Here is a 230,686-nt window from a genome sequence, read left to right as displayed (position 1 = left end):
GTATTCCCTTTCTTTCCACTGCGAAAGCCGCAGCACAATCGGAAAATCCGGCCCCACAGATTCGCGGCAAGCCCGGACGACCTCTTCGGCGAATCGGGTGCGGGCTATCAGACTGCCTCCGTAGCGGTCCGCACGCTGATTGCTTTTCTCCCAGAAGAACTGGTCGATCAGATAGCCGTGCGCGCCGTGGATCTCTATGCCGTCGAAGCCGAGCCGCTTTGCCTCAAAGGCCGAGTCGGCGAATGCTTGGACGATAGCGGCGATCTCGGCTTCGGTATAGTCATTCACCTGCTTCTTCGTGCCCATATGCCAGATTTGCGGCATAATTTTGCCACCTGCAGCATGAACCTCGTCTACGACGTTAGCCCAGCCTTTTAACGCTTCTTCACCGTAAAAGTGGGGCACATCCTTGGAGTTTGAGGAATCGGGATGATTCACCACCGTTCCTTCGGTTATGATAAGGCCGACATTATTCTCGGCTCTCCGGCGGTAATAAGCGGCCACATTTGCTCCCGGTACCCCATCCGGAGACATAGCGCGCGTCATAGGCGCCATCACAATGCGATTGGCCAGTGTAAGTTGTCCAAGAGTAAACGGACGGAACAAGGATTGTACTGCTGTTGAAGTTGACAATGTATTAACCTCCGATCAAGAGTTGAATCCCATTTTAAATTAGCAAACCGACAAAATGCATGTGTGCACGTCTATTATAACATTCTCGTGTGCTGTCAACAGATGTTGTATTAGGTGGCCAATTCTAAACATTTTGCATCATTTGTGATAAGTTCACCGCGCTTCATGCCAGCTGCGGGTATAACGAAGCTACACCACCAGCGAGAGCACCTTGGAGCTTGCGGCTCGTTTCATCGGCAAGAATCTCAAAACTGTTTGCCTCTATTCCATCAATAGCCAGTTTTGCAACTTCCGCAGGGTCGGTCTTCGGAGCTTCAAGGCCCGCCGTCATGTCTGTGTCCATAAAGCCCACATGCAAGCCAGCTACCCTCACATTTTGAGGATACAAATTTAAGCGCAACTCGTTGGTTAGTGCCCACTCTGCTGCCTTTGCAGCCGTATAAGCACCTTCATTTCCCCCTATACTGAACCATGATAATGCAGAAAGAATATTCAGTATTGTTCCTCCCCCATTATTAGCAATAATAGGTGCAAAAGCACGAGCCATGGATAAAGTGCCAAAGAAGTGCGTATTAAATTCCAATTGTATTTTATCGAGCTCTCCGTCAAGTAAAGAAGCGCCTGTAGAAGAGCCTGCATTGTTGATCAGAAGCGTAACGTCCTTAGCGTTCATAGCAGCTGCAGCTACCTCTTGAGGATTGGTAATATCAAGCTTTACAGTTATTACACCTGGAATATTAATGGACTCCGGATTTCTTGCACCAGTATATACCTTAGCCCCTCTGGATAGAAGTTCAAGGGCAAGATGGCGACCCAAACCTCGGTTCGCACCGGTGACAAATGCAACTTGTTCAGAAATAATCATTTTAATGTGCTCCTTTTATTGACTATTTTAGTTATGCTATCCCTTCATCTTTACAATTATCTTCCCTTTTGCTCTGCCCGATTCGGAGTACTCCATTGCTTTTTGAGCTTCTTTAAAAGGAAATACTCGATCAATAACAGGCTTTATTTTCTCGGATTCAATCCATTCAGTAAGGATCTCCAGTTGTCTGCCGCTTGGCTTCATGAACAAAAAGCTGTACTTGACGTTATATTTATTTTCTAATTTCGTAAGCTTCCGGGAAATCAACCGAAACACATTCGTCTTTATGAAGCCAGACCCCACCGCTTCTCCGAACCGTGCATTAGGCGGCCCCACAACCGATACAATTTGCCCTCCCTGTTTGACTATTTGAAAGGCCTTCTCTAACGTCTCTCCGCCAATGGTATCGAATACACCGTCGTAATCGTGTAACAGCTTATTGAATTGTTCTGTTCTATAATTGATAATCTGATCTGCTCCAAGTGACCTCACCAATCCGGCTCCAGCCTCGCTTGTCGTTGTGGCGACATAAATCCCCATGGCTTTGGCAAGTTGGATAGCAAAGGTTCCCACGCCGCCCGATCCAGCTTGAATCAACACCTTCTGTCCCGCCGATAGCTCCAAATGATCATGCAATACTTGATAAGAAGTAAGCCCGACCAGTGGGATTGATGCTGCTTCCGCATGGGATAGGTTTTTGGGTTTTAAGGCGATATCGTTTTCATGCACGGAAATATACTCAGCGAAGGCTCCGCCCTTGCTTGGCCTACCGTATATTTCATCGCCGATCTTAAATTTTTCAACCTTTTTTCCCACTTGGATTACAATTCCCGAAAGATCATATCCTAGAACATGCGGCATGTCATATTTCAACATGATACGTAATTTACCATCCCGCACTAAGCGATCGAGAGGATTAATACTTGCCGCATGGATTTCCGCCAAAATATCATGATCGCCTACTGTTGGCATTGGAATGTCTGCCAACTTAAGCGGATATTTGCCGTATTTTTCAATTAACATGGCTTGCATCATGTCACCTCCATTTACTTCAGTTTATATTTGAGAACGATCATTCTAAAAAAGGCAAAAAGAGTATTTTTCTAAATGGAGAAGAAATGAAACTTTTATTTTTCTAAAAATTTTATCGATACTTGGGCGATACGGTAAAGTTTCTCTTTAGCAACCGAGGTTCTTGCCATTACCCTTAACCCAACCCATGCATTATGCAAATATTCCGCCAATTCACCGGCCTCATAATCAGTGCTGAACTGACCGTCCCGTTGTCCCCATTCAATAATTTCTTTGAGCAGCTGCTCCCCAGCGGCGAACGTTTCAATGGACTTTGTATCCACATCGGCATCTCGTACTGCCAATTCCACGGCCGAATTCACCATTAAGCATCCGGGAGGCGAGTCCTCTTCTCCTGCAATCATGAATTCGAAAATAAACTGTAGAGCTTCCACTGCAGTCTTGGAGCGCTTAACTCCTCCTGCAAGAGAGATGCTAATTTTATTGTCGAAACGGTCCATCGCTTTTAGAAACAGCTGATGTTTATCGCCAAATGTGTCATACAAACTTCTTCGATGGATTCCCATGTGTTCGACCAGATCAGTCATGGACGTCTTCTCGTAGCCCTGTTGCCAGAAGAGTCTCATCGCTTTATCCAATACCGCACTCTCTTCAAACTCCTTGCTTCTGGCCATTTCATTTCCCCCCTGTCATCAATATAGCATATTGAGAACGATCAGTAAAGAACTGAGGGCTACCTTAACTTTCCGATGCATTACTTATCATACCCCTTGCATTCTCGGGATAATACTGCTTGCATGCTACCAAATTAGGATACCCTGAAAATTCACCGTTGGTACGGTTCACTGCGATTAATCTTCAACTCGTATGTTGCTCTTCGTTGATTTGCCCTAACAATCTTTAAGTGTTGATTCAATGGCATATATTGACTTAGCTGAAAATTAGATTTCTGACACTTTAAAAATCATGAAGATATACTCTTATAAGGTCATATTGAAGATACTTTCTGGAAGCCGCTTGTTGACTCCCAGTTGACTTCTACACATAAAAAATACAGAGCAATGGCATCCCTCTCGCCATGCTCTGTATCAAACTTCGCATACAACTATTCAGCTTCCACCCTTACTCTTCCCCCACCGCAATCGGATTCCCCTCATAGCTAATCCAATCACTCCAGCTGTCATTTAACAATCGCTATAACTTCTGAATTCATAAACATAGAAGCAACCACTAGCAAGCTTAAATAACTAAACTTACTGTCTAATTTGCTTAATAATCTCTAAATGTATTTTCCTTAACCCATGTGAGATTTTTAACTTTTCCCTAATATCCTTTTCTGAATGTGCAGGTTTTAAAAGGTCAGATCTTCGAGCAACATATCCGTTACTAATATAATAATTAATAGTAACCACCGGAACATTGGATGCTAAAACTGACTCCAACACTTTATATAACTTGTCATGATTTCTAGTAATCATTTTAAATGAGTCAGAAAAGAAAAATGGCTGTTGACCATCACTTATTCTCTTCAATATTTGAACTAATACAGTATTCATTTTAGGGTCTATACCACTTTGAACTTCGACGAATAGTTCTGATTGTGTACTATTAATATCAATATTACTTTTAGTTTTCGATCCGTTGGTATTGTTAAAGCTCATGTAATTGCTACATTGGCTCAGATGCCTCATTGCACTCCATGCTAATGGATAAATACTTTCTAGCTGGATAAACAAGTTCTCATCGGGTTCATTCAGTTTTAATGCCTCTACGCTCAAATTGTATGTTGAGAAGAAATTTATAGCATCCGAGGTTATTAATTTAATTTGCTCATCAGATACACTGACTCTTCTTAACCCCAAGCTTAATGCTGCACTAGTTGTACTTGCAGCATCTTCCAACAAACTATTTCTAATTGCAACTACCACTAACGATCTTATCCTTATATCTGAATCTGGTAGGTAAAATTGTGCTTCTTCTAATCCATGGAAAAGTATCGTTCTGCAATACTCTTCATCATTCCACTTAGGAATTATTGAAAACAATCTTTTTTTTATATCCTCTTTTATTTTTTATTTGCAACTTCATAAATATTTAACTCTGTAAGTAAAGTATCAAGTCGGCTGTCTACATATGCATCTATTAAATTGTTCATGAATGCCTCCAAACATCTGATTAGGCCATACCATTCTAATATCGAAATCCTAGAGTGGTATATACTAAAACAGTTATTCCTCCGATGTAGCTGCTGCTTCAATATTAAACGGTGCAAAAAGTTCATCATAAATATTAGCTACTGATATTTCAATAAATCCAGACTCCAATTTACTTAATTCATGTTTGAAAAATATGTAATCAAATAGCAAATCGATTTTCCTTTTAACATCAACCTTCAGGCTCGAATTCATAATTTCGTATATAGTTTCCGTTTTCTTTTTACTTGATATTTCTCCAATTCCAATTGCATATTCAAAATTTGAAATTGAAGCAAAGACTTTAGTATCAGGTCCTTTAAGGGTGAATATTTTTTTACAATTAGTTAATTGAGCCCTCAATGTTTTTAGTTCGTATTTCGAATGATTATCAACATCATGAAGAATGTAATACGGTGTTTTAAATTGGTTTAGTATTTTCATTAGAGAGCAAATAGTTGATTTTCCACGCGCTCTAATAATATGGATATTTAAATCTTTTTCCTTTATATAATGTTTTAACGCTATATATTCAGTATCGCCTTCAACGATAATTATCTCGCCTGCAAAAAAGAATTCGTTTATATAAGAGTCAACGTAATTGAGAATCTTCATATTTTCAATATCGTCTTCTTCAAAAACTTCGTTTGAAGACTGGAATAACTCGATTGCTTCGTTACTCCCAATCCTAAATACTTGTATTGACGTATGACTCTCGGATAAATCAATTAGTACCGGAGAATGTGTGGAGATAAACAAAGGCATTTTATTGCCAATACTATACAAGGAACGACTTAATGCCCGAACTGCTTCTGGGTGCAAGAATGCCTCAGGTTCATCAATAAGTAACATTTTATCTTCGTTGTTCCCCATCAATCCATGCTCAATCATATTCTGAATAATATATATTAAGCTCATTCTCTGAATCCCTGTACCTTGCGTAGATAAAGGCATACCCTCAAATTGCTTATTCCCTATTACAACGCTTGAACTTGTTGATTTGACTATATCAGAGATTGAGAACCCACTACTTTCTCCACCTAAAACTGAGAGTTTTAACTCATCATTGGAGAACAATCCTTGTAAGTTTTTAGAGACATTATAACTTACGGTTTTTAAAGATTGATCTGTCTTGCTTTTCAATTGAGTTATTAACTTAGGAATCGACTTTTTTAATTCTATATACTCTTTCTTAACTTGAGACTCATCTGGAGCATCTTTTTCAAGCTTAATTAGTTCGGCCGTGATAATCTGTGAATATATTTCTTGCACTTGTTTATCTATTTCATCAGTAGACATATAAGGCGTAATATAGTATGGAGAATTCTCTAGAATTTCATCCAATTTTTCTTTTAGATGATGTCCTTTCTTAATCTCTTTATCTTCACTATCAAAATACTTCCCGTTATCATTTGCATATTTCTTTTTAATGATTATTGTATCATTATCTTTAGAAAAAAATTCAGCGATCAGTTCAATAACTTTAGTTTCGTCTTGTGCAGAATAACATTCAACCGGAACTTTTGTTTTAGCAGTAGTAGGTAGATAAAACTGATTAATCGCTTCTAAAAAAGTTGATTTTCCCGTGTTGTTTTTACCAGTCAGTATCACGATACTTTCTTCGGAAAACTCTATACTGAACTTCTTACTAAAAACCTTATAATTAGTCACACTAAATTTTTTTAGTCGCATTTCCTAGTCTCCCATTCATATTATTATATGGATAAAATTTCCTGGAAATATTATATCAAATATTTATAAGCTTTTTCAATTTTAAGCAAATTTTCTATTTTTATGATTCATCTTACTTTGATTAATCTTTAACTCTAAATGTTGACTCTTCGTTGATTTGCCACAAATAATCCTCAGATGTTGATTCAGTGCATATATTGATTATTTAAAAATGAATTCTGATAATTACAAAGCTAAGTACACACTCTTATAAAGTCATATTGATGCTAGACTAAAAAGTAGACATGAAGAACCGAGAATGAGATAGAATAAAAATCATCTTAATTCGAGGTGCACCAACATGACAAAAAAGCACGATAAAGAGTTTAAACTACAAACTGTCCAGATGATTGATGAATAAAGAAGAAGGCAAAGTGGTGGCGCCGGTAGCCCGAGAGCTGGGATCAGCGCAAACTCTTTGTACCGTTGGAAAACAGAATATCAAGAATCCGGGAAACAAGCCTTTCCTGGCAGTGGACAGCTGAAGCCAGAAGATAAGGCTATGCGAGATCTCAAGAAACGAATTAGTGACCTGGAAGAGGGAAACGACATCCTAAAAAAGGCTATGCACTACTTTGCGAAAGACCGGCGATAATCTATTCATTCATCCACCAGCACCGCTTTAATTGCCGAGTTGCAAAGATGTGCAAAACCCTAGAAATTGAGTAGTCGTAAGGAAAGTAAACGTGAAATACGTCGTAAGAAATTAGAACGGCGGATACGCCGAATCTTCCTGGATAGCCGTCGTTTGTATGGAATTCCTAAAGTTCACAAGATGCTGCTGAAGCAACAAGTTAAAGTCTCCGAAAAAACAGTCTCAAAAATAATGAAGGAACTAGGAGAGGCCACCATCCATTTTGGATGGTGGCCTCTATTGAGTTTACCTATAGGTAATACCTGGTTAATTTGGTTAGTTTTCAATGCCGATGTCTACAAATTCCCAAGAAATATATTTAGGCTGAATATCCGAGTCGTTCTCGGCAAGACGTGGAAGTCCAGTTATGCCGGTTGTAATATTTACATTTTCCGTTATAGTCAATGGCTGAATAAACACATATTGCCTAAATTTTCTAGAATCTATTATTTCGCCTTTCTCATTTTTCACGTTTATTTTAATTATGATACTGTTTATTGTGTAATTGGTTCCATTATATATATCAAAGATTGCTTCCCCGTAATCTAATATATGCGCTGTTGTTTTTATCTCTGAATAGTATTCCTTCGGTAGAGAGGAAACAGGTGCTTCATTTTCATTAATAACATTTGAGTCAACTTCCTTAGTGTTTTTAGAACTTTGTGAAATGTTGATCCAGACACTTACTAGAATTATAACGAATGCTAGTAAAATGACATTCCAAGGGTTTCTCTTCGATTATTTATCGGATTCTGCATACTCTTTCTCTTGAAACTCTTTTTCTGCATTTACACGCTCTGATTCTCTGTTTGACATATTCATTCGCCACAATAAGTCATATTCATTTCTCTTATGTACATCAGACAATGTATCATGAGCTTCCTTGATCAACATGAATTTCTTTTCATCATAATTTGAAACATCAGGATGAGTGGTTTTGCAAAGCTGTCGATAGGCAGCTTTTATTATTTCGGGGCTAGCTGTCGGGCTTATCTGTAGAACCTCATAATAATTTATAAACTGCACTGATTTTTCCTCCAAATTAATATATTAAACCAAAAACTAAGCATGAAGAAGCATTAGGGATATTATAACAAATCTTACTGAAATGTGGACCCTTTCAATCCGATGGCTCAATCTACTTGAGAACGTACATCCAATAATTCCAAGCGAGAGAATAGGCCACCCAATTGACATTACAATATATTAATACTTACGTATACATATGGCATGGATCATAAAGTAATGAACGAGGTGAACATCTAGAGACATCCAAGCATGATAATTTATTAAAATTGTTGACTTGATGTTGAATGAACAGTTGACTTACTTACATTGTTGATTCAATTATCAAACAACCTCAGTAAAAGTTCAGGGCCGGAGTACATTTCGGCCCTCTTTGCGCAATTTATCTAATTCATCCATTTTATCAGTTGTTTTATCTAATTCATCATGGTATGATGATTTCACAAAAACGATGGAGGTGTTTGGATGAATTACGAGAAATTACTTCTTGAATTATTCGAACGAGTAAAAGTGCTTGAAGATAAGGTGTACTACTTAGAAAACAATAATGAGCCACCACCAGATGAAGATGAACTGCCGGATGAAGACAACGTAGGTATTAAGATTACACGAAAAGTTTCCCGAGAGTATGTAATGGAACAATTAAAGAAGCACAACCCAGCTTTTAACGTTTCAAAAGGAAATCGAGCTGCTAAAGCAGATATCCTTTTGACGACAACTCACCRTGAAATTACCTACATCCTGAAGGCCCGGTTTTACCATAGCAAAAGTTTTCTGAAACACGTGTCAGGGTGGCATACAGTAAGTAAAGCAGATGTCTTAAATGATGACATTCAGATGTACATTTTTAACGTTGAGTATGAAGAAGAATTTTATACTTTCTTGTTTTCACGACCTGAATTCCTCAGCTTTATTAAAGGCAAATCCACCGGAGAAAGTGATACTTACCACTTCTACTTCCAAATCAAAGACGGCAAGGCTATCGAATGTCGAGACGATGTAAGGGATGCTTCCAAGCACCTTAATAACTGGACAAAGCCAACCGCAATCCTTAATTAAAAACAAGGAGCAACCCCATTTAGGGTTGCTCCTTGTTTTTCAAGCATATTGGGTACTCAATATGCAGAAAGTTTATTAACTTTTGAACTCATTTTCCCGATGATGCTTTAAGTATGGTAAGTGCCTCTCATCTAATTCTACACGCATATCCAGACTCAACCCAAAAATGTGAGCATCATCATCAGTAAGCAAATTCGAAATGATAATATTTCCTCCATCAGAGAAAGTGATGTAGCCATCATTGAATAAAACATCCAGGTTTGGTGTAAGAAGAAAGCCATTGAATGGATCCAGCCGTTCTTTATTATCACTTTTTCTCCAAGGTTTCATATGAGAAGCTCTCAAAAACTGAAGTGACTTACTTCCTGTGACTGAACAACGACGCCAATATTGAATTAAGTCTGACCTGAATCTATCCTGTCCTACTCGCCTTAATACTTTCGATTCTTTATCAGTACTTATGGGTACCGTATGTTGATTTCCGTTAATATCTTCAAACACATATTCGTCATTAAGACTTATTTCAAAGACCCAAAACTTCCTTTGCTTATTGTTTCGTTTTTGCGGCTGCACGCCTCTTTCCAAACAGTATTCAACATATAATTGCTCCCATTCGTTATCAGGCCTTTCTACTCCTAACAAGGTTCGTATTGCTTTATTTGTCACACCACCGTCTTTTGTCATATTCCCTTCATGGACATCTTTCGAATTATTGGTATAACCAATAAACCTGCTTGGAGCGAAGCTTAAATTTACGTACCTGCCGACCCATACAACAAAACAATTTCCTGAGCCTAAGCGTTTGGAATAATAATTAAAATCTGAATGAAAATATTCATTAAAAGTAAGTAAATTATTCACCAAATCATCATGTGATTTTATGAGCACCTAGTTCGCCTCCCCATTGAGAAAGTTAAAAGCTTGCTTCAATCAACCTGTTGGTGTTTTTGTTGAATAAAACATTCGAGGACCCATCACGTTGACTTATTCGATGTTAAGAATAACTTATAAAACTGAATTAGAGAACCGCATTGTATATCAAGGTTATGCAACACCTTACAGGTGGGGCAGACCCGGCCCTTTTTATGTCTGTACAGGGCACTGAGAGCATGTGAGATATGAGCAGACATTCGGTTTGACCCCCATGAAAGTATTTTCAGCGCCTAAGTGTTGACTCCATGTTGACTTCGGACATAGAAAAATACACCGCCAGGGCCTTTGGGCTGCATGGCGATGTATTTAACAATTAACTACTGCTATGCTTCCTTTGACATTTCATCATCGCCTGTTGCAACCGGATTCCCCTCATAACTAATCCAGTCACTCCAGCTCCCAGCATACAGCCGTACCTTCGTAAAGCCCGCATCCTGCAAAGCTAGTACATTCGGACATGCCGTTACACCGGATCCGCAATAAACAATTGTCTCGCGATCTTTATCTAATCCCTCGAACCGAGCAGCTTGCTCCTCCGCGCTTTTCCATTTGCCGCCTTCTCCCTTGCCTTCGGACCAGAGGTAGTTGATTGCTCCAGGGATATGGCCAGCTTTCTTATCCAGTGGCTCGACTTCGCCGCGATAGCGCGCGCCATCACGGGAATCGATAAGCGTCACATTCTCATTGCCAAGCTTCTCATGGACTTCGTCCATCTCAACCAGCATATTGTGCTGGACCGTTGCAAGGAAGCGTGCTGGGATCAGCACTTTCTGCTCCGCATTCACTGGGAAACCAGCGTTTTGCCAAGCCGTATAGCCTTCGTCCAGAACAAATACTTGTTCATGGCCCAAATATTTCAGCAGCCACCACAGACGCGAAGCATATGCTCCGCCTTGGTCGTCGTAGGCGATTACACGAGTTTCGTTGCTGATACCTACTTTGCTCAGTGCAACGGTCAGTGCCGTAATGTCCGGCAATGGATGGCGTCCGCCATGCTCTTCAATAGGTGCGGACAGATCTTTTTCCAAGTCAAGATAAACAGCCCCTGCAATGTGGGACTCTTCATAAGCCTCACGGCCGAAATCCGGCTTGCCAAGCTGGAAGCGGCAATCGACGATAACGATGTCTGTCTCATATAAGCGGGCAAGAAGCCATTTCAACGATACGATATTGTTCATTTAGGAATAACCGCCTTTCTTATGTATGCTATATGTGCATTATACATGATTCCTGCCCTTATCTTCTAACCAAGGTGGTATCTGTTTACAAATATCGTATATTTCCATAATCATGTAGAAATACTTCATAGATAAAATCTTCTTTGGACAAGTTTGTCCAACAATTTATCAAAGGAGATGAATTTATGTTTAAACGTGTCATCGGTACGGCGGCTGTTATTATCGTACTAGGTGCAACGCTCGTTACGGAGGCCGGGGTTGCGCCATCGCCAGCTCATGCGGCTAGCAATATGGTTCCGGATTATGAAGTGAAGCTGCTTATGAATCCAAGCACCACACTGGGCTCGGATTACAAGCTGACAAGCTCTGTATTAAGCGCCTTCTCGATGCCGACAACCGTTACGAAGATGAACGTTGCGTTCCTGGACACTAACACCAAAGATATCTACAACAACGGCTGGAGCACTCGAATCCGCAAGACGGAAGGCGAAGACGACTTTGAATTGTCTTACAAGAAGCGCTACACCATCACCAATAACGATATTAATGCCGCTCTGACGCAGGCAAACAATGATGGCTTTAACTCCGGCGATACCAACTATGAGGCTCAAGTGGAATGGGGCTACCAGAAGAAAACACTTAGCATCACCCGGACCAAAAGCGGCAGCAAATCCGGTTACAGCGGCATGGATCTCCCATCGATTAGTGACTCCCGCAGCTTGATGATTAACAACGCACCAGACAAATTTAATGATTGGCTGTCTAATGATTGGGGCACAAGCAAACTGCAATCCTCCCGTTATTTCGGTCCGGTACTTGCCAAACGATCCATCGGCACGTGGAGCGGTATGCAGATTTATATCGAAGTATGGCCGATCAAGAACGCTGCAGGCACTGGCACAGAATACGTTGTTGAGGCTTCCTTCAAAACAACCAGCGCCACAACCGCTTCTACCAAACATGATGAGCTCGTCACTTACCTGCAAAGCAAAGGCTGGTTCCTCGCTCAGGATTCGCTGAAAACGCAGTTAATTATGGATCGTTATTAATCAAAGGATCGTTATTAATCAAATTGGTCATAGCTTATCATACAGCTTTCCTCTGCTTAGCTATTAAGCGAAGGAAGGCTGTTTTTCATTTGGGCTCACTAGCGTGTAAAGTTTACTTGACATCAAGTATAGTTTTGATTACATTATGTATATAGAACTTAACTATTATTACCAATTAAGGAGGTGCAGGCTTGACCTACCAGGAGAAGAAAAGCATCACCACGTTAATCAGCGCCGTACTTATTTTCGCATCCTATTGTTCGTACATGTATGTGCAGTACCCGGAGGAGGGGCTGGAACTCGAAGAAAGCTTCCGTTATTGGGGCTCTTTCGTCCTTGTCTTGACGTTGATATCCATCGTGGCTCATATCATCATCAGCATCATCTTTAACATCATCTTCCGGATCACCACTGGGGAGAAGGAACCGACCTTCGCCGATGAACTGGATAAATTAATTGAGTTAAAAGCACACCGGAACTCCTTCTTCCTATTTGTCCTCGGCTTTCTGCTTGCTATGGGATCACTGGTCACCGATCAGCCTATAACCGTTATGTTCGTTATTCTTATCACTTCCGGCTTCCTATCCGATGTTACCGGATCTATCACGAAGCTTTATCACTATAGGAGAGGAGTCTAAGCAATGAGCAAAAATCTTGTCGGCAATCACATCCGAAAATTACGTTTCAATCATAATGAAATGACACAGCAGCAATTGGCTGACAAGGTTGGCGTAACGAGACAAACGATTGTAGCGTTGGAAAAGGGCAACTATTCCCCGTCTCTCGAATTAGCCTTCCGCATTTCACACGCCTTTGGCTTACCACTTGAGGAGGTATTCTTTTACGGGGAAGATACAAGCCAATAAATATGAGGAGGAAAACCATGATTTCCACTACTAAAACCCCAAAAGTGACTGGCATCCTGTTTATACTCGCAGCCGTATCCTCGATATTTGGTCTTCTGTTGTATGATCCTATCCTTAACAGCTCGAATTACCTGACGAATGGCTCCGAGCATGCCAGCCAAATCATTCTTGGAGCACTGATGGAATTAATCCTTGTTGCTTCAGCGGTCGGCACTGCTATTACGATGTATCCCTTCTTGAAAAAATACAATGAAAGCATCGCCCTCGGGCATGTCTGCTTCCGCCTGCTTGAAGCCGTTGTCATCACAGTTGGCGTGATTGGCATGCTCTCGCTCTTAACCCTAAGCCGGGAATATGTTTCCGCTGGCTCCCCCGATCCCGCTTTTTATGAAGCTGCCGGAACTTTGTTCCTTGCGGTACATGACTGGACGTTTATGCTTGGCCCTAACTTTTTGCTTGGTATCAATACGATGCTGTACAGCTATATCTTTTACAAATCCGGGCTTGTCCCGCGATTCATTCCGATCCTGGGGATGACTGGAGCAGTACTCGTATTTAGTGCCTCGCTGTTCGAAATGTTTGGCGTATTCTCCCAGGTATCGGTTTGGGGCGGTCTCCTCTCCCTGCCGGTAGCAGCGAATGAGATGATTCTGGCCGTATGGCTGATTGCCAAAGGATTTAATAAATCTGCCCTATGAATTGTAAAAAGGCCGGAATTCCACTAGGGATCCGGCCTCGATTATATTATTTTCTTTTAGCTCAAATAGTTCTATTCGTATTAATGACCGTAGCTGTCAGGCCCCGGCTATTAATTGCCCCTCCGGCTAATTGCACTTGTGATGTGGCAAGACCTGTTACGGTAAAGGAGTAGGTATACGTTCCTGGACCCGGTTTGTCTACCCAAGTGAGATTAGTCGTTACAGTAGCTTGAGAGAAGTCCGTCTGATTCGCTTGCTGCATAATAGCTTCGTTATTAGTAGTAATAACATCCGCCGGGTTTCTGGACAAGATGCTGTTAACGGAATAGCTTTGGACAATGGTAAAATCAACATTTGCAAAAGCATCCAGCTTCACGACCTGGTTAGCTCCAAGAACGATAGGCGTTAAGGTTAACTCCACCGTGACCTGGTTATTTACTAGAGGAATCGGTGTATTGCTGCCGGCGAACCGGATATCAACAATACCTGGAGGACCGGATAGACCTTGCACACCTTGCTGTCCATCTGCACCTGTTGCCCCCTGTACTCCGACCAAACCCTGAACGCCTTGGACGCCTTGCGCACCTTGCGATCCTTGAGCGCCTTGCGCACCTTGAGCTCCTTGTGCACCTTGCGTTCCCTGCACTCCCGCTTCTACCTGTACACCAGAAATATCTGAAGCCACCGCAGCCCCTCTAATATTCGCCGCCTGAATGGCTTCCACGAATGCCGGGGTTGATACAAGCGTTGGCAGCACAGACCGAACGGCGTTATCAAATACAGGATGTGCAATCACTTGCGGCAGAACAGTACGAACGACCCTATCAAATGCAGGAGTCGCTAATACCTCCGGTAAAGCGGAGACGATCGATCGGTTAAAACTCGGGCTAGCAATCAAAGCGGGTATAACATTTGCAGAAATTTTGCTTGAAGTAACCGCATTTCTTGCTATTTTAGTGGTCGTTATTGCTCTTGGAGCAATTCTTCTAGCGGTTATGGGCAGCTCCAAAATGCTGACCCTCTGTTCGATGGTAAGCCTTTTGCTTCTAGCCAAGGTTCCATTCCTCCTGCCATCCAATCTTACCTACCCTGGTTAACAGTGTATTGAATGGTCAACAGTCATGGCACGATATTTGCCCCTGAGTCATTCGTCTATTTTAGTACACCTTGTTTCAAGGTCACTTTATATTATTCTTACACCCAAGCATCAATATCATAGCCGCGCTCTTCCCAATACCCCACATGATCCTTATCGATCAGCTCGATCCGGTTCAGCCATTTCACCGACTTGTACGCGTACATCTTCGGTACGATTAACCGGACTGGTCCGCCAAGATCATTCGGAATCAGGTTGCCGTCATGCAGCATCGCGACCATAATATCGTCCATCTGCGCCTGCTCGAGCGTGAGCGAATCGGTATATACGCCATCCCCCGAGTAAAACTTAACTGTCTTCGCGTTAGTTTTAACCCCCGCCTCCTGCAAGAACTGCTTCAGCGGAATGCCTTCCCACGTGTTTTTGTATACGGACCAGCCCGTCACACAGTGAAAATCACTCACCTGTACCTTCCGCGCCAGCTTCACGAACTGCTCCCAGTTCCATGTCATCGGCTTGTCGACTAGGCCATCGATCTTGAAGGACCATGTCACATTCGAGAACGACGGAATCGGTGTCACCGAATAGATGCGGAAATCGCCTTTCGCTCCACCACCCATCGGTGGGGCAGAAGCTGGCAGTGGCTGCGGAAGAGGAACCATTTGATTGCCATCCCTCGTCACGATTTCCTCATAGGACGGGCTGCCGATGCTAACCCCAAGCGTATTCACGGCCCATTTGAGAAAAGACGGCCCCACCGCTATCGCAATGCCCCCGCCCACTGCCCATTTTACGAAGGCTCGCCGGGATAAATACGATTGCGGACTTGCGGCAGGATGAATCACTGCCTTACCCTCTTTTACCTCTCGCTCTGTCCGCACCGTCCGGCGGTTTGGCTCCTTCAGCCACTTGGCTCTCGTAATCGAATGATAGATGATGTAAGGAAGCCCAACCCAGGTCAATAGATCATGAACCGTCAGAGCATGGTTGGACCACCACGGGCCTACCGTACGGAACTGCCACAGCAGTGCACCTGAGATAAACCATCCAACCAAGAGACCAAGCACGACAAATACATTAAACTTCTGCCAAGGCTTACCCTTGAGCTGCTTCCAGTGCTTGGCGGCGAGCAGAAGATAGAAAATGACCGGTACCAGAGAGAGCAGTCCTACAATAATATGCAGCTCCTTCAACCACACCCGGCCTTCTCCGAGTGTACCCCGCCAGTAATTCATGAACAGCATAACGCCGGACAAGGCTAGGATTACAACAATCCAACCGTTTAACGTGTGCAGTACAACCAGCTTCCTGCCAAATCCTTTACGCAGCCGTTTCAACAACTCGCCCACTCGTCTTCCTCCTTATTGGACCATCTTCACTTCCTGCACGGTGAACCAGAATCGACTTCCTTGCCCTTCCGCCTGCTCTACACCAATACGTCCGCCATATTGCTCGACCAACAGCTTGGCAATCGACAATCCGATTCCAGCCCCGCCGCCTTGCCGACTTCGAGAGCGATCCGTTCGATAAAATCGTTCAAAGATCCGTTCGCGTTCCGCTTCCGCAATACCCGCTCCTTCGTCGATGACGGATATTCGGATGAGACCGCCCTCAAGCTCCTCAGCTGCAATGACGATGATCCCTTCCTGAGGGGAATAACGAACCGCATTTTCGATCAGATTTTGCAGTACACGTTGAAGATGTCTAGCCAGCATGTTCACACGCAGCGAGCGATCAGGCAGCCTCACCCTTAGTTGAAGCTCTTTCGCCTCAAGCTGAAGCGAAAATCTCGGATGCAGCTCTAGCAGAGCATCCTCTACTACCGCCGGCTGACTATCCTCTCTGCTTCGCGCCCCCGCATCCAGTGTCGAGAGCTCAAACAAATCTTGTATAAGCTCGCTGAGCCTTACCGTCTCAGAACGAATGGTCGTCACATAACGGCGATACGTTGCTTCGTCCTGGATCACGCCATCCTCCAGCGCCTCTGCATAGGATTGCATGGAAGCTAGCGGCGTACGCAGATCATGTGCCATATTCGCAACAAGCTCACGCTGAGCCGCTTCTGCTGATTTCACCTGACGAAAGCTTTGCTCCAGATTGGTTCCCATAGTATTGAACTGGTCGGCAAGCAGCTTAAACTCCGTCAAGCCGGTATTCTCTACCCTCGCTTCCAAATCACCTGCAGCAATCCGTGCCGCACCCTCACTCACTCTTCGAACCGATGCCTCAAGGGGTCGCACGAGAAGGAAAAATAACAACGCCGATACGATACCTGCCCCAACTGTGGCAATACCAAGCCAAATCAGCTGCTCCCGCGTTACAAGCATATATTGAAAGAAAACAAGCAGCAGAATAATAATAAATGCGATACTAATCGTGTTCGCTAGCAGCAGATAGGAGCGGAGCTTCATGGCGTAATCCCCTTACTATCGAGCTTGTACCCGATGCCCCACACCGTCTTAATCCATCTCGGATCAGACGGATTTGGTTCAATCTTCTCCCTCAGACGCCGGACATGAACGGTCACGGTCGTCGTATCGCCGTCATACGCGATGTCCCACACCTGGTTCAGCAGTTGGCTGCGTGAGAACACTTTTCCCGGATACGTTGCTAACAAATAAAGCAGGTCAAACTCCGTTACCGTCAGCTCGATATCCACCTGCTGCACAGTGACTCTTCTCTCCTGCGGAAAGATCGATAATCCTTCATAATGGATCGCCTTTTCGCCACCCTCTTCTTCCAAGGCTTTGCTGCCAACATCCCGCTCCCCAGCCGCAGCGTCGTTCTTCCAGCCCATTCTTCGTAAAATATTATTGACCCGAAGCACAAGCTCCCTCGGGCTGAACGGCTTCGTCATATAATCGTCGGCGCCCATCGTCAGACCAAGCAGCCTGTCAGCTTCCTCTCCGCGGGCTGTCAGCATAATAATAGGCGTATCGTCTGTCTGCCGGATCGTATCACAGACTTCAATCCCGTCAACCTTCGGCATCATCAGGTCGAGTACAAGCAAGTCCGGGCGATGCTCTCGCCATAATCGGAGTGCTTCTTCCCCGTTCTCAGCAACCCATACCGTATTGCCCTCCCGCTCCAGATACCGTCGGCACACGTCCGTAATATTCCGTTCGTCGTCCGCGACAACAATACATGCGCCCATCATATGTCCTCCTGTCCAAAGTAATACTAGTTACTTCTATTATACGGCCTGTTCATCCCGGATACGACTGTCCTCCTGAATGCAGAACAATCCCTCGCCAGGTGAGGCGAAGGAGGCTGGACTTGTATGCTGGACTTATTTGCTGTCATCCATCATCTTGTCGTCATTCATTGCTTTGTCGTCGTTCATCATCTTGTCGTCGTTCATCGCTTTATCGTCGTTCATCATCTTGTCATCGTTCATCGCTTTGTCGTCGTTCATTTCCGTCGCCGGCTTGTCGTTCTTCATCTCGTTGTTGTTATTAGAGTTACATGCACTGATTAGTAGCATTCCTCCAATAATTAAGGTACTCCATAGTGTTTTCTTCATCATCATCTCTCCCTCGAATCGTTCGTTTCGTCCTTAACTTGCCTACGAGACATAGCTTAGCGGACAAAACTAACCATCCAAGAACGAGCTCCTTGCAAAAGCATTATCAAATCCTTACAAAAGAATTACATTTCCAGCACAAAAAAGACTTTGCATCTGTATGCCACAGATGCAAAGCCATCTTTACGTCACTCAACTGACCGAGGAGTTGATCTTACCCATCTCGTCTTCCACTAAAATTGTTAATTCATCCTCGTAACCACCCGTAATTCTGTACTTCCGGATATAATCCTTCACAAACTTACGCGGGTCCTTAGGTTGAAAAATTCTCGTGAGTTCCTTCAGGCTTTCCTTGACCTCATTCTGGCTATGCTTCGCCATGAAATCTCCTCCCCTATACGTTGGATGGTCGTCCTAAACAACAAATCCGAGAACGGATGCGGCACTTACACCGCAATTACCCCCATTCGGTGCAGGCAACTCCATGGTCAATGAGTCACAATGTTTGCATTTTTCTTACTATTATAACATTTCGGTCAAGATTGTAAAATAAACAAATATTAATCCAATCCTTGCCTTCAGCTCTCCCGGGGCGGCTTCACAGCAGGAACTACTTCCTCTGCAGGAGCCGGTTTCACAGGTGTTGGAGGCGGGATGTCTGTAGGTGAATGATGCGTCTCGTTTCTATTAAACATTCGTAAATAAGCAAAAACACCGACTAATGCAACCGCAATACCGAATATCAACACAACTGCCGTAATCCAACCGTCGACCATTTCCCGCCTCCTCTCTTCTTATATTTATCGGCAAATCGATGCTTTCGTTACAGTTCATTCACCCATAAAATTTTTTTCCATATATAGGATATATTATATCGAAGCAGCCGCTCGACAGCAACTCGGACTATCAGACTATTTCCGTGTTACCTCGATACAATTCGGTAAGAACCGCTGCCCCATGCGATAAATTTTTCGTCCTCATCTTTCACCGTTGCCTGAAGCGTAATGGTCCTGCCGATGCGATGTATAATCTCGGCTTCACACACCAGAATTCCACTTCTCGAACTCTCCAGAAAATGCGTATTGAGCTGGGCGGTTACCGTTTTCTCCCGACAAGCAACCATGACAACCAGCCCCATCGCGTTATCCAGCATAGACATTAACACTCCGCCATGCACGATCCCAATCAAATTCAGATGACGCTGCTCTGCGTGCAGACGGATCGCCGCTTTTTCAGCATTCGCATATACGACTTCACAGCCAAGCTCACTCCAGAAGGTCCCACGAGCCAGCTCCTCCAGTCTTGCCAAGTGCTCCTCAATGTCCGCCTGCTTCACGACAAAATCCTCCGACACGCCTCGCTCACCGCCTTTACTATTACTGTTCCTTTTCCTTCTCCAGCTCTTCAAGCAGCTTGCGCCTTAATACTTTGCCGATCATTGTCTTCGGCAGGGACTCCCTGAATTCATACAGGTGAGGCACCTTAAACGCAGCAAGCCGTTGTCTGCACCAGACGTCCAGCTGAGCAGCCGAGATGCTGGAGCCTTTTTTCAGCACAATGTACGCTTTCACGGTCTCGCCCCGATAGGGATCCTTGACTCCCAGAACGGAAGCCTCCATCACCGCCGGATGCTCATACAGCACCTCTTCGATCTCACGCGGGTAGATGTTGAAACCGCCTGCGATAATGATATCTTTAATCCGGTCTACGATTGTAAAAAAACCATCCTCATCCATATAACCAAGATCGCCGGTATGCAGCCAGCCGTCGCGCAGTACAATGGCGGATTCCTCAGGATTATTCCAATAACCTTTCATCACCTGCGGTCCCCTTACAACAATCTCCCCAACCTCCCGTATAGGGAGAGGCTTGCCTTCCGGGCTGAAGATTGCTGCTTCCGTGTCCGGGAACGGAAAGCCAATCGTACCGATTTTGCGTTTGCCCCAGAGCAGATTACTATGCGTGACAGGTGAAGCCTCCGTCAGACCATAACCTTCAATCAGCTTGCCACCCGTCATCTTCTCGAATTGCTCCTGTACCTCAAGTGGCAGAGCCGCAGACCCGCTTACACATATTTCAATGGAGGAAAGGTCTGTGCTTGCTGCGTTCTTATGATTGATAAGAGCAATATACATCGTTGGAGCACCGGGAAATATAGTGGGTTGCTGACGGCTGATTGTCTCCAGCACCGTCTCCGTCTCGAAGCGCGGCAGCAGAATAAGCGAAGATGCGCGCAGCACCGAGAAATTCATGATGACGGTCAAGCCAAATACATGGAATAACGGCAGTGCCGCTAGAAATCTTTCGTAGCCATCCTTTGCTTTGTAGCACCAGGCCGCAATCTGCATCGTATTGGCCACAAGGTTACGGTGTGTCAGCATCACCCCTTTCGGCGTTCCCGTCGTACCACCTGTATATTGAAGCTGCGCAAGATCGCTGCCGTGAATATCAGTGATGACAGGCAAGTTGGAGCTGGAGGCCAGCAGCTTTTTATAAGAGACTACACCTTGGCGGCCATAAGGAATATCTGCTTTGAAGCCTTCTTTGCGTTGTTTGAGCGGGTAGAGCAGGTTTTTCGGAAAAGGAAGTCCGTCCTTAAGTGACGTAATGATCACGTTCTTAAGGTTTGGCAGCGGACCTGCCTCAGGGAAATCACCACGAACACGGGCAAGACGCTCATAGAACAGATCCACGGTAATAATAGTCGTAGCTCCGCTGTCGGACAGCTGATGCTCGATCTCCCGCTCGACATACAGAGGATTTGTCTGTACAACAACAGCCCCGACCATTAGAGCAGCATAGTAGGAGATGACCGCCTGCGGACAGTTCGGCAGCATGATGGCGACGCGGTCGCCCCGCTTCACACCAAGGGTGATAAGACCGTTGGCCATGCGGCAGGTATGATCATATAACTCGCGGTAAGTGATGGATTTGCCTAGAAAATGAACAGCTTCGTTAGCTGGGTATTTCTCTACGGCATTGATCAGAAATTGAGGGATGCCATAATTCGGGTAATCAAGAGAAGCCGGAATCTCCGGCGGATAATGTCGCAGCCATGGTTTTGGGATTTCTGCTGCAGCGGCGGTCTCATCCGTAGGCGAAGCCGCGGATGCCACGACTTCTTCAGTTGGGGTTTCCGCAGAAGAGGAATCCTCGGACGAGGATGCTTCGACGGGTGAGTCGGACGACAGTTCGAGTTGGGCGGCAGGAGGGTCATCGAATGAGTTTACCACAGCCGATGAAGCAAGCTCCGCTTCATGCGGTTCATCAAATGCGATAGCTTCAGCGGTTGTTTCAGACGGCGGTTCAGCCTCGGCATTAAGAGCAGCAACGAGAGGCTCCCCAATTGGGGCAGCCTCCTGGGCAGTCTGCTCGAAACCTGTTTCATCGGGTTCCGCCACATGCGGCTCATCAGATGAGGCAGCTTCAGCAAGCAAATCCGGCGACAGATCGAGCTCGGTAGCGACAGGCTCCCCGCTTGGAGCAGCCACCACGGCAGTCTGCTCGAAGATCACTTCAGCGGGCTCCGCCACATGCGTTTCATCAGACGAGGCTGCTTCAGTAAGCAAATCGGGCGACAGGTCGAGCTCGGCAGCTAGAGGCTCCCCGCTTGGGGCAGCCTCCTCGACAGTCTGCTCGAAGCCCGCTTCAGTGGGCTCTTCATCTGCTGCTGCCTCTGCTATTGCACTATCTTGCTCAGGCTGCCCTTCTGTTGCCACTTTTGCAGATAACTCTACTTCTGGCTGTGTTCCATCTACGAGCTGCGAGGCTGAGGCTTCGTCCTGCTGTGGTGAAGGTGACGTTTCGATTGGTGTGGAATTGGTCGACTCTTGCCGATCCTCGGGTACAAGCGGGCGTTCCGGATTTGACGGATCCATAAGGCGTTCCCCCTCCTACACAATATATTGCTCCCCGCGAATGACGCGTGCGGCAACCTCTCTCTTGGCGGCAATCGTATCCACCAGCGGCGCACGCATCAGCTTCTTCAAGACAGACAATTGCATTTGCAGGGCATCCCCCTTGGCGAGTGCTGCAAGAGCGACCTTCGCAATCGATTCGATCTTCTCCAGTGCCTCCTGAATGAATATTTCTGTCATTTGAATCGGGTTCTTTGCTTCTGCTCCGCTTTGCACGAGCTTTTGCGTACGCAGCAGCGCGCTTTCGGCAGCGAACAGCTGGATCATGATATCTGACAGCGAGCAGAGCACTTCCTGCTCCTGATCGAGCCGAACCCCAAGCTTCTGCACGGCGAGGCCGCCGACGGCAAGGAATGCTTTTTTTCCTTGTGCAACGCGGTACACCTCACGACTCAGCGGCTCATCAAACGGCGGCACCGGCATCGGCTGAAGCAGCTCCGCCTGCAGAGCTTGCGCTTTTTCGAGGAGTGGAAGCTCGCCTTTCATTGCTTTTTTGAGCAGCGTTCCTGGGATCAGCATCCGGTTAATCTCGTTAGTCCCTTCGAAAATCCGGTTAATCCGCGAATCCCGGTAAATACGCTCCACCTTGTACTCCTTGATATAGCCGTAGCCGCCATGAATTTGCACACCCTCATCTGCCACAAAATCCAGTGTCTCAGACGCGAACACCTTAATAATTGAGCATTCAAGCGCATACTCACTGATCGCTTTCGCAGCCCGCACGCCAGAATCCGGCGCATCGGCACCTGCTCCTTCTGCGCTGAGCATCGCATCAATCCAGCCAGCCGTACGATACACCATACTTTCGAGCACATACGTCTGGATATTCATATCCGCCAGCTTAGCGCCGATCAATGGGTAAGAGGAGATGGCGCGGCCGAATTGTTTTCGCGTGTTGGCGTATTTGGAAGCCAGTTCAATCGTTTCTTTCGACCCGCCAAGACAGCCCGCTCCAAGCTTGAACCTTCCAATATTCAGAATGTTGAAGGCGATCTTGTGCCCTTGACCAATCTCGCCAAGCACATGGTCTACGGGGACTGCCACATCTTCAAAAAATAACGGGCGAGTCGATGAGCCTTTAATCCCCATCTTGTGCTCTTCGGGACCAACACTGAACCCCGGCATATCCCGCTCCACAATAAACGCGGTGAAAGCTTCCCCGTCCACCTTTGCATACACGATAAACACATCCGCAAATCCCGCATTTGTGATGTATAGCTTAGATCCATTCAACAGGTAATGACTGCCGTCAGGCGACAGCCGAGCCGTTGTCTTCGCACCTAGGGCATCCGATCCAGAGGCTGGCTCCGTCAAGCAATAGGCCGCGATTAACTCACCGGTTGCGAGCTTCGGCAAGTATTTGCGTTTCTGCGAAGCTGTCCCGAAAAAGACGATCGGCAGCGTGCCAATCCCCGTATGTGCGCCTACAGACAGCGCGAAAGAGGAGGCGCGGGCAAGCGTCTCCGACAGCAATGTTGTACTGACTTTATCGAGCCCAAGCCCACCATAGGCCTCAGGTACATCAGCTCCGAGCAGCCCAAGTTCTCCTGCCTGGCGCATCAGCTTCACAGTGAGTTCATAATCTAAGCCTTCAAGCTGTTCATCAACAGGGAAAATCTCTCCCTCCATAAACTGCTGTGCCGCATCCGCCATCATCCGCTGCTCTTCATTGAAATCCTCCGGCGTCACCGTTGCGGACGGCAAAGCGTCTTCAATGACGAATCTGCCACCAAAACGAATGTTTTCCCCCATGCCTTAAGCTCTCCTTTCAGTTGGCCTTCCTGCTTCCTCCACCTTCGCCCTATCGGGCTATCTCGCTATCGGGCCATGCTATGCGTACACTTCGAACACTCCTGCCGCTCCCATGCCCCCGCCTACACACATTGTGACAACACCAATTCCACCGCCGCGCCGCTTCAGCTCGTGAATGAGCGAGACCGACAGCTTCGTCCCTGTGCAGCCAAGTGGATGACCTAGTGCAATCGCACCGCCGTTTACATTAACACGCTCCGGGTCGATACCGAGCTGCTCAATAATCGGTACACATTGGGCGGCAAAAGCTTCATTCAGCTCGAAAATATCAACGTCATTAACCGTTAAGTTAGCGGCTTGAAGCGCCTTTGGCACGGCCTCGATTGGGCCGATGCCCATCACTTCCGGGGCTACACCTGCAACACGGTAGGTGCGGAAAGCAGCCAAAGGCGTTAGCCCAAGCTCTCTCGCTTTTGCCCGGCTCATCACAATGACGGCCGCTGCGCCGTCGCTCATCTGCGAGGAATTACCTGCTGTTACCGTTCCTTCCCTTGCAAAAGAAGGCTTCAGCGGGGCAAGCGTCTCCGGCGAAGTCTCTGTGCGAACACCTTCATCTGTGTCGAAGGTGAAGGTCTTTTCGATTGGACGTCCAGCTGCATTCACATCAGATCGTGTAGCGGTAACCGGTACAATCTCATCTTTAAAACGTCCTTCCTGGATGGCCGCTGCCGCCTTGCGATGACTCGATGCTGCGAATGCATCCTGAGCGGCTCGCGTGACATTGTAGCGGCGGGCTACTTCTTCGGCGGTATGGCCCATACCCATGTACACTTCCGGCATGGCATCTACAATGCCCGGATGAGGTGAGAGCTTGAAGCCGGTCATCGGCACATGGCTCATGCTTTCAACGCCGCCAGCGACCAAGATGTCAGCTTCTCCAAGGCGAATACGTTCCGCCGCATATGCAATCGACTGCAGCCCCGATGCACAGAATCGATTGACCGTTACGGCAGGCGTTGTAACCGGAAAGCCTGAATAAAGCGAGATGATCCTCGCCATATTCAGTCCCTGCTCACCCTCCGGCATCGCACAGCCAATAATCACATCCTCGACATCAGCTGCATTCAAGCCCGGTACCCGCTCCAGCGCTGCGGTCAGCACGGCCCGTCCAAGGTCCTCGGCCCTCGTCTCCGCCAGACTCCCCTTCTTCGCCTTGCCGACCGCAGTACGTACCGCTGATACAATAACGGCATCGCGGTCACTATCCACAAACTTGCCCGCTGCTCCCATAAGCGTCCTCCTTCTTGTTGGCGCTGCGCGCGGCATTCACGCGAAGCGCCGTGTCATTCGCCCCGGCCGATCTAATCGACAGCAATAGTTCGGGCAGACAAGGCCCTCTCAGGGCCTTATCTCACTCCGAACGGCTTGGCGCGTGGCAGATAAGACCCTCGTAGGGTCTTATTCGCTCCACAGTCCGCGTTTTCTACTACTTTTCTGCTTGAGCTCGGGAGGATAAAGCCCTCTCAGGGTCTTATCTCACCCCGAACGGCTTGGCGCGTGGCAGATAAGACCCTCACAGGGTCTTATTCGCTCCACAGTCCGCGTTTTCTACTACTTTTCTGCTTGCACTCGGGAGGATAAAGCCCTCTCGGGGTCTTATCTCACTCCGAACGGCTTGGCGCGTGGCAGATAAGACCCTCACAGGGCCTTATCTGCCACGCGGTCTTCGTTTTCGACTACATATCTGCTTAGATTTTGAGAGATAAGGTCCTTTATGGACCTTATGGCCTTACGTATTTGGAATGGAGCGTTTACTGCTGCTTTTCTGCGTGTATCCTGAGTTTTAAGTTCCCTTAGGAACCTTAATGTGCTCCAAACAGTGAACTCCAGGGTACTTAAGGTCCCGGAAGGACCTTAAGTACCTGGAAGCCAACACTTTCCTCCCCTTTACTGCCTGAATTCATACGATAGCGTTTGACCTACGTTGGAATTACTCCAACAAAAGTAGATCAAAAGCTCGTATAACCCGCCTACGTTGGATTCAATACAGTAACATTCGCTCGAGCAGACCATACCCGCAGAAAAGTTACTGATTATGCTGGATGGAATCCAACGCAGGGTTAGTTACTTGTTGATAGCGCGGTATTAGGCTGTACGAAATACAGTCTGGGCGGAATGAGCTTAGATTTTAGTGTATAGTACCTGGAAGCCAACACTATCCGCCCCTTTACTGCCTGGATTCATATGATAGCGTTGGCCTACGTTGGAATTACTCCAGTAAAAGTCCAGCATAAGCTCGTATGACCCACCTACGTTGGATTCTCTACAGTAACATCTGCTCGAGCAGACCATACCCGCAGAAAATCTGCTGATTATGCTGGATAGAATCCAACGCAGGGTTAGTTACTTGTTGATAGCGCGGCATTAGGCTGTACGAAATACAGTCTGGGCCGGAGAATGAGCTTAGAAGTTAGCGTATTTATGAGTGCAGATTTGAGTGTGAATATGAGTGTTGATGGGAATGTGGGTGTAAGTTTAGGTGTAAGTGTGGATTAGGTGCGAGAGTAGGTGTGAATATTGCTAGGAGTGTGAATGCTAGTGCAGCTGTGAGTCGGGCATGGATTCTAGGCAATAGCCCCACTGCATCCCGCGTCTTACCTGCCTAGTTCCGCAGCGGCTTGCCGGTGGAAAGCATGTGACTCATGCGATCCTGCGTCTTGCGTTCGCCGCAGAGACTGAGGAAGGCCTCACATTCCAGATCGAGCAAATATTGCTCGCTCACTTCTGCCCCCGGAGCGGCGTCGCCTCCGGCCATAACATGGGCGAGCTTATTGCCGATCAGCGCGTCATGCTTGCTGATTTGGCCACCGAGCAGCAAGCTGTGCACACCCATGCGCAGCACAGCTTTGCCTTCGCGGCCTGCCACACGGACGCGTGATTCCGGCTGTGGCGTATAGCCAGCACGGTCAAGCTCGAGCACCGCCCGCTTGGCTTCGGCAATGCGAGCATCCTGCCGCATAATGACACGGTCCTGCGGGCGTTTCAGCCCGATGCGGCCAACATCGAAGCCGCTTGAGGATGTGCGAGCCATCGCGACCGTCTCGAACAGTTCGTTCAAATGCGGTTGAATCTCACCGCCTCCAGCACGCGCCGCTGCCATAATAGCGGCTTCCTTCGAGCCGCCGCCTGCCGGAATCAGGCCGACGCCGGTCTCGACGAGGCCAAAGTATGTCTCCGGCGAGAAAATAATCTGATCAGCCGGTAAACATGCCTCGACGCCTCCGCCAAGCGTCATCCGATGAGGGGCGGCGACGACGGGGCGGTCTAATTTTTTTATCGAGAGCATGCTGCTCTGGAACATCCGGATGATGTCTTCGACTTCATCCCATTCGCCGTTTTGCGCCTCCATGAGCAGAAGCAGCAGATTGGCGCCTACGCAGAAGTTACGTCCATCGTTAGCAATTACGAGTCCTCGCCAATTACGGCTTACCTCATCGGCTGTCCGCCTGATAGCCGTCAGTACCTCTCCTCCGATTGCGTTATTCTGCGAGTGGAATTCGAGGCAGACGACGTCGTCGCCAAGATCGATCAAGCTGGCATCTGAGGTACGCAGTACCGTCCTGCCCGCTTCCTTCAAAGCAGCAAGCGATATTTCATCCGGGGATTGCTCCTCTATGGCATACCCACCACCGCCTGCACCTGAGTAAACCAAACGCTTGCCTTCCTGTACCGCATAAAAGCTGCTATGACCTTCCGTGATCCATTGCACCACCCACTCCGGCACCACATCCCCTTCGGCCTTCATCCGGGCAACGGATTTCTGCAGTCCCAGCGCATCCCACAGCTCGAACGGTCCAAGCTCCCAGTTGAAGCCCCATTTCATCGCTTTATCGATATCCGTGATGGAATCGGCAATGACTCCAACAAGGTTGGCCGAATAGAGCAGCGTCCGCTTAATGGTCTGCCAGGCGAATTGGGCATAACGGTGGTTAGGATCGGTGCCAAGCAGCGCCTTCACTTTTCCACCTGTTCCTTTGGCCGCCTTCGCTGCGTCTATAATCGGCCCCTTGACCGAGCTGCGCGACCTATAAGCAAGCGATTGCAAATCTAATGATTCGATCTCGCTGCCGCCTTTGGGCCCCTTTATTTTCCGATAAAAGCCGCCTCCGCTCTTCTCTCCCAGCCTGCCTGCAGCTACAAGCTGCTCCAGCAGCGGAGGTCTGGCGAACGTCTCGCGCTCCGCAGGATCTGAGCTTTTATCACGGACGTTATCTACGACATGAAGCAGCGTATCAAGGCCAACCAGATCAAGCATCCGGAAGGTCGCCGTCTTTGGACGACCCATGGCAGGACCCGTCAGCGCATCGGCTTCCTCCACCGTGAGTCCGTATCTCAGAACCTCTTCCAGCGTAACAAGCATGCCGTAAGTGCCGATCCGGTTCGCGATAAAATTCGGCGTATCCTTCGCTACAACAACACCTTTACCAAGCCGCTCCTCGCAAAGCGCAGCCAAGAGAGCTGTAACCGCAGGATCGGTATCTGCCGTCGGCACAACCTCCACCAGCTTCATATAGCGGGGCGGGTTGAAGAAATGTGTCACTGCAAAATGCTGCCGGAACGCCTCACTCCTGCCTTCCACCATCTCAGCCACGGATAAGCCCGACGTATTCGAAGTCACAAGCGTTCCCGGCTTCCATACCGACTCCACCTTCTCAAACAGACTCCGCTTCACATCCAGCCGCTCGACCACCGCTTCCACAATCCAATCCACCTCGGACAAGGCAGTGAGATGATCCTCCAGATTACCTGCCGTAATCCTCGCGGCCAAAGACGGCTCATACAGCGGTGCAGGCTGCGCCTTCACCATACGGCCAATTGCTGCTTGTGAAAGGCGGCTCCGCACCTGTGGGGAAGCCAGGGGAAGCCCTCGTTTTTCCTCCTCTGGAAGAAGAGTTTGCGGCACTACATCGAGCAGCAGCACACGCATACCGGCATTCGCCAGATGCGCAGCAATCCCGGCGCCCATAACGCCAGACCCGATGACCGCCGCGCGCCTCACTGTACCCGTTCGATTTATCGACATTCGAAAGCACCTCCTCAAAAGAATAGCTACATTAGTGGCTGCCTTTAGCCACTTGTGGATATTCTTACTTCGTAAGCATGGGCTTAAAGAATGACCACGCAAATGGCCGTCTTTGGCCATTCGTGGATATTCTTACTTCGTAAGCATCAAAAAGAATTGCATTATAGAGCGGCTAATCTTATGCCGATTGAAGCAATTCTTACTTCGTAAGCATGGGCCTAAAGAATGACCACATATTTGGCCGTTCCTTGGCCATTTCGTGGATATTCTTACTTCGTAAGCATCAAAAAGAATTGCATTCCTAGAGTGGCTAATCTTATGCCGCTTGGGGCAATTCTTAATTCGTAAGCTACGCAGTCTCCCCGCCAAACACACTCGCTGCAAGCACCTCTGCAACATCTCTGGCTGACGTTTTTTCATCCGCTTCGAGCAGCTTTAATCCGTCTTCCATCATCGTTAAGCAGTACGGACATGCAGAACCGATAATCGTCGGGCGCACCTCCAGCGCTTGCGAGACTCTTGCCCGGTTGACGCGTACACCACTTTGCTCCTCCATCCACATAAGCCCGCCGCCTGCACCACAGCACATGCCGTTCTCGCGTGAACGTGCCATTTCTTCAAGCTCAACGCCAGGAATGGCCTTCAGCACTTCCCGAGGTGCATCATAGACACCGTTATACCGGCCCAAATAGCAGGAATCATGGTAAGTAACCCGTTCTTTCAACTCATGCGCAGGCTTCAGCTGACCTTCCTTCAAGAGACGGGCAAGCAATTCCGTATGATGTTCAATCTGAATGCTTTTTGGCAGACCGAAGTCGGGGTATTCCTTTAGGAAAGCGTTGTACGTATGCGGACATGCCGTAACAATCCGAGTTACCCCGTAACGAGCGATGGTCTCGATATTTTCGCGGCATAACTCTTGGAATAAAAGCTCGTTGCCGATCCGCCGCGCCGTATCACCCGAGCTCCGCTCCTCCAGTCCAAGCGTGGCAAACGACACCCCCGCCCGGTCCAGCAGCCGCACGAGATCATAGAGCACACGCCTGCTGCGTGTATCGTACGCGCCCATTGACCCTGCCCACAGGAGGAACTCCGGCTTCGCAGCTCCTTGCTTTTTTATCTCCTGCATCGTCCGGACACGGATGCCTGTGCGGGTCTCGCAATCGTCGATCCATGCCGCACGCTCCGCTCTTGGCAGCCCCCATGGATTGCTTTGGCGTTCAATATTTTGAAGGGCACGCTGGCCGTCGAACGGCATCCGTCCTTCCATCAGCACGAGATAACGGCGCATATCGATAATTTTGTCGACATGCTCATTGCCAACAGGGCACATCTCCTCGCAGTTGCGGCAGGTTGTGCAAGCCCACAGCTCCTCTTCTGTCATGACGTCCCCAATCAGCTCCAGCTCTTCCACCTTCATGGTCTCCCTGACACCCCAGGCCTGCTTTTGCGCTGTCATTGTCGGAATAATAGAAGTGACACTACCCTCGGGGCTTTCTTCCCAAATCGGAATTACCGCCCCCATCACATGGGCTCCTGCCAACTGCCCGCCCATCGCGGATGGGATCCAAGGTGACTTCGAAGTAATGGCAGCCCCTTTTTCCGTCAGGTGATCACGAAGCTTCGTCATCAGATGCATCGGCGACAGCAGCTTGCCGGTGTTCGAGGCAGGGCACACGTTCGTACAACGGCCGCATTCGACGCAAGCGTACAGATCGAGGAGCTGTTTTTGCGTAAAATGATCTACCTTCCCCACACCAAACGACTCCGCATCCTCATCCTCCAAATTAAGCGGCACAAGACGACCCACCGGCGCGTTCCGCCCCAGCCATAAATTAATGGGAGCCGTTATGAGGTGAAAATGCTTCGACTGCGGCACATACACAAGGAAGGACAACAGCACCAGTAAATGCATCCACCAGAACAGCTCATAGCCAGCTTCCGCTGCGATACTGCCTGTCGGCATGCCAAGCTTCCCGATCCAGTCCGCAAGTACGGAGGAGACAGGTGCGTAACGTTCAGCTACAGAATGAGGGTCCGCCGACAGCCGCTCGAAAGTTAGGGTCAGCAGAACCGTCAGCATCAAGCCGCCAATAAACCATAGAACGAGGGAAGGCTTCCAGCCTCTTTTCAGCCTTGGCAGCTGCTCGATATACCGGCGGAATGCCCCGTACAGAACAGCAAGGAAGACAAGAGATACGGTCAACTCCTGCGACCAGGCAAACTGTCCGTAGTAGGGAAAAGGTATCGGGTGACCGCTGAGTTTTTTCCAGATCAGATCTGCCGCCCCAAACTGCAGGATAATAAAGCCGTAGAAGTAAATGAAATGCATGACTCCGCTTCTAATATCGCGCAGCAGCTTGCGATGCCCGAGTACTTGACCAGCTACTGAAGAACGACCTCTCTTCTTCTTGTGGCGCTCAAGCTCATCGACCGGTATTTCTTCAAGCGGAGCCGCCCGGCCAAGCTTCATATACCCGACTCTGCGCAGTACAACGGTTGCAAACGCAGCTGCAGCCAGCCCTGTTACCACAGCAAAAAATATCCATCTAACTGCCGTTGTTACCTCATCTGCCGACCACCAATCCAGCATGCCCATACGCGCTTCGCCCCCTTTTGCAGCCCTTCATTCGGACAAGTTCATAAGCGCTTTCTTTCAAAATACCGCGGTGCTCCAGTATATGAGCCCGTTAGCATGAACATGCCGCCCCTTTCGCCGCTTTGGACGGTCTATTTGGCCGTGTTGCCTCATATCGTAGCACTGATGGAATTTGGGTAAGCCGGGCCTTGCAGCACGGGATATTGAGAGGCATGGAGATGTTGGAATTACAGTTTTGGAGGAGGTTATGCTGCGATGCTGAACATTGTCGTTCTACTAAAGCAGACGTTTGATACGGAAGAAAAAATTTCGGTAAAGGACGGCGCGATTGCGGAGGCAGATGCCAAACTCGTCATTAATCCTTATGACGAATATGCCCTTGAGGAAGCGCTGCGCCAGCGCGAGCAGCATGGCGGCGAGGTTCGTGTTATCTCCTGCGGCGGCGACCGATCGGAGGAAGCACTGCGAACAGCGCTTGCGATGGGAGCGGACGAAGCTATTCGGCTGGACATTGCAACCGTGCCGGGGGATGACAGCTTCGCACTGGCTGCTGCACTCGCAAAGGTGATCGAGCCGCTGAAGCCGGACCTGCTGCTGGCCGGCTTATTCGCCGTCGACAGCGGCTCCGGCAGCGTTGCGCTCCAGATCGCGGAGCGGCTGGGCCTGCCGCATGCTTCATCTGCGGTGAAGCTAGGCATTATTGGACCGGATGAGGCGAAGGCATCCGGCGAGCTGCCGGCAGGAGCTGCGGCGGCGGAACGGTTCGCGGTAGTGGAGCGTGACGTGGAAGGCGATACGGAGACGGTCGTCATCCCGCTGCCCGCGCTGGTCACGGCGCAGCAAGGCTTGAACGAGCCGCGCTATCCGTCGCTGCCGGGCATTATGAAGGCGAAGCGCAAGCCGCTCGCCAGGGTGGCGGCGGCCGCGAGCGCGGACGAAGGCGCGAGAACATCGCGCGTTGAGCTTTTCCCGCCGGCGCCCCGCGCTACGGGCCGGCGTATCGCGGGAACGCCTGGCGAGCAGGCACTCGAGCTGGTCCGCCTGCTGCAGGCGGAGGGGCAGCTGCCGCAGTAGATGCAAGCGTGACGGGATTGCCGCGCTCGCTTGATGCATGCCGCCGTTAATAGTTAAGGCGATTAATCGGTATTAAGTTTGCGGGAACAGACCATTTGGGCGGCGGCTTTTCTCATTCATCTATTGTTAAGGTTCCCTCAGGGGCCTTAACGCGGCACGCGCAACGCTTTTCAGCCAGTTAAGGTCTCCAAAGGAACCTATGCTCACGTGAACAGACACTTTGGCGGTAATATTGCTGCTGTTTCAATCGTTAAAGCCCCTATGGGACCTTAACATGGCTCGCGCCAAGTTTATTCAGCTTGATAGGGTCTCTGAAGGACTTATTCTTGCGGGAGCCAGTTACTTGTCCACCGCCAACTAGCGATGCCAGTGATATGACCCTGTCAGGGTCTTATCGCCCATTCTTCTACCGGATTTATTCAGATAAGACCCTGCCGGGGTCTTATCTCGACCGCAGCAGCCGTAAATACATCGATTACTAGAAGAAACCATTGAAATAAGACCCTACGAGGGTCTTATTCGATACGATGACTACTCGATCTGAGGCAATAAGGCACTCACAGGGACTTATTGCCCCCAGAAGGCGGGTACCAAACAAAGGTTACTTCAGCAACGTTTGAGTTCAGAGAGAAGCTGCAGTTATCACTGCAACAAAGGAGGAATTACAAATGGGAAGAACAATACTCGTCTTCGCCGAGAGCCGGGACGGCAAGCTGCGCCGCGTGGCGCTTGAGGCACTTGGCGCAGCCCGGCGCCTCGCAGGCGGAGACGGCTCGGTCCATGCCGTCCTCGCCACAGCCGGCGGCGCGGCCGATGAAGCGGCCGAGCTGGCTGCGCGAGGGGCAGATGTCGTCCATATTGCGGACGACCCGGCCCTTCGCGCCTTCGCGCCCGAGGCGTACATCGCCGCCCTGCGCGCAGCAATGGAGGCGGTGCGGCCGGACGCGTTGCTGCTCGGCCATACCGCCATTGGGCGCGAGCTCGCGCCCCGCGTGGCCGCGGCCTGCGGCGCCGGCCACGTCGCAGACGTCACCGCCATCGATGAAGAGGATGGCGTATTTACGCGGCCGATCTACGCCGGCAAGGCGTTCGAGCGGCGCAGCTTCACCCCAGGCCAGCCGTGGGTCGTCACGGTTAGGCCGAACAACTTCGAGCCGGCCGAGACCCTGGCGGCCGGCGAAGCTCAAGGCACCGTGCAGGCGCTGCCGTTCACGGTGCCGCCGCTCCTGACCGCCGTGCGCTCGCTTGTGCGACGAGCTGGCGGTCAAATCGATCTCGCCGAAGCCGACGTGGTCGTCTCCGGCGGCAGAGGCGTGCGCAGTGCAGCGGGCTTTGAGCCGCTGCAAGCGCTGGCGGGCCAGCTCGGCGGCGCAGTTGGCGCCTCCCGCGGCGCCTGCGATGCCGGCTATTGCGGGTATGCCCTGCAGATCGGGCAGACCGGCAAGGTCGTCACGCCCCAGCTCTATATCGCCTGCGGCATCAGCGGCGCGATCCAGCATTTAGCCGGCATGAGCCAATCGCGCGTAATCATCGCTATAAACAAAGACCCCGACGCTCCCATCTTCAGCGTCGCTGATTATGGCATTGTCGGGGATCTATTCGAGGTTGTTCCATTATTAACAGATGAGTTCCGCAGAACGCAATCTGGTTAATCATTCTGTTAGTTAATCATCCATGAAGTTAATCACTCTGTCAGTTAATCATTCTACAAGTTAATCACCCAACTCTAACGAATCCTCAGTCGCTTATTCAGCCTCAAACGCCGCTCGCGGAATTCTAACGAATCGTAATAGTGTTATTTTCGTGATAATGCCCACCATATTCACCTAAATCACCAAATAGCGATACGAGGACTCGTTAGATTCCAAAAGCTGCCCCAAACGGGTAAATAACGATACCAGGATTCGTTAGCCGCCTAGCCCAGTCCGATGGGCTAGTCAGACAACCTGGTTTACCGCCGACCAGACCAATCCGATGGGCTAGTCAGACAACCTGGTTAACCTCTTACCCCGTCCAGTCCGAGGGCTAGTCAAACAACCTGGTTAACCGCCTACCCCGTCCAGTCCGACGGGCTAGTCATACGCCCTGATTAACCGCCTAACCAGCTCAGTTAACCTGCTCCACCCACAGAAAAGGCGCGTCCCCCAGGGAACGCGCCTTCTCATCATTCAGGCAAAATCTGGACGAATCTCCCGGATACAATCCGGTGATTCATAAGCCTCATCACCAACAGCATTCGTCACTGGATAAGCCCGCATCCGGTAGCTGTCCATCGGCTCGAGATGCTTACGCAGCGAGCGGAAATCCGAAATACGCGGATTCAGCCAGTCCTCTATGCCCTCTTCATCCATAATAATCGGCACGTTAGGCTGCCATTGCGACATCGTACCCGAAGCCGGCGCCGTGATCATCGTAAAAGCACGCACCTCTTGCCCGCTGTAATTCCGCCATACGTCGAAGAAGCCGGCGATACCAAACAATCCCTGATTCGGCACAACGATGTGCATAGCACGGGAATCCTTTTCCTTCTGACCCTTCTGCCAGCCGAAGAAGCCGCTGCAAGGGACAACACATCTTTGCTTCCGAAGCATCCGCTCGAAGAAAGGCTTGTTTGACAGCATCGAGCTGTCCGCATTGACCGAATCCTTTGCCCAGAACGGGAAAAGTCCCCATCTTGCATCATGCATCGTGCGCAGACCCCAGCGGTCCGTCATTACGATCGACACCGTTTGGGTCGGTGCCACATTAAATCGGTTCGTATAACAGTTAATTAACTGTTCCACCTTAAAAGACTCAATCATATCTCCAACATCTGCTGTAATGGAATAACGTTCTATCATGCAATATAACCCCCTGTGCTTTTTACCAAGTATTTGCTTAAGCACAGGTTGATTATGCGTTAATATCCCATTAATTCGTAAAACGTTTGCGGAATTTAAGCGGCGGCATGCCGGTCTGAGCAGCAAAAAGTCTTGAGAAATGCGGCGTCTGCCTGAATCCGGTCTCCTCTGCCACCCTTGCGATTGGCCAATCTGTCTTGATCAGCAGAAGCTTCGCTTGGTCTAAGCGGTAATACAGCAAATATTGCTGCGGTGTACAGCCAAATACCTCCGTCATACAACGGGTTATATAATTGGTATGAAGCTGAAGCGCTTCGCTCAGCATCGTATTCGTAATAATGCTTCGATAGTTCATTTTCAAATAAGCAGCAGCCCGCTCCGCGACGGAGACGCCAGCTTTTGCCGCATCCGAACGCCAGCCTTCATCAAGCATCTGCAGCAAGTGGAGAAAACGCTGCTGACGCTCCCAAAAAGCGCCATGCGAAGAGCTTTGCGCTGCTTCATGCAGCTGGGAGAATAGAAGCTTCGCTTCGTCCGGGAACGATAAATGCATTTTTTTCGGCAGACGGATGGCATAGGTGTAATAATCTCCGCGCAGCGAGCCTTGCTGACTTCCCTCGGTTTCCTCCCAGGCCCCTACCGTCTGAAAATGTACCCAGTCAAAAACCGTATCCTCTTGGCAGGGCTTATAGGAATAATGCCAGCGGTCTGGCCGAAGAATGAGCACATCCCCCGCATTCAGCGTCCACCGTTTGCCCTCCTCGGCGATGTAAAGCGACCCCTGCTGGACAAATAACAGATCAAACACGCCTAGATTCGTCCGGTTCGGATGCTCCTCCCCCGCGTGATAGGTTCTTCTATTTGACTCTATGAAAAACGGCAGCGGCGGCGACCGAAAAGTCAGCAGCAATTCCTCCGACACAAAAACCTCTCCTCGTTGTCTAGTTGTGTGTGTATGTATGCAAAAAATCCTTAAAGCTATTGCCATGTTACATAAATCAACCCTATTTGTCTACAATATTCGACAGATGCTCTAGAAGTCTCCTCATCCCTGTCATTCTATGAAAAAATAGCCCTGCTCCTCTGTTAGAAGAGCAAGGCTATTATCTTTACATCATAACGGCTTCAGCCGTCTCTGCCTGTCCTATGCATTCTTCAAGAAACGGACAGCGGCGGCATTCTGCTGATCCTTGCGTTTTACGAATTTGCATCGGCTCCGAAGCAGCCTCAGGCATTAAGCTTGTGACAAGCTTCATGTAATCAATTGACCCTTGGAGCGATTCCTGCGTTGGATGCGTCACTAGCCGATTGCCGCTTAGCACAGACAGCACCTCGATCTGAAGTGGCAGCCTGCCGAATGCACTCGCACAAAAAACAGCCGTCAAATGCTGAAACAAAGCAATCATATCTTCGTCCTCATCGACGATATATTTGCGCACAATATAATCAGACGGTTCTCCATCCTCACTTCTAAGCACAAGCTGCAAAATTTGCATCAGCTCCACCTGAAGCTCCTTCACGAATACTTGATGCTGTTCGAACAGGATAAGGGGAGAATCGCTCTTATCTTCCATTAGTAATAAATGAAGGCCATCGATAAGGCGTTGCTTGATTGACCAATAATGCTCCTCCGACTCAAACTTGAATACTTTGTTCGTCCACCATCGCTCCAGAATAGCTGGGATGGAGAACCAAGGCCGTTCCATCTCTGGCGTCGAATAAAAAGCATGCACCACATGGCTGACTGCAAGCTGAGAAAGCTGCATCCAGTTCACGTCCGTCTTCATTGGCGGTTTGGTACCCTGCCGTTTTATGTATCGGTATGGGCATCTTAATAACTCTTCCAGCTTATAATCCTCGATGATCGTTCCTTTTGCTATCGCGCTAATACCCGGTCACCTCTTCCGGTTGGATCTAATTCAACGCCGGCACAGCGCCTGCAACCAGTCGTCCTACTGCTTGGCATTTCTTCAACTCTTCCTCCGACGGGGTAAACTCTACCTTCACGCCCTCTGCTACTAATTCCGCGCCCAGCTCCTTCAGCCTCTCCCCAATCGTATCGACTGCTCCGCAAAAGATCGGGTAGGATGAGTCTCCTGAGCCAAATACAGCAGCCTTTCGCCCGCTTAGATCAAGAGCGCTCATCGCTTCATAGACATCAAGGAATTCATCAGGCAATTCGCCGTCTCCCCAAGTATAGGCTCCAATGGCAATTCCGTCATATTGCACAAGCTCAGAAGCTGTTGCGTCAAAAACATCCCGCAGGACAACTTCAGCCCCTGCTTCTCTTGCCCCAACGGCAACCGCACCTGCCATCTCTTCGGTGTTCCCCGTCATACTTGCATAAAGTACAATGACTTTCGCCAATCTCCCGTACCTCCTATTTCCCCTGTAAGAAAGTAATTTAAATATCTAAATATTGAATGCCTTGAAATAAGGTCGCCATATACAGCCTTCCATCATGAAGCTCTACATCCGTCACAGGAACTCCAAGCTTAACCGAGAGCAGCGAGAAATGACTTTGAATCTGGCTGAGCCGGAATAAACCGTGATCCGTACACACATAAGTATCGATACCAATAGAGACGACAGAGAAAATAAACTTGCCGCTGAAGCGGATTCGGTCGAACCGGCCCCTTTTATCCCCAACCAGCAGCTCTCCCTTATCGCTTGCCCCAATTAGGTACCCTCGGAATACAGATAGGCTCGTAACCGCCCGTTGCAGTTCAAACTCCGCCCATTCATCCATAAACCGGTCATAGAGCGAAATGCCGCTCTCATGAGCAACAACCAGATATTGCGGCAAATTCATAAAATCGTACACCCGTTTTTCCGGACAGGCGAACTTCTGCCATTCCCCGCGAATCTCCGCCCATAACCCGTATTCCGTCGCCGCATAACCGGTTCCGCCTAACAGCCGATATTGGAAGCAAGGGACAGCTAGTCCCGTATCTACCCATTCTTCCTCATCGAACATGTACAGCCCTTCGCTCGTGCACGCATGCAGGACACCGCTGTGCAGCTGGAGCCGGTTCACACTGGCATTCTCCGGCATTCCGGCACCCAGCTTGTTCCACTCGCCAAATTCATTGATTTCATACACTCCATAACCAACAGAGGCAGCAAGAATGGATTCCTGGCCCACCCGCACGGAGGAAAAGGGGAACAGCATCCAGTTCCATGGCTTCCCCTCGTGATTAATCACTTCTTCTGTTTGCTCCGGCTGCTGCCCGTTAGCGTTAAATCGACTTTCCTTCATTATTGAACCAGCTCCAATGCTATGTGATGCCCTATCGTTTAGGCTTACTTGTTATGTTCTTTCCGTTCTTGATCAGCTGCATGAATTGTGATCGACTTCACCGTCCATGGGCTGCTTACCCGCTCCTCATGTTCTCTACTTTGGTTCGGCTTATTTTGCGTCATCGACTGCCTTTTCTTCACAACCATTTCATACAACAAACCCAATGTCAGAACCTCCTTTATGCTGCACCTAAGCCTCTGCCCGATAAGTAATTGCTTCTGTAGTTACAGCTGCATGCTGTCTAGCAACGCTCCAGTTTGTCCTCTTGATCTCTGCCGACTATCCACCAGGACCAAAATTCCATTATATGCTATTGATAATGATTATCAGTTTCGTTATATTCATGATAACCATTCTCAATGGCACTGTCAACTGTACCCAGTACCTATTCCTATCTGCAATTATTTCGACGCGAGAAGCAGCAATGCATATAGCGTGACTACTCCCGCTCGCAATTGCTGTGCGTAATGTTACAATGTATGCCCGCTCCCGCCAAAATATCTGTCTTCCTGACAAATTTCATTAAGAACTTGTCAGCTAGGCTGCATTTTATGCAGTATAATTCCAGCTATCGGGTGACGTACGCGTGCTATGTTGCATTTCCTCATACATTCAATTTGCCACATTCAGCACCTGCCGTGCCTCGTTTGGGCGGATAATACTGTATAAAATACAGCCAAGACACCAAAGCTCGCCTCCAGGGTGAAGTGTGCTGTATAAAATACAACATAGCCCATGAAAACAGGCTGAAATTCTTAGGCGAAGGTTGGACTTGGGGCAATCGATCGGGGATCGAGCATCGAGCATCGGGCCCAGGTCTCGAATGGGACTGAGCAACGCCCCTTCGTGCGATTGCACAGAACTACAATACTGTGATTACATACAAAAAAAAGCCGATCTTGAACCTGGGGTTCAAGATCGGCTTACGACTTCTATTGGTTCCAGCGGTACGTGCCAACTGTGCCGGCTGGGAGTGCTGCGATGAACTGCTGGCCATCGCACAATACGCGGAACGACTGCTCTTCTTGCGTCTGGTTGATCACGACTGTTACAAGGCTGTCGTCCGGATTGCGGAAGGCGACGTTTGTTACGGTCTCCGCTGAGCCGTACGTGCTGCCGATTCGGTATGCACCTGGTTCAACAAACCGGGAATACTGCGCGAGCAAGTTAAATTCCGGTGTTCTCCAGTAACGGTTAGGCTGCGCGGCATCCTGTACGAACATGGTTGGACCCGGCTGCCCCAGCCATTGGTGAGTGCCAATCTGACTGTCCAGCATCGTCACCCATGCGTTGTAGCTGCTGGCATAGTTGCGGAAATACTGTGCCATACGGTCAGCTCCTGCTGTGCCCCACAGCGAGCGCTCAGTCAAATAGATCGGCTTCTCTGGGTAAGCGGCATGAATCTCGCTCATAACTTCCGGCGAACCGTCATAATCATGCAGAGCGATCCCGTCTACCACGTTATATCCTTCCGAATCATTTAAAATCGGCGTCACATAACCCATAGCATCGGCAAAGTTATGATCGAAGATCCATAGCTTTGTCGATAGGCCATGCTCTTCAAATTCACGCTTCAGTGCAATCGCCAGCTCAAGCTGACGTTCGGGCGACATATAGCAGCTTGGATAATCGGTCTCAAGAAGCGGCTCGTTCTGCATCGTCATCGCACCAACTGGAATACCCTGCCCCCCGAAGGCTTGAATAGCAAGACGGTAATACTTTGCCAATGCCGCCGTATACTCCGCGCCTTCCTTCAAGCTTCCCCGCTTCAAATTACCGTTTGTCTTCATCCAGGCCGGCGGACTCCAAGGCGAAGCAAAAATCTTCGCATTAGGCGCTGCCTTAAGCAGTGCCTGCACCGTCTCTATAATAGAAAGGTCAACATCCTTCTGAATGGAGAAATGCTTCATGTCGAAGTCCGTCTCTCCCTCAGGAAGATCATTGTACGTATAGAAAGGCTGAGCTGTAAAATCCGATGTCCCTATTGTAATCCGGAATAGATTAAAGCCAAGACCCGATTCCTTGTCAGCAAGCTGCTGAATGAAGCTGGCACGGGTTGCCGCATCCATTTTCGATAGATTATTAATCGTGGTGTCCTCTACCGATGTACCAATCCCAAGCATTTGCTGATAGGTGTGGGCAGGCGTGACGAGAATGGTTGGCAGATCGGATGCAGAAGGAGCCGTTAACGTAAGCTTTGGCTGCACGCTTAGAGCATAAGCAGGATCTGCTGGCCCTTCAAACCAGCGGGTGTTCCCTGGAGTCATCTCTGAGCTAAGCCATGCTTCAACTTCTTGCGTTGTAACGGCAGATTTGATTAAAGTAGACATTCTGTTTCCTCCTCTAGCTTATACACTAAGTTATTTGCTGTCTGTTCCAGGCCATACGAATGTCGCTGCAGCACCTGCAGGCATCGTATAGGCGAACGACTTGCTGCCAATCTTAACTGTCAATTCCTTATCTGCACTAGCCGCATTTAAGACGACTAACACGATGGAACCGTCAGGATTCTTGAAAGCAACCTGTTCAATCTCTCCGCTGACCGATGGGCCGGATTCAATCCGGTATGCACCAGATTTTACGAATTTGCTGGCATGACCAAACGAATAGTATTCGGAGTTATATGTCACATCACCAGAATTTTGGTTAATCGTGACAACCCCCATACAATCCTTGCAGCCACCAATCGTTGGACCATAGTTCTCATCAAGCGCAAGGTTCCACTTAAGAACCACCTTCGACCAGTTGCGTGTTGCACCAATGATCAGGTTTTCCATATCCCATTTCAGATTGCCTCCGAAATCCGTCGACCACGCTCCGCCGCTGCTCTCCGTGAAATAGAGATTTTTATCAGGATGCGCATCATGTACTTGTGCCTGATTGCCAACCTCACCGGCATAGCCATGGAATGCAGTGCCATCCACAACCTGCAGTGCTTCTGGGTCGTTCAAAATGGTTAGCGGATAATAGGGCTCCTCCCAGTTATGATCCCAAATAACAATCTTGGATTTGATGTTGTTCTTCTCAAAGGCAGGGCCAAGGTAATTCTTAATTAGCTCAGCTTGTTCTACCGGTTCCATTCGCATGCCAGGATAATCCTCCGGCGTATAATGGGGTTCGTTTTGAGGAGTAATGGCATCAAACGGTACGCCTTCTGCCTCATATGCCTGGATGATTTTCGTCAAATAATTCGCAAACGGCTCATAAGCATCTGGCCTCAAGCTGCCGCCAATGACAGAATCACTGGTTTTCATCCAGCCCGGAGCACTCCAAGGAGTACCCATCAGCTTCAAATCCGGATTCATTTTCAACGCCTGTTGAAGAGTTGGAATGATATACTCCTTGTCATGATCGATAGAGAATTTCTTCAGCTCCGGATCACTTTCCCCTGCAGGCATATCGTCAAAGGTATAGTTCTCTAACGCAAAATCAGAAGCGCCAAGCGGTACGCGCATATAGCTGATACCAATACCCGCCTCATAATCAAACAGCTTGTTCATCAGCTCTTCCCGCTGCGTATCATTCAGCTTGTTCGCAATCAGCCATGCCGAGGAATCCGTTAGGGAAGCGCCAAAGCCATCCATCTGTTGGTAGACCGTGTGGTCATCAATTGTGATAACCGTCTCGTCTAAGTCCTTTGCTCTCGTCAGCTTCAGAGAATCTTCCTGCTGGAGCAGCTTGCTCTGATCCGGTGTGGTTAGCCATACTTGCACTTGCCCAGCATCGGATCCACCTGAATTGCCACTGCAGCCCGCCGCCAGCAAAGATACTAGAAGGAGCGGAAGTACCACACTGCTAATTCGTTTCATTAACTGCTCCCTCTGCTTGCTTGCCAAAACCACCGTTATGCTGCGTAATAATTCCATAATCTCGACGGATAAGCAATGCTACCGGCTTCTCGGTCTTGCGGTCCATATGAATAATGCCAAAAGTGTCGATCCAGTTATTGTGGTTCACATACCAGTCATACACAATCCAGAAGTCGATCCCCGCTACATAGCCATCCGGATTCAAGTGCCCTTCTGCATTGACCGTCCCTTGTTCCATCAAAGCTCGCATCGTCTCTTCATAAGTGACGACCTGCTCCCCTTCATTACCACCGGAGGACCAGTTCCCAAATTCCGTATTCAGAATCGGCTTGTCAGGGAAAAGGCGATGAGCCTCTTCAAGGAACTGCTTTGTACCTTCGTAATAGGTGCCGCCATGGAAAATACCAAAGTACATCGTCCATGCCGCCACATCAAGTGGTGCCATTGACGGATCATGTGGGCCTGGCTGATCGGCCGCCGAGCTTTGCGTCAGCAGACGTCCATCGTTGTAGTTCTCTCTCAGATCCGCTACAAGACGCTCGTTATAAGCGAGGCGCAGCCAGACATCCTTCGATTCATTTTGCGTACTCCACATGATAACGGATGGGCGGTTGTACTGGGAAAACACCATCTCCCGCCACATTTGATCAGCGAGACGTTTCTCCGCTTGTGCTTCGTAATGCTCGGTCTCGAACTGCCACAGCGGAATTTCGCTCATCGCAAGCAGTCCCATCCGGTCCAGCAGCAAATACGTGTAGACATGGTTCGGATAATGCCCCGTTCTTACCATATTGACGTTTAGTGCTCTGATCTGTTCCAGGTCTTCCCGGATCCGATTCCAAGCTGCTGTCCGGCCTGTATCCGGCCATTCTTCATGGCGGGCAATACCAGCCAAAAAGACGGACTGTTCATTCAGCAAAATTTTTGTCTTATCCGTACCTACCGTCCGAATGCCGAACTGGGTGCTGAAAATATCCTGTGCCAGCAGATCCGTGCCAACAGACGTCAGCGTAAATGTTGCAACATACAGATTCGGCTGCCATACCGACCACAGCTTCGGATTCTGTACCGTTACTTCGAACCGTACAACCCTCACCTCACCCGGCTGAAGCAGCAGTTCACTTTCACTTGTCATGGGCTGGTCCGTAACAGCCGTCACGCCAGTTAACGTGGAAGCAAGCGGAGAAGCAAGGAAATTCGGTGCTTCCGAGTCCACTTCCAGCAGACTGCCTTCAAGTCCAACCTCTACCGCATCAATGCCGCGGTTATGCAGAACAACCTTCACGTCCAACTTGCCTTGCACGTCCTGCGGGATAATATCTGCCCGAACAATTGCAGCACTAGGCGTTACTTCAATATAGAGATCATGAATAATACCGGTGTAATTGAAGAAATCCGTACCAGCAACTGCAGGAATGGTATCGACTCTGCTGCCCCATGGCGGGTTATCAACGCGAATCCGAATCTCGTTATCATCTGCGCGGAGCAAGTTTGTAATATCGAAGGCAAACGGAGTAAATCCGCCCTCGTGATTGCCGATCCATTGCCCATTCAGCCAAATATCTGCAACATAGCTAATACCAAGCGCCTTGAGCGTGTAGGCATATCCTTCATTTTTACTCGCAACCGTGAACGTTCTGCGGTACCAGACACCATCTTCATAGGTTTCCGCTGCATTCGCTTCCGCTAATCCAGTCAATGCATTTTCCGGTGAAGGGATGGCGTGCTTCTGCCATTGCGCTGTAGAAGCCTCGCCTACATACTCCCCTTCCCGCTTCTCAAGCTCAGCCAGCCAGTCAGCACTACGTGGTGCCAGTGAGAAATCATGATCCATAGCCAGGCGGCGTTTCAGCCACTTCCCATTCAAAGCGATATTCGCTCTTGTTTGTGGTTCAAAGGAAGGCACAGGCATCCCATTCTGGAACGGAATGTTCACGCCGTTAATCGTTTCTAACGTTAAAGTTGTTTTCAGCATGATGTCTCTCCTATCTCTATTTTTCTGTAAAGCAAAAGGGGGAGAAGGACGAATGCGCACTCTATCCCTGCGCACAGGTCACTTACATCCCCCTTGGTCATGCAAAGCCTATTACTTTATTCCTTGTGCATCAAAAGAAGCGTTTGCTTGCTCTTGAACATATTTCAGTACTTCATTCACGCCAGCCGCTTCAAGCTGTTTGCGGTAAGTCGCAATCGCCTTATCCACGTCCGGAACAAGACCCATCATCAGAGGCATGCCGTACTGCTGGATAACCGAGTTTACAGCAGCTTGCTGCGATTTAACCGGATTGTAGTCCATGATAACTTGAGCGAAGATGTTTGGTTTGCTTTGCGATTTAAACTCTTCCAGCAAAGCGTCGAAACCTTCCCAGCCGCCGGCTTGTTTCTTACGTTCCATCGACTCTACACGCAAGCCCCAAGTTGCAATATCATAGCCGATAAAGCCTTTAGCAGCTACGCCTGCAGGAGGTGTAACGATGTGTTTGCCATCAGCGTCCATCGAGTAGTGAGTACCTTCAAGACCGTAGTTGATCAGGTCATAGTACTTCGGATCGTTACGCAGTTTGTCCAATACCATCAGGGAACGTTCTGCATTTGGTGCGCTTTTCGGAATCGCCATTGCATTGTTAACCGACAGTGTAGGCATTGTCAGGTTTTTGAAACGGCTGAACGGGAAGTAGCCCATTTTAATTTCAGGGTTCGAAGATTGCAGACCTGTAATGAAGCCGCCTGCGCCTGGAGCATTACGCCAGTATGCAGCGCCTTGACCTGTTTTAATTGCGTCACCAGCTTCTTTTTGGTCCGACAGCGTATCGGATTTCCAGAAGCCTTTTTGTGCCCAAGTTTTCATTGTTTTTGCCCACTCCTCGAACTCTGGAGTGAATGGATAAGCTACGATATCGCGAGGAGTATCATATGATTTCGATACGATGACGCCGCTGTCGCCGCCGATTTGTTGGAAGCCTTCATAAGATTTGAACATGGTAAAGATTTCGTTGTATGCTTTGCCATTGATTGGCGTTATGTTCTTGGATTTCTTCACGCCTTCGAGGTAAGCCTCGATGGAAGCAAGGTCTTTAATCTCAGGAAGACCAAGTTCTTCTCTCCAGTCCTCACGGTACACAAGGCCATCCGGTGTATATTCTGGATAGGTTGCTGGAACGGCATAGATTTTATCGTTAACTGTTGCTTCTTTCCAATCTTGCTCGGATACGCTGCTCCAAGTCGTAGGAGCGTAAGTTGGCAAGAGATCATTCAGAGGCATAAACGCACCTTGGTTCGCGAATTTATAGAAATCCGCCCACGAGGAAGCGAAGAGCATATCAACTTTCTCTCCGGAAGCAAGAAGCAGGTTGTATTTCGTCTGCCAGTCTGTCCAAGTTGTAAAGTTCAGCTTAATCGTTGTGTTCAGATCTTTCTCGAGCATTTTGTTAAGCTCAGCAGTAACCTTTGCTTGATCTTTTGCAGGATCGCCGAGCAGATACCAGACTAGTTCGACCTTTTTCGAAGTATCCGGTGCTTTTGCATCAGCCTTGTTGGAACCTGTGTTTGCGCTTGCTTCTGTACCTGCGTTTGAACCTGCATTCGTGTTGTTGGAATTGTTGGAACCACATGCTCCGAGCATGCTAGCCATCACAGCTGTCGAAACGAGCAGCGTGCCCATCGTTTTTATCTTTTTCATGGTAATGACTCCTCCTTTTATTTGGTACGCCTATATGTCAGCCGGCTCAAAGCCGGTACTAACCTTTTACCGCGCCGATCGTGAGGCCCTTAACAAAGAACCGCTGTACGAACGGATACAAGAATACGATAGGACCAGTTGCGATAACGGCTGCTGCCATCTTGAGCGTCTCTGCCGGTGGTTGGAAGTCCGGAGACAAGTTGCCTGCAACGTTCGTCTTCAGAACGGCAGCACTTGCCAAGATTTTGTACAGCAGGAATTGCAGCGGGTAATGCGACTCACTTGTAATAAACAGATTCGCCAGGAACCAGTCATTCCAATAACCAAGAGACATGAACAAACCGATTGTGGCAAGACCAGGGCCCGAAAGCGGAAGGATCAGCTTCAGGAAAATCGTAAATTCGCCTGCTCCATCAATCTTGGCCGATTCAACGATCGAATCCGGTATCGATTTCATGAAGTTCTTCATCAAGATAATGTTCCAAGCGCTAAGGAGCGACGGAAGAATAAGTGCCAGATAAGTATCCTTCAAATCCAAGTGCTTCGTAATCAGGATGTACCATGGAATAAGGCCACCGCTGAACAGCGTCGTGAAGTAGATGAAGAATGAAAGCTGATCCCGATATTTGAAATCTTTGCGCGAAAGAACGAACCCGCCCATTGAAGTCAGGAACAAACCTACTACGGTACCAATGACAGTGATCATAATCGTGACACGGTAGCCGTCAAAGATTTGCTTAGGATTACTGAAAGCTGCCTTATATGCATCCAGAGAGAATGTTTCCGGTATCAGCTTAAAGCCCGCTTTCACAATCTCTATCTCCGGCGTAAAAGAGCCGGAGACAATCAGAACGAATGGCAGCAGGCACAGCACTGTCAAGATGGTAATCAACACGTAACCAATGATATTAAAGACGACTGTTGCTTTTTCCATTTTCATTATGTCGATCCCCCTTCTAGAACAGTGCGTAGTCCTTCTGCACTTTCCGAATAATATAGTTAACCACAAGAATTAACACGAACCCAAAGAGTGATTGATAAAGGCCAGCTGCAGTACCCATACCGATATCGAAGTTAACCGCGAGTGAACGATATACGTACGTATCGATAATGTCCGTTGAGTTGTAGAGCATACCGTTGTTACCGATAATTTGATAGAACAGGTCGAACTGTCCTTTCAGGATACCGCCCAAGCTAAGCAGGATGAGCAGGATGAATGTCGGAATTAGCAGCGGAATCGTAATATGTTGGATGCGCTTAAAAATGTTCGCGCCATCAATTTTAGCTGCTTCATGGTATTCATCGCTGACACTCATAATCGCTGCCAGATAGATGACTGTACCGTAGCCAAGTCCCTTCCACACATGGAAGAAGACGATAATGTATTTCCAAGGTGCCGTGTGCATGTAGAAGTCATACGTTTGAAGCCCCATCGACGTCAGCATCGTATTGATTACACCGCTGTTCGAGAAGAGGTTAAATACGAAAGCCCCTACTAGTACGAAAGATACGAAGAACGGCAGGAACATAATGGATTGCGTTGATTTCTTGAACCATTTGCCCGGAAGTTCGGCAAGGAAGATTGCACAAGCTAGCTGCAGAACGTTACTGATGATAATGAAGGCAATATTGTAGAGCACCGTATTCTTCGTCAGGTTCCACAGTACGCCTGAGTTGAATAGAAACTCGAAGTTTTTGAGACCAATGAATTCGCCTCCGAACAATCCTCCATCAAAGCTGAACCGGGTGAAGGCGTAATACACGCCAACCATCGGAGCGTAGGAGAAGACTACGAAGAATAACAAGGCAGGCGCAATCATAAGGAACAAAATCTTATTCCGGACGAGCTCCTGGAAAAAACCTTTCATACCGACATTCCTCCGTGACATCAAAATAAACTGAAAATGTAATCGATTTCTTTTTACCTCATGAAAATAGTTACTTCGTTGCTTCTTGATCGTCATTCGTACGGATGCGATTAAAGACCGAGGATTCCCGAATGAGCAGCTTGGATTCAACTTTGAAAATCCGTTTGTCCTTAAACACATTGTTGTTCATCTGATCAATAAGCTTCTCTGTGAGCAGAGCTCCCATTGTGTATTTCGGCTGATCAACTGTGCTCAGACGCGGCGTAATGTATTTCGTGAGCCTAATATTATCGACACCTACGATGGCCAAATGCTGCGGCACCTGAATCGATAACTGCTTGCATGCTTTATACACGCCTAATGCCATCTCATCGTTAGCCGTAAAGATTGCCGTAAAGTCTGCATTCTTCTCGCGCAGCCTCATAAAACTGACGTAGCCGCCATCTTCATTAAAATCTCCATTGTCGATAAGATCAGGTACAAAAGGCATTCCTGCATCTCGAAGCGCTTTCATATACCCTTCAAGACGTTCGTAGCTGTCAATCGCATCTGCATATCCGCTAAGGAACGCGATCTTCTCATGTCCCTGCTCAATCAGATGATTCACAACTTCCCTTGCCAGCTTCACGTTATCCGTAAACGCGCATGGGATTAGTTCATGCTCGATATTCCTCCCGATCACGCCAACACTGTAGCCATCCTCCACCAGCCCGATGATTTCTTTGTTTGTCATCTCGGGGGTAACGAAGATCATACCGTCCACGGTGCGGTTCTGCAGCAGCGAAACATACTCGAGTTCCTTCTGCTTCTTGTTCTGTGCATCGCAGATGATGACGTTATAGTCGAGAGAATTCGCCATATTCTCGATGCCTTTAATAATCTCAGCGAAATAAGAAACTTCAATGTCGGAGACGACGACGCCAATCTTCATTGTCTTCTTGGACCGCAGGTTCTTGGCCATCGCATTCGGAGTGTAGTTCATCTCCTGAATAGCTTCAATCACCCGCTTCTTCGTCTTCTCACTAACCAATTCGCTTCGATTCAGCACTCTTGATACTGTTGCTACGGATACTTTCGCTCGATTTGCTACGTCAATGATCTTGCTATCATTCATTTACATCACTTTCTTTTTGCCTGACTTATATACACCGATATTAGCATGGACTGAAATCGATTTCAATCATTTATTTCAGAGATTGTCCGATATTTTTCGGAAAAATCCTGAAAACCGCATAGTACCAAGTGTTTTCAGGGCCAATAGCCCTGCGTTGTGATGCGTTACCGCACGTCATGTTTGTGAAATCGTTCTCATTGTTAAAGCAAATTGGAGCATAAATCACAGTAAACAAGTAAAAGTTAGCGGCAAAATGATAGATTACATGCTGTACATCATTTCACTGCATTTTATTCAATAAGCTTAGGACTTCCCCGCTCTATATTGGATTTCATCCACTCCATTTCGCAATAGCCGCTTAGCGGAGCCCTTAGATTGGATTTCATACAGCGGAATGATCCTTCAACCCGCGGTTTGAGCCTTCATGTACAATTTCTACTGGATCAAATCCAATGTAGAGAAGGTTCTGCCACCCTTGAGCGAATTTCACTGCACATAATCCAACATAGCACGAAACCGTAGACAATAGACCGATAGAAAAAGAGAAAAAGGACTGCCATCGGCAGCCCTCTTTCTGTAGCAGTAAGCTATTAACCTTTACTCACGCATGTAACTAGATGATTCCCGAATGATTAGCTTAGAATGAATCACATGCTTCTTCTGCGGACTGTTATCATTGCCGTGCATCTGATTGATTAGCATCTCCGTCAAATGGGAACCCATCTCGTATTTCGGCTGCTCGACGGTACTGAGAGCGGGCAGCAGGTATTCCGTAATCCGGTTATTATCGACGCCAACGACAGCCATGTCTTCCGGAATGCAAATGCCTTTTTCCCGGCAAGCGCGATAAACGCCAAGCGCCATCTCATCATTAGCTGCATAGACCGCAGTGAACGATTGGTTTCGCTCTCTTAATCGACAGAACGCCTGATAACCGCCTGTCTCCTCGAAGTCACCGTTATCAATTAAGGAAGGCAGGAACGGAATCTTCCCATCCTTAAGCGCCTTCATATACCCTTCCATCCGCTCATAGTTCTCAAGCGAATCGGAATAGCCGCCAATGTAGGCGATCTGCTGATGTCCCTGCTTGACCAAATGACTTACCGCCTCAGTCGAGAACTTAACGTTATCTGTCTTGCAGCTTAGTATTTCATCGTGTACGACTGCTCGACCAACGACGCCAATGACATACCCCTTCTTTACATACTCCTGGATCGTATCATCACTTACTCGCGGTGTAACAAGAACCATACCGTCGACAGTACGGTCCGGCAGCAGATCCAAATACTCCATTTCCTTCTCGATCTGATTATCCGAGTCACAAATAAGTACTTTGTATTTATGAGCATAAGCTTTGTTCTCAATACCTTTAATAATCTCAGAGAAATAAGACACGTTAATATCAGGTACGATAATACCCAGTGTCATCGTCTTTTGGGAACGCAGATGCTTGGCCGCCGCATTAGGATGATAGTCCATCTCCTCAATAGCTTTGAGCACCTTTACTTTCGTTTTCTCCGATACAAGACTGCTCTCATTCAGCACACGCGATACGGTAGCGGCAGATACGCCTGCCCGTTTCGCTACATCCACTATTTTTTTGTCCACGTTATATTCCCTTACTGTAACGTTTTTACTAAATTATATGAATAAATTCTGACAAGTTCAATATGAGTATTATGCATTCTATATGTAAAATAATAACCTTCGCCGCTTAAGCAAAGGTTATTTACAAATGGAGCTGAAGTTTGATGATCATCTGATCGTCTAAAAACTGCATATCCCGAACCGTTATAATACTCGGCAGCTCAATCGGGACCACAATTCTATCTAATCGTTCCCGCCCAAGGTCATAGTCTTTGACAGTAAGAGATTGGGGCTCGAGAATAAGATTTGGAGACTGCCATGTCATTTTATAGGTAGCAAGCATCCCAAGCGGCAGGATATTGCGATAAGTCATATTCAAATGGGCAAGCAGCTTGTTGCCACTGAGCTCAAAACGTGCACCATCCAGCGTCATATCCGGAGGCAGCGTATCCGAATGACCAACTTGTAATTGGCCCTTGATCAGATTGTTCACGTCGGCTTCCGACAGCACAATTTCTGGCTTGAGCTTCTGCACCATCTCGATCGCCTTATCCTTAATCGATACCTGAGTATAAGCCAGATCAAGCTTCTCCGAAGGAGCGACGTAAGATTTCAGCCAGAGACCTGCCCCCGCAAGGATGAGAGCAAACAGCACAATAATAACGACAAACCATTTCAACAAACGCATATAGGGCTTCCTCCTTTTCCCCTACATAAAAGCAAAGTTAGTGCTATAATGAATCATCAATGTTTGTCGAATCGCGACTATTAACGAGGTGACTTATTATGGAATTTCAATCATCCTATTCCACCAAGATTGAGCTTGAAGATATCGTCCATGCACAAATGCATCTTAAGGATGTTATTACCCGCACTCCTTTACAATATAACCGTGTACTCTCCGAGCGTTACGGCTGCAACGTCCTGCTAAAGCGTGAGGACCTGCAAATTGTCCGTTCGTTCAAAATCCGCGGCGCATACCATCTCATGCGTTCTTTGCCGCCTGAGCGTCTCGCAGCAGGTGTTGTATGCGCAAGCGCTGGCAATCATGCGCAAGGGGTTGCTTATTCCTGTCAGGCACTAGGCGTACAAGGTAAAATCTATATGCCAAGCACTACTCCGCGCCAGAAGGTGAACCAAGTTGCCTTTTTCGGCGGCGATTTCGTTGAAGTTATCCTAACCGGAGACACGTTTGATGATGCCTATGCAGAGGCTATTGCCGAAAGTCAGCACAGCGGCATGGCCTTCATCCATCCATTCGACGATCCGAAGATCATCGCAGGCAATGGAACGGTTGGCCAAGAATTAATGGAAGCTGCTGAAACGGTTCCCGATTATGTTCTCACTTCCGTTGGGGGAGGCGGGCTTGCAGCAGGTGTCGCTTCGTATGTGAAGACCGTCTCACCGCAGACAAAAGTCATTGGCATTGAACCTGAAGGCGCCCCCTCGCTCCGTGAATCCCTTGATGCTGGTCAAGTAACGCCGCTCGAGCATATCGACAAATTCGTCGATGGCGCTGCCGTTAAACGGATCGGTGATCTGACCTTCGCCATCTGCCGTGAGCTGCTTGATGATGTCGTAATCGTGCCTGAAGGCAAAGTTTGTACAACCCTGCTTGATCTGTATAACGAGAACGCAATTGTAGCTGAACCTGCTGGTGCCTTGCCGATTGCTGCGCTTGATCTGATGCGCGACGAAATTGCGGGCAAGACAGTTGTCTGCGTCATCAGCGGCGGTAACAACGATATTGACCGGATGCAGGAAATCAAGGAGCGCTCGCTCATCTATGAAGGGCTGAAGCATTATTTCATGCTTAGCTTTCCACAGCGAGCTGGAGCGCTCCGAGAATTCCTTGATGATGTCCTTGGACCAAACGATGACATTACCCGCTTCGAGTACACGAAGAAGCATAATAAAGACAATGGACCGGCACTTGTTGGCATTGAGCTCAAACAGCGAGAAGATTATGCTCCGCTCATCGGGCGAATGCAGAAGAAGGGCTTCCAGTTCGTTGAACTAAATAAGGACCCTGTTTTATTTAACATTTTGATCTAACAAGGTGAAACGGCTGTGCCGTCCTTCGATGGCGAGAATTTAAAATATGTAAACCCTCGGCGCGCCGAAGGCTTACCGCTTGCGTCAATTACCAAGCGTAAGCTTTCGGCGCGTCTCCGCCTGGGCCAGGGAAAATTTCGTCGATACGTTTCAGTGTCGACTCATCAAGCGTCAGCTCTACCGCACGAAGCGAACGTTCGAACTGCTCGAGCGTGCGCACCCCGATAATTGGTGCTGTAACGGCCGGATTGGCAAGCAGCCAAGCCAGTGATACGAGATCCTCCGATTCACCCAGCTCATCGCATAATGCCCCGTAAGCATCCAGTTGATCTTTTACTTGTCCAAAGCGTTCGTTCTTCTCACCACTACGTCTTCCCGAACTACCACGGCGATGACCGCCAGACAGCAATCCGCCATCCAATGGGCTCCATGGGATGACACCAAGACCTAGCGCCTTGGAAGCAGGCAGTACTTCCAGCTCCGGCAGACGGCAGAGCAGGTTGTATTTATGCTGCTCGGATACAAGTCCAAGAACTCCTTTTGCCTTTGCTTCGCCTTGCGCCACTGCAATATCCCATCCTGCAAAGTTACTGGAGCCTACATAGCCGATTTTCCCTTGATGAACGGCTGTCTCGAATGCCCCCCACAGCTCATTCCAGTTCACATTCCGATCAACGTGATGCATTTGGTACAGCTCGATATGATCTGTCTGAAGACGACGAAGCGAACCTTCCAGGTGGCGACGAATTTTATAGGCAGAAAGACCTGCATCACGGTTTGGACCGTCATAAGGATCATGCATGTCGCCGTATACTTTGGTAGCGAGCACTGTTTTCTCACGGCGACCGCCGCCTTGTGCGAACCAGCGCCCGATAATTTCTTCTGTGCGGCCGGAATTCTCTCCCCAGCCATAAATATTTGCTGTATCAATAAAATTAATGCCGGCATCAAGTGCCGCATCCATAATGCGGAAAGCTTCCTTCTCATCCGTGTCCACACCAAAATTCATCGTTCCCAAACACAACCGGCTTACACGAAGGCCCGACTGACCAAGATAGGTATACTTCATTGTCCGTCTCACTCCCATTAGTGAGTTTTCCCCATGCCGAATGAACGAAACAGGAAATTCTCAGATCAAATTTTGGATACATGTCCCATTATACAAAATTAACATGAGAGAACCAACATTATCACAATGCGTTGACATTGGTCCGCTATACTTGCGGCAGGAGGTGTGCATTCATTGGTCCGATATAACAACAGCCATCAGCCTAAGGTGTTAATTCTGTACGCATCGTACGGAGAAGGACATTTGCAGGCCGCTAAAGCTATTCGTGACGCACTCGAGGAACAGGGCAATCACCGAACCGTCATGATCGATTTGATGGCCGAATCCCATCCTTGGCTTAACGAGATGACCAAACGTGTGTATATGAAAAGCTATACGCATATCCCCCATCTATATGGCTGGGTATACGGGGTTACTCGTCCGATGAAGCATAACTCTTTGCTTGGAGGGTTTCTGCACTCCTTTGGCCGTGACAAAATCAGAAAGCTCCTCCAGAAAGAACAGCCCGATGCGGTGATTCATACCTTTCCCTTCTTTGCTCTTCCTGCCCTTCACCGCCGCCGCCTCAAAAAGAAAGTCCTGCCGCAAACAACTATACCTGCCTACACCGTTATTACCGACTTTGACCTTCATCGCCGCTGGGTGCATCCCGGTATTGACCGGTATTTTGTCGCTACAGATGATCTGAAGCAAGAGCTAGGTACGCTTGGTATCCGTCCGGATCGGGTAACTGTCAGCGGCATTCCATTGAAACGCGGCTTCTGTTGTCCGACTCCCACAACGGAGCTTTATGCCAAATACGGACTACAGCCGGATAAACCGGTCATTCTGCTTATGCCAGGCGCACAAGGTGTTATGCCGGATTGTGATGAGCTGTGTGCCCTGCTGCTGGAACGCCACCCCAATGTACAGATTGCTCTCGTCTGCGGCCGCAACAGCCTGCTGCGGGCCGCCATAGCAAGCCGATTCATGCAGCATGAAGCAGTAGAACGCCTTCATCTATTCGGCTATGTAGAGCAGATCTATGAGCTTATGGCTCTAGCCACCTGCCTCGTCTCAAAGCCTGGCGGTGTGACCATTGCAGAAGCGATTAGTGCCGGCCTGCCATTATTCCTTTATCGTCCTGTTCCTGGTCAAGAGAAGCGCAACGCTCGTTATCTGCAAGACAAGGGCGCTGCCCGTATTGCCAGCGATCCGGAAGAACTAGCGGAGGCTATCATGGAGCTGGCTGATGATCCACAGCAATTGCTGCACAGCAAGCTTGCTGTGCAAAGCCTGCAGACAGAAGAGGCGGCAGCGGACACGATTGCCCAGCATATTTTGCAAGAATGCGGTTGGAATACAAAATTTGGTCAACGCTATAGTTAGGGTGAATTTGCAAAGGGGCTTGACCACAAGTGAACAAGATTGGGATGCGTTTAACATGGCTAGGAGCAGAGATGCGGCTTATCTCTGTTATTTTATTTATCGTTGAATTCGTGCGGGGCGCGGTGCTGATCAGCCTGCTCCCCATTTATGGGGCGAAGGTACTTCACCTGTCACTTGATATAATCGGCCTTGCGATTACGGCTCACTATTTGACAGATACACTGCTCAAATTGATTTTTGGCTATTTGCTGGACCGCTTCTCTATTCGATTTGTCGTACGGACAGGCCTATTCGTATCGCTTATCGGAGTGTTTCTGATTCCATTTGCCACTGTGCCGTGGCTGTTCATTATGGCTGCAGCTCTTTATGGGATCGGAATTTCACCGATTTGGATTGTCTGTCTGACGAAGGTGTCCAAGGATAATCGGGCGACGCAGATCGGATTTCTGTACACCGTCTGGCTCGTGGGACTAGGCTCTGGACCCATTGTGTGCAATATTTTGCTCGACTACTATTTGAACAAGACGTACTTTCTGCTTCTTATCCTGTCGGTTATCGGAGCGTTCTTGGCGTTCTTCATTAGCAGCAAAAGATCGGATGAGCCTTCGGTTCAAGCTATGCCGTTAAATCGGCAACTATCGACCTTAGTAGAACGTATAAAAGCTATGCGAATGATTCTGCCCGGAATGATCATGCAGACGGCAGGCGCCAGCATGCTTGTTCCTGTCCTCCCAAGCTTTGCTGAGAAAGGGCTTGGACTAGCTGGAACGCAATATTCTCTCTTGCTGACTGCAGGAGGTGTGTGCGCAGCTGCCGGACTGATTCCGATGGGCCGCTTGTCGGACAAGCTTGGCGGGAAGCACTGGTTTCTAATCATTGGCTTCGCCATATTTGGGATCTGCTTGTCTTTGTTGGCATCGCGGCTTCCATTTTGGTATTGTTTAGTTATTGTGGTTATACTCGGGTTATCTTATGCAGCGATTCTTCCAGCTTGGAATGCTTTGCTTGCTTCCTTCGTGCCTCCGAACCAGGAAGGTTTAGGCTGGGGACTGCTCGCAACGGTGGAGGGTATTGGCGGGATGGTTGGTCCTGTTGCAGGCGGGCTTATTGCCGCTAGCTTCAGCACAAGCTCAGTCATCTGGGTTAGTGCCGCGTTATTTGGAGGTATAGCCTTTCTGTACCTCTTAATCCCGTCATCCAAGTTGATTGGTAAAAGTGGATAACAAGTTCGAATTATTTTCCCGCAAGGGGTGGAGTGGGGTTGTATTCAACAATGTATATGATGGAAAGTATGGAGAAGCTGTATGTCCAGATGAGAAGTCTGGATCTTGAGCATTTGCAGCGGACGCTGGAGAGCTATTCGCAATTCGGGATATTCCCCGGTATATTGCTGCCTCTTCTCGAATCGTTCCTGCCCTTCCTACCCTTGGTCGTTATCGTAGCGGCAAACGCGAATATATTCGGCTTATGGCTGGGCTTTCTGCTTTCTTGGATCGGTGTATCCATTGGAGCGATTTGTGTATTCTGGATCAGCCGTAAGCTTGGGAAGAATGTAAAAGCCAAAATTGAGCGGAGATTCCCTAAGACAGAGAGGTTCTTCAAATGGGTAGATCAGAAAGGATTTACGCCGCTTTTTCTGCTGGCCTGCTTCCCGTTCTCCCCGTCATCCATTATTAATATTGTATCTGGGTTCAGTAAGATCCCATTCCGTACGTTTGTCCTTGCGACTGTACTTGGCAAAGCGGTCATGATTCTAAGCATTTCACTCATTAGCTTCAATATCAGCAGCTTCCGCGAGGAGCCTTGGCGCATCTTCGTCACATGTGCCGTTATCATTATCATGTGGTTCGGCGGCAAGAAACTAGAGTCCCGTTATCACGTGAATTAACCTGTAATTTGTTCCTCTTGCTCCTGACTGCTCATACATAACCTCCTTTCGTGGCAAACTGCTAAAGGATTAATTGCCGAAAGGAGGATGGCAGTATGTCAGGTGAATGGCCGTCCCACAAACAAGTCGAAGCCAGCAAAGCGCAATCATTAGCCGACCGTACCGGTCAAGGTAAGCAAAAGGCTAGCCAAAAGCAGTCCGAAGCAGATACAGCCGCGGTGCCGAAGCACGGATTATAAGCTAAGGGAAGGACGAGTGGCCATGAGCGAGCAAGAGCATCAGCATAATGAAATGGATCCAATGTCGGGCGAGCATGTTGAGGTGTCCGGTGTTTATAAAAATGAGTTAGGCCGCGTGGAAAAGCTTGAACGCGGCGCCGTATTCCCAGCCGATCCGCAGGCCGGAACGACCGAATGGGAGCTTGTCGAGCTTGACTTCGACAATCACCATGAAGGCCGCACCGATCCTCGTCTGATCTCCAAGGATGACGATAATGATCCGGAAGCGCATATGCAGCATCCGCGGCGCCATAAGGGGAGTAATAAGACGGACTTCTAGTTTGTGGTTGGTGGCGGGGCAGCTGGGGGTCGGGATGATGGGAATGTAACTCCTTTGGTAAACCGAATTGCCACTGGATTATCTCCCTGTGGCAATTCTGGTGCTACACAAAGGCAGACGCTCCGCTTCTTCAGGAGATACAATCCCTCTACCCCTCCCCTAGCTGCACAACTCACAAAAATGGCCTCCCTCATTATTTTGAGGGGGCCATTTTTGTGTTCGGCTAGTTACCAGCCGACCGTCGTCTAACCGAACGCTTAACGATGTCGCACATCGTTAAGGCATCAACTAACTCATGATTTCGAGCCCTTAACGATGCGGCGCATCGTTAAGCTCGCTCATTACCCTACTTTTTGCCGTCTTACGACCAATTTCGTATACCTTAACGATGTCGCACATCGTCAAGACCTCAACTAACCCACGTTTTTGTGTCCTTAACGATGCGGCGCATCGTTAAGGACATAAGAACCCTAACACATCAGTACCTGCTTCAGTCCTGATCGTCACGCGTTCACACGTTCCACCCACCGTAACACGGTTTTTGCGACTTATTAGGCTACTCTTGCCCCACGTTCGCACCTTCAACCCACTGTAACACGGTTTTTCCGACTTATTGGGCTACTCTTACCTCACGCTCGCACGTTCAGCCCACTATAACTCGGTGTTTGCTACTTATTGGCCGCGGCGCCTCAGTTGTCGCCGCGACAGGCTAGTCTATTCCCTTATCGCAGCAGGCTCCTCTGCTTGGTCGTCGCCTCTGCGTTCTTCCGCTTCGCCGAGACCGGGGGTGCGCTGCGTGTGATCAACGAGCTTCTCCAGTCGGCGCAGATGGTAGGCGTATTCGAACAACGCGGAGGCGACAAAGATCAGCCGTTTATGCTCATCCGGGTCTTCGCGGATATAGTCCGTGAGGTCGGCAACAAGGCGTGCTTCCCGCTCCTCGCCAGGTTCCATAGAGATGTTTGGCTTCATTTTGTTCTCGAGCTTCAGCACAATGGATTCATGGTACTTCGTCAAATCTTCAATCTGACGGTCGAATCGGACTGCCCAATCCCCAGCCTTTGGTGAGGAGAAATAATGCTCCTCCACTACCTCAAGCAGATCCGAGCCCTTCTGCAGCGCTCTAATCATCTGCTTGGATACGAGAAGCTGGCGCGCATGACTTCTCTTCGCTCTTGCGAGTACCTTGCGCTCTTCTTCGAACAGATTATAGCTATCCTCGAGCTTGCGCAGCGTTTTGTGCAGCTTTTCTTTTTCCTTACGGTATACTTGCTCCTTCATCTCATTCGAAATAGCCGTTCGGAGCAGCAGCGACATCTGTGAGAACGCATGATTCCCCTGCTCGGTGAACTGCCGTCTCGGACGAGGTGGAAACACAAGTACATTAACGACGAATGCCGCCCCCATCCCCGCTAAAACCATCAAAAATCGCTCAAGCGCCAATGTAATCCCTTGACCATGAGCCTCCATAATCGCCACAACGGTTACGAGCGTAACGCCGATGGTGGTCTCCATCTTGAGCCTAATACTTACTAAAATAACAAGAATACATACAAGTCCAACAGCAATCGGCGTTTGCCCAAACAGCTTCATGGCAGCCAGCGCCATCACGGCGCCAAGCAGATTGGTCTGGAGCTGATCCAGCACCTGCTGCCACGAGCGATAGATAGACGGCTGGATCGTTAGAATTGCAGCGACCGTTGTAATAAGCGGTGACGCAAATCCAAACAATCCACTTATGTAAATGGCTAAGGCAACGGCCATTCCTGTCTTGAGCACCCGCGCTCCAATCGTCATACCAACTTCCCCTTCATGAACTTCTTTCCCTTTATTATGCCACAAACCTTAAATTAGCCAAGATTTAACCTGCCACGATCTCAACACCGCGCACAAGCGTAAACGGCTGCACCGTCCTTGAGAGGAGCAGCTGACGTTTCGCGGGTGAAATATAAGCCCAGTATAGGGAAAGCATATACTGGGCTTATATTTTAAAAAAGCCCGAGACGCCCCTCTCGAAGCATCTCGGACCAGCTCAACCTCTCACCCGAACTAAATGGTCCTGGCAATCAGTTCAGACAACTGACGGGCAATTCCTGCCGGCCCCGCCTGAAGCTGCTCTTCGGTAAATCTGCAGCGTACGAACGTCTCATCCATATCAAGTGCCTCTGCGAACAGCCCACCCAGCCCGCGAGCTCTCCGGTCAACCTGTAGCAGCAACTCAAGCTCACGATCCGAAGAGAAGAACATCACTTCCAGCTCATCCAGCTGGCCGCGGAACTGGCTCGTTGGCACAAACTCAAATTCCTGCACGAACGGCATACCGCCGCCGTGGCGAGGAGAATATTCGCATTCGGCATTCCGCAGACGGAACCCGAGCAAATCGAGAGCATGAAGCACCGTATTAATACCGCTTGTAGGCAGTACGTCAATTCGGTCGTTATCCCCTGGATCCACGCCTCCGCGAACATCCAGCTCCGTCTTCACCCAGACTGGCGCACGGCCGATGGTAAGCGGCGTTTGATACGGCAGACGGAACGAGAACGGTACCTCTTTTGTCTCCCCTGCCTGCAAAGTGAATGGAGCGGCGTTGACATGGAAACGTCCGACCTCCCCATGCGCCCTAACTTTATGATCATTACTTTCACGGATGTATTCGGTCATGACCGATATCTGTATCGTGTCTATGTTTTGTGCAACGCTGCCTCCTCGGATATTGACTACACCACGAGCCTCTTCACCAGGTACATATTGCGACTTCTCCAGAAGTGTATCGAGCTTGGCGGAACCAATTCCAATACTGGCCAATAAACGATTAAACATATCATCCATCCCTTCATTCATAATAATAGGATTTATTAAAATTGCCTAAGCCTATTACGGGCGATCGGTGATGGAGGTTGCATTTTATCAGCGTGTTATTTGCCTCTTCCTGGATGCAGACTTTCTATCAGCCGCAAGATCGTCTAATATAGTAGAGTAGATTTTATAGAGCTTAGCAATAGTAGGAAGCATATGCATTCGAATTATTTGTAGGAGGGATTTCTTCATGAAAAAAATTATTCAGGAATTCAAAGAATTCGCCATTAAAGGGAACGTGATCGATCTTGCAGTTGGTGTCATTATTGGCGGCGCCTTTGGCAAAATCGTCACTTCGCTCGTCAACGATATCATTATGCCTCCCATCGGACGGATGCTCGGCGGCGCGGACTTCAAGGATTTGTTCATCAATCTCGGCTCCGACAAGCCTCTGCCGGAAGGCGTTACGATACATACCTTGGCCGATGCGACCAAAAACGGCGTAGCCGTTATCGCTTACGGCCAGTTTATTAACGTATTGCTGGATTTCCTTATCGTTGCGGCTTGTATCTTCATGCTTGTGAAAGGAATTAACATCCTGCGCCGTATTAAGCCGGAGGATGCCGCTGCTCCCGCAGAACCTACCGAGAAGGAATGCCCGTACTGCTTGTCCCAAATTCCGATTAAGGCTACACGCTGCAAGCACTGCACCTCGGTCTTGGAAGAAGGAACAGCCGTCAGCAATTAATTTCATGGCAAAAAGGTGGCTCTCTCCATGGCAGAAGAACGCTTCGATATCTATGATGAACAATTAAATCCGCTTGGCACAGCGAGCCGTTCTGAGACCCATGCGCTTGGCTACTGGCATCGTTCCTTCCATTGCTGGCTGACACGCCGCGAAGGGAACCGCCAATACGTGCGGTTCCAATTGCGGCAAGCCGGGAAGGATACCTATCCCGGCTGTTACGACATTACGGCAGCCGGTCATCTAACGGCCGGCGAGACCGTGCAGGATGCTGTACGCGAGATCGAAGAAGAGCTTGGCGTAGCTGCCCGCTTCGAGGATCTGATCCCGCTTGGTGAGGCACGCAAGGAAATGTCAGGCGAAGTAAGAGGCGTGCCATTCATTGACCGCGAGGTCAGCGACGTCTTTGCGCTTGTATGCTCCTTGCCGCTTGACGCCTTAAAGTTGCAATTCGAAGAAGTGGCGGCTGTATTTGAGGCCGACGTTGAACAGATGATCCGCTTGTTCGAGGGAGAACTGGCGGAACTGATTTGTGAGGGCGTTGAGCTAACGGCTGCAGGTGAGCGATCCAAGGTGAAGCGAGCCGTCCGAGCTGCTGAATTCGTGCCTCGGGAATCGAGCTACTACGCGTCGATAATGCGGGCATTGTGCGATTGTACGTAACGGACACACCGCTTGGAAGCTGCTGCTTGCCGCGGCTGTCCGACCGGACTCCCCAGGCTGCTTCCCAGTTCCGGTACCATTGATCAACCATGCCATGGATGTTGTAGAACTCGGTCTGCCTTGTGCAGAGGTCAAAGTTATCGATCTCCGGGTTGTTATACAATCGCGCAGCGGTGGCGTGGATACAGCCGTGAACACCGCTGTACTCTATAAACCGGCCGAACTCATCAAGCGTGCTGAACGAGCGCGGATTATACATGATCCGGTACAAGGCCTGCTGGTTCATGCACGGTGCCTGCATAATGCCCGCAGGCATCTGCTGCCAGCCGGCAACAACCCGTTTGTCATATCCCACACGGTCAAACCAATCATACACCTTATTAATAAAGTAGCGGTGGAACCGTAAAAACTGCTCACCGAACCCCGGCGGCGGCATTGTTCCCGGCGTCACATGATACTGATGATGCCATACTGTATGCTCCTCCAGCCATTCCCTTGGGAAGTTCGGAATAATAGGCATGCTCATTCGCCTCCTGTGTCAAGCGATATCTTACATATCGTATGCGTAGGCGGATGAATAAGTGTAGAAGTGTCCGGTTAGCCCAAAAAAAGAAAGGCACGGGGGTTCAATTCCCTTCATCAGCATTCTTATAAAGCCAGCAACAGCGCGGGTTCCGGGGTTTCGGAGCATCGCGCTTTATTTATTGGCCATGTACTGAAGCCCTCTCACTAAGCTCCATAGTTTCATAGAATAAAGTACGATGTTATAGCGTAGAGCGAAGGAAGTGGCGGTATGTCATGGGAGAATATTACGAATCTCATCGATCCCCGGTTAATGATTGTTGTGGCAGCCTGCTGGGTAATCGGTTATATGCTGAAGCAGACACCGATTGTGCCTGATTGGACCATAGTGTATGCGGTAACGGCGGTAGCCATCCTCTGTTCCTGTCTCATCTTAGGCTTTCATGTGGAAAGTGTACTGCAGGGTATTTTATGCGGAGCCTTTTCCGTGTACGGAAGCCAGCTGGTGAAGCAGACGTTTATAAAAAGAGGAAAGGGATAAAGCCTTTATCGAAGCACTTCGAAGATGAGCGAACGCGGATGAATTGAAAAAGGCACAGCTATCCGAAGAGGACGGCTGTGCCTTTTGTATGTTAGTGCTGGATTACACCGCAGGCTACGCGGCTGCCAGAATTGCCTGATGGGTCTGTCTTATAGTCATCCGCTTTTTCATGAATAACAAGCGCGGTGCCGGCCACTGGAAGCAGCGAGTTTGGCGCCTCTGTGTCGAGCGTTACATTTTTCGAAATAATCTCGGCCTTCACAGTGCCGTCTTTTTCTACCGTAATATTCGGCAGATCGCCGTCATGGAAGCCTTGCGGATTATCAAAGCCATGCTGTTTGTTCTTCGGATTCAGGTGCGAGCCGGCGGATTCGAAGGACGGCGCCTCGCATTTTCCAACATTATGGAAGTGAATGCCGTGAACGCCTGGAGTAAGCCCTTTAGCCTCCAGCTTCAGATGCACGCCGTCCTTTTCCTCCGTCAATACGACAGTTCCAATCTGATTCCCTTTCGTATCGGTAAAAGCAGCTTTTGCTTCCATCACATGACTGCGCGTGTGGTGGCCATGTCCTTGGCTTGCCATTGCTGCACTGGAAAACCCGCAGCTTGCGACGAGGAAGCCAAGCGAACACAGCATCATTGATTTGTTCATGTTATCCTCCTTGGGGCGTAATTTCCAAGTTATCTTTTACCAGGAAGAAGATAAATATTCATTCGTTGCCTAAATATTTTGCTCTATAAATATATACCTCGATTAATTTATGCGTTTCGACTAAGTCAGCCGTCCATACCTCTCTTTCAAATCTGAATAGTATAAAAGCAGACTCTCATATTTTGTTTGAGAGTCATTGAAGGGAGGAAAATATATGAGTTGTGGTTGTGGTGTTGGTTCTAATGGAGGTTTTAATAGAGGATTTGATGGAGCTCCGAGCATTCTATTCCGTCTCTCTCCAGGGGTACGTGTAGATGTTGTATTTGACCATACTGGTCCACGGGGGCTCCAAGCCACTTTCCTTGGACTTGAAAGAAATTCCGCACTGTTCTTGGTCGATAATGAAGTCTTGTTCATTAATCCTCGTAGTATTCAAGCAATCTCGTTGCATCGTTAGTAGATCAGCCTTGTCGTTTGCTAGCAAATATTTTTATGAGAATCATTGAAGGAGGATAAATATATGAGTTGTGGTTGTGGTTTTAATGGTGGGTTTAATAGTGGGTTTGGTGGAGCTCCAAGCATTCTATTCCGTCTCTCTCCAGGGGTACGTGTAGACGTTGTATTTGACCACACTGGTCCACGTGGGATCAATGCTACATTCCTTGGATTTGAAAGAAATTCTGCACTGTTCTTGGTAGATGGTGAAGTCTTGTTCATTAATCCTCGTAGTATTCAAGCAATCTCGTTGCATGCACCTCGAAATTGTTAATCTCGTAAAATCCATTAATTCATTAGTAGATTAGCCTTGTCGTTTGCTAACAAACTCTCATATCTTGTATAAGGTTCATTGAAAGGAGGAAAAAAATATGAGTTGTGGTTCTGGTTCTGTTGGAGGGTTTGGTGGAGCTCCAAGCATTCTATTCCGTCTCTCTCCAGGGGTACGTGTAGACGTTGTATTTGACCACACTGGTCCACGTGGGATCAATGCTACATTCCTTGGATTTGAAGGGAATTCTGCACTGTTCTTGGTCGATAATGAAGTCTTGTTCATTAATCCTCGTAGTATTCAAGCAATCTCGATTCATGCACCTCGTTAAGTCAAATCCATTCTGTAGGTGCCTATTTAAAGGGTACGGAATATAATCCGTACCCTTTTACCATGAGATGCACAGCCCTGCCAAGGCATTACATTTTGGAAAGGAGAGTAACACTAAATGAGTAAAGAAGATGAGTTCGTAGACTTCCGAGACCAATTGAAAAAATTGAAGAATGGGAAAAAAAACAAAAGCAACTGGGATCAAGACGATGTAAACGATGTGATAAAGCGTGTGAAGTCTGAAATGATGCCAGTTATTAAAGCATTTGTTGATACTGATCGTACTTTAGAAATGCAATCGAATAGATCTCGAGCTATTTATATCTCATATGCAAACTCAAGGATATTTGGCCTATGGGTGTCGGCAACCAGTTTAGATCGCATCAACATCGATGCTGTGTTTGATTCGTATTCGACCCGTATATACTCAGGAAGTTTCATCGAAAAAGAGATTAAAACCGCAGTTCAAAATGCACTTTTAGATTGGTATCGCAGAATTATCTGAATGTAAGAGATACATTGATTTGACAACTTAAAAACCTTCCGCAAATTTCGCGAAAGGCCCCGTATTATGGGGCTACGCACATCCGTATACTTGCGCGGAATGCGTAGCCCTACGTATGATCATCCGTAACACTCAACGTCGACAAAACGTTGATTTAACGGACTTTTTCGTAAAATGGTGCTGATGAAGGAATTGAACCCCCGGCCTACGCATTACGAGTGCGTTGCTCTACCCCTGAGCTACATCAGCTAGACAATTTTAGGATACGAACTTCCGGAGTAAATGTCAACTGGATTCCTTCCATATTCAGGAGCGGAGCTCTATCGCGATTCCTTAGCCGAATTCGACATTTTGCCGCTTTATTCGTTATTTCCCGAGGAATAATGATCCAGAATCTGCTCCAATACCCGCCCGCATTCGGTTACCGTCTGCCACCTGCTGTCAAGCAATCCTCTCACGAAGCTCCTGATTTCCGACTTAAGCGTAAGTTCCTCCTCCCAACTCCGTTCCTTCTCGCCCTCCTGCGGCGTATATCCGGCATACATCAGGAACAGGAAGAGATGCCCAAGCCCATATAAATCGCTGGTCCGATCCGGCTGGCGCATGCGAAACTTCACGGCTCCCCAGCTGTCCGCGAAGCCGCTTGGCGGTCCGGCAGCGTCTCGCCCGGCAGGGTTCTCTTCACCAATCCTGCAGGCCAAGCCTAGGTCAATCAGATAAATTCCCTTTGCACTCATCATAACATTCGGGATTCGCACATCCCGATGCACATAACCCGCTTCATGCAGATACTGCAAGGGAGATAACAAAGCCTCTATGATGCGCAAGGCTTCCTGCTGCGTGAACGTTCTTCCTTCAAGCAGAATAGCTTGTTCTGCCGTGACGCCTTCTACATAGGTCATAACAAGCGCCTCTTCCCGGCGGTGAACAACCCTGTCCAACTGCTTCGGCATCTGCGGATGTTCAAGCTTTTGAAGTATATCGCCTTCCCGCTCCAGCAATCTCCGGCCGGTATCGCGCTTGCTTGGTTTTGCCCGCTTCAGAAGAACGGCTTCGCCCCTCCGCAAATCCGTCGAGCGATAGGCCTGACCGTAACTGCCCATCCCCAGAAATTCCTCGATCCGGTATTTCCCGCCCCAGACCATCCCCTGTCTTAGAGGGTAGTCCATCCAATTATTTATCCATTGCTTCCACCAGATAGGAATCCCTCCCTGCCTTCACATACGGGAGCAGATCCGCTTTGGTTCCTCATTCCAAACGCGGAATAAACGAAGATGAACGAAGATGAACGAAACCTGCTTTTTACAAATGCGTATTAATTTATAAGTCTGAGGTGTTTCAAATCAGTGAAATAGACTTAATTAAAGGTACACGCTTACGAAGTACGAATCATCTCATATGGCCTGAATACGGCCATTAGTATGATAATTCATTTTAGGAGGTCATTAACATGATTAGACACTTGTTACAACGACTCCTCGGTTCCGTTACCGGCAAACATTATAATAAACATGGTCAGCAAGGAAACTATGGACAAGGACACTACGGCCGCAGCAGCAGTGACTACAAAAAAGGCAATTATTACCCACCTCAGCAAGGACATGGTCACGGCCATTACAAGAAAAAATACGGCAGCTACAGCAGCAGCTAATTGTTAAGAAACTGTTAGTAAACTAAACAATAACCTTATGACCATTTTATAAGCGGCTAAAACGTTTCTAGTAAACTGGAAAAAAAGACGAGTGGAGGTGTGAATGGTATGATGAAAATCATTACATTCAAAGACCGTTCGGTTCCCGTTTATTACGTTAACGAACAGGCAGCTTCCGTTGAACAACTTCATCATAAATTGTATGAGATGGAATTGAACTTCGATTTCCGTAAGAAATGGAAACGTATTTCGAAGGTAGAGGTTGTCCGCGATGTTGCGATTTTCCAATATAATGACGGAACCAAGCTGTATCTGGAAGTAAGCTAAACCCTGACCCTGCAAATACGAAAGCCCTGAATATTCGCCTAAGGCGAGATATTCAGGGCTTTTAGATTTAATCCGCTTAAAGGTTCATGCCGTTTGCGGTGATTTGCGAATGATTGACATGTCGAGCAGATCCGGCTGCATTGGCGAGCCAAGCAGGAAGCCTTGTACAAAGTCACATTCCCACTCGCGCAGCAGCTCGTACTGCTCTTCGTATTCAACGCCGCCTGCAATCACGTCGATCTCCAGCTTATGCAGGAGCCCAATCATTGCCTCCACGATATGACGCTCTACACTAGGAACATCAATCTGCTTAATGAAAGATTTACTGATCTTCACGCTGTTGATCGGCAGCTGCTTCAAGTTAACTAGAGAAGCGTAACCCTCGCCAAAATTATCTAACGTAATTCGTACGCCTAATGCTCGCAGCGCACTAAGAACGGATAATATTTTGTCCGTGAAATGTAGAATGACATCTTCCTTCACTTCAAGCTCAAGCGATGACGGCTCGATGCCAGCTTCACTGAGGACATGAGACACCATCTTGCAGAATGCTCCATCCATAAGCTGAACATGCGATATATTAACTGAAATAACTAATTCCTTTTGGCGGTACTCCTGCATCCCGGCAAGCATCCGGCACGCCTCCTGCAGCACCCATTCTCCAATCGGTACAATAAGTCCGCACTGCTCAGCAATTGGAATAAATTCTCCCGGCCAGATCGTACCCAATTCTGGATGATTCCATCTGATCAGTGCCTCAAAGCCGCGGAGACGTCCGCTGTCTGTGCGGAAGATTGGTTGGAAGCTCAAATGGAACTGGCGTAAGTAGAGGGCCGGACGAAGGGCTGCGCCAATCTCCAGCCAGCGGTTCATCTGCTTGGTCTCTTCTTCGCTGTAAAAGGTAATACGATTGCCGCCCTGCTCCCGCGACTTGAAGAGTGCTGTCTCGGCATGACCAAGCAGCCTTTCACTGGTGCGACCATTTTGCGGGAACAGGCATGTTCCAATACTGGCCGTGAGGTTGAGCTCGGTACCTTCATACTCAATCGGGTACTGCACTGCATATTTCATCGCTTCAACCGCACCTGCACATTCCGCCTGCGAATAGCCGAACTCTCTAGCCATAAGAAAAGTATCGCCGCTGATTAAGGAGACGAATGCTACATCCGATCCCGCCTGCATTAACCGCCCGCCGATACTCTCAAGTACCTGGTTGCCTGCTTCTAAGCCCTTAGCCTCATTCACACCATAGAAACGATCGATCTGAATCAACGCCACTACGAGCCGCTGACCTGTTGCCCGCGCGCGACTCAAAGCCACCTCCAGCTGAGCATAAGCCTCCTGCCGTTCAGGTAAACTGGCCAAATGCACGATTGCTACACCATCCTTTTGTCATAACTGTTAATCCTATAGTCCCATATAAGTATTAGAAAAATAGCGGATTGTTCTTTAGAAGTATGTTAGGTATTTGTGCGGTCGCCGGGTAGACACAAAAAAGATCACCTTGCAGCGGAGGTGATCTTCCAGTCGCTTACATTAGTCATGCTCCTGAACAGAATCCAGGTTATCGGCTGTATACTTGTAGCCAAAGCCCCATACCGTACGAATTAAACGGGGCTCTCTTGGATTTTGCTCTATTTTTTTACGAAGGTTTACGATATGAACGTCAATCGCTCTATCCGTCACAAAAGAATCAAACCCTCGGATCGTATTTATTAATTCTTCTCTGCTAAATACCTTGCCTGGGTGGGATAAGAAGAGCTTCATCATCTCAAATTCAGAAAAGGTCGTCTCGATCAGCTTGCCTCTTACAAGGAGCATCCTGCGCTCAGCATCGAGTTGTATCGGTGCAAAGTCGGCTTCAACCACTTCTTCAGCGCTCGCAATCTCAGTGTTACTAAAATGGGAACGCCTGATCAAAGCTTCTACTCTTGCCGTCATCTCGTGCATGCTGAATGGCTTGCACATATAGTCATCTGCTCCCGCTTTCAAAGCTTGAACGCGTTCAGATACTTCGCTCTTCATTGATAAAATCATAATAGGCACATGCGATCGCTCACGAATAGAGGCGCAGACTTCCATACCATCCAAATCAGGAAGCATCAAGTCAAGCAGAACGATATCAGGAACAAACTCCTGAACGATCCGCAAACCACCTTCAGCAGTCCCCGCTTGCCTAACCGAATATCCTTCTTCTGACAAGTACATCGACAGCATATCCCTCATCATGACGTCATCTTCAATTACTAAAACTTTATTCACCGGCGCCACCCCCTTAGGGAAAGAAGATTCCTGTCAAAAAATATAAATCTATCTCTACTATACAATACGAATAGAATGGTTAACAATAAAATGTTAGCAAAATGTTAGGAGATATTGTCGAACTGTGAAACCGCTTTATTCCGAAGTCCAGCTATTACTTGCTCCAGTTCCTGCTTAAGCTGCCCTGCAGCGGTCCTCCAATCCTCTTGAGCATCCTCACGCTTCAAAATCTCATTTAACAATGCCGCTGCCTGCACTACATCATTAGCTGACAAATGGCTTGCTGCTCCCATGAGCGTATGAACCATCCGTTTAGCGTTCATATACTGGCCGTTATCCAGTTCATGAATAAGCTTATCTGCGAAATCCGCATAATCTTTCTCGAAATGGTCGAGCATATGCCGCAGAATGGATATTTTGCCACTTACTCTAGCAAGTGCCGTCTCGATCTGAATGCCTGGCAGATTCGGCAGCGAATGACCATCCGTACGCCATGATGTTTCCTGCAGTAACGGGAACTTCTTTTTAGTTAACAGATTCGTAATAGCCAGATACAGCTGTTCGGAATCAAGAGGTTTAGTTACCACGCCATTCATACCAAGCTGCAAATAATGCTCATGATCCGCGCGAAGGGAATTGGCCGTTACCGCAATAATCGGCAGCTGCTCGTATCTGGAATCGGCTCGAATAAGCTTCGTAGCCTCCATGCCATCCATCTCCGGCATATGAATATCCATTAGCAGCAGCTGCCAGTTCTCTTGCTCCAGCTTCTCCAGCACTTCCCGGCCGTTCTCGGCAAGCCCTACCTCGAAGCCCCGCTCCTTCAGCAGCTCAATCGCAACCAACTGATTAATATGATTATCCTCTGCAAGCAGAATTCGCACTTTGTCATTCGAGTCTGCGGCTGCCGCTGTCTCAAGCGCCCCGCTTTCCCAATCATTAGACTTAGCCTGCCTCTGATCGAGTGTGCCGCTTAAGGCGTGGAATAACGCATGGCGGGTCACTGGCTTCGTTAAAATGGCATAAGGCCGGCCGGAGTCCGGCATTTGCATAAGCTCGTCCCTGCCGAACGAGGTCGTGAGCGCAATCGTCTTCACCCCTGCCGCCGAAGCTTGCTTGTGGAACTCCAGCCATGTCTCGGCACCGTACATATCGGGCATCTCCATGTCCAGCATAATCAGCTTCGGCATGGTCCCAGCACCCATCCGGCGCAGCTTCTCCCTTGCACTTCCCCATGAGGAGAAAGGCACTGGTGTTAAACCAAAGGACTCCGTAAGCTCACTCCAATGGAGCCGCATCTCGTCGCTGTCCTCTACGATCCAGATTGGCTGCTCCTCCAGCTCCTTGCTGATCAACAGCTCTTCTTCCACAGATGCAGGCAAGACAGGGAAAGTTAGAGCAAAGCTGAACCGGCTGCCAATCCCTGGCTCGCTATCTACCTGCAGCCTGCCGCCCATCATTTTCACCAAGGCGTTTGCGATGACTAGACCTAATCCGGTACCTCCATATTTACGGGTCGTTGATCCATCTGCTTGTGTGAACGGGAGAAACAGTTTGTCGATCTGCTTCTTGGTCATGCCGATTCCCGTATCCTCGACTGTGAATTGAAGCTTCAGTCCATCTGGCCCCTGCTCTGCCATCTTCAGGATTAGCTTCACATATCCACGCTCGGTGAACTTAATGGCGTTCATACACAAGTTAAGCAGGATTTGCTCTAACCGCATCTGGTCGCCAAGGAGAGACGACGGTAATTTTTCCGGCACTTCAAAAATAAATTCAAACTGCTCTTTGCCGCCCATAAAAATGCAGAGCTGATCCGTCAGACGGCTAAGCAGCTCCTGTGGATGGAAGGCAATCCGTTCAACCTCAACTTTGCCCGCTTCAATCTTCGAGAAATCAAGCAGATCGTTAATAATGCGAAGAAGGGATTCGGATGAGATGCCAAGCTTATCCATATAATCCTTCTGCGAAGGCGACAGTCCTGTCCGGCGCATAAGCTGCGACAGGCCAATAATGCCGTTAAGCGGTGTACGAATCTCGTGGCTGACCATGGCGAGGAAGCTGCTTTTTGCCGCATTCGCCTGTTCTGCTTCCTTCGTTGCACGAATCAGCTCTTCTTGAATGTGCTTCTGCTCGGAAATATCACGGGCAATACAAGAGAAGTAGAATTCACCGGTATTCTCATGTGCATGAGCAACGATAACCAGGGATACATTGATCTTCTCCCCTGCCTGCGTCAGAAGCTCGGCTTCCCCTTCCCAGTAGCCGGACTTCACGGCAACTCGGGAGCCTTTTATTAAATAGACATACATAGAAGGCTCTACGTAACTCTTGTAATCTTTGGGCTTGTAGTTCAGCGGCAGTCCAAGCATCCGTTTACCGGCTTTATTAATGTAGATCACACTTCCGTTATGATCGATCGAAGCAATCAAATCCTTGGCCGAGCCGATGATGTCGAGCAGAAGGTTGCGTGACTTCTCCACTCTAACCTCTTCAGAAATATTGTAAGCCATGCCGAGGATCCCGGTCAGACGACCCTGCTGATCCGTCAATCCGTTAGAGAAGTGGCGAACCGGAATTTTGGTTCCATCCTTATGTACAAAGGTCCATTGCCGCTCATAAGAGAACTTCACTTGACGGAGCATCTTGAACACTTCCAGCCCCGGCTCTACATGAACACCTAGCTTCTCAGACAACAGCTCCGCCTCACGGCGAATTTCATCCGGATCCATGAACAGAAGAGGTGTCGCATGACCCATCAATTCCTCTGTCTTGTAGCCGATCAGCTTCTCAGCGGCCTGATTCAAGTAAGTAACACGATAATTTTCATCGAGCAATATAAAGGAGTATTCGTTCTGCGTAATAATCGCTTCAAGCCGGCCGAACATATCCTTCAGATGCTCCATCATTCCGTTGACCGATTCAGCCAGCTTGCCAACCTCGTCACCCGGCTCCTGTGACAGATGCTCTGCCTCAAACTGGCCGTCGGCCGCTTTCTTCGTGACGATAAGAATCTGTCTTAACCGGTTAATGATTATGCTGAAATATAACGTGAAAAGAATGACGATAACGATCTCAGATAACACAATCGTTGCGAACGTCCACCATAATACTTTCGACAAGCCTTTATTCAAATTTTCCTTCGGAATCTCCAGCGCGGCATGCCATGGAGCAGCACTATCCACATCCATATAAAACAGGACATGTTTCCCTTTCCCTCGCATGACCTCCATTTTGCCGGACGGCTGAAGCAGCTTATCCAGCTTGAGACCAGTCTGTCCGTCAAGAAGTCCTGCGCTTAGCTTAACGCCTGCAGTTGTGGAATAAGAGTGGAACAGAACGACTCCCCGCTCGTTATACAGCCAGAATTCAGATGACGGATCTTTATCAACAAGAAAATAAGGCGACATCGTAGACATTGGCATCGAGGCATACACCACGCCGCTAACCTTGTTCGCTTGATCATACACCGGAATAACAATCAGGGATTGTTTCAATTCATCAAAGGACGGCATGAACAAGTCCGTTATCGTTGAACTGCCTTTGAGCGCCCCTTGGAAAAAGGCTTGTCCGCTCATATCAACCGGTTCGCCATTTGTACGAATGCCTCGTCCATTCTTGTCTATGTACCCTATCGCATGATAGGTATAATCGGAGCGGAACAGCTCCTGCCTAAAATATTTCAGCTTATCTGAATCACTGCCGAAGCGAACCACATCCGTCCGGCTCATCACAACAACCTCAGCACGCCTGATCTGCAGCCAGGATGCCAAGTAATTGGCACTAACACTCAGACGGCTGGCCGTTCTCTCGGAGGCGGTGTGGATCATTTCTTTCTTAATAGATATGTAATTAATCACTCCCGCGATGCCGAGGGGAATGAAAGTGATTAAGACGATGATCAGCAGGCCCTTGGTCCGCAGTGATAAGTTGTTCACGAGTGATCCCTCCCAGTAAATCTACATGTATTATATCGTCAGGAGGGGGGAGAATCGATAGACGATTTGGAGGTGCGCAGTTTTGAGAATCAGGTGGCTCATTGCGGGAATGTATCTCCTTCCGGCTGCTGTTGTGATCATGAAATTTTGATTGAACTCGCTTCAGCGAGATTTCACGATCACAAAGGCAGGCGCTGCGCTCCTCCAGGAGATACATTCCCCTCCAATCGTCCTCGATTCTATGGGGAACATAAATAAGCCGCCTCCGTTCCTTGGCGGCTTACAGCCAAAACCTCCAAAATACTTGAACCTTGCAGGCTATGAGCCTGCCTTGTAGTGATTCTACGTAAAACCAAAACAAGCAAAACCAAGCCAGCCAAGACCCAACCACTATTTACTCAACGACGGTACAGACTATTAGCTCCAGCACGTTCTCTCTCACCTGCCACGTTGCAATGAACTCACCATCACATCCATTTACCTAACTAACACACCAACTATGAACCTGCCTCACTAATTAGTGAGGCATTTCGCCATTAAAGCAGCTGATTTACTACCCTTCTCTACTAAGAGTGAGTCTAGACTCACTCTTAGTGAGGGTCGACGTGAATAGAGTGAGGTCTTGCTCACTAATATTGAAACTAGCTAGTTGTAGAGAAGTATTAGTGTGGTTTACTTTTCTAATTAATGAGGTCGCCTCATTGATGGTAGTTGGGAGCGTAGCAGAGCACACGAATAATGAATTGTTAGTTATGGGTTCCACATCAGTCGAATGGTCCAGCACCGGTCCCGCCGAGCATGTTGTAGTGTGTACAGTATAATTGAGGGGTTTGAGCGTATTTGGGGGCTTATGTTGTATTGCATACAGTGTATTACGATTAGAGCCGGCTGAACGGTTAAGGGGCAATAATACTGTATGAAATGCAATCTAGCTTTGAGCGAGCATCATCTTTAAGAGCTATGTTGTACAAAGTACAACATAGCTCAGGCACTAAAAAAGGCTGCCAAGTAAATGGCAGCCTAACTACTGTTTTATAAAAATATCGATGAGAGGTAAGAGGAGATGTATCTCCTGTAAGAGCGGCTTATGCTTTCGAAGTAGCTTTCTTCCAGAAAGCTTTAAGCGTTTGCCTTTGTGTACACTTTGCTACCTTGGAACATTGTTCAGGCAAAGTGTACACAACAGCAACTGGAAGTAGATACATCCCTCAAAGCCGCCTCATCGATCTACGCCAAGATGGTCTCGATAGCCTTCAGCTCGTCATCGGAGAAATCGAGGCGGCTGAGAGCGGCAACGTTGTCGTCGATTTGCTCGACGCGGCTTGCACCGATCAGGGCTGTGGTTACACGGCCGCCGCGAAGCACCCATGCGAGAGCCATTTGAGCGAGTGATTGGCCGCGACCTTGAGCGATTTCGTTCAATGCGCGGATTTTGCCCAGCTTCTCATCTGTAATGGCATTTGTGTTCAGGAAGACGCTAGGTCCGCCTGCACGGGAATCTGCAGGAATACCGTCCAAGTAACGGTTCGTCAGCAAACCGCCAGCCAGCGGAGAGAAGACGATAGAGCCGATACCCTCTTGATCCAGTACATCTTGCAGGCCATTCTCGATCCAGCGGTTAAACATCGAGTACGATGGCTGGTGAATCAGACATGGTGTACCAAGCTCTTTCAAGATTGCAGAAGCTTGAGCTGTCTGCTCTGCACTATAGTTGGACAGACCAACATAAAGAGCTTTGCCCGAACGAACGATATGGTCAAGGGCGGACATTGTTTCTTCAAGCGGTGTCTCTGGATCTGGACGATGATGGTAGAAAATATCTACATATTCAAGGTCCATCCGTTTCAAGCTTTGGTCAAGGCTTGAGACCAGATATTTGCGGGAACCCCAGTCACCGTAAGGGCCTTCCCACATGTAGTAACCCGCTTTGGTCGAAATAATCATTTCATCGCGGTACGCAGCCATATCCTGCTTCAGCACTTTGCCGAAAGTCTCCTCTGCGGAGCCAGCAGGTGGACCATAGTTGTTCGCCAAATCGAAATGAGTTATGCCAAGGTCAAAGGCGCGGTGAATCATTGCACGTCCATTCTCCAGACGGTCATTCCCGCCAAAGTTGTGCCATAAGCCTAGCGATACAGCTGGCAGCCGAAGGCCGCTCTTGCCTACGCGGAAATATTTCATACCTTCATAACGAGATTTGTCTGCTAAGTATGTCATTTGTGTAATTCCTTCCTTTCTATGAAGAGAATTTCTATTTCTATTTCTTTTTCTATTTCTATGTAATAACCCCTCTATCATACACCCGTCATCCATGGAAATAAACCCGGGCTATGCGGCCTATGCATCCCTTACTCCCACTCAACTAACCGAAGCCTTAAAGGCCCAGCCCTTCTCACCGGCAATTCGCACCAGTGCATCCACACACAACGGGTCAAAATGTTTCCCCCGCTCCTTGCAGATAATCCCCATCGCTTCCTCATGCGACAAGGCAGCGCGGTAGGAACGGGACGAAGTCAATGCGTCGTAGACATCCGCTACAGCTGTTACTCTGGCCAGCAGCGGAATGTTTTCTCCACTCAGCGCATCAGGGTAACCGCTTCCATCCCAACGTTCATGATGAGACCGGATAACGGTCAGCTCCTCCTGCATAAAGCCCAGCCGGCGGCAAAGGTCAAACCCTGTAACCGGATGTTTCTCGATGACCTGACGCTCTTCCGGAGTCAGTTTGCCCGGCTTGTTCAGAATATGATCAGGAATGCTGATCTTTCCGATATCATGGACAATGCCTCCCTGCGCAATAGCACGCAGCTGGTCCCTGCTCAGCCCAAGCTCTTCCCCAAGCTGAATGGCATATAACGCCACGCGGTAATTATGTCCAGCCGTATAAGCATCTCGGGTTTCCGTCGCGCGAATCAGCTCGTGTACCGCAGGTGACATATAGCCATGAATCCATTCCTTCGGATCGTTCTGGAACAGCTGCTTAAGTGATTTCGTATAGGAGCCCGCACTTTGGTACTGCCGGTAAATCCCGACGATCATCGCGACAATAGAGGCAAGCAGCAATAAGTGATAGATCCACCAACTCATCATCCACAGCTTACCTGTGACGTTGATAATCTGTGCTGCAATCATCCAGCCGGAGCTGTATACGATCGCAAGCTGAAGCGGAAACCGCGTAGACATATAGGTCTCCAAATAACGGTACATCGTCCATAGATTTAATCCAGCAATAAGTAAGGAGACCGACCATCTAGCCACCGGCTCCTCTTTTAACTGAAGCCATGGCAGCTGGTCGGAGAAAAGCCATAGAACAGTACAGATAGCGCCAAGTGACAAGGTCCAGATCGGCAGCAGCCAGCGCTGATGCGCAGAGAGCCAGCTAATTATTCGGCGATCCGACGACATGGAAGACATCCAGAGCCACAATACAGCCAGCAAAATGCTCAACTGAGCTGCATTACTCGGGACAGATGAAGAATGATACATATGCATACCATCCATCGGAGTGGACAACCCATGAACGATAAATAAAGCCGCTAACGATACAAAAGATAACGATAAAAAGCTGATTTTCAGATTACGAAGCCGTATAGCCGCAATCCCGATAGCTACTGCAAGAGCAAATGCCGCACCGGATACTATGCTGACGACATAAAAATGAAAGCTTGGCGAATTAAACTGATAATCCCATGACGAATGGGCATTAAGCATACAAAAAACGATAAGTGGGACCGCCATCGATAGAATGAGATATATATAGGTTTTCGTCTGATTTTGCAAATCCTACGCCCTCCTTGGCCTACGTTATACGAGCATGCTCTGCGACGTTTGAGGATGACTAACGAACATCGACTGCTGTAACCAAAGATCCAAATCAGCACGCGCCATCGGCTTGCTGAAGTAAAACCCCTGCATCATACTGCACCCAGCTGATTGCAGGAAAGCAATTTGCTGCTCATTCTCTACCCCTTCGGCTATTACGTCCAGATTAAGCTGTTTAGCCAGCATAATAATGGTGTGAACAATAGCACGTTTGGAGGGCGACTCACTTTGCTGCATGTATAACTTGTCAATTTTTAACGTTTGGAACGGGATAAGATCAAGCGAGCCTAACGCGGAATAACCTGCACCAAAGTCATCCATAGAGATAAGTACACCTCTCTCACGAAGCGGCTTCAATTGTTCAACAACATCCTCCACGTTATGCATCACGATGGTCTCTGTTATTTCGAGCTCCAGCAGCTTCGCATCAAGACTGGAATGGAGCAGTGCCGAAACGACCATATCCTCGAGATTTTTGCTGTCAAAAACACTAACAGACATATTAACCGACACGCTTAACGGTACCTCTCTGCCTTCGTTCCATTCAAAGCAGTCCCGGCAGGCTTGTCCAAGTACCCAGCGGGTGATCGGCAAGATCATTCCAGTCTCCTCAGCGATCGGGATAAACTCATCAGGCGACACACGGCCAAAGCCAGGATGATTCCAGCGCAGCAGAGCTTCCACCCCGATCGGACGGTTGGATGACGCGTCCCATTTCGGCTGATAATGGACCACGAATTGATCCTTCGCCAGCGCCATTCTCAGATCCTTCTCCAATTCCATACGACGCAAAAGCTCCCGCTCCATTTGCTTATTATAAAGGCAGTATTGATTTTTGCCCCGGTGTTTGGCCTGATACATCGCCGTATCCGCGGCAATCAAGAGCGATGAGCGATCCTTGCCATGCTCTGGAAACATACTGATCCCGATACTTCCGGTTATGTAGAGCTCATTGTCCTCAAGCAGATAAGGCTTTCGTATATCTTCCAGAATATTTGTTGCAAGCTGTTCCACTTCAGACTGATCCATTCCTTTGGTCATGAGCAGGAATTCATCCCCGCCAAGACGGAAGGTTTGTGCCCCTTCATTCTCATGAGACCGCAGCCTCTTCGCAACGGCTTCAACAAGCAAATCGCCAACATCATGACCAAGCGTATCATTAATAATCTTGAACTGATCCAGATCGAGGAACAATAAGCCGTAAGAACGGGCACTATCCAGCCTGCTGTTAAAATAGCGGTTCATCGCATGGCGGTTTGCGAGGCCAGTCAGCGGATCACTGTAGGCCATCCGCTCCAGCACCGTACGATCCAGGTAAATCGCGATCCAGGTAACGAGCATAATAAGCAAGGTAACCAAGGTTACACTTATTAGAAGAAACTGATTAATGGGGATGTCGCCCGTTATAGCATTTGCTGCTATTTCACCACACCAGAACGATGCTGCCCCCATGCCCGTGTAATGCATACCGCATACGGCAAGGCCCATTAGTGCAGCAGCCGCCCATTTGGACCATGCTGCCCTGCTGCCATCCCTGAAATTAATAAAGAAGTAAAGAGCTGCACAAGAAGTAATCACAGCAATCACTGCGGATAATATCCACATATGTGGGTTATATTGTATAGACATTGTTGGGGAATGCATCGAAGCCATACCTGTATAATGCATAGCGACGATTCCGGCGCCCATCACAAAGCCTCCGAAGAGGAGTTTAAGGCGGTTAATTTCTTTTGCCAGCGTTAAATAAAAGGCGACATAGGAAGCACCTATGCTTGCCATGATTGATAAAAGCGTAATTGGAACGTCGTATGTAATCGGGATTCCGATATGAAAGGCCATCATTCCTATGAAATGCATGGTCCATACGCCGCTGCCCATTACAAAGGCTCCGGCGAGCGTCCAGCCCAGCTGCACCTTCCCCTTGGAGTGGGATATTTTATACACTAGATTCAAGGCAGAGTACGAAACGAATAAAGCGATGATGAAAGAGAGAAGTATAACCCAGCCGTTATATTCTCCGTGTAATGTGACCAAACGTCCCCCACCTCTCGTCACTAGTTCTTTAGTCGCGCCTTCCGTGACTAAAGTCTAATACTGTATACATATACCATTATACGAAAAGCGGCTGAATGCAACATATTTTTATTTTGAATTAAGGTTTTTCCCGAATTGTTTTGTTATAGTAGGTGAAGATTGTAAAAATAGTGCGTTTTTGTCGAAGGGAGTTTTATTGAAATGGAAAACAAAGACTCGCAGCACAAAAGAGAAGAAGAAGAACGGGACACGGCTGCTGAGAACGAAGTACAGTACGCGTATGAGAATGACAACAATGAAGAAATCGTAGAAGCAGCAGAGGACAATGAGGTTGAAGCGGAAGAGAAGGAACAGCAGCAAGCTCCTACTTCCCAAACTCCTGCCTCGGCAGCAGGCGGCCGCAGCGGCGGCAAAGCTTGGATCGCGGTTTCGGCGATTTTGGCCATCGTGCTTATTATCGTATTGATTAAACCACCTTTCGGAGGCGGCACAGAAGCTGTTGCTACCGTTAACGGTGTTAAAATTTCGAAGGACAAGCTGTATGATTCCTTGGTGAAGCAAGGCGGCACATCTACGCTGGATAACATGATCACACAAGAGCTGATCGACCAAGCAGCAAAAGATGCAAAAGTAACGGTTACTGAAGCAGATATCGACAAAGAAATTGAGAACCTGAAGAAATCGTTTGGTTCGGAAGATGAATTCCAGCAAACACTGCAACAATACGGTATGACTGAAGAAAGCTTGCGTGAAGATGCAGGTACTCAAGTAACAATCCGTAAAATTCTTGAGCCGCAAGTTAAGGTAACAGATGCCGATATCAAAACGTACTACGATCAAAATAAAGAGTCCATGGCGACTCCTGCACAAATCCGTGCTTCGCATATCCTCGTAGCTACGAAGGAAGAAGCTGAAGCTATTCTGAAAGAGCTGAAAGGCGGCGCTGATTTCGCAACGCTGGCTAAAGAGAAATCGACAGATACAGGTACGAAAGACAACGGCGGCGACCTCAACTTCTTCGCTAAAGGCACAATGGAAGCTGCATTCGATGATGCGGCATTTGCCCTTAAAGTTGGCGAGCTGAGCGGCGTTGTACAAACAAGCTACGGTTACCACATCATCAAGAAAACCGATGAGAAAGCAGCTGTAACTCCTACGCTTGAAGACAAAAAAGAAGACATCAAATACCAACTGGTTACACAAAAAGTAAGCGAGCTGTCCTCGACTTGGCTGGCTGACCTGAAAGCAAAAGCAAAAATCACGAACAAGCTGGATCCAGCTGCAGCAGCAGATGCATCTGCTTCCCCAGCAGCAAGCACGGATGCAGGAACAAACGCTGATGCTAGCCCTGCGGCTGACGCAACGAAGTAAGACGAAAGGCTGTCCTTCACGGGACAGCCTTTTCTTTATTTTATGGTATGATGGAATCAGAAATTAACTACTTAGGAGGGCCTTATGAGCCAGTTTCAAATCAACAGCTATACAGATACCTATAAGATTTATGAGCTAATCGAAGAGGGCACTTCTTCCCGCATTCAGGTATGCCCGGAGCGTGGCGGTATTGTTATCGGCTGTCAGCTTAACGGACTTGAAGTCTTTTACCTGGATAAAGCAACGTTCGAGCATCCGACCGCTAATATCCGAGGCGGTAATCCGATCCTGTTCCCGATCTGCGGGCAGCTCGACAATCGCACTTATATTTGGGACGGCAAGTCGTATGACATGGCTAACCACGGCGTAGCACGTACTTCCGTATGGGAAGTAGCTGGAACAAATACAGATGGAGAAGCATCCATCACGATTGTACTGAAAAGCAGTGAAGTGACGAAAGACAGCTATCCGTTTGATTTTGAATTAAGCTTCACTTATGCCCTGGTGAACGGTGAGCTTCATATCCGCCAGCAATACCGCAATCTGACTGATGTTGCTGCAATGCCGTTCTACGCGGGCTTCCATCCTTATTTCTTAACGGATTCGAAGCGTCTGGCTTATGAGACGGATGCTACTCGTTACCTGGATTATAACGATATGGTCGAAAAACCATTCACCGGCGTGCTTGATTTGGACGGTATGGTGGAGTCGGTGACGCTGCTTGATCCCGTGAAACGTGAGATCACGTTCCCGGTTATTGAAGGCGCTCGTGTTCGTATGACGTATGATGATGTTTTCAAATATGTCGTCCTCTGGTCCGTGCAGGACAAGCCTTTTGTCTGCGTCGAGCCTTGGATGGCAATGACCGGTGAGTTGAACCGCCAAGAAGAGCTCTATATGCTCGAAGCCGGCGGCACACTTAACGCGAATCTGACCATCAGCTGCGAACGTTAATTTGTTGGGGCCATCCTATGGGATGGCCTTTTTTGATGCGCGGACGCTCAGCGGCTTGACGATGTGGCGCATCTTTAAGCACACACTAATGTTACTTTTCTGCCGTCTTAACGATGTCGCACAGCGTTAAGACAGCTCATTTTGCTTCATTTCGGCCAGATGCAGGCGTCCAACAGCTACTTAACGATGTGGCGCATCGTTAAGCAACCACTTTTGTTACTTTTCTGTTGTCTTAACGATGTCGCACAGCGTTAAGGACGAGCATTTTGCTACATATCAGCCTGATGCGGGCGTTCGGCGGCGGCTTAACGATGTGGCTCATCGTTAAGGGCCTATTTTTGTTACTTTTCTGCCACCTTAACGATGTCGCGCATCGTTAAGGTGCTTTGGACTAGGCAAAAGCTCCGTCCTCGGCGGCCCCCAACGAGAAAAGGCCTCCGAGGGAGGCCTTTTCTTCATACTGCTGCATATTCGTTTACACGCCAGCAACGGTAACTTGTTTACCGTTCTTTTGCAACCGGTCGACTGTCTTGCGGACAGCGAGACTAGCGGTATGATCCCATACTTTCGTGCCCGTCAGGTCGATGTGGACCTGTTCGGCGGCACAGTCATGCTCGATCCGCTCCTCCAGCTCGGAGGCGGATGCGAAGAACAGCTGTCCTTGCACACGGTACGTTCTTGTTGAGCCTTCCCACTCGCTGTGTACATGCACTTTGGAGGCTTTTACCGCGAACCAGATAATGCTCACAAATACACCTGCCAGTACACCAATCGCGAGGTCATGCGTCAACAGTACGGCACCAACCGTCACGACCATCACTCCCGTCTCACCAACCGGCAAACGGTTCATACGGAATACGGAGTTCCAATCGAAGATCGCGATACATACCATCAGCATGATCCCGACCAGCGCAGCCATCGGCACCAGCGACAGCAAGTCGCCGAGCAGCACAACAAGCAGAAGCAGGAACAGTGCAGCGACTAGGGTGGACAAACGATTTTTCCCGCCCATTTTCACATTAAGAACCGACTCCGCAACAAGCGCACAACCTGCCATCCCGCCGAAAAATCCAGCTACGATATTAGCGATCCCCTGCCCTCTCATCTCGCGGTTCTTATCCGTCTTCTCTCCGGTCATCTCGTCGAGCAGGTTATGTGTCAGCATCGTCTCGGTATAACCAACAACGGCAAGCGACAAGGAGTAAGGGAGAATAATCCATAGCGTATCCCAGCTAAATGGAATATCCGGCAGCAAGAAGGATGGCAGCGATGCATCAATCTCGGCGATATCGCCGATCCGAGTTACATCCCCCATACCAAATGCCCAAACCGCCAGCGTCAGCACAACTACAGCAATAAGCGGTGATGGAATGGCCTTGAAGAACCGCGGTACCAGATAGATGATGCCAAGAGTGACGGCTACAAGCACGTACATCACCCAAGACTCGCCTTTGAAATACCGCAGCTGAGATAAGAAAATCATAATCGCGAGCGCATTAATGAAGCCGGTCAGCACACCCGAAGGTACAAATCGCATCAGCTTACCAAGCTTAAAGACGCCCATGAAATACTGAATCACACCAGTCAGCACTGTTGCCGCGAACAAATACTCAATCCCTTGCTCCTTCACCAGCGTCAGCATGAGTACGGCCATCGAGCCCGCTGCTGCCGAGATCATCCCCGGTCTGCCGCCTAAGAACGTAATGACCAGCAAAATACAAATCGAAGCATAAATGCCTACGACCGGCGGAACCCCAGCCATAAATGAGAAAGCAAGCGAGTCCGGTACAAGCGCCAGCGTTGCTGTAATGCCGGCCAATACATTCACACTTACGTTACTCGCCCACTGCTCCCGCCAAGAAGTTTTAATGCTCATGTTTCACCTCAAATAATCTATAATAACGTCCGATCAGGCGCTCCCGATCCGGTACCTCATCTTCACCCTAAATCATTGCAATAAAAAAACCAGCTGCACCGAGCCGGTCGTTCAACTAACTTTCTTAAGTGTACCCTGCCTCTCCGCAAAGGGTCAATCCCAAATGAAGGGACAGCCGCAAGCGGCTGCCCCTCCTAATCAAACTTATTAGTACCCTTCGCCAGTCCCGCCAGTTACAATCGCGACACTTGCGCTCGCACCAATACGAGTCGCTCCTGCTTCGATCATTTTGAGCGCTGTCTCCAGATCGCGAACGCCGCCGGATGCTTTTACACCCATATCCGGACCAACCGTACGACGCATCAAAGCGATATCTTCTGCTGTTGCGCCGCCTTTGCCAAAGCCCGTCGAAGTCTTCACGAAGTCTGCTCCCGCTTCTTTACAAATCTCGCAAGCGCGAATCTTCTCCTCGTCCGTCAGCAGGCCTGTCTCCAGAATGACCTTCATAACTGCTTTCCCTTTGCACGCCTCAACAACGCCTTCAACATCACGCTTTACGCCTTCAAAGTCACCCGACTTGATCAGCCCAACGTTGATGACCATATCTACTTCGGTCGCTCCGTTTGCAATCGCGTCCTTCGCTTCCGCTGCTTTCGTGAACGTTGTCGTTGCGCCAAGCGGGAAGCCTGCTACTGTCGTAATCCCAACGCCAGAGCCTGCAAGCTCCTTCGCCGCAAGAGCGACATACCCCGGATTCACACATACGGTTGCAAAATGGTACTGCTTCGCTTCCGTACACAGTTTGATAATCTCTTCTCTAGTGGCTTCCGCCTTTAATACAGTATGGTCAATATAAGCGGCAATCTCTCCCGCCGATAAATGGTTATGGCTGCTCATATCCAATCCAGTCCTCCTAAAATAAATCGCTTAGCTATTTATCTACTTTGCTCTGCTTTAAAATCAAGCAAATGCTGCGCCGTAATCTGGTCCGTAATTAACGTATTCGTATACTGACCACTTAATGCGCCATATATCGCTTCGACCTTGCTTGGGCCTCCGGCTACAAGAACGGACCATTCTTTCTTTTTCAGCTCATTCAAGTCTATGCCGATTGTACGGAGATCCAGCTCATCGCTGCATAATTGTCCATTAATATCGATAATTCGGGAGCAAATATCACCAACACCCCGTGATAAAATAATGCCCAAATCCTCGTCAGAAAAATAATTCGCCCGGATCAGAACCGAATCTTCCGTCGGCGCTCCTACCGTGACAACCGCGATATTGGCCTTCTTGCCCATATCGAGGATTTTGCGAATATGCCTGTCCGCTTCGATCGCATGCTTCACAACCGCATGGTCAACAATGGCTGGCAATGGAATCAAATACGGTGACGTCTGGTAAGCCTTCGCGAATAGCTGCGCAATCTCATACGCATACGTATTCGTCTCGGAATGGCTCACACCGCCGTTCAGTTGTACAACCTTAATCTTCTTCGCGTGCTTATTCGGCAGACGAATGGCCACTTCATACAAGGTTGTTCCCCAAGTGACCGCGATCGTATCGCCATCTTGTACGGTTTCGTGCAGGAAGTTTGCGGCGGCTTCGCCGATGACCTTCTTGACCATCGCGTCCTCGTACTTCGGAACAGAAGCAATAATCGCTTCCTTCAGGCCAAACCGCTCCTTCAATAATCGAGCTCGTTCCTGGTTATCGGAGGACGGGTCCATAATGCGAATTTGCACGATGCCGTCTTCCTTCGCTTGCTGCAGGAAACGCGATACCGTTGGACGCGAAACGCCCAATTTCTTCGCAATTTCCTGTTGATTATAATCGAGCTCGTAATACATACGGGCTGCTTCAATTATTTTTAACCGCTTATCGCTGAGCTCCTCCATCCGTATTCCCCTCTCCAGAGTCGCGCTGTTGTTTAGTATGAGAATATGTTCATGTTAATGTGACATTATTTCAGGAATATTATACGTGTTCACGATAACTAAGGGCAATATGACATGAGATATAACGCCAAGTTTGGACATCTGTTCAACAAGACCCGATAACGTTTGTGCAATCGCACAAAAATGCGATGTCGAAAAGTCGCGGAATAAGACGATCAAAAAGGACTTCAGGACTAATTTGCTAAATTTTCAGATAATTTACACAAAATTGAAAGGAAATCTATAGTAAAGCACCGAATACGTACACTCGAAAAACGAAAAATAGATAGTGGAGGGATTCGATGCTTACCAAGCTTAAAAAAACGAAGTGGGCGACAGCAGCCCTGCTTGCTGCCTCTCTTCTTAGTGCTTCAGTTAGTGCGGCCGCTGCAGAAGAGCCGGCATTGCCCGCTTCCGCCAAGCACATCACGCTTCTGCATACGAACGACACGCACGCTCGCGCCGTGGAGGGAACTTCAGGAGAAATGGGCTATGCCAAGCTTGCGGGCATTATCGACAGCTACCGTACTGCTAACCCAAACACACTGCTTCTTGATGCCGGGGATGCTGTACATGGCACCACCTTCGCCACGCTGGTGAACGGGGAAAGCGTCGTTCAGGTGATGAACAAGATGGGTTACGATGTAATGGCTCCAGGCAACCATGATTTCAACTACGGCTATGAACGGCTGTTGGAGCTGGAAACTCAGATGAAATTCCCAGTCATCAGCGCTAACGTGAAGGTCACCAAAGACGGATCGGACTTATTCAAGCCTTATATCATTAAAGAAGTAGACGGCGTGAAGGTTGGGATCTTTGGCCTGACGACTCCGGAGACTGCCTATAAGACGCATCCGAAAAATGTAGAAGGCCTGACCTTTGCCGATCCTACAAAAGAAGCCCAAGCCATTGTGGATGAGCTCGAAGACAAGACAGATGTTATCGTCGCTCTCGGCCATATCGGCCAGGATGCTTCGAGTGTGGATACGAGCATGAAGATCGTCAAAGCCGTTGACGGCATCGACGTCTTTATCGACGGTCACAGCCACACGGTGCTCGAGCATGGTCTGACCGCTGACCATAACACCTTGATCGCAAGTGCTGGTGAGTACACGAAGTACCTCGGCGTAGTTGATCTGTGGGTGGATGGCGGCAAGGTCATCAAGAAAGAGGCGAAGCTCGAAAATAAAGACACGGCAGCGGCTATCGCGCCAAACGCCGAAATCGCGGACTTCGTCGCATCGATTCAGAAGAGCCAGGAAGTGCTCCTCGCTGAAGAAGTAGGTACCACCAGCGTGAAGCTTGACGGTGAACGTGATCAGGTCCGTACCAGTGAGACGAACCTCGGCAATCTCGTTGCCGATGCCTTCCGCGATGCTTCCGGTGCTGATGCAGCAATCACGAACGGCGGCGGCATTCGTGCTTCCATTGATGAAGGAACGATAACGAAGGGCGAGATCATTACAGTGCTGCCATTTGGCAACCAAATCATCACGCTCAAAGTGAAAGGTGCCGACATTAAAGCTGCACTGGAGAACGGCGTATCGGATTATCCGAATTCGAAAGGCGGCTTCCCTCAAGTATCCGGCATTACGTTCAAGATTGATGTGGCCAAGCCAAAAGGCGAGCGTGTACATTCCGTTACCGTTGGCGGCAAACCACTCAACGAGAAGGCAGACTATTTGCTCGCGACAAACGACTTTATGGCTGCAGGCGGCGATGAGTACACGATGTTCAGCAAATACCCGCAAGCCGGTATGTACGGTTCGCTGGATGAAGCGCTGATCAACTATATCGCCAAGCTGGGCACTGCTAATCCGAAGGTTGAAGGCCGTATTACAGCAGAGGCAACTCCTGTTGTTGCTCAGCCTGAACCGAAGCCAGAGCCAAAACCAGAACCGAAGCCAGAACCCAAACCGGAGCCTAAGCCTCCAGTGAAGCCAGAGCCGGCTAAACCTGCTGTCTATATTGTGAAGAGTGGCGACACTTTATGGGCAATCGCCAAGAAGTACAATACAACCTGGCAGAAGCTTCGCGACCTGAACCATATCAAGAACGCGAACCTCATCTATCCAGGGCAAAAAATCAAGCTGCCAGCAGCGTAATAAAAGGGCTGTTCCCAAAAATGGGAACAGCCCTTTCTACTGTCCACTAAAGGAGCCCCACCTATCTCCACTCCCACTCGGTGCCCACCGCTTCGCAGGTTGGATTTCATCCCGTATACTAGTTCGCTGCTGGCTCCTTGCGCCTATACTTGCACACCATCGCTCTGCAGGTTGGATTTGCTCCAGTAGACATTTATCCTCGCGCTCGCAGGTTGGATTTCATCCAGTATAATCGGTCTTTGAGTTACTTCTCCGCCCCAATGTTGGATTTCATCCAACAGAATCAGGCCTCAATCATGATTGCTTTAACCCACCTTGCTTTCCAAGCCTGACAATGGTTACTGGGTTATGGGAGCTCATTCTACTGTACAAAATCCAACGTAGGCGAGCATGTGATGTCTAACATCGTTGTACGTTGGATGAAATCCAACGTAATAACCGATGCATATGGAGAATGAGATACCACATCACACTTCCCGCTCCGCAGGTTGGATTCATCCAGTAGATTGCTTTAACCCACCTTGCTCCTAAAGCCTGACATACCACCCTCGCGCTCTCAGGTTGGATTTCATCCAATGTAATCTGCCTTTGAGTTACTGCAACGCTCCTCTGTTGGATTTCATCCAACAGAATCAGACCTCAATCATGGTTACTGGGCAATGTGAGCTCATTCTACTGTACGAAATCCAACGTAGGCGAGTATGTGAACGTCCAGCTCACTATTACGTTGGATGAAATCCAACGCAACAAGCGGTGCATACGGTGCATGAGATACCACGTCACGCTTACCGCTTCGCAGGTTGGATTTCATCCAGTAGATTGCTCCAACCCACCTTGCTCCCCAATCCGGGCACATATCCTCGTGTTCGCAGGTTGGATTTCATCCACGATAATCGGCCATTGAGGTACTACTCCGCCCCAATGTTGGATTTCATCCAACAGAATCAGGTCTAAAGCATTGTTACTGGGCTATGGGAGCTCATTCTACTGTACGAAATCCAACGTAGGCGAGCATGTGAACGTCCAGCTAACTATTACGTTGGATGAAATCCAACGAAGCGCTTGGGTGGTGCCCCCGGTGCCGCCTAAATAAACAAAAGACGGTACCCTCACAGGCACCGTCTCCCCTTATCCTTCCGCTTTTGCGCTCCTGCGCAAGTAAGCGAAGTATACGATCAAAAACACCACGTACAAGATGCCTGACAACAGGAACATCGTTGTATAGCTCGTCATGGTGACGACAACTCCGAGCAGAATCGAGCCTAGTCCGATTCCGATGTCGAAGAAATTATAATACGTAGCCGTTGCCACACCGCGGCGCTCCGGCTTCACCAGGTTAATAACCCAAGCCTGAAGTGCGGGGAACAAGGCGCCAAAGCCTGCTCCATAGAACACGCCGGACAAGAGCAGCATCCCCATCGAGTCCGTGAAGTACAACAGGACGCTGGCGATCATACATAAGACAGCCGTGGGGAACAATACCCAGAAAGGACCCTTACGGTCGAACAATGGACCACTCACGAACCGGATCAGAACTTCGCTGATCGCAACCACAAGGAAGAAGTATCCGGTATGCTCAATACCGATATCCTTACTAAACAGAGTCACAAAGCTAAGCATTCCGCCGAATGCAAAGCCAACAAGCGACCCTAGAATAGATGGCACAAGCGCCTTAACTTCCAGCACCTCCGACAGTGGAGAAGCCTTGCTCTCTATTCCAGCAGCTGCTTCAGAAATAGCCGCCTCTGCCACTTGAGCGCGAGGCTGCCGAACGAGCAGAGTGAGGACCAAGGTAATGAACAAGAAGATCACTCCGGCTCCGAATAAGCCGAGATAATCATATTGCTCCAGAAGCCATAACCCCATCATTGGTCCAACCGAGAAGGAGACGGCATTGCCCATTGCAAAGTAGCCCATCCCTTCGCCCCGGCGTGTAGCAGGAATCGCGTCGGATACTAACGTGCCGTACAAGGCCGTTGCAATACCAAAGCCAAAACCATGCACAACGCGAAGCACCATCAAGGCAGACAATGATGCTGCCGCGTAATAGCCAGCCATGCCGAGGAGGCAGATGACGACGCCGATCAGAAGCATTTTCCGCTTACCGAACCGTCGTAGTCCAATCCCTATCAGGAGCCTCGATACGACAGCCGAGAAGGTAAACACACCAAGCAGCAGACCGATCTGCGACCCGCTCCCCCCTTGCTCATCTGCGAAGAGCGGAAGCGTAGGCAGCAGCATCTCAATAGCTAAGAATAAGAATAGATTAGAGAACGTCAGCAGCACGAAATTTTTCGTCCAAAGCTTATCCTTCTGCAGCATTAAAATTTACGTTCAATCAATTTGAAGTCATCGTAATGGAAGCCCGGTGCTACGATGCACGATACAAGAACCGGCTCATCGCCAAGCGGGCGAGCCTTCTGCCATTCAGTCGCTGGAACAAGAGCCTGCGGATGCTGACCATTCGCCACATCTCCACCAACAATAATCTCTTTGCGTGTCTCTGGCTCTTCGTCCGTGCCGCCAAGAGTCAGAAGCAGCGGGCTGCCCGAATGCCACAGCCACAGCTCATCGGAATAAACCGTATGCCAATCCGAAGCTTCTCCCGGATGAAGCAGGAAATAAATCGAAGATGCCGCAAAACGTGGACCGGAATACGGTTCACCAAGCACAGCCTGGGGAATTTCAAAATTCGCTTTCCAAATCTCCTTGTACCAGCCGCCCTCCACATGAGGTTTCAAATCTAGTGCCGCTACAAGCGGAGACAGTTCTTTCACAATAGTTGTTGCTGACAATACAGTCCTCTCCTCTCTATTACATTTCTCGACATATTGAGTCAAATGTACTATGCAATACCCTTTCCGTCAATGAATGACCGATGGACAAACGTCCTCTTTCTCCCAAGCCGCCTGCATAAAGATCAGGGGCTGTTCCAATTTGGAACAGCCCCTGTCTATGATCGATATGAACTACGTTATTATTGATTCACGTCTACGTAAGGCTGACCGTCCTTGAAGCGTACTAATCCGATGCAGGTTTCACGAAGCACGCTGGTTTTCGGCTCCGCGAGCCGATGATAGATCAGGTACCATTCGTTCTCATATTCTGTAAGTGAAGCATGTCCTGTACCTACCGCGTTGACTGATACAAGCGTCATCCGGTTATTCTCAGGCACCTCGTAAGGACCCAGAATATGATCGCTGAATGCATAAGCAATCTGGTATCTTGGATCACGCGTATCATAATTGCTCCATGTGAGCCAATAACGGCCATCACGCTTTTGCATATGCGGTCCTTCATTATATACCGCAATGTCGCCCGCAATGGCATCGCTGCCTTTGGCGTTATGGATCTGCACGGACAATTGCACCGGTTCAGATTTGAACGTCGTCATATCGTCCTCCAGCGGAACAATCCAGCATTTCCCTTGCCCCCACAGCAGATAAGGCTGCCCATCGTCGTCGACGAATAAATCGGCATCAATAGACTGGCAGTTGTATTGATTACGCGTAATAAGCGGACGGTCCAGCATATCCTTGAATGGTCCAAGCGGAGAATCGGAAACGGCGACGCCAATCTGTGCCTCAGCAGAGAAATACATATAATATTTCCCCTTGTACTTGGCGATGCCAGGAGCCCATGCCTGCTTGTCAGCCCAGCTGACATCATTTAAGTCTAGCGCCAGATAAGGCCCGTCCCAGTTAACGAGATCCTTGCTGTGGAACACATGAAACTTCTCATACATCCAGCCGGCGCTGTCTTTGGTCGGATATAAATAATAATCGTCGCCGTCGCGCAGGATAAAGGGATCTGCCCAGAAACCAGACAGTATCGGATTGTTAATTTGCATGCTGTTTCTCCTTTTAATGAATACTTATTCCTTTACGGAGCCAAGTGTAATGCCGTGTACAAAATAGCGTTGCAGGAATGGATAGATGATCAGAATCGGCAGCATCGTCACGACGATTTTGGCTGCGTTAAACGTACGCTGGGAGAAGTTAATCAAATCCTCAGGTCTCGTGGAAGACGTGATCGATGGAGCAACCACCAACTGCTGGATATACGTTTGTAAGGGAATATTATGCTGTTTGTTCATTAGAATCAAGCCGTCAAAAAACGCGTTCCAGTGGCTTACGATACTAAACAGCGTGACTGTTGCAATAGCCGGCATCGCCAGTGGAACTGCGATCGTAATGAGCGTGCGCCACGGGCCTGCACCGTCCATTTTAGCCGACTCGTTAATTTCCTTCGGCAAGCCGCGGAAGAAATTCATCAGCAAAATAACATTAAAGATAGGAACGGCCGTCGGGAGCACAAGCGCCCAGATCGTATCCGTCAGATGAAGGCTCTTCACAACCATATACCATGGTATTAGTCCGCCTGTGAACATCATCGTGAATACAATAACCCACATATAAATGTCTCTGCCACGGAATTCTTGTCGTTCCCTAGCAAGTGGATAAGCCATCAAAATCGTTAATACGAAATTGATTGCCCCACCAAGCAGCACCCGCTTAACCGATACACCAAAGGCGTCGAAAAACCGGCTGTCCTTAAACATGTATTCATAGGAATAAAAGGTGAAATCGACAGGAACCAGAGTGACTGCGCCAGATGCTGCTGCCGACTTTCCGCTAAAAGACAAGGACACAACATTGACCAGTGGCAGCAAGCATAGCAATGTAATGAGCAGCATAACGAGCGTCAAGATAATATCAGTAGTCCTGATTCCGCGTTGACCTGTGAGCGGCATGGGACACTTCCCTTCTAGTTACAATAATGCATTCTCTTTGGTGTCGTCGTGCTAGAAAATGCGATAGCCTGCGAACTTGGCAGCTAATTTGTAGGAAACGAAAATCAGAATGAACCCGACAACCGACTTCAGCGCTCCTACCGCAGTAGCTAAACCATATTGATATTGCACAAGTCCGATACGGTATACATAGGTGTCGATAATGTCTCCTGATTCATAGACCAAGGGATTGTAAAGGTTATAGATCTGATCAAAGCCTGCGTTAAGAATATTGCCGATGTTTAGTGTTGATACGAGAATGATCGTCGGTAAAATACCCGGAAGCGTGACGCTCCAAATTTTGCGAAGCCGTCCAGCCCCATCAATGGATGCCGCTTCATACAACGAAGGGTTAATCGCCGTTAAGGCCGCTAGGAAAATGATCGTGTTAAAGCCAAATTCTTTCCATACATCACTCAATACAACAACTACCGGAAACCATTTATTGCTTCCCATGAAAAAGATCGGTTCGCCCGTAATGGCAGTCACCACTTGATTGACAATACCGTTCTGGGAGAGCATGTCGTTCAAAATACCTGCTAGAATAACCCATGAAAGAAAATGCGGCAAATAAATAATGGTCTGCATCCATCTTTTCAATCGGCTAAAGATAATTTCATGAAGCAGCAACGCGGTGGACACCGGGATGAACACATTCATAAGCATTTTCATGACAGAGATAAAGATGGTATTGAAGAAAATGGTCTTACTGTCATCGAGCTCAAACATATACTTAAAATTTTCTAAGCCAATCCACTTGGAGCCAAATATCCCTTTGACGGGAATAAAGTCTTGAAATGCAATCGCCATTCCAAATAGCGGAACTATTCCGAAAATAATAAGGAGGATCATGCCCGGCGCCAGCATCAGATGATAATGCAACGTATTTCTGGAATCTCGCAAAGCTCCCACTCCATCCTTAAGCAAACTCTAATTTCACCGGAACTAAGCGGAACGCTTGATATCCGCCAAGTCCCGGTGCCCTGCCTTATTTGTTACTTTGCTGCTTCAGCGATTTCTTTCGTAATTTGATCGCCGCCTTGCGACTTCCATTTGTCTACGAACGAATCAAATGATTCCACCGGCTCATTGCCCATAATGATCTTAAGGAAGGTTTCATCCTCCAGCTTGCGAAGGTTCGCCCATTTGGTGCGCATCGTATCGGTCTGATCGTAATAGATGCCAACCTTGCGATTGATTTTATCGTCTTGAATCAGCGGAAGAGCGCCTGTCAGGAACGCATGTCTTTGCGACCAAGCAGCTAAATCTTTTTTCGGATTTTCTTTATCCTTCAAGTAAGAATTATAAATTTGCTTCGCCTCGCCTTGCAGGGTATCTGCATTAGCTTTACCGTCGATAACGTCTTGAACGAGCTTTGCCTTCTTCTCTTTATCGTCATAGTTGCTTAGAAGCAAGGAGAACGGCATGTTCATCCAGTTGTAGCCATCCTTCTCTACGATACCTTCGCCTTGCAGCTGATCGGCATCAAATTGCATGTTTAACGTTTTCAATACCGCCTCTGGATGCTTGAAGCCTTTCTTCACGACCAGATATCTTGTTGTCGGAGAGGCCATATGCGTATTCATTTTCCCCTCTTGGCTGAGCGGCGACAGGTACGATACCCATTCCGCTTTGGAATCCTGTGCAACGGAATCGGCTAACATGCCAAACGGCAGCCACCATGGTCCGAAGAAAATACCTGCTTTGCCGCTGACGACAAGCTCATTGACCTGCTCGTTTTTCTTCACGGCGAATTCCTTGTCAATTACACCTTCTTGCACCCAACCTCTGATTTTGGCCAAAGCATCCTTCACCTCAGGCTGAATCGAGCCATAAACGGCATTGCCGCTTGCATCCTCGGTCCATAGCTGCGGGTATGCGTTATAAGCGCTGAAGATGGAATCAAAGCCAAATACGCTCGTACCGATGTTAACGATCACTTGATTGCCCAAGAGACCAACGGACCCTTTTTTATCCATAAAGGTTTTCGTTACGTTAATGATGTCATCCATCGTTTGCGGAGCTTCCAACTGAAGTTCGTCCAGCCAGTCTTGACGAATCCACAACATGTTTTGCGCATCTGCACCCGGGCTCACGTTAGGGAAGGCCATAAGCTTGCCATCAAATGTTGAAGACGCAAGACTGTAGCCATCCGTGGAATCATAGGCCGCTTTGAGCGCCGGCGATACGAAGTTCTCGTAAGTAGAGGTCAGATCCTCAATCAGGTCTGCATTTACCAATTGAACAAGCTGCTGCTTGTCTACAACCATGACATCCGGAATATCGCCGGTCGACAGCGTTAGTCCAACCTTCTGCATGTAGGAGTCACCCGTTGCCTCCCATTCATTGGTATACTTCACGTTCAGCTTGTCTGCGAAATAGCGGGTCAGCTCATTATCTTCAATCGTCGAACCGCTTGGCAGCTTCGGATCAACCGCAGCTTCCTTGCCGATGCTGATCGTTACTGTCTCTGACATTGGCGCGTAAGGATCAGCAGGTTCAGTTGTCCCTCCAGCAGAATTATTCCCGCCTGTGTTATTACTGCTGTTATTTGCATTACCGTTATTGCCTGAGCATGCAGTCAGCACCATCAGTGCACAAACGATTAATATGCTTAATGTCTTTTTCATTTCTGCTTTCCCCCTGCATATCGTTTATTGTTACATCCCCAGTATAAGCCTGTTTTGCGGATGTAAGGGTCGGACCGAGGTTCACAACTAGGTGTGATTTTGTATCCGCTCTCATCAGGGATATTTGCAGCTAACAACATTAGTCTACGTTCTGGCTAACAAACTTCTTACCCCCGAGCACTTCTTTACTTCTCCCATTGCTTCCGGAAGTCTGAGGGCAGTACTCCAATTTCCTGTAAAAACAGCTTACTGAAATATTTCTCATCCTTGAAGCCGACGTGCTGAGCAATTTGATAGATAGGTGTATTCGTGTGCACAAGCAGCTTCTTCGCTTTGGACATCCGAATGTCAGTGACGTAATCATTAAATGACTTCCCTGTTACATTCTTGAAGCATTGGCTGAAATACGTCCGGCTCATATTGGCAATGCCCGCGATCTCACTTTGACTGAAATCCATCTCTTCCTGTTCATGCATGTAACGAATCGCTTTATAAATAACCCGCAGGATATCGTCGCTATATTTGGTCTTGCATACCATGCTACGGAGCTTATCTCTCTCCTCCTCAAGCACTGCCCTCCATTCCTCCCACATGCGAAGCGGCTCCAAACGAAAGATTAGCTGCATCGACCATTCAAGCATGAGCAGCCAGCGGCCATTCTCAAGAAAAGCCGGGAACAGCAAGCTCTTCAGCTCACTCATCGGCAATCTCATCGCTGCTGTATCCTGTAGCAAATCCTCGTATGCCTCATTACTATAGATCCATTCCTGACTGTTCCATCGAGAACTAAGCTGAGCCTTCTCCGGGTTCAGAGATTCTTTCTCTTCGTCCGCCTTCCACTCCCAAAAGTTAAGCATTTTCGTATAATCATATAATAAGCCTGTAGCCAGATAGCCATGCAGCTTGTCGACCGTATCACTTAACGATACATGGCCTAAGCCGTGCACCAGCACCGGAAGGCAGTTGGCCTGTTTAATATCGTTAATCAATGACTGTTCCTCTAATTCTCCAAGGCCGTCCAGCGAGAGAAACCAGCAACGTCTCTCTAAATAGTGAATAACATGGCTTGCAGAAAGCTTTTGGACCAATTGGCCTGCTTTCTCTTCGTCTTTAAGTTCAAGAACAACCATAACCCGGTCGAATACCTTCGCCTCATGCGAGATTCGTATTTTCACCTTATCCTCATAGCTGTGTGCAATGCGTTCCAGCACATCATCCATCACGTCGGTTTCCAGATCGTTTTTGACGATATAATCAATAGCTCCGAGCCTAATTGCCTTCTGCGCGAACGAAAATTCCTCGTGGCAGGATAACACGACTACCGATTTGGCCGGGTATTTTTCATTGATTTCCTCGATCAGCTCAAAGCCTGACATCTCCGGCATCATTAAATCCGTAAAAACAAGATCAACCTCGAGCGTCTCGAGCAGTTCTAACGCTTTTCTTCCGTTCCCCGCTTCGCCGACGACCTCCATATGATATTTTGCCCATGGCATAATTGAGATCAATCCACGCCTGACCAGCTTCTCATCGTCTACTATAATGACCTTCATTGCTCCGTCGCCTCCTTATGCATAGGCATGTGAATAGATACAGTTGTACCTTCGCCTATTTGGCTGTTTATTTTCAAATCGCTGACACCACCCGTAAAGTTACTCAATGTCCGCACGACATAATTAAGGCCGATTCCCAGACCCGAAAGGTTATTTTTCCGCGTATCCGACTCCAGAAGCTCCTTGATTTTCTCCGGACTGATTCCGTTCCCGTTATCCTTAACCATTAGAACCAGCACTCCTCCCTGCTCCTGTGCAGTGACCTCGATGATCCCCTTCTCGTCCATCATTCCGTGATATAAGGCATTTTCCACGATCGGCTGTAAAATAAAGCGCGGTAGCGGCGTCTCCAGAAACGGCTCTGGGATGAAGTATCGTACATCAAACTCGAAGTCGTATCTAATTTTTTGCAGCTCAACATAATCGTTCAAGGAGTCTATCTCATCCTTCAGCGAAACGATGGTGCCGTCTTTCGCCAAATTGTATTTCAACACCTTGGTGAATAGCGACAGAAACCGGTCGATCTCATGCTGACCCTTCAGTCGTGCAAGCCATTGGGCTGTATTAAGGGTGTTGTACAAGAAATGAGGGTTGATCTGAGCCATCAGCTTCTCCATCTCAATTTCCTGCTTCTCACTCGCTTCCTTCGCCACTTCTCTAATCAATCTCTGAATTTTAAATTGCATATCACTAAAGTTTTGAATGAGAAAATCAAACTCCCGTAATCCCGTCATTTGAAAATTGTCATTGGGTTCCTGACTGATGACGGCAGATATACCCTTGCGGATGCGGTGCAGCGGTGCGATAACGACCTTCCATGTCCGAAAGGCAGCCCAGATGCTGATCAGCAGCCCCAGCACAACGATGTAGGCATATTTGACGAACCAATCACGAATCTCCTTCTGGTATTCGCCCTTCTCAACAAACACACCAAGTCTCCACCCTTGACTGCCCGTCACCTCGTGAAAATAGTATCGCTCCATCGATTTTGCATCATAAGTGCTGCCGATCGGAGTCAGCTCAGGTTTGTCGCTATAGAGAATGGTGCCGTCATTATTCATAAGCAAATGAGATACATTCATCCCGTATTGCTCTTTGTTCAGTATATTTTGAATGACCTTCACATTCGTTTCCGCATACACGATCAGAGGGTTATTGGGATCTGTGATGCCGCCTACGCTTCGCACAATGGAGAATACAGAAATGTCATTATATTTATAAAGAGTTAAGTGCGGGCCATTGAAGACATGGTCGGATTTGACGGAGAGTTTCGGCAATCGGTCAAAATCGGGGTGCAAATCTCGGGTTATATAATTGTTATATTGGATTTCTCCAGTGATCGTATCATAATAAAAAACTAATCCTATCGTTGGATTCGATGCATTAAGAATACCCATATCACTTTGAATAGCCGCTACCAGCTGTGACTTCTCATAATTGTCCTCACTCGCTTGCAGCGCTTCCACATCCTGACCCACAAAGCCCTGGTAAGACATTTGCTGAGACACATCATAGAGGTTTTGTAACGTCTCCTCCAAAGAACCGCTTACCCGCTGTAAATTTTGCTCGATGCCCTTTTCGATTTTGTTAGTTAAAATATTGTAAATCGAATACACCGTCAGAATACCAACTAGGACCAGCGGGATAACGGAGCTGACCAGCAGTGTCCAGTAAAGCTGACCACGCAGCGTATCCCAGCCGAAGAACCGCTTTATGTATGAACCATCTCTCTCATCCATCATTTCCACCTGCTCGTGATATATTTTGAACAACCACACTATATCACAATTTGCCCAAACACAAATGTTCTACATGACAGCACAAAAAGGCGCACAGGTGGAAACCAGTGTTATTCATTCTTTCATTTGCAACAAAAAATCCCCCATGAATGATTCACGGGGGATTACCTTTATGACATTATATCTTGCCAAACTGCGCTTGATGCAGACGGCTGTAAATACCACCTGTCGCCACAAGCTCTTCATGGCGGCCTTGCTCGGAAATTCCGTTCTCGGTCACGACCACGATGCGGTCGGCATTCTTAATTGTTGCGAGACGATGCGCAATAACAAGTGTTGTCCGGCCTACGGACAGCTCAGCGAGTGACTGCTGAATCGCTTGCTCCGTCTCGGTATCAAGCGCCGAAGTCGCTTCATCAAGAATCAGGATCGGCGGATTCTTCAGGAACATCCGGGCAATCGCCATACGCTGCTTTTGGCCGCCGGACAGCTTCACGCCCCGCTCCCCAACAACCGTATCTAGTCCGTCAGGCTGGGATGCAATGAACTCTTCCAATCTAGCACGGCGTGCTGCCTGCATGATGTCGGCTTCAGAAGCGCCAAGCTGGCCGTACGAGATATTATCACGAATGGTACCTGCAAATAGGAACACGTCCTGCTGAACAATACCGATCTGCTTACGAAGCGATTCCAGCTTCAGATCACGAAGATTATGACCATCAACGGAGATGCTGCCTCCACTAATTTCATAGAAGCGAGGAAGCAGACTGCAGAGTGTTGTTTTACCCGCACCGGATGGGCCTACGAAAGCAACCGTCTCTCCTGCTTTAATCGACAGGCTGATATTATCGAGTACCTTCGCTTCGCCTTCATAGCCAAACGACACATTACGGTACTCAATATCACCATGCAGACGGTCAACTTCCTTCGCATTAGGAGAATCCGCTACATCCGGCTCTGTCTCGAGCAGCTCCACATAACGGCGGAAGCCTGCGATCCCTCGCGGATAGCTTTCGATAACGGCATTAATTTTCTCAATCGGCTTGAAGAAAATGTTGGTCATCAGGACGAAGGCTACGAATTCGCCATACAGCAGATCGCCTTCAATAACATACCAAGTACCGGCCAGCAGCACGAACAGCGTAACGAGTCTCATCAGGAAGTATGTGATGGACGAGTTCATCCCGATGATTTTGTAAGAGATCAGCTTCGCTTGACGGAACCGGCTGTTGTTGCCCTCGAACAGCTTGCTCTCATGCTTCTCGTTCGAGAACGCCTGAACGACGCGAATACCACCAACGGTATCTTCTACGCGGGCATTAAAGTCCGCCATGTCGCCAAACAAGCGATGAGTAGCCTTAGTCATTTTTCCATTGAAATAGAGAACGAGCAAAATAATGATCGGCACAACAATGAACGTCATGATCGTCAGCGGCAAATTAATAAATGCCATAATGCCAAACGCACCAATCAGTGTCATCGCCGCAATAAACATATCCTCGGGACCATGATGGGCTACTTCCCCGATCTCGAACAAGTCGTTCGTCATACGGGAGATCAGATGGCCAGTCTTCGTATTATCGAAGAAACGGAAGCTCAGCTTTTGCACATGCTCGAACAGCTTCTTCCGCATATCCGTCTCAATATTGATACCTAGCATATGCCCCCAATACGTAACGACGAAGGACAAGAACGTATTCAACACGTAGACTGCAAGCAGAATCGCACATGCGCCAACGATATACTTTAGGTTCCCTTCCGGAAGAAGCTTATCAATAACATGGCTGACAGCCAGCGGGAAGCATAATTCCAGTACGGCAAGAATGACCGCACAGCAGAAATCGAGTAAGAATAACTTGCGATAAGGCCTATAATAAGCAAAAAACTTCTTAAGCATTTGGTTCTCCTTTATTCTAAAAATATTAAGTGTCTATATACTCGGGTCCCGCCAATCACAAGCTCGTATTAATGACTTTTGTGTAGAATGTGTACATCGTTCTCATCCCCTTATTGCCAAGCTATTTTTCTACTTCCGATTGCAGATCCGCACGAGTCGCCTTGACGTAAATCATCGTTGTCTCCAGTCTATCGTGTCCCATAATTTGCGCCAGGCGATGCAACGGGGTGTTTGCTGCCATCATGTATCCGAACCGGTGCCGTAGATCGTGAGCGCTCAATCCTTCGAGCCGCGCCGATTTCATGTATTTTTTAATCGCATGGCGTAAAGCTCGTTCGGTTAATCGATCGCCAGTTTTCTCCGATGGAAACAGATACGGACTATCCGAAGGAAGGACTGCGAGATATTTTTCTAACGCAGCTCTGCAGGTAGCGTTCAAAGGTACTTCCCGTTGTTTATTCCGTTTTCCAGATCGTACCGTAAGCTGACCGTTGTGTTTACCGATTTGAATATCTTCGAGAGCCAGATCGCATACTTCCATTGTTCGTAAGCCGGTGTGAAGCATCACGATAAGAATCGTCTGATCCCGAATGGAACCGCCGTGTTCTGCCGCAGCGATCAATGCAGCTTCTTCTTTGTCTGTCATCTGCCTGGGACTTACCTTTTCTTCCGGAAGCAATTTGACCGGCTTCGCAGGGTCGCGGCGAATCTTTGATTCCAACAAAGCCCATTCAAAAAAACGTTTCAGGGTTATAAGCCGCCGGTTAATGGTCGCCGGTTTCAATTCCATTACTTTTTGAGTGGCTTCCCGGTATCGTGTTAGTGTTGGAGTAACCACTTCTTCAATTCGAAATATCACTTCTTCCTCTTGGTGGCCGGAAGTCTCAAACCAACCGATGAAGTGTTTCAGATCGCTTGCGTATTCCTTTAGCGTTTTGGGATTCAAATCTTCGTTGGTAGTGAGAGCGTGAATGAAGTCGTGAATCGTCTGCTCCCCCTGTTTAGAAATCCCGGTCGTTTCACTCATTAGCGAGACCTCCAAATATTGACTTACATTAGCGGACATGGTATTCTTATCTTAACCAATACATTAGCGGACATCAAGTGCGAATTCTGAATATGCCTAATAACCCCTAATCTTAATTAGTGGCCATTGAAATGATTGTGTTTTATAAATTTAATTTTTGGAGGAATCCTATGCAAACAGGTACAGTTAAATGGTTTAATGCTGAAAAAGGCTTCGGTTTTATCGAGATTGAAGACGGAAACGATGTATTCGTTCATTTCAGCGCGATTGAGGGTGATGGTTACAAGTCGTTGGATGAAGGTCAACGCGTCCAGTTCAATGTGACCCAAGGCAATCGTGGACCACAGGCTGAAAATGTTTCTAAACTTTATTAAATCTTTAGAGCTGCCCTAAACATGGGTAGCTTTTTGTTTATTCCTGCTTTTACATCTATGCACGAGGACTGTCATTTTCGTAATTAAAACAATATAAGCGGAGGTATCGTAAATGAACAAAGAACAATTGATCGAAGATGTGGCTAAATCTAGTGGATTTTCAAAAAAGAATGCTGAAAAAGCAGTAACGCATGTGCTGGACTCGATTTTCGAAGCACTAAAGCAAGGCAAAGAAGTTCAACTAGTTGGCTTTGGAAAATTTAATGTCCGTAATCGTGAAGCGCGTCTGGGAAGAAGCCGCATAACCGGTGAAGAGGTGGAACTTCCGGCAGGTAAAGTTCCTGTATTCACGGCAGGAATCACTCTGAAAAAAGCATTAAATTAAGCTTAATATCACCAAATGCTAATATAAAATAAAGATGTTACAACATCAGAAAAGCGGTTTTTTATAAGTACACATGATTCGAACGTTAGTGTCGTATTTTCTACCATGGATGACATTATTAATTTTTATACCAAACAGAGTTTGCAGAGAAAAGCAGCCAATCTGAGCAATTTAAAGAATGATACAAGCAAGGAAAGGGATGATTTATCATTATTTACAACCGACCAGTAAGGACAATTAAGAAGAGTTCGTGGTTGATAATGATTTCCTGCGTTTTTTCTTCATTTTTCTTCACTGTTTGGGGGGGATGCCTTTTGTTTGGTTGCCTCCTTTACTTGGCCTTTTCGAATCGAAAGGTCAGAAGCCACATGGTGAGTTTAGGAAATTCATTGCTGCGAGTGGTTTTCAAGAAAAGCAGATTGCTATGAAATCGCTTCATGAGCCTGCAGGCGCTTCGATACCGACTGTGGAAGAACGAGAGCAGCAAAAGATTTGTGGGGTTTCGGGGTCTCAAAGGATAAACAAGTGGCAGATCGTAGTTTTTGCGATCTGCCTTATTTCATTGCCTGTTTCAGTAAACAATTATACAGGGTTTACCTGAACCGCAGCCTGCTTGCCGCTCAGCTGAATTCCTGACTGTTTGGTGCCATAAGATTTGAGGTCGGTAAGCAGCTGCTCCAGCAGCTCCTTCGCCTTCGCTCCCTCTTTGCCTTGTATACGAATAACAAGCTGAACGGCGTTGCCGGATTCGAGCAGCTTCACGGCCTGCCGCTGCTTCGTCTCATAATCATGCTGCTCGATATCTACGCTAAGCCGAAGCTCCTTCACTTTTGCCGGCTGATCCTTCAACCGCTCTTCCCGCTTCTGCTGGCTGGCCTGCTGCTTCGCACCACCGCGAATAATCAGCTTACATGGCGGCGGGCTGCTCATCAGCGATTCGCATACGAGATCCACCTTCAGCTGCTTCGCCATAGCAAGCGCCTCATCCCGCGACACGATACCAAGGTCTTCACCGTCAAGACCGGTGAGACGCACCTCGGCTGCTTTTATTTTCTCATTCATAATCATCATTGTACTTGTAACCCCCGTCTATGATCTGTTAGATCTCTACTGTTGCTGTCGAACTGTTTGATCCGCTTGATGAGCCGGCACTCGCTTTCATAGTCGTCTTCTCCATAAACTTCTTCTGTCTCCACCGTTTCAGCACCCATAACCCGCGAAGATATTCGTCCAGTATCATACAAGCATAAATGCCGACGAGCCCCCAGCCAAGTGTAATGCCAAATATATAGGAAAGAACAGTAGCAATCAGCGTCATGGAAGTGACCGATGTCCACATGACATACCTTGTATCGCCAACGGCGTTCAGCGCATTACCAATGCCCATGTTGAGCATTTTACCAGGCTGCAGCAAGAGGTTCATCCCAAGGAGCGTTCCCCCTAGCGCGATAATCTCCGGATCCTTCGTGAAGATCTCGAGCAGCTTGCCGCCAATCAGATACAAGACCAGCGCATTCACCGTCACGATAGCAAGCCCAATCCATAACGCACGGTACGAGGTCTTATAAGCATCCTGCACCTTACCTGCGCCGAATAGATGGGCGATCATAATCTGGAGTGCCAGTGCAAGGGAGTACCCCAGCATGAAGCAGAACGACTCTAATGTATTCATATAAGTACGTGCCGACAGCTCATTGGCCCCAAGCTGTGCGATATACGTATAGATCAATAATTGAGAGAACACCCAGCACGACATGTTAATGCCAAGCGGCCAGCCAATCTTCAGTATCTCCTTAAACAGCTTGCGATCGAACAGCCTGAAGTCTCTTAATATAATCTGGCGTTCGAAGGCGCTAAGGAACATCACCAGCAGCACAATAATCGCCAGCAAGCGGCTGATGTCTGTCGATAGAGCTACCCCTTTGAGTCCCCACTCCGGAAACCCGAATTTGCCGAAAATAAAGGAATAGTTCATACCGACATGAATGATATTCATGCCAATGGCTGTATACATCGGGCCTTTCGTATTGCCCGTATTACGAATCGCATTACTGAGGGCCGCCATAACCGCAACCAGCACCATCCCGCCGCCAACGATCGAAATGTACGTTTTCGCAAGTGGCATTAATTCCTCCGGAAGCTGCAGCAGCGAAGCAATCTGCCCCGGCATCAGGTACAGCAGCACGCTGATCCCAACACCAATGATGGCGCTGACCTTGACGGACATAATCGCGATCGTTCTGGCATCTTCGTTTTGCCGTGAACCAAGCCGCTGCGCAATCAGAATACCTGCCCCGCTCGCTACCGTCATGAACAGTGTCATTAAAGCGCTGAACAGCTGGGTGGAGAAGCCAACAACGGCAACCGCATTATCTGAGATCTTGCTGACCTGCAGGGTATCGGCTGCCCCTAATAGAAATTGTAGAAATAACTCAATAAAAATCGGCCAAGCAAGCATCCATAGCGAAAACTTATTTCGTTCACGCTTTTGCATGATACAAATCCTCCCGAGCGCTGCAGCCGATAAAAAAAGGTAACGGCAACCATATACGCCACTATAATAGTAAATTCGAATGTCTTTTCATATTATAGATGCTATACTTCGGATATTGTATTAGTTTTACAACCGATACTTTCAAAATTCAAACCTCCATGAGGCTTATAAAAAAGGTGCCGCTATGACACTATTTCACTTTACCGTTCCACCCCTTCCGCACTATATTGCTTCCGGCTACACCAAGACGTCTGCAGGGTTCAAGCATCCAAGCCGGCATCGGATTCAAGTCTTCGATCTGCTTGTTGTGACGGAGGGCTGTCTCTTTATGGGGGAAGGCGATTCATCGTTTGAGGTACGGGCTGGAGAGGCTTTAATTCTAGCTCCGGATAATCATCATTATGCGACAAAAGCATGCGAGGAGGCCTCCGCCTATTACTGGCTTCACTTCCAGACAACAGGACGCTGGGCCGCTTCGGAGGAATATGCGCCAAGGATAATCCAGGGCCGGGAGCCCCATGGTTTAAATCCCCAAATTTTCACTACGCAAACTTTCATTAAACAGGTTCCGCAATACACCAAGCTGCTACAGCCGGCCAAAGTGATCGAGCAAATTCAGCAGCTGATGGAGCTTGGCCATGGCAACCATCTGAGCAGTGTAAGCTGGAAGCAGCAGCTTATTTTCCAGGAGATTATAGAGCAGCTGTCAGCCTCTATCGAGATGCAAGGCTCGACGCCTACCTCACAATGTGCAGAGCTTGCCGCTTCGTACCTGAGGAAGAATTACCGCGAGGATATTACCGCTCAGCAGCTTGGCGAGAGTATCAACTTCCATCCGGTCTACATCGCCAGATGTATGCAGAAGGAATTTGGCTGCTCGCCCTTCGACTTCCTGCTCCGCTTCCGGATCCAGCAGTCGAAGCTGGTGCTTCTGCAGACGAATTACACCATCGCACGTATTGCCGAAGAGGTCGGCTTTAACTCAGCGGCTTACTTTACGTCTTGTTTTGCCAAATACGAGGGTATCAGCCCGCGCAAATACCGCCAGCGCTTCTCACACGGCTGACGGTATATTCGATCCCTTGGATCGCAATTGCTACTGCTGATGCGACTTAATAAGCTCCATCTTAACCTGCCAAGCCTGCTCGCTGAGATGGACCGGATAGAGATCCGGATTCAGCTTGCGCAAAATCTCCGGTCGGAACAAACTAAGCTGCTGCTCATGATAGCTGCGAATTTGCTCCAGCGGAGGCAGCTCGTACACAATCTCACCTTTTACAACAATAGGCTTCAGGAGCGGCACCGCTTCATAATCGTTCACATAGCGATGGATATACGGATGAACCGGGTCAAACAGCTTGATCCGCCCGCCCTGCTGCATATCCGTCTCATGATGAAGGGCAATATAATCCGCTTCCGCAAGACCTGTACTGCGGTTCATAATCCGGTACACATCCTTCTTGCCGGGAGCGGAGACTTTCTCAGGATTAGCCGAGATCTTAATAACCGGTATGTATTCCCCGTTCCGCTCACGGGCAGTCAGCTTGTACACTCCGCCAAGTGATGGCTGATCAGCCGCTGTAATGAGCTGCGTACCAACGCCCCAAGTATCAATCTTGGCTCCTTGAGCTTTCAGGTTGAAGATCAGCGTCTCATCCAGATCATTCGAAGCGACGATCTTCGCATCCTGCAGTCCCGCTGCATCAAGCAGCTTACGAGCTTCCTTGGAAAGGTAAGCAAGGTCGCCGCTGTCGAGCCGAATACCAGCCAGCCGTTTGCCTACGCTCTCGAGCCAGCGTGCCGTCTTAATTGCATTCGGCACCCCGCTCCTCAGCGTATCGTAAGTATCAACGAGAAGGGTTACGCCATCAGGCAGAGCCTGTGCATACGCAAGGAAAGCTTCCTCCTCCGACTCATGCCCCTGCACCCAAGAGTGAGCATGTGTACCTTTCGTTGGAATGCCAAACATCATCCCCGCATGCATATTCGAAGTCGCATGGAAGCCCGCAATATAAGCAGCCCTTGCGCCCCATACTGCCGCATCCGCCTCCTGCGCCCGGCGCGTCCCGAACTCCAGCAAGATATCACCTGCTGCTACCTGCTTAATCCGGGAGGCTTTTGTCGCGATCAGCGTCTGGTAGTTCATGAAGTTCAGCAGAGCTGTCTCAATAAGCTGCGTCTCGAAAATCGTTCCCTCTACCCGTATGATCGGCTCATTCGGGAAGACAAGCGAGCCTTCCTCCACCGCATGGATCGTGCCCTTGAATTGGAACCGGCGCAGCACCTCGAGGAAAGCCGGATCATAATTCTCCTCCTGCTTCGCCAGATACGCGAGCTCCTCTTCCCCAAACTGTAGATGGGAGATGAAATCCACGATCCTCTCCAGCCCAGCGAAGACCGCATAACCATTGCCGAACGGCAGCTTGCGGAAGAAAGCCTCGAATACCGCGCCCTCGCCATCCGTCCCATTCTTCCAATGCGCATACATCATATTAATCTGATATTTATCGGTATGAAGCGTTAAGTTATTTGCACTATTCACTGCTCGTGTACACACTCCCCAAGTAGAATCTCTATTCCCAGCATATCCATTTCCAGCAAAAACAACAGCCTCCCGCTTCAATCAGCGAAAGGCTGCTGCCTTTAGAACTTTCTGACGAACCGGTATTCCGATCGGCGCCGTCTGCGATCCAGGAAATAGCTAATGGTGATACAAACAATTAGGCCAATACAAGCACCTGTCAGATCTACGATGACATCCGTCGGATTTCCCGTTCGTCCGACCTTGCTCAGCTGGTTCCTCTCATCCATTGCCGCCGTTCCACCCGTCAGGATTAGTGACATGATAACCGGCAGCACCATCTGTCTTCGACCCATTAGCGAACGAATCAACATATATAATCCAACGCCCAGTACTGCGTACATGAACAAATGAGCTCCTTTACGGAAGAAGAACTCTACGAACCCATAAGGGTCTTCCTTAGCAACAACCGTATCCCCACGATACGTAACCGATGTATTCGGAAGAGACTCTGCTAATTGTTCTTTCGTTACCCATTTATTCAATGTTGGCTTAATACTTTGCTGATTATACGACTCCGATGACAATGTAAAGATGAGAAACACCCAACAAAACACAACTAAAATCCATATTATGGTTGATTTTCTCGAATGACTAAGCATACTAATACCATCTCCTTCAACTTACACACTTGCCCCCGAGGAATAATTATCCTGTCTATTTGTTCGGTATTGTATCAAATTATCGAGGGAAAGGGAAATCCGCCGGACAAATCTATTAAATCGTGACTACAGTAATGTTAAATTGATCTAAAAGTCCTATAAACTCTTGTTTTCAACATCCATTCTTTGGTATTATAAAAGTATGAGAAAACCTGTATCGATGCCTTTCGAAGATGAGCGACCGCGGTTAAAGGTTGGTTTTATCGCCAATTAGAATTTCTAGTTTCGAATATATCTCGAAACTAATAAATTCTAATGTGGTGAGAAAAATGTTAGAGGAGGTTAGAGAATGGCTGGTTATTTAATGTTCTCCGAGGTTTGGACACCATTCAAGATGGTAGGCATCCGGGTATTTAAAGACGAGAACGGCGCCTTTTGGTACAAATACAGAAATAACAAGCGCTCACGGCTATTCAGATAACTCATACACATACACATACACATACACATACATACATGCACTCATAAACACAAAGACACCCCCGACAGCGTAAGCTGCTGGGGGTGTCTTTATAGTGACTACATTCCTTTTACAAGGTCCATACCTGATTTAAGATCAGCTTCGAATTGCGCCTTAAAAGCATCAATAATCTCAAGGCTATATCCATACTTCGTGAGTTCAGTAGTCGTATCTGCTACAAGCTTATTGAAATCAGCCGTGCATTGAGCCACGGTTTGATTAGCAGTTACTTTAATACTTGCTTTAGTGGCATCATCACCCGCCTGATAAGCAGGAATCATAGCCAACAATGTGTTTGCACAGTTTGTTTCAAGAGCAGTAAGTTTAGCAGATCCTGCCGCTTCGATTGACGCTTTAGTAGGCTTCGTTTCACCAGATGGATCCGTGCCACCTGTTCCTCCACCGGTATTACCGCCAGTCGTGCCTCCACCAGCTTGCGCCGCTTTGTATGCCGCGGATTCACCAGTGATGCTGTTTGTCTTTTGATCCCACTTAATATCTGTACCTACCGCTTCGGACATGAATCGAACTGGAACATAAATCGTACCGTTGTTGATATAGAGAGATTGACCAGCTGGAAGCGACTTCGATTGACCATCAAATACAAGGGAAGCTTGAACCGGCTTGATTGTTAAGCTCTTACCAGCTTCCGGCTTCTTGCCACCAGCTACCGCACCTGCAAGCAGCTTCGCAAGAGATTCCTTCTCCGCAGCAGTTGGCTCGGATACCGTTACTTTAGATGTCTTCTGATCCCATTTCACTGATTTCTGCAGCGCGTAAGAAATGAAACGAATCGGGATATAAGTACGGTCTTGATACATGAAGGCATATTGTCCTTCTGGCAGTAAGAGTGATTGTCCGTCAAACTTCAAGCTAACGGCCTGTGTCTTGATATTGACTGAGGTACTTTCACTTGCAGCACCTGCCGTAAGTGGCAGGACGGTACATAATGCTACAATTAAGAGCATTAATGTGTAATGGCGTAGATTTTTCATCAAATTGATTCTCCTCTTATTTATGATTTAATAGCTTTAGCAATGGCACTGATTGCGGACGCCCGTACACTTTGCTTATTTGCTTCGTACTTGGCATTCCAATCCGGCATCGCAGAGCTATCAATACCTGCGTCAGCATAACTAGAAGCCGCTTGGCTCATGATACCCTGGAACTGTGCATCACAAGACCCCTCGGCCTCCACGACTTTCCCTAAGAACTTACTCTGCAGATCGGCTAAGGATACGCCATCTGCACTTCCGACAATTTGATTCAAAATGGCATTACTCTTGGCTTTGCAGGTGCCGGATAACGAGTTCAGCTTAGCCTCAGTTTGCGAATCAATTACTTGCTTCGTTTTCTTCTGATCCGAAGCGAGCTCTACGGTTGGCTTTTCCACCGGCTCGGCAGGCTTTTCTACTGGTTTAGTAGGCTTATCTTCCTGCTTAGTGCTCGAGTCAGCCGGTTTCGTTGAACCATTTGAGGACTGCTGGTTCATCTTTTTCCAAGCTTCACTATTCTCTTTCATCTTCTCAGGATCTCTTTCCCCTACCCATTCGATTGGATAATCAGGATTCAATATATTAAGTCCAATACCATATTCCTTGGTGATTGATCTCAACAATTCTATTTCCTCATCAGAGAGCTTAGATAATAACAACTCGCGCATTTCCGTTTTCTCTTCGACAGAGAGATCATAAGTAGCATTACCCTGCAGATAAGAGATCTGCTTCAAGCTAAGACCAGAATTAAGTAGTATAGCCGCAACATCAAGGGCATCGGCACTATCGATCTTTTGCCCACCAATCAGCTGACTCGCCTTCTCAACAGGCTTTTCGATAATAGCCGGCAACTTAGCTCCTGGCTTCTCACCAGAATCAGCAGTTTCGCTACTATGACGTGAGGCAATATCCTCAATATCAATGCTCTTGATATAGTAATAGGCTATTCCTGTGAAGATCAAAGCCACAACAACAAAAAATGAAGCGGTACCTATTACCCACTTCATCCACGGTTTTAGCTTCTTCTTTTTTGTTTTTTTCTGAGACATATCCTTAATGACCTGCCTATTCATAATTTTAGAAGGATAAGATCGGATTCGTTTCTTTCACACCATTGTTCATCTTCGGACGACCAATCGAGTAGTAAGCGAAAGGTGTTGCCTCCAACTCTTCTTCCTTATAGATATTTCTACCATCAATGAGATTTGGCGTCTTCAGCCATTTCTGAATATCCGTCAGCGGAATATCGATAAACTCTTTCCATTCGGTCAGAATACATAGCGCATCTGCACCTTCAGCAGCATCCTGCGCTGATTCGCAATATTCCACTTCGGAACGGTTAAAGATTTTCTCGAAATTATTAGAAGCAATTGGATCATAAGCTTTTACTTGTGCTCCCCGCTCCAATAAAGCTTCAATAATCTCAAAGGCTGGCGCATCCCGAACATCATCCGTTTCCGGTTTAAAAGCTAATCCCCAAATACCAATGGTCCGTCCAGCAACATCCCCTAATAGATCATCAAGCTTACGGATTACATTAAACCGTTGATCACGATTGACTTCCACGACGGACTTCAGCAGCTTAAAGTCATAATCCATCTGCCCAGCAATTTGAATTAGTGCTTGCGTATCTTTCGGGAAGCAGGATCCACCGTATCCAATGCCGGCCTTCAAGAAAGAAGAGCCAATACGCCGATCCATCCCCATACCCTTCGCAACTTCCTCCACATCTGCCCCTACCTTCTCGCAGATATTGGCGATTTCATTAATGAAGGAGATCTTGGTTGCAAGGAATGCATTCGAAGCATATTTAATCATTTCCGAGCTTCGGACATCTGTAATCGTAATTTGATCGGTTAATGGTCTGTGTAACTCAGTAAGCAGCTCCGCCGCTCGATCACTTACCGTCCCGATAATAATCCGGTCAGGGTTAAGCGTATCCCGTACAGCTGTTCCTTCACGCAGGAATTCTGGAACTGAGGCAAAATCAAATGCTGCTACGGCATATTTCCGAATAATGTCCGCAACTTTTTCATTTGTCCCAACTGGCACAGTGCTTTTCACAACTACTACTTTATAATCGTCAATAGCTCGCCCGATTTCTTCTGCCGCCTGTTCAATGTAAGCTAGGTTTGCTTTTCCATCCGGTAATGATGGGGTTCCTACCGCGATAATAATAATCTCTGAGCTACTGACTGCAGCAGCTAAATCTGTCGTGAAGGATAAACGTCCTGCGGCTGTATTGCTTGAGATTAGTTCCTTAAGACCCGGTTCGTGAATTGGGACTTCGCCATTATTCAATAATTCAATCTTTGATGCTGCATTATCTACACAGATGACCTCATTGCCAAGCTCAGAGAAACAAACCCCCGAGACTAAGCCAACATAACCGGTACCAATAACTGCCAGCTTCATCCTCACCCACTCCTTACAATTTGATCGAGGTAAGCAACAATTTGAGTGATCTCGTTCCTTTGCTGCTTATCTGCAAATAAGTACTCTCTATCTATAAGGTTTTGCATATTACCCTCTATTAACTGCTCCCACTCTACCAATCGATAGGGATGAATAGACCGAAGAGCTCGAAGCGTGTTCTCATCTTCCTTCATCGAACTTCGATGCAATAGGATCAGTGGTTTCTGGAGTGCAACGGCTTCACCAACTGTGCTCCATCCAGGCTTGCTTATAACAACATCCGATACTGCTACGTAATTCTGTGACTCTGTATAGGAGATTGGTATAGATATGACATTCTTATGCTTGACCCTCATATTGCTCGATACAATAAAGAGATATTCTTCATTTGTCCAAAGCTTCATCTCGGCAAGGTCCTGTACATTTATACTCATTCCGATGCCGAAATAGACGACTCTCTTCTTATTACCAGGGTTAATCGTTTGTTGAATCCTAACAACTTCGTGCCCATCTTTTTCCCTGCTGAAGAATCCAGCTTGCAAAGAACCTTTCCTGCCCCATTCCGGTTCATCTGCCCCTTCCAGGCGGATGAAGTAATCCATCATAGCGTACGCTTCATGCAGCGGTAACAAAGCGGACTGTTCAATCATCGCAAGATAAGCGGTATACCAAGTGAAGTTAGATAGCCCAACTGATGTCACCCCAGCCTTATCTGCTGCTATAAAAGCAATTGGAGAAATGTCCGAGATAACGAGATTCACTTCGTTCGTATATAAAAAATCCACCTCTCTCGCAACTTCTAGAGGTAGATTTGTTACATACTCGTTGAACTTTGTTCTAAACGCAGACAAGTCGGGTTCAATGGTCTCAGGCTTTAGGACATAGCCAACTTCCGAAGCACACCTTCGATAGTCAATCACTCCTTGATGTTCGAGCAATGAAGCTTGCAAGAAAGACAACACATTGTCCGAGGAACAAATGATAATCCGATAACTGCTGCTTGCTTCTCGAATTAAGCTACGAATAACAGCGATACTGCGAGTAGCATGACCATACCCATAGTCAGAAATATAATAGGCGATTGTCTTCATTATTTTATCGAAATACTAAGGCAGTTTTCGCTCATCTCCGACCATGACGAATATAGCTCCATAACCTTGTCTTCGTCCGAGTAGCCGCTATGAACAACTATCATCTCCATGTCCGTAATGGCCTTCAGACCATGCAGAGTCTTCATCGGAATATGCAGCACGTTGCCAGCCTTCACTTTCATTGGAACTCCGTTCTGAACGAATTCCCCTTCACCTTTCACAACGGTCCATACTTCTTCTCGATATAAGTGCATGAGATAACTAAGATTTCTGCCCTCTTTAATTGCAATCCGTTTCGTAATAACTGTACGGCCATCATCATAACGCTCGTCATCCAGAATTCGCGCCCAGCCCCACTCTCTTTCCTCGAACATGGGACCTTGATCATAGTTAATGAAATCTTTAATCCGTGGGCTAGCACTCTTATCCGTAACGAGAATACCGTCTGGACTAACGGCAACAACTACATTGGATACCCCAAGAATGGTAACCGGGATTTCGAGTTCATTTACCAGATGAGTATTGATACAGTCCTCACTGATCGTCCCTCGTCCGATCTGGTTCTGCCCCATCTCTTCCGTTAACGTGTTCCATGTGCCAAGGTCCTTCCAATAACCATCATAAGGTACCACCACGATGTTATTGCTCTTCTCAACGACCTCATAATCGAAGCTTATCTTAGGCAGCTCATGATATTGCTCTACAAGCTGCTCGTATTGTAATGGATATCCCTTCTCCTTAAGGATGTTAATGAGATAACCCAACTTGAAGGAGAATACCCCGCAGTTCCATAAAGCTTGTTGTTCAATTAATCCGACAGCCGCTTCTTCAGAGGGCTTTTCTTGAAAGTGACTCACTTTCAATACTCCATTAGCTGACGAATGCTTCTGCTCAGGAATTATGTATCCGTACTTTGCGGAAGGGTACGTCGGCTTCACTCCAATAAGAGCTAAATCAGCTTGTGTTGTCTGGATAGTGTCCTCTAACTGTTTAACGGCATAAAAAAAGTGGCCCTCTACGTAAGGGTCCACTGGTAAGATTGCTATAACTTCATCCAAATCTACTTTGGCTACAGAATATAAATAAGATGCCGTTAAGGCTATAGCAGGGAAGGTATCTCTTCGTTCAGGCTCAATAATTAGCGGTACAGATGACCCGATTTGATTATGCATCATTCCAATCTGGGCTTTGCCGGTTGCAATATAGCTAGTATCCGCAAAACCGCTTTTGCTTATCTGTTCCCATACACGCTGCACCATGGAAACGAGTTCTTGATCTTCGTTCTCGAGAACTTTTAAGAACTGTTTAGATCTAGCATCGTTAGAAAGCGGCCAAAGGCGTTTGCCTGATCCTCCGGATAACAGAACTAATTTCATTTCATCCCTCCGATAAGAATTCTCTAGCAGTACAGCCATATAATTTTTAATCCAAACTCTAATTGTACGTATAATTATCTATCTTATTTAAAAGAATAGTGGAGTCTAGTGTAGTTGCCTTTCTAAAAAACAAACAATCCGAATTAATTAGATTATCAAAATCTGATTCGGTAAATATCTTAATATATTTATCATATTCGAAATAGTGTAAGTTCCTCCAATTTACTAATCCTTTTACAGCAAGCTCAGGTCCATTACACATTGTTTTTTTTGAAAAGCTCGAATTAAATATTATTGTATGAAAATAAGATTCATCAGGTGCAAATACGTACTTAAAATAATTATTAAATTTATTATGTAACTCTGAAAAATTTAATATATATTCTATGCATTGAGATGTTAGTGCCCACTGAGCAGAACCCCAATAAATATTATATTCCTCTCTATCACGAACCACTCCGTCTTTTAACTTAAAAGGTAAATAATATTGGATTCTATTGACAAACTTTTTGAATAATGTTTTATTATCCATAAACCAGTATGAGCTATATTTTCTATTGTGATATCTATCCTTTGAACCTGTAATTTTACATCCTCTAATATATTCGATCTCAGCATTGTCACGGAAAAAAGTGTTTATTTTTTCAATTGAGACTAGAGGATAGTCTAACCCTTGTAATAATATATATCTATCATACTTTTTCTTATTAAATGCTTCTTTAATCAAGGTAATTGTTGCATTAATTGAACTATAGCCCCCCCAGCTAATAGAATGTCTATTATTAATAAAATAAATTGAACTATATTCAGATAACAATTCCACAAAAGGATCTATATCCACCTTACTATCTACATGGATGTAGATATCAGCATTAACATCCATTAGCTTCTTAGCTAGTCTTGCAATATGATGCGGGTCCACGTGTGCCAATATTAAATATGCAAGTTTCATATGTCGCCTCCATCATCAATTTTTTACATAAACACTAATTGTTGGAGTTAGCGATTAACTTACTTCATGTTCGAAGACTTGAGAAAATTTAAGAATGATATTTTCAATTTCAAATCGAGCAATTGAATTTTTTATTATTAATGGGCTAGGTAAAATACTAGAGTCATTAACAATATTTTGAATTAGCACTGTGAGTTGCTTTACATCTCTAGGATCATATAACCAACCATTTTGGTTATGTTCTATTATATCAGAAGGACCAGTAGGACAATTTGAGCTTATACATGGGATTCCGTGGGACATAGCCTCCACTAGTACCATACCAAACCCTTCATACTCAGATGTTAAAATTAATGCTGTTACTCCTTCGGAAATATTCCAAGGGTCCTCTCGCCAACCATGCCACGAAATATTTTGCCCAATGCCTAATTCTGAAGCATATTTAGTCAACTTTGGTTTATCGTCACCATCACCCAAAATTGTCAGTTTCCAATCTCCAACTACACTCGATAAAGAAGTCAGTAAATCATTAACTCTCTTTTGACCATTCCAGGTAAGTCTTCCAATATATATAAAATGAGCTACCTCACTTTTAGTATGTATGTTGTATTTAGGTTTTTCTACAGGATTATGTATTAAATAAACATTCTTGTCGTTAGTAATATTAAAATCGTGTAATTGTTTAAAATTCTCACCATTAATAGCCAAGTGAAAGTCAGCACTTTTTAATAAGTCTAGATTTTTTATCTTTGTAAGTGACAAATGCATCCATGATGCAACTTTTACCTTTCTACGTATTAATCTCTTTATGAGACTTCCTACAAACACTGCCTTAGAATCAGCCCCAACTATTATATCAGGCTTAAACTTCATAATAAATATTGGTAGTAATACTATGTATTTAATGTATCTCATAATTCTAGTATCACTAGCAGCACCTATTATCCTGTGATTAATGTCTCTTAACCATTTTTCTTCTAAAGACCCCCCTAATAAAAACAGTTTTGTTTCTATTTCATTCCTGTTAAGACCTAAGACCACACTTCTAAATACGGTTTCCATTCCTCCTTGTCCGGATCTTCCGAAAGAAAGTATTATAACCCTCATTATTATCTCCTCCAAATGTGTGAAGACTATATCATTCTTTTTTATGAGCCACTGAAATCTATACATTAAAATTAACCTAGAATTGCCTTATTTTATTACCTGGCAAAATGATTTTCTTAATTTGATTTTTAAAATATTTAAATTCATCATTCCTCCAGAATAATGCTATGTACAAAACATTTATTACCACAGCATTAACAAAGGAATTCATAAAAACAGCAGTTAAACTGATATTACTCTTTAAATAGTATGAAATAAAGTAGCATATTACAAAAGAAAACAAGCCAATAAACAAATATTTGAAATACATGCTAAAATATTCAGTTAATCTTACATGAAAAATATACTTATATGTAATTTTAGGTTTAACCCAAAACACTACAGCTAAATTACTAATGAGAGTACCAATAAAAACTCCAGTTAAACCTAATATTTTAACTAAAATAATCGAGGCAATTAAATTAATAAAGGATTCAAATAATGGAGCAAATCTATCGTGATAATACTTCCCTCCACCTTCATTAAACTTCTCTACAGTTCCTCTCATTAGTTGAATATACAGATTAATCATTATTATGGATAAAGTAAAGTTATCTATTGTTTGATCATGTCCTAACCATACTGAAATGAATTGGGTTGTGGTATTGTACAATATAATAACAACAAGCGATGATACCCAGAAATTTATAAAAAACAGTCTTTTATGTACAGCGTAGGCAGCTGCTTTATCTTTTTCAACAAGTAGGTTCCCAATAGAAGCAGTAATTGCGCTCATCGCCGTTCCTGTTATCCCTTGTACGGCATTTATTATTAGACTGTAATTACTATATCTCGTTACGGTCGCTAGATTTATAAATGCTGAAATAATTAAGTTATCTGTACCAAAAAGTACAACACCACCGAACTTATGATAAATCAAAGCTTTAATATTCTTCTTTAAATTCAATTTCTCATTTATATCCAACCTATAAGATTCGATATTCCTCAACCAACCAAACTTTTTATTTATATATAAATTTAAAAATATATATCCCAATAAATTTACTGCAATTTGAATTATTAAATATAAATAAAAGTTTGGAGTTATATTTAATACCACGTATTGTAGAATTGCAGTAACTAATTTCGCAATTGTAGTAACAACTGTAACTTTATATCCTTTTTGAGAAACTATTAACACACAAAATTTATACGAAAAATAATACCCAATAACCGTATTCAATAAAACTAACAGAAAAAAAAGTCTCGCTTCTCCTATATCAATATTATCTGTTATAAATAAATTCAATATCAGAGATAATAATATACCTATAATTAATATTATCAATCCAATAATGCTGTACATTTTTTTATAAAAGTACAAATAAGCTCTTATTTTATCCCTGTCATTCTCAGCGAATGGCTTATATAAGGAAAAAATTATTGCTGTTCCAATTCCCATTTCGACAATTGATAAATATCCAATTATGTTATTATATAATGAATTTAGTCCTAACATTTCTGGGCCCAAACTATTTAAAAACACTTTCCTAATAGCAATCATCGGTAAAAAACCCGCAACAAATGCAAATACACTAATTAATATATTTATTGCAGCTTTTTTTGTTCTCATTAACCTTTCTCCTTTACTAAACATCCTACGTTCAAAAAACAAGATTCTTCACATTCCTTGATAAGGTTAAAGAGCATTATTGAATTCCGCCTTTAAAAAGCAAGGAATACTTATTTAATGTAATTAATTATTATTTAGAATTGCTTTTAAATTAAATAAAATTAATGTCCAGAACACCCATGATAGTAATACTCCAGGACTAAACATGACATTTTCGGCTCCTGAGTAAAAGAGCAATACACATAATAAAGTGAATATATTTAGATTCTCAATTCCTTTTCTTTTTTTAAGCGAGATAGATATAATGAATAATATATTCATTACAAATAATATTAATCCTATAAATCCAAACTGAATTAAATGCGTCACATACCAATTGTCAGAAAACGTTAGACCTTCAATCAATCTTAAATTCGAAGTGTTAATTGGAGCAATACCAAAAATAAAAGCATTTTGATCAAAAAGAACACTAAGATTTTGGGTTAAGTTCGTACCTCTACCACTTGCTTCTTCAAGAAATTTTGTAAAATTAAATTGAAGTAAATATATAATTAATAGCGGGAATATCAAACACAAAAGAATTGCTAACAGTAATTTCACATTTAATTTAGCTACAATACTTGAATATAGCTTTAATAAGAAAAATAATAGCATCCCTAATACCGCTGTCCTCGATCCAGTAGCCAATAGAAATATTGTTAAGATGACAATTAATGAGGACCATACATATTTGTTACCTATTTTCATTTTTTGCATATAGTAAATTAACATGATCTCTAGGAATAAATACATACCTGCTGTATTCGGATGTGAGAACCCAAAGTTAGCTCTGCTACCTCTTTCCCCTCCTGTAAGCCAATTAAAATTATCTGCGTTTAATTCATTTAAATTAACAAGTAGATTAAAAACTAAAACAAGACTATTTCCTATTAAAATCATTTGTATTACAACATTCTTATTATCACTATTAATAAATGACACTAAAATTGCCAAAGAAATAATATAAATTAAATACAATAGAATGTAATAAAGATTTTTTAATGGGTCATATTTAAAAATAGTTAACCCTATTATCGTCGGTATAGTATAAACACTTGCAAATACACTAAAAATAACTCTATGCTGAATGTTTATTTTCAGTTTTTCTTTATTAATGAATGCAAATATTAATATCATTAGCATGAATGCAAGGTATTGAAGATTAGATAATTTGTTACTTGCATTTACTAATTGGTTGCTAAATGGAACTAATACAATAAGAATTAACATTAGTTTGTTATACAAGTTTTTTTCCTTCATACTCACCATCAATTCTAAATTACTTTAATATCATCTTTAATAATACTTCTTCGTGAAATATCCATATAAGAAAAAGTACTAAGTCCTTTCTCTTCAGCAGTTTCTTTCATTAATCTGTAATACTCAGGATTTTCTATTATGTAACGAATCTTACTTTCAATTTCAGTAGCTGTATCCTGATATATAAATTCAACATTTCCACCTAAGTCCACATGTGTTGTCCCTTCCCAATACTTGCATAATAATGGTTTGCCTTGTCCTACTACCTGTTCCCAAAATACTGAATGACGTCCAGGGAAAACTACCAAGTCTGCAGCAGCAAAATATTTATACGATTCCTGGGAATCAATCCATCCAATATACTGGATTTTTTGCCCATTCACTAATTTAAGCAATTGGTCTTTTATATTTTCATCAACAGATCCAAATACTACAAGTTTAACACTCTCTATATTTATATTTGAAATTGCCTCCATAAGCAAAAGCGTTTGAGTCTTCGCTTGATCAATTTTACCACCTGTTATAACTAGAAAATCAGTATCCTTGACACCCAATACTTCCCTAATTTGTTGAATTAATCGGGGGTTTCTTGCATCCAATACTTTCTCATCATCAGCCCCCATTACTAATAAGTCACACTTTTCTCTCGGAACTCCATATATGTTCACAAGAAAATCTACTCTCGCCGGAAGTACACCATAGAACTTTTCAACAAAAGGAGCGATTAGTTGAGCATTATATTTCCATATAATCTTATGAATGATATTTTTTGAAATCCAATTTGTTGCGCTATTAGAGAAGTCAGCATGATTATCTACATATACCTTCACATCTTGGTTTCTTTTTAAATAAGAAACAATTGTCGTAATGTCCATAAACGAAATATTATGAATAAATAATATATTTGGACTCTCATTCTCTAAATGTTCTCTTAACCCAAGATATTTTTTAAATTTTTTAGTGAATTTATCATTGCCTTTCAGAGGGAGTCTTATTACTTTTACGCCATCACTGTTTATATAATTTGTTTGTGTATACTTTTCTAGACTGCTATTTATACCCCAAACCCACTGTGAGGTTATCATTGTAACTTCATATCCTAATGTTTTATGACACTTCGTTATCATATTATCTTGGTAGTTCCATCCATCTGTTACCGGACCTGCTAAACATATATGCACAATTTTCATATTGTTACCTTCTTAGACCTGAATATTTGTTGATAGCCCGATTCTTTAACCTTATCCTTACTATTATCAATTGCATACGTTACTGCTAAATCAGAAATTTTTTGAAAACCTGTTTGATCCATTTCAGCGTAAAATTCGATTGCAGAAACAAATTCATTAACTTTATTGATTGGATATACATTCCCTACACTATTTTTTTCTAAATCTTTCCAAGGAGTTTGATCAGAAACTATTGTAACACAGCCAGCTGACAGCGCTTCTTGAATAACGTGTCCGTAGTTTTCACCTAGTGTTGGAAATAAAAATAGCTGATGTTTACTGAGTGTTTTAACGACTACTTCAGAATCAACATTTCCAGAGTACTCCCAATTGACGTTTTTGGGTAATTTTTTTAATTCTACCAAACATTCTTCCCAATAGGCTTCAACATGAATAGGCCCATATATAGTTAGATTTATTTCATTTCTTACATGTTGTAGGATATGGATTGCACCCTTTAGATTTTTTTTGGGGGCTATACGTGAAATCCAAACAACATCCAACTTCCCTTTATGTTTATTTTTAAAGAAACTACTATACTCCACCCTCCGAGGGAGATCCTCAGCAATAAAGAAATTATTGTTAGTCTTAATCTGATTTTTTATTTCATTAATTTCCATCTCAGAAGTTGCAGACCAATAGATATTTTTGAATAGTCCTAATATATTAAAAACAATTATAAACAACTTTTTTTTCCTGTATTTGAGTTTAAACTCGCCTGGAGAGAACAATCCCATTGCTGCAACTATCAGAGTTTTTTTTAGAAGTCCAAGTCTATTAAGTATGAGAGATTTAATTGCATAATCATTAAAACAACCACAACAATACACAAGATCTGCCTCCGAAGCTAATTTCCTTATTAGCGAGAAAGTAAAGCCCTTTGGAGGAACATAATAGACCTTTGCTTTTCCAACTTGGTTATAATCATCTTTTTTTATATTTGAATACGGCTCTGTGTCACCATGATCTCTATCACAGGTTAAAATCATAAAATTGTATTCGTCTCCAAGATAATCAACTAGATTTTGAATTGAGCGAACTGGTCCGCCATCTTTATAACCTGGCAGATACCTACCCATAATAATCAAAATGTCTTTCTTGCCGTTCGTCATGGCTTATCTCCTACCTTTAGTCACTTACTACGCTTTTAATTCTCCTTGTGGCTTCATCCTACGATTTAACTTCTCACATTCATACATCTTGGCATCCACTAAGAATCGATACCAATATGCCTGCAAGAAGTGAAAGATTCTTCCTTCTGGTCCATCCAAAAAACCTAACTTTATGTAATATCTATAGAAGAAATATATATGTGCTCTAAAGAACTTAGGCAGCCTATAATATCCATTGTTTTTAACTTTCCGCTTCATCTTAGCTTGTTTTGTAGACGTACCATTTTCCAATAAACTTGCTTCATTGAGTACTTTTTCTACAGTCATTTGTTGATCGAGAACCTCTCGATTACTATACCAATTATGTTTATTCGTCCACCATTCCAAGTCTTTCGTGTTGTTATCAATTAAGTCGTGTTTAAAGTTCACTGTCTTACCTTCAGATAAGATCATGTGTTCATCCATAATCTTTTGCTCGCACATTGCCTTACCCGTACGGAATATGCGAAGCAATAACTCAGGATATCGACCACCGTGCTTAATCCAACGGCCCATAAAATAAACTCTTCTGCGAAGAACGATGCCAGTATACTCTTGTCCTATGCTCGGAAGCTCTTCCTTAATTTCATTTGCCAGGTCTTCCATTAACTCTTCATCTGCATCCATACGCATAGACCATTCAGATGTAATATTAGTCTGAGTAAGTCCCCAGTTCAGTTGAGTAGCATAATCGACCCATTTGTTTTGGTAGAAATCAAGTTTACTTCCAATAACTTCTAGTTCAGAGTCTAGTATCCTACAAAGATCTTCGGTCGCATCCGTGCTGTAACTATCTATTATTACAAAGCGCTTAACGATACCACGAAACGATTCTATACATTTTCTTAAGTTCTTTTCTTCATTCTTGGTGAGAATGACTACCGTAAGATCGACCATCATTTTTTCCTCTCTACTACTGTAATTTTAATGTTAGTGGTTATAACTTCTTTATGACTCTTGCCGGATTACCAGCGATTACGCAGTTATCCTCAAACACACCACTAACAACAGCACCAGCACCAACGACGCAGCCATCTCCAAGTACAGTTCCCTTTAAGATCAGAGAGTTACAACCTATGAAGCAGTTCTTCCCAATCGATATTGGTCTAGCACCAATCTTCTCTTTGATGTCAGCGTTTCTAGCCTCGGTTTCAATGGGGTGAAAATCATTATCCATGATTTTAGCGTTACCACCAACGAGCGTGTTCTCACCAATTGTTATCGATTTTCTCGCATAGATCGTTGCGCCAGAAATACCAACGTTGTTCCCAATAATGATCTTTGACTCTGGAGTTCTGGTTATAATAATGGTTCTCTGATACAAACCAACCAAATTAGATAGAAAAGATGAATTAATCGTTACATTATCACCGATGGTTAATTCAGCCCCGGATTTATTGAAAATCACCGGTATACCTTTCAGCAATAATTTCTTCCCATATCTCACTTTTGTTGCTTTCATCAAGAACTTAAACCAATTACTATTCATATGGATAACTCCTACTTAGTTAAATACTAATCTCGTGAATATATTTGTTAATAGATACATCCTTCGTTAGATTCTTAACCAAGAAGGCTCTGGCACGGCTGCTCATCTCAGCAGGAGTATTTGATTCTTTCTCGTTAAGGAATCTCTCAATAATAGCTTCAACCTCACCGTAATTACCAGGCTCAGTTACATAGCCGCATCCGGTCTCTTCAATTATTAAGCGTGCTTCCGATCCTTCTTCCAGCACACCTAGTATTGGTTTACCCGCTGCCATAATACCGTATAGTTTACTTGGAACAGATACTCCCTTAATACCTTTGGCATTAATACACCAATGAACATCACCGGCATTAAGACTGTAGATAAGATCTGATTTCTTCTGATAGGGAATAAAGGTTACATTCGTTAGATTGTACTCATCCTTGTAAGAGACCAGATTATGTAACACCGAGCCTTCTCCGATAAAGGCAAATACAACGTCTTCACGATCCTTGAATTCCTTAATGACATGCATCATATTCTCAAGATCGTAGTAGAGACCAATATTCCCGGAATACATAATGACGAACTTATTGTCTAAACCGTATTTCTTCTTGAACGCTAGTACTTGTTCATGATAGGGCGACAGAGGGTAAATTTCCTTCTCATCAATCCAGTTATTAATGAAGGAATGATTAGGAACCTTCTTCCCTTTGAATCTTTCTTTCACGGTTTCCACCATATCACGGCCAACAACAATGACTTTGTCAGAAGCTTTACAGCTGAATTTATCGAACCATAACATCGCATTTAATATCATCTTATTCTTGCTATAGCCAACAGCCATGGTCTGCTCTGGGTTAAAGTCCTGAATGTTATAAATATACTTGGCACGCTTCATCCATTTGCCCCAAACCCCGATAAGACCTCCAAGTACAGGCGGTTGCGAGATCGAATAGACATAATCCATCTTACCTGCCTTGAACGTTGCCATCATTGCACCCATAAAGTACGCAAGAATGTTCTTAATTCTGCTTATTTTGCTGCTCTTCGTGAACTCTGGCACACGAATTCGTATCACTTTGACGCCATTAATCTCTTCGTAATAGAACATCTTAGTTTTATATTCGGCAGCAACTGCCCCTGTATAGGAAGGAACCACACAAATGACTGTAATATCGAAGGAATCCAGCATCCCTTCGGCCAGTTCCTTCAGGATCTGGCCTGTCGATGCAACATCCGGATGATAATAATGAGCGTAGATAAGCAGCTTTTTCTTTACTTTTGATTCGAGGGTAACCATTGTCTACACCAGCACCCCATCGAACATTTTTCTACTTCCTTCTTCCGAGCTTACTTTGGCCATATCGTACTTCACCATGATGCTAACAAGCTCTTCGAAAGAAGTCTTAGTTGGGTTCCAGCCCAGCAATGTTCTGGCTTTGGTAGGGTCGCCGAGCAATTGTTCTACTTCTGCCGGTCTGAAGAAAGTTGGGTCTACTTCAACTATCACTTCACCTGTGGTTTTGTTGATCCCCTTCTCCTCTACGCCATTCCCTTGCCATTCGATATTGATCCCCACATGTTTAAATGCTAACTCCACAAACTCACGGACCGAGTGCATCTCACCTGTAGCGATAACGAAATCTTCCGGTTTATCATGTTGAAGAATGAGCCACATGCATTCTACATAATCTCTTGCGTAGCCCCAGTCCCGCAGGGAATCCAGGTTGCCAAGCTGCATCTTCTGTTGTTTGCCTTGTGCAATCCTTGCTGCAGCGAGCGTAATTTTCCGGGTGACGAACGTTTCACCACGGCGTTCCGACTCATGATTGAATAGAATTCCGTTAACGGCGAACATGTTATAGGATTCACGGTAGTTCTTCGTAATCCAGAACCCATAAATCTTCGCAACGCCATATGGAGAGCGAGGATAGAAAGGAGTTGTCTCTTTCTGAGGAACTTCTTGAACTTTGCCGTAAAGCTCAGAAGTGGAAGCTTGATAGACGCGGGTTTTTTCTGTTAGACCCAAAAACTTTACCGCTTCCAGAATATTTAAAGTACCCTTGCCGTCTACATCCAAGGTATAGCCAGGCATATCGAAGGATACACGTACATGTGATTGTGCTGCGAGGTTATAGATTTCATCTGGTTGAAACTCACTAATAAGGCGAGTAATATTCAGTCCATCTGTTACATCACCATAATGGAGATGGAAGTTCTGGTTATTCAGGATGTTCTTCGCTTCTTCTTCCGTAAGAAGATCTTCCAGACGTTCTTGATTGTAGGACGAGCTGCGGCGAATAACGCCATGTACTTCATAGCCCTTCTCCAAAAGGAATTCTGCCAAATAGGAACCATCTTGTCCTGTTACACCAGTAATTAACGCACGCTTAGTCATCGTTTCCACTCCTCTATTCTCTATCTCTAATTTTAATGTCTAACCAGATAATCATTCTGAAAGGTTTCGTAAACAGCATTGATCCCATCCTCAAGAGGAATGGAAGCTTTCCAGCCAAGCCCATTAATCTTCGTGACATCAACCAATTTTCTTGGTGTGCCGTCTGGAGCAGATGTATTAAATACAATCTCTCCTTCATATCCAACTACCTCTTTGATGAGGTAAGCTAATTCTTTAATAGAGATATCTTCGCCTACACCAATATTGACGATCTCATTCTCTTCGTACGTATTCATTAGGAAGAGACAAGCATCCGCCAAGTCATCGGAATGCAGGAACTCTCTGCGAGGTGTTCCGGTTCCCCATACCTCTACTTCTGGAGATTGATTCACTTTCGCTTCATGGAGCTTACGGATAAGCGCAGGGAGAACATGCGAAGTCTTAAGGTCGAAATTATCATTAGGTCCATACATGTTCGTTGGCATAACCGAGATGTACTGGGTACCGTATTGGCGATTATAGGATTGGCACATTGTAATGCCAGCAATCTTCGCGATTGCATATGGCTCATTCGTAGGTTCGAGTACACCCGTGAGGAGATATTCTTCCTTCATCGGCTGCGGAGCAAACTTCGGATAGATACAAGTCGAGCCCAGGAACAGCAGCTTCTTCACTTCATTGCGATATGCGGCATCAATGACATTAGTCTGGATCAAGATATTGTCTCGGATAAAGTCTGCCGGGTACTCATTGTTTGCAACGATACCGCCAACCTTAGCAGCCGCCAAGAATACATATTCAATTCCTTCTTCCTCGAAGAAAGAAAGAACCCGATCCCTATTCAATAGATCGAGTTCAGCACGGGTGCGATAGACAAGATTGTGATAGCCCTTAGCCTCAAGAGCTCTTAGTATGGCAGAACCCACCAAACCTCTGTGCCCTGCTACAAAAATCTTAGAATGTAATTCCACTCTCTATCCACTCCTTCTCTCTAATACGCGTCTTCCGATCCGACCATGGCTTTCGCCGTCTTCATGATGATCTGCAGATCGAAGAGCACATTTCTTTTCTCTATATACTCAAGATCCAGCTCCACCATCTCTTTGAAACCAAGCTCATTCCGGCCGCTTACTTGCCACAATCCGGTACAGCCTGGTTTCACACGAAGGCGGAGTTTATCATAGCTGCTATATTCAGCCACTTCTCTTGGAAGAGGGGGGCGAGGGCCAACGAGTGACATATTGCCTCGAACCACATTCCATAATTGCGGAAGTTCATCGATGCTGGTGCGACGGATAAACCTTCCAACAGTTGTAATTCTTGGGTCATGTTTCATCTTGAACATGTGACCTTCTATCTCATTCTTATGTAAGAGCTCTGTTAATAAGTCCTCTGCATTTGGAACCATAGAGCGAAATTTAAACATTCGGAAATTCTTTTCATTGATTCCAACCCGATTCTGATAGAAGAAGACTGGTGCTTTCGGGTTCTCCAGCTTAATTAAGAGAGCAATAACAAGCAATATTGGCGATAATAAAATAAGACCACATGCCGCACCCACAAGATCAATCATTCGTTTGATCATGAGATAAGTTCGCTTGGCACTTCTGGTCTGAGCTTGAGCGTTATGAGCAATAGATAAATGGCTGTCAAATGTCATCTCGGATTCTTTCCGAAGAGGCGATAACGCCATACAACAATCTCCCCCGTATTATTTCGATTTATGGATAAGTTCTCTTTGTAAGATTTCCTTCATTGCTTCTAGTAATGGACCTTTTAACGATTCGTTCCTAAGCGCATAATCAAGAGTCGTTGTTATAAAACCTAACTTCTCACCAACATCATAACGTTTGCCCTCGAATTCATAGGCATAAACACCTTCCGATTCGTTCAGCTTCTGAATAGCATCGGTCAACTGAATCTCGCCGCCTGCACCCTTCTCTTGCTTCTGCAGAAACTTAAAGATTTCCGGAGTCAGCACATAACGGCCCATAATTGCAAGATTCGATTGCGTTGTACCTGGAGCCGGCTTCTCTATAAACTGGTCAACCAAGCTTAATAAGCCATTCTTCTCACTGTACTCCACAATGCCATAGCGTTCGGTCTCGTTCATCGGAACAGGCTTTACACCAATAACGGATCGTCCTGTCTGCTCGTACTGATCCATCAGCTGTCTTGTACATGGAATTACAGAATCCACGATATCATCGCCAAGCAGAACAGCAAATGGTTCATCTCCAATGAAATTACGTGCACACCATACGGCATGACCAAGCCCTTTGGCTTCCTTCTGACGAATGAAATGAATATCGACCTTCGAAGATTTCTGCACTTCATCGAGCAGGGTAAACTTGCCTTTCTCAAACAGATTCTGTTCCAGCTCGAAGGCGTTATCGAAGTGGTCTTCGATCGCACGCTTCCCCTTGCCCGTAACGATAATAATATCTTCAATTCCCGAGGCTACTGCTTCTTCCACAATGTACTGAATGGTGGGCTTGTCTACAATTGGAAGCATTTCCTTCGGCATTGCTTTGGTCGCGGGCAGGAACCGGGTTCCAAGGCCAGCGGCCGGGATAATGGCCTTCCTAACTTTTGTCATTGTTTATTCCCTCTCTTTTCTTTCTTCTCTCTCTATTATCTAGGTATATTGTGTAGGATAAATATACGAGCTATGCCTTTCTTCAGTAGAAAAACATAGCTCGAACATTTATAAAATAAATAGTAGGGGCATTAAACCCCTCCTCACATCACACCATTGGCAATAATGCCTAAGGTCCCTAGGACCCACAGCGTGACCGAGTGCCTGCATTGATAAAGGATCAGCAGACTTTACCTTGAGCGAATATCAGTAGCCGCTCATTCTACTTTGCATCAGCACCATAGTAATAATAGTAAGCAGCCTCGTTAGACCGACGCTTTACATTATTAAGCACAACACCAAGGATACGCGCGTTTACATTCTGCAGATTCTGAATCGCCTTCTGGGCGAATTGTCGCTTCACTCTACCTTGATCAACAACAAGTACTACTCCGTCACTCTTTGTCGCTGCAATCTGTGCATCTGTTACTGCAAGCAGCGGCGGTGTATCCACAAGCACGATATCATACATTGTTCTTAACTCATCCAATACAGCCGTCATTCGCTTCGATGCCAGCATCTCGGCTGGATTCGGCGGAATTGGACCAGCAGTAATGACATCCAGATTCGGGATATCCGTGGATTGAATCACTTCTTGCAGCGTGCTATGCTGCGCCATGACCGAGGATAGGCCAAACCGGTTCGAAATCTGGAACGTCTTATGTGCCGTTGGCTTCCGCATATCGGCATCAATCAGGACAACCTTGCGATCGGATTGGCCGTACGCCACTGCCAGATTGGCAATTGTCGTAGACTTTCCTTCACCTGGTCCTGCAGAAGATACCATTATGACCTGCATTGCAGAGTCAATTGCAGCAAACTCAATATTGGTCCGAAGGGTACGATACGTCTCTGAGACCGGGGATCGTGGATTCGCAACCGTAATGAGACGGCGTTTATTTTCCGATAGTGACATTCTCTAGCCCTCCCGCCTTCTGTCTGCCTAGTTCTCTGCTTCCCGAACCGTTCTGGAATTCCGCTTCGCCGACCTTCGCTACCATCGCCAGTGTTGCTTGACCTAAGTAACGCTCAACATCTGCCTCTGTCTTAATCGTGTCATCCATATATTCCAACAGGAACGCGATTCCGACTGCGACCATTAAGGAAACAATGAAGCTGATGATAATAGTCAGCGTCACATTAGGTGCAACTGGCCCTGGCTGATCATCCAGTGAAGCTTCATTCAGAATGGATACGTTCTCGATGTTGAAGATATTCGGGATTTCCTTCTGAAAAACAATGGAGATTGCGTTAACGATCTCCGCCGCTTGCTTGTATGACACATCCTGAACAGCTAGTGTCATAACCTGCGTATCATTCACGGAACTCACTTGAATTTTCTCTGAAAGCTCCTTAGCTGATAACCCGAGCTGCGGATATTGCTCTGCTACCTTACCTAGAATCGCCGGTGTCTTGATTACCTCTTTATAGGTATCTATCATCTTGATGTTAGAGTTAATTTGATTCAGATCCAGTTGACCAACAGAAAGCTGCTGTTGACTAGTCTGATTCACGACAATTTTGGTCGAAGCCTCGTAGATTGGATCCTTGAACAACATGGTGTAGACACCAGCAGCTATTGTACATATCAGAACAAAAATAACTATAAGTGCCAATCTCTTTCTCACGATAAGAAAATACTCGCGTAAATCTAGTTCCTCAGACACTATGTTCCTCCTTCTGTAAGCCTAGATGTTTTATGCAATTTTACTACTATAGTCCTAATATATAAAGGCAAAAATTGTTAATAATGCTGTATTTTTAATATTTCTCAATAGAAAACCCTCTTCCCATCAACAGCAAGTCTGAGAAGAGGGTCTATGGTCCTATTTAACTATTTGAAGTTAACTGCGCGGTAGATCATAACTGCTGCTTCAGCACGTGTTGCCGAGGCATTCGGAGAGAATTTACCTTTGTTACCAATTACGATTTCATGTTCCGAAGCGAATGCTACCCCTGCTTTGAGTGCAGTACTAATCGAGCTTGCATCCTTGAAGTTCGCAAGGGCTGCATTCACGTCAGCAACGTCTGCAGCACCTTTCGTTACTTTCAATGCGCGAGCGATCATCGTTGCCATCTCAGCACGAGTGATTTGTGCATTCGGATCGAATTTCGAAGCCGAACGGCCTTGGATAATACCAAGTTTCGAAGCTGCACCGATGTAAGGAGCTGCCCAGTTGGAATCTGCAACGTCAGCGAAGCTTTCTTTCGCCAGGCTGTTGTCCAGATCAAGTGCACGAGTCAGCATCTTCGCAAACTCAGCACGAGTTACGTTATCTTTAGGAGCAAATACGCCGGCTTTTTTGCCTTCGATTGCACCTTTTGCTGCGATAACTTCGATCGCGCGGCCTGCCCATGCTTGAACGGATGCGATATCGGAGAAGGTTACTTTATTTTCTACAACAACATATTGGGAGAACGTATCGCGGTGCTCAACGATTGTATTGCCTTGTACGGAACCGCCTTGGAATACAAGCTTGCCGTCAACGATCTTCGCAAGGGACAACAGTTCTTTGTCAACGCCGTCTACGTTACCGAGTGGAACACTGACAATTACAGGCTGCGTGAACGATGTTACGGATTGACCACCGATGGAAAGGCCAAAGCTGTATACATCAGAAGCTGCTTGAAGACCACCAGTTGTAGTGGAATCTGCTTTGGATTTGTTGATTTTGAAGTCAACTGCTCCATTGAATTGACCACCAACCGGAAGCACTGCGCTTAGGCCATTTACTGTCAAGTTAATGCCGCTAAGACCCGCTTTGATTGCTTCTTGAATAACTGCGTTATTCAGGCCGATATTCACATCGTTCTGAGCAACGTTACCCAGGCTGATGTTCAGAACTACTGGAGGCACAGCCACACCTGGTGCCAGTGCTTTCACGTTCTTCAGAATCTCGCCGATACCCGCGATTGCAGACAGAACAGACGAACCGCTAACTTGCAGAGAAGCTTGACCGTTCGATACGGTTACATTGCTGGAGAGATCGAAGTTCGACAATTTATTAACCAATGCTGTCGCTTGTTGAATAGCTTGTGCAATGATTGCAGCTTTCTCAGCAGCATCCGATGCAGCAGCCAGCTTCTTCTTGATGTCATCGATGAAGGCAGTTACCTCTTTCGGAACTTCAACAGTACCTTCGTCAACCGTACCGCCGCCGATACCGCCAGTGCCGCCGGTGCTTGTTTCGTTCATTTTCAGGTAAGCGCTGTATAGAGCTGCACCTGCTTTAAGAACAACCGTGCTGTCAATTTTCTCTTGAGCACGAAGAACAACATCTTTCAAATCTGCTGGAGCAATGCCATAAGCTTCAAAGACATCTTGAACAACAAGGCTCTCTGCCGATAATGCGTTAAATGCATCTTCAATCAGTTTCGCTCTCTTAACTGGATCATTCAGTACTGCTAGCAGTGCGACTGGATCAGCAGCCAAGCCATTAAGCAGACCAGCAACTTTCTCTTGCAATGTGAAGAAGTATTCTGCAACGTCGTCAACTGTCAGGTCGTCAACTTGCTGTTCGGAGAAACCAGCACCTACAGCCAGTTCAGCCAGAACGCGGCGGTATTCATCCGTATTACGGATTGTTTCAAGCTCAGTCAGGTTTGCATCGTATGTAACCGAAATGACGTCCAGAACGAGGTTCGCTACCGCTGCCTTGTCAATATCATCGAAGCCAGCACCCAGTTTAGTTGTCACTTTGCTTGTAATTGGATTAGCAATATATTTAAGTTCGTCAGTGTTCAAAGCTTGGATGGCTTCGCGTAAATCTTGCACTTGGTCAAGACCGCTTGTTGCAACAAGTGCAGCACGTAGTTTAGTTGCATACGTCACGATATCTGTGCTTGGGAATGCTGCGCTGGCCGCATAAGCCGTTGCATTAAAACCTAATTTTTCTGCCAAACCTTTGTTGCTCAGCGGAATACCTGCAAATGCTGTTGCTGCTAAGCTTGCTGCAATAGTGGATACGATTAGTTTCTTTCTGATCGTCACTTCGGTTCACCTCATAGTTTAATAGTTTTTTACAGTATGTAACTCTCACACTACCTATACCATAATCTGGTATTTATAGACACAAATAACGTGACAAACCTACTAGAACGTAAGATCTACCCCTCTTGTTGATTGCCAATTCGTTATCCATTTCTGGCATATGTACCCTATTACTGGTCCAAGCAGCCATGGGTTCCGGCCGATAGAACATGTGTCTATATCCTTTACTGCTAAAATGTACCTAGGAAAATACTTGAATCCCAGTATAGCACGATAGATCAAATGAATCAGCACTTTCGCAATCTTTCCTATAATTCGACAAAAAATGATCGGATTGAACTATATAATTCGTAGTTTTATCCAGAATGACAGCGTTTTCAGTCGATATTTAATATTGGAAATTATATTTCCTGTTATTTTTCGACAAAATAAAAACCGTGCCCATAGCCGATAGAGGTCCTATTTTGTCTAAAATAAGGACTTCTGGTCGACCATAAGCACGGTTATGCCAGTATATGTAAAACTTTACTTGCGATGCATCTTAAATTCCAAGAATAATTCGTTATAATGGGCGAGCATTCTTTTGCCAAGATTCTGGTAGACCTCAAGCTTCTCGGTGAGTTCTTTGCCTGGATAGAACCGCTTATCGCCCGAGATCTCCTCCGGCAAATATTCAAGCGCCTTGGCGTTCGGAGTCGAGTAGCCGACGTATTCGGCATTCTGCGCTGCATGCTCAGGATCGAGCATGAAGTTGATGAACTCGTGCGCGCCCTCGATATTCTTCGCTGTCTTCGGAATAACCATATTATCGAACCACAGGTTCGAGCCTTCCTCCGGCACAACGTAGTCCAGCTTCTCGTTCTCACTCATAATCTCCGAAGCATCACCGGACCATACGAGACCAACCGCCGCCTCTTCATTCGCAAGCAGCAGCTTGATCTCGTCACCTACGATCGCTTTCACATTCGGCGTCAGCGTATCCAGCTTCGCCTTTGCCTCCTGCAGATGCTCTTCATTCGTATCGTTAAGCGAGTAATGCAGGCTGTTCAGCCCCATCCCGATGACCTCACGCGCACCGTCGAGCAGCAGGATCTGATTCTTGAGACTTGGATTCCACAGATCCGCCCAGCTCTTGAAGGTGAGATCGGTCTTATCCGGGTTGTAGACAATCCCTACCGTTCCCCAGAAATAAGGAATGGAGTATTTGTTATCCGGATCAAAGCTAAGGTTCATGAAGCTTGGATCAATATACTTGAGATTCGGCAGCTTGCTCTTATCGAGCGGAAGCAGCAGGTTCTCTTGTTTCATTTTATCAATCGCATATTCAGAAGGAACGCTGACGTCGAACGTCGTCCCGCCCTGCTCGATCTTCGTCATCATCGCTTCGTTGGAATCAAATGTCTGGTAAATGACCTTGATGCCCGTCTCCTTCTGGAACTGATCCAGCAGCTCAGGGTCGATATAATCGCCCCAGTTGTAGATCGTGAGCGTATCCTTGCCCGTGTAGCCTTCGCTCTTATTGAGGTAGGAGGTCAAGTACATGAGTCCAAAAGAAACGATCAGCACCGCGACGAACGTCTGAACTAATGATTTCATCTCCGTCCCTCCGATCGAGCCGAAGTCCGGTTATTCCGCTGATTGATGAAGTAGTAGCCGATGACCAGCACAATCGTGAACAGGAAGATCAACGTCGACAGGGCATTGATCGACAGCGCAATCCCTTGGCGGGCCCGCGAGTAGATCTCAACCGATAAGGTGGAGAACCCGTTGCCCGTTACGAAGAAGGTTACCGCAAAGTCGTCCAGCGAGTAAGTTAATGCCATAAAGAATCCGGCAAAGATGCCCGGCTTGATAAACGGAATAATAACACGCGACAGCACATGCCAGCTGCTTGCACCAAGGTCGCGGGCCGCATCGATCAGCGTTGGGCTCATCTCCTGCAGCTTCGGCAGCACCATAATGACGACGATTGGTACACTGAATGCGATATGCGACAGCAGCACGGACACGAAGCCAAGTTTAATGCCAATAATCGTAAACAGGATTAAGAACGAAGCACCAACAATAACATCCGGGCTGACAATTAGCACGTTATTAAGGGAAAGCAGCGCGTTCTTCGGTTGGCGTCTTTTTACATAATGAATCGAAAGCGCGCCAGCAATGCCGAACAGGACCGAGATCGCTGACGACAGCAGCGCCACGATGAACGTGTTTAGCACAATAATAAGCAGGCGGGTATCCGCGAATACCTCTTGGTACCACTCGAAGGTAAAGCCCTCAAAGTTGCGCATCGCCCCACCGCTGTTGAACGAGTAGAAGATCAGATAGAAGATCGGCGCGTACAAAATGATAAATACGGCGATCAGATACACATTAGATAGCTTTCTGGTTTTCACTTTGCAGCCCTCTCTTTCTGCTGCTGCCTGTTAACAGCATAATGATCACCATCGCGATAATCAGGAACACCGCAATTGTTGCGCCCATTCCCCAGTCCTGGGTAACGAGAAAATGCTGCTCAATCGCCGTACCAAGTGTGATAACTCGGTTGCCGGCGATAAGCCGCGTAATCATGAAGAGCGACAAGGCGGGAATAAAGACCGCTTGGCAGCCGGACTTCACGCCGCTTAGTGTAAGCGGGAAAATGACCCGGCGGAACGCTCCCCATGGTGATGCTCCGAGATCCCGCGCCGCGAAGACGAGCGATGGATTAAGCTCCTCGAGCGAGTTGAAGATCGGCAGGATCATGAACGGGATAAAGATATAGACCGATACGAATATAAAGCTGAAGTCGGTAAACAGGATTTGCTGGGTACCGATGCCGATGAATTTTAAGACACCATTCACGAAACCGTATGTACCAAACAGGCCAAGGAAGGCGTATGCCTTCAGCAGCAGGTTAATCCAGCTTGGCAAAATAATAAGCAGCAGCCATAACTGCTTATGTTTGGTCTTCGTCAGCAAGTAGGCCGCCGGATAGGCGACTAAGAGCGAGAAGGCCGTGATCAGGAAGGCGTACCAGAACGAGCTCAGCGTCATTTTCAGATAAACAGGTGTGAAAAATTTCTCGTAGTTACCGAACGTGAAGTTCCCCTCTACATCGAAGAAGGAGTAGTACACAACCAGCACGATTGGCGCGATAACGAACAGCACAATCCATAAAAGATACGGGGCGAGATAGAAGTTACGTGTATTAGTTCTCATCTTGACCCTCGCTGTAGGCGTCCAGCCGCTTATCGAACTCTTCCTCCGTCTCGCCAAGGCGCATAACGTGAATCGCTTCCGGATCAAAGTACAGCCCGATCTGCTCGCCTACTGTTGCTTTCTTCGTAGAGTGGACAAGCCATTTGTTACCCGCTTCATCGTAGCAGGAGATCTCGTAATGGACACCGCGGAACAGCTGTGAATCTACACGCACCTGCAGTTTGCCTTGCTCCGACTTCGTGATTTCCAGATCCTCCGGACGAATGACGATCTCAACAGGTTCGTTGGGATTAAGGCCTTGGTCCACGCACTCGAACGTACGTCCCGCGAATTCAACCTCGAAGTCCTGCTTCATACGGCCAGCCACAATGTTGGATTCCCCGATAAAATCAGCCACGAACCGGTTAATCGGCTCATCGTAAATATCGTTAGGCGTACCGCTCTGCTCGATCTTGCCCTGGTTCAGGACGAAGATCTCATCGGACATCGCAAGCGCTTCTTCCTGGTCATGGGTAACGAAGATAAAGGTAATGCCAAGGCGGCGCTGCAGCTCTCTGAGTTCGTATTGCATCTCGGTGCGGAGCTTGAGGTCGAGTGCGGATAGCGGCTCGTCCAATAGGATGACTTCCGGCTCATTAACGATAGCCCGTGCGATGGCAACACGCTGGCGCTGGCCGCCGGACATTTCGCTAATATTACGTGTCTCGTAGCCTTCCAGGTTGACGAAGCGAAGGGCTTCTTTTACTTTTGCCGTGACTGCTGTGTTCTTCAGCTTCTTGATGCGAAGGCCAAAGGCGACATTCTCGAACACATTGAGATGCGGGAACAACGCGTAGTCTTGGAACACTGTATTCACTTGACGCTCATTCGGCGGGATGCGGTTAATGACCTTGCCGTTAAAATAAATCTGACCCTTAGATGGTTCGATGAACCCGGCGATCAGCCGTAGGATCGTTGTTTTGCCGCAGCCCGAAGGGCCAAGCAGCGTGTAAAACTTGCCTTTCTCAATCTCGAAGCTGACTTCGGCGAGGACCGTAGTCTGGTCGTCATATTGCTTCGTCACTTGCTCGAATCGGATGATCGTTTGATCCGACATATTTGCAGCACCCCTTCACTACCCGGAGGTAAACGTAATCAATTATTTAGTTACCTAATGATTGCTTTCAGCAATTGATTATACAGGAAGGATCCTTATACGCGCATGACTTTTTAAGCTTCCGGGGATATAATACAAGAATAAGTTTGTACAAGGTGAAACGGCTTCCCGATCCTTTGGTAGCGAAGCGCGTTTCATTCCGGAGAATTCTAAGCCAGTTTATAAGACAAAAACTTATAAATGCTTAGAATTTCTAAAATCTTATTTACCATAAAAAGGAGTGTATGTACCTATGGCACAGTATCGTGAGATTGATTCCATGGACAGCTGGAACGAGGTTTTTGAAGCTTCTAGCGAGCGTCCTGTCGTCATTTTCAAGCACAGCACAACTTGTCCAGTAAGCGCAAACGCGTACCGCGAGTTCAATGAATACTTGAACGGCAGCCCGCGTGAAGATGCTGATTATGTACTCGTTAAAGTTATCGAATCCCGTCCAGTGTCGCTGCAAATTGCAGAAGACACAGCGGTTAAGCATGAATCCCCGCAAATCATGATGATCGACAAGAAAGCAAAAGTATGGTCCGCTTCCCACTGGTCGATCACGAAAGAGCATATTGCAGCGGTGTTGGACTAGCTGTTTGGAATGATCGGCAAGCACATGTGCTTGCCGATTTCTTATTTATCTGCAACTAGTATGCCCCAGTTGCTGGAATTTCCTCTTATGAGGCTGAATTGGACTACTTGGCCTGATGGACTGCCCCTTACGTTGGATTTCATCCAACTAAGATATCTATTGCTTGCTCTTCACCGCTCACCCTTCGTTGGATTTCATCCAATGAAGATCCCACCATTCACCCTATGTTGGATTACGTCCAACTTAAGTCGGCTCACCGCTGACTGCTGCAAGCTACGTTGGATTCTGTACAGTAACTCTCGCCAATATGAGCTTCTTTCGCCTAAATGAGCTCATTCTGCTGGATGATATCCAATGTAGCTTTTGTTACCTTGACGTGACGCGTCATTATGTTGTACGAAATCCAGTCTTCGGCGGGCCGATATCCCCTGCTAACCTCTATTACCTGAATATTAGTCACTCTAACCACCATACGATGGATTTCATCAAACTAAGCTCCCGCCTTTCACCCTACATTGGATTTCTTCCAACGTAGGTCGGCTCATTGCAGTTTACTGCGAGCTGTGTTGGATTCTATACAGTAACTTTCGCCAATACGAGCTATACTCGCCTATATGAGCTCATTCTGCTGGATGATATCCAATGTAGCTTTTGTTACCTTGGCGTGGCGTTATTATGTTGTATGAAATCCAGTCTGCGGCGGGCCGATATCCCCTACTACCCTCTATTATCTGAATATTAGTCACCTTAACCACCATACGGTGGATTCCACCCAACGGCGGATTCCACCCAACTACGACCCACCATTCACCCTATGTTGGATTTCATCCAATTTTATTCGGCTTATCGCAAACTGCTGCGTGCTATGTTGGATTCTATACAGTAACTTTCGCCAATTCGAGCTACCTTAGCCTATATGAGCTGATTCTGCTGGATGATATCCAATGTAGCTTTGGTTACCTTGGCGTGGGGCATCATTACGTTGTACGAAATCCAGTCTGCGGCGGAACGATATCCCCTACCAACCTCTATTACCTGAATATTAATCACATTAACCACCATACGGTGGATTTCACCCAACTAAGCCCCGACCTTTTAACCTATGTTGGATTGTATCCAACCCAAGTCGCTTTATCGCAGGTTGCTGCGAGCTATGTTGGATTCTGTACAGTAACTTTCGCCAAGTTGAGCTACTCTCGCCTATATGAGCTCATTCTGCTGGATGATATCCAATGTAGCTTTTGTTACCTTGGCGTGGCGCATCATAACGTTGCACGAAATCCAGTCTGTAGTAGGGTGAATAATCGACTGTAGATTACAAGAGGTTCTCTAAAGCACGCTCAGTTAATTGGTAATAGCGAATAGAAGCTCCTCTTTCGACTGGCTTTAACATTCCTTTGTTCGTTAAAGACTGGAGTTGTTTACGGGCAGTCCGAAAATCTATTTGAAGATGATCAATTACATCCTTTGGCCGGATCCAGCGACCAAGCCGATAGGCGTATCGCAGCACTTCTTTTTCAGGAAGAAGGAGCGAATAATTAGGAACATCACCTCGAATGATACGGGGACTGATCACATTCTGAAGCAGCATTTTGCATATATCTGAACGGTTCAGCACATCATCGTAAGAAAAATGAATCATCGTCCAACCTAGCCCAGTAAGGAAGGTATCTCTGTTGAGAGAATAACTGAACCTCTCGCGGTCCATATCTTTCACATGGCTCTGAAAACCATCTACCTCTATGCCAAATTGGCCATATGGAGGCAGGAAGGCAAAGTCGAGAAACTGCGATTTGCGGTTCCAGTCATAGATTTCATATTCAGGATGCAGATGCTCGAGATTGCCAAACACTGGCCACCAGATGTTCTGCAGCAACAGCTTTTCTGCATGATTATGACCTCTAACGAGTCGCCCTCTCCTCTCCCCTGTACGTAACTCCGTATGTTTCTCTAGAAATTGTTTATGCGCCTCTTCAAAGCCAACCATTTAAGTAATCCTCCTTTAAAATAAAAAAAGAACGCCCAAGGCCATATGCAAATGGCTTCGGACGTTCTTCGTCTGGAAGTAGTTTACCATAATTTAGATAGACGTAAATATATATTCTCATCATTAGCCGATGAAGTATCTATTTACAAGTTGGATTTCATCCAACCTAAATCCCATGATAACAGCTTAATGTGGGCTGCGTTGGATTCTATACAGTAACTTTCGCGGAAATGAACTTCTACCGCCCCAATGTACTGATTCTGCTGGATAATATCCAATGTAGCTTCAGTTACTGGGCGCGGCGCATCAATTTTGCTGTATTAAATCCAACTTAGGCGTGCGGTGGTACTTGAAATAACTAATTACTGGGATTGTACTCTCCAACCTGCTGTTCTATCTTCAACTTAGGCACACGGCGGTACTTAAACTAGCTAATTACTAGGCTCGTCAATCCAATCTGCTGCTTCATTTGTAACGTAGGCGTACGGCGGAACGAGCAAAGAGGCCACGGGGATACCAGTGGCCTTCTTTACTAAAGCTGGCGCCTAACCGAGCGTCAGCTCGAACAACCGCGCGGTGCGCGGGTTCGGCAGCGTGACGCGCAGCTCGCCTGCGGCAGCATTCCAGCTGCAGCTGCTGTCGCTTGCTGCTGCCGGGTAGGCGCAGCGCACGGCCACACCCTTGCCGCTGAGTTCCGGCAGCGGCAGCGCAAGCTCGGCGGACTCGCCGTCGATGCGCCATACGGCGAGGTACAGCTTTTCGCCGCGGCGCAGGCCGAGGCTGATCCAGTCGTCGCCATGAGCCGGCAGGCCGAGCGGCCAGACTGGCAGCGCTTCGCGGATGTCGCTGCGGATCGTTTTGTAATAATCCAGTGCTTCTTTCACCAGCTCGCGGCGGCGCGGGCTCAGCTCAGCCAGATGGCCGGATTGGTGAACGCGAAGCAGCAAAGCATTAACCATGTTAAAGATGACTTCCTCATCATCGCCCTCGCGAAGCGGATACGACCAGACTGCAGCTTGCTCTGGTGTCAGCACAGCTGGCGAACCTGCTGCAATGGCTGCGTATTTGATGTAGTCCTCTTGGTCACTTGTCGACTGAATGCTGTAACGGCTCAGCATCGCATAGTCCATCCGCATACCGCCGCTTGAGCAGTTCTCGATTACCAGCTCCGGATAACGCGCGAACACGCCATCGAGCCAAGCAAGATATGCGCGGTTATGCTGCAGCAGGCCATCACCCATGCTGTCTGCATTCGTCTCAGTACCGATCCCTGCATTAATGTTATAGTCCATCTTGATGTAGCCAACACCATAGTCCTCGACCAGTCGACGAATGACTTCATCCGCATGCGCGATAACCTTAGGGTTACGATAATCCAGCTGATAACGGCTGCGGTCCTTAACCCGCTTCCCATGACGCATAAAGAACCAGCTGTCATCGGTCTCCGCCAGCTTCGGTGAGTTGATGCCCATCACCTCAAGCTCCAGCCATAGCCCTGGAATCATGCCTTTGCTGCGGATATAATCGAGCACATATTTGATCCCTTCCGGAAAGCGCTCCTCCGATGGCAGCCACTGGCCAACGCCATCCCACCATTCGCCCGGTGCGTACCAGCCTGCATCAATACAGAAGTACTCACAGCCAACATCAGCAGCCGCATCAATAAGCGGAAGCAGCTTCTCAGTTGTCGGGGAGCCCCACAAACAGTTCATATAATCATTGAAGATTACACGCAAGAGCTTATTATCATCATTTTCCCGACGGATCCGACGGCGGTACGTAGTCAGCTGTTCTGCAGCCTCTTCGATCCCACCTTCAACTGCTCCTACTGCAACCGGCACAGATACAAACCGCTCACCCGGAGCCAGCTTCAGCCACCAATGATTGTCATGCTCAGTTGGGCCGCTTATAAGAACTGTCAGTCGATCCACCTGATCGGTAAACTCCCAATGCCACGAACCGTTATGTTCGATCTGCCAGAACAGGCTCTCCCCCGATGCTGTATTCGACACCACCGCCATCGGAATCAGCTCAGCACCTGACCATGACCCCGTATTACTGAAAGCTACACGTTTAGAGCCACGGTCGATCAGATGAGACATCCCGAGTTCAGGCAATGTGTAAGTCCGCCATTGCAGCTCGCTTTGCCAAGCATTATGCGCAAGGGTCACCGTCAGCTTCTCATCACGGCCGCCTTCGCCTTCTTTATCAAACCCTGTTAACGCGAACGATGAAACATATTCTACGCCAACTTCCTCAGCACCACTATTCAATAGTTCCGTCCAGCAGCGCGCAATCGATACGCCATCGTAGAACTGAACATGCCATTCCGCAGCCACTCCAGTCACATAGTCCTTTAGTCCAACAACTAACTTTCTACCCCATTCATTTCGTGCATCAGACAACGAATCAAAAACCATCCGAAGACCCGGATAAGACGCACGATGCGTCCGTCCGTGATATTCAGCTCGATCTTCACCTGTTAGCTGCAGCTCAAGCAGACGATATCCAACCTTTTCAGCATCGGACACCAATTCCTCATGCCAAGGCAGCGCGCCAAAATGAAGCAGCAGTACATCCCCGTTCTCCCGTACCTCAAACACCAAATTTAGATCATTTTCTTTTATTACATGTATCCCCATCATACTTATTACCGCCTCTCAGTTCGAAATCAGTGTATACGAAAATGGTTGTTTCTTAACACCAACCATACAAATTAAGCGCTTCGGTGCCTAGCTACATTGGAATTTATCCAGCAGAATGATGCGTACCAGCCCAGTAGCTATAGCTACATTGGATTTCATCCAACAGAATCGGCTCAATTTAGAGGATACAAGCTCATTATGAGCGACAGTTACTGGATAGAATCCAACCTAGCTCGCCTCCAGCTGCCCCTGTGCTGGATTACGTTGGAAGAAATCCAACGTAAGCCCGAGGTTGTAACGAGAGCAGAACACCGCGGTCATCAGCCGAAGCGACACAGACCCTCTAGAACCTAGCTTCTCCCTAGCTAAAATGGAATTTATCCATCAGAATGATGCAAACCGGCCCAGTAGCAATAGCTACTTTGGATTTCATCCAGCAGAATCAGCTCATTTAGGCGATACAAGCTCATCATGAGCGACAGTTACTGGATAGAATCCAACCTAGCTCGCTCCCACCTACCCCTGTGCTGAATTACGTTGGATGAAATCCAACGTAGGCCCGAGGTTGTACAGGTTGTACTCAAGAGTGCGGAACCTTCTCCCTAGCTACATTGGAATTTATCCATCAGAATGATGCGTATCAGACCAGTAGCCTAGCTACATTGGATTTCATCCAGCAGAATCAGTTCATTTAGGCGATACAAGCTCAATCGAGCGAAAGTTACTGGATAGAATCCAACCTAGCTCGCCCCCACCTGCCACTGTGCTGAATTACGTTGGAAGAAATCCAACGTAAGCCCGAGGCAGTGCCACAAAAGAAAAAGCGGCCGTATCGGTTCATCACCAACACGGCCACTTTTGTTTAATAAAGGTCTAGCTTATTCGGCCGACCCGAATTGCTGCCATGCAGTCTGAATTTCGCTGATTGCTTGGTCTTTCGACTTGCTCTTACCGATGTAAGCCTGCATAATCTCACCGAATTTCTGGTGGAACGTATCAAGCGAGTAGTTAACCGACAGATCGCCGGATTTTTCTGTTTTCAAGATCTCTTCCATTTCTTTAGGCATATCCAGGTCAGGAAGTGGAGCATCCTTGATTGGCGGGATAACCTTAGCTACGCTAGAGAACCATTGTTTGCCGTAATCCGAAGTATACAGCCAGTTGAAGAAGTCAATTGCTTCTCTTGCCACTTTAGAATCTTTGTTAATGCGAAGCGCTTGGTCTGCACCTGTTACGATCAGCGCTTGCTCTGGTTTTTCACTTACAGGGTAGCCAGCGATTCCGATCTGAATATCCGGGCTGATTTTTTTGATTGCTTCTTCATCCCATGCGCCTTTACCAGTCATGAATGCCGCTTTGCCTTGTGCGAAGTCACTTACTTCAGCATTGCTGTCGCGCTCAAGCGGTTTGTCTGTACCATTCTTAACGGTCAGGTCGATGAAGTTGAAGAAGTTGTCCTTCAGAATCGGATGATCGTTAAACGTTGTTTTGCCATCGATGAATTGCTGCACCAAATCTTTAGGTGTTGTACCTGCATCTTCAGCAGCTGCGTTCACGAAGTGTTGGAAGATATGCTTCCATACCCACCACTCTTTATAAGCGTTGGCGAATGGCGTAATGCCTTTAGCTTGAAGCTTCGCAATATCATCATTCAACTCTGTTAATGTCTTAGGCGGTGCTGCAATACCTGCATCAGTCAGAAGCTTTTTGTTGTAGATCAGCGTCATCAGGTTGCCTTTAATCGGCAGACCCAGCACTTTGCCGTCAGAAGAAGTCATGTTCGTTCTAACGCCATCTGTCATAGCAGCCGCAAGCGGTTCGCTTGTCAGATCTGCACTGTACTCAGCGAATGTATCAATATCGCCGCCAGCTGTTGTTTGGAACACGTCAGGTGTGCTGCCCGAAGCGATCTTGGATTTCAATACTGTATTGTAATCGGCTTGCATGATTTCAAGGTTGATGGTTACGTTTGGTTTTACCTTTTTGTACTCGGCGATATATGCGTTGAACGCATCCGTGTACTCCGGCGAAGCTGTGAACATGTTAATCGTTACCGGCTTGTCCGAAGCTGCTCCACCATTAGTTGTACCGCTGTTGTTACTTGTATCGTTGCCGTTGTTGCCGCCGCAACCAGCGAGCATACCGCCGACCAGCGCAAGGCTGAGCGACACCGTTGCAATTCGTTTAAACATTGTAACGCCCCCATTTTCTCATAGTTGTCAGCGTTTCTGGCATCCCGTCTTATTCGAGGGTCGACATCAAGCTAACCTTATGCACACGTTTATCATAATGAATACGAATCGGGATAAGAATGCACATAAGTGACTAGTTAAGGGTAAAAAAGCGGAGTGTTGCGTTTGTTCACTTTTTATCCTTCTTTGCTTGCTGCCCGATATTCCGTTGGCGACACAGAGAAGTAATTCCGGAACGCCTTGCTGAAATAATTCTTATCCTTGTAGCCCAGCCGCTCGGAAATATCCTGTATCTTCAGGGTTGGATCATCCAGCAGCTCCTTCGCCTTGTCCATTCTAATCCTCTGCACATACTCATGAATGCCGCATCCGAACTGCTGTTTGAACAGCTTCATTATGTACTCTCTGCTCAAAAAATATTTATCGGCAAACATCGAAATTTTGATGTCTTCATAATAACGGTTATCGATATAGGCTTTAATATCCCCAATCTCAAAGGTCGTCTGCGTCATCCGAATCTGCTCCAAATAGAAGTGAAGCGCATCATCCAGCAGCTTGCTGAACTGCTCAAAGCTCACAAAATCCTCGGATAAATGCATAAACCGAATCGGATGCTCCTCCATAATCGGCAGCTTATCCCGCGGCACACCAAGCTCTAAGGACATATCGTTCATCATAATGATGAACCGTGCAATCGTCTGGTCCGCCTCTCCAATGGTGAAAAAGTCCGCGCTGCCCCATTTTCGCAGATCCTCGCTTAGGATAGATTTCGCCCCGGTTGAATTGCCCGCTTCGAGCGCTGCGCGGAACAATTGAATCCGCCCCGTGATGGGTGCAATCTCCTTGGATGGCTTTACAACGGTATTCGTAACGGAATACCCTTTCAGCTTGAGCAGATCGATGCCGCTAATAGCCGCCTTAGCCGTCTCGTAAGACGAAGCGATCTCCATAATTCCTGTGCACGGCGTACCGATACCCGCTATAGCTACAATACCAAGAAGATCCTGTAGGGCAGCCAATGCTTTATTCATCTGATGCAGGCAGCGGTAGACGATATCCTCCTGGTACGCGCCCTTCATCGTCAGAATGACAATGAGTTCACGGTCCTGCCGCGGGCTAGCGAAGCTGAAAGCCTGGAAGTATTCCCCGGCGATCTCATTAAGCATATTGGCTACAGCAAAATGAAGCAGGTCCACGTCGGAATGGAACCGGGCCGAGCGCACCTGTTCCATATTGAGCATTCGAAGGACGACAACCGCAAACCGGTTATCCGGATCATCCGCTCCGATCAGCGGCAGGAACGCTTCATTCGTCTGACTGCGGAAGCTTCGGTCGATAATGGATAAGTACATTTTCTCCTTCAGCTTCGGCAAGGACATATTAAGCGTAATATTGCGGTTAATGAACTCGCTCTCCCGTACGCGGCGCGCCTCCAGCAGATCTACGGCTTTGCGGAGCGCGGCATTCAGATCATGGCGGTTAATTGGCTTCAATAGATAATCCACAACCTTGGAGCGGATGGCCTGACGCGTATATTCAAAATCGTTATAGCCGCTGATAACAATCGCAGGCAGATCCGGATAATCCCGCTCCAGCACCTGCAGCAGCTCTGCCCCGCTCATTGCCGGCATTTTCATATCGACCATCACCAGATCGACCTGATGCTTCGCAATAAGCTCCAGCCCCATCTGTCCATCCGTTGCTTCCAGTACCTCTTCTACGCCAAGCCCCTTCCAATCGCCCAATATGCGAATGGCTTCGCGAAGTGGTTCCTCATCATCTATAATCAGTACTCTATACATATTGCCCGCCTCCTCGCGGTATTAGCATTTCCATTTCCGTTCCGGAAGGACTGGTTCTTATTACAAGCTGCGAGCTAGTCCCATACAGCAGCTTGAGCCTCGTATTCAAATTCACCAGCCCTACACTTCCCTCTTCCTCTGCCCGTTCATCCCAATCGGCTTCGAACGATTGCAGCACCTGACCAAGCCTGCCTTCTGCAAATCCAGGTCCATTATCGCTTACGGTTATAAAAGCATATCCACCCGCTGCGCTCGCGCTAATCGTGATCGTTACTGGAGTAGATACCATCTCTACGCCATGTTTAATCGCATTCTCAACCAGCGTCTGAATCGACAGCTTCGGAATCTCCAGCTCCTTCATTTCTTGCTCCCAGTCCATCACCAGCTGCAGCCTGCCCCCGAACCGCGCTTTCTGCAATGACATATACCGCTCGATATGCAACAGCTCTTCGCTCGCGCGAACGATATCTTTGCCGCTGATGCAATAACGAAGCGTAAGGGCAAGCGCGTCCACCATATCTGCAATATCGAAACGCTCAGCCTTGAGCGCTTTCGTCGAGATCGCCTGCAGCGCGTTATAGAGGAAATGCGGATTAATCTCCGCCTCCAGCGCTTTCAAGATCGCATTTTTCTCCACCAGCTTCATCTTGTACCGTTCTGTAATGAGCTCGTTCGTCCGGCTGACCATCTGGTTGAAATGACGGGACAGATAAGCCAATTCATCTCGCCCAATAACCTCTGTTGAAGCTTCGAAATCACCCGTACTGAATCGTTTCATCTGCTGTGACAGCAGCTTAAGCGGCTTCGTCACCGCATTGGAGAAGTAAGTCACCAGAACAACAGACAGCAGCAGGAACAGAAAGCCGATGATGAAGTTCAGGTTCCGAGTTGCTTTTGCCGCTGCATACAGCTCCGTGTAAGGGAGCGGCTTCACCAGCTTCCAGCCCTCCTGCTCCCCTACGTTATAGACGACCAGATATTTGCTGTCCTCCGGTGATTCCCAAGTTAAGCCGTCATTACTGGCATTGGAACCACCCTGCTTCAGCTGATTCAGCACACCGCTGCCTTCCATCGTCTTATAGATGGACCTCTCATCCAGCACGAACGGAGTGTTATCCGGACTCAAGAAGAACAGATGCTGCCCCTTGTTGTACGGAACATCCTTCATAATCTTGTTAATCGTGCTCTTGTTGTAATAGAACGAGACAACCGCCTGCGGCGCTCTTGTCGCAATGGAGCGAAGCACCCGGTGATAAGCCATAAAGCTCCGGCTTGGGTCCATATCATAGCCACGTTCGGCATTCGACATCAGGAAAGATTGATACGCCTGATTTTTCGAATTATCCATCGCCTGTTTGTACCAGGACATCGATGGGATATTTTTTGCCTGACCGGACCGAATCTTAATATCGAAGTTCTCCTTGGAGATCGTGTAGTACGTCCCACTGCTGACAAAATATAAATAGATGGCTTCCAGATCCTCATTGCTTCGGGAAAAATACATATTACGCAAGTAATCCTCCACGTACATCTTGGACGCATAGTTGGTTGCCGCATGGCTGATCGCAAAAACCAGCTCGTCATAATTAATTTGCGGCAGCGACAGCTCCTCCATGCCAAGCAGGTAATCCTCCAGATTTTTATTGACCAGGAGAAGGTTATTCGATGTACTTGTGATGCTGTTATTCAGCGCTTCCCGCTGCAGCATTTTGTAGGAAATAAAGGTCAAAGATCCTACAACAAGAATAATGATCGTCGTAAAAAGCAAAATAAGCTTGTTCACTAATCGGCTGGATACACGCTCGGTTAATGCGGTCCACCCTTTTGCTATGTAATTTGCGATTGCTAACACTCCCCACGTCTTTGTGCTTTCGTTCACCTTTTTACCCCTAACAGTTTTCATATATCCATTTTGGCTGTCAGGCGGTCCAATTATAATACACAGTATATCGAATAAGGTACTGATGTATAGTCGGCTAATCACACCAAGACTACCCGAAACAACTGACGACATCGAGAAGAGGTGCACATATGTTTAAGAAAATGGGGAGAAGATGGAGCGAGAAAATCGAGTTTGGCTTGTTCACACTGCCAGTTCTCATTTGTATCGCAATTGCCTTTTATATCCCGTTCGCGATGACGATCCGTTATTCCCTGACGAAGTGGAACGGTATCTCGAAGCATCCTAAATTTATCGGACTTGATAACTTCAAGCAAATTTTTCTGCATGACACGAACTTTACCCAATCCGCATGGTTTACGATAAAATACGCGGTTCTCTACATCGTGCTCGTGAACGTGCTTGCTATTCTGCTCGCATTGGTCCTCGACATGAAGCTCAAATCAACAACCTGGCTGCGTGCGGCATTCTTTATCCCGTATATTCTCAGCCTTGTAATTGTCGGCTTTATCTGGAAGTTCATCTTCATGCAAGGCTTCGAGTCGCTTGGAGCTAGTACAGGCTGGGGCATCTTCAAGCTCAGCTGGCTAGGTGAACCTGGACTTGCCTTTATCTCGATCCTTCTTGTCTCGATCTGGCAGTCGGTTGGCTTCTACCTTGTTATCTATATCGCTGGTCTGCAGTCGGTTCCAGATGATCTGAAGGAAGCAGCTACCGTAGACGGAGCTGGCCCACTTCGCCGCTTCTTCAACATTACGTTGCCTTTGCTTGCACCATCGATTACGATCTCTGTCTTTATGGCGCTGACGAACTCGATCAAAGTATTCGACGTCATCCTGTCGCTGACTGGCGGCGGTCCTGGCGGAACGACATACAGTATCGCTTATGACATTTACCGTGACACGTTCCAAAACAATCTGTACGGCTATGGTACAGCGAAAGCGCTGATCCTGTTCGTTGCCGTCTTAATCGTAACTATTGTTCAATTGACGATCTTCAAACGCAGGGAGGTTGAGGCATAATGAACCGTCAATCGAAAGCTGGACGCATCATACTCGAAGTTGTGATGGTCCTACTGTCTCTGTTGTTCCTGTATCCGTTGTTCCTTGCCATTAACAACTCCTTCAAGAGCTTTGGCGAGGTTATGACCGACGTTATTGCCCTGCCGAAGAAGCTCGCGTTTGGCAACTATGAGCATGTATGGTCCTTTATCAACTATCCGAAGCTGTTCCTGAACAACTTCGTTATTACAGGTGTTGGTTTGATCGGGATTGTGTTTGTCTCCTCGATCGCGGCCTATAAGCTTGCTCGTACGAAAACAAGATGGAGCGGCTTATTGTACCTGCTGTGCATTTTGCCAATGCTTATTCCGTTCCAATCGATCATGCTGACGGTTCTTCAACTGTCGAAGGATCTTCACATTACGGAAAGCACTTGGGGACTTGGCCTTCTGTACTGGGGCTTCGGCGCACCACTGGCCGTGTTCATCTACCATGGATTTGTAAAAGGTATCCCGAAAGAAATTGACGAGAGCGCAACAATCGACGGCGCTTCCGGCTTCCGCCTCTTCTTCAGCGTGATCTTCCCGCTGCTGAAATCGGTAACGACAACGATCATTATCATCGACGTTATGTGGATGTGGAATGACTTCCTGCTGCCGCTCCTTATGGTTAACGGCTCGCCGGATACGAAGACTCTGACACTTGCGGCCTACACCTTCGTTGGCCAATATACGTCAGACTGGCAATATGCAATGACAGCTATGGTTATGGCTGTTCTGCCTTCGATCGTCGTGTTTATCTTCTTGCAGAAGTACATTGTAAAAGGCGTTGTAGCTGGCGCTGTAAAAGGTTAATAAAAAGGAACGCCCATCTGTTCTCCTTGGCTTCATGCGGGAGGGAGATGGGCTTTTTACTGCATTTTAGAATGATTATCGATACTTTCGACAAAAAATGATACACTATCGATTAGTAAGAATTAGGAAGGAGCATATTTTCACAATATGACCTACAAGATCCGGCCGCGCAGAGGATTCAAGCTTTCATCTATTATTTCATTTGTTGTCATCCTATCTGTTCTTGTAACAATCATTATTAGTACAACTATCGGCTATAATACCGAGCGAAAATCGCTCTTCAATAATACAATCGAAATGAACGGTGTTGCTGCGCTTAATTTGAGCAAAACGACGGAGTCTCTTGTGATTTCCATGCAAAAGAGTCTTCAAGTAACGGCAGATTACTTCTCTGAGGTGGAGCTGAGCGATCAGAATGTGCTGTCTCAGCTTGATTTCTTCATGGGGACAAGCCCGTATTTTAATTCCCTGACGATTGTGAACAGCAGCGGTGTTATCGTCTCTACCTCACCTAATAATCTGAATTTAATCGGGAGCAAACCGAATTCAGAAGCCACCATGGAGGCACTTAAGCTGAAGAAGCCTCACATCTCCAAGCCGTTCCATGCCATTACGAATCGATTGATCGTACTCGTAAGCTCTCCGATCTTCGATCATGCCGGCAACTACAAGGGTTTTGTCGGAGGGTCGATCTACCTGCAGCAGGCGAATATTTTCCGAGATATTCTTGGGGTTCAGTCAAGCACGACCAGCGGCTCCTACTTCTATGTCGTCGATTCTTCGGGCAACTTGATCTATCATCCCGATAAGGAACGTATTTCTGAGAATGTGAGCGACAATCCCGTCGTCCAGAAGTTAATGCATGGAATAACGGGAGCCCAGCAGGTTATTAATTCACAAGGGCAGAACTTCTTAGCTGGCTTCGCACCTGTACCTGCCGTCGGATGGGGCATTGTGTCCCAGACCCCGCAGGATCATGTGGTCAATATCTCTGAGAATGTCGTAAGAGAAATGATGAAGTTCTCAGCGCCATTCGTGCTGCTGCTTGTCATGCTTTCCTTCTGGCTGTCCCGCAAGCTGGCTCATCCACTTAATCGCCTGGCTACTTACGCCTCCCGCCTATCCAGCGGAGATGAGAAGCTGAAGCCGCTGACAGCAGATATTAGCTGGAACTATGAGGCGAACCAATTGCTCGATACCGTGGCGGTTGCCTTCAATAAGCTGCGTCAACAGAAAGAAGAGCTTCATGCCGAGGCCAACACCGATGCGCTGACGGGTCTGACGAATCGCAGAACGATGGGCGCCATTACGACTTTGTGGAAGGAGCAAGGCACTTCGTTCTCGGTCATTCTAATGGACCTTGATCATTTCAAGAGCGTGAATGACCGTCACGGCCATCATATGGGCGATGAAGTGTTAAAGTTTGTTGCAGATGTTATGCAAAGCGAGAAAGGTCCTGATGATTACTGCTGCAGGTTCGGCGGAGAAGAATTCACGATGCTGCTGCCTCATGCTTCGGAAGACGAAGCGGTTCAGGTGGCCGAGCGGATTCGTGAGCGAATTGCTCATGCCATTACGCCAATCAGCGAGAGAGTGACGATGTCACTTGGCGTAGCAACCTTCCCTGATATCAGCGATGAAGTATTCGAGCTGTTCAAGTACGCTGATCAGGCGCTCTATCAGGCCAAACGGGACGGCCGTAACCGTACGGTTGCGTACAGCAGTCTGGCTAATATGGCAAGAATTTAATAGCTCACTCGGACAGAAGTTGTCCTCGGAAGTTACGAAAGTGGCTGCTGGGGCAGCTTTTTTTTGATGCGCTGCGCTGCATGCTGCGGATGTACTCCTATCGCTGCCTCCCGCTCGTCCGAATCGATAACTTCCCCTTCACACGCCGTATGCCGCATGTTGGATTTCATCCAGTATAATCGCTCCTTGTGTGAATGTATCGCCCCTTTGTTGGATTCCATCCAACAGAATTGGACCTATAGCTTGGCTACTGGGCGAATGGAGCTTATTTCACTGTATCAAATCCAACGTAGGCGGCTATGTGACGTCCACAACCGCTGTTACGTTGGACGAAATCCAACGTAACAGCCCTCTAACGCATATGCTGCATGTGGGATGCATGCACATATATGGGGGGGATGCATGCACAGATAGAAACCGTGACTCCTTCATGCGCCGTATGTTGGATTTCATCCACTATAATCGCTACTTGTGTGACTACACCGCCCCTCTGTTGGATTCCATCCAACAGAATCGGACCTATAGCTTGGCTACTGGGCGAATGGAGCTTATTTCACTGTATTAAATACAACATAGGCGGCTATGTGACGTCCACAAACGCTGTTACGTTGGACGAAATCCAACGTAACAGCCCTCTGTCGCATGTGCTGCATGTGCTGCATGTGAGATGCTTGCACGTATATGGGGGATGCATGCACAGATGGATACCGTGACACCTTCTTGCGCCGCATGTTGGATTTCATCCAGTATAATCGCTACTTGTGTGAATGTATCGCCCCTCTGTTGGATTCCATCCAACAGAATCGGACCTATAGCTTGGTTACTCGGCGAATAGAGCTTATTTCACTGTATTAAATCCAACATAGGCGGCTATGTGACGTCCACAACCGCTGTTACGTTGGACGAAATCCAACGTAACAGCTTCTGTTGCATGTACTGCATGTGGTGTATGGGAGGATGCAGCTGTGCGAGATTGAGATAGGTGCTGCTTTCTTCTAACAGGTCGTTCTATCTCATACCTTTACTACAAGGAGTGAATTTGGAGGAAGAAGGAGAATGTCACATTGAACTATTATGTGGATGTCGAACCGGGGGTTAGTCTCTACGTAGAGGATACGGGCGTTGGACAGCCGATCTTGTTCGTTCATGGTTATCCGCTTGATCACCGGATGTATGAGTATCAGGTTAATCAGCTGCCCAAGTATGGGTATCGTTGTATCCAACTGGACCTGCGCGGCTTCGGAAAGTCGGACTCGCCGTGGGAGAGCTACAGTCTGGACCGAATGGCGGATGATGTCCGTTACATCATTGATACATTGGGTTTCAAGGAGATTACACTTGCCGCTTTCTCGATGGGCGGATCCGTTGCTGCCCGTTACATGGGACGCCATGCCGGGCATGGGGTAAACAAGCTGCTCCTATTCGCTGCGGCTGCTCCCTACATTACGAAGCAGCCTGATTTCCCTCAAGGTATGTCCGTCGAAGGCCTCGATGCACTGATTGCTCTGGCGAATCGCGACCGTCCGCAGATGCTGCAGGAGTTCGGCAAGCTGTTCTTCCATAACGAGCCGACACCTGCCTTCAGGCAATGGTTCGATTCGGTGCAGCTCGACCAATCGCCCCGCGCCATTATCGCCTGCGGCCACACGCTGCGGGATGAAAATGTACTCGCGGATCTTAAGCGGATAAAGGTACCAGCCTATATCTTCCACGGGGTGTATGACCGCATCTGCCCGTTCGAGCTCACCATTATCATGAAGGATACCATCCCGAACTCCGTCCTGCTCCGCTTCGATAACAGCGGACATGCCATCTTCTATGAGGAACTTGATTTATTCAACGCCTGCTTGCTGGAGGCGTTGAAGCATTAGGTACGCAAACAACTAACTAGCTTACTCGAGCCTCCGCGCACACGCGGGGGCTTGTTTCATGAGGTTACCTCATTAATTAATGAGGTGACACTCACTAATTTGCAGCCTCCCACAGCTAATCTTATGATTAGTGAGCCTAGCCTCACTATATTTACAATTAGGCTCACTAACTGTAAGTCTACCCTCATTGTTTGTTGCTCAAGGATGTATTTGGCTACTTTTACGGCGAAATGCCTCACTATTTAGTGAGGCATACTCACTGTCCGTCACCGGAGTGTGCCAGCAATTTCAAGGACAAAAGTATCGTTTTTCTCGCTCAACATGGAGATTCTGTAAAAATAGGTTTACAATAAAAGAAAACGACGCACTTTTTAGGATGTGACTGAAATGACCCAACCTTACTCGTGGAAACGCAACTTGATCATCTTATGGATTGGCGTTTTCTTCTGCAGCACGGCCTATTCTGTATCGATTCCGTTCATTCCGCTGTTCCTACATAATGATCTTGGTGTCAATAGCCATTTGGAAATGTGGTCCGGATTCGCCTTCGGCATTACGTTCCTAGCCAGTGCACTTATCGCGCCATACTGGGGATCACTCGCAGACAAATATGGCCGCAAGCCGATGCTCATTCGTTCGGGCTTCAGCTTAGCGGCACTTTATTTCATTACCTTCTTTGTTCATGATCCATATGTGTTCCTCATCCTGCGGGTATTCCAAGGCTTGCTCGCCGGCTACGTGCCAGCTGCAATTGCACTAGTAGCAACGAATACACCGGAGGATAAATCCGGCTATGCGCTTGGCATTATGGCAACCTCCGGCGCAACGGGCGGGATTATGGGTCCGCTTATCGGCGGTACGGTCAGCCATTACATTGGTAACCGGGAGTCTTTTATTTTCTCCGGCTGTATTGTGCTTGTGGCTGCACTTATCGCAACCTTCTTCGCTACCGAGCAAAAGTTTAACCGCTCCGGCGTACGCTCCTCCGTCATGGATGACTTGAAGCACGCTACGCAAAACAAAGCATTCATGGCGCTGCTTGTCATGTCCGGGCTAGCCATGTTCTCCGTCATGATTCTTGAGCCGCTGCTTACCGTTTATGTGCTGCAGCTCGGGGCGAATCCGGAAGACGCCTCCTTACAATCAGGGATCGTATTCTCAGCTGTCGGGATCGCAACGCTTATCGCTGCTCCGCAATGGGGCAAGATAGGCTCAAAGATCGGCTTTTCTAAAGTACTCTTTATCGGTCTGTTAGGCGGCGGGATCGGCAACTGCCTGCAGTTTTTTGTCGGGCATATTACCGAATTCGGTATTCTGCGCTTTGCGTACGGTCTGTTCTTCGCCGGGGTAACTCCTTCTATTAACGCCATGATCGTGAAGTCGACGGAGACAAGCTTCCGGGGCAGGGCATTCAGCTTGAACCAGTCTTCTACGCAGTTCGCAACGATGCTTGGACCAGTGCTCGGCGGTGTACTCGGCGGAATCATCCCGATTAAATGGGTGTTTATTATTAATGGCCTTATGCTTATCTTCGCCGCTATTCTGGTGAAAAGACAGCATATGGAGGATAAAATGGCCTCTTCCAAAGCAGCCGCTGAGCAATCCTGATCCAGGTATATCGCAACTAGAATAATCCCCCAGACCGCATATATAATGGTAGAGTGAGCCATTATTTCATGGAGGGGAATGGTAAGATTGTTCGGAAAAGTAGCTGCCGATCTGCTCGGCCTAAGTGATATTGGAGCGGTCATCAGACCGGAGAATTACGACAAAGTGGATTCTGACGATTACGTCATGCACGAAGATGGGGAAAAAATTTATTTTCTAATCAAATCAAAAACAGATGAGTACTGCTTCACGAACTATGCGCTCATTCATCTGGACGGAACAAGCGCCGTAAGTAAGAAACGGATGCTGCACCGTTATTCGTACGCAACGAACAAGATCAGCAGCGTAGCGCTGGAAACAGCAGGTACAGTCGACCTTGATGTTGAGATCAAATTTACGATCGGTTCCGTTCCATTCAGCATTGATGTGAACAAGAAGCATATCGAGCAAGTAAAGGACTTATACAAATCCTTGATCAAAATCGCCGAAATTAACCACGAGAACGAGATCAGCCTCGGCTTTGCCCGCCAAAGCCTGGAGCTTGCCTCCTCTACGTTAAGCCATGCGCACAAAGGTGACTACGATGTAGCTGATACGTTCGACAAGCTGAACAAATCAGCATTCGCTTGGCTCGAAGGCGCGCAGAAGCAATATAAAGTGAAAGACTTTGGTCCGATCTTCGAACGATACATTAACCTGTAATCATAAGAAAAAAAGCCGTCCCTTGAACTTGTACAAGGGACGGCTTTTTGTATGAAACACTACACCTGCAGCTCCATATGCCTGATATGCGAGCTCTCAACTTGAATCGTCGAATGCTGGATGCCAAAGCGCTCTTCGATGAGCGCGATAGCTGCCTGCAGCACCTGCTGGCAGTCCGTGCCGTCTGCAACCTGCAGGTGGCAGCTTAACGAATCAAGACCGGATGTTATCGTCCAGATATGCAGATCATGCACATCAACTACGCCTGCAAGCTCCCCAAGCGCCGATCGAACCTCCTGCTCATCTATATTCACTGGGGTCCCTTCCATCAGGATATGAACGGTATGCTTCAGCATTCCCCATGCACTTTTCACGATCAACACAGCAACTACAATCGAAATAATCGGATCAGCAATATTCCAGTCGAACCAATAGATAAGAAGCCCCGCTGCGACCGCACCTACCGAACCAAGCGCATCGCCCAGCACATGCAGATAAGCACTTCGTACATTCAGATTGTTATGGATATCCCCCTTGCGCATGAGCGCCCATGCACTCGCGAGGTTAGCCAAGAGGCCAACTGCCGCAATCAGCATCATCGAGCCGCTGGCCACATCAGGCGGGTCAAACATTCTTCCGACCGCTTCCCATATAATAAAGACAGAAATAACAACAAGGGTAACCCCATTAAATAACGCCGCTAATATTTCAAACCGGTGAAAACCATACGTACGAACCGCCGAAGCCGGACGGGCCGCGAACCATACAGCCACCAGACTGAGAATTAATGCGCTGACGTCGCTCAGCATATGTCCGGAATCCGACAGCAGCGCAAGGCTGTTTGTCACCAATCCACCTACGAACTCCAATACCATAATGCCTGCTGTAATGATTAATGCAATAAATAATCCGGTTTTGTTGCCAGACATATCAAAATGATGATGATGCCCATGGTGGCCATGATCATGACCATGATGATTCGCATGACTGTGGCTATGGCTATGGCTATGGCTATGATTATGACCGCTGCAGCTATGCGCTTGCTCCCCTTCGGAATGGGTATGAGCCTCAGAACCGGTATGTTGATCTTTCCCGTCGCTATGCTCATGACTCATAAGACTGACACCTCACTTTATACATATATGAGCAACTATTCATATGTTTATGATGCCGCAACTCCTATCTTTTGTCAATCCATGGATAAGTTTTGGACCTTATTCATAAAATCCGCCCGCTCTCGGGACTTGACCGATAGTCGGGCGAATCTTGGCTTAATGCTATGGATTGTTTGTATGCTGCACATTTTGCAGCTTCTGGGACGCCTTGCCTTTCCCGTAATGGATCTTATTTTTCTTCTGCTTAGCCTGTGTTTCATGGACCTTCGCTACAAATTCGCTTGTCGATTCCATCGCTTCCAATCCCCTCCTTTGCCATTAGTAGGGTATCCGCGAAGATTTCACCTTATGCGCGTACAAGCCGTTTACAATACCTTGGATAAAAAAACCCGCGTCCGCTCCTGCTGCGAATCATCGAATAACATCTGAGGAGTCCCTTCTTCGACGATCATTCCCTGCTCCATGAACAATACCCGATGACCAACCTCTCGGGCAAAACCCATCTCATGCGTCACGATGACCATCGTCATCCCCTCCGCCGCAAGCTCCTTCATAACAGCAAGCACCTCACCAACCATTTCCGGATCAAGCGCCGACGTTGGCTCATCGAACAGCATAATGCGAGGCTCCATTGCGAGCGCCCTTGCAATCGCAACCCGCTGAGCCTGCCCGCCGGATAACGAAGCCGGATAATGGCCAGCCTTCTCAAGAAGACCAACCTTGCCTAGCAGCGACATGGCAAGCTCCTCTGCTTTCATTGGCGTTTGCTTGCCAACCTGCACAGGCGCGAGTGTAATATTGCGAAGCACATTTAGATGAGGGAATAAATTAAACTGCTGGAACACCATCCCCATTCGAGAACGGATCTCCGTTATTTTGACCCCTGCCTGCATTAAGGAACGGTCTTCGATTCTGATGTCGCCGCTCTCCGGCTTCTCGAGACCGTTCAGGCAGCGAAGCAGTGTCGACTTTCCCGAGCCTGATGGTCCGATAATGACAACAACCTCACCAGGTGCAACCTGCATCGAAACATCCCGCAGGACGGTATTTGTGCCAAATGACTTGTGGAGATTTGTAACCTCAATAATTGGAGCCGTGCTCATCCCGTCACCCCTCTCTTCTCCATCCAGCCCAGCAGCTTGCTAAGCGAATAGGTCAGAATCAGATAGATGAAGGCAGCCGTCAAATACGGCTCCCATACACGCAAATATTGACCGCGCATCACATTGCTCCAGTACATCAACTCCGGCGCCGCAATGAGCGCTACTAGCGAGGAATCCTTGATCAGAACGATAAATTCATTGCCAAAAGCCGGAATCATCCGTTTCACTGCTTGAGGGAGTATGATAAACCGCATCGTCTGACCACTCGTCATACCAAGCGATTGCGCGGCTTCCGTCTGCCCTTTGTCAATGGATTGGATACCCGCCCGATAAATCTCTGCCGTATAAGCCGCTGAGTTCAACGCAAGTGCAGTCACAGCCGCGACGATGGCATCGGTATGTCCAATGCAGGCGGGTACAAGCCCAAAATGCACGATCAAGATTTGCACATATAATGGCGTCCCGCGAAAAAAATGAATATAGCCGCTAATCGGCCAGCTGAAATACCATCTGGTGGACATTTTGCCAAAGCTGACAACAAGCCCAAGAATGGAGCCCAGTACAATGGCTAGCGCGGAGATCCCGATCGTCAGCGCAGCGCCTTTGAGCAGAAGAGGAATATAATCGAAGATAATTTCGAATCGAAAATGCATGCGCTCGTCCTCCTAGTATAGGAAAAGGCATGCGCAACTTGTTTCATTACGCACGCCTTTTGCCGCCTTACTTCGCGTTTAGCACATTGTCGATGTTCGGCTCTTCACCGAACCATTCTTTATAAATCTTCGTATAAGTGCCGTCCTCAAGCAGCTTCGTGACTGCCGGATCCAGCTTCGCCTTGAGCTCACTGCCAGCGGGCAGCAGAATCCCGTAAAACTCCGAACCAAAGTTCGCCGTATCCAGAATCCCCTTCAGCTTACGCTCCGGATTGTTCTTCATATATTCACGAATGATCGCGATATCTGCTACTACCGCATCCACCCCGCCGGAATCCAGCTCCAGCATCGCAACGGCATTGCTGTCGAATCGCTTCAGGTTACTATTGTCATTCCCCATAATGCCAGCCATCAGTGTCTCTGCCGTGGTTGCCCCTTGCACAGCTACTTTCTTATCTTTCAAATCAGCCGCACTTGCGATTGAGCTGCCTTCCTTCACCATTATCATATTCGTAGATTCAAAGTAAGGAATGGAGAAGTCATAGGTCTCTTCCCTCTCAGGCGTGATCGATACGCTGGAGATTCCTGCATCATATGTTTTGCCAGACTCCACTTCCGTGAGCATCGCGTCCCAGCCGGTGTTCTTCAGCTCGTATTTCAGTCCCGCTTCGTCCATGACCGCTTTCAAAAAATCCACGTCAAAGCCTGTAATCTTGTCCTTATCCATAAATTCCATTGGTGCGTAAGCCGCATCAGTTGCGAACTTATACACCTTCTCGCTGCTGTTGCTCTCGCTGCTGCCACTGCTGTTGTCATTCTTTGCTCCACATGCTGCCATCGTCATGATGAGAATACCTGCTGCCAGAACTACGGATAATCGCTTCCCCATTGTCCATTCCACCCTTCTCAACATTGGCCTAGCATAAATTGAGCTGCTCAAGCAATCTATCAATCAGCTAGCAATTTATCAAGAGTTTAGCAGGTTAGGATGGCGGTAAGCAATATAATTTTCACAATATGTAAAATATTCTGACATTTATCTTACACATGAACTAAAAGTCCAAATGGGTCAGTGCTGTATTCACGCTCATCGCCGCTTTACTGCCGCCAGCCGCGGCAACAATAAGCTGGGCAGGAGAAATCGTCGCCGCATCTCCGGCTGTATACACATGCTCAACCGTTGTTTTACCGTAATCATCGATCGCAAGGCCTCCGCTTTCATTCAGCCGGCAGCCTAGTTTCTCTGCAAATCGAATAGCAAGATGCCAGTTCGACGTTACAAAACCTCCCGTACGCGCCACTTCGGTCCCGTCCACGAATACAATTTTTGTCAGACGGCCGTTCTTCCCTCTGAATCCAGCTATCCGCTGCTCGTAAATTCGAATACCCCGGCTATTCAGCTTCGCCCGCTGCTGCGGATCGAAGGAACCAACCCCATTAGTGCACACAATGAGATCCTTACTCCAGTTGTACACCATGGAAGCCATGGAATATCGATGCGATTCATTCTCCGAAATGACAGCAAGTGGCTGATCCCTCATTTCCCATCCATCGCAATAAGGGCAGCTGAACAAGGAAGTACCATAATAATCGGTTACTCCCGTTATGTTAGGAAGCTTTTCCTTGAGGCCAATGGCCAGAATAATCGTCCGCGCCTGAAACACCTCTCCAGCGCTCGTCTGCACCAGGAACAAAGAATGGCCCCGCTTCACCATATCAACAACCTTTGTCCGAGCGATCTGGACAGAGGGATATTTGCTTATATCTGTATACGCAAGACGGCGGAACTCTTCCGGCTTAACGCCATCTCTTGTTATAAAACCATGTGATTCATGCGTAACCGCATTCCTCGGTTTATTATCGTCTAACAGAATAACTGACCGCCTCGCCCTGCCAAGCACAAGCGCCGCATTAAGACCAGCCGGTCCACCGCCGATAATGGCGCAATCATAGAGTTTCATCGTACATCTCTCCTTAAAAGAATTGAAACATGGTTTTGGTTTCAATTCTTACTTCGTAAGCATTAACTTAAAAGAATTGAAACATGGTTTTGGTTTCAATTCTTACTTCGTAAGCATTAACTTAAAGAATTGAAGCATGCCTCTGGTTTCAATTCTTACTTCGTAAGCATTAACTTAAAGAATTGAAACATGCCTCTGGTTTCAATTCACTATCCCTTCAGTATGGCATCTTTATATAGAAACAAAACCGCGAATGGATGAAGTCTCACTCTAATCTTGACCTAAAACATGGGGTCAAGATTAGAGTCTTGCTTCACTTAATACGCGGTTTGTTTGATATTTATTCTATTTAGAATAATAAAAATAATTCCATTCGGCTTTTTTTTCATTTGATATCATGTAGCGGAGGAGTGCCCCAAACGGCTGTTTATTTATGCTACAATAGTAAAGGTTACCATTATTCGTCCCTTATTTTAGGTAAAAGAATAGTTATGAGGTGTTGAAATGAAATCCTTGCGTTTTTTGTCCGTCTTCTTTGCGCTGACCGTCGTCTTCCAGTTCATTCAGCCTGCCGCATACGCCGCAACTTCTGAAACCGAATACACGGTAAATGTGAAAACCTTGGGCGCCGCCGGGAACGGTATCGCCAACGATTCCAAAGCGTTCGCGCTTGCATTTACGAAAGTAACCGAGCATAAGGGCGGCACCGTCATCGTACCTCCCGGCACTTATCTGCTCGATAGTGGCGCTGCGCTTTACATAACGAGCAACGTCAGTCTTGTTGGACAATCCAATCCGACAATTAAATTCAAGAACTTCTCTTCCACGTACAAATTCGGTTATGAAAGTATCGATATTCGGGGGAGTAATATTAAGGTAGAAGGCGTTACCATTGATGGAAACAGCAGCATGAGCCGCGGCATTGGCATCCATTCCGGATCCACGGATGTGCTCGTATCGAAGACTGTCGTTAAAAATATGACGCAATCGAAGGTTGCCTCCGATCCGCATTACAGCGCGCTTATATCGGGCATTTTGATCTACAGCCAAACCTCGGATATTACGATTGACAACTCGATCATCAAGAACATATCAGCCATACATAAGCATCCAGTTGCCCGCGGGATCATGGTCTATGCACAGGATAACCTGCCTTATGCACAAAGGATAAAAATTACAAATAATTACATTACGAACATTACACCGCGTAACGATGCGGACGGTATCTACTTCGACTATCCGTCAACAACGATAAGCGATTCCAACTCGCTTGTTGACAATAACAGGCTCGACCATACGGCTAAACGCGGCATTAAAATCGCAGCGCCGGGCGTTGTGGTCTCCAATAATCATGTCATAAATTCTTATTTGAACAATAACAAGTATCGGTTTACAGTATCGGATGCGGTGCCGCAGGATATGTTCTCTGGTATTTCGGTCTATGCAAACAATGTGACGGTGACGAATAATGTCATTGACGGCGTCGGCAGCTATTATGCTGGCATCGAAGCCGATCTAGGATCACTAAGCAACATTACAATTAAGAACAACACCATTTCAAACGGCTCTGGTGCCACGATAAAAAATACGAACGGGATCCGGCTTGGTGTGATTGCAAATTTCAACGTAGAATCGAATAAAATTTCCAATGCCTGGACGGGTATTTACTCACCGATTACGTTAACCCAAGTGGGCACAATTACTTCCAATTCGATCGACAAAACCGATTTTGGCATTCGATTCTCCCTCTATACCAACTATGCAAATTCTAAGGTTGTACTTAGCAGCAATAATATTACCGCACGTAAATTAAAAATAGAGGCGCTCCCCCATTAGGGAGCACCTCTATTTTTTACCCATTGCGAACAAGCTTCATCTCTTTATTATTCTGCGTTGAATGGACCAGATACAGATATGCATCTATCGTATTATCCTGACATGTAATTTTTGTTTGGAAATATTCGTTCAGGTAGGTTGAGAGATCAATGCCGCCGCCTTCGGGCATTGTGATGGCATTGCCTGTAATTACGCCGTTCGAAGCACTCAGCCACGTCCATATCCCTTTCGCGCCATGACTGAGCGTATTGTCTGTAATGCTGAAGCCGTTTACGTTGCCGATCCGTATCGCCGTTGTATCATTGATATTGCTCCCTACGCCCATCGTCACCTTGTTGCCTGCGACCGTAATATGGCTGATAGGCTCATAAACCCCGATTTCAAGCGCGGCATAATAGCTGCCCGTACCACTCAGCATATTGTTGCGTACGACTGCATCATCCGCATTAATACTTATCCCCGCGTACATATCCGGTGCCAGCTGACCTGTTTTGCCGCTGCCAATGTAATAGTTATTGTTGAGATAACCATTCGTAATCTGATTGCCTTCAATGGTCACGCCGTCAGCATAGATTTGAATGGCGCGCTTCGCACATTTGGCAAACCGGTTATCGCGGATAATACTCCCTGTCGCCACTGCCTGATCAGTCTTGCGGTTCGGGTCCTCGTAGTAAATGCAATCGGAATTGTCTGCCGGGCCTACGTCATGAATGTAGTTGCCGGTGATGACCACCTGCTTCGGCGCCGTTTCCTGCGCCTTCCATGTTGTTGTCACATGAATGCCATGGGCAATGTACGTACCACTGGTCGGATGTTTGGCTGAGATATTCGACACTTCGCTGTCAGCAATGGAAATAAGGTCCGTCTCACCATAAACGACAATCCCCGCAACCATTTGTGAATAATACGGACTACTTGTATCATCGCTTTGCGAGGCGTTAGTGATAAAAGCGTTCGCTATCATCACGTCATTGCTGCCTGCCTGAATGACCACAACACGATTGACCGCATTGCTTCCGTCCAACCCGATGTTGCGCACTTTAATTCCCTTGCCTTTAATTCGCAATAAGTCCCAGCCGAACGCACCCGGCTTCCCTTTAATAACCGTCTCTACTCCATCGCCGTACAGTTTCGTTCCCGAAGGAATTATGAGCGGAGTTTGCGGGTCGACGATATACGTACCGTTCGGCATATACACGATTAAATTACTTTTCACAGCCGAATCAATCGCCTGCTGAATTGCAGCCGTATCATCCGTTTTCCCATCACCCTTCGCTCCGACGTCCCGTACATTAATAGAATTTTCGTAACGGTTAATTTTTTGCGGCTCGGCTTCTCTATGACCCTCGAACAATAGCGAATAAGCAGCAAGTCCCAGAGCGGCCATGGCGATTAAAGCTGCGAACCCGTATTTGTAAGTTTTACGTTTCATAGACGATGCCCTCCCGCATTATTCCTTTGAAGCTGCAGCCTCTTGCCGTGCTCTCCGGATAAGCGTCTCTGTTTTGATGGATGAAGCATTAGCTTTTACTCCGGCTGACTGTTCCCTCTGGAGCACCACAATTATCGTCTGAAACAGTATTTTCAAATCCAGCAGCGGCGAATACGTTTTAATATACATTAAATCATAACGCAGCTTATCAGATGGCGTTGTAGTATAATTTGCCATTACCTGCGCAAGTCCGGTCAGACCGGGCTTAACCATGAGCCGGTAATTATAATGCGGTAGTTCTTCCTTGAACTGGGTGATGAAAAAGTCACGCTCGGGCCGCGGTCCGACCAGGCTCATATCGCTCCGAATGACATTTATAAGCTGCGGCAACTCATCTATCCGCGTAGCACGAATAAATTGTCCGAACCTCGTAATTCTCGGATCGCGTTCGCTTGCGAGCACGGGCCCCGTTCCTTTCTCTGCGTTATCGACCATGCTACGGAATTTAAGCAGCTGGAAGGGCTTCCCGTACAACCCGACCCGCTCCTGCACGAAAAGCGCTTTGCCTCTTGATGTTCTCGGTATGATGATGAACATGAGCAGCATGACTGGCGAGGCAATAAGGAGCAGCGTAATGGAAATAAGCAAGTCAATTGTACGTTTCGCAAAGTGCTCCAGATGCGTCAGCTGCGGAGGAACGACCGAATAAACCATTAGATCGTCTATTTGCTGCGGTTCTGCATCCATTAAATACAGATCATAAAATTCCGGAATAAGCAGCACTTCTATTTGATTCTGACCTGCCGTTCGCATGAGTGCCGTCTTCATTTCTGCGGATAATCCAGGGGCCAGCAGAATGACATGAATATCTTCCCACATTTTATCGTCGCCTTTGAAAGCAGATTTAGGAGCAAGCAAAACCTGCTTCACATCAAACCAGGCATTCCCTTTATGTATAATCTTCTCCAGCATTGATTCGTCCAGCTGAGCTTCCGGTACGATGATCAGTGCGTTCTTCCTTCCAATTCCCTTCATCTGCACGTAGAAGAGCAGCAGACGCAATCCAAACGTGAGCAGCAGTTGGATAAAAAATGCGGAAATAACAATCGTACGCGGCAGGCTGAATGTTTTTACCCAGTAATTGAGGACGATAACTTCTATGACGATTGCAGAATGGGCGAGCACTAAATTATATAAATATTTAGACGGTTTTTGGCGGCCCGCTAAATCATATAGATTGAACAAGTAATACGTTATGACCGTAAACAACCCCAGCCATGGTGCATATTGTACAAAAGAAGCCCATTCGTCCGCCGGTATGCCATCCGGAAATTTGAAGCGATAGGCGATTATATAGCTGGCAAAAACAAAGAAGCAATCCAGCAGCAGTAGTGCCAATTTGATTCCGTTCATTCGGAAAAGCTTGATCATCATCTAGCCCCCTCTTTCTCTATTTACAAGCTATTTAGTGGCTATTCCGGCGTACACTTCTCTCATCTGAGATTTGATTGCGATCAAATCATATTGATGAGCCTGTTCATATCCGTTTTGGCCCAAGCGGGCTCTCAATTCTTGATCGCTGTACAGTTCGTACAGCCTCTGAGCCGTTCCGATATATTCCCCGACCGGAACGACAAAGCCGTTTTGTCCGTTTTTGACCAAATCCCGATTACCTCTTACTGCCGTAACGACCATCGGCTTGCCTACGCCCATCGTTTCAAGCAGCACTTTGGGCAGCCCTTCGCGATGGGAGAGCAGCACAAGCGTATCCGCCATATTCAGCAGCTCCGGCACGTCCTTGCGATAGCCTAGAAAACGAACCTCCTGCTCCAATCCGAGCTCCTTGACCATCGTTTTATATTCCTCTTCGGCATTCCCTGTGCCTGCCAATACGGCAACGACGGGCACCTTCCGTTCTTTCAGCTCTCGGACCGCCCTGATAAGCTGCTCCTGATTTTTGTTACGATTCAGCTCAGCGATGCAAAGCACGACAAACGAATTAGAGGCGATATGCAGCTCTTCCTTCAAAGCAGCAATCCGTTCCTCCTCAATTGCGCGATAACGGCTTAGATCGATACCGACGCCAGGCATGTACACAACCTTGCCCCGCACGGGAAATTTCGCTGCACGGCTGTAGTCTTCGACATTAATCGTGATGAGCCGATCCGTCAGCAAGGACATCGTCCATTCGACCGGGAAGTAGACAAGCCAATTCAGCAATGATGCGCCTTTAAAAAAATGGAAGCCATGCGCTGTATAAACGACGTTGCGGCTGCCGGCGAACAAAGCGGCCAAGCGGCATATGACGCTCGCATTAGGCGTGTGCACATGAATCAAATCGTAGTTCTCTTTCTTAAACCATTTGGTCAGCTCTCCGACTGCCTTTACATTGCCGGCTTTGAGCGGATTTCGGCTAAACGGGATATCCCGGCATTCAAACCCGGCGCTCCGCACATCTTCCGTGCAGTGGTCAGGACTCGCATAGGCATGGACCTCATAACCCTGCTCCTGCAAATCCTTCATAAACGGGATATGAAAGGAAGCCAGATGCGAGTATACCGTTGCCACATAAGCGACTTTCCGAGTGCTCATTCGTTGTTCCTCCTTCCGAAACCTGCTGACGCTATCTTCTGTACTGGGCGTAAATTTGTTCCCAGCGTTCAATGATATAGTCCATATTGTAATGCTTCTCCACATACTGCCTGCCGCTTTCTCCCATCCGCGTACGTTCATCCGGCGTCAGAGACATGAGCTTATCCATCGCAGCTGCCAGCCGTCTGGAATCAGAGTGGGGAACTAAATAGCCGTTGACCTCGTCATGCACTACTTCGCTGTTGCCGCCCACATTGGTCGTCACGACAGGAAGTGCGCTTGCCGCCGCCTCAAGCAATACGATTGGAAGACCCTCCCATTGCGAGGACATCAAATAGCCGTCCGCAGCATGCATCAGCTTCGGTATATCTGTGCGGATGCCTAGAAACTGTACATGCTCGGCAAGGCCCAGCGTCTCTGCCAACTGCTCCGCCTCCAGCCGCTCAGGTCCGATGCCCGCAATCAACAGCGCGCTGTCCGGCTTTGTCCGCAGCACCTCGGCAAACGATTGAAGCATGTTGCCGTAATCCTTTTCCGGAACGAACCGGCCAACTGCCAGCCAGATATAACGACTGCCAAGTTGAAGCTCCTCACGAATTGCGGCTCCGTCATCCGGATTTCCGGCAAACTTGTCCATATTAATGCCATTAGGCACGAAAATAATTTTATGCTCTGGTGCCGCTTTTATCGCAACGTACCGGTTGACTGCTTCCTGGCTTACATTGGTCGTCAGTTCGCATAGCGGGTCAGTTATCCGGTACAGCCATTCACGAAGCTTGCCGCCTTCGTTAATATTGTGCGCCGTGCAAATCAGCACCGGAATTCGGACAAGCAAACGAACGGCTCTCGCCATAATGTTGGCATGTACCAGATGGCTATGGACGATGTCCGGCTTAAACGCCTTAATGAGCTTTCTCAACTTCAGAAGCGCCCGTGGATCAGGAATGCCCTTTTGCATATCGAGCGTCATTATGGGAACGTCAAGCTCCTTCAGCTCGTCTAAATAAGCGACTGGCTTAATCATGCTTATGATTTGAATGGAGCAGCCTTTTGCTTTGAAGCCTCTGCATAGCTGAACGACCTGATTTTCGGCTCCTGCATAATCAAAGCCGGTTATAAGAAAGAGAATTTTTGTCAACGGTATGAACTCCCCCTGCTTCCCTCTCAGGCAGGAAAGCCAGTGAGATGAATGCGACTATTATATATTCATAGTTATTGCCGAAATCTCCGCTCATCTGTGCGTAACCGAACGTTTGGAGAAATAGTACGAGCGTGATCCAATTTCGCTTAGCAGCCCAGCATGAGAACAGAAAGGCCATGAGCCACAGCGCCATCCCGGCAACGCCAAGCTCGCTCGCCATCTCGACAAGGATGTTATGCGGGTGATCCCGGGTAATATTAGGCGAGCTGCCCCCTAATCCCGCGCCGAAAAACGGTTCATTCTCGAATCTAGCAATCGCTTCTTTTTGTAAATTTAACCTTCCGAGATAGTTATCGTCTGCTTTCAGCTGGCTGCTGTCGACCAGCACGTTCAGGCGGCTTCCAGCAAGAAAGTCATGAGGTTGTGAAACAAATACAATGAGACCTGCTCCAGCGATCAGTACTGCGTAAACGATTAGCGTCGCATACTTGGCAATCCGGAGCTCACCCTTCCTCCACTTCATAATGAGAACGACTGCAAACACAAACAGGTTAACGACGATAAATGCCGCAAGTGGGCCGCGGGATTGCGTATAGAGGCCCGATGTAAGTGCAACGCCGATCGTTACAATCCGAATATACCAAGGAATGCCGCGTCCCCACAGGCATACAGCAATCGTGATAAAGGCGATTCGGGAGTCAAAGATCGGATTGCCTCCCGGCAGTGTCAGCCTGCCCGGGTATTCCGTTGAATACTCGCCGATCAGCAAATGTACGATCGCATAGAACAAACCGGCAAGCGCGACAACGGTCCACGAGAAACGCTTATATTTTTTATAAATGATATACATGTAGAGACCGGGGATAATGCCGCGGATAAACAAAATTTGTTCCTTCATTAGACCGTTTGAATCGGATGCCGCCCAAGCCATGGAAAGAGCGCTGTAGAGCAGGAAGGCAAACCACAGCCAGATGCCCTGCTCCCTGAACAAACACCAGGACCTCGTCGGCTTCAGAAGAAGCGCGGCAATTGCAGGCAGCAGCGGGGCCCCCAACAGGAGAAAGAAGGAATTACCCGGCAAATATGCTTTATAAAAATAGCCGAATACGTCAAAAAAGATGCTTAAGCCGAATACATAGCCAGCATCTATACGCATGTTCAGCTTCCCGATGCACAGAGTTACGAAAAACATGACACTCGTCCCAAGGCCGAGAATTAATAATGTTTCAGCGTTCACTCCTGCTCACCCAATTTCTGTTATATGCTTCATATACGCCACCCGCTGCGCTTCCTTCAATGCGGTATCCAAATGCCGGATAAGCTCCCGGTCAACCCGTTTTCCCCGCCACTCAGCCACAAACCGGTCAATGGCATCAATTCCCGCCATCGTATTGTTCGCCTCGTTCGGAAGCCGCAATATAAACGGCACGGCTTCTGTAAAATCAGTTTCTTTATATGCCGTAATGACTGGCAAGCCATTGGCCAAATATTCCCGCACCTTTAATGGGGACGCCTCATGCATTTGCTTCCGGTAAAGTGCCAGCGTGCCGATTGCAATATCCGCCCGATCCATAAGAGGCTGATATTGTGAGCTCGTTAATTTGCCGTGAAACGACATATTGGACGGCACGTTTGCTCCAAGCTCTGCGGCCTCCACGCCGATAATATCGAACTGCCATTGCGGACGAATCGCAGCGATTGCCGCAATCGCGTCCACACCATGCCAGGTTTGCCCCGCCGAGCCGATAAAGACGAACCGGGGCGATTCATTGGATACCACCGGCACAGGAGCAATCTCATCTAGCCTGATGCCATTGCCGATAATGGTCCGATCGCGTACATACTTGGCAAAATGACGCTCCTTCGCAAGCTCTCCGCTCACGAACACATAACCGCTCGCTGCCCGCAGCACCCTGCTCCGAGTGAGTACATGATAATAGTAGCGTACATTGCGCTCCATCCGCATCTCGGTCAAATCATTCGTATTAATCTCAAGAATGGATGGAAAACGCCTCAACAGCTGCGGCAAAGAACCGTAATATAAATCGAATCGATGATAGATGACGTCAGGATGCCAAGCATTCACAGCTTCGGCCAGCCGTTTGAAGCCGGCAAAGCGGTCACGCCAGCCGCTGTAATGCTCGATAACGATTTCAATTCCATCAATCGCGGCAGCCTCCCACTTAATATCGGGACGATGGGTGAATAGAAACAAAGACACCTCATTGCCTAGCCGGATCCATTCCTGCATTTGATTAACAACCTTCTTAAACACGCCGCTTTCGGGGCCTTCATTCCAATGTATCAGATAACCGATCTTCACTCGCTTCACCTTCTAACGCCAATGGCTATTTCATTGTTCCATGCCAGCTTGGAAGATGCGCCGTTCCGCTGCTTTTACAAGCTGGCTGTTATGCCACAGAAGCGTAAAATCTCCATTATGCCTGAAACATTGTTTTCTCAATAATTGAATCTTCTCGATTGCCTGGCTGTCACTTAATCCCATATATTCCGGCTGCAGCAGCGTTTGATCCATCACGATTAAAGGACGCTCCCGGAGCTTTAGCGGCTTGCGCGTCAAAACGTTGAACACGGGATATTCATAGCAAACGCCGCATCGAAATCCCACATGATCTGCGTAGCTTAACGTGCTGTCGTAAGCAAGGCCCGCATCTTCCCAATGCTGCCACGTCTCTGCCGCACTCCATCGTAGGTAGTGCTGGCGTCCTCCCCATTGTCGCTGCGGGATGTGCAGCGACCGGGCAATTTGCTGCAGCTTGTGGAACTGCGAGCGTATGCGGTCGCCATGCTCAAAAGTGTCATAGCTCGGATGAAATCCGATTTCATGCCCGCGCGCACACATCTCTTTCATAAGTGCCATTATTCTAGGATCGTCTATCTCATAGTTGCCGTCCATTCCCGGCTCTGTCTCTTCGGGAATGAAATAAAAAGCGCTGCAACTGCCGACCCGCTCGCTATGACTCATCAACCAGTCGAACGTATTGTACGGATCGGCGCTTAGGTTTTGCTTGCCGGTAAACAGCATCTTTCCTTTTTGCAAGCCAGATTCGAAATCTTTGCGCCGGATGATGTCGCCAAGCACTTCCTTCACAATGCTGAACCGGCTTCGCCCATATACATAATAAGGAAGATCGACATCATGGCTGACGAGCAGCCGCGGGCGCCTTGCCTTCAACTCGATCGCGGGCCACAGCTTCTTGATAAAGTACATTAAACAATCGACGTATTCGTTAACGATTGGCCGATCCAAGAACTGCTCCTGCCAAGCAATCGAATCTTTGGCAGACGCCCGGTTATGGTTGTCCCGCTTCGTTTCTACAAGTTCTTCGTATCGCGTCAGCATAAAGAAAGAACTGCCGAACAAATCAATCCCGCAGAACAGGCTCCGTCCTTCCTCCTGCACATATCCGCCTTCAGTGCCGGGCCTCCCATATATAACGGGCAAATCTTCATAGCCGAATAGCCTGATTCGCTTGAGCGGCCGTACCGGCATAGAGACAGGCTTCAGCCAATCGGCGTCGTCCGTCTGGAAAAAAACATCGGGAAACCGTATGCTTTCTTCACCGCCATCACGGTGCGACAATTCAATTTCTTCCCGCTCTTCATAAACGACGGAGAATTCGACTCCTAGAAACTCCTTGAGAATGACCTGGTAAATGTATTCTCTCTCGGGCTTGCGTGTTATTGGAGATCGTACAATTAACAATTCTAAACCCTCGTTCCTTCAAGTAAATTTACCGTCCTTTTACTTTTTTAATTGAAAACCATGAGAGGCCGAGATGCAGTACATAACCGATTGTCGATGCAATACTGAAATACAACACTGCCGTCTCCGCGCTCTTATTCGTATATTCGGCAAGCAGGAGCGCACCGATAATAATAATTGTCCGGATAATTTCCCTGTATAGATGAAGATCCTGGCGTTCCATAACATCAATCGTTGACCCGACCGAGTTGGCTACGAACTGGCTCAAGTACATGACGGACAATAAACGAATAAACTCACCGGACTTTACCCATTCCTCACCGAACAGCGTAGAGAAGATCGATGGAACTACAAATACCATGACCATAATGATGAGCAGACCAAGTAAAAACACGTTGCGGACCGTCTTCTGAAACAGCGGATACAGCTTTTCCGGCGCATGATTGACGTATTCGGACGATTCAGACAAGTACACATGACGAACAGAAGTCTGAATTAAAGTCATCGGCGATCCGAGAATCCGTTGTCCAAGAGCGAACCACCCGGCAACCTGCGGCCCATAAAAAGCGGCCAGCATAATCGTCGGCAAATATAAGCCTATACTGTTCAAAATATTCGAGGCCATCGAAAATTTCGGGAACCTCCTGTACCGGTAAGCACCTTCCTTCAGATCCTCCCAGCTGCTTTCGATCCCCTGGCTCTTGACATCCCTTTTCCACAATCTCCATTGCGGAAGAAGTCCTCCGAACCGGCCGATAATTTCACCCATGATAAGGCCTACCGGACCTAGGTGGAACAGGCTGAATGTTAGCTGCGACGATACTTGCCCGATACTCTGCGTATATTTCGTTCTGGCCAGCTGCTTGAAGTACTTTTTGCGCACCGACCAATAATTTAGAATTTGATAGAAGCCGGCACCGAACAAACCGATAATGATGAACAGGAAATAGTTCTTCATGCTCGGCTCCTGCATCCATACTGCAAGCGGAGCCGCTACAAAATAAATAACGATGCCGCTTACGATACTGACGATCACGCATATCCGCAGTGATAAGCTGAGCATATGCGAAGCCGTCCTGTCATCCTCCGGCAGCGTTATCGCATTCTCGTAAGAGAACGATACCGTCATCAATAGGATTGATATAAACGACGTATACAGCGAATAGGTGCCATACTCTGCCGGATCGTACATACGGGTCAATATCGGCAGAGTCGCCAATATAATGATTTGGCTGATGATCGTTCCGCTCGCCAATACGACGATATTCCGCAGAAATTTATCTACCGATAATTTTTTGAAGTAGTTTAACATAGCCGCCCCCTTACTGGAGAGCTTCGATAATTTGCTCGACGATATAGTGTTGAACGGAAGCCTCCAGCTGCGGCCATATCGGCAGAGATAACACTTCTTCCGCAAGCTTCTCCGATACCGGCATTTCAACATTCAGCGAAGCGTAAATCGGCAGCTTATGGACCGGAACCGGGTAGTACACCATCGTGCCTACGCCGGCAGCGTCCAGCTTCGCCTGCAATTCATCCCGCTTCCCGTTCGTCACGCGAATCGTATACTGATGGAAGACATGCTTCGCATATGTTTGTTCCGTCGGCGTTACAATGCCTTTCACGTCTTTCAGCAGCTCGGCATAACGCGTGGCCGCAGCTCTGCGGCCTTCATTCCATTCATCAATCCGCGGCAGCTTGATTCGAAGGATCGCAGCCTGGATTTCGTCGAGACGGGAGTTAAAGCCGACGACCTCGTTGTAATATTTTTTGCGCGAGCCGTGTACGCGCAGCATAGCTGCCTTCTCCGCAAGCTCGGAATTGTTCGTAGCGAGCAGCCCGCCGTCGCCATAAGCGCCAAGATTTTTCGATGGAAAAAAGGAATAGCAGCCGGCATCGCCGATCGTGCCGACCTTCTTGCCTTTAAATTCAGCACCGAAAGCCTGCGCCACATCCTCGACAACAATCAGTCCATGCTTCCCTGTGATTGTTGTCAGCCTGGCCATATCGACCGAATGGCCAAAGAGATGTACCGGAATAACAGCCTTCGTCTTAGGCGTAATGGCTGCCTCCAGTTTATTCAAATCCATGTTGTACGTGTCCAGCTCGATATCAACAAATACCGGTGTTGCCCGTACTTGGCTAATCGCTTCTGCCGTAGCAAAAAACGTAAACGGCGTTGTGATGACCTCATCGCCCTCGCCGATCCCTGCGGCAAGCAGCGCAATGACCAGTGCATCTGTACCCGAATTGAGCGCAATGGCATGCTCAACACCCAAATACCGTGCGGCTTCCTGCTCAAACGTTTTAACGTTTGGACCCATGATGAATGCCCCGTTATCGATTACTTCCTCGAAAGCTTTCATTAACTGCGGCTTCAATTCCTGGATTTCATAGCTGAGATCCAGCACCGGAATTTTTTTCATTATTGGGCCTCCTTTGTTTTCCATACGCGATCCTGCGTTAAGCTGTATCCTCGGCGGCATTCGCCGCATTCGGCGTCGCTTCCGTTAAATTTCAATGTCGAGCCGCATTCACATACCCATCCGATATGTTTTGCCGGAACGCCTGCATACAGAGCATAGGCTGGCACATCGCGGTTAACGACGGCTCCCGCCGCTATGAAGGCCCATTCTCCAATCGTTACGCCGCATACAACCGTCGCGTTTGCTCCAATTGAAGCGCCGCGTTTAACAACGGTCTTATAATAATCGCTGCTCTTATTGCGTGGAAAGGCCGATCTTGGCGTTCGCACATTCGTAAATACCATGCTCGGCCCGCAAAATACGTAGTCTTCCAGCTCAACGCCTTCGTAGATCGACACATTATTCTGGATTTTGACACCGTTGCCGATCGTCACCTTGTTAGCGACAAATACGTTTTGCCCAAGACTGCAGCGGCTGCCGATAACAGAGGAGGCACATACGTGGGCGAAATGCCAGACGCTCGTTCCTTCTCCGATTGCCGCGCCTTCATCAATAACGGCGGTTTCATGCGCGTAATAGTTCATATCCGATTAGCTCCCTGCTATAACAAATAATAGTTATCCGGTTTGTCGTAGTTTTTCATGCCGTTGCGGGTATCGAACAAGCTCTTGCTCGCCCGGCCGATCATTTCGTAATCAAAGCCGGTATGATCCGTCGTAATGACAGTAATATCAGCCTCTGCGACGCGCTCCTCGGTCAAGCCTATGCACTCGTACGGCTTTCCGTTCGCTTTAAAATTCTGAATATGTGTATCACTGATCCATACCGTAGCTCCACGCTCTTCAAGCTCCTCAATGATCTTGAGAACCGGTGATTCGCGGTAATCGTCAATATCTTTCTTATAAGCAACGCCCAGCAGATAGACAACAGCGCCGTTGATCGCTTTCTTCTGACGGTTTAGAATTTCGCCGATTTTCTGAACGACGAATTCCGGCATCGAATTATTGATTTCGCCAGCCAGCTCTATTAATCTCGTATGATAGTTAAATTCTCTCGCCTTCCACGTCAAATAAAAAGGATCGACTGGAATACAGTGACCGCCCAAGCCCGGTCCTGGATAAAAGGCCATAAATCCATAGGGCTTTGACTTCGCCGCGTCAATAACTTCCCAAACGTTGATGCCCATGCGATCGCATAATACGGCCATTTCATTGGCTAATGCGATGTTAATGTGTCGGAATGTGTTCTCATAAATTTTCTCCATCTCGGCAACGGAAGGGCTTGATACGACATGTACGCTGCCGTCCAACACCTGCTCATAGAGCGTTTGTGCCACCTTGGAGCAAGCAGACGTAATGCCGCCGACTACCTTCGGAGTATTTTTCGTATTAAACGACTTATTGCCCGGATCTACCCGTTCAGGAGAATAAGCGAGAAAAAAGTCCGTTCCGCAGGTTAAGCCGGTCGCTTCCAAAATCGGTTTCACAAGCTCTTCGGTCGTTCCCGGGTAAGTCGTGCTTTCAAGCACAACCAGCATCCCTTTATGAAGGAATCTGGAAATCTCTTTCGTCGAGCTTTCGACATAACTTGTATCCGGCTGCTGATAAACGTCCAACGGCGTTGGCACGCAAATTGCCACCGCGTCGACCTCACTAATAAAAGAGTAGTCGGAGGTTGCCCGCAGCTGACCATTCTCAACCATAAAGCGAAGATCTTCATCAACGACGTCGCCGATATAGTTGAAACCGCTGTTGACCATGTCAATCTTCTTCTCCTGTACGTCGAAGCCAATTACCTTATAACCTGCCTTCGCTTTCTCGACGGCAAGAGGAAGACCAACATACCCCAGTCCGATTACGCCAATGACAGCCGTCTTTTTATTCAACTTGTCGATAAGTTGCTCGCTCAGCTCATTCGTTTGAATCGATTCCGTTATCATAATTTCCCTCCCGATTCCTGCGTTCATCCTTATACTAGGCTTCCGTCCTCGACGAAATCGATCACAAGCTGTACGGCTTGTTTGCCGTCCTCAACCGTAACTGCAGGCTTACGGTTGTGCCTGATAGCTGCAATCATATCTTCAATAATGCATTGATGCCCGGATACGCCGTTTGGATCGGCGTCTACCTCGGCTATAAGCGCATCTATGGACTCCTGAGCCATTCTCGCACTCTTCCACTGCTTGACTAGATTTGCCGTTACCCCGCCGATCACCGCATAACCGTCCTCGCCGAATACACTGATCGATTCTTCCAAATTCTTCTCGTAAATCGTCGTCGACGCTTCAACAACGCCAAGCGCCCCGCTGGCAAACCGTAAGGTCGCTACAGCTACGTCTTCAGCTTCAATGTTCCGAATTCGTGTGTCGACCATTGACTTTAATTGTACAACCGGCCCGAACAGCCACTGCAGCAGATCGAGGCTATGTATCGCCTGATTCATCAGAACGCCGCCGTCCATCGCTTTTGTCCCCCGCCATGCGGCTTGGTCATAATACGCTTGACCGCGATTCCAGCGAACCGTAGCGTTCACATGGCTCAGCTTACCGAAAGCTTCCGACTCAAGCGCCTGCTTAAGCTTCTGGATTGCCGGACGATAGCGGTTAGGATGAACAACTGCAGCCTTAATGCCGTTTGCTTCCGCGGCAGCTGTAATCAAATCCGCGTCCTCTATCGTAAGCGACAACGGCTTCTCGATAACGATATGTTTGCCCGCCTCCGCCGCTGCAGCGGCAAGTCCCGCATGCAATCCGCTAGGCGTGCAAATACAAATAACGTCAATGGCAGGCTCGCTTGCCAGCATCTCCCTCATGTCAGCATAAACCGCAGTTCCTGTAGTCTCTCTCAGTTGTTCCAGCCTTACCGGATTCGTATCGCAAAGCGCAATGAGCTCCGCACCATTGGCTTGGTTGATTGCTTCGATATGTTTATTAGCGATATGACCGCAGCCTACGATTGCAAAGCGAATCATCTTCATTCCTCATTTCCTATCATTTATTATAGATACCCGTTAACTTAAGAGCTCTCTTCATAAGCCGCGCTGAGTTCCATCCTATTTCTCTTCCTTGCCATTCTTCTCGTTTCCAACAGAAGAGCGATACTCAGTCCTAGAAATACCCCGATAAACAACGATATTGCTAGATTAAAAGCTTTCTTCGGACTTACCGGAATAGAGGCTTGTTCAATATTGGCACGATCAAGCAGCGTCATATTCGCATACTGGAGTATCGACTTCGATTCGCTCACATACGTTTCAGCAAAAGCGTTTGCAATTGCCACTGCATCTTTTGGGTTAGTATCATTCACCATCAGTTTGACGACGAGCGTCTCCGGATCGGTTCTCGTCTCCACCTTCTTAAGCAAGTCTGCTGCGGACAGCGAAGTATTTAATTTTTCTTTCACTTTGTTTGCTATAAAATAACTCTTGAGCGTATCTTCATACGTTTTTGTCAATAGCTGGCTGGCCAAAAATTCATTATAAATACCTGCGTCGCCTGACGCGGAAATACTCGCTACAAGGCTTGCTGATGCCTGATAGGAAGGAGTCATGAATGTATTAACGGCAAATCCGCCGCCAATGCAAATAGCAATTACTATAAAAAATGCAATAAAATATCTTCGAACAGCTTGCAGCAAAAACGCCAGATCCATCAGTTTCACCTCTATCATTGAATAACTATCTATGTTGCACTTGCGAGCACCCTATCGCGGAGCTCTTCCATATTCATGCTTTCCATTCCGTATTCTACCTTCAGCTTGCAATAGTGACTGATGATTCGTTCTAGAAAACGCATATTTGCATTCTGCTCGTCAGCCAAATTATAAGGATGCCACCATAAGTGATACACCTCATTATGCTTCGCCGCGTAGGTCATCCCGTCCAATATCCGTTTCAGTCGCAGCGGCTCGAGCCGTTTGAGCTTATGGGAATAGGAACGTAAAAACTGGCTTGCTGGCAGATTGACCGGAAGCGTTGCTCCGACGGACGAAGCCGGGTACGTATGATAACCTGACAAATTCCAATACGTATCCAGCAGCCTATATGCTCTGCGGAAAGACGAATCGCCAGTACTGTAGCCCTGCTTATAAATTGGATGCTGTGGATTGCCACGATATACATTAATACCGGCCGGCAGCAGCAGCGATAAATACTGTTCATTCACCTGATTCCGCGGAAATACGATGCTTTCCAGCTTCATTCCCCGCTTCGCTGCAATAGCCTTGCAAGCCTCAAGATCAGCAGCAAACTGCTCCTTGTTTTGTCCCGTTTCCTTGCAATAATAATGCGAAAACGTATGCGTTGATACCGTTTGATGACTCGTTTCCCTAATTAATCGAATCAGTGACAGCGCATAATGGTACGGATCATCTTCTTCTTTTAATCCCAGCTCAGCACTCTCAATATGAGCATAAGGCGACAAATTCGTTTCCTCATAAGAAGGCTTTAATGCCGGCAATCCTTGCAGCAACTCCTCCCGCGATTCAAAAAATAACAGCCCCACAGTTGCCCAAGTCGCATGAATGCCGCCAGCTTCAAACCATTCCAGCATTTGCGGAATGAGATTCCGCTCTTTCGCCATGCCACTCTTATAACGTTCTATTCCATAAATATCTCTTACTCCCCAATAGAGTTCAAAATCAAGGGAGACGACAAAAATACCCTTACCCACCATCATGAAGGCATCCGCCCTTTATGTATATAAAATAGTTCAAAAGGAATAGAAAACCGCATCCTATAGCCGATTTTCATCTCAGAAAACGATAGATTAAGCCTATCCTGATGTATTATAATCCCCCAATCTCTCGATGTAAATAAATAGAAATTGATTTTTCTAATTCCAGTTGTCGATTCTTTTCTGGCATTCTGTAAATCTAAGAGATATTAGCCTTATATTAACACAACTTTCATTTAAAATATCTCTGCGTATGAAGCCAAATGTCGGCTATTGTCATCAAACTAAAAAAGCCCTCGAATCCTGCGCGCTGCGCTAGACTCGGGGGCTTTTTTCTATTTCTTTATTAAAGGGTAACGACGTTTACGTTCGTAGGTGCCAATTGGATAAGGAAGTTTGTCGCTTGAATCGTATTAGCCGTGCACGTGATATTTTTTTGGATATATTGCTCAAGGTAAGTCGTCAGGTCGATGCCGCCGCCATTTACCATTTCAATCTTGTTATTCGAAATTGTACCGTCCTCGGCATTTTGCCAAGTCCAGATTCCTCTTTCCCCATTCTCGATCGTGTTGCCTATAATTGTGAAGTTCGAAATATTGCCGAGGCGGATTGCCGTTTTGCCGCTTACTACACTTTTTGAGCCCATAATAATCGTGTTACCCGAAATAGTAATGTTACTCACTGTTTTCGAAGCGCCGACTTCAATTGCTCCGTAAAAGCTGCCTTTACCGCTAATCGTGTTGTTCGTAATCGTGTTGTTGCTGCCATATATGCTGATTGCCGAGAACATATCCGGAGCAAGCTGGCCTTTGTCAGCACCTTTGTAGTAGTTATTCGACAGATATGAGTTAACGATCGTGTTTCCTTTTACCGTAATGCCTTGTGCATAAATTTTGATTGCGCGCTTAGCCGTGTTTTCGAATTTGTTGTTTGCAATAACGCTATTTGTATCCGTGCCATTATTGTTATCTATGTTCGGATCTTCATAGTAGATGCCGTCACCGTCATCAGCAGGTCCGATATCATGGATATACGAGTTTGTGATCGTTACATTGCTCGCTGCCGTTTCCGATTTGCCCCAAGTTGTTGTTACATAGATACCTCTTGCAACCAGGCTGCCGCTTACCATATTGACTGCAACGATGTTTTTAACTTCCGTGTTGTCGATTGTTATCGATTTCGTGTTGCCGTATACGAGAATGCCTGACAAAACTCCCGAGTAAAAATCGCTGCTTTTATTTGTACTGTGCGAAGCGTTAGCTACAACCATGTTCTTAATGGTTACACGTTCGCTGCCGCCTTCGATAACGAGGACGCGGTTAACGAGTTTGTTGCCGTCCAGCGTAAGGCCGCTTATTTCGATATCTTTTCCTGCAACGTGCATCAGTTCATACCCGAATGTCGCGTTTGCTTTAATGATCGATCTTGCGCCGTCGCCTGTCACTTTCATTCCACCGCTTACTTGAAGAGCATTCGTAGGATTAACGATATAAGTGCCAGCTGGGAAGTATACCGTCGTTTTAGATGTTGCGCCTTGCGACAATGCTTTCGTCACCGCTGTCGTATCGTCTGTTTTGCCATCGCCTTTTGCTCCGAAAGATTTTACATTAAGAACCTCAGCTGCATATGCTTTCTGGACGGGCATGAATTGAAGAAACAAAAAGCCAACAACCATTGCCATTACCATCAGCACCACTTTCTTAGCCCATTGCTTCATCATATCGCATGCCCCCGATTCGTTATTTTTGATAAAAAAAATAGGAAAATCCCAATGTTTCAGGATTTTCCTATAGCTATTCCTGAAAACATTTCGGAAACTGGCTGGCATATGGTTTCCCATTTAGCCCCTGTAGCTTTGCGTCCCAAGCTTTCGCTTGGTTTGCCGTTATCGTTGTTTTCGATATATTTAATTGGTATAAAATGGTAAATTAACAACAAAAAAAGAGCCAAATGAAATGTCATTGGCTCTTGTAATAAGAACCTGAAAAGTTTTGGAAACTGGCTGGCACATGGATGAAATCCACAAGCCCCTGTAGCTTTGCGTCCCGCATTTTCACACGGTTTGCCTTTTCGACATCAGGTGTATGAAATTAGTAATATTTAACTAAATATTAGCATGCCTCTAGTAATATAGCAACAGTTTTCAATAGATTTTAAGCCCATTTTTTTGAAACTGTTTACAATGAATTCCTAAACCAGTATGATGAGTTTGAAAGCCAGCATCCAAACTGTAAGTCCTCTGAGAAGGTTTTTTTGTAGTTCAATAGGACCATATGAAACCCTTATAAGGGTTTCTTAATAAAGGACTATTTATTCTTGTTTACTACTATATGAGGTGGAACATTTGAAAATATTAATAACCGGCGGCTATGGCTTTATTGGCTCCTTCGTAGCGGAGAAATTTTTCAAGGAAGGCCATGAAGTAATCATTATCGACAACATGTCATCCGGGAATGTTACAAACTGTCCGTTCAGGCACACTTCTTATATTGCAGATGTCGAAAGCACCGTCTGCGAATCAATTTTCCAGAACCATGAAATCGATGTGGTCATCCACTTGGCTGCCCAAATTAACGTCGTTACCTCCATGGAAAACCCTTATGCCGATACGAAATCGAACATACTGGGCCTCACCAACATCCTTCAGCTCTCAGTCAAACACAAAGTCAAGAAGTTCATCTTTGCATCTTCAGCTGCTGTCTACGGCTTAAACGACCAGATTCCGTTATCTGAGGAAATCCCTTGCCAGCCGGTGTCCCCGTACGGCATTAACAAACTGCTTGGTGAATACTATTGCACCAAATGGAATGAGCTTTATGAGCTGAACACGCTTTGCTTCCGATTTGCCAACGTTTATGGACCGCGTCAAGGCTCTGTAGGAGAGGGCGGCGTCGTTTCAATTTTCATGGAACGGTTGCGTGATGGCAAAGAACTTGTCGTCTACGGCGACGGCGGACAGACGCGTGATTTCGTCTATGTCGAGGATGTTGCTGACGTTATTTATATGGGAAGCTTGTCCCAGCAGACTGGAATTATGAATCTATCTACTAATACGGAAAATTCAGTTAATCAGCTGATCGAGATTTTAACGTCAATGCAACCCGCTGCCACAGTCGTAACAAAGGAGACGCGCTACGGAGATATTTACCGCTCTAGGCTGGACAACTCCTTGTTGAAGCAGTCGCTAAGTTGGGTGCCAAAATTTTCGCTTGAGGAAGGCTTGCAGCGTACTTTCGCGTGGTTCTCGCAGTCTTTGCATGTTCAGGCTAAGGTTACAGAGGCCAGCCAAGCCGAGCAGACTAAACCCGGATCTGCACTGGATGCCATCGATATCGACCATGAGCTGATCAACTCTTCCCTATCGCGCAATATCCGCAGCTTATATCTTAGCCAAACGGAGCGTTATATTGAGGATAAACCGGTACTCAAACCCGAAGTATTTACAGCTGTGGTGCGCTCCAGACAGCAAGCCAAGCGTAAATTTAACGCTAATTTTGCACTGCTCGCATTGTCGGACGGGATTATCGACGATAAATCGCTGCTAGATACGATAAACGGTCTGCTGCGAGAATCTGACTATATCGGCCTGACGAAGAACAACCAGGTACTCATCCTGCTGTCGAACTCCTCATTAGAGGATGCCCATATTGTAGTGAAACGCCTCAAACCTTATTTCGATGGGGCTAAAGTCATAGATAAAGAAGATTCATTTTATATTGATGAGCACACAGTTGAGCATATTTATTTATAATACAAAAGGCGGCGCACCGGGACAGCTTCATGTCCTAATGGTGCGCCGCTCTTATTTAGAGCCAGCATTTATTAACGCTTTAGCAATTGGGACGATGTCAACCAATCACGTCCTGCTCTTACAATTTCCTTATAACCAGGTAGCCTGACCCCGTAGAAGGTGCGAAGCTCGCCACCCCAATCCGCCTTAGAAGCGGCAACGGAAGAAAGATTCGCTCCGTAGAAATCAAATTCTTCAATGCCTATGGATGATAAATCGGTAAATTCGCAGTTTTGCAGCTGCTGAACGACGCCATTACGCAGATGCTCGCTCTTGGTTGCCGAAATCCATCCCAGAGCTCGCCCCTCATGATTCACGATCGTAACGCTGGAACTCACCGGCTCACCCTCTTTTGAATAAGAAACGTAGCAACGAAAGCTTTCGTCTCCGAGCAAACCGCGCACAAGCTCAAGATCGTCCACCGACAGCTGATGGCTGAACCCTTTACGCTTCTCGGTTCCCGCCAGACACTGGTAAACGGCGGACATGTCCTCTGTCTTTGTCGAATAATAGCCTTGTGCGTCCGCTTTCTTTATTTTGTTGCGAATCGCCGGGCTTGCGCTTTCAATTGAATAAGGCAGCTTAACATAATACGTATATTTAATATCGGCCTTGAAACCCCGCCAAAGAAATGGCCGGATATCGGTTATTTCGGGCGGTAGTACAAAGCTGTTCGAGCTGCCGTTAGCAATAAGCTCATCAATAAGCAAATTCGCCGTTTCATGCCATTGCTTCGTAATTCGCTGTGCCTTGCTGCTCGGCGTCGGCTGGAATAAGGTAGGATGATAGGGATTAAGCGGGGGCAAAAATAGTTTTCCGCTTTTATCTAGAAAAAACAAGCTCTCGCAATATGCGTCAGAGTTCGACGCTTGGAATTTTAGCAGCTGTGTCTCACAATTCCATTTCTGACGGTTAAACTGTTCCCATCCGCTCAGAAATCGTTCTTTTTCGATAAATAACAGACTAAACTCCTTTCCGAAAGCAGTTCTGCTATCTGTATTCTACTTCCAATGACATTAAATCCCATGGTACCCTTGGAGTCCTAGATCGTCAAGACTATATGACAATATTTCACAAAAAAAGGATGCCGCCGCGACCCGGGTCGAGGATGCTGCCTTCTATAGTCTCACGCAGCACAAAGAGAAAATGTACCGGATAGCCTACTCATATTTGAAAACGAAACCAATGCTCTTGAGGCCATTTAAAAAATCCCGCTTCAACCAAACGGCCAAAGCGGGATATCCATTTTACTCTAAATAACCGGAGCCGGCATTCCGAACTCTGCCCACTGTTCTTTCGTTGGGCCGAAAAGTTCCGGGGTACGAAGACCGGCCTGACGCATCAGGACTGTCATTTGACCACGATGATGAATCTCATGCTTGACGAGGATATCAAGCGTCAAACCGTTTGGCCATTGTTCACCGTACATCTCGCTCAAGTGGTGCAGATTCTCATCCTTCCAACTGGACTGTACAGCATCAAGGAGTCCTTGCGAAGTCCGCTTATAGGCTGCCACAATGTCTACTGCAGATGCTGGTACCGGCTCATCTTCCCTTGGTCCTTCGAAAGACAATCCCGTGCGCGTTGGCATTTCGTGTACCGTCTGTACAAGATGCCAGGCAAGACGTCCAAGCGTACGATTCTCGCTTGTAATCTGTTGGCTCAGAGACTCGTCTGTGAGCATCTCCAGCGTTCGTTCAGTTGCTGCCGTTTCATGCTGCCAAGCTGCTACAAAATCCTCAATATGCTTAAACATCATTAACAACTCCCTTTATGTAGAGTAATGGAACATAAAACCCATTATAGCATGGTTTGTTTGAAAAATTTGTAAGTTATCTATTCCTCATGGTACATAAAAAGCCCATATTCCGTCATCACAGAGGAGTGTCCCATTTGGTGAAGCATAGCCGATATATTGCCTCGGTGGTACGTACCATGATTCACAACTTGTATAACGAATTCTGAATATCTGGTGTTCAATATTCCAGCGTAAGGATTATCCAGAACTACCTCTTTCTCAAGATCCTCATGCTGGCTAATATAGGCTCTGAATCTAATGGACAATTCATCGTACATAGCCTCCAGTTCTTCAAGACTTTTAGCTTCTGCATCTGCCTCGATTGGAACCGATGCTTCCATAGCCTCCCTCATACTTTTACCCATTAAGATATCCAGCCAACCACAATCAACCTTGTATATATGCACCATAACCTTCGCCACCGATGGAAACACGCTTTGAATTTCCTGTTTGTATAGGTGACGCGGAAGCTCCTTTAAGCGATTAAAGATTCGTTTATTCCCCCATACGTGAAAGTCGTAAAATCTCAGGCAATGCGTATTCAAATCCATCATTTCAATTACCTCCGGTTTCTGTAGTTAACTTATACATTCATCTTACGATGGTCACCCTGACAACTGTATGTCAGGGAAGAAAGTTTAACACAAAAAAAAGCCACCAATTATGCCGGCAGCCTTTGTCGTTGTTCCTATAGTATTACCAGCATTACCCTTGTGAGTCTTCCTCACTTCTGTATTCCAAAATATCGCCAGGCTGACAATCCAAAGCCTTGCAAATCGCTTCTAAAGTAGATAGTCGAATCGCTTTGGCCTTTGCATTTTTTAGAATGGAGAGATTAGCCATCGTGATTCCGACCCTGTCCGAAAGCTCTGTAACACTCATTTTCCTTTTAGCCAGCATGACATCAATATTAATTATTATGGCCAAGTTAATCACCTCAGATCGTTAAGTCGTTTTCTGATTTTATATCAATAGCCTCTTTCAAGAGCTTCTGGAGAACGGCAGCAAACACGGCGATCACCATGGAGGCAAAAATTATGACCAATCCAATGACTATGACACCTGGGGCATCGTCTCTCTCAGCAAAAAGATAGAAGAGCGGCAAGCCTAGCACATATATGCCACTGATTATTATTGCACAGTATTTTATATTCTTTAAGACTTGCACAGATAATTCAGAGAAAGCTTGATCCTTATCAATATAGCCGAGCAGTTTAAACGCTTGGTACAAAGCAATATAAAAAGGTATCGCCGCGGCATACAAATCGATAAACACAAAGTATTTGAGATAAGTATCATCTGGGTATAATTCGGCTGTATAATTGGCAATCTCCGGTACCGCAAATATACACAAAGCCAGAATGGGGATTCCAATGAGAATAACAGCGACCTTTAAAAAGAGTGTTGTCCCTCGTTTCACAACATGCACCTCACTTCATTATTTTCAAATTGAACTTACCACAAAATTTATCGTATTACAATATATTTAGATTGTTTTGAAATATGCGCATACAAAAAAGCTGCCGATCCCTCGGCAGCCTTATAGTACTATTCTTCCACCTGCGCAGATAAATGCAGCTCGCGGTATTTAGCAGGGGTAATCCCTTCCTTCTTCCGGAAGGTAGCGACAAAATGACTGACGTCGTTAAAGCCGGCGAGCAAGGACACTTCCTTAAGGGCCATACCAGGATTCGTGACCATGATCTTCTTCGCCTTCCGAAGCCGCAGCTGAATGAGGAAGGAATACGGGCTCATGCCGAAGGCATCCCGGAACAGCTCATTCAAATAAGAAACGCTGATTTGAGCCTGCTTCACGATTTCCGGCAGGCCAACGTTTGCCGAGCAATTGCTCTCCATCCATTGTACAACCGGACGCAGCTTATCATAGTATTGCGACAGCGAGGGCTGGTCATTACGCATTCCGAATTTTCTTAGCAGCATTAGAAAATGGTACAGCTCTGTGGAGAATTCGAGGCCCGAGAATTCAGCATCCCGGTCGGCCTTATGAAGCATTTCGCCAACTACATCCGCGAACGATACCTGATCGGCCTCCTCCGTATAGATGGCTGACATATTCATGTTAAGCGCATCCAATATGGCGGATGCAGCGGTACCTCCGAATGTAATGTAGATCGTAGACCAGCGGTCCGAATCCGACAGAGGATGATACTTATGGGGCGTAAAGGGAGTGAGCAGAACACCTTTCCCAGCTGTCAGCGCAAAGAGTTTCCCCTCCATTTCAAAGCTGCCCTCCCCACTAATCGTATAGAGCCAGTGGTAATACGGATAACCATCGGGTCTGGCAAACATGAGCTCCCAGGCACTATATCCAATAGTCTCAATAAAGAGAGGGAGCGACCGCTCCAAGGAATTGAATACGCATCGAATGTTCTCATCGTCCCAGTTCAACTGTGATCCCACCTAGCTGCAGTTATATTCTAGCAAATCCAAGTATTTTTCGGCATTAAAACCATCATTTCCTGTACCTGTAAACTGAAAGTTTGCTGAATCAAGGAAAAAAGCATTCTGCCTGCCTTAAGAACAAGGAAACAGAATGCTCTTCTGAAGTATGAATTAGTACGATTTGAAAAACTTCACGTTATCTATGTTAATCCAGTTGTTCGCATTAGCATCCGAATAGATACCAATCTCAGCTTGGCCATTGGTCACCTGGATGTTGTCGATTCTGACCTTCACCCATGAGGCTGTGTTGACCGGCAGAGCCGTCTGCTTCTCGGTGCCTCCATAGTTCTTGGCATAAATGTAAGCTGAATTTTGCCCGCCGCTATTTAATACCCAAGCTGTTAAGGAATAAGTACCATTCGTAAGACCTGTCTTCACCTGATACGTTGAAGCTTTATACGCTGCCGAATTCCACAAGGTCAGCTTATAATCGCCAACTACACCCGGCTGTTCCGTCTTGATAGAGCTTAGATTAGCCGTTGTATTGGCCCAAACACTCCAGCCTGAAGGCGTGCTGGTATAACCGTTCGCCTCAAAGCTTCCGTTTGTAAGCAGGTTCGTTGGTGTAGCTTCATTGAACACGGACAAGGAAGACAAGGCATTACCACTGAAATCAAACAACGTTTGGTTATCCCAAGGGTTAGCCAATAAGCCCGTGTCATTGTTATAGGCCGCACCTGCAGCAGAACCCCAGTTTGCGCCACTTACCGGCAGCCAGGTTGGTTCCCACCAGAAGATCCCTCTGCCATGACCATTAGGCACATCCTTAACAATCTCTTTCAGATCGCGCATATAAGCCACTTGCCCAGCTGGTGTCGCCGGATAGCCGCCAACGCTTTCTTCCGTCGTATAGAAGGAGTCGCCAAGTCCGTCACCGTCATTCAGTGTCCAGCCGTATGCGGTTTCGACGATCATAACGTCTTTATTGTATTTCTTGCTGATATTGTTCAGGTTGTAGGCCAGCTGCCCCATTGTGCCATGCCAGAACGGATAGTAGGACAAGCCGATAATATCAAAATTAACACCTTTCGCGATAATGTTATCGAACCACCACGTATACAGGCTGTTGTCGCCGCCCATATCCAAATGCAGAATAATTTCGATATCCTCACCTGTTGCAAGTGCATCATTAACGCCGTTAATTCCGGAAGTAAGCAGCTCTCCTAGTTTCGTAAAATCAGTAATGGTGCCGCCGACTTTTCCGTCATCCCATAGAATACCGGAGCTTTCCTCGTTGCCCATCTGAACCATACCCGGCATAACACCTTGTGCTTTCATTGCCGTAATAACGCTCTTCGTATAGTCGTGAACAGTTGTCTTCAGCTGCGCGTACGTCAGACTTTGCCAAGCCTTTGGCTTCGTCTGCGTGCCTGGATCCGCCCAGAAATCACTGAGCTGGAAGTCTAACAGAATACCCATACCCTTTGCTTTGGCCCGCTTCGCAAGTGCAATCGTCGTGGCCAGATCATTGGTACCGCCGCCATATGGATTACCATTACTGTCATACGGATCTACCCAGATCCGAAGCCGGACATAGTTCATTCCATGAGCGCTTAGAATTTGCAAGGCATCCTTCTGCACGCCGCCCTCATAGAACTTGCCGCCTTTCTGTTCCACCTCGCTTAGCATCGATACGTCCCCACCCATGATGAACGTGCCAGCTGCCTCAACCTTCTTAGTGCCGATGTTAGGCATCAGAAGCGTAGCGGCAACTACGAGTAATGCACTTGCTTTCAACCATTTTCTCACGATTAACTCTCCTTCTTGGATTCAAATTGGTGAAACACATCTATTGAATCGAGAGCCTTTCCTTGGAAGTCAAACCATGCTTGATTGGCCCAGTGATTCCCCATTGGAGCGACATCATTGCCGTACTTCATTCCCTCAGGACTTGCCCAGGTTGTGCCTTCTACCGGCAGCCATGCCGGCTCCCAGTACACAATGCCAAGCCCTTTGCCATCTGGCACCTGATCGACTGTCCGCATCAAGTCATACAGGAACTGCGCTTGTCCTTCCACTGTTGCCGGATAGCCAGCAATCTTGGACAATGCGTCGGTAAAAATATCCGCGCCGGTTGGACTATCCGCCGTATGACCATAAGCCGTTTCGATGACGAGTACTTCCTTGTCATAGCGGGCGCTGACATCTTCCAGATTGAAGCGCAGCTCCTCCAAACTTCCGTGCCAGATCGGGTAATAAGACAGGCCAATAATGTCGTAATCGACGCCGCGTGCAGCCATTTCATCAAACCAGGTGCGGTACAGCACATTCGAGCCGCCGGCATCGAGATGCAAAATAATTTTCATTGCTCCGGTTTCTCTTGTTGCCCGGATTCCTGCATTTAATAGACTTACTAGCCGATCGAAGGAAGCCTTCCACTCGCCTGCTTCCATCTCTTCGAATTTCTTCTGCTCGAACAAATACTGTGGTGTTCGGCCATCCGGCCAGAGCATACCGTTGGTCGTCTCATTGCCGATCTGAACCAGCTCCGGCAGCACGTCGCATGCCCGGCATACTTCCAGCACTTCTCTTGTATAGCTGTATACTTTCTCTTCAAGCTGCGCGAAGGATAGCTCCTGCCAGCTCTTGGGCTTGGATTGCTTCTTCGGATCCGCCCAGAAATCGCTGTAATGGATATTCAGCATAAATTGCAGACCGTGCTCCTTGGCTCTTTTCGCAAGCTCAATGGTTGTCTCCAGATCGTTGGTACCGCCCATATAAGGACAGCCTTCTTCGTCATAAGGATTTACCCACAAGCGAAGACGAACGACGTTCAGCCCCTTGATCTGCATAATCTCAAACAAGTCTTTCTTCTTGCCATCGAGGAAGAAAGCTCCTCCCAGCTCTTCCACCTCTTTCAGCATGGAAACGTCTGCGCCTTTAATAAAAGTTGGTTTCATCTGTATCTGTCCTTCCTATCCTTTGTCTCCGCCAGCTGTCAGGCCATTGATCAAATATTTCTGCAATATGATATACAAAATGGCAATCGGTATAGCGACGAGGACTGAGCCTGCCGCAAATAGGGTGAATTCATTTTTCGTCTGATCGCTGATCATGGAATAAAGGCCAATCGCAACAGTCTTCTTCTCTTCACTGGAGATAAGCAGCCGCGGCAAAATAAAGTCCATCCATGGTGCAGCAAATTGCAATACGGCTACAAAAGTCAGCATCGGCGATGCAAGCGGCATAATAATGCGGATAAAAATTTGCGTGCGTGATGCCCCGTCGATCAAGGCGGCCTCGTCAAAGCTCGTTGAGATGTTATCGATATATCCTTTGAGCAGCCAAATGTTATAGGGCAGCTGTGCCGCGACGCCTACAATTGCAAGCCCCGTCAGGCTGTCGAGCAGACCAAAGTTCAGGAATAGCATGTAGACAGCGATTGCTGTCAAGAAGGCTGGAAACATTTGCAGGATAAGTATCGTGAGCAGACTCGCTTTCTTCCCTTTAAACTTGAATCGTGAGAAAGCGTAAGCGCCTAAGGTAGAGAGCAGAACCCCAAACACCATATTGGCTGCCGCTACTTTGAGCGTGTTCATATACCAGAGCGGAAAATCCGTGTTCCGGAAGAGATCAATATAGTTGTTCAAAGTTGTGTGAGCAGGTATCGGTGAAGCATTAGCTAGCCCCTTCGAGCTGCCGAAGGAGGAGCCAACAATCCAGATCAGCGGATAAATAACGATAATCGCTACCACGATGAGCTCGATGTAGATCAGTGTCATTTTCAAGATCGCCGCGAGGTTTGTGCGTTTCGATGTCATCTTACAGCTCCTCCAACGATTTCGATTTCCGCAGATTGATGAGCGAGAAGCTCGCTACGATCAGGAAGACGATAATAGACATGACCGCCCCCATATTGTAGAGCCTGTTATCGAGCGTTAGCTTATACAACCAGGTAATTAACAGGTCAGTGTTGCCTGCGAAGTTATAATCCGGATTGGCAGGACCACCTTCGGTCAGGAAGTAGATGACTCCAAAGTTGTTGAAGTTGCTGACGAAAGAAAGCATTAAGAGCGGCGCCGTTGCCCTGTATACAATCGGGAACGTGATCTTCCAGAACGTCTGGTTAGAAGTCGCGCCATCCATTCGAGCAGCCTCATAATAGCTCTCTGAAACGGTTGTTAATGTGCCTCCGATAAGCGCCATAAAGTACGGGAAGCCAAGCCACAAGTTAATTAACAGCGCTAAGATTCGTGCGAGGTACGTATGATTCGGATCGGTGAACCAGTAGATTCTCTCTGACGTTAGACCTATATCGAGCAGGAACTGGCTGATTGGTCCAAACTGTCCATTGAACATTGATTTGAACACCAGCGCCGAGATCATCGCCGGAACCGCCCAAGGCAGAATATAGATGCTCCTCCACAGCTTCTTGAACTTCACGGCCGAGTTATTCAGCAGCACCGCCTGGAAGAAGCCAAAGAAATAGGTGGTGATAGTCGCCAGAATCGCCCATATGAACGTCCAGAGCAGGACACTCAGAAACGTGTGCATCCAGGAGAAGACTTGCGTTACCGTTACAAAGTTGTCGAAACCAACCCAATGAACAAGCTTAGTAGGTGGTGTATTGTTACGGCTGTAATCGGTAAAAGCAATCAGCACGCCGAATACAATCGGCAATACACATATAAACAAGGTCAGCAGCGCCGCTGGAGACAGCACGATGTAGGCATACATCGATTCCCACAGCTGCTTGATCGCCTGCAGTGAGCTTTGCAGAGTGCCGGATTCGTTCATCCGGCGTCTTGCAGTCACGGCATCTCGAATGTTCCAAACATAGAAGAAGAGCAGAATGAGAAGGACGAATAAGGCAATGATCCCGTTCGCCATTAAGACGATGGAGTGATCACCAGGCGTCAGCCCAGTCATCCCCATTTTTCTCGGCTGTGTACCTAATGTGATAAGACCCCAGAGGCCTTTTAGAAAGAAGCCGCCGTTGTCCCGAAGACGAAAGCCTGATGAGATGCTGCTGTAATGGCCGGTTATAAGCTCAGTTGTTATGCTGCCTGCACCAATAAGAAAGAAGAGGAGGCCTTTCAAATATTGACGGTTCAGCCATTGACCGGCCCCCCACACGATAGCGGATAGTAAACCGGCTGCCCAAGCCGGCGTCGTCTGTTTGTTATGGGAGTCGTTCATACCAGGTTATTTCCCTAATGCTTTCAGGTCGGTATAAGCTTTTTCAGCTTTTTGCTGTGCATCAGCTACCGGCAGAAGATTATCCCATACATTAACGATCAGATCGTTACCGGACGTGTACATATACTCTGGAATTTGCGGCGTCAGATCGGCATTCTCCGATTGGGCGATGATGCCTGCGATATGCTCATTGCCATTGATGCCTTCGACATTCTGAATATGATCAGCCTTCAAAGCTGGGATCGCGCCGATCGATTTGTACAATGCGGCAGCACCTTCGTCGGAAGCCATGAAGTTAGCGAATACTCTTGCAGCAGCCGGATACTTCGAATACCCGGATACGAGCGCTACTGAAATCCCTGTCAGGGAAGCTGCTTTATCGCCCGAAGCGACTTTAGGCAGCGTTGTTACGCCATAATCGAATTTGTTGTCCGTTGCCGCTTTATCAAAGTCCTTGAATACCCAAGGTCCAGTAATGACATAAGGTGTCTTGCCTTTAACGAATTCATTTTCAATCGAATCCCATGTTGCGTCAGCGGAATTGACATCCCAGATACTGCGGAGGGACTTGTAGTAATCCAGACCTTTCGTAAGCGCCTCCGAGTCGAAATGCGGCTCGTCGAGGTTATTGTCTTCGTACAAATGCCAGCCAAGCGAAGACAATACCGGGTAAGCATAGTAGAGCTGCCCCGCCAGGAAGCGGATCGTCCATTGGTTAGCGTTGCTGTCGTTGTACGTCTTAGCAAGCTCCATTACTTCGTCCCAAGTCGTTGCCGGCTTGTCGCTGCCCGTCAGCTCTTTCAGCAGTGTCTTGTTATAAAAGAGTGCAATCGACTCTGTCGAGATTGGCACGCCGTACATTTGGCCGTCCTTGCTCGCCACATCGATAAACGTGTCCGGCATTTTCTCCTTCAGCGTCTCCTCGATTTTCCCAAGCGGAGCTGCTGTTGCGTTATCTATCGCTTGTTCCAGCTTGTCGTAGTTGGCCGTGAAGACGTCAGCTCCTTTGCCCGCTTCGCCGTCGAGCGACATCCGTTCCACGCTATCCACCTTAGCTACGACTTCATACTCCACTTTTACATTTGGATATTTCACCTTGAACGCTTCGATCAGCGCTTTGCCGTAATCCTCATATTCAACCCAAATTTTCAGCGGCTGCTCTCCGGAAGCAATCTCCGGCTCCATCACATAGTCCTTAGCAGCGTCATCCCACTGGAGTCCGCCCTCCTCCGCCGCAGATGTTGCTTCCACATTTGCCGATGCCGTATTGTTAGAAGCTGCTGGTGTATTCGTCGATGTTGTATTTGTTGTATTGTTCGAGTCATTGCCGCAGCCAGATACGACCAGCATCGCTGCAACGGTAAAAGACACCCCTAGAAATCCGTATTTGTTCATATGCATTTACCCCTTTTTATGGAATATTTTGTTTGCGCAAGACCGATTATAAAGCGTTTCCATATCTTTTGATATATTGAATACGAATGGTTGATCGTATAAGAATCTTATACCGGAAGGGTTAATAAGCGACCGTGTGCAGCAATGAAAATAAGACCCTGTGAGGGTCTTATAGGTAGCAGAGAGCGATGAAATAGTGCGTTTTTGGTGGGGTATGGCGTGATAAGACCCTGCGAGGGTCTTATCCATAGAGAATGCGGATAGTTTTTTGAGAATAAGACCCTGTGAGGGTCTTATAGAAAGCAGAGAGCGATGTAATGGTGCGTTTTTGGTGGGGTATGGCGTGATAAGACCCTGTGAGGGTCTTATCCATAGAGAATGCGGATAGTTTTTTGAGAATAAGACCCTGTGAGGGTCTTATAGGTAGCAGAGAGCGATGTAATGGTGTGTTTTTGGTGGGGTATGGCGTGATAAGACCCTGCGAGGGTCTTATAGAAAGCAGAGAGCGGTGAAATGGTACGTATATGGTCGGTATTTTGTTATTTAGTCAGATTAATGATATACCAGGCATCACAGGCAAAATGCTCTGAGCCGGCAAGTGGAGCAGCGAGTAGTTCGAAGCCATGTTTGGCGTAGAAGCGGTTAGCAGCATGCATATTTTGCAGCGTTTCTATGTAGCACTGCTTATAATGCAGCCTGGCAAATGTTAATGCCGTGTCCAGAAGCTTTGCGGCAATCCCTGTTCCGCGGGTATGGCCCATGAGGTACATTTTCTGCAGCTCACATACTTCATTAGATCCGTTAAATTCCGCAATCCCGCAGCCGCCAACGACCTGCCCCTCCTGCTCAATAACCCAATAAGCCCGGCCTTCCTGATTATAGTAATCGGATAGGTGACTTAGACTCTCGTCTGCCCAAGCCAGCCCCTCCCGGTTGCCTCCGAATTCAATCAGGCATTCTCTGATGATTTGTTCAATTGCGGCGTTATCCTTCGCCTGCAGTTCTCTGATGATCATTACGATAACCTCCGTTTCGTTTCCGTAACCATTATAGCCTTCCTGCCGCCAATCGAAAAAGAGCATAGAAAAAACCGCGCAATAGGCTGCCCCATTACGCGGTTCTCTTAAGTACGGTAAATATTATTTACCTACGATTGCATTAAGCTGTGCACGGCCAGAGATGATTTCTTCTGTGTACCGTTTTTGCATTGGTTCAAGGATTGAAGGCTCGCCGCCAAGAGCGGTAATTTGCCCGCCAGCATCATTCATGATCGTTTTGTACTGACCTGTGCAGCTGTTGAATGCAGCCGTACCTGTTTTGTACAATTCTGTCTTCTCATGAGTAGACGTTAACGTAGTGAATTGTACCGCGATATCCGTCAGGCCGGCCTGGCACTGGTTGCGCAGCTGGAACAGCTTCGCAGAAGTGTCATTGTACACCTGCTGAATTTTCTTTTCGTTGTTGCCGTTACCATTGTTGCCATTGCCATTACCGTTGTTGCCGCTGTTGCCATTGCCATTACCGTTGTTACCGTTGTTACCGTTGTTACCGTTGTTGCCATTGCCGTTACCGTTGTTGCCATTGTTGCCATTGCCATTACCGTTGTTGCCGCTGTTGCCATTGCCATTACCGTTGTTGCCATTGCCGTTACCGTTGTTGCCGCTGTTACCATTGCCATTACCGTTGTTGCCACTGTTGCCATTACCATTACCGTTGTTGCCGCTGTTGCCATTGCCATTACCGTTGTTGCCACTGTTGCCATTGCCATTACCGTTGTTACCGTTGTTGCCACTGTTGCCATTGCCATTGCCGTTGTTGCCGCTATTGCCAGTGTTGCCACTGTTACCGTTGTTGCCTTTGCCATTCTGGGCTTTGTCCACTACCTTTTGCACCTCTTGCGCAAAATTCTGGATCACCTTCTGAATGAACGTATTGGCAAGCGGCTGGAACGACGATTGCGAGAAAAAGCTCGTTTTAACGGCAGCTGTTGGCGCTTTGGATGCCGCTGCTGCGCTCGACGCGTTCACGATCAGCGCCGGCACAAGCAATGCCGTAGCAGCCAGCGTAATCATTGCCCGGAATTTCTTTTTCATACCTTCCTCCTCCTGCATTCTCTGCATTTCCTGTATTTTCGTTTATAAGGTAAACCTGCACTCCATCCGCCCGGCCGAAGCGGACCGTCATTCAAGCGCTCACCCCCTTTCGAGATCAGGATTAGCAGTTCGTTAGAGGTTCACCTAAGGCTCGCCTTACAAATTCACAGATTTGCGCTCTGCTTCAAGGCGGTTCACCGGACGGCGACCTACCGAGTAGTACACAAATCCGTGCTGCTCCATTATCTTCGGATCAAAGCTGTTCCTTCCGTCAATGACGATCGGCTGCTTCATCCGGTCGCGAACCTTCGCAAGATCCATGGACAGAACCTCATCCCACTCTGTCAAAATGACACAAGCATCACAGCCTGCCGCAGCTAGTTCCGCCGACTCCATATACGCCACATCTGCAGGCAGCAGCTTGCGTGCAACTTCTGTCGCAATCGGATCAAATGTCCGCACAACCGCACCCTGCTTCAGAAGCTCTGGAATAATCGTCAGAGACGGCGCTTCGCGCATGTCGTCTGTGTTAGGCTTGAACGCCAGCCCCAGTACGGCAATTTGCTTGCCAGCTAGTCCGCCAAGTGTCTCACGAAGCTTGTCCAGTACGATAAAACGCTGGCGCTGGTTCGTCTTAATAACGGACTTGAGCAGCTCAAAATCATAACCCGACTTATCCGCAATATGCGCTAACGCGTACGTATCTTTCGGGAAGCAAGAGCCGCCGTAGCCGATACCGGCCTGCAGGAATTTTTCGCCGATTCGGCTGTCCATGCCCATCCCTTTGGCTACGTCTTCGACGTCGGCGCCAACCTTCTCACAAATGTTCGCAATCGCATTAATGAACGAAATTTTCGTCGCGAGGAACGTGTTTGCCGCGTACTTGATCATCTCCGCGCTTTCCAGATCGGTCTTGAAGATCCGCGTGTTAAAAGGTGCATGCAGCTGTGCGATTTGTTCCGCCGCCTCTGCATTATCCGAGCCGATAATGGCACGGTCCATGTTCATGCAATCCGAGAGCGCCGTCCCTTCACGGAGAAACTCCGGATTGGACACCACATCAAAGCTTGTCCAAGGATATTTCTTATTCGCCTGGACAACCTCGCGTACCAGCTCGCCAGTACCAACGGGTACGGTGCTTTTGTTCACGATGATTTTGTGGCCATTCAGATGCTCGCCGATTTTCTTCGCCGCTGACATCACATAACGCATGTCCGCTTCGCCGGTCTCCGACATCGGTGTACCCACTGCAATGTAGACGATATCTGAAGCTTCAATGGCTTCACCAACTTCGGTCGTAAACAGCAGGCGGCCCTCCGCCTTGTTGCGAAGTGACATCTCTTCGAGACCTGGCTCATAGATCGGAATGATACCCTCGTTCAGCAGGTCGATTTTACGCTGATCAACGTCACAGCAGATGACCCGGTTACCCACTTCTGCAAAACAAGTCCCCGAGACGAGACCCACATAGCCGGTACCGATAACTGTTATTTTCCGCATATTAGTTCGCCGCCTTTGTAATAAAATGTTTCTCGTACACCTGCTGCAGGTAGCCCAGCACATCCTTCTGCAGATCATCGCGCTGCAGCGCAAAGTCTAGTTGTGCCTTGATAAAGCCAAACTTATCGCCTACGTCATAACGGACGCCTTCAAAGTTATAAGCAAGTACGTTGCGCTGATCATTCAGCTTTTTAATCGCATCAGTCAGTTGAATTTCGTCGCCCGCACCTGGAGATTGATGCTCGAGAATATCGAAGATCTCCGGCGTTAGGATGTAACGGCCCATGATAGCATAGTTGGAAGGAGCAGCTTTTTTCGAAGGCTTCTCAACTAGACCATCAAGGAAGAAGACGGACGGCTCGATCGACGAACCGCGAGGAGCGATGATGCCGTATTTCGATACATCTTCATCAGCTACGCGCTGCACGCCAACAACGGAGGACTGATAACGGTCATGGACACGAATGAGCTGGCTGAGACAAGGGTCCTCGGATTGGACAATATCGTCACCAAGCAGAACGGCAAACGGCTCGTTGCCAACAAAGCTGCGTGCGCACCAGATCGCGTGGCCGAGGCCTTTAGGTTCTTTTTGACGGATGTAATGAATGTTCGCCATCTCGGAGATGCCGCGGATCTGCTCAAGCTCCTTTGTCTTGCCTTTCTTCGCCAACATATCTTCAAGCTCGAACGTTTTGTCAAAATGGTCTTCAATCGCCCGCTTGCCGCGGCCGCTGATGATCAGAATGTCCTCGATGCCGGAAGCAATCGCTTCTTCGATAATGTATTGGATCGTCGGCTTGTCCACGATCGGCAGCATTTCCTTCGGTTGAGCTTTCGTTGCAGGCAAGAAACGGGTGCCAAGACCCGCAGCTGGAATTATCGCTTTACGCACTTTCATGAGACAACATCCTCCTCGAATTAGCTTGAATAGTTTGCTTGATGCAGGAAATAACGCGATCTTGCTCTTCCAAAGTGAGACTGGAGCCGGAGGGCAGGCAGATGCCTTGCTCGAACAGCGTGTCCGACACGCTGCTGCCCTGCTCATGCGGATAATAAGGGTAATATTGCAGAAGCGGCTGGCGGTGCATCGGCTTCCACACCGGGCGTGCTTCGATATTTTCATCGGTAAGTCGATCCAGAAGATCGGATGGTGTGCAGCCTGTAAGGATTGGATCTATCGTCATTGTAGTCAGCCAGCGTGTTGCCCGGCCGTATTCGGCTTCAGGCATCATGGTTACGCCTTCGAGTTCAGCGAATGCTTCTTTGTAACGATCAAATACGGCACGACGTGCATTCACCCGATCATCGAGCACCTGCAGCTGTCCGCGGCCAATGCCCGCAAGCACGTTGCTGAGCCGATAGTTATAGCCCAGCTCCGCATGCTCATAATGAGGTGCCTGTTCACGGGACTGCGTTGCCCAGAAACGTGCCTTAGCAAGCGCTGCTGTATCATCAGAGACGAGCATGCCGCCGCCTGATGTCGTGATGATTTTATTGCCATTAAAGGAGTAGATCCCGAACTTGCCGTGGGTTCCGCTGGATTTCTGCTTGTAGGTCGTACCAAGGGATTCCGCTGCGTCTTCAATAACCGGAACACGGTACTTGGCGCATATTTCGTTAATCGCATCCATGTCAGCGTTCTGCCCATACAGATGGACGACAATGACAGCTCTAGGCAATTGCTTGTTGCGATGTGCTTCTTCGAAAGCCCGCTCCAGTGCTTGCGGCGACATTGTCCAGGTTTGTGGATCGCAATCGATAAATACGGGGATACCTCCCTCGTACAGTACCGGGTTAACGCTTGCTATAAAAGTAAGCGAGGAGACGAAGACGCGGTCGCCGCGTCCAACGCCAAGCAGCTTAAGCGCCATATGAATTGCGGCTGTGCCAGAGGACAGTGCTACTGCCCCTTTCGCCCCAACCCGCTCGGCAAGCTCGCGCTCGAATTCGTCGACATTTGGTCCAAGCGGCGCGATCCAGTTCGTGCGGAAGGCATCCTCCACATACTCGCGCTCCCGCGTTCCCAAATGCGGCGGGGATAAATAGATTCGACTGTTCACGTCGTGATCACTCCTCGAATTGTTGTTGCTTATGTGTCTTACAGCGCTTGCTCAATGCTGCGGCGCGGCGTCACGACCCGTGCCGGCACGCCCATGGCGGTCTTGCCGCCGGGGATATCTCGGACGGCAACGCCGCCGGCACCTAGCACGGACCAGCTGCCAACGCGGATGCGCGGAATGAGCACCGCGCCGCTGCCGATATGTGCGCCTTCCTCTGCGGCGGCGGCACCGGCCATAGTCGCGTTCGGCGATACATGCGCGAACGGACCAACCAGCGCGTCGTGCTCGACGACGGCGCCGGAGTTAATGATGGCGTGAGCGCCAACAGCGGCGCCGGGCCCAATAACAGCGCCGGGCATTACGACGGCGCCAAGCCCGATGCGAGCATCCTCCGCGACAACAGCCGCAGGATGCACAAGCACCGCGTAAGAGGACTCGGGCAAAGCGAGCTTTTCTACGATAGCTCTCCGAGTCCGGTTGTCACCGATCCCGATCACCACATGCATGCCCGGCTCATCTGCTAGAAAATGCTTCAGCGTTGAGATCGGACCATAAGGCAGTCCGCCTCGCAGCTCCACTCCTGAAAAGCGGTCATCCAGTACGGCCGCCAGCCGGTAGGTCTGTGAGACGCGGGCAATATCCATCAGCACTCGCCCATGTCCGCCCATACCTACTACGATAAGTGGACGCCTCGCAGGCTCCTCCATTACCCGGTATTGCTCCGTATGACCGCTAATCATGATGCATTCCCCATTTCCCGTGATCCTGTAAATTTTTGAACGGTGGCCTGACCTGCGCTTGAGATTCCATCACGCTTCAGCACCTTCCCCACAGTGCGTACCAATATGCGAAAATCAAACCATATACTTTGCCGCTCGACATACGTCAGATCAAGCTTGAACTTATCTTCCCAGGAGACGGTATTACGTCCATTCACCTGCGCCCAGCCGGTAATACCCGGCCGAACATCATGGCGATGCGCCTGCTCTTCGGTATAAAGCGGCAGATATTCCATTAACAAAGGACGCGGCCCTACCAAGCTCATATCGCCGCGAATCACATTAAACAGCTGTGGCAGCTCATCCAGGCTCAGCTTGCGAAGCAGCTTGCCGAAGGACGTCAGCCTTGCTTCATCGGGCAGCGGTTGCCCCGACCGATCGCAAGCATCCCGCATCGTTCGGAACTTCATTACATAGAAAGGGTTGCCATACCGCCCCGGCCGCTGTTGCCTGAACATTACAGGCGAGCCAAGCTTCAGCTTCACGAGCAGGGCGACTACCGCAATAACCGGCGACAGCAATAGCGCTGCCGGCACACTTGCTACCAGGTCAAACAGCCTTTTGCCAAATGCGTTCAGCTTAAAAGACACCTTACGCGCACGTTCCTGCCGCCGCTCCGTGCTGCGGTAGAGCTGCATCAGCCGCTCGACTACCCGTGCCTCCGTGAATGCCGCTTCAACTCGGCGGCGTCCAGCTTCACCCATCTTGAGGCGAAGATCTGGTGAGTTCATCATCGTTCCAAGTGCTTCACCAAGCTGCATCGGATCGCGGTAGGGAACAAGCAGCCCCGTCTCGCCATGCGCCACAAGCTCCCTTGTGCCAAGCACATCGGTGGCAACAATCGGTTTGCCAAGCGCCATCGCTTCCATCAGGGAGCGAGGAATGCCTTCTTTTTCCGAGGTCAGCGTAACCGCATCGGCCATCACAAGCCACGGAATAATAGAAGACTGCTGCCCAACAAAGATCACATCATCAGACAGTCCGCTTTCCTCCACATACCGCTTCATCGCCGGCTCCAGTGGACCTTGTCCCGCCAGCACCGTCACCCAGTTCAGCGCATTCGCACATTTCAATTCAGTCAGAGCATCCAGCAGCAGAAAATGATCCTTCACCGGTTCAAAACGAGCCGCCATGAACAGGACCTTTTCCTCCAGATCAATGCCATTCTTCATCCGAAGCTCCGCTGTCTGTTCCGGGGTAACCGCGCTTGCCAGCTTGTCCAGCCGCTCGAGGTCAACACCGTTGCCCTCCACGAACACCGGCCGCCAAGGCGCCAGCTTCCGCAGCACACCTGCGTCCTCCTCGTTCTGCGAAGCCAGTGCATGGCTGCATAATGCGCCAAACTTCTCGAGCATTTTATATACAAAATACGTTTTCTTCGGCTGCCCTTCATAGAATGGCAATCCGTGACTCGTATGAATAACAACCGGAACACCGGCAAGCTTCGCTGCGATACGTCCGATCAGCCCCGCTTTTGCAGTATGGGTATGCACAATATCGTACCGCTCACGGCGGAACAGCTTATACATGGCGATAATCGAACGCAGGTCTGCAGCAGGCTGAATGGTACGCGCCATCGGAAGGAGCTTCCACTCGAACGGATAGGCTTTTTCTTTCATCAGCCCTTCATCCACCCCTTCAGGGGAAGTGATGAACGTCACCTCAACCCCTTCCTGCTGCTGAAGCAGCCGAAGCTTGTCGCCCATAATTTTGTGGCTGATGCCGGAAGTGCATATATGGGCTATCTTTTGCGTCATCTTCCCGCCGCCTTTACCGCCGTTTCCAGGCTTGTCGCTTCGCCGCCATAATATGACTTGTACCACTGCGCAAAACGCTCGATGCCTTCCTCAATCGTCGTCTCCGGACGGAAGTCCACGTCTGCCATCAGACCGTCAATATCCGCGTAAGTCGCCATTACATCACCTGGCTGCATCGGCTTAAACTCCATAACCGCCTTATGCCCCAGCTTGTCCTCAATCGTATTGATGAACTTCATCAGCTCAACCGGCTGGTTGTTGCCAATGTTGTACACCTTGTAAGGCGCATAGCTGGTTGCTGGATCCGGCTGCACACGGTCCCATTCGGGATTCGGCTGCGGCGCATGATCGAGCAAACGGTAAATGCCTTCCACAATGTCATCGATGTACGTAAAATCACGCTGCATCTTGCCGTCGTTAAACACTTGAATCGGCTCGCCCTTCATGATCTTCTGTGTGAAGCTGAAGTACGCCATATCCGGGCGGCCCCATGGACCGTAAACGGTGAAGAACCGAAGGCCCGTCGTCGGCAGATTATAGAGATGGCTGTAGGCATGCGCCATAAGCTCGTTAGATTTTTTCGTAGCTGCATAAAGGCTGACAGGATGATCGACATTGTCGTTCACCGAGAACGGCATGCTCACATTTGCACCGTAGACAGAGCTTGAGGAAGCGTAGATCAGATGCTTGATGCCCGCTTGACGTGATGCTTCCAGCACATGGCCAAAGCCTTGCAGATTCGTCTCCAGATAAGCAAAAGGATTGGTAATGCTGTACCGTACTCCCGCTTGTGCAGCCAAGTGAACGATCGTTGTTACTCCCTCTGCACGAATAAGGTTAAGCAGCCCTTCGTAATCAGCCAGATCCTGCTCGGCGCCTACAAAAGATGGCGATGCGAGCAGCTGGGCGAAACGATCCCGTTTCAACTGCACATCATAGTAGTCGTTGAAATTATCTAATCCGACGACACGCTTACCTTCCTTCAGCAATCTCGCGCTCAAATGGAAGCCGATAAAACCAGCCGCTCCCGTTACCAAAATCGTCATAACGCTTCCACCCTTTCTCTGCTGTCGCTTTGTTCAGTACGCTCTACACGTTCAACGCGGACTTGCTCCACTGGAATGGTTTCTTTGATCGAGCCTTGCTTTACCGCATCGCCAAAAGACTGCCAGAACGCCTGCCGCTTCGCATCCAGAAGCTGCTTCGTGAACTGCCGTGACCGGCCAAAGTTCCGCTCCGCCTGCTCTTTCAGCCATCTGCGGTCGAATGTCGCCCGCTTGATCTGCTCTGAAAGGATGCCGACCTGCCCCGGACGATGCAGACAGCTGTCGTGAATCAGCTCCGGAATACCGCCTGCGGTAGATCCAAGCACCGGGCATCCTCGGCTCATCGCTTCAATCGTTGCCCGCGGCAGCCCTTCCTGATAGCTTGGCTGCAGATAAAGATCGATGCCGTCCAGCCATTCGAATACAGCTCCACCGCTTGGAAGTACACCCTCGAACGATACAAGACTGCCGATGCCAAGCTTGTCCGCCATTGCTTGCCAGCGCGCTGGGTCTCCGTCGCCAAGGACGCGGAAGCGTGTTGCCGGCAGCTGTGATTTCGCTTTTGCAATCGCACGAAGAGCGATGTCGATCCCTTTCGTACGGCCGTTCAACGAGCCGATCAGGCCAATCGTAAGTGGTGCATCCGGGCTCATTGCCTGAAGACGCTCCAGTCTCCGTGTCAGCACTTCATCACCTGGCTCAGGAATTTCCACGTTCGAGCAGGATTCCGTTTGTCCACCGTTGTTCGGGTAACGCTGCTGCAGGAACTTCTCCGTTACATAGAGCGCGTAAGGTGCGTCTTTGACGATGGCCCGTGTCTGATTCAGCGAGAACGGTGCATACAATTTGCCCTGCAGGTTGCCATAATTCCATAAGCCGTCCCAAGCGCAAGCAACAACCTCAACGGCATAAGGCTTGCCCATTAGACGTGCAACCCGAATTGCCTCAGCTCCAATCTCACTTGGTACACGTGCGATAACGGCATCGACCTTGCCGATTGCCTCTTTCAGCAATTGCTCGATGTAGCCCCGCTTCGTCATTTTATTGACTGGATTGCTGAGTGACGGGAGTACAAGGAAGTCGACGTTTGGTCCGCTCGATAACGTTTTGCCCGCCATATCGGCATCTGTTGATGCCTTCTTACCCCGACAGGCGACCGTTATCTGGTCGAAAACGCCAAGATACCGTTCCCACACTGCATAAGGCAGCTTGCCGCCAGAGAAAAATTTCCCCGATTCGTTAAAATAAAACGTATGGTCATGTGCCCAAAGCACGTTCATTGCTGTTCCCTCCTTCTAGTGACCTGCGCGGGGCGAATAGCGCCCTCGCAGGGTCTTATTTGTCAGCCCAGCGGCGGGTTCGCCGCCTCGGGCTGGCCTTGGGGCCGCGATAAGACCCTGCCGGGGTCTTATTGGCCCTGTTCTTGCCCTGCGTGGGGCGAATAACGCCCTCGCAAGGTCTTATTTGCCTGCCCAGCGGCGGGTTTATCGCCTCGGGCTGGCCTTGGGGCCCTGATAAGACCCTGCGGGGGTCTTATTGGCCCTGTTCTTTCCCTGCGCGGGGCGAATAACGCCCTCGCAAGGTCTTATTTGCCTGCCCAGCGGCGGGTTTACCGCCTCGGGCTGGCCTTTGTATTCCGTTAAGGTTACTAGTTACCTTCGATGTTTGCGCGAACTCAGACCCACGCTTCCTACTCAGCTTTTGGCGCTCCGGCCTTAGTCGCCTTCCGCGCCTCCATGCGGCGCGGAACCCGCTGCCGCCCCGATACTCTTCACGGGGCGGGCTGGCACTCCGGCCGCCAGCATGCCTGCGGCGACCGGCTTGGTGACAACCGCGCCTGCAGCAATGACCGCTCGCGCGCCGATCTCTACGCCGGCGAGGATGCGGACGCCGCAGCCGATCCAGACATCTCGGCCAATGCGAATGGCCGAGCCCAGCACGGGATTGTCGCGGATCGGAAGCGATGGGTCGTTCCAGGTGTGCTGGAACGAGACAAGCGACGATTGATGCGCAATCGATACTTCGTCCTCGATAATAAGTCCGCCATAAGCATCGATATAGCATTGCTTATGGATACTCACATTCGAGCCGATTACAAGCCGCTCCGGATAACGGAGCTCCACGGAGCGTCCGATCAACACGTTATCGCCGCAGCGTTTGGCGAGTCGTCTTAGCAAGACGTACCGCATAGCCACACCCGGCAGATCCGGTAGCCAATCACTTAGTACCCACATCCACTGAAGCAGCGGCCTCGGCAGCGGCTTCAGTACCTTTTCCGTCAAGCGAAGAATCCCCCGGAACTTACCGAACTGATCGCGGCCCCGTTTCTTCGTCTTATGCACGCTGCTGCGTTCCAAGCGATTTCTCGTCCATTCACCTGCCCTATGTTGTTCTTGTTCCTGCATGTCCATCGTCCCCCTTTCCTCCAGCAAGCCGTCCATGCCAAGCAGGAGATTTTGTTCCTCCAAGCGGCATACCAGCCGTATTAAGCTGCTGCAGCTCACCTTTTTGTTCAGCTTCTAATAACTGAATTTTCCGATGTTTCAGAATAAAGATTTTGCGGCACCATACAAGCGCATAACCGCTGATGGTGTAGATCAATGGCAGAACAGGAAGCTTCTTGCGCACCATGTTATCCCCGATTGTCCCTACACCGTAGTCGAGCTCTCGGCCCGTAATCGTCACGTATCCGACCAACACCAGCGCGCAGGCATAAGTGAAGATAAGCACCGCAGCCATCAGATAAAACTTCCGTGTCTCTTTGTAGACGATGGCCTGATAGACCGAGATCATGAGGATAATCCCCATAAACACTGCTTCCAGTGTCCGAAGCAAAAGCTCCGGCTCCCAGTTGCTGAAATTAATCGGGTTTGGACTAATGAACAAGAAGACCGACAGCATCCCGGCGTTGATGATGCCAAGAGGTCCAATCTGCATAAACAAAAGCCCCGCGGCGGCAAGCATGACGCCAATTGCAGTACGAATCCGCTGCGTATATAAGAAATAAAAACAAAGTGTATATATTACCGCGTAATCCCGAAGCCCAGTGGAGTACAGCACAACGATGATGAACAACAGCCACCTTTTGCGAAGCAGCAGCATCGCCCCTAGCAGCCCCAGCCATACGCAGGTAATGTCTTTTGCAAACAAAGAGGACATGTACATCAGCGACGGACTAAGCATCAGCCCGATGACTGAGATCAGAATAAACGGCTGTCTCGCATTGTCCGGATCAGGAAGCGCGTAAGCAAAGCGGCTTTCGTTCAGCTTGTAGGCGTTATTCACGATCAGGATCAATATCACGGTATTGAACAAAATAATCGCCAGCGGATCATCCAGCTCCAGCCATTTGAAGAATGGCATATAGAGCATGCCGAATACCGGATAGGCGGAAATGTTCATCCAGCCGTTCTGTACCTGCTCCATCGCATACGGCATAAATTGCGACAGCTTCTCGAAGGTCGTTACCTGCTCGTAGTAATGAATCTCATCTGGTCCGGCAAGCGGATTAACGGTTGCCGCATAGATTGCTTTACCCGCCAGCGTGGCGGTGAAGCTTACCATCAGCAGCACCGGCGCATTCGGCCAGCGCATGAGCACGAAGAACGGAAGCAGCAGCCCGCAGTATAGAATCAGCGACAGTTTTTCATCCGCGGCAAAAGCCCACTTCGCCGTCAGGATCAGGAGGACGGAATAGCCGAGCAGCATGACCTTCCGCGAATCGATAAAACGATCAGCCTGCATACAATCGCTCCAGCTTCGCCGCGCTTACGCGAATATCGTAGCCGCGCTCTCCTAATGCTGCCGCTCTTGCCTGCCATTCCCCGCCGCCATGGCCTTTGCGCTCTGCCAGACTAGCCATTGCTTCTGCCCAGCGCTCCGGTGAATCATTCACCGCAAGCCGCTCGATTAGACCAATCCGCAGATCCGCTTCACGTGGTACACCTTCCGAGATCAAGCATGGTACTCCTGCCGCCTGAGCTTCAATGAGCACAATGCCAAGTCCTTCGTACAAGGATGGAAGCACGAATGCGTCCAGCGCACCTAGCAGCTCCGGTACATCCTTACGAAGGCCAAGGAAGCTGACTTTGTCTGCTACTCCAAGCTCCTTCGCCTTACGTTCCATCTCAGGTTTTAGCGGACCGTCTCCGCAAAGCAAGAGACGCGACTTCGGACGCTGCTTCACGAGGAAGGCAAAGCTATCAAGCAGCAGCGCATGATTCTTTTGTTTGCTGAACCGGCCGATATGACCAATCAACAATTCATCATCCGATACCCCGAAGCGACGGCGCAATTCCTGACGGTTCTCCTGAACGAGTGACTCATAAGGAGCAAGTGTTATTGCATTCGGGAATACATCAACCCGTCCATCCTTCCAGCAGCTTGAGCCAAAGAGCGATTCACAAGCAGCGCGTGAGCAGCCCAGCATGTCCGTAGAGTGACGGCGGATCAGTCCTCGCATATACGACCGGTAGATATTACGCAGCGGCGAGGATGACTTACTGTCGCTTGTGTTATGACTATGGCTGATCCTCACAGGTACACCGAGCTTGTCAGCCAGCTTGAGCACATAGCCGCTGAAGCCAAATACATGACTATGAACCGCAGCATAAGGCCCGTACTTGTTCATGTTCTCCATCAGCTGTTTGCGGAAGGAACGAATTCCGTCCTTCGGCGGCGGCTGAACGAAGATTGTCCCGCCAAGCTCTCGGATCTCCTCATCATAGAAAGAAGGCTCCGGCGACTGTACGGCAAAATGGAATTCGTACTTGTCCCGATCAATATTCCGATAAACATTCATCAGCAACGTCTCGATGCCGCCTGGATGCATGCGTCCAACGACGTGCAGCACTTTGATTTTGTTATGGCTCATGGCAGTATTCTCCCGATATGTTCATAGAGCTGCAGTTTTTTATCATTAATGGCTTCTGCCGAATCGGCCATCCTGCCTTCCACTGCCGCAGCAAGCTGCTGCCTGCTTTCACGGAAGTCGATTAGCTGGCTGGACATGCCGAGATCGGCGAAAATATTTTCAAGCTTCCGGTCCCAGATAAGTCCGTATGTCGGCTTGCCCATCGCAAGCGACGGGATGCAGGCATGAAGACGCTGCGCAATAACGGTATGGCAGGCGGCAATCGTGCCAACAAGCTGCTCAACTGTTGTTGGATACGGCGTCATCTCGACACCCGGTACACCTTTCAACCGAGGCTTTACAAATTGCTCAACAAAAGCGTTATCTGATGCTGCACCGTTGGTGAACAAGCTTACCTCATGACCGGCTGCAAGAGCCTCCTTCGCTGCAGCAGCCCACCAATCGGCACAGTCTTCACGTTCCCAGCGGAGCTCACAGTGACGATTCATCTCATGGGGATCCATAATACCGAGGCCAATCTTCCGTTTCCCTGGTCTTTCAACACCAGCGGATACCTCCGTCAAACCAAAGGCTTCTGGCGTGAACAGCGCGGGGTCAGCCAAAGTAACCGTCTTACTCTCCAGCCTTGGATCCAGTTGAAGCAGAAAACGCCGCGAGTCCTCATCCCTCACAGCAATAGAAGCGGCATACCGGCAAACCCCAAGCAGCCAGCGCTTTGCTTGCGCACTCCAAGGTCCACGTGCACCAACAAGCAGAATATGAAGTGGCTTGCCTTGACGTTTGGCTTCTTCCGCCACACGACGGACAGCCAGCGGGAACGTCCAATACGTATCGATCAGCAGGTGTCCGCCCCCAATAAATACCGCTTCCGACTCACTAACTGCCTTCTTCAGTTCGCCGTTCAGCTTCTCGTTCTTGCTGCGATGCAGCCAATAAGCCTTCAAGCGGCGAAGGGCATCCGGCGTCATCTTCTTGCTTGAGCCGGCACTGTTCAGCTTAAGGGCTGGTGCCGAAGCGGCTTGCGCCGCCTTTGCTGCTGGAGCACCAGCAATCGCATAATGCAGACCACCACGAGCCGAGTAGATCGGCATCGATTGATCACAGCGGCCATCCAGCAGATCAAAATGGATAACCTGATGCTTGCCGCGCATAGCGATAATGCGATTTAACGTATAGGCAATGAGGCCGTCCCCTAAATTTGGCGACTTCGGAACCCCCGCCAGCAATACTTTCTTCACGAGTAATTCCCCCTCTTTCTAACAAGTGATAATCTTGGCGCCCAGGCAAGCGTCTGCACACCAGGCTTACGACTGACGAGCAGCACGGCCGCTGAGTTCCAGACGATAAGAGATAAAGTAGCAGCAAGTGCGCCGCCCAGCATGCCAAGCTGCGGAATAAGCAGCGCGTTAAGGCCTGCATTCACTACCGCTGCAGCAATAAGTATTTTAGTCAATGAGTTCTGGCGTCCGGTCATAGTAGCTACCGTACCGTTCTGCCCGCAGTAAGCACTGAACAGTTGGCCAAAGGCCAGAATGAGCAGCGACGGGTACGCCTTCGTGAACTCGGCGCCGAACAATCCTAGCGTCCAATGTCCGAAGATGACGAAGTAGGCAAAAACGACAGCCGCGAATGCAAAACCAATTCGGCCTGTCCGTCTGCACACCCGCTGCAGTCCGTTCATGTCGCCTTTCGCGTACATTTCCGATACAAGCGGCGAAGCCGTCATATTGACCGCCGTCAGCATGAACGATACCAGTACAGCCAATCGAACTGCTGCGGAGAATAAGCCCGACTCCGTCTCTCCCCGCATAAACCCCATCATTAACACATTTAATTGTCCAAGGATTAAATACATGCCGGCATTAACCATTAACGACGATGATAATCGCAGCCAGCCCCGTGTCTCAAAGCTAGGAACAACTGCCGCGGTCTGTGTGCCGATCCGCTTCTTCAGCACAACGGCACCAATCACGTAGGTGACCGCTGTTGCGAGCAGATAGCAGAGCAGCGCCAGAGCAGCGCCAAGCTTCACGCCCGCTGCCCCAAGTGCAGCGACAAAGCCGATGGTCAGCACCGGCCGGATAATCTTCTCCGGCAGCTGTGCGAACAACGCGTCCTTCATCGCTTGCAATGCACTTTGACGTAAGGTTGCAAGCGTCAGAAGCGGAATGGCGGCAAAACCAGCGATATAAGCAATCGTCTTCGCATGATCAGCGGTTTCGCTTTGCTTCCCACTGCCCCAGTCCATCCAAGCCACAACCGCAATGCCAATGATCGCAGTAAGAATGGAGAGGGTGAAGCCTATCTGATTACTGCGGCGCAAGAGGCCTTTAATCAGAGGCCAGTCTCCCTTTACCCGGTAGGCAGAGACGAGCTTAACCGTTGCCGTATCAAAGCCAAGCTTCGCCGGAAACACCATAAACGTAACAACTGTCGTTACGAAGGCATAAATACCGTAATCTGCTACACCAAGAAGTCTTGCCAGTGCGATCTGCAGCAGCATCGCCAGTCCCATGCCAATCGAATTGATTAGGAAGCTGGCGCCTCCTCCCCGGCTAAGCCGAGTTGTTATAAGCGTTCGGACAGACTTGATGGCTGAAGCGCCCGATTTTTCGCCGTCCTTCATGCTGCACTCTCCTAAAAAGAATTGCTGAAAAGAATTCATTAACCAACAGCTGTGGCGCCGCCGTTCCGGTAAGTTGGCACCAGATGCTGCAGAACCGCACGGATATCATCCGGATGCTGTCCAAGCACCTTTTCCATCTTGCGAATTTCGAAATCAAGATCTTTACGGTTGAGCTGTACAGGTCTGCCGATGAAGATTCGATTGTGTATCGTCGAAGTAAGACCTTCTTCATTTGTCAGCAGCTCTTCATACAGCTTCTCGCCTTCACGCATACCGGAGAACGTAATGTCGATATCGACATGCGGCTCGTAGCCAGACAAGCGGATCAGGTCAACAGCCAGATCGTAAATTTTAACCGGCTTGCCCATATCGAGAATGAATACCTCGCCGCCTTTGGCGAATGAGCCTGCTTGGATAACAAGCTGAACGGCTTCCGGGATTGTCATGAAATACCGCACCATCTCAGGATGCGTAACCGTCACCGGGCCACCTTTCACAATCTGCTCCTTGAACCGCGGAATAACGCTGCCGCGGCTGCCAAGCACGTTGCCGAATCGCACCGCTACAAACTTCGTATTGCTGTGCATGTCGAGACTTTGAATGAACATCTCGGCGATCCGTTTCGTTGTTCCCATGACGCTTGTTGGGTTAACGGCTTTATCTGTGGAGATGAGCACGAAACGCTCTGCTCCATATGCATCTGCGCATTCGGCTACATTTTTGGTACCAAATACGTTGTTCTTAATCGCTTCTGCAGGGTTACGCTCCATCAGCGGCACATGCTTATGCGCTGCGGCATGGAAGACAACCTGCGGCTTGAATTTAGCAAATACGCTATCGATACGCGTCCGGTCCTGCACATCTGCAATAACTGTTTCGATCGGCAGATGAGGGAAAAGACTGCGCATTTCCATCTCAATCGTATAAATACTGTTCTCGCCGTGGCCAAGAAGCAGCAGCTTGCTTGGCGCGAAAGGCGCGATCTGGCGGCAAAGCTCTGAGCCGATTGAACCACCAGCACCTGTTACGAGCACCACTTTATTTTGAACATAGCCGGCAATATGCTCGAGATCCGTACGGATCGGGTCACGCCCGAGCAGGTCTTCAACGCTGACATCCCGCATCCGGCCTGCCGCACCGCGGTTATCGATCATATCCTGCAGATCCGGTACAATCTTCAGCTTGGCTTTCGTTGTTTTGCAAAGGTTAACAAGCTCAGAGATTTGCGACTTCGATACCGACGGCATCGCGATAATAATTTCGTCAATATGATGTGATTCCACGACGCAAGCAATCTCCCGGCGGTTGCCTAGAACAGGTAGACCAAGGACATCCATCAGGTGCTTATATGGGTCGTCATCAATAAAACCTACCGGCGTTACGCTTACGCCATCGTTCTGCTGCATTTCCTTCGCGATCAGCGTACCGCAGCTGCCTGCACCGATGATCAAGGCACGGCGGCTATCAACAGCGGGCTTTCTTACGCTGTATTTATCGCAGAAGATACGCCAGGTAAGGCGCGGGCCAGCCATAAGCAAGAAGATGCCTGCTGCGTGATGCAGCATCAAGAGCGTATATGCTTCACCTTGCATCACCCACCAAGCAGCAAACGGGATAATAGCCGCAGCCAGTGCGACCTGCAGCATGCAGAGCATGTCGGAGATACCGGTATACTGCCAGATCCGGCGGTGAAGCCGCATCCGATGAAGCCTCCAGAACCCGACGACTGCTGCTAAAGCTGCATAAGCCAGCCAGGCAATAGCCCCGCCTTGCGGAGCTGATGGTTCAAGCGCATACGCTATAGCGAAGCTGACAAGCATAGCTGCCAAATCCCCCGCTACAATGACTTTTGTCCGATAATGAGCCAGCACAATGAATTCCTCCTTAAAAGAATTGTGAAGCAAGCATCTGCTTAAAGAATTGTGAAGTAATTCTTGCTTCATAAGCATCAACTTGTTCTAATCAGGTCTATACCGCTTTAGGTTGTGGTCCTCTCACGTCCGTTCCACGTATTCGTAATAAGGTCCCGCATCGCGGTGAGCGGTTTGATTGAGGGCAATACCAACGATTCTTGCCTGCACGAATTGCAGTGCATTCCGTGCTTTGATTGCATGCTGTCTTTTACCGGTACGAGCATTCACGACAAGCAGCACACCGTCACTCTTGGAGGACACAACCTGCGCATCCGCAACTGCAAGTACCGGCGGGGTATCGATCAAGACGATATCGTACTGCTCACGAAGCTGATCGAGCAGTGCATCCATTCGAGATGAACCTAACAGCTCCGAAGGATTTGGCGGAATCGGCCCGGAGGTCATCACATCAAGCCCCGGTATACGGCTTTCCTTCACCACTTCTCTCAGATCTGCCTGTCCGGATAAGACATGCGACAATCCCGTTCGATTACTTAAGCCAAAAGTGAAATGGGCTGTAGGCTTCCGAAGATCCGCATCAACAAGAATCGTTCGCTTTTCCATCTGCGCATAAGTAACCGCCAAATTCATGATCGTTGTTGATTTGCCTTCCTTTGGTCCCGCCGAAGTCACCATGAGCAGCTGCAGTGGACGATCCGTCTCGGCATATTGCAGATTCGTACGTAAGGTTCGGTATGCTTCTGAGATCGGAGAAGTCGGATTTGCGTCGGCTACAACCGGGCGAAGTTTAAGATCACTGCGTGACATTCTTCTCACCGTCCTTCCCTGTACTCGTCGTCTTACTTATAGAGTGTGTTTTCGGCTTCAAATCACCTTGCTTAATATTCGGTATGGCTGCCAGCGTAGGAAGGCCAAGATACCGTTCCACATCCGCTTCCGTGCGGATCGTATCATCGAAATAGTTAAGGGCCAGAACAAGTGTAACCGAGAGTAGGAATGCTGCGACAAAACCGATTGCCGTGTTCAGCTTCGTATCCGGCTTTACCTTCACAGGCTGATCATCGAGGTCTGCTGTATGAAGGATGTACACGTTGTCGACCTTCATAATGAGTGGAATTTGCTGTTGAAATACATAGGAGACTGTGTTAACCACTTGTGCTGCTCTTTTGTAGTCCGTGTCCAAGTAAGAAATGGTAACAACCTGCGTCCCATTTACCGAGCTGAACCGGATATTATGCATAAGCTGATCCGTCGTCAGCCCGAGCTCAGGATGTTTCTGTACCACTAGGTCCATAATGGCCGGGGTACGGATAATTTCCTTGTACGTATTAATTAAGCTTAAATTTGTGTTGATCATATTCAGATCCAGCTTGAACGATCCCGCCTGACCCGCTGTCGAGTTGACGATCAGTTTCGTATAGGCTTGATAGACAGGCTTCATCACCCATGCACTATAGGCTCCCGCCGCTGTCGCACCAATAATGGTCACGATAATGACGAGCCAAAGCTTTTTCCGAACGAGCCACACTATTTCCTTTAAATCCAATTGGCTGCTCAAAACGACAATAACCTCCATCCCTTTCATCAACATTCGACTTTGATTATGTCACAAGGGTCCCCCTGACAATGAGGGAAGAAGGTAATATTTTCAATTAGGCGGCTGTTATCATTTTTTGATTATTATTGCATGCTGAATTTCCTAGCTTTTCATATTTCTCATCATGAATTAATGAAAAAGAGAGAATTATTTCCAGTAAATTGATGAATTATTCGATCAAAATCGATGTATTTCTAGGTATCCAAAACACATCCATTGGCATAGAGTCAGGATTTCGCAAAAATCGTGATTTTCCGCGTAACAGCGCGCTCTGCGGAATATGGAAGCATGAGGAAAAAATGTGTGCGGAGGTTAATGCCGAGTAAAATGCAAGGACTTTTGCCACAGACAGTAGCAGAATCGGGATATTGCCCGGCAGGTCAAAAATGATAAGAGTATTCTCATAAAGGACAACCCTCCCGATTTCCTGCCAGTTGGCCTAGGTTTGTCCTTATTTTATAGTCTATTGACCCTGATTAGGCAGAATCAAGCAGTAAATGAAGGCTTGAGCAATGGCAATTCATGAACATTTGATGTCGTTTTTCTTCATAAAGGATACTAGTGGTCGAAAAAAACTGTTATTACGCTAGTTGCTTGCCATCTCCTTTGAACTAATTGTAAATAACCTAGTCCAGCGGTAGGACATTGGACAATTGGTTTGAGCGCAGCAGCAACCCTTTTTGGGAGTCCCCTAGGCCGCCTGTAGGAGGGGTTTTATGACAACACCCATTATAATTTCGCGCTCATTCTCACTCGTTTGGATGCTTTTCTCACTCAATTGCCAGCCGTTTAAGCACGACTTTATCCATTTGTCATATCATCCAACCGCTTTTTTTCTCCATTATCACCCCCTGTATCCTTCATTGGAGCACCATGCTCAACTAACTACCTGACGTTCTTCTATTCGAACCATCTGTCCTTTCACCCACCTCTCTCACATTTCACCTAACTAGCGCGCTACGTTGGATTTTCTACACTATAATTACTCCTCGGGACATCCTCATAAAGCTAGACTGGATTTCATCCAACAGAATCGAATGAATTCCTTTTGAGAACGTCAAAATGAGGCTATTATAGTGGAGGAAATCCAGTGTAGAGTAGCAGTTGGCTGTATGAGCTTTGTTTTACTGGAGGAAATCCAACATACAGAAGAAGCCTAGTCAGATCCAATTGGACCTGACTAGGCTCTTTTTAAATACACAATATTAATTGCTTGTTTCGACTCGAACGTTAGTCGTAGATTCCTTGGAGGAGGACTGCTTATGCTTTCCTCTAATGAAGAGAGCAACCGACAAGAAGCCCAAAGCCAGCATACCGGCCAGCACGAATAGTGCAGGAACGAGATGGTCACCAAAAGCCTCCGGTGAAGTAATAGCCCCACCACTCTCAAAGACAAGACCGCTGATCGCTACGCCAAACACACCGCCAAGCTCACGCGACGCATTGCTTAAGCCACTTGCTTCACCTGCCGCATTTTCCGGAACAGATGTAAGAATACCGTGGGATAACGGCGTAAAGCTGAAGCCCATACCTGCGCCTGCCGCAACCATTGCTGGGACTAGAATGGCAAACGGGAAGACTGCGCCTTGATTGATAATAAGTATTGCAATATAGATCATCGCAGCTGTCTGCAGCAATAGTCCAAAGAGCAGGATTCGTTTGGTACCGTAACGTCCGACTAGTAATCCCGCAACCGGCGCACAAATCATCGTACATACGGTCCATGCCATTTCCCTTACCCCTGCCCCAAGAGCAGAATAACCTTGAGCTTGCTGCAGGAACAAAGTCAGCAGGAAGATCGCACCAAAGATCCCCGCATTCATCCAAAAACCAGCCGACAAGTAGGCACTGTACGTCCGGTTACGGAAATATTCGAATTGCACGAACGGCTGCTTCCGGCTGCGCTCCCACAGGTAGAACGCCAGCAGAAGGACTGCCCCGCCTGCCATCGATCCCCAGACATCAACTGTTCCCCAGCCTTCCGAGTTGCCACGCATTAATCCGAATACAATGCCAAACAAGGAAGTGCCCAGCAGTACAATACCCAGCAGGTCCAAAGGCTTGCGTTCTCCCTTCGATTCCGTCAACCAAAATGCCCCGAAAATAACTGCAACAATCCCAATCGGTACGTTAATCCAGAAGACCATCTGCCAAGGAGCTCCGTTGACAATAATACCACCGACCAAAGGACCAATGGACAGCCCTAATCCGGATATGCCAGACCATAGGCCGATAGCCGCGGCACGTTTCTCAGGAGGAAATGCTGCATTCACCAGCGTCAGGCTAAGCGGGATGATCGCCGCACCGCCAATACCCTGCAAAGCCCGTGACAGCGAAAGTTCAATTGAGCTGGTACTTAGAGCAGAAGCAAGCGAGCCTAAGGTGAATAGGACGACACCGAGCAGGAACATCTTTTTACGGCCAAACCGGTCTCCCAGCACACTAAATGGAATAAGCAGTACGGCAAAAGCTAGGGTGTAGGCATTGAGAAACCATTGCAGATCGGACATACCAGCGTGGAAATCTTCCTGGATGGATGGCAGCGCCACCCCAATAACCAGATTGTCGAGCATCGCCATAAATAGGGCAATACAAGTGACAACTAGCAGCCTAACCCGTGAACCAGTAGATAGCATGTAATTCTCTCCTTTTATTGGAACTTTATTTATTGATAAATAAATGTACTCGGTAAAAAACCTCTACCGTGGCCTATCGAAAATATGCGACCGCGTCTAGAGGTGAGAATCAATGTAAATAGCGTTTTATTGCATTCCTGTTTGCCCAAGCTGTCCTAGTACCGGAAGCTGCAGCACCTCGGACAACGTAATGACCATTCCACATGCGATAAAGGATGAAGCCTGCGCGCTCGGATTCGGCAGACCGGCACGTTCGAAGCGTTCGGTGACAACCGTATGAATCTCAGCAAATTTGTCTTTCACGATCTCCCGAATATTCGGCTCAGGTGTTGCAAACGACTGCATACATAACAGAATCTCATCACGGTGTGTCGCCATCAGCTCGTTAAATGCATTGCCCATCTGATAAGCCAGTCTTTCCGGCGGAGCGTCAACCGTTGCAAAAGCATGCATTAGCCGACTCTGTGCTCTCTCAAGTACGGCCAGGTATAACCCCTCCTTCGTCTTGAAGAAATGGAACACATAAGGCTGGGTCACCCCTACCTCTGCCGCTACCATAGCCGTTGTCGTCTTATAAAATCCATTATTCGCAAACAGCGAGGCGGCAGCATCCAGGATCTGATCTTTCCGGTTCGATATAGCAGTGAAGTCTTTTTCTCTTGGCGTCATAGGCTACCTCGTTTATTTATTTATCAATAAATTAATTCATTTCACTGGAAATGTCAACTATTTCCACGCGGATTTTTTTATTTGGATTGAAAAAAGCCGACGCGAGGTCGGCTTTAAGGTATCGTTCTATGTAAACTGCTCGGCCTACCACTGTAGTACGGGTTAACCGACATATTGGGCTCGAGGTGTCCTCTAGACTGCTCGCTTACCGCCTGTAGTACGGTTTTTCCGTCTTATTAGGCTTGATGCACCTACTAAATAGGTCATTTCCCTGCCTGTAGTACGGTTTTTCCGTCTTATTGGGCTCAATGAGCCTACTAGACTGCTCATTCGGCTCTGTAGTACGGTTTTTCCGACTTATTTGGCTCAATGAGCCTACTAGACTACTCTTTCCCCGCCTGTAGTACGGTTTTTCCGTCTTATTGGGCTCAATGAGCCTACTAGACTGCTCGTTTACCGTCTGCAGTACGGTTTTTCCGTCTTATTGGGCTCAACGCAGCAACTAGACTACTACTCTTTCCCCATCTGTAGTATGGTTTTTCCGACTTATTGAGGGAAGTGTGCCGTGGGGGTTAGCTGGATGGCAACTCTGCGAGCAGCTCTTCGAACCAGTACGCTACTTTCAGCGTGCCGTCGATATCGCCGACGCCATCTTCGTCGCACCATGCGGCAGACAGCACCACATGGGCGAACCCCCACGCCAGTATCCTGGCGTGGTCAAGACCAAGCGCGCCGCACAATAGCTCCACGCGGCGCCGAATCACATCCCGCTGCCCCTTCGGCGGCAGCTGGTTCAAGAGCAGCGGAATCGTCCCGTATTCCGCCTCCCCAACCACACCCTTCGGGTCAATGGCCAGCCATCCCGGCTGCCCATCTCCCGAAGACAAAATATTCCCATGGTGCAAGTCACCATGGAGCAGCAACTGCATCCGGCTGCGCTCTCCGAGCAGCCGATCAAACACTGCTTCCGCGCGGCTGACCACGCGCTCCGGCAGCGGCCCCGTGCCGCCGCCATACCGCTGACGCAGCCGGCCAAGGCCCGCGGCCCAGTCCGCTACGGACGGGAATTCTCCCCCGTCCGGCGCGGGAACAAAGATCCGCCGCATCACCTCGGCGGCCGCCAATGTCCTATCGTCGTCACCAAGCTCCGACTCCGCCAGCATCATACCCGGGCTCACGCGCTCAATCAATAGCGCGCCTCGCTCCTCATCCGCGGCCAGCACACGCACCGCGCCGCGGCCATCATATAATCGCAGCGCCGCAAGCTCCGTGCGGAATTCCCGGCAAGGCACGCCAAGCTTAAGCACGGCAGCCGTCCCATCCCGGAGCACAGCCGGGGCTACAAAATTAAACGATAACGTAAAAGGAGATGGCAGCTCTACCGTCATCCCCCACTGCTTCTCACAATGATGCAAAAGCTGATCGAAATCCGCCAGCCACAGCTTGCCTTTTTCGCCATGAACGGATTTAATCGTCTCGCTCAAATGCTCAGGAATCTGCATAACCGACCTCTCCCCCTACGCACGCAATATTATAGCTGAACAGGAATGACGCACACCGGCCCAGCGATCTCGATCGAATAACCCGTATATACCGGCATACCCGACTCCGCAATACGGAACACCGCTGCATTATTCGTATCCTTGTTCACCGTAATCGCAAATTGGCCGCCTGGTACCAGCGCAAAATGCCGTGGATGTTTGCCTTCCGTCGACACATGTCCAACCAGTGTAAGCTGGCCGCTGTCCCCATCAACCGCAAACACAACAAGACTGTCATGACCGCGGTTAGAGCCGTACAAGAACCGGCCATCTTCCGAAATCGCAATCTCTGCGCAGCCGTTCGCTTCTGTATAACCCTCAGGCAAAGTGGATACCGTCTGCAGCGCTTCCAGAGCACCTTTTTCCGAATCGTAACGGTAAGCAATGATTGTCGAGTCCAGCTCGTTAATGACAAAAGCAAACTGACCATTCGGATGGAAAGTCATATGACGCGGGCCCGCGCCGGGATGCACAACGGTCTCGCCATGGCGAACCAGCTTGCGGTTTTCTTTATCCAGGGTATAAGCCACAATCCGGTCAATACCAAGATCCGGTACAAAAATATATTTACCATCCGGGCTGAAATTCGTGCTATGCGGATGCGGCTGATTTTGGTTCGGATGCGGACCAGTTCCTTCATGCTGCTGAATGTCGAGAAGCTCGCCGATCTCACCATTTTCCGTCAAGGAAACAAGGCTGATCCGGCCTCCATGGTAGCTGCAGAGCAGCACAAATTCGCTGTCCGCATCACGCTGAATATGGCAGGAAGGTGCTGTAATCGCAAGCTTCCGGTTTAATTCAGCAAGTTCGCTTCCCTCGATCGAAAAAGCAACACCATCGCCAACCTTCGCCCCTTCAGCGTCTACACCTTCTGCGATCGCGTATAATCTGCGGTTAGCCACGTCTACATTAAGGAAGGTTGGGTTCTTCAGCCCCGCTGCTTGATCCAGCAGAGTAAGCGTCCCTTCCGTCGTATCAAATTCATACCGGTACACGCCGCTGGCCGAAGCTTCTGCGTAAGATCCGATAAATACAGTAAGTTTCTCATTATGTAAGGTCATGAATTATTTCCTCCTGCTTCTATAAAATGCTCTCTATATTGTACCCTCTTAGAATACATAAACCAAGCTCTGTGCTCCGCATGGACAACAGGCTCATTTAAGCCTACACTGTTTTTAACGAATTCACTAATCGCGAAAGGGGAAAAAAGAATAGTGGCTATGAACCGTAAACTGTCTACCGATCCGGACTTCGAAGAGGCCGTTAAACGGCAATATCCGGTACGTGTCTTTAAGGATGATTATATTGTGAACAGCGGCGGCGCCGTGGTCCGATTCGACGACAACATCGTTGTCATTCAGTCCAGCGTAAGCGACCTCGTCTACTACACCAGGCAGGAATGCGAGTTTTTTGAGGTTCGCAAGCGATAACGGACGTTCGAAAAAATGACAACACCCTTCTAACAGGTCTATAATTACTTTAGTAGTGAGAAAATCATTATTGAAGCTTATCGAAGATGAGCGACCGCGTTACGAGGTAGATTTTATCGCCAAAGTGAAATGTTTTGCCGTCCTTTGGCGGCGCGTTTCATTTAATATCAAAGGAGTTTGCAGTATGAGCGAAAATGGAAAAATACTCGTCATGACCGCAGTTGCGGTTGAACGAGATGCCGTCCTGCGCGGTCTTCACGGAGACAACCGCTTTGAGGTGATGGAAGCAGGTGTTGGCCCGGTTGAAGCAGCTGTCAGCACAGCAACGGTGCTAACACTAGCAGGTCCTGGTGCTTATCGCCTTGTAATTTCCGCTGGTATCGCCGGTGGATTCAAGGAGCGTGCCGTGGTTGGCTCGCTTGTCGTCTCGAATACGATTATCGCCGCCGATCTTGGTGCCGAAACACCGGAAGGCTTCCACAGCGTGGACAAGCTTGGTTTTGGCTCCTCAGTTATTGAAGTAGATGTGACGCTCGCTGAGCGTTTAACTTCGGCGCTTCAAAAAGCCGGGTTACAGACAACATTAGGCCCAGTCCTTACTTTGTCTACAGTAACCGGATCAGCCGAGACGGCTGTTGCGCTCACCGAGCGTATTTCTGGTGCTGCCGCGGAAGCGATGGAAGGCTTTGGTGTTGCCGCTGCTGCTCGCCGGGCTGGTCTTCCAGTGCTGGAGCTTCGAGCCATCTCGAATCCGGTTGGCCCGCGTGACCGCAGCGCTTGGCGGATCAAGGACGCTCTGCAGTCTCTTGAAGCTGCAAGCTCCGTATTACGGGAGGTTATCGAATGAAAATTGCTTTTTCCCCGTGTCCCAATGACACGTTTGTGTTCCATGCCTTGACGCATGGACTGATTCCCGGCGCGCCGGAATTTGAAGTGACTTATGCCGATATCGACATTACCAACAACCTGGCAGCCAGCGGCGACAGTGATCTGGATGTGCTCAAAATCTCCTATGCTGCTCTGCCATGGGTGCTCAAAGACTATGCGCTTTTGCCTTGCGGCGGCGCACTTGGCCGGGGCTGCGGCCCGCTTGTTTTGACGAAAGAGAAGCTTGAAAATCCGTCTACTTTAAGCGGTAAAAAGGTTGCCGTGCCAAGCGAGCGTTCGACTGCTTATCTGCTGTTCCGTCTATGGGCTGCTCAAAATGTGCCAGGCGGCGTTGGCGAAATCATCGTTATGCCATTCCATGAGATTATGCCTGCTGTACGCGATGGCAAGATCGATGCGGGGCTTGTCATTCATGAAGCACGCTTCACTTACCAGAACTACGACTTGTCTATGCTGGTTGATCTCGGCAGCTGGTGGGAGTCCGATACCGGACTGCCGATCCCGCTTGGTGCCATTATCGCCCGCCGATCGCTGGATCTGGCATCCATCTCGAGCTGGATCGAACAATCCGTCGAGTATGCCTGGAAGCATCCCGAAGCGTCGAAGGACTATGTCATGCAGCATGCACAGGAAATGGACCCGTCCGTTGCCCAGCAGCACATTAACCTGTATGTGAATGACTTCACCGGTAACCTTGGCAGCAGCGGTTATGCCGCTATCCATTCCCTGCTCACCCGTGCAGCCGAAGAAGGCCTCGTTCCTGCCTTCGACCCGGCTCTGCTTGAGTTCCAGGGTTAACTAACAAGAAAGGGAGTCCCTCATGCCGTTCGGCGCAGGGGACTCCCTTTTTCTACTTATTCTCTTTTCTGAAAAATAAGCTTAAGGTAAGCATTATGCCAAACGCCACGAGGAAATAGCCCGTTAATAATACCGTAGTAGCACTGTATTTGAGAACAACACCAATCCCCACAGCGGTTATTTGCAAGGCTAAAAGGCCAACCATCCAGTCTTTCTTATCCCATAAAGCGATAATAGTAGTAGGCAGTAGCATTACAAAAATAATGAAAGCGAAAGAAAAGAGTAACAGCGGAGTCAGAAGGATCACCTCAGCTTAACCAGAATTAGAGACTGCTCAATATCATAACATCTTCCAATCATTCCTAAAACGAATTTAGCATTCTAACGCCTAACGATGTCCCACATCATTTAGCTCAACTAACCAGCTGCTTTCAAGACATTTCCGCACGTTTCCGCCTACCTTAACTATGTCTCGCATCGTATAGCTCTCCCCCAACCTGCCTTTTCGTCTCCTTAACGATGTCCCACATCGTTTAGCCCATCAAACCAGCTACTTTTCACTCACTTTCGCACGTTTTCGCATACCTTAACGATGTGCCGCATCGTATAGCCCTCTCCCAACCTGCCTTTTCCACTCCTTAACGATGCGCCGCATCGTTTAGCTCAACAAACCACTACTTTCAAGCCACCTTCGCACGTTTCCGCCTACCTTAACGATGTGCCCCATCGCTAAGCTGCTCGCAACCCCACAACGAAAAAGAGCTGCCCAAGTGTTGTTCACTTCAGGCAGCTCTCACTTATAACCGTACGGTCCGACTAGACATCGGAGTCGTCCCATTTTTTCGAATATGCTTTCTTTGTGACCCAAAGGGTCATCCAGGTGAGCAAAACAACGATGATGCCGGCAAAAATCCATACTCCAACAGGAACGTTCATCTGTAACTACCCCCTTCTCGCTATTACCTCTATATTAACGGACAATAGGGGGCTTTATGCGGCGTAAATATTAACATTTTGCAACGGTTTTCACTGAAATCTGCCAGCTATGGGCATAGTGAGCGACCTATCAAGACAAGCTATCTTGAGGCCACTTGCCTAGCGAAAAGCCCGCAGGAACTCAACAGCCTTGCGGATATCCTCTTCCGGCTGCTGCCCAACTTCGCGCTCAATCGTCAAATAACCGTTGAACCCGATATCCTGAAGCGCCTTCAGGTAACGGTCAAAAGGAACACTGCCTTCACCAAGCGGTACTTCACGGAATAAAGCCCCGTCCGTTACCATATCGGCGATAACGTTATGGTCCATCTTGTTATAACCCAAGTAGCCGTACACCTGACGAGGATCTACTTCAGCCGCCAGCTTCAGTCCATCCTTCGCATGGGTATGCACAATGTAATCCTTCAGCAAATACACACCTTGGACCGGATCATCTCCCGTTACCATCACCATATTTGCCGGGTCAAAATTGACCGACACGCCGTTTGTCGATAACGAATCGAGGAACGATTTCAATCGCGCAGCAGGCTCCGGTCCTGTCTCGATTGCAAAATACGCCCCCATGCTGCTCGCATAGCTGCTCAGCACTTCACATGAGCTCTGCATCGCGGCATAAATCGCCGATTCTGTGTCCTCGGGTACAATGCCAATATGCGTTGTCACGATGTTCGTTCCTAGATCAAGTGCCAGCTCCAGAATCCGCTTCGACTTCTCGATCTTAGCCGGATTCGCTGCCGCGTCTTGGAAACCATGGCCGCCAAGATCACCGCACAAGGCGGATATGGTTAATCCCAGCGAATCAATTTGATCCTTCAGCTCACGCCGTGCCGAAGCCGACAAGTTCGCAGGATCGGTCTCGCCGCTGACCGCGTAGATCTGTACGCCTTCTGCGCCAACCTCCACAGCCTTCTTCAAACCTTCTTGCAGACCAATTCCGAAGCTCTCGACAATAACGCCGATTGGATTGCTAATCTTTGTTCTCACCAGATCCGTCATCGTTTATACGCCCTCCTTCATTGCAGCTGCTGCTTCAGACACTGCATCTGATTCCAATATAACCTCTGCCCCAAGCGCGGATGACTGATAGACCGCCTCAAGCATCCGCATCAGCTCAACGCCATCCTCTACTGGACTGATCGGCTCGGCTTTTCCGAAGCAGCAATCTACAAAATGCGCAATCTCCTGATTAAAGCTGTCCTGGAACTGGAAGTCCAGATGATCCAGCTGCGGCTCGATATTCACGATTTTGTTGAACTGCTCGGTTACGATCACCAGCTTCGGATCAAGCTCCGCTCCGCCTTTGGTTCCGTAAATTTTGCTGCTCATCTCGTTCTGAGCGGCATGCAGTGTATAGCTGATATCCACGTACAGCGAAGCACCGTTCTCGAAGCGGATCAGCGCATTGGCCATATCCTCGACATCGTTAAGCGAAGCATTGTAGTCCGCTGCCTTATAAAAGCTTAAACCTTCAATATGCGACCGGTTGCCCAGCTTCCTGTACGTATTCCCGCTCACGGAGACCGGCTTTGGCTTGCCCATCAGATACCAGCACAAATCAATCATATGTACTCCGATATCAATCAGCGGGCCGCCGCCCGAACGCGTGGCATCCGAGAACCACCCGCCAGGATTGCCAAGACGGCGGATAGCGGATGCTTTCGCATAATAGATTTCTCCAAGCTGCCCGCTCTCTGCATATTGTTTCACAAGCTGTGCTTGATCGGCATAGCGGCGTACAAAGCCAACAAGCAGCAGTTTGCCGGAACGCTTCACCGCTTCCTGCACGGTTAGTGCTTGTTCCACAGTCTGGGCAAGCGGTTTCTCGCATAACACATGTTTGCCGGCGAGCAGCGCAGAAACAGCAATTTCGGCATGACTATTATTCCAGGTGCAGATGCTTACTGCATCAATGTCCGGATTAGTCAGCAGTTCTATATAGTTATCATAAACATGAGGGATGCCATAAGCTGCAGCCTTCTCCTGCGCACGCTCTCCGTTCATATCCGCAATTGCTGTGAGCTCCACCTCAGGATGAACCGAATAAGCATGCAAATGTGAACTCGAAATCGACCCTGCTCCAATAACTCCAACCTTTAATTTCGCCATTGCCAGCATCTCCTCCATGTTTCCTATAATCAGTTGCAATCAGATCTATGTTCAATTTATCATGAGATTAAAAAGAGAGGAATGAACAGCATGGCTCAATTCATGGATTATATGATCAGCCCAAAGCCCCTCCGCGTTGTCGATTTGACGCTTGATCCTGCCAAGCTGTCCGTTCGTTCTCTCGTCATTCGGAATGCAGGCTATTTGCCCGGCCGCACTCATTATCGGCAAGGGGCTGTTTTCACCTATTGGGCGATCGTTTATATTGCGGGAGGATCGGGCACTTATCGGGTGAACCATGGAGAACAGCAGCGCGTGACAGAGGGCAGCCTCTTCTTGTTCCAGCCTGGTGTCCACTATGATTATGGTCCAGACCCAGGCGGTTATTGGGATGAGTACTATTTTACAATTGAAGGGACAAGGTCGCAGGAATGGCTGGGCCATTGGCCAATTCAGCAGAATACGGTCATGCATCCGGGTGAGGATGCCTCGTCGCAGAACCGGATCGACCGGATCTTCGCGTTAATGGAAAGTGGTACACCTGCCAACGCCGACCGCGCTTCCCTTCTGCTTGAATCACTCGTCTATGATTGGGTGCAGCTCTGCCAAGCTTCCCCCGCCGGGGGCAAGACAACAAGGCTTGCCCAGCTGTTAGAGGCTTTGTCCGCCACGCTTCATGAGCCGTTCGACCCTGCAGCTTTTGCTGAGCGTCATCACTGGGCGTTGTCGACACTTCGTCGTACCGTCAGTGAATACACGGGCTTCGCCCTGCATGAATACGTCCATCGGCTGAAGATGGCGGAAGCCAAAAACCGCCTGCTCAATACCGAGCAGACGGTTAAGGAAATCGCTGGAGCGCTTGGCTACAGCGATGTATTTTATTTTTCGCGGCTATTCAAGAAAATTACCGGTGAAGCGCCTCAGCTTTTCCGCAAAAACATGCGCTCGGTACGCTGATTCCGTTACAAATTCCCAAGTCTTAATGCAAAGCGGCTTTGACGGGACGCAATGGTCTGCAGATGCTTGAAGTTCGGATGAACGACCAGATCGTCCAGATAGGCAGACTCCATGCTGCCGGTCTCGCGCATTTTGTTAAGGGCAGTAACAATCTCATCGCCCGACTCGATCCCGATGCCATGGCCGAAGAAGAGATTTTCCGACAGCTTCACAACATTTTCCCCTTGCCATTCGGGTGTATCCTTGTCAAAGTCCGGATTACGGAAGTACATCACATCACCCGGCAGCGCTTCATTCTTGTTATGTGTTGTAATGAACCACAAATCGCTGTCGTGATTCCAGTCCCGCAAATATAAAGGGTTGAACAGCGAGTTGAACATCTGCTCCCCGATCGTATCCAGCACGGCCTTATACAACACGATTACGATTGCCGTTGCACATTCGAACCCATATTCCTCGCCATTTTGAAAAATATCATTAATCGCATCGGACGGCCGAACATCTGGATTCATCTGAAATCCGCCGTTGTCCGTCCGTGTCCAGTATTGCTCGTTGCATCTGGAATGACGGAATACCGCAAAGTCAGCCCGGCTGTCCTGCAGCATCCTGGCCGCATTCACGATCCGATCCCTTAGTCTCAGCTCGAAATAAAGCTCATCCATTGAATCATAGCGATAAACGACTGGACTGTTTTGCTTACCCTGCAGCACTTCACGCTCCACCGGCGTTAACGCAAACGGGTTAACCTGTCCGGCGTCACTGCCCGAAATCAGAAGCATTGTATTACCCCTCCCATGATCATGCCATGGGTTATTGTACGTGTGAGGGGTATAATTGGTGCTCTGCTGCCGCTTGCTGCTTAGTGGCTAAAGAACGCAAGCTGGATAAAGAACAGTACCGCAAATACGTAAAAAATCGGATGAACGTCTTTGCCTTTGCCACGGATTAGCTTCAGAATCGGATACACGATAAAGCCGACGCCAATCCCTGTTGCAATACTGTACGTAAGCGGCATAAGAACAACGATTAGAAACGCAGGGAATGCCTCTTCAATGTCATTCCATTCGATCTTGCGCAGCACGTTGATCATCAGGAAGCCTACGATAATCAGTGCAGGAGCCGTGATTGCCGGGATGCCCGCCAGCACGGCTACCGTAGGGGAGAAGAAGAGCGTCAGCGCGAGCAGCACACAAACTGTGATTGCTGTAAGCCCCGTTCTGCCACCAACAGCAACACCTGAGCTCGACTCGACATAAGCGGATGTTGGGCTAGTACCCAGAAGGGCACCTGTGGTTGTTCCGATCGCATCGGCAAGTAAAGCGCCGCGCGAACGCGGGAATTTATTATCTTTCAACAGGCCAGCCTGCTCGGCTACGCCAAGCATGGTGCCGGTTGTATCGAACAGGGTAATAAGCAGGAACGTGAAGATAACGGCATAAAGACCATTTTTGAACACGCCGCCAATATCCAGTTGGAAAAATGTTGCATTAAGTCCCGTAGGAAGCGACGCCCAGGTATCCGGCAGATGCATCTCACCGGTGATCGCCGCGATAATCGCGGTAATGATCATGCCAATGAACAGGAAGCCTTTGACCCGGTAGGCCATCAGGACAAGCGAGATGATAAGGCCAACAATCGTAAGCAATGTCATCGGCTGCGACAGATCACCCATCGTAATGAGCGTTGCTGGCGAAGCGACGACGATTTTTGCATTTTGCAGACCAATAAACGTAATAAATAAGCCAATCCCGGCTGTAATTGCATGCTTCAGGCTTGTTGGGATGGCATCCAGCAGCATATAGCGGAAGGATGTCAGCGACAGCAGGATGAAGATAACCCCTGCCACAAACACGGCGCCAAGCGCTGTCTGCCACGATACACCTTCTCCCCCTACCACGGTGAAAGCAAAATACGCGTTAAGGCCCATACCAGGTGCCAGTGCGATTGGATAGTTCGAGAAAAGCCCCATAATAAGCGTTGCTACGATACTTGCAAGAACCGTTGCGATAAAGACACCGTGGAAGTCCATTCCCGCTTCACTTAATACGCCGGGATTTACGATTACGATATAGACCATCGTTAGAAAAGTCGTTACTCCCGCGAGCAATTCCGTCGTTACCGACGTGCCCCGCTCCTTCAATTTAAACAGGCGTTCCATTGTTCGTTCCCTCCGAGTTGTTCGTAATGTCTGGGTACGCTCTTACCTATTGTCTCCTTGTTGGCGGCGAATTAGTAAATATGGGAAAATAAAAAAATCCTACGCCGCGAATTGAGGATAGTAGATACACGTATCCCTTATTCGTAGTTAGGATTTTTGGCTCCTTGTAGAGACCCTCACGCCATATTGATGAGGATATACGAATGTAGCTGATTAGAGTTGTTCAATTAACCTTCATAAGATTAAAGGAGCAGGCAGATGGTGTCAATCCTTTTTTGCGAAATTTGTCGTCTATTCACGAACTATTGGTTTAATGACGTCGAAAACGTTCGCCTTCCTGGCAAATCGTCGAACTTCCAGTTCCACAGTCCTCAGCGGCTGACGAATTGTCCCCGTTTAGGCGAATTCAATCGGATCAGCACTTCTTTTAGCGATATACCACTACCTTTGTCAGGCTGGCAGGGAGTTGGCTCGCGGGGACGAATAAGTCTCACTAGTGACAAATGAATGAGGTGATGAAATGACGTTACTCAAAACAAAAGAGGCTGCCCAGCAGCTCGTCGTCAGCGAAACAACCATCAGACGTTGGGTGTCCACCTTCCCTGCATCCTTCCGGAAGGACATGTTCGGACACTACATCTTTGATGCTCCCGCGATGAACAAGCTTCGGCAGGTGAAAGGCCAGCTCGATGCCGGCACAGCGCTGTACGACATTAAGCTTCCTACGCTGGCGGAAGAAGAAGCATTGGCTGCGTTAGCAGCAGAAGTGGTTGGAGCTGGGGCTCCGGTTCAAGCTGATACGTTGGCGAATGGTGCTGGTGGTAGTAATGCTGGTTCTACTGTTGAGCGTACCGCTGCTTTAGGTCGTAATGCTAACTCTAGTGTACTCGTCGTTGATCGTGCAGGTAATGTTCGTAATGCTGGTCCTGGTGAAGTTGATTTAGCCACAGCAGAGATTACTACAGGCATTGAGCATGCTGCAGCTGGTGCTGGCGGTAATAGCATAATGACTATTGCACCACATGCAAGCGATGCTGACCAATCGCATGAAGCTTCGCAAGTAACCGTCCCTACTGCCCCTATCCGTCCCTCATCTCACCTATTCGATGAACCAGATCCGATGCTCGAGCGTCTTAATGCCATAGAGAACGCCCTGTCCCAAAAGGCCGATGAAGTCGTTACCGTCCAGCTGCTCCATCATCGCAAAGAATTAGAGGAGCTTCGCAAGTCGCTGACTGAGCTGGCTGCTACTATCGAAGCGATCCGTAACCCAGAGCAGCAGAGTGCAGCCTTCGAGATTGCACAGTCCATGGAGACAGATGGCAAACGTAAGAAACGTGGCTTCCGTTCGTTCTTTTTCTTCTGAAACGGGTAAAACAAAGGACCTAACTCCCTCCACTCTCGCTGTTGCTCCGCATTCATCCCGCGGAAGTCAGGCCGAGTGAAGCCGGGTTAGGTCCTTTTTGGCTTGTCTATTTGTCCTGCCTGCTCGATGGCTGCCACTGTAAGACGGATTCCGGCCTTACAGCTAAACAGCTATGATCAATTAGCTGCTGCTATCCCCCTATAGACAATCGATCAGTGTAATCCATCGCAGCCTGAGCGATCTGCGCTAAGTCATGTCCCTGAGCCAACAACTGCTGATTGTTGAACAGAAAATAAGCTGGGTAACTCTCTTCCGTCTGCAGCTGCTGCACAGCCTTTTTCCCTTCCTCCGTTTGTACATCGTAGATCACGGGCGTGAACCGGCCGGCCATGGCTGCCACCATATCATTAACGGCCTTCGTTTCTTCCTGCACTTTCTCCTTCACTAAGGCGACAAGCTGCAAATCCCCTTCATCTGCCGTCAGAAACGGCGTATAATCCGGCACTGGTGCCGGTGTCTGGTCCTTACTTTGACCACAGCCTGCAAGTATCATCACCACCAGGCATACGACTATCCACACTCTAACCATATGTAACTCTCCTTCAGCCAAAAATAGAAAAGAGCCAGCCCCCGAGCAGCGCCTCGTGTCAGATGGTATCTAACAAGAGGCGCCGTTCACCTAAGATGGGCCGGCCCTGTTTAATTACTTCGTCAGCTTCACGTCTTGCGGATGCGGCTCACTTGCGAGCTGTGCTGCGAGCGCGTTGGACGCTACCTGCTCTGGATCTTTGCAGCCCGGGATAACAGCCGTAACGGCCGGATGCTTGAGGCACCACGCCAATGCCCAGCTTGCCATGTCCATGCCTTGCGGCACTTCCTCGCGCTGAATACGCTCAACTTCCTTCAGCTTCTCCTGCGTACTCTCGGCATCATGCCGATGACGCACGTCGGTACTGCTGAATACCGCTCCCGGCTTGTACTTGCCGCTCAAGTAACCGCTGGCGAGCGGAACACGTGCAAGAACACCAAGGTCCTGGCGCTGACAAGACGGGAATACCTGCTCTTCCGGCACACGGTCAAGGCGGTTGTACACGACTTGAATCGCGCGGGAGCCTACTTTCGAAGAAGCTTCCGTCTGATGAATGTTCGCGTTACTGCCTATCGAGGTACCGAGGAAGCGGATTTTTCCCGCCTGCACCTGCTTGTCCAGTGTCGTCCACAATTCATCGTTATCGAAGAGATGGTCAGGCCCGGAATGGAACTGATAAAGATCAATGTAGTCTGTTTTTAATGCCTTTAAAGATGCATCCAGCTGCTCGATTACACCCGCCGGGTCGAATACATCCGTACGAGTAAACCGTTCATGGAAGTGATGACCGAACTTCGTTGCAAGTATCCAGTCCTCACGATTGCGGCGGCTGATATAATCGCCAATAAGAGATTCTGAGAGATGATCGCCGTAACATTCTGCTGTGTCAATCAGGTTGATGCCAAGCTCATGCCCTTTGTCGAGGACCGCATCCGCTTCACTTTGCGTATACTCACGTCCCCATTCTCCTCCGAACTGCCATGTTCCGATGCCAATGACAGATACGTTAAGATCTGTACTTCCGAGTCTCCGGTATTTCACAATCGCCACTCCTTCCAATTTTAACTAAACTGCATCCTTTATCATAACATTACACGCCAGAGTAAGCCATAAAGCCGCCGTCGACCGGAACTGTAATCCCCGTTACAAAGCCGGATACACTGTCATCAGCCAGCCACACTAAAGTGCCAAGCAAATCTTCCGGTTTGCCGAAACGGCGCATCGGAGTGTGCGTAATGATTTTATTCGAACGATCTGTTAAAGAGCCGTCTTCATTGGTGAGCAGCTTGCGGTTTTGTTCCGTCAGGAAAAAGCCCGGAGCAATCGCATTTACGCGAATGCCGACATCCGCCATATGAACAGCGAGCCATTGCGTAAAGTTATTGATTGCAGCTTTTGCTGCGCTGTATGCAGGAACCTTCGTCATTGGGCTTGGTGCACTCATCGAGGACATATTGATCACCGTTGCACCCGGCTTATTGATCATTTGCTTCGCAAATATTTGTGTCGGAATAAGTGTGCCAAGAAGGTTCAGGTCGAATACGAAACCAAAGCCCTCTTTTTTCAAATCAAAAAAGGTCGTAACGTCCGGGTTCTCCAGATCGTCTGGATGGAAAGTTTCCTTGGTCGTAATGCCGTCCGGATGGTTGCCGCCGGCACCGTTGATCAGA

Annotated in this window: 204 protein-coding genes, 1 tRNA gene, 1 pseudogene and 3 riboswitches (2 of these 209 running past the window's edge); of the genes and pseudogenes, 47 read left to right on the top strand and 159 right to left on the bottom strand. The window is 47.9% G+C overall.

Translation table 11 applies throughout. The features are described from left to right. From AB4Y93_RS14890 to AB4Y93_RS14865, 6 genes are all read right to left on the bottom strand, one after another. A protein-coding gene (locus tag AB4Y93_RS14890) for an NADH:flavin oxidoreductase (RefSeq protein WP_441893204.1) crosses the window boundary here: on the bottom strand, positions 1-633 show its 5' portion. 408 nt of this gene lie to the left of the window's left edge; the window shows 633 of its 1,041 coding nt (coding positions 1-633); it begins with the start codon at positions 631-633; its stop codon lies beyond the left edge, outside the window. Between the two features lie 163 nt (positions 634-796). Next, entirely contained in the window at positions 797-1,498 is a 702-nt protein-coding gene (locus AB4Y93_RS14885; protein ID WP_441893202.1) for an SDR family oxidoreductase, read from the bottom strand. A gap of 36 nt (positions 1,499-1,534) precedes the next feature. Beyond that, positions 1,535-2,530, bottom strand: coding sequence for an NADP-dependent oxidoreductase (locus AB4Y93_RS14880; RefSeq protein ID WP_441893329.1), 996 nt, complete (start codon positions 2,528-2,530; stop codon positions 1,535-1,537). 95 nt (positions 2,531-2,625) lie between these two features. After that, positions 2,626-3,204, bottom strand: a complete 579-nt coding sequence (locus AB4Y93_RS14875) for a TetR/AcrR family transcriptional regulator (RefSeq protein ID WP_441893200.1) — start codon at positions 3,202-3,204, stop codon at positions 2,626-2,628. A 579-nt stretch (positions 3,205-3,783) separates the two neighbouring features. Further along, entirely contained in the window at positions 3,784-4,575 is a 792-nt protein-coding gene (locus AB4Y93_RS14870; RefSeq protein ID WP_441893198.1) for a hypothetical protein, read from the bottom strand. A gap of 183 nt (positions 4,576-4,758) precedes the next feature. Then, on the bottom strand, positions 4,759-6,414 hold the full coding sequence (locus tag AB4Y93_RS14865) for an ATP-dependent nuclease (protein WP_441893196.1): 1,656 nt from the start codon (positions 6,412-6,414) through the stop codon (positions 4,759-4,761). Positions 6,415-6,856: 442 nt separating this feature from the next. On the opposite strand from AB4Y93_RS14865, the gene AB4Y93_RS14860 reads away from it, so the two are divergent. Both AB4Y93_RS14860 and AB4Y93_RS14855 read left to right on the top strand, forming a co-directional pair. After that, positions 6,857-7,048, top strand: coding sequence for a transposase (locus AB4Y93_RS14860; RefSeq protein WP_441893327.1), 192 nt, complete (start codon positions 6,857-6,859; stop codon positions 7,046-7,048). Positions 7,049-7,114: 66 nt separating this feature from the next. After that, a complete protein-coding gene (locus AB4Y93_RS14855) occupies positions 7,115-7,636 on the top strand; it encodes a transposase (protein WP_441893194.1) in 522 nt (173 codons plus the stop codon). A gap of 189 nt (positions 7,637-7,825) precedes the next feature. On the opposite strand, the gene AB4Y93_RS14850 is transcribed toward AB4Y93_RS14855, so the two are convergent. Continuing rightward, positions 7,826-8,113 (bottom strand): J domain-containing protein, encoded by a 288-nt coding sequence (locus tag AB4Y93_RS14850; RefSeq protein ID WP_441893192.1) that lies wholly within the window; start codon positions 8,111-8,113, stop codon positions 7,826-7,828. 465 nt (positions 8,114-8,578) lie between these two features. On the opposite strand from AB4Y93_RS14850, the gene AB4Y93_RS14845 reads away from it, so the two are divergent. After that, positions 8,579-9,172, top strand: a complete 594-nt coding sequence (locus tag AB4Y93_RS14845; protein ID WP_441893190.1) for a hypothetical protein — start codon at positions 8,579-8,581, stop codon at positions 9,170-9,172. Between the two features lie 75 nt (positions 9,173-9,247). Here AB4Y93_RS14845 and AB4Y93_RS14840 read toward each other — a convergent pair whose 3' ends face one another. Together AB4Y93_RS14840 and AB4Y93_RS14835 are read right to left on the bottom strand one after the other, a co-directional pair. After that, complete coding sequence (locus tag AB4Y93_RS14840; RefSeq protein ID WP_441893188.1) at positions 9,248-10,060, bottom strand: HNH endonuclease; 813 nt, start codon at positions 10,058-10,060, stop codon at positions 9,248-9,250. Between the two features lie 368 nt (positions 10,061-10,428). Then, on the bottom strand, positions 10,429-11,283 hold the full coding sequence (locus AB4Y93_RS14835) for a sulfurtransferase (protein ID WP_441893186.1): 855 nt from the start codon (positions 11,281-11,283) through the stop codon (positions 10,429-10,431). Between the two features lie 185 nt (positions 11,284-11,468). On the opposite strand from AB4Y93_RS14835, the gene AB4Y93_RS14830 reads away from it, so the two are divergent. The 4 genes from AB4Y93_RS14830 to AB4Y93_RS14815 all read left to right on the top strand — a co-directional run bounded on the left by AB4Y93_RS14830 (position 11,469) and on the right by AB4Y93_RS14815 (position 13,896). Further along, on the top strand, positions 11,469-12,332 hold the full coding sequence (locus tag AB4Y93_RS14830) for a hypothetical protein (protein WP_441893184.1): 864 nt from the start codon (positions 11,469-11,471) through the stop codon (positions 12,330-12,332). Between the two features lie 191 nt (positions 12,333-12,523). Beyond that, positions 12,524-12,970: a hypothetical protein gene (locus AB4Y93_RS14825; protein ID WP_441893182.1), complete on the top strand. Its 447-nt coding sequence runs from the start codon at positions 12,524-12,526 to the stop codon at positions 12,968-12,970. A gap of 3 nt (positions 12,971-12,973) precedes the next feature. Continuing rightward, positions 12,974-13,198, top strand: a complete 225-nt coding sequence (locus AB4Y93_RS14820; protein WP_441893180.1) for a helix-turn-helix transcriptional regulator — start codon at positions 12,974-12,976, stop codon at positions 13,196-13,198. 17 nt (positions 13,199-13,215) lie between these two features. Next, positions 13,216-13,896, top strand: a complete 681-nt coding sequence (locus AB4Y93_RS14815; RefSeq protein ID WP_441893178.1) for a DUF4386 domain-containing protein — start codon at positions 13,216-13,218, stop codon at positions 13,894-13,896. A gap of 61 nt (positions 13,897-13,957) precedes the next feature. Here AB4Y93_RS14815 and AB4Y93_RS14810 read toward each other — a convergent pair whose 3' ends face one another. The 13 genes from AB4Y93_RS14810 to AB4Y93_RS14750 all read right to left on the bottom strand — a co-directional run bounded on the left by AB4Y93_RS14810 (position 13,958) and on the right by AB4Y93_RS14750 (position 31,860). Then, on the bottom strand, positions 13,958-14,950 hold the full coding sequence (locus tag AB4Y93_RS14810; protein ID WP_441893176.1) for a collagen-like triple helix repeat-containing protein: 993 nt from the start codon (positions 14,948-14,950) through the stop codon (positions 13,958-13,960). 140 nt (positions 14,951-15,090) lie between these two features. Continuing rightward, entirely contained in the window at positions 15,091-16,341 is a 1,251-nt protein-coding gene (locus tag AB4Y93_RS14805; RefSeq protein ID WP_441893174.1) for a molybdopterin-dependent oxidoreductase, read from the bottom strand. Between the two features lie 12 nt (positions 16,342-16,353). After that, positions 16,354-17,403 carry a sensor histidine kinase gene (locus tag AB4Y93_RS14800; protein WP_441893172.1) on the bottom strand — a complete coding sequence of 350 codons (1,050 nt, stop codon included), beginning with the start codon at positions 17,401-17,403 and terminating at the stop codon, positions 16,354-16,356. Then, positions 17,400-18,146, bottom strand: coding sequence for a response regulator transcription factor (locus AB4Y93_RS14795; protein ID WP_441893325.1), 747 nt, complete (start codon positions 18,144-18,146; stop codon positions 17,400-17,402). The genes AB4Y93_RS14800 and AB4Y93_RS14795 overlap by 4 nt, the downstream gene beginning before the upstream one ends. A gap of 135 nt (positions 18,147-18,281) precedes the next feature. After that, the gene (locus AB4Y93_RS14790) at positions 18,282-18,515 is read right to left on the bottom strand and encodes a hypothetical protein (protein ID WP_441893170.1); all 234 of its coding nucleotides are present in this window, start codon (positions 18,513-18,515) and stop codon (positions 18,282-18,284) included. 192 nt (positions 18,516-18,707) lie between these two features. Then, positions 18,708-18,896, bottom strand: a complete 189-nt coding sequence (locus AB4Y93_RS14785) for a hypothetical protein (protein WP_012772497.1) — start codon at positions 18,894-18,896, stop codon at positions 18,708-18,710. 197 nt (positions 18,897-19,093) lie between these two features. Beyond that, positions 19,094-19,291, bottom strand: coding sequence for a hypothetical protein (locus AB4Y93_RS14780; RefSeq protein ID WP_441893168.1), 198 nt, complete (start codon positions 19,289-19,291; stop codon positions 19,094-19,096). A gap of 146 nt (positions 19,292-19,437) precedes the next feature. Next, positions 19,438-19,869 (bottom strand): hotdog domain-containing protein, encoded by a 432-nt coding sequence (locus AB4Y93_RS14775; protein WP_167278481.1) that lies wholly within the window; start codon positions 19,867-19,869, stop codon positions 19,438-19,440. A gap of 22 nt (positions 19,870-19,891) precedes the next feature. Next, positions 19,892-22,393 (bottom strand): long-chain-fatty-acid--CoA ligase, encoded by a 2,502-nt coding sequence (locus AB4Y93_RS14770; protein ID WP_441893166.1) that lies wholly within the window; start codon positions 22,391-22,393, stop codon positions 19,892-19,894. 15 nt (positions 22,394-22,408) lie between these two features. Continuing rightward, on the bottom strand, positions 22,409-24,184 hold the full coding sequence (locus AB4Y93_RS14765; RefSeq protein ID WP_441893164.1) for an acyl-CoA dehydrogenase family protein: 1,776 nt from the start codon (positions 24,182-24,184) through the stop codon (positions 22,409-22,411). Between the two features lie 78 nt (positions 24,185-24,262). Then, the gene (locus tag AB4Y93_RS14760; RefSeq protein WP_167278479.1) at positions 24,263-25,474 is read right to left on the bottom strand and encodes an acetyl-CoA C-acyltransferase; all 1,212 of its coding nucleotides are present in this window, start codon (positions 25,472-25,474) and stop codon (positions 24,263-24,265) included. A 1,372-nt stretch (positions 25,475-26,846) separates the two neighbouring features. Next, positions 26,847-29,267, bottom strand: coding sequence for a 3-hydroxyacyl-CoA dehydrogenase NAD-binding domain-containing protein (locus tag AB4Y93_RS14755; RefSeq protein WP_441893162.1), 2,421 nt, complete (start codon positions 29,265-29,267; stop codon positions 26,847-26,849). A 349-nt stretch (positions 29,268-29,616) separates the two neighbouring features. After that, entirely contained in the window at positions 29,617-31,860 is a 2,244-nt protein-coding gene (locus tag AB4Y93_RS14750; RefSeq protein WP_441893323.1) for a heterodisulfide reductase-related iron-sulfur binding cluster, read from the bottom strand. Positions 31,861-32,124: 264 nt separating this feature from the next. Here AB4Y93_RS14750 and AB4Y93_RS14745 point away from each other — a divergent pair, with 264 nt between their 5' ends. The 3 genes from AB4Y93_RS14745 to AB4Y93_RS14735 all read left to right on the top strand — a co-directional run bounded on the left by AB4Y93_RS14745 (position 32,125) and on the right by AB4Y93_RS14735 (position 34,592). Next, positions 32,125-32,940 carry an electron transfer flavoprotein subunit beta/FixA family protein gene (locus tag AB4Y93_RS14745; protein ID WP_441893321.1) on the top strand — a complete coding sequence of 272 codons (816 nt, stop codon included), beginning with the start codon at positions 32,125-32,127 and terminating at the stop codon, positions 32,938-32,940. Between the two features lie 326 nt (positions 32,941-33,266). Next, a complete protein-coding gene (locus AB4Y93_RS14740) occupies positions 33,267-33,422 on the top strand; it encodes a hypothetical protein (RefSeq protein ID WP_441893160.1) in 156 nt (51 codons plus the stop codon). A 186-nt stretch (positions 33,423-33,608) separates the two neighbouring features. Beyond that, positions 33,609-34,592: an electron transfer flavoprotein subunit alpha/FixB family protein gene (locus tag AB4Y93_RS14735; protein WP_441893158.1), complete on the top strand. Its 984-nt coding sequence runs from the start codon at positions 33,609-33,611 to the stop codon at positions 34,590-34,592. A gap of 516 nt (positions 34,593-35,108) precedes the next feature. Here AB4Y93_RS14735 and AB4Y93_RS14730 read toward each other — a convergent pair. The 15 genes from AB4Y93_RS14730 to AB4Y93_RS14660 form a co-directional block, all read right to left on the bottom strand. Then, the gene (locus AB4Y93_RS14730) at positions 35,109-35,780 is read right to left on the bottom strand and encodes an SOS response-associated peptidase (RefSeq protein ID WP_167278475.1); all 672 of its coding nucleotides are present in this window, start codon (positions 35,778-35,780) and stop codon (positions 35,109-35,111) included. A gap of 70 nt (positions 35,781-35,850) precedes the next feature. Beyond that, positions 35,851-36,702 (bottom strand): AraC family transcriptional regulator, encoded by an 852-nt coding sequence (locus AB4Y93_RS14725; RefSeq protein WP_441893156.1) that lies wholly within the window; start codon positions 36,700-36,702, stop codon positions 35,851-35,853. Positions 36,703-36,889: 187 nt separating this feature from the next. Further along, positions 36,890-37,567, bottom strand: a complete 678-nt coding sequence (locus AB4Y93_RS14720; RefSeq protein ID WP_441893154.1) for a hypothetical protein — start codon at positions 37,565-37,567, stop codon at positions 36,890-36,892. A 127-nt stretch (positions 37,568-37,694) separates the two neighbouring features. Beyond that, entirely contained in the window at positions 37,695-38,147 is a 453-nt protein-coding gene (locus tag AB4Y93_RS14715; protein WP_441893152.1) for a flavodoxin, read from the bottom strand. Positions 38,148-38,184: 37 nt separating this feature from the next. Beyond that, the gene (locus tag AB4Y93_RS14710) at positions 38,185-39,039 is read right to left on the bottom strand and encodes a hypothetical protein (RefSeq protein ID WP_441893150.1); all 855 of its coding nucleotides are present in this window, start codon (positions 39,037-39,039) and stop codon (positions 38,185-38,187) included. A gap of 44 nt (positions 39,040-39,083) precedes the next feature. Further along, positions 39,084-39,245 carry a hypothetical protein gene (locus tag AB4Y93_RS14705; protein ID WP_167278470.1) on the bottom strand — a complete coding sequence of 54 codons (162 nt, stop codon included), beginning with the start codon at positions 39,243-39,245 and terminating at the stop codon, positions 39,084-39,086. 768 nt (positions 39,246-40,013) lie between these two features. Beyond that, positions 40,014-41,411 carry a glycoside hydrolase family 30 protein gene (locus AB4Y93_RS14700; RefSeq protein WP_441893148.1) on the bottom strand — a complete coding sequence of 466 codons (1,398 nt, stop codon included), beginning with the start codon at positions 41,409-41,411 and terminating at the stop codon, positions 40,014-40,016. A gap of 30 nt (positions 41,412-41,441) precedes the next feature. Further along, complete coding sequence (locus tag AB4Y93_RS14695; RefSeq protein ID WP_441893146.1) at positions 41,442-42,890, bottom strand: glycoside hydrolase family 30 protein; 1,449 nt, start codon at positions 42,888-42,890, stop codon at positions 41,442-41,444. Continuing rightward, positions 42,877-44,865, bottom strand: coding sequence for a glycoside hydrolase family 2 TIM barrel-domain containing protein (locus AB4Y93_RS14690; protein ID WP_441893144.1), 1,989 nt, complete (start codon positions 44,863-44,865; stop codon positions 42,877-42,879). The genes AB4Y93_RS14695 and AB4Y93_RS14690 overlap by 14 nt, the downstream gene beginning before the upstream one ends. 111 nt (positions 44,866-44,976) lie before the next feature. Next, positions 44,977-46,569 carry an extracellular solute-binding protein gene (locus AB4Y93_RS14685; protein WP_441893142.1) on the bottom strand — a complete coding sequence of 531 codons (1,593 nt, stop codon included), beginning with the start codon at positions 46,567-46,569 and terminating at the stop codon, positions 44,977-44,979. 58 nt (positions 46,570-46,627) lie between these two features. Next, complete coding sequence (locus tag AB4Y93_RS14680; protein WP_441893140.1) at positions 46,628-47,509, bottom strand: carbohydrate ABC transporter permease; 882 nt, start codon at positions 47,507-47,509, stop codon at positions 46,628-46,630. Between the two features lie 16 nt (positions 47,510-47,525). Next, positions 47,526-48,437, bottom strand: a complete 912-nt coding sequence (locus AB4Y93_RS14675) for an ABC transporter permease (protein WP_167278465.1) — start codon at positions 48,435-48,437, stop codon at positions 47,526-47,528. 70 nt (positions 48,438-48,507) lie between these two features. Next, complete coding sequence (locus AB4Y93_RS14670; protein ID WP_441893137.1) at positions 48,508-49,551, bottom strand: LacI family DNA-binding transcriptional regulator; 1,044 nt, start codon at positions 49,549-49,551, stop codon at positions 48,508-48,510. Positions 49,552-50,148: 597 nt separating this feature from the next. After that, positions 50,149-51,159, bottom strand: coding sequence for a LacI family DNA-binding transcriptional regulator (locus AB4Y93_RS14665; RefSeq protein ID WP_441893135.1), 1,011 nt, complete (start codon positions 51,157-51,159; stop codon positions 50,149-50,151). A gap of 121 nt (positions 51,160-51,280) precedes the next feature. Further along, complete coding sequence (locus AB4Y93_RS14660; RefSeq protein WP_441893133.1) at positions 51,281-51,826, bottom strand: hypothetical protein; 546 nt, start codon at positions 51,824-51,826, stop codon at positions 51,281-51,283. Positions 51,827-51,924: 98 nt separating this feature from the next. Here AB4Y93_RS14660 and ilvA point away from each other — a divergent pair, with 98 nt between their 5' ends. Then, positions 51,925-53,193 (top strand): threonine ammonia-lyase IlvA, encoded by a 1,269-nt coding sequence (gene ilvA / locus AB4Y93_RS14655; RefSeq protein WP_441893131.1) that lies wholly within the window; start codon positions 51,925-51,927, stop codon positions 53,191-53,193. 88 nt (positions 53,194-53,281) lie between these two features. Here ilvA and AB4Y93_RS14650 read toward each other — a convergent pair whose 3' ends face one another. Beyond that, positions 53,282-54,262 carry an aldo/keto reductase gene (locus tag AB4Y93_RS14650; protein ID WP_441893129.1) on the bottom strand — a complete coding sequence of 327 codons (981 nt, stop codon included), beginning with the start codon at positions 54,260-54,262 and terminating at the stop codon, positions 53,282-53,284. Positions 54,263-54,436: 174 nt separating this feature from the next. Here AB4Y93_RS14650 and AB4Y93_RS14645 point away from each other — a divergent pair, with 174 nt between their 5' ends. The 5 genes from AB4Y93_RS14645 to AB4Y93_RS14625 all read left to right on the top strand — a co-directional run bounded on the left by AB4Y93_RS14645 (position 54,437) and on the right by AB4Y93_RS14625 (position 58,076). Then, entirely contained in the window at positions 54,437-55,630 is a 1,194-nt protein-coding gene (locus tag AB4Y93_RS14645) for a diglucosyl diacylglycerol synthase (RefSeq protein ID WP_441893127.1), read from the top strand. A 29-nt stretch (positions 55,631-55,659) separates the two neighbouring features. Then, a complete protein-coding gene (locus AB4Y93_RS14640; RefSeq protein ID WP_441893125.1) occupies positions 55,660-56,853 on the top strand; it encodes an MFS transporter in 1,194 nt (397 codons plus the stop codon). A gap of 38 nt (positions 56,854-56,891) precedes the next feature. Beyond that, positions 56,892-57,518 (top strand): TVP38/TMEM64 family protein, encoded by a 627-nt coding sequence (locus AB4Y93_RS14635; protein ID WP_441893123.1) that lies wholly within the window; start codon positions 56,892-56,894, stop codon positions 57,516-57,518. Positions 57,519-57,613: 95 nt separating this feature from the next. Beyond that, positions 57,614-57,757 carry a hypothetical protein gene (locus AB4Y93_RS14630; protein WP_441893121.1) on the top strand — a complete coding sequence of 48 codons (144 nt, stop codon included), beginning with the start codon at positions 57,614-57,616 and terminating at the stop codon, positions 57,755-57,757. Positions 57,758-57,779: 22 nt separating this feature from the next. Continuing rightward, positions 57,780-58,076: a transposase gene (locus AB4Y93_RS14625; protein ID WP_441893119.1), complete on the top strand. Its 297-nt coding sequence runs from the start codon at positions 57,780-57,782 to the stop codon at positions 58,074-58,076. A gap of 714 nt (positions 58,077-58,790) precedes the next feature. Here AB4Y93_RS14625 and AB4Y93_RS14620 read toward each other — a convergent pair. Continuing rightward, a complete protein-coding gene (locus AB4Y93_RS14620) occupies positions 58,791-59,873 on the bottom strand; it encodes an FUSC family protein (protein ID WP_441893117.1) in 1,083 nt (360 codons plus the stop codon). A gap of 252 nt (positions 59,874-60,125) precedes the next feature. Continuing rightward, entirely contained in the window at positions 60,126-60,896 is a 771-nt protein-coding gene (locus tag AB4Y93_RS14615; RefSeq protein ID WP_441893115.1) for a sporulation protein, read from the bottom strand. A 226-nt stretch (positions 60,897-61,122) separates the two neighbouring features. Here AB4Y93_RS14615 and mscL point away from each other — a divergent pair, with 226 nt between their 5' ends. From mscL to AB4Y93_RS14595, 4 genes are all read left to right on the top strand, one after another. Then, positions 61,123-61,620: a large conductance mechanosensitive channel protein MscL gene (mscL, locus tag AB4Y93_RS14610; protein WP_441893113.1), complete on the top strand. Its 498-nt coding sequence runs from the start codon at positions 61,123-61,125 to the stop codon at positions 61,618-61,620. A gap of 27 nt (positions 61,621-61,647) precedes the next feature. Beyond that, a complete protein-coding gene (locus AB4Y93_RS14605; protein ID WP_441893111.1) occupies positions 61,648-62,280 on the top strand; it encodes an NUDIX hydrolase in 633 nt (210 codons plus the stop codon). 94 nt (positions 62,281-62,374) lie between these two features. Beyond that, positions 62,375-62,686 (top strand): hypothetical protein, encoded by a 312-nt coding sequence (locus tag AB4Y93_RS14600; RefSeq protein ID WP_441893109.1) that lies wholly within the window; start codon positions 62,375-62,377, stop codon positions 62,684-62,686. Positions 62,687-63,073: 387 nt separating this feature from the next. Then, on the top strand, positions 63,074-63,343 hold the full coding sequence (locus AB4Y93_RS14595) for a phage holin family protein (protein WP_441893107.1): 270 nt from the start codon (positions 63,074-63,076) through the stop codon (positions 63,341-63,343). A gap of 91 nt (positions 63,344-63,434) precedes the next feature. Here AB4Y93_RS14595 and AB4Y93_RS14590 read toward each other — a convergent pair whose 3' ends face one another. Continuing rightward, positions 63,435-63,995, bottom strand: coding sequence for a superoxide dismutase family protein (locus AB4Y93_RS14590; RefSeq protein ID WP_441893105.1), 561 nt, complete (start codon positions 63,993-63,995; stop codon positions 63,435-63,437). Positions 63,996-64,209: 214 nt separating this feature from the next. On the opposite strand from AB4Y93_RS14590, the gene AB4Y93_RS14585 reads away from it, so the two are divergent. From AB4Y93_RS14585 to AB4Y93_RS14575, 3 genes are all read left to right on the top strand, one after another. Then, positions 64,210-64,452, top strand: a complete 243-nt coding sequence (locus AB4Y93_RS14585; protein WP_441893103.1) for a hypothetical protein — start codon at positions 64,210-64,212, stop codon at positions 64,450-64,452. A gap of 409 nt (positions 64,453-64,861) precedes the next feature. After that, a complete protein-coding gene (locus AB4Y93_RS14580; protein ID WP_441893101.1) occupies positions 64,862-65,092 on the top strand; it encodes a hypothetical protein in 231 nt (76 codons plus the stop codon). 117 nt (positions 65,093-65,209) lie between these two features. After that, positions 65,210-65,596: a hypothetical protein gene (locus tag AB4Y93_RS14575; protein WP_441893099.1), complete on the top strand. Its 387-nt coding sequence runs from the start codon at positions 65,210-65,212 to the stop codon at positions 65,594-65,596. A gap of 175 nt (positions 65,597-65,771) precedes the next feature. On the opposite strand, the gene AB4Y93_RS14570 is transcribed toward AB4Y93_RS14575, so the two are convergent. Continuing rightward, a tRNA-Thr gene (locus AB4Y93_RS14570) sits at positions 65,772-65,845 on the bottom strand. 110 nt (positions 65,846-65,955) lie between these two features. Then, on the bottom strand, positions 65,956-66,765 hold the full coding sequence (locus AB4Y93_RS14565) for a serine/threonine protein kinase (RefSeq protein ID WP_441893097.1): 810 nt from the start codon (positions 66,763-66,765) through the stop codon (positions 65,956-65,958). 281 nt (positions 66,766-67,046) lie between these two features. Between AB4Y93_RS14565 and AB4Y93_RS14560 the strand changes: the two genes are divergently transcribed. After that, entirely contained in the window at positions 67,047-67,247 is a 201-nt protein-coding gene (locus tag AB4Y93_RS14560) for a hypothetical protein (protein ID WP_441893095.1), read from the top strand. A 108-nt stretch (positions 67,248-67,355) separates the two neighbouring features. Further along, the gene (locus AB4Y93_RS14555) at positions 67,356-67,574 is read left to right on the top strand and encodes a hypothetical protein (RefSeq protein ID WP_167278445.1); all 219 of its coding nucleotides are present in this window, start codon (positions 67,356-67,358) and stop codon (positions 67,572-67,574) included. Positions 67,575-67,658: 84 nt separating this feature from the next. On the opposite strand, the gene AB4Y93_RS14550 is transcribed toward AB4Y93_RS14555, so the two are convergent. The 6 genes from AB4Y93_RS14550 to AB4Y93_RS14525 all read right to left on the bottom strand — a co-directional run bounded on the left by AB4Y93_RS14550 (position 67,659) and on the right by AB4Y93_RS14525 (position 79,630). After that, the gene (locus AB4Y93_RS14550; protein WP_441893093.1) at positions 67,659-68,945 is read right to left on the bottom strand and encodes a putative bifunctional diguanylate cyclase/phosphodiesterase; all 1,287 of its coding nucleotides are present in this window, start codon (positions 68,943-68,945) and stop codon (positions 67,659-67,661) included. Positions 68,946-69,110: 165 nt separating this feature from the next. Next, positions 69,111-69,836: a response regulator transcription factor gene (locus AB4Y93_RS14545; RefSeq protein WP_441893091.1), complete on the bottom strand. Its 726-nt coding sequence runs from the start codon at positions 69,834-69,836 to the stop codon at positions 69,111-69,113. Positions 69,837-69,940: 104 nt separating this feature from the next. Further along, positions 69,941-73,774, bottom strand: coding sequence for a response regulator (locus tag AB4Y93_RS14540; RefSeq protein WP_441893089.1), 3,834 nt, complete (start codon positions 73,772-73,774; stop codon positions 69,941-69,943). Between the two features lie 1,227 nt (positions 73,775-75,001). Continuing rightward, on the bottom strand, positions 75,002-75,991 hold the full coding sequence (mgrA, locus tag AB4Y93_RS14535; protein WP_441893087.1) for an L-glyceraldehyde 3-phosphate reductase: 990 nt from the start codon (positions 75,989-75,991) through the stop codon (positions 75,002-75,004). Between the two features lie 141 nt (positions 75,992-76,132). Further along, a complete protein-coding gene (locus tag AB4Y93_RS14530; RefSeq protein ID WP_441893085.1) occupies positions 76,133-77,554 on the bottom strand; it encodes an HD-GYP domain-containing protein in 1,422 nt (473 codons plus the stop codon). A gap of 24 nt (positions 77,555-77,578) precedes the next feature. Further along, the gene (locus tag AB4Y93_RS14525; RefSeq protein WP_441893083.1) at positions 77,579-79,630 is read right to left on the bottom strand and encodes a bifunctional diguanylate cyclase/phosphodiesterase; all 2,052 of its coding nucleotides are present in this window, start codon (positions 79,628-79,630) and stop codon (positions 77,579-77,581) included. A gap of 201 nt (positions 79,631-79,831) precedes the next feature. Between AB4Y93_RS14525 and AB4Y93_RS14520 the strand changes: the two genes are divergently transcribed. Further along, a complete protein-coding gene (locus AB4Y93_RS14520; RefSeq protein WP_441893081.1) occupies positions 79,832-81,001 on the top strand; it encodes a peptidylprolyl isomerase in 1,170 nt (389 codons plus the stop codon). Between the two features lie 84 nt (positions 81,002-81,085). Continuing rightward, a complete protein-coding gene (locus AB4Y93_RS14515; RefSeq protein ID WP_441893079.1) occupies positions 81,086-81,955 on the top strand; it encodes an aldose epimerase family protein in 870 nt (289 codons plus the stop codon). A gap of 475 nt (positions 81,956-82,430) precedes the next feature. Here the strand turns inward: AB4Y93_RS14515 and AB4Y93_RS14510 are convergent, their stop codons facing one another. The 3 genes from AB4Y93_RS14510 to AB4Y93_RS14500 all read right to left on the bottom strand — a co-directional run bounded on the left by AB4Y93_RS14510 (position 82,431) and on the right by AB4Y93_RS14500 (position 85,729). Then, positions 82,431-83,831, bottom strand: coding sequence for a SulP family inorganic anion transporter (locus AB4Y93_RS14510; RefSeq protein WP_441893077.1), 1,401 nt, complete (start codon positions 83,829-83,831; stop codon positions 82,431-82,433). Between the two features lie 207 nt (positions 83,832-84,038). Then, positions 84,039-84,728 carry a deoxyribose-phosphate aldolase gene (gene deoC / locus AB4Y93_RS14505; RefSeq protein WP_441893075.1) on the bottom strand — a complete coding sequence of 230 codons (690 nt, stop codon included), beginning with the start codon at positions 84,726-84,728 and terminating at the stop codon, positions 84,039-84,041. Positions 84,729-84,766: 38 nt separating this feature from the next. Beyond that, the gene (locus AB4Y93_RS14500) at positions 84,767-85,729 is read right to left on the bottom strand and encodes a sugar-binding transcriptional regulator (RefSeq protein WP_441893073.1); all 963 of its coding nucleotides are present in this window, start codon (positions 85,727-85,729) and stop codon (positions 84,767-84,769) included. Positions 85,730-86,070: 341 nt separating this feature from the next. Between AB4Y93_RS14500 and AB4Y93_RS14495 the strand changes: the two genes are divergently transcribed. Next, the gene (locus AB4Y93_RS14495) at positions 86,071-87,873 is read left to right on the top strand and encodes a 5'-nucleotidase C-terminal domain-containing protein (RefSeq protein ID WP_441893071.1); all 1,803 of its coding nucleotides are present in this window, start codon (positions 86,071-86,073) and stop codon (positions 87,871-87,873) included. Between the two features lie 667 nt (positions 87,874-88,540). On the opposite strand, the gene AB4Y93_RS14490 is transcribed toward AB4Y93_RS14495, so the two are convergent. The 11 genes from AB4Y93_RS14490 to AB4Y93_RS14440 all read right to left on the bottom strand — a co-directional run bounded on the left by AB4Y93_RS14490 (position 88,541) and on the right by AB4Y93_RS14440 (position 101,511). Beyond that, positions 88,541-88,684, bottom strand: a complete 144-nt coding sequence (locus AB4Y93_RS14490) for a hypothetical protein (RefSeq protein WP_441893069.1) — start codon at positions 88,682-88,684, stop codon at positions 88,541-88,543. Positions 88,685-89,001: 317 nt separating this feature from the next. Next, on the bottom strand, positions 89,002-90,195 hold the full coding sequence (locus AB4Y93_RS14485; protein WP_441893067.1) for an MFS transporter: 1,194 nt from the start codon (positions 90,193-90,195) through the stop codon (positions 89,002-89,004). Then, complete coding sequence (locus AB4Y93_RS14480) at positions 90,195-90,653, bottom strand: cupin domain-containing protein (protein WP_441893319.1); 459 nt, start codon at positions 90,651-90,653, stop codon at positions 90,195-90,197. Before AB4Y93_RS14480 ends, AB4Y93_RS14485 begins: the two co-directional genes overlap by 1 nt. A gap of 197 nt (positions 90,654-90,850) precedes the next feature. Further along, positions 90,851-91,723, bottom strand: coding sequence for a family 43 glycosylhydrolase (locus AB4Y93_RS14475; RefSeq protein WP_441893065.1), 873 nt, complete (start codon positions 91,721-91,723; stop codon positions 90,851-90,853). 24 nt (positions 91,724-91,747) lie between these two features. Continuing rightward, the gene (locus tag AB4Y93_RS14470; protein ID WP_441893063.1) at positions 91,748-92,626 is read right to left on the bottom strand and encodes a carbohydrate ABC transporter permease; all 879 of its coding nucleotides are present in this window, start codon (positions 92,624-92,626) and stop codon (positions 91,748-91,750) included. Between the two features lie 51 nt (positions 92,627-92,677). Further along, positions 92,678-93,568: an ABC transporter permease gene (locus tag AB4Y93_RS14465; RefSeq protein ID WP_441893061.1), complete on the bottom strand. Its 891-nt coding sequence runs from the start codon at positions 93,566-93,568 to the stop codon at positions 92,678-92,680. Between the two features lie 92 nt (positions 93,569-93,660). Next, complete coding sequence (locus AB4Y93_RS14460) at positions 93,661-95,295, bottom strand: extracellular solute-binding protein (protein WP_167278425.1); 1,635 nt, start codon at positions 95,293-95,295, stop codon at positions 93,661-93,663. Positions 95,296-95,480: 185 nt separating this feature from the next. Continuing rightward, complete coding sequence (locus tag AB4Y93_RS14455; protein ID WP_441893058.1) at positions 95,481-96,848, bottom strand: response regulator transcription factor; 1,368 nt, start codon at positions 96,846-96,848, stop codon at positions 95,481-95,483. Beyond that, positions 96,845-98,590: a cache domain-containing sensor histidine kinase gene (locus AB4Y93_RS14450; protein ID WP_441893056.1), complete on the bottom strand. Its 1,746-nt coding sequence runs from the start codon at positions 98,588-98,590 to the stop codon at positions 96,845-96,847. Before AB4Y93_RS14450 ends, AB4Y93_RS14455 begins: the two co-directional genes overlap by 4 nt. Positions 98,591-98,765: 175 nt before the next feature. Further along, on the bottom strand, positions 98,766-100,484 hold the full coding sequence (locus tag AB4Y93_RS14445; protein ID WP_441893054.1) for an ABC transporter ATP-binding protein: 1,719 nt from the start codon (positions 100,482-100,484) through the stop codon (positions 98,766-98,768). Between the two features lie 121 nt (positions 100,485-100,605). Next, entirely contained in the window at positions 100,606-101,511 is a 906-nt protein-coding gene (locus tag AB4Y93_RS14440; protein ID WP_441893052.1) for a tyrosine-type recombinase/integrase, read from the bottom strand. 170 nt (positions 101,512-101,681) lie between these two features. Between AB4Y93_RS14440 and AB4Y93_RS14435 the strand changes: the two genes are divergently transcribed. The 3 genes from AB4Y93_RS14435 to AB4Y93_RS14425 all read left to right on the top strand — a co-directional run bounded on the left by AB4Y93_RS14435 (position 101,682) and on the right by AB4Y93_RS14425 (position 102,871). Then, positions 101,682-101,885 (top strand): cold-shock protein, encoded by a 204-nt coding sequence (locus tag AB4Y93_RS14435; protein WP_120460923.1) that lies wholly within the window; start codon positions 101,682-101,684, stop codon positions 101,883-101,885. Positions 101,886-101,997: 112 nt separating this feature from the next. Continuing rightward, positions 101,998-102,270: an HU family DNA-binding protein gene (locus AB4Y93_RS14430; protein ID WP_091188432.1), complete on the top strand. Its 273-nt coding sequence runs from the start codon at positions 101,998-102,000 to the stop codon at positions 102,268-102,270. Between the two features lie 250 nt (positions 102,271-102,520). Then, on the top strand, positions 102,521-102,871 hold the full coding sequence (locus AB4Y93_RS14425; protein ID WP_441893049.1) for a hypothetical protein: 351 nt from the start codon (positions 102,521-102,523) through the stop codon (positions 102,869-102,871). Here AB4Y93_RS14425 and infC read toward each other — a convergent pair. Continuing rightward, positions 102,853-103,341, bottom strand: a complete 489-nt coding sequence (gene infC / locus AB4Y93_RS14420) for a translation initiation factor IF-3 (RefSeq protein WP_441893047.1) — start codon at positions 103,339-103,341, stop codon at positions 102,853-102,855. The two genes, AB4Y93_RS14425 and infC, sit on opposite strands and share 19 nt — an antisense overlap. Before the next feature lie 28 nt (positions 103,342-103,369). Next, a complete protein-coding gene (locus AB4Y93_RS14415; protein ID WP_441893045.1) occupies positions 103,370-104,764 on the bottom strand; it encodes an MATE family efflux transporter in 1,395 nt (464 codons plus the stop codon). Positions 104,765-104,948: 184 nt separating this feature from the next. Here AB4Y93_RS14415 and AB4Y93_RS14410 point away from each other — a divergent pair, with 184 nt between their 5' ends. Next, positions 104,949-105,830, top strand: a complete 882-nt coding sequence (locus AB4Y93_RS14410) for a helix-turn-helix transcriptional regulator (protein WP_441893043.1) — start codon at positions 104,949-104,951, stop codon at positions 105,828-105,830. A 30-nt stretch (positions 105,831-105,860) separates the two neighbouring features. Here AB4Y93_RS14410 and AB4Y93_RS14405 read toward each other — a convergent pair whose 3' ends face one another. Together AB4Y93_RS14405 and AB4Y93_RS14400 are read right to left on the bottom strand one after the other, a co-directional pair. Beyond that, positions 105,861-107,306: a nicotinate phosphoribosyltransferase gene (locus AB4Y93_RS14405; protein WP_441893041.1), complete on the bottom strand. Its 1,446-nt coding sequence runs from the start codon at positions 107,304-107,306 to the stop codon at positions 105,861-105,863. 101 nt (positions 107,307-107,407) lie between these two features. Then, a complete protein-coding gene (locus AB4Y93_RS14400; RefSeq protein WP_441893039.1) occupies positions 107,408-107,947 on the bottom strand; it encodes a VanZ family protein in 540 nt (179 codons plus the stop codon). 349 nt (positions 107,948-108,296) lie between these two features. Between AB4Y93_RS14400 and AB4Y93_RS14395 the strand changes: the two genes are divergently transcribed. Next, a complete protein-coding gene (locus AB4Y93_RS14395) occupies positions 108,297-108,428 on the top strand; it encodes a hypothetical protein (protein WP_441893037.1) in 132 nt (43 codons plus the stop codon). A gap of 98 nt (positions 108,429-108,526) precedes the next feature. On the opposite strand, the gene AB4Y93_RS14390 is transcribed toward AB4Y93_RS14395, so the two are convergent. The 25 genes from AB4Y93_RS14390 to AB4Y93_RS14270 all read right to left on the bottom strand — a co-directional run bounded on the left by AB4Y93_RS14390 (position 108,527) and on the right by AB4Y93_RS14270 (position 136,489). Beyond that, the gene (locus tag AB4Y93_RS14390) at positions 108,527-109,462 is read right to left on the bottom strand and encodes a stalk domain-containing protein (RefSeq protein ID WP_441893035.1); all 936 of its coding nucleotides are present in this window, start codon (positions 109,460-109,462) and stop codon (positions 108,527-108,529) included. A gap of 20 nt (positions 109,463-109,482) precedes the next feature. Then, complete coding sequence (locus tag AB4Y93_RS14385) at positions 109,483-110,511, bottom strand: hypothetical protein (RefSeq protein WP_441893033.1); 1,029 nt, start codon at positions 110,509-110,511, stop codon at positions 109,483-109,485. A 28-nt stretch (positions 110,512-110,539) separates the two neighbouring features. Next, the gene (locus AB4Y93_RS14380) at positions 110,540-111,877 is read right to left on the bottom strand and encodes a UDP-glucose dehydrogenase family protein (protein ID WP_441893031.1); all 1,338 of its coding nucleotides are present in this window, start codon (positions 111,875-111,877) and stop codon (positions 110,540-110,542) included. 2 nt (positions 111,878-111,879) lie between these two features. Then, on the bottom strand, positions 111,880-112,662 hold the full coding sequence (locus AB4Y93_RS14375; protein ID WP_441893029.1) for a glycosyltransferase: 783 nt from the start codon (positions 112,660-112,662) through the stop codon (positions 111,880-111,882). Between the two features lie 305 nt (positions 112,663-112,967). Next, the gene (locus AB4Y93_RS14370) at positions 112,968-114,344 is read right to left on the bottom strand and encodes a sugar phosphate nucleotidyltransferase (RefSeq protein WP_441893027.1); all 1,377 of its coding nucleotides are present in this window, start codon (positions 114,342-114,344) and stop codon (positions 112,968-112,970) included. A gap of 58 nt (positions 114,345-114,402) precedes the next feature. After that, a complete protein-coding gene (locus AB4Y93_RS14365; RefSeq protein ID WP_441893025.1) occupies positions 114,403-115,296 on the bottom strand; it encodes a beta-1,6-N-acetylglucosaminyltransferase in 894 nt (297 codons plus the stop codon). Between the two features lie 54 nt (positions 115,297-115,350). Then, entirely contained in the window at positions 115,351-116,403 is a 1,053-nt protein-coding gene (locus AB4Y93_RS14360; RefSeq protein ID WP_441893023.1) for a glycosyltransferase, read from the bottom strand. A 76-nt stretch (positions 116,404-116,479) separates the two neighbouring features. Further along, positions 116,480-118,015, bottom strand: coding sequence for a lipopolysaccharide biosynthesis protein (locus AB4Y93_RS14355; RefSeq protein WP_441893021.1), 1,536 nt, complete (start codon positions 118,013-118,015; stop codon positions 116,480-116,482). A 123-nt stretch (positions 118,016-118,138) separates the two neighbouring features. After that, positions 118,139-119,299, bottom strand: coding sequence for a hypothetical protein (locus AB4Y93_RS14350; protein WP_441893019.1), 1,161 nt, complete (start codon positions 119,297-119,299; stop codon positions 118,139-118,141). A gap of 29 nt (positions 119,300-119,328) precedes the next feature. After that, positions 119,329-120,504, bottom strand: a complete 1,176-nt coding sequence (locus AB4Y93_RS14345; protein ID WP_441893017.1) for a glycosyltransferase — start codon at positions 120,502-120,504, stop codon at positions 119,329-119,331. Then, positions 120,501-121,655: a glycosyltransferase family 4 protein gene (locus tag AB4Y93_RS14340; RefSeq protein ID WP_441893015.1), complete on the bottom strand. Its 1,155-nt coding sequence runs from the start codon at positions 121,653-121,655 to the stop codon at positions 120,501-120,503. The genes AB4Y93_RS14345 and AB4Y93_RS14340 overlap by 4 nt, the downstream gene beginning before the upstream one ends. A 27-nt stretch (positions 121,656-121,682) precedes the next feature. Beyond that, positions 121,683-122,594: a glycosyltransferase family 2 protein gene (locus AB4Y93_RS14335; RefSeq protein ID WP_441893013.1), complete on the bottom strand. Its 912-nt coding sequence runs from the start codon at positions 122,592-122,594 to the stop codon at positions 121,683-121,685. A 37-nt stretch (positions 122,595-122,631) separates the two neighbouring features. Next, positions 122,632-123,183, bottom strand: a complete 552-nt coding sequence (locus tag AB4Y93_RS14330) for an acyltransferase (protein WP_441893011.1) — start codon at positions 123,181-123,183, stop codon at positions 122,632-122,634. A gap of 19 nt (positions 123,184-123,202) precedes the next feature. Continuing rightward, positions 123,203-124,465, bottom strand: coding sequence for a glycosyltransferase family 4 protein (locus tag AB4Y93_RS14325; protein ID WP_441893009.1), 1,263 nt, complete (start codon positions 124,463-124,465; stop codon positions 123,203-123,205). Positions 124,466-124,468: 3 nt separating this feature from the next. After that, positions 124,469-125,563: a GDP-mannose 4,6-dehydratase gene (gene gmd, locus AB4Y93_RS14320; RefSeq protein ID WP_441893007.1), complete on the bottom strand. Its 1,095-nt coding sequence runs from the start codon at positions 125,561-125,563 to the stop codon at positions 124,469-124,471. Between the two features lie 32 nt (positions 125,564-125,595). After that, positions 125,596-126,534, bottom strand: a complete 939-nt coding sequence (gene fcl / locus AB4Y93_RS14315) for a GDP-L-fucose synthase (RefSeq protein ID WP_441893005.1) — start codon at positions 126,532-126,534, stop codon at positions 125,596-125,598. A gap of 20 nt (positions 126,535-126,554) precedes the next feature. Then, positions 126,555-127,256 (bottom strand): sugar transferase, encoded by a 702-nt coding sequence (locus tag AB4Y93_RS14310; RefSeq protein WP_441893003.1) that lies wholly within the window; start codon positions 127,254-127,256, stop codon positions 126,555-126,557. 18 nt (positions 127,257-127,274) lie between these two features. After that, positions 127,275-128,162 (bottom strand): UTP--glucose-1-phosphate uridylyltransferase GalU, encoded by an 888-nt coding sequence (gene galU / locus AB4Y93_RS14305; RefSeq protein ID WP_441893001.1) that lies wholly within the window; start codon positions 128,160-128,162, stop codon positions 127,275-127,277. Positions 128,163-128,424: 262 nt separating this feature from the next. Further along, positions 128,425-129,117, bottom strand: a complete 693-nt coding sequence (locus tag AB4Y93_RS14300) for a CpsD/CapB family tyrosine-protein kinase (protein ID WP_441892999.1) — start codon at positions 129,115-129,117, stop codon at positions 128,425-128,427. Then, positions 129,098-129,868 carry a YveK family protein gene (locus AB4Y93_RS14295; protein ID WP_441892997.1) on the bottom strand — a complete coding sequence of 257 codons (771 nt, stop codon included), beginning with the start codon at positions 129,866-129,868 and terminating at the stop codon, positions 129,098-129,100. The genes AB4Y93_RS14300 and AB4Y93_RS14295 overlap by 20 nt, the downstream gene beginning before the upstream one ends. Positions 129,869-130,035: 167 nt before the next feature. Then, positions 130,036-132,192 (bottom strand): S-layer homology domain-containing protein, encoded by a 2,157-nt coding sequence (locus AB4Y93_RS14290; protein ID WP_441892995.1) that lies wholly within the window; start codon positions 132,190-132,192, stop codon positions 130,036-130,038. A 525-nt stretch (positions 132,193-132,717) separates the two neighbouring features. Then, positions 132,718-133,788 carry an ABC transporter substrate-binding protein gene (locus AB4Y93_RS14285; RefSeq protein ID WP_441892993.1) on the bottom strand — a complete coding sequence of 357 codons (1,071 nt, stop codon included), beginning with the start codon at positions 133,786-133,788 and terminating at the stop codon, positions 132,718-132,720. Continuing rightward, positions 133,785-134,588, bottom strand: coding sequence for an ABC transporter permease (locus tag AB4Y93_RS14280; RefSeq protein WP_441892991.1), 804 nt, complete (start codon positions 134,586-134,588; stop codon positions 133,785-133,787). Before AB4Y93_RS14280 ends, AB4Y93_RS14285 begins: the two co-directional genes overlap by 4 nt. Continuing rightward, positions 134,566-135,393: an ABC transporter permease gene (locus AB4Y93_RS14275; RefSeq protein ID WP_441892989.1), complete on the bottom strand. Its 828-nt coding sequence runs from the start codon at positions 135,391-135,393 to the stop codon at positions 134,566-134,568. The genes AB4Y93_RS14280 and AB4Y93_RS14275 overlap by 23 nt, the downstream gene beginning before the upstream one ends. Continuing rightward, a complete protein-coding gene (locus tag AB4Y93_RS14270; protein ID WP_441892987.1) occupies positions 135,383-136,489 on the bottom strand; it encodes an ABC transporter ATP-binding protein in 1,107 nt (368 codons plus the stop codon). Before AB4Y93_RS14270 ends, AB4Y93_RS14275 begins: the two co-directional genes overlap by 11 nt. A gap of 292 nt (positions 136,490-136,781) precedes the next feature. On the opposite strand from AB4Y93_RS14270, the gene ytxJ reads away from it, so the two are divergent. Beyond that, positions 136,782-137,123 (top strand): bacillithiol system redox-active protein YtxJ, encoded by a 342-nt coding sequence (gene ytxJ, locus AB4Y93_RS14265; RefSeq protein WP_441892985.1) that lies wholly within the window; start codon positions 136,782-136,784, stop codon positions 137,121-137,123. A gap of 1,315 nt (positions 137,124-138,438) precedes the next feature. Here the strand turns inward: ytxJ and AB4Y93_RS14260 are convergent. From AB4Y93_RS14260 to AB4Y93_RS14240, 5 genes are all read right to left on the bottom strand, one after another. Beyond that, positions 138,439-139,110, bottom strand: coding sequence for a hypothetical protein (locus tag AB4Y93_RS14260; RefSeq protein WP_441892983.1), 672 nt, complete (start codon positions 139,108-139,110; stop codon positions 138,439-138,441). A gap of 545 nt (positions 139,111-139,655) precedes the next feature. Continuing rightward, positions 139,656-141,755 carry a glycoside hydrolase family 36 protein gene (locus AB4Y93_RS14255; protein ID WP_441892981.1) on the bottom strand — a complete coding sequence of 700 codons (2,100 nt, stop codon included), beginning with the start codon at positions 141,753-141,755 and terminating at the stop codon, positions 139,656-139,658. 878 nt (positions 141,756-142,633) lie between these two features. Further along, the gene (locus tag AB4Y93_RS14250) at positions 142,634-143,947 is read right to left on the bottom strand and encodes an ABC transporter substrate-binding protein (RefSeq protein WP_441892979.1); all 1,314 of its coding nucleotides are present in this window, start codon (positions 143,945-143,947) and stop codon (positions 142,634-142,636) included. A 176-nt stretch (positions 143,948-144,123) separates the two neighbouring features. Further along, positions 144,124-145,749, bottom strand: coding sequence for a response regulator (locus tag AB4Y93_RS14245; RefSeq protein ID WP_441892977.1), 1,626 nt, complete (start codon positions 145,747-145,749; stop codon positions 144,124-144,126). Next, positions 145,742-147,628: a cache domain-containing sensor histidine kinase gene (locus AB4Y93_RS14240; protein WP_441892975.1), complete on the bottom strand. Its 1,887-nt coding sequence runs from the start codon at positions 147,626-147,628 to the stop codon at positions 145,742-145,744. The genes AB4Y93_RS14245 and AB4Y93_RS14240 overlap by 8 nt, the downstream gene beginning before the upstream one ends. 152 nt (positions 147,629-147,780) lie before the next feature. Here AB4Y93_RS14240 and AB4Y93_RS14235 point away from each other — a divergent pair, with 152 nt between their 5' ends. From AB4Y93_RS14235 to AB4Y93_RS14225, 3 genes are all read left to right on the top strand, one after another. After that, a complete protein-coding gene (locus AB4Y93_RS14235; protein ID WP_167278388.1) occupies positions 147,781-148,671 on the top strand; it encodes a carbohydrate ABC transporter permease in 891 nt (296 codons plus the stop codon). Beyond that, positions 148,671-149,504: a carbohydrate ABC transporter permease gene (locus AB4Y93_RS14230; RefSeq protein WP_167278387.1), complete on the top strand. Its 834-nt coding sequence runs from the start codon at positions 148,671-148,673 to the stop codon at positions 149,502-149,504. Before AB4Y93_RS14235 ends, AB4Y93_RS14230 begins: the two co-directional genes overlap by 1 nt. A 147-nt stretch (positions 149,505-149,651) precedes the next feature. Next, a complete protein-coding gene (locus tag AB4Y93_RS14225) occupies positions 149,652-151,253 on the top strand; it encodes a sensor domain-containing diguanylate cyclase (RefSeq protein WP_441892972.1) in 1,602 nt (533 codons plus the stop codon). A 32-nt stretch (positions 151,254-151,285) separates the two neighbouring features. Here AB4Y93_RS14225 and AB4Y93_RS14220 read toward each other — a convergent pair whose 3' ends face one another. Beyond that, entirely contained in the window at positions 151,286-151,423 is a 138-nt protein-coding gene (locus AB4Y93_RS14220) for a hypothetical protein (RefSeq protein WP_441892970.1), read from the bottom strand. Positions 151,424-152,317: 894 nt separating this feature from the next. On the opposite strand from AB4Y93_RS14220, the gene AB4Y93_RS14215 reads away from it, so the two are divergent. From AB4Y93_RS14215 to AB4Y93_RS14205, 3 genes are all read left to right on the top strand, one after another. Further along, positions 152,318-153,124 (top strand): alpha/beta fold hydrolase, encoded by an 807-nt coding sequence (locus AB4Y93_RS14215; protein ID WP_441892968.1) that lies wholly within the window; start codon positions 152,318-152,320, stop codon positions 153,122-153,124. Between the two features lie 387 nt (positions 153,125-153,511). Next, positions 153,512-154,732 (top strand): MFS transporter, encoded by a 1,221-nt coding sequence (locus tag AB4Y93_RS14210; protein ID WP_441892966.1) that lies wholly within the window; start codon positions 153,512-153,514, stop codon positions 154,730-154,732. An 87-nt stretch (positions 154,733-154,819) separates the two neighbouring features. Continuing rightward, a complete protein-coding gene (locus tag AB4Y93_RS14205; protein ID WP_441892964.1) occupies positions 154,820-155,434 on the top strand; it encodes a PH domain-containing protein in 615 nt (204 codons plus the stop codon). 59 nt (positions 155,435-155,493) lie between these two features. On the opposite strand, the gene AB4Y93_RS14200 is transcribed toward AB4Y93_RS14205, so the two are convergent. The 6 genes from AB4Y93_RS14200 to AB4Y93_RS14175 form a co-directional block, all read right to left on the bottom strand. Continuing rightward, positions 155,494-156,549 carry a cation diffusion facilitator family transporter gene (locus AB4Y93_RS14200; protein ID WP_441892962.1) on the bottom strand — a complete coding sequence of 352 codons (1,056 nt, stop codon included), beginning with the start codon at positions 156,547-156,549 and terminating at the stop codon, positions 155,494-155,496. 162 nt (positions 156,550-156,711) lie between these two features. Then, complete coding sequence (locus AB4Y93_RS14195; protein ID WP_441892960.1) at positions 156,712-156,843, bottom strand: DUF4023 domain-containing protein; 132 nt, start codon at positions 156,841-156,843, stop codon at positions 156,712-156,714. A gap of 71 nt (positions 156,844-156,914) precedes the next feature. Continuing rightward, positions 156,915-157,637, bottom strand: a complete 723-nt coding sequence (locus AB4Y93_RS14190; protein ID WP_441893317.1) for an amino acid ABC transporter ATP-binding protein — start codon at positions 157,635-157,637, stop codon at positions 156,915-156,917. Between the two features lie 11 nt (positions 157,638-157,648). Continuing rightward, positions 157,649-158,305, bottom strand: a complete 657-nt coding sequence (locus AB4Y93_RS14185; protein ID WP_167278380.1) for an amino acid ABC transporter permease — start codon at positions 158,303-158,305, stop codon at positions 157,649-157,651. Positions 158,306-158,372: 67 nt separating this feature from the next. Further along, positions 158,373-159,194 carry a basic amino acid ABC transporter substrate-binding protein gene (locus AB4Y93_RS14180; RefSeq protein ID WP_441892958.1) on the bottom strand — a complete coding sequence of 274 codons (822 nt, stop codon included), beginning with the start codon at positions 159,192-159,194 and terminating at the stop codon, positions 158,373-158,375. A gap of 163 nt (positions 159,195-159,357) precedes the next feature. Beyond that, positions 159,358-160,266 carry an NAD(P)/FAD-dependent oxidoreductase gene (locus AB4Y93_RS14175; protein ID WP_441892957.1) on the bottom strand — a complete coding sequence of 303 codons (909 nt, stop codon included), beginning with the start codon at positions 160,264-160,266 and terminating at the stop codon, positions 159,358-159,360. Between the two features lie 504 nt (positions 160,267-160,770). Here AB4Y93_RS14175 and AB4Y93_RS14170 point away from each other — a divergent pair. Next, positions 160,771-162,102 carry a hypothetical protein gene (locus AB4Y93_RS14170; RefSeq protein ID WP_441892955.1) on the top strand — a complete coding sequence of 444 codons (1,332 nt, stop codon included), beginning with the start codon at positions 160,771-160,773 and terminating at the stop codon, positions 162,100-162,102. A gap of 16 nt (positions 162,103-162,118) precedes the next feature. On the opposite strand, the gene AB4Y93_RS14165 is transcribed toward AB4Y93_RS14170, so the two are convergent. The 15 genes from AB4Y93_RS14165 to AB4Y93_RS14095 all read right to left on the bottom strand — a co-directional run bounded on the left by AB4Y93_RS14165 (position 162,119) and on the right by AB4Y93_RS14095 (position 179,812). Continuing rightward, a complete protein-coding gene (locus AB4Y93_RS14165; protein WP_441892953.1) occupies positions 162,119-163,534 on the bottom strand; it encodes a glycosyl hydrolase family 28-related protein in 1,416 nt (471 codons plus the stop codon). Positions 163,535-163,552: 18 nt separating this feature from the next. After that, positions 163,553-164,968, bottom strand: coding sequence for a sugar transferase (locus AB4Y93_RS14160; RefSeq protein ID WP_441892951.1), 1,416 nt, complete (start codon positions 164,966-164,968; stop codon positions 163,553-163,555). 27 nt (positions 164,969-164,995) lie between these two features. Further along, entirely contained in the window at positions 164,996-166,126 is a 1,131-nt protein-coding gene (locus AB4Y93_RS14155; RefSeq protein WP_441892949.1) for a glycosyltransferase family 4 protein, read from the bottom strand. Positions 166,127-166,157: 31 nt separating this feature from the next. Further along, positions 166,158-167,264 carry a glycosyltransferase gene (locus AB4Y93_RS14150; RefSeq protein WP_441892947.1) on the bottom strand — a complete coding sequence of 369 codons (1,107 nt, stop codon included), beginning with the start codon at positions 167,262-167,264 and terminating at the stop codon, positions 166,158-166,160. Continuing rightward, positions 167,230-168,504 (bottom strand): O-antigen ligase family protein, encoded by a 1,275-nt coding sequence (locus tag AB4Y93_RS14145; RefSeq protein WP_441892945.1) that lies wholly within the window; start codon positions 168,502-168,504, stop codon positions 167,230-167,232. Before AB4Y93_RS14145 ends, AB4Y93_RS14150 begins: the two co-directional genes overlap by 35 nt. 6 nt (positions 168,505-168,510) lie before the next feature. Next, complete coding sequence (locus tag AB4Y93_RS14140) at positions 168,511-169,590, bottom strand: glycosyltransferase (protein ID WP_441892943.1); 1,080 nt, start codon at positions 169,588-169,590, stop codon at positions 168,511-168,513. 30 nt (positions 169,591-169,620) lie between these two features. Further along, positions 169,621-170,994 carry a polysaccharide deacetylase family protein gene (locus tag AB4Y93_RS14135; RefSeq protein WP_441892941.1) on the bottom strand — a complete coding sequence of 458 codons (1,374 nt, stop codon included), beginning with the start codon at positions 170,992-170,994 and terminating at the stop codon, positions 169,621-169,623. A gap of 28 nt (positions 170,995-171,022) precedes the next feature. Further along, positions 171,023-172,306, bottom strand: coding sequence for a lipopolysaccharide biosynthesis protein (locus tag AB4Y93_RS14130; protein WP_441892939.1), 1,284 nt, complete (start codon positions 172,304-172,306; stop codon positions 171,023-171,025). Between the two features lie 10 nt (positions 172,307-172,316). After that, positions 172,317-173,420: a DegT/DnrJ/EryC1/StrS family aminotransferase gene (locus AB4Y93_RS14125; RefSeq protein WP_441892937.1), complete on the bottom strand. Its 1,104-nt coding sequence runs from the start codon at positions 173,418-173,420 to the stop codon at positions 172,317-172,319. Then, positions 173,420-174,004, bottom strand: coding sequence for an acyltransferase (locus tag AB4Y93_RS14120; RefSeq protein ID WP_441892935.1), 585 nt, complete (start codon positions 174,002-174,004; stop codon positions 173,420-173,422). The genes AB4Y93_RS14125 and AB4Y93_RS14120 overlap by 1 nt, the downstream gene beginning before the upstream one ends. Before the next feature lie 17 nt (positions 174,005-174,021). After that, positions 174,022-175,359, bottom strand: coding sequence for a nucleotide sugar dehydrogenase (locus tag AB4Y93_RS14115; RefSeq protein ID WP_441892933.1), 1,338 nt, complete (start codon positions 175,357-175,359; stop codon positions 174,022-174,024). A 29-nt stretch (positions 175,360-175,388) separates the two neighbouring features. Continuing rightward, entirely contained in the window at positions 175,389-176,390 is a 1,002-nt protein-coding gene (locus tag AB4Y93_RS14110) for a Gfo/Idh/MocA family protein (RefSeq protein WP_441892931.1), read from the bottom strand. Positions 176,391-176,434: 44 nt separating this feature from the next. Continuing rightward, on the bottom strand, positions 176,435-177,070 hold the full coding sequence (locus AB4Y93_RS14105) for a YveK family protein (RefSeq protein ID WP_441892929.1): 636 nt from the start codon (positions 177,068-177,070) through the stop codon (positions 176,435-176,437). 29 nt (positions 177,071-177,099) lie between these two features. Beyond that, positions 177,100-178,095 carry a polysaccharide deacetylase family protein gene (locus AB4Y93_RS14100; protein ID WP_441892927.1) on the bottom strand — a complete coding sequence of 332 codons (996 nt, stop codon included), beginning with the start codon at positions 178,093-178,095 and terminating at the stop codon, positions 177,100-177,102. A 343-nt stretch (positions 178,096-178,438) separates the two neighbouring features. Then, on the bottom strand, positions 178,439-179,812 hold the full coding sequence (locus tag AB4Y93_RS14095; protein WP_441892925.1) for a glycosyl hydrolase family 28-related protein: 1,374 nt from the start codon (positions 179,810-179,812) through the stop codon (positions 178,439-178,441). Positions 179,813-179,901: 89 nt separating this feature from the next. Further along, a riboswitch (cyclic di-GMP riboswitch) is annotated at positions 179,902-179,986 on the bottom strand. A gap of 96 nt (positions 179,987-180,082) precedes the next feature. Continuing rightward, positions 180,083-180,169, bottom strand: a riboswitch (cyclic di-GMP riboswitch). 267 nt (positions 180,170-180,436) lie between these two features. Between AB4Y93_RS14095 and AB4Y93_RS14090 the strand changes: the two genes are divergently transcribed. Further along, a complete protein-coding gene (locus tag AB4Y93_RS14090; RefSeq protein ID WP_441892923.1) occupies positions 180,437-181,843 on the top strand; it encodes an NAD-dependent epimerase/dehydratase family protein in 1,407 nt (468 codons plus the stop codon). Positions 181,844-181,914: 71 nt separating this feature from the next. Here AB4Y93_RS14090 and AB4Y93_RS14085 read toward each other — a convergent pair whose 3' ends face one another. The 33 genes and pseudogenes from AB4Y93_RS14085 to AB4Y93_RS13925 all read right to left on the bottom strand — a co-directional run bounded on the left by AB4Y93_RS14085 (position 181,915) and on the right by AB4Y93_RS13925 (position 218,789). Next, positions 181,915-182,688 carry a GNAT family N-acetyltransferase gene (locus AB4Y93_RS14085; RefSeq protein WP_441892921.1) on the bottom strand — a complete coding sequence of 258 codons (774 nt, stop codon included), beginning with the start codon at positions 182,686-182,688 and terminating at the stop codon, positions 181,915-181,917. Between the two features lie 446 nt (positions 182,689-183,134). Further along, positions 183,135-183,641, bottom strand: coding sequence for a DinB family protein (locus AB4Y93_RS14080; protein WP_441892919.1), 507 nt, complete (start codon positions 183,639-183,641; stop codon positions 183,135-183,137). Positions 183,642-183,718: 77 nt separating this feature from the next. Beyond that, entirely contained in the window at positions 183,719-184,234 is a 516-nt protein-coding gene (locus AB4Y93_RS14075; protein ID WP_441892917.1) for a DinB family protein, read from the bottom strand. Positions 184,235-184,385: 151 nt separating this feature from the next. Continuing rightward, entirely contained in the window at positions 184,386-184,607 is a 222-nt protein-coding gene (locus AB4Y93_RS14070) for a helix-turn-helix domain-containing protein (RefSeq protein WP_441892915.1), read from the bottom strand. Positions 184,608-184,617: 10 nt separating this feature from the next. Further along, positions 184,618-185,100 carry a DUF2975 domain-containing protein gene (locus tag AB4Y93_RS14065; protein WP_441892913.1) on the bottom strand — a complete coding sequence of 161 codons (483 nt, stop codon included), beginning with the start codon at positions 185,098-185,100 and terminating at the stop codon, positions 184,618-184,620. 128 nt (positions 185,101-185,228) lie between these two features. After that, complete coding sequence (locus AB4Y93_RS14060) at positions 185,229-186,089, bottom strand: AraC family transcriptional regulator (protein ID WP_441892911.1); 861 nt, start codon at positions 186,087-186,089, stop codon at positions 185,229-185,231. Positions 186,090-186,254: 165 nt separating this feature from the next. After that, positions 186,255-187,892, bottom strand: coding sequence for a glycoside hydrolase family 53 protein (locus AB4Y93_RS14055; RefSeq protein WP_441892909.1), 1,638 nt, complete (start codon positions 187,890-187,892; stop codon positions 186,255-186,257). Between the two features lie 2 nt (positions 187,893-187,894). Further along, positions 187,895-189,043 carry a glycoside hydrolase family 53 protein gene (locus AB4Y93_RS14050; protein WP_441892907.1) on the bottom strand — a complete coding sequence of 383 codons (1,149 nt, stop codon included), beginning with the start codon at positions 189,041-189,043 and terminating at the stop codon, positions 187,895-187,897. Positions 189,044-189,058: 15 nt separating this feature from the next. After that, positions 189,059-189,904 carry a sugar ABC transporter permease gene (locus AB4Y93_RS14045; RefSeq protein WP_441892905.1) on the bottom strand — a complete coding sequence of 282 codons (846 nt, stop codon included), beginning with the start codon at positions 189,902-189,904 and terminating at the stop codon, positions 189,059-189,061. A 1-nt stretch (position 189,905) separates the two neighbouring features. Then, entirely contained in the window at positions 189,906-191,282 is a 1,377-nt protein-coding gene (locus AB4Y93_RS14040; RefSeq protein WP_441892903.1) for a carbohydrate ABC transporter permease, read from the bottom strand. A gap of 6 nt (positions 191,283-191,288) precedes the next feature. Beyond that, positions 191,289-192,677 (bottom strand): extracellular solute-binding protein, encoded by a 1,389-nt coding sequence (locus AB4Y93_RS14035; RefSeq protein WP_441892901.1) that lies wholly within the window; start codon positions 192,675-192,677, stop codon positions 191,289-191,291. 539 nt (positions 192,678-193,216) lie between these two features. Further along, a complete protein-coding gene (locus tag AB4Y93_RS14030; protein WP_441892899.1) occupies positions 193,217-193,693 on the bottom strand; it encodes a GNAT family N-acetyltransferase in 477 nt (158 codons plus the stop codon). A 123-nt stretch (positions 193,694-193,816) separates the two neighbouring features. Then, positions 193,817-194,770, bottom strand: a complete 954-nt coding sequence (locus tag AB4Y93_RS14025) for a hypothetical protein (RefSeq protein WP_441892897.1) — start codon at positions 194,768-194,770, stop codon at positions 193,817-193,819. Positions 194,771-194,926: 156 nt separating this feature from the next. Further along, on the bottom strand, positions 194,927-196,270 hold the full coding sequence (gene tuaD / locus AB4Y93_RS14020) for a UDP-glucose 6-dehydrogenase TuaD (protein WP_441892895.1): 1,344 nt from the start codon (positions 196,268-196,270) through the stop codon (positions 194,927-194,929). A gap of 1 nt (position 196,271) precedes the next feature. Continuing rightward, positions 196,272-197,168, bottom strand: a complete 897-nt coding sequence (gene galU / locus AB4Y93_RS14015; RefSeq protein ID WP_441892893.1) for a UTP--glucose-1-phosphate uridylyltransferase GalU — start codon at positions 197,166-197,168, stop codon at positions 196,272-196,274. Continuing rightward, the gene (locus AB4Y93_RS14010) at positions 197,155-198,330 is read right to left on the bottom strand and encodes a DegT/DnrJ/EryC1/StrS family aminotransferase (RefSeq protein ID WP_441892891.1); all 1,176 of its coding nucleotides are present in this window, start codon (positions 198,328-198,330) and stop codon (positions 197,155-197,157) included. The genes galU (AB4Y93_RS14015) and AB4Y93_RS14010 overlap by 14 nt, the downstream gene beginning before the upstream one ends. A 38-nt stretch (positions 198,331-198,368) precedes the next feature. Beyond that, positions 198,369-199,037, bottom strand: a complete 669-nt coding sequence (locus tag AB4Y93_RS14005; RefSeq protein WP_167278901.1) for an acetyltransferase — start codon at positions 199,035-199,037, stop codon at positions 198,369-198,371. 29 nt (positions 199,038-199,066) lie between these two features. Next, positions 199,067-199,687 carry a sugar transferase gene (locus tag AB4Y93_RS14000; RefSeq protein ID WP_441893315.1) on the bottom strand — a complete coding sequence of 207 codons (621 nt, stop codon included), beginning with the start codon at positions 199,685-199,687 and terminating at the stop codon, positions 199,067-199,069. A gap of 66 nt (positions 199,688-199,753) precedes the next feature. Then, positions 199,754-200,815: pseudogene (locus AB4Y93_RS13995) on the bottom strand (glycosyltransferase family 4 protein); the annotation flags it as partial. A 47-nt stretch (positions 200,816-200,862) separates the two neighbouring features. Beyond that, positions 200,863-201,912 (bottom strand): NAD-dependent epimerase, encoded by a 1,050-nt coding sequence (locus AB4Y93_RS13990; RefSeq protein WP_441892889.1) that lies wholly within the window; start codon positions 201,910-201,912, stop codon positions 200,863-200,865. Then, positions 201,909-203,192 carry a glycosyltransferase family 4 protein gene (locus AB4Y93_RS13985; RefSeq protein WP_441892887.1) on the bottom strand — a complete coding sequence of 428 codons (1,284 nt, stop codon included), beginning with the start codon at positions 203,190-203,192 and terminating at the stop codon, positions 201,909-201,911. Before AB4Y93_RS13985 ends, AB4Y93_RS13990 begins: the two co-directional genes overlap by 4 nt. Positions 203,193-203,627: 435 nt before the next feature. After that, entirely contained in the window at positions 203,628-204,317 is a 690-nt protein-coding gene (locus tag AB4Y93_RS13980; protein ID WP_441892885.1) for an acyltransferase, read from the bottom strand. Further along, positions 204,295-205,656, bottom strand: a complete 1,362-nt coding sequence (locus AB4Y93_RS13975; RefSeq protein WP_441892883.1) for a hypothetical protein — start codon at positions 205,654-205,656, stop codon at positions 204,295-204,297. Before AB4Y93_RS13975 ends, AB4Y93_RS13980 begins: the two co-directional genes overlap by 23 nt. Then, positions 205,646-206,785: a glycosyltransferase family 1 protein gene (locus tag AB4Y93_RS13970; RefSeq protein WP_441892881.1), complete on the bottom strand. Its 1,140-nt coding sequence runs from the start codon at positions 206,783-206,785 to the stop codon at positions 205,646-205,648. The genes AB4Y93_RS13975 and AB4Y93_RS13970 overlap by 11 nt, the downstream gene beginning before the upstream one ends. Further along, entirely contained in the window at positions 206,782-208,023 is a 1,242-nt protein-coding gene (locus tag AB4Y93_RS13965) for a polysaccharide pyruvyl transferase family protein (RefSeq protein ID WP_441892879.1), read from the bottom strand. The genes AB4Y93_RS13970 and AB4Y93_RS13965 overlap by 4 nt, the downstream gene beginning before the upstream one ends. Further along, positions 208,020-209,411, bottom strand: coding sequence for a flippase (locus AB4Y93_RS13960; protein WP_441892877.1), 1,392 nt, complete (start codon positions 209,409-209,411; stop codon positions 208,020-208,022). The genes AB4Y93_RS13965 and AB4Y93_RS13960 overlap by 4 nt, the downstream gene beginning before the upstream one ends. A 38-nt stretch (positions 209,412-209,449) precedes the next feature. Beyond that, the gene (locus tag AB4Y93_RS13955; protein WP_441892875.1) at positions 209,450-211,282 is read right to left on the bottom strand and encodes a polysaccharide biosynthesis protein; all 1,833 of its coding nucleotides are present in this window, start codon (positions 211,280-211,282) and stop codon (positions 209,450-209,452) included. A gap of 123 nt (positions 211,283-211,405) precedes the next feature. Then, the gene (locus tag AB4Y93_RS13950; RefSeq protein ID WP_441892873.1) at positions 211,406-212,092 is read right to left on the bottom strand and encodes a CpsD/CapB family tyrosine-protein kinase; all 687 of its coding nucleotides are present in this window, start codon (positions 212,090-212,092) and stop codon (positions 211,406-211,408) included. Then, entirely contained in the window at positions 212,079-212,843 is a 765-nt protein-coding gene (locus tag AB4Y93_RS13945) for a YveK family protein (protein ID WP_441892871.1), read from the bottom strand. Before AB4Y93_RS13945 ends, AB4Y93_RS13950 begins: the two co-directional genes overlap by 14 nt. 1,244 nt (positions 212,844-214,087) lie before the next feature. Beyond that, positions 214,088-215,518, bottom strand: coding sequence for an MFS transporter (locus AB4Y93_RS13940; RefSeq protein ID WP_441892869.1), 1,431 nt, complete (start codon positions 215,516-215,518; stop codon positions 214,088-214,090). Positions 215,519-215,644: 126 nt separating this feature from the next. After that, positions 215,645-216,187: a TetR/AcrR family transcriptional regulator gene (locus AB4Y93_RS13935; RefSeq protein ID WP_441892867.1), complete on the bottom strand. Its 543-nt coding sequence runs from the start codon at positions 216,185-216,187 to the stop codon at positions 215,645-215,647. Positions 216,188-216,759: 572 nt separating this feature from the next. After that, the gene (locus tag AB4Y93_RS13930; RefSeq protein ID WP_441892865.1) at positions 216,760-217,689 is read right to left on the bottom strand and encodes an aminoglycoside phosphotransferase family protein; all 930 of its coding nucleotides are present in this window, start codon (positions 217,687-217,689) and stop codon (positions 216,760-216,762) included. Between the two features lie 29 nt (positions 217,690-217,718). Further along, positions 217,719-218,789, bottom strand: coding sequence for a lactonase family protein (locus tag AB4Y93_RS13925; protein WP_441892863.1), 1,071 nt, complete (start codon positions 218,787-218,789; stop codon positions 217,719-217,721). 153 nt (positions 218,790-218,942) lie between these two features. On the opposite strand from AB4Y93_RS13925, the gene AB4Y93_RS13920 reads away from it, so the two are divergent. From AB4Y93_RS13920 to AB4Y93_RS13910, 3 genes are all read left to right on the top strand, one after another. Next, on the top strand, positions 218,943-219,158 hold the full coding sequence (locus AB4Y93_RS13920; RefSeq protein ID WP_441892861.1) for a hypothetical protein: 216 nt from the start codon (positions 218,943-218,945) through the stop codon (positions 219,156-219,158). Between the two features lie 184 nt (positions 219,159-219,342). Continuing rightward, positions 219,343-220,005 carry a futalosine hydrolase gene (locus tag AB4Y93_RS13915; protein ID WP_441892859.1) on the top strand — a complete coding sequence of 221 codons (663 nt, stop codon included), beginning with the start codon at positions 219,343-219,345 and terminating at the stop codon, positions 220,003-220,005. Further along, positions 220,002-220,844 (top strand): 1,4-dihydroxy-6-naphthoate synthase, encoded by an 843-nt coding sequence (locus tag AB4Y93_RS13910; protein WP_441892857.1) that lies wholly within the window; start codon positions 220,002-220,004, stop codon positions 220,842-220,844. Before AB4Y93_RS13915 ends, AB4Y93_RS13910 begins: the two co-directional genes overlap by 4 nt. 1,095 nt (positions 220,845-221,939) lie before the next feature. Here the strand turns inward: AB4Y93_RS13910 and AB4Y93_RS13905 are convergent. Next, positions 221,940-222,836 carry a sugar phosphate isomerase/epimerase family protein gene (locus AB4Y93_RS13905; protein ID WP_441892855.1) on the bottom strand — a complete coding sequence of 299 codons (897 nt, stop codon included), beginning with the start codon at positions 222,834-222,836 and terminating at the stop codon, positions 221,940-221,942. Positions 222,837-222,839: 3 nt separating this feature from the next. Continuing rightward, on the bottom strand, positions 222,840-223,946 hold the full coding sequence (locus AB4Y93_RS13900) for a Gfo/Idh/MocA family protein (RefSeq protein ID WP_441892853.1): 1,107 nt from the start codon (positions 223,944-223,946) through the stop codon (positions 222,840-222,842). Between the two features lie 90 nt (positions 223,947-224,036). Here AB4Y93_RS13900 and AB4Y93_RS13895 point away from each other — a divergent pair, with 90 nt between their 5' ends. Next, positions 224,037-224,903: a helix-turn-helix domain-containing protein gene (locus tag AB4Y93_RS13895; protein WP_441892851.1), complete on the top strand. Its 867-nt coding sequence runs from the start codon at positions 224,037-224,039 to the stop codon at positions 224,901-224,903. Between the two features lie 5 nt (positions 224,904-224,908). Here AB4Y93_RS13895 and AB4Y93_RS13890 read toward each other — a convergent pair whose 3' ends face one another. Both AB4Y93_RS13890 and AB4Y93_RS13885 read right to left on the bottom strand, forming a co-directional pair. Further along, positions 224,909-225,682, bottom strand: a complete 774-nt coding sequence (locus tag AB4Y93_RS13890) for a protein-glutamine gamma-glutamyltransferase (RefSeq protein ID WP_441892849.1) — start codon at positions 225,680-225,682, stop codon at positions 224,909-224,911. Positions 225,683-225,762: 80 nt separating this feature from the next. Continuing rightward, positions 225,763-227,061, bottom strand: coding sequence for an NCS2 family permease (locus AB4Y93_RS13885; RefSeq protein ID WP_441892847.1), 1,299 nt, complete (start codon positions 227,059-227,061; stop codon positions 225,763-225,765). A gap of 124 nt (positions 227,062-227,185) precedes the next feature. Then, positions 227,186-227,284: riboswitch (purine riboswitch) on the bottom strand. A gap of 297 nt (positions 227,285-227,581) precedes the next feature. Here AB4Y93_RS13885 and AB4Y93_RS13880 point away from each other — a divergent pair. After that, entirely contained in the window at positions 227,582-228,427 is an 846-nt protein-coding gene (locus AB4Y93_RS13880) for a MerR family transcriptional regulator (protein WP_441892845.1), read from the top strand. Between the two features lie 190 nt (positions 228,428-228,617). On the opposite strand, the gene AB4Y93_RS13875 is transcribed toward AB4Y93_RS13880, so the two are convergent. From AB4Y93_RS13875 to AB4Y93_RS13865, 3 genes are all read right to left on the bottom strand, one after another. Next, a complete protein-coding gene (locus AB4Y93_RS13875; protein ID WP_441892843.1) occupies positions 228,618-229,016 on the bottom strand; it encodes a hypothetical protein in 399 nt (132 codons plus the stop codon). A gap of 114 nt (positions 229,017-229,130) precedes the next feature. Then, on the bottom strand, positions 229,131-230,057 hold the full coding sequence (locus AB4Y93_RS13870) for an aldo/keto reductase (protein ID WP_441892841.1): 927 nt from the start codon (positions 230,055-230,057) through the stop codon (positions 229,131-229,133). A gap of 49 nt (positions 230,058-230,106) precedes the next feature. Further along, positions 230,107-230,686, bottom strand: the 3' portion of a protein-coding gene (locus AB4Y93_RS13865) for an SDR family oxidoreductase (protein ID WP_441892839.1). The gene runs 269 nt beyond the window's last position; only the last 580 of its 849 coding nucleotides appear in the window; the start codon falls outside the window, past its right edge; its stop codon occupies positions 230,107-230,109.

The sequence above is a fragment of the Paenibacillus sp. YAF4_2 genome (assembly GCF_052113225.1).
Taxonomy (GTDB): domain Bacteria; phylum Bacillota; class Bacilli; order Paenibacillales; family Paenibacillaceae; genus Pristimantibacillus.
The sequence above is the reverse complement of the archived record's forward strand: the minus strand, read 5'-3'. Positions and strand labels throughout refer to the sequence as shown.

Coding starts and splice junctions, on each gene's coding strand:
- AB4Y93_RS14380 (WP_441893031.1), bottom strand. CDS start 111,877: ATGAAGCTGGCAGTTATTGGTACCGGTTATGTTGGCTTAGTCTCGGGG.
- AB4Y93_RS14040 (WP_441892903.1), bottom strand. CDS start 191,282: ATGAACGACTCCCATAACAAACAGACGACGCCGGCTTGGGCAGCCGGT.
- AB4Y93_RS14590 (WP_441893105.1), bottom strand. CDS start 63,995: ATGAACAAATCAATGATGCTGTGTTCGCTTGGCTTCCTCGTCGCAAGC.
- AB4Y93_RS14165 (WP_441892953.1), bottom strand. CDS start 163,534: ATGAAACGTAAAACTTACAAATACGGGTTCGCAGCTTTAATCGCCATG.
- AB4Y93_RS14470 (WP_441893063.1), bottom strand. CDS start 92,626: ATGCCGCTCACAGGTCAACGCGGAATCAGGACTACTGATATTATCTTG.
- AB4Y93_RS14325 (WP_441893009.1), bottom strand. CDS start 124,465: ATGGTTACCCTCGAATCAAAAGTAAAGAAAAAGCTGCTTATCTACGCT.
- AB4Y93_RS14880 (WP_441893329.1), bottom strand. CDS start 2,530: ATGCAAGCCATGTTAATTGAAAAATACGGCAAATATCCGCTTAAGTTG.
- AB4Y93_RS14760 (WP_167278479.1), bottom strand. CDS start 25,474: ATGGGAGCAGCGGGCAAGTTTGTGGATAGTGACCGCGATGCCGTTATT.
- AB4Y93_RS14270 (WP_441892987.1), bottom strand. CDS start 136,489: ATGTCGGATCAAACGATCATCCGATTCGAGCAAGTGACGAAGCAATAT.
- AB4Y93_RS14225 (WP_441892972.1), top strand. CDS start 149,652: ATGACCTACAAGATCCGGCCGCGCAGAGGATTCAAGCTTTCATCTATT.
- AB4Y93_RS14200 (WP_441892962.1), bottom strand. CDS start 156,549: ATGAGTCATGAGCATAGCGACGGGAAAGATCAACATACCGGTTCTGAG.
- AB4Y93_RS14650 (WP_441893129.1), bottom strand. CDS start 54,262: ATGAAGTATACCTATCTTGGTCAGTCGGGCCTTCGTGTAAGCCGGTTG.
- AB4Y93_RS14005 (WP_167278901.1), bottom strand. CDS start 199,037: ATGGAGGAGCCTGCGAGGCGTCCACTTATCGTAGTAGGTATGGGCGGA.
- AB4Y93_RS14835 (WP_441893186.1), bottom strand. CDS start 11,283: ATGAACAATATCGTATCGTTGAAATGGCTTCTTGCCCGCTTATATGAG.
- AB4Y93_RS14515 (WP_441893079.1), top strand. CDS start 81,086: ATGAGCCAGTTTCAAATCAACAGCTATACAGATACCTATAAGATTTAT.
- AB4Y93_RS14110 (WP_441892931.1), bottom strand. CDS start 176,390: ATGATTCGCTTTGCAATCGTAGGCTGCGGTCATATCGCTAATAAACAT.
- AB4Y93_RS14235 (WP_167278388.1), top strand. CDS start 147,781: ATGTTTAAGAAAATGGGGAGAAGATGGAGCGAGAAAATCGAGTTTGGC.
- AB4Y93_RS13940 (WP_441892869.1), bottom strand. CDS start 215,518: ATGCTATCTACTGGTTCACGGGTTAGGCTGCTAGTTGTCACTTGTATT.
- AB4Y93_RS14180 (WP_441892958.1), bottom strand. CDS start 159,194: ATGGGGAAGCGATTATCCGTAGTTCTGGCAGCAGGTATTCTCATCATG.
- AB4Y93_RS14490 (WP_441893069.1), bottom strand. CDS start 88,684: ATGAAATCCAACCTGCGAAGCGGTAAGCGTGACGTGGTATCTCATGCA.
- AB4Y93_RS14050 (WP_441892907.1), bottom strand. CDS start 189,043: ATGAAACCAACTTTTATTAAAGGCGCAGACGTTTCCATGCTGAAAGAG.
- AB4Y93_RS14355 (WP_441893021.1), bottom strand. CDS start 118,015: ATGAGAACAAAAAAAGCTGCAATAAATATATTAATTAGTGTATTTGCA.
- AB4Y93_RS14565 (WP_441893097.1), bottom strand. CDS start 66,765: ATGGACTACCCTCTAAGACAGGGGATGGTCTGGGGCGGGAAATACCGG.
- AB4Y93_RS14455 (WP_441893058.1), bottom strand. CDS start 96,848: ATGAAGGTCATTATAGTAGACGATGAGAAGCTGGTCAGGCGTGGATTG.
- AB4Y93_RS14045 (WP_441892905.1), bottom strand. CDS start 189,904: ATGACATCGAAACGCACAAACCTCGCGGCGATCTTGAAAATGACACTG.
- AB4Y93_RS14030 (WP_441892899.1), bottom strand. CDS start 193,693: ATGATCATCAGAGAACTGCAGGCGAAGGATAACGCCGCAATTGAACAA.
- AB4Y93_RS14220 (WP_441892970.1), bottom strand. CDS start 151,423: ATGAAATCCAACATGCGGCATACGGCGTGTGAAGGGGAAGTTATCGAT.
- AB4Y93_RS14820 (WP_441893180.1), top strand. CDS start 12,974: ATGAGCAAAAATCTTGTCGGCAATCACATCCGAAAATTACGTTTCAAT.
- AB4Y93_RS13885 (WP_441892847.1), bottom strand. CDS start 227,061: ATGGAACGCCTGTTTAAATTGAAGGAGCGGGGCACGTCGGTAACGACG.
- AB4Y93_RS14510 (WP_441893077.1), bottom strand. CDS start 83,831: ATGAGCATTAAAACTTCTTGGCGGGAGCAGTGGGCGAGTAACGTAAGT.
- AB4Y93_RS14345 (WP_441893017.1), bottom strand. CDS start 120,504: ATGAAAATTGTGCATATATGTTTAGCAGGTCCGGTAACAGATGGATGG.
- AB4Y93_RS14080 (WP_441892919.1), bottom strand. CDS start 183,641: ATGATGTTTAAGCATATTGAGGATTTTGTAGCAGCTTGGCAGCATGAA.
- AB4Y93_RS14555 (WP_167278445.1), top strand. CDS start 67,356: ATGATGAAAATCATTACATTCAAAGACCGTTCGGTTCCCGTTTATTAC.
- mgrA (WP_441893087.1), bottom strand. CDS start 75,991: ATGACATACTTAGCAGACAAATCTCGTTATGAAGGTATGAAATATTTC.
- AB4Y93_RS13935 (WP_441892867.1), bottom strand. CDS start 216,187: ATGACGCCAAGAGAAAAAGACTTCACTGCTATATCGAACCGGAAAGAT.
- AB4Y93_RS14360 (WP_441893023.1), bottom strand. CDS start 116,403: ATGAGGGTTATAATACTTTCTTTCGGAAGATCCGGACAAGGAGGAATG.
- AB4Y93_RS14685 (WP_441893142.1), bottom strand. CDS start 46,569: ATGAAAAAGATAAAAACGATGGGCACGCTGCTCGTTTCGACAGCTGTG.
- AB4Y93_RS13915 (WP_441892859.1), top strand. CDS start 219,343: ATGAGCGAAAATGGAAAAATACTCGTCATGACCGCAGTTGCGGTTGAA.
- AB4Y93_RS14035 (WP_441892901.1), bottom strand. CDS start 192,677: ATGAACAAATACGGATTTCTAGGGGTGTCTTTTACCGTTGCAGCGATG.
- AB4Y93_RS14185 (WP_167278380.1), bottom strand. CDS start 158,305: ATGCATTTTCGATTCGAAATTATCTTCGATTATATTCCTCTTCTGCTC.
- AB4Y93_RS14765 (WP_441893164.1), bottom strand. CDS start 24,184: ATGGGGGAAAACATTCGTTTTGGTGGCAGATTCGTCATTGAAGACGCT.
- AB4Y93_RS14400 (WP_441893039.1), bottom strand. CDS start 107,947: ATGCTTAGTCATTCGAGAAAATCAACCATAATATGGATTTTAGTTGTG.
- AB4Y93_RS14780 (WP_441893168.1), bottom strand. CDS start 19,291: ATGGTCGACGGTTGGATTACGGCAGTTGTGTTGATATTCGGTATTGCG.
- AB4Y93_RS13975 (WP_441892883.1), bottom strand. CDS start 205,656: ATGCAGGCTGATCGTTTTATCGATTCGCGGAAGGTCATGCTGCTCGGC.
- AB4Y93_RS14120 (WP_441892935.1), bottom strand. CDS start 174,004: ATGAACTATTACGCGCATGAAACCGCCGTTATTGATGAAGGCGCGGCA.
- AB4Y93_RS14300 (WP_441892999.1), bottom strand. CDS start 129,117: ATGTCACTATCGGAAAATAAACGCCGTCTCATTACGGTTGCGAATCCA.
- AB4Y93_RS14385 (WP_441893033.1), bottom strand. CDS start 110,511: ATGTCTCAGAAAAAAACAAAAAAGAAGAAGCTAAAACCGTGGATGAAG.
- AB4Y93_RS14710 (WP_441893150.1), bottom strand. CDS start 39,039: ATGAAGGAAAGTCGATTTAACGCTAACGGGCAGCAGCCGGAGCAAACA.
- AB4Y93_RS13985 (WP_441892887.1), bottom strand. CDS start 203,192: ATGAACGTGCTTTGGGCACATGACCATACGTTTTATTTTAACGAATCG.
- AB4Y93_RS14605 (WP_441893111.1), top strand. CDS start 61,648: ATGGCAGAAGAACGCTTCGATATCTATGATGAACAATTAAATCCGCTT.
- AB4Y93_RS14155 (WP_441892949.1), bottom strand. CDS start 166,126: ATGAGCACTCGGAAAGTCGCTTATGTGGCAACGGTATACTCGCATCTG.
- ytxJ (WP_441892985.1), top strand. CDS start 136,782: ATGGCACAGTATCGTGAGATTGATTCCATGGACAGCTGGAACGAGGTT.
- AB4Y93_RS14885 (WP_441893202.1), bottom strand. CDS start 1,498: ATGATTATTTCTGAACAAGTTGCATTTGTCACCGGTGCGAACCGAGGT.
- AB4Y93_RS14500 (WP_441893073.1), bottom strand. CDS start 85,729: ATGGAGGAGCTCAGCGATAAGCGGTTAAAAATAATTGAAGCAGCCCGT.
- galU (WP_441892893.1), bottom strand. CDS start 197,168: ATGAAAGTGCGTAAAGCGATAATTCCAGCTGCGGGTCTTGGCACCCGT.
- AB4Y93_RS13930 (WP_441892865.1), bottom strand. CDS start 217,689: ATGCAGATTCCTGAGCATTTGAGCGAGACGATTAAATCCGTTCATGGC.
- AB4Y93_RS14230 (WP_167278387.1), top strand. CDS start 148,671: ATGAACCGTCAATCGAAAGCTGGACGCATCATACTCGAAGTTGTGATG.
- AB4Y93_RS14160 (WP_441892951.1), bottom strand. CDS start 164,968: ATGATGATCAAGCTTTTCCGAATGAACGGAATCAAATTGGCACTACTG.
- AB4Y93_RS14395 (WP_441893037.1), top strand. CDS start 108,297: ATGGCTGGTTATTTAATGTTCTCCGAGGTTTGGACACCATTCAAGATG.
- AB4Y93_RS14575 (WP_441893099.1), top strand. CDS start 65,210: ATGAGTAAAGAAGATGAGTTCGTAGACTTCCGAGACCAATTGAAAAAA.
- tuaD (WP_441892895.1), bottom strand. CDS start 196,270: ATGCGGAAAATAACAGTTATCGGTACCGGCTATGTGGGTCTCGTCTCG.
- AB4Y93_RS14430 (WP_091188432.1), top strand. CDS start 101,998: ATGAACAAAGAACAATTGATCGAAGATGTGGCTAAATCTAGTGGATTT.
- mscL (WP_441893113.1), top strand. CDS start 61,123: ATGAAAAAAATTATTCAGGAATTCAAAGAATTCGCCATTAAAGGGAAC.
- AB4Y93_RS14695 (WP_441893146.1), bottom strand. CDS start 42,890: ATGAAACGAATTAGCAGTGTGGTACTTCCGCTCCTTCTAGTATCTTTG.
- AB4Y93_RS13970 (WP_441892881.1), bottom strand. CDS start 206,785: ATGAGCCATAACAAAATCAAAGTGCTGCACGTCGTTGGACGCATGCAT.
- AB4Y93_RS14310 (WP_441893003.1), bottom strand. CDS start 127,256: ATGGCGTTATCGCCTCTTCGGAAAGAATCCGAGATGACATTTGACAGC.
- AB4Y93_RS14620 (WP_441893117.1), bottom strand. CDS start 59,873: ATGACGATTGGAGCGCGGGTGCTCAAGACAGGAATGGCCGTTGCCTTA.
- AB4Y93_RS14450 (WP_441893056.1), bottom strand. CDS start 98,590: ATGATGGATGAGAGAGATGGTTCATACATAAAGCGGTTCTTCGGCTGG.
- AB4Y93_RS14285 (WP_441892993.1), bottom strand. CDS start 133,788: ATGAAATCATTAGTTCAGACGTTCGTCGCGGTGCTGATCGTTTCTTTT.
- AB4Y93_RS14130 (WP_441892939.1), bottom strand. CDS start 172,306: ATGTTAAACTACTTCAAAAAATTATCGGTAGATAAATTTCTGCGGAAT.
- AB4Y93_RS13980 (WP_441892885.1), bottom strand. CDS start 204,317: ATGCAGGAACAAGAACAACATAGGGCAGGTGAATGGACGAGAAATCGC.
- AB4Y93_RS14595 (WP_441893107.1), top strand. CDS start 63,074: ATGTCATGGGAGAATATTACGAATCTCATCGATCCCCGGTTAATGATT.
- AB4Y93_RS14795 (WP_441893325.1), bottom strand. CDS start 18,146: ATGGGCGCATGTATTGTTGTCGCGGACGACGAACGGAATATTACGGAC.
- AB4Y93_RS14865 (WP_441893196.1), bottom strand. CDS start 6,414: ATGCGACTAAAAAAATTTAGTGTGACTAATTATAAGGTTTTTAGTAAG.
- AB4Y93_RS14475 (WP_441893065.1), bottom strand. CDS start 91,723: ATGCAAATTAACAATCCGATACTGTCTGGTTTCTGGGCAGATCCCTTT.
- AB4Y93_RS13895 (WP_441892851.1), top strand. CDS start 224,037: ATGGCTCAATTCATGGATTATATGATCAGCCCAAAGCCCCTCCGCGTT.
- AB4Y93_RS14415 (WP_441893045.1), bottom strand. CDS start 104,764: ATGCAAAAGCGTGAACGAAATAAGTTTTCGCTATGGATGCTTGCTTGG.
- AB4Y93_RS14210 (WP_441892966.1), top strand. CDS start 153,512: ATGACCCAACCTTACTCGTGGAAACGCAACTTGATCATCTTATGGATT.
- ilvA (WP_441893131.1), top strand. CDS start 51,925: ATGGAATTTCAATCATCCTATTCCACCAAGATTGAGCTTGAAGATATC.
- AB4Y93_RS14680 (WP_441893140.1), bottom strand. CDS start 47,509: ATGAAAATGGAAAAAGCAACAGTCGTCTTTAATATCATTGGTTACGTG.
- AB4Y93_RS13905 (WP_441892855.1), bottom strand. CDS start 222,836: ATGACGGATCTGGTGAGAACAAAGATTAGCAATCCAATCGGCGTTATT.
- gmd (WP_441893007.1), bottom strand. CDS start 125,563: ATGACTAAGCGTGCGTTAATTACTGGTGTAACAGGACAAGATGGTTCC.
- AB4Y93_RS14735 (WP_441893158.1), top strand. CDS start 33,609: ATGGGAAGAACAATACTCGTCTTCGCCGAGAGCCGGGACGGCAAGCTG.
- galU (WP_441893001.1), bottom strand. CDS start 128,162: ATGACAAAAGTTAGGAAGGCCATTATCCCGGCCGCTGGCCTTGGAACC.
- AB4Y93_RS14785 (WP_012772497.1), bottom strand. CDS start 18,896: ATGGCGAAGCATAGCCAGAATGAGGTCAAGGAAAGCCTGAAGGAACTC.
- AB4Y93_RS14755 (WP_441893162.1), bottom strand. CDS start 29,267: ATGTCGATAAATCGAACGGGTACAGTGAGGCGCGCGGCGGTCATCGGG.
- AB4Y93_RS14275 (WP_441892989.1), bottom strand. CDS start 135,393: ATGAGAACTAATACACGTAACTTCTATCTCGCCCCGTATCTTTTATGG.
- AB4Y93_RS13900 (WP_441892853.1), bottom strand. CDS start 223,946: ATGGCGAAATTAAAGGTTGGAGTTATTGGAGCAGGGTCGATTTCGAGT.
- AB4Y93_RS14560 (WP_441893095.1), top strand. CDS start 67,047: ATGATTAGACACTTGTTACAACGACTCCTCGGTTCCGTTACCGGCAAA.
- AB4Y93_RS14720 (WP_441893154.1), bottom strand. CDS start 37,567: ATGAAGACGGACGTGAACTGGATGCAGCTTTCTCAGCTTGCAGTCAGC.
- AB4Y93_RS14875 (WP_441893200.1), bottom strand. CDS start 3,204: ATGGCCAGAAGCAAGGAGTTTGAAGAGAGTGCGGTATTGGATAAAGCG.
- AB4Y93_RS14790 (WP_441893170.1), bottom strand. CDS start 18,515: ATGAAGAAAACACTATGGAGTACCTTAATTATTGGAGGAATGCTACTA.
- AB4Y93_RS14580 (WP_441893101.1), top strand. CDS start 64,862: ATGAGTTGTGGTTCTGGTTCTGTTGGAGGGTTTGGTGGAGCTCCAAGC.
- AB4Y93_RS14025 (WP_441892897.1), bottom strand. CDS start 194,770: ATGAAAAAGAAATTCCGGGCAATGATTACGCTGGCTGCTACGGCATTG.
- AB4Y93_RS13925 (WP_441892863.1), bottom strand. CDS start 218,789: ATGACCTTACATAATGAGAAACTTACTGTATTTATCGGATCTTACGCA.
- AB4Y93_RS14335 (WP_441893013.1), bottom strand. CDS start 122,594: ATGATGGTCGATCTTACGGTAGTCATTCTCACCAAGAATGAAGAAAAG.
- AB4Y93_RS14700 (WP_441893148.1), bottom strand. CDS start 41,411: ATGTCTACTTTAATCAAATCTGCCGTTACAACGCAAGAAGTTGAAGCA.
- AB4Y93_RS14390 (WP_441893035.1), bottom strand. CDS start 109,462: ATGAAAAATCTACGCCATTACACATTAATGCTCTTAATTGTAGCATTA.
- AB4Y93_RS14115 (WP_441892933.1), bottom strand. CDS start 175,359: ATGATAACGGAATCGATTCAAACGAATGAGCTGAGCGAGCAACTTATC.
- AB4Y93_RS14340 (WP_441893015.1), bottom strand. CDS start 121,655: ATGACGAACGGCAAGAAAGACATTTTGATTATTATGGGTAGGTATCTG.
- AB4Y93_RS14800 (WP_441893172.1), bottom strand. CDS start 17,403: ATGAAGCTCCGCTCCTATCTGCTGCTAGCGAACACGATTAGTATCGCA.
- AB4Y93_RS14750 (WP_441893323.1), bottom strand. CDS start 31,860: ATGCTGGATTGGTGGTCGGCAGATGAGGTAACAACGGCAGTTAGATGG.
- AB4Y93_RS14460 (WP_167278425.1), bottom strand. CDS start 95,295: ATGAAAAAGACATTAAGCATATTAATCGTTTGTGCACTGATGGTGCTG.
- AB4Y93_RS14585 (WP_441893103.1), top strand. CDS start 64,210: ATGAGTTGTGGTTGTGGTGTTGGTTCTAATGGAGGTTTTAATAGAGGA.
- AB4Y93_RS14095 (WP_441892925.1), bottom strand. CDS start 179,812: ATGATGAAGCAATGGGCTAAGAAAGTGGTGCTGATGGTAATGGCAATG.
- AB4Y93_RS14625 (WP_441893119.1), top strand. CDS start 57,780: ATGAGCGAGCAAGAGCATCAGCATAATGAAATGGATCCAATGTCGGGC.
- AB4Y93_RS14690 (WP_441893144.1), bottom strand. CDS start 44,865: ATGCTGAAAACAACTTTAACGTTAGAAACGATTAACGGCGTGAACATT.
- AB4Y93_RS14615 (WP_441893115.1), bottom strand. CDS start 60,896: ATGTTTAATCGTTTATTGGCCAGTATTGGAATTGGTTCCGCCAAGCTC.
- AB4Y93_RS13960 (WP_441892877.1), bottom strand. CDS start 209,411: ATGAAGGACGGCGAAAAATCGGGCGCTTCAGCCATCAAGTCTGTCCGA.
- AB4Y93_RS14485 (WP_441893067.1), bottom strand. CDS start 90,195: ATGCTGCAGAAGGATAAGCTTTGGACGAAAAATTTCGTGCTGCTGACG.
- AB4Y93_RS14075 (WP_441892917.1), bottom strand. CDS start 184,234: ATGATGGATTTGAATACGCATTGCCTGAGATTTTACGACTTTCACGTA.
- AB4Y93_RS14630 (WP_441893121.1), top strand. CDS start 57,614: ATGTCAGGTGAATGGCCGTCCCACAAACAAGTCGAAGCCAGCAAAGCG.
- AB4Y93_RS14370 (WP_441893027.1), bottom strand. CDS start 114,344: ATGAAATTAGTTCTGTTATCCGGAGGATCAGGCAAACGCCTTTGGCCG.
- AB4Y93_RS14520 (WP_441893081.1), top strand. CDS start 79,832: ATGGAAAACAAAGACTCGCAGCACAAAAGAGAAGAAGAAGAACGGGAC.
- AB4Y93_RS14125 (WP_441892937.1), bottom strand. CDS start 173,420: ATGAAAAAAATTCCGGTGCTGGATCTCAGCTATGAAATCCAGGAATTG.
- AB4Y93_RS14435 (WP_120460923.1), top strand. CDS start 101,682: ATGCAAACAGGTACAGTTAAATGGTTTAATGCTGAAAAAGGCTTCGGT.
- AB4Y93_RS14100 (WP_441892927.1), bottom strand. CDS start 178,095: ATGATGGTGGGTAAGGGTATTTTTGTCGTCTCCCTTGATTTTGAACTC.
- AB4Y93_RS13890 (WP_441892849.1), bottom strand. CDS start 225,682: ATGCTTCTGATTTCGGGCAGTGACGCCGGACAGGTTAACCCGTTTGCG.
- AB4Y93_RS14105 (WP_441892929.1), bottom strand. CDS start 177,070: ATGGATCTGGCGTTTTTGCTGCAAGCTGTTCGAAGATATTTTATTGCA.
- AB4Y93_RS14260 (WP_441892983.1), bottom strand. CDS start 139,110: ATGGTTGGCTTTGAAGAGGCGCATAAACAATTTCTAGAGAAACATACG.
- AB4Y93_RS14440 (WP_441893052.1), bottom strand. CDS start 101,511: ATGAGTGAAACGACCGGGATTTCTAAACAGGGGGAGCAGACGATTCAC.
- AB4Y93_RS14675 (WP_167278465.1), bottom strand. CDS start 48,437: ATGAAAGGTTTTTTCCAGGAGCTCGTCCGGAATAAGATTTTGTTCCTT.
- deoC (WP_441893075.1), bottom strand. CDS start 84,728: ATGAGCAGCCATAACCATTTATCGGCGGGAGAGATTGCCGCTTATATT.
- AB4Y93_RS14660 (WP_441893133.1), bottom strand. CDS start 51,826: ATGCGTTTGTTGAAATGGTTTGTCGTTATTATTGTGCTGTTTGCTCTC.
- AB4Y93_RS14770 (WP_441893166.1), bottom strand. CDS start 22,393: ATGGATCCGTCAAATCCGGAACGCCCGCTTGTACCCGAGGATCGGCAA.
- AB4Y93_RS14170 (WP_441892955.1), top strand. CDS start 160,771: ATGAAATCCTTGCGTTTTTTGTCCGTCTTCTTTGCGCTGACCGTCGTC.
- AB4Y93_RS14175 (WP_441892957.1), bottom strand. CDS start 160,266: ATGAAACTCTATGATTGCGCCATTATCGGCGGTGGACCGGCTGGTCTT.
- AB4Y93_RS14195 (WP_441892960.1), bottom strand. CDS start 156,843: ATGGAATCGACAAGCGAATTTGTAGCGAAGGTCCATGAAACACAGGCT.
- AB4Y93_RS14330 (WP_441893011.1), bottom strand. CDS start 123,183: ATGAATAGTAATTGGTTTAAGTTCTTGATGAAAGCAACAAAAGTGAGA.
- AB4Y93_RS14445 (WP_441893054.1), bottom strand. CDS start 100,484: ATGCTTAAGAAGTTTTTTGCTTATTATAGGCCTTATCGCAAGTTATTC.
- AB4Y93_RS14410 (WP_441893043.1), top strand. CDS start 104,949: ATGACACTATTTCACTTTACCGTTCCACCCCTTCCGCACTATATTGCT.
- AB4Y93_RS13910 (WP_441892857.1), top strand. CDS start 220,002: ATGAAAATTGCTTTTTCCCCGTGTCCCAATGACACGTTTGTGTTCCAT.
- AB4Y93_RS14815 (WP_441893178.1), top strand. CDS start 13,216: ATGATTTCCACTACTAAAACCCCAAAAGTGACTGGCATCCTGTTTATA.
- AB4Y93_RS14600 (WP_441893109.1), top strand. CDS start 62,375: ATGGATGTTGTAGAACTCGGTCTGCCTTGTGCAGAGGTCAAAGTTATC.
- infC (WP_441893047.1), bottom strand. CDS start 103,341: ATGATGATTATGAATGAGAAAATAAAAGCAGCCGAGGTGCGTCTCACC.
- AB4Y93_RS14495 (WP_441893071.1), top strand. CDS start 86,071: ATGCTTACCAAGCTTAAAAAAACGAAGTGGGCGACAGCAGCCCTGCTT.
- AB4Y93_RS13880 (WP_441892845.1), top strand. CDS start 227,582: ATGACGTTACTCAAAACAAAAGAGGCTGCCCAGCAGCTCGTCGTCAGC.
- AB4Y93_RS14830 (WP_441893184.1), top strand. CDS start 11,469: ATGTTTAAACGTGTCATCGGTACGGCGGCTGTTATTATCGTACTAGGT.
- AB4Y93_RS14365 (WP_441893025.1), bottom strand. CDS start 115,296: ATGAAACTTGCATATTTAATATTGGCACACGTGGACCCGCATCATATT.
- AB4Y93_RS14245 (WP_441892977.1), bottom strand. CDS start 145,749: ATGTATAGAGTACTGATTATAGATGATGAGGAACCACTTCGCGAAGCC.
- AB4Y93_RS14730 (WP_167278475.1), bottom strand. CDS start 35,780: ATGATAGAACGTTATTCCATTACAGCAGATGTTGGAGATATGATTGAG.
- AB4Y93_RS13990 (WP_441892889.1), bottom strand. CDS start 201,912: ATGACGATTTTGGTAACGGGAGCGGCTGGTTTTATCGGCTTCCATTTG.
- AB4Y93_RS14670 (WP_441893137.1), bottom strand. CDS start 49,551: ATGAATGATAGCAAGATCATTGACGTAGCAAATCGAGCGAAAGTATCC.
- AB4Y93_RS14255 (WP_441892981.1), bottom strand. CDS start 141,755: ATGATGGGGATACATGTAATAAAAGAAAATGATCTAAATTTGGTGTTT.
- AB4Y93_RS13875 (WP_441892843.1), bottom strand. CDS start 229,016: ATGGTTAGAGTGTGGATAGTCGTATGCCTGGTGGTGATGATACTTGCA.
- AB4Y93_RS14250 (WP_441892979.1), bottom strand. CDS start 143,947: ATGTTTAAACGAATTGCAACGGTGTCGCTCAGCCTTGCGCTGGTCGGC.
- AB4Y93_RS13950 (WP_441892873.1), bottom strand. CDS start 212,092: ATGTCACGCAGTGATCTTAAACTTCGCCCGGTTGTAGCCGACGCAAAT.